The organism is Enterobacter cloacae complex sp. 2024EL-00214, from assembly GCF_043945575.1.
GTDB classification, from domain to species: domain Bacteria; phylum Pseudomonadota; class Gammaproteobacteria; order Enterobacterales; family Enterobacteriaceae; genus Enterobacter; species Enterobacter cloacae_P.
The window spans coordinates 173,014-348,731 of sequence record NZ_JBIMRC010000002.1 but is presented as its reverse complement, the minus strand read 5'-3'; the positions used below and the strand labels follow the sequence as shown (position 1 = coordinate 348,731).

The 175,718-nt window shown below is 52.0% G+C and carries 207 protein-coding genes, 7 tRNA genes, 1 other RNA gene and 1 pseudogene (1 of these 216 running past the window's edge); 149 read left to right on the top strand and 67 right to left on the bottom strand.

Annotation, left to right across the window (positions count from 1 at the left end; all coding sequences use genetic code 11):
- The first annotated feature begins 284 nt into the window (after positions 1-284).
- From ACHHZ6_RS04185 to pdxK, 6 genes are all read left to right on the top strand, one after another.
- Positions 285-1,298 (top strand): sulfate ABC transporter substrate-binding protein, encoded by a 1,014-nt coding sequence (locus tag ACHHZ6_RS04185; protein WP_182272211.1) that lies wholly within the window; start codon positions 285-287, stop codon positions 1,296-1,298.
- Positions 1,298-2,131: a sulfate/thiosulfate ABC transporter permease CysT gene (cysT, locus tag ACHHZ6_RS04180; RefSeq protein ID WP_182272210.1), complete on the top strand. Its 834-nt coding sequence runs from the start codon at positions 1,298-1,300 to the stop codon at positions 2,129-2,131. The genes ACHHZ6_RS04185 and cysT overlap by 1 nt, the downstream gene beginning before the upstream one ends.
- Positions 2,131-3,006 carry a sulfate/thiosulfate ABC transporter permease CysW gene (cysW, locus tag ACHHZ6_RS04175; protein ID WP_182272209.1) on the top strand — a complete coding sequence of 292 codons (876 nt, stop codon included), beginning with the start codon at positions 2,131-2,133 and terminating at the stop codon, positions 3,004-3,006. The genes cysT and cysW overlap by 1 nt, the downstream gene beginning before the upstream one ends.
- Positions 2,996-4,090: a sulfate/thiosulfate ABC transporter ATP-binding protein CysA gene (gene cysA / locus ACHHZ6_RS04170; protein ID WP_182272208.1), complete on the top strand. Its 1,095-nt coding sequence runs from the start codon at positions 2,996-2,998 to the stop codon at positions 4,088-4,090. The genes cysW and cysA overlap by 11 nt, the downstream gene beginning before the upstream one ends.
- A gap of 118 nt (positions 4,091-4,208) precedes the next feature.
- A complete protein-coding gene (gene cysM / locus ACHHZ6_RS04165; RefSeq protein WP_395121817.1) occupies positions 4,209-5,120 on the top strand; it encodes a cysteine synthase CysM in 912 nt (303 codons plus the stop codon).
- Positions 5,121-5,125: 5 nt separating this feature from the next.
- Entirely contained in the window at positions 5,126-5,962 is an 837-nt protein-coding gene (gene pdxK / locus ACHHZ6_RS04160) for a pyridoxine/pyridoxal/pyridoxamine kinase (RefSeq protein ID WP_182918737.1), read from the top strand.
- Between the two features lie 44 nt (positions 5,963-6,006).
- On the opposite strand, the gene crr is transcribed toward pdxK, so the two are convergent.
- From crr to cysZ, 5 genes are all read right to left on the bottom strand, one after another.
- Positions 6,007-6,516, bottom strand: a complete 510-nt coding sequence (crr, locus tag ACHHZ6_RS04155) for a PTS glucose transporter subunit IIA (protein WP_003861316.1) — start codon at positions 6,514-6,516, stop codon at positions 6,007-6,009.
- A gap of 40 nt (positions 6,517-6,556) precedes the next feature.
- Positions 6,557-8,284 (bottom strand): phosphoenolpyruvate-protein phosphotransferase PtsI, encoded by a 1,728-nt coding sequence (gene ptsI / locus ACHHZ6_RS04150; RefSeq protein WP_182272205.1) that lies wholly within the window; start codon positions 8,282-8,284, stop codon positions 6,557-6,559.
- 44 nt (positions 8,285-8,328) lie between these two features.
- Complete coding sequence (gene ptsH, locus ACHHZ6_RS04145; RefSeq protein ID WP_000487600.1) at positions 8,329-8,586, bottom strand: phosphocarrier protein Hpr; 258 nt, start codon at positions 8,584-8,586, stop codon at positions 8,329-8,331.
- Between the two features lie 317 nt (positions 8,587-8,903).
- Complete coding sequence (gene cysK / locus ACHHZ6_RS04140) at positions 8,904-9,875, bottom strand: cysteine synthase A (protein ID WP_182272204.1); 972 nt, start codon at positions 9,873-9,875, stop codon at positions 8,904-8,906.
- Between the two features lie 163 nt (positions 9,876-10,038).
- Complete coding sequence (gene cysZ / locus ACHHZ6_RS04135; RefSeq protein ID WP_182272203.1) at positions 10,039-10,800, bottom strand: sulfate transporter CysZ; 762 nt, start codon at positions 10,798-10,800, stop codon at positions 10,039-10,041.
- A 230-nt stretch (positions 10,801-11,030) separates the two neighbouring features.
- Here cysZ and zipA point away from each other — a divergent pair, with 230 nt between their 5' ends.
- The 3 genes from zipA to ACHHZ6_RS04120 all read left to right on the top strand — a co-directional run bounded on the left by zipA (position 11,031) and on the right by ACHHZ6_RS04120 (position 14,298).
- Entirely contained in the window at positions 11,031-11,996 is a 966-nt protein-coding gene (gene zipA, locus ACHHZ6_RS04130) for a cell division protein ZipA (protein ID WP_395121816.1), read from the top strand.
- Positions 11,997-12,065: 69 nt separating this feature from the next.
- Positions 12,066-14,081, top strand: coding sequence for an NAD-dependent DNA ligase LigA (gene ligA / locus ACHHZ6_RS04125; RefSeq protein ID WP_395121815.1), 2,016 nt, complete (start codon positions 12,066-12,068; stop codon positions 14,079-14,081).
- A 1-nt stretch (position 14,082) separates the two neighbouring features.
- Positions 14,083-14,298, top strand: coding sequence for a DUF3820 family protein (locus ACHHZ6_RS04120; protein ID WP_003861328.1), 216 nt, complete (start codon positions 14,083-14,085; stop codon positions 14,296-14,298).
- On the opposite strand, the gene ACHHZ6_RS04115 is transcribed toward ACHHZ6_RS04120, so the two are convergent.
- Positions 14,295-15,290, bottom strand: coding sequence for a bile acid:sodium symporter family protein (locus ACHHZ6_RS04115; RefSeq protein ID WP_182272200.1), 996 nt, complete (start codon positions 15,288-15,290; stop codon positions 14,295-14,297). The two genes, ACHHZ6_RS04120 and ACHHZ6_RS04115, sit on opposite strands and share 4 nt — an antisense overlap.
- Positions 15,291-15,379: 89 nt before the next feature.
- Between ACHHZ6_RS04115 and ACHHZ6_RS04110 the strand changes: the two genes are divergently transcribed.
- The gene (locus ACHHZ6_RS04110; protein WP_182272199.1) at positions 15,380-16,312 is read left to right on the top strand and encodes a LysR family transcriptional regulator; all 933 of its coding nucleotides are present in this window, start codon (positions 15,380-15,382) and stop codon (positions 16,310-16,312) included.
- Here the strand turns inward: ACHHZ6_RS04110 and ACHHZ6_RS04105 are convergent.
- Positions 16,303-16,644 carry a FlxA-like family protein gene (locus ACHHZ6_RS04105; protein ID WP_182272198.1) on the bottom strand — a complete coding sequence of 114 codons (342 nt, stop codon included), beginning with the start codon at positions 16,642-16,644 and terminating at the stop codon, positions 16,303-16,305. The two genes, ACHHZ6_RS04110 and ACHHZ6_RS04105, sit on opposite strands and share 10 nt — an antisense overlap.
- Before the next feature lie 193 nt (positions 16,645-16,837).
- Between ACHHZ6_RS04105 and xapA the strand changes: the two genes are divergently transcribed.
- The 3 genes from xapA (at position 16,838) to ACHHZ6_RS04090 (ending at position 19,927) form a co-directional block, all read left to right on the top strand.
- Positions 16,838-17,662 carry a xanthosine phosphorylase gene (xapA, locus tag ACHHZ6_RS04100; RefSeq protein ID WP_182272197.1) on the top strand — a complete coding sequence of 275 codons (825 nt, stop codon included), beginning with the start codon at positions 16,838-16,840 and terminating at the stop codon, positions 17,660-17,662.
- Between the two features lie 51 nt (positions 17,663-17,713).
- The gene (locus ACHHZ6_RS04095) at positions 17,714-18,970 is read left to right on the top strand and encodes a nucleoside permease (protein WP_395121814.1); all 1,257 of its coding nucleotides are present in this window, start codon (positions 17,714-17,716) and stop codon (positions 18,968-18,970) included.
- 69 nt (positions 18,971-19,039) lie between these two features.
- On the top strand, positions 19,040-19,927 hold the full coding sequence (locus ACHHZ6_RS04090; RefSeq protein ID WP_182272196.1) for a LysR family transcriptional regulator: 888 nt from the start codon (positions 19,040-19,042) through the stop codon (positions 19,925-19,927).
- Positions 19,928-19,978: 51 nt separating this feature from the next.
- Here the strand turns inward: ACHHZ6_RS04090 and ACHHZ6_RS04085 are convergent.
- From ACHHZ6_RS04085 to ACHHZ6_RS04065, 5 genes are all read right to left on the bottom strand, one after another.
- Positions 19,979-20,106, bottom strand: a non-coding RNA gene (locus tag ACHHZ6_RS04085) — RtT sRNA.
- Between the two features lie 27 nt (positions 20,107-20,133).
- Positions 20,134-20,209 (bottom strand) — tRNA-Lys (locus tag ACHHZ6_RS04080).
- 4 nt (positions 20,210-20,213) lie between these two features.
- A tRNA-Val gene (locus ACHHZ6_RS04075) sits at positions 20,214-20,289 on the bottom strand.
- A gap of 29 nt (positions 20,290-20,318) precedes the next feature.
- A tRNA-Val gene (locus ACHHZ6_RS04070) sits at positions 20,319-20,394 on the bottom strand.
- Between the two features lie 42 nt (positions 20,395-20,436).
- Positions 20,437-20,512: transfer RNA gene (locus ACHHZ6_RS04065), tRNA-Val, on the bottom strand.
- A gap of 258 nt (positions 20,513-20,770) precedes the next feature.
- Between ACHHZ6_RS04065 and gltX the strand changes: the two genes are divergently transcribed.
- Positions 20,771-22,186: a glutamate--tRNA ligase gene (gene gltX / locus ACHHZ6_RS04060; protein WP_182272195.1), complete on the top strand. Its 1,416-nt coding sequence runs from the start codon at positions 20,771-20,773 to the stop codon at positions 22,184-22,186.
- 50 nt (positions 22,187-22,236) lie between these two features.
- Here the strand turns inward: gltX and ACHHZ6_RS04055 are convergent, their stop codons facing one another.
- Both ACHHZ6_RS04055 and ACHHZ6_RS04050 read right to left on the bottom strand, forming a co-directional pair.
- Positions 22,237-22,632 (bottom strand): YfeC-like transcriptional regulator, encoded by a 396-nt coding sequence (locus tag ACHHZ6_RS04055; protein ID WP_182272194.1) that lies wholly within the window; start codon positions 22,630-22,632, stop codon positions 22,237-22,239.
- A 1-nt stretch (position 22,633) separates the two neighbouring features.
- A complete protein-coding gene (locus ACHHZ6_RS04050; RefSeq protein ID WP_182272193.1) occupies positions 22,634-22,996 on the bottom strand; it encodes a YfeC-like transcriptional regulator in 363 nt (120 codons plus the stop codon).
- Positions 22,997-23,213: 217 nt separating this feature from the next.
- Between ACHHZ6_RS04050 and ACHHZ6_RS04045 the strand changes: the two genes are divergently transcribed.
- From ACHHZ6_RS04045 to ACHHZ6_RS04035, 3 genes are all read left to right on the top strand, one after another.
- Positions 23,214-23,289 (top strand) — tRNA-Ala (locus ACHHZ6_RS04045).
- A 41-nt stretch (positions 23,290-23,330) separates the two neighbouring features.
- Positions 23,331-23,406: transfer RNA gene (locus ACHHZ6_RS04040), tRNA-Ala, on the top strand.
- Between the two features lie 214 nt (positions 23,407-23,620).
- On the top strand, positions 23,621-25,810 hold the full coding sequence (locus ACHHZ6_RS04035) for an EAL domain-containing protein (RefSeq protein WP_395121813.1): 2,190 nt from the start codon (positions 23,621-23,623) through the stop codon (positions 25,808-25,810).
- Between the two features lie 44 nt (positions 25,811-25,854).
- Here ACHHZ6_RS04035 and ACHHZ6_RS04030 read toward each other — a convergent pair whose 3' ends face one another.
- Positions 25,855-27,042, bottom strand: a complete 1,188-nt coding sequence (locus ACHHZ6_RS04030) for a NupC/NupG family nucleoside CNT transporter (protein ID WP_395121812.1) — start codon at positions 27,040-27,042, stop codon at positions 25,855-25,857.
- Positions 27,043-27,393: 351 nt separating this feature from the next.
- Here ACHHZ6_RS04030 and ACHHZ6_RS04025 point away from each other — a divergent pair, with 351 nt between their 5' ends.
- Positions 27,394-28,632 (top strand): Nramp family divalent metal transporter, encoded by a 1,239-nt coding sequence (locus ACHHZ6_RS04025; RefSeq protein WP_182272190.1) that lies wholly within the window; start codon positions 27,394-27,396, stop codon positions 28,630-28,632.
- A gap of 34 nt (positions 28,633-28,666) precedes the next feature.
- Here ACHHZ6_RS04025 and ACHHZ6_RS04020 read toward each other — a convergent pair whose 3' ends face one another.
- On the bottom strand, positions 28,667-29,008 hold the full coding sequence (locus ACHHZ6_RS04020) for a DUF2502 domain-containing protein (protein WP_182272189.1): 342 nt from the start codon (positions 29,006-29,008) through the stop codon (positions 28,667-28,669).
- A gap of 126 nt (positions 29,009-29,134) precedes the next feature.
- Positions 29,135-30,133, bottom strand: a complete 999-nt coding sequence (gene mgrA, locus ACHHZ6_RS04015; protein WP_182918730.1) for an L-glyceraldehyde 3-phosphate reductase — start codon at positions 30,131-30,133, stop codon at positions 29,135-29,137.
- A 184-nt stretch (positions 30,134-30,317) separates the two neighbouring features.
- Here mgrA and ipdC point away from each other — a divergent pair, with 184 nt between their 5' ends.
- Complete coding sequence (ipdC, locus tag ACHHZ6_RS04010; protein WP_182272187.1) at positions 30,318-31,976, top strand: indolepyruvate decarboxylase; 1,659 nt, start codon at positions 30,318-30,320, stop codon at positions 31,974-31,976.
- Here ipdC and ACHHZ6_RS04005 read toward each other — a convergent pair whose 3' ends face one another.
- The gene (locus tag ACHHZ6_RS04005; protein ID WP_182272186.1) at positions 31,977-33,212 is read right to left on the bottom strand and encodes an ion channel protein; all 1,236 of its coding nucleotides are present in this window, start codon (positions 33,210-33,212) and stop codon (positions 31,977-31,979) included.
- Positions 33,213-33,417: 205 nt separating this feature from the next.
- Between ACHHZ6_RS04005 and glk the strand changes: the two genes are divergently transcribed.
- The gene (glk, locus tag ACHHZ6_RS04000) at positions 33,418-34,383 is read left to right on the top strand and encodes a glucokinase (protein WP_182918729.1); all 966 of its coding nucleotides are present in this window, start codon (positions 33,418-33,420) and stop codon (positions 34,381-34,383) included.
- A 37-nt stretch (positions 34,384-34,420) separates the two neighbouring features.
- Here the strand turns inward: glk and ACHHZ6_RS03995 are convergent, their stop codons facing one another.
- Entirely contained in the window at positions 34,421-35,152 is a 732-nt protein-coding gene (locus tag ACHHZ6_RS03995; RefSeq protein WP_395121811.1) for a LytR/AlgR family response regulator transcription factor, read from the bottom strand.
- A gap of 13 nt (positions 35,153-35,165) precedes the next feature.
- Positions 35,166-36,863, bottom strand: a complete 1,698-nt coding sequence (locus tag ACHHZ6_RS03990) for a sensor histidine kinase (protein ID WP_182918728.1) — start codon at positions 36,861-36,863, stop codon at positions 35,166-35,168.
- 29 nt (positions 36,864-36,892) lie between these two features.
- On the opposite strand from ACHHZ6_RS03990, the gene ACHHZ6_RS03985 reads away from it, so the two are divergent.
- Positions 36,893-37,024 carry a hypothetical protein gene (locus ACHHZ6_RS03985; RefSeq protein WP_269062536.1) on the top strand — a complete coding sequence of 44 codons (132 nt, stop codon included), beginning with the start codon at positions 36,893-36,895 and terminating at the stop codon, positions 37,022-37,024.
- 225 nt (positions 37,025-37,249) lie between these two features.
- On the top strand, positions 37,250-38,485 hold the full coding sequence (gene alaC / locus ACHHZ6_RS03980) for an alanine transaminase (RefSeq protein WP_182272182.1): 1,236 nt from the start codon (positions 37,250-37,252) through the stop codon (positions 38,483-38,485).
- Positions 38,486-38,540: 55 nt separating this feature from the next.
- Here alaC and ypdK read toward each other — a convergent pair whose 3' ends face one another.
- The 26 genes and pseudogenes from ypdK to ACHHZ6_RS03850 all read right to left on the bottom strand — a co-directional run bounded on the left by ypdK (position 38,541) and on the right by ACHHZ6_RS03850 (position 50,612).
- On the bottom strand, positions 38,541-38,612 hold the full coding sequence (gene ypdK / locus ACHHZ6_RS03975) for a membrane protein YpdK (RefSeq protein ID WP_099458937.1): 72 nt from the start codon (positions 38,610-38,612) through the stop codon (positions 38,541-38,543).
- Between the two features lie 338 nt (positions 38,613-38,950).
- Positions 38,951-39,871 (bottom strand): kdo(2)-lipid IV(A) palmitoleoyltransferase, encoded by a 921-nt coding sequence (gene lpxP / locus ACHHZ6_RS03970; RefSeq protein ID WP_395121820.1) that lies wholly within the window; start codon positions 39,869-39,871, stop codon positions 38,951-38,953.
- Between the two features lie 286 nt (positions 39,872-40,157).
- Complete coding sequence (locus ACHHZ6_RS03965) at positions 40,158-40,634, bottom strand: WbuC family cupin fold metalloprotein (protein WP_182272181.1); 477 nt, start codon at positions 40,632-40,634, stop codon at positions 40,158-40,160.
- A 647-nt stretch (positions 40,635-41,281) separates the two neighbouring features.
- On the bottom strand, positions 41,282-41,812 hold the full coding sequence (locus ACHHZ6_RS03960) for a hypothetical protein (RefSeq protein ID WP_395121810.1): 531 nt from the start codon (positions 41,810-41,812) through the stop codon (positions 41,282-41,284).
- Between the two features lie 10 nt (positions 41,813-41,822).
- Positions 41,823-42,023, bottom strand: coding sequence for a hypothetical protein (locus tag ACHHZ6_RS03955; protein ID WP_395121809.1), 201 nt, complete (start codon positions 42,021-42,023; stop codon positions 41,823-41,825).
- 130 nt (positions 42,024-42,153) lie between these two features.
- Positions 42,154-42,951: a DUF551 domain-containing protein gene (locus tag ACHHZ6_RS03950; RefSeq protein WP_395121808.1), complete on the bottom strand. Its 798-nt coding sequence runs from the start codon at positions 42,949-42,951 to the stop codon at positions 42,154-42,156.
- On the bottom strand, positions 42,948-43,442 hold the full coding sequence (locus tag ACHHZ6_RS03945) for a hypothetical protein (RefSeq protein WP_395121807.1): 495 nt from the start codon (positions 43,440-43,442) through the stop codon (positions 42,948-42,950). Before ACHHZ6_RS03945 ends, ACHHZ6_RS03950 begins: the two co-directional genes overlap by 4 nt.
- Positions 43,443-43,555: 113 nt before the next feature.
- Positions 43,556-43,774, bottom strand: a pseudogene (locus tag ACHHZ6_RS03940) (ead/Ea22-like family protein); the annotation flags it as partial.
- A gap of 23 nt (positions 43,775-43,797) precedes the next feature.
- Positions 43,798-43,989, bottom strand: a complete 192-nt coding sequence (locus ACHHZ6_RS03935) for a hypothetical protein (protein WP_395121806.1) — start codon at positions 43,987-43,989, stop codon at positions 43,798-43,800.
- Positions 43,986-44,189 carry a hypothetical protein gene (locus ACHHZ6_RS03930; RefSeq protein ID WP_395121805.1) on the bottom strand — a complete coding sequence of 68 codons (204 nt, stop codon included), beginning with the start codon at positions 44,187-44,189 and terminating at the stop codon, positions 43,986-43,988. The genes ACHHZ6_RS03935 and ACHHZ6_RS03930 overlap by 4 nt, the downstream gene beginning before the upstream one ends.
- Positions 44,186-44,626, bottom strand: a complete 441-nt coding sequence (locus tag ACHHZ6_RS03925; RefSeq protein ID WP_395121804.1) for a hypothetical protein — start codon at positions 44,624-44,626, stop codon at positions 44,186-44,188. The genes ACHHZ6_RS03930 and ACHHZ6_RS03925 overlap by 4 nt, the downstream gene beginning before the upstream one ends.
- Positions 44,623-44,805: a DUF2737 family protein gene (locus ACHHZ6_RS03920; RefSeq protein WP_395121803.1), complete on the bottom strand. Its 183-nt coding sequence runs from the start codon at positions 44,803-44,805 to the stop codon at positions 44,623-44,625. Before ACHHZ6_RS03920 ends, ACHHZ6_RS03925 begins: the two co-directional genes overlap by 4 nt.
- A 10-nt stretch (positions 44,806-44,815) precedes the next feature.
- The gene (locus ACHHZ6_RS03915) at positions 44,816-45,154 is read right to left on the bottom strand and encodes a hypothetical protein (RefSeq protein WP_395121802.1); all 339 of its coding nucleotides are present in this window, start codon (positions 45,152-45,154) and stop codon (positions 44,816-44,818) included.
- 70 nt (positions 45,155-45,224) lie between these two features.
- Positions 45,225-45,659 carry a hypothetical protein gene (locus ACHHZ6_RS03910; RefSeq protein WP_395121801.1) on the bottom strand — a complete coding sequence of 145 codons (435 nt, stop codon included), beginning with the start codon at positions 45,657-45,659 and terminating at the stop codon, positions 45,225-45,227.
- 15 nt (positions 45,660-45,674) lie between these two features.
- Complete coding sequence (ssb, locus tag ACHHZ6_RS03905; RefSeq protein WP_395121800.1) at positions 45,675-46,124, bottom strand: single-stranded DNA-binding protein; 450 nt, start codon at positions 46,122-46,124, stop codon at positions 45,675-45,677.
- Positions 46,125-46,997 carry an ATP-binding protein gene (locus ACHHZ6_RS03900; protein WP_395121799.1) on the bottom strand — a complete coding sequence of 291 codons (873 nt, stop codon included), beginning with the start codon at positions 46,995-46,997 and terminating at the stop codon, positions 46,125-46,127. It abuts the gene before it with no gap.
- A gap of 12 nt (positions 46,998-47,009) precedes the next feature.
- The gene (locus ACHHZ6_RS03895; RefSeq protein ID WP_395121798.1) at positions 47,010-47,180 is read right to left on the bottom strand and encodes a hypothetical protein; all 171 of its coding nucleotides are present in this window, start codon (positions 47,178-47,180) and stop codon (positions 47,010-47,012) included.
- Positions 47,181-47,255: 75 nt separating this feature from the next.
- Positions 47,256-47,402, bottom strand: coding sequence for a host cell division inhibitory peptide Kil (locus ACHHZ6_RS03890; RefSeq protein WP_063448780.1), 147 nt, complete (start codon positions 47,400-47,402; stop codon positions 47,256-47,258).
- Complete coding sequence (locus ACHHZ6_RS03885; protein ID WP_062676590.1) at positions 47,387-47,518, bottom strand: hypothetical protein; 132 nt, start codon at positions 47,516-47,518, stop codon at positions 47,387-47,389. The genes ACHHZ6_RS03890 and ACHHZ6_RS03885 overlap by 16 nt, the downstream gene beginning before the upstream one ends.
- 19 nt (positions 47,519-47,537) lie before the next feature.
- Entirely contained in the window at positions 47,538-48,506 is a 969-nt protein-coding gene (locus tag ACHHZ6_RS03880) for a cell envelope biogenesis protein TolA (protein ID WP_395121797.1), read from the bottom strand.
- 196 nt (positions 48,507-48,702) lie between these two features.
- Positions 48,703-48,933, bottom strand: a complete 231-nt coding sequence (locus ACHHZ6_RS03875; protein WP_395121796.1) for a DUF551 domain-containing protein — start codon at positions 48,931-48,933, stop codon at positions 48,703-48,705.
- Complete coding sequence (locus ACHHZ6_RS03870; RefSeq protein WP_395121795.1) at positions 48,933-49,151, bottom strand: hypothetical protein; 219 nt, start codon at positions 49,149-49,151, stop codon at positions 48,933-48,935. The genes ACHHZ6_RS03875 and ACHHZ6_RS03870 overlap by 1 nt, the downstream gene beginning before the upstream one ends.
- 1 nt (position 49,152) lies before the next feature.
- Positions 49,153-49,431: a hypothetical protein gene (locus tag ACHHZ6_RS03865; RefSeq protein ID WP_395121794.1), complete on the bottom strand. Its 279-nt coding sequence runs from the start codon at positions 49,429-49,431 to the stop codon at positions 49,153-49,155.
- Positions 49,432-49,492: 61 nt separating this feature from the next.
- Positions 49,493-49,669 carry a hypothetical protein gene (locus ACHHZ6_RS03860; RefSeq protein WP_395121793.1) on the bottom strand — a complete coding sequence of 59 codons (177 nt, stop codon included), beginning with the start codon at positions 49,667-49,669 and terminating at the stop codon, positions 49,493-49,495.
- 2 nt (positions 49,670-49,671) lie between these two features.
- Complete coding sequence (locus ACHHZ6_RS03855) at positions 49,672-50,244, bottom strand: HNH endonuclease (RefSeq protein WP_395121792.1); 573 nt, start codon at positions 50,242-50,244, stop codon at positions 49,672-49,674.
- A gap of 2 nt (positions 50,245-50,246) precedes the next feature.
- Positions 50,247-50,612 (bottom strand): antitermination protein, encoded by a 366-nt coding sequence (locus ACHHZ6_RS03850; protein WP_395121791.1) that lies wholly within the window; start codon positions 50,610-50,612, stop codon positions 50,247-50,249.
- A gap of 331 nt (positions 50,613-50,943) precedes the next feature.
- Between ACHHZ6_RS03850 and ACHHZ6_RS03845 the strand changes: the two genes are divergently transcribed.
- Positions 50,944-51,144, top strand: a complete 201-nt coding sequence (locus tag ACHHZ6_RS03845) for a hypothetical protein (RefSeq protein ID WP_196094828.1) — start codon at positions 50,944-50,946, stop codon at positions 51,142-51,144.
- A gap of 134 nt (positions 51,145-51,278) precedes the next feature.
- Here ACHHZ6_RS03845 and ACHHZ6_RS03840 read toward each other — a convergent pair whose 3' ends face one another.
- Both ACHHZ6_RS03840 and ACHHZ6_RS03835 read right to left on the bottom strand, forming a co-directional pair.
- Positions 51,279-52,004, bottom strand: coding sequence for a Bro-N domain-containing protein (locus ACHHZ6_RS03840; RefSeq protein ID WP_395121790.1), 726 nt, complete (start codon positions 52,002-52,004; stop codon positions 51,279-51,281).
- A gap of 274 nt (positions 52,005-52,278) precedes the next feature.
- Positions 52,279-52,992 carry a LexA family protein gene (locus tag ACHHZ6_RS03835; protein ID WP_395121789.1) on the bottom strand — a complete coding sequence of 238 codons (714 nt, stop codon included), beginning with the start codon at positions 52,990-52,992 and terminating at the stop codon, positions 52,279-52,281.
- Positions 52,993-53,092: 100 nt separating this feature from the next.
- Here ACHHZ6_RS03835 and ACHHZ6_RS03830 point away from each other — a divergent pair, with 100 nt between their 5' ends.
- The 49 genes from ACHHZ6_RS03830 (at position 53,093) to ACHHZ6_RS03590 (ending at position 81,394) form a co-directional block, all read left to right on the top strand.
- Complete coding sequence (locus tag ACHHZ6_RS03830; protein ID WP_013098070.1) at positions 53,093-53,290, top strand: Cro/CI family transcriptional regulator; 198 nt, start codon at positions 53,093-53,095, stop codon at positions 53,288-53,290.
- Positions 53,291-53,400: 110 nt separating this feature from the next.
- Entirely contained in the window at positions 53,401-53,679 is a 279-nt protein-coding gene (locus ACHHZ6_RS03825; protein WP_288725756.1) for a lambda phage CII family protein, read from the top strand.
- Positions 53,680-53,720: 41 nt separating this feature from the next.
- Positions 53,721-53,879 carry a hypothetical protein gene (locus tag ACHHZ6_RS03820; protein WP_180249360.1) on the top strand — a complete coding sequence of 53 codons (159 nt, stop codon included), beginning with the start codon at positions 53,721-53,723 and terminating at the stop codon, positions 53,877-53,879.
- Complete coding sequence (locus ACHHZ6_RS03815) at positions 53,866-54,678, top strand: replication protein (RefSeq protein WP_395121788.1); 813 nt, start codon at positions 53,866-53,868, stop codon at positions 54,676-54,678. The genes ACHHZ6_RS03820 and ACHHZ6_RS03815 overlap by 14 nt, the downstream gene beginning before the upstream one ends.
- Complete coding sequence (locus ACHHZ6_RS03810) at positions 54,675-56,045, top strand: replicative DNA helicase (RefSeq protein WP_395121787.1); 1,371 nt, start codon at positions 54,675-54,677, stop codon at positions 56,043-56,045. Before ACHHZ6_RS03815 ends, ACHHZ6_RS03810 begins: the two co-directional genes overlap by 4 nt.
- On the top strand, positions 56,042-56,308 hold the full coding sequence (locus tag ACHHZ6_RS03805; protein ID WP_395121786.1) for a hypothetical protein: 267 nt from the start codon (positions 56,042-56,044) through the stop codon (positions 56,306-56,308). The genes ACHHZ6_RS03810 and ACHHZ6_RS03805 overlap by 4 nt, the downstream gene beginning before the upstream one ends.
- Positions 56,309-56,326: 18 nt before the next feature.
- Positions 56,327-56,776: a transcriptional regulator gene (locus tag ACHHZ6_RS03800; RefSeq protein WP_395121785.1), complete on the top strand. Its 450-nt coding sequence runs from the start codon at positions 56,327-56,329 to the stop codon at positions 56,774-56,776.
- Entirely contained in the window at positions 56,773-56,970 is a 198-nt protein-coding gene (locus ACHHZ6_RS03795; RefSeq protein WP_395121784.1) for a hypothetical protein, read from the top strand. The genes ACHHZ6_RS03800 and ACHHZ6_RS03795 overlap by 4 nt, the downstream gene beginning before the upstream one ends.
- A 25-nt stretch (positions 56,971-56,995) precedes the next feature.
- Entirely contained in the window at positions 56,996-57,217 is a 222-nt protein-coding gene (locus tag ACHHZ6_RS03790) for a hypothetical protein (protein ID WP_395121783.1), read from the top strand.
- A gap of 11 nt (positions 57,218-57,228) precedes the next feature.
- Positions 57,229-57,510 (top strand): hypothetical protein, encoded by a 282-nt coding sequence (locus ACHHZ6_RS03785; protein WP_395121782.1) that lies wholly within the window; start codon positions 57,229-57,231, stop codon positions 57,508-57,510.
- A 2-nt stretch (positions 57,511-57,512) separates the two neighbouring features.
- Complete coding sequence (locus tag ACHHZ6_RS03780) at positions 57,513-57,860, top strand: DUF4406 domain-containing protein (protein ID WP_395121781.1); 348 nt, start codon at positions 57,513-57,515, stop codon at positions 57,858-57,860.
- On the top strand, positions 57,808-58,257 hold the full coding sequence (locus ACHHZ6_RS03775) for a DUF1367 family protein (RefSeq protein ID WP_395121780.1): 450 nt from the start codon (positions 57,808-57,810) through the stop codon (positions 58,255-58,257). Before ACHHZ6_RS03780 ends, ACHHZ6_RS03775 begins: the two co-directional genes overlap by 53 nt.
- Before the next feature lie 13 nt (positions 58,258-58,270).
- Positions 58,271-58,435: a protein NinD gene (ninD, locus tag ACHHZ6_RS03770; RefSeq protein ID WP_395121779.1), complete on the top strand. Its 165-nt coding sequence runs from the start codon at positions 58,271-58,273 to the stop codon at positions 58,433-58,435.
- Complete coding sequence (locus ACHHZ6_RS03765; protein ID WP_395121778.1) at positions 58,411-58,587, top strand: NinE family protein; 177 nt, start codon at positions 58,411-58,413, stop codon at positions 58,585-58,587. Before ninD ends, ACHHZ6_RS03765 begins: the two co-directional genes overlap by 25 nt.
- A gap of 2 nt (positions 58,588-58,589) precedes the next feature.
- Positions 58,590-58,817: a hypothetical protein gene (locus tag ACHHZ6_RS03760; protein WP_395121777.1), complete on the top strand. Its 228-nt coding sequence runs from the start codon at positions 58,590-58,592 to the stop codon at positions 58,815-58,817.
- Position 58,818: 1 nt separating this feature from the next.
- A complete protein-coding gene (locus ACHHZ6_RS03755; RefSeq protein WP_395121776.1) occupies positions 58,819-59,199 on the top strand; it encodes a phage protein NinX family protein in 381 nt (126 codons plus the stop codon).
- The gene (locus tag ACHHZ6_RS03750; RefSeq protein ID WP_395121775.1) at positions 59,192-59,887 is read left to right on the top strand and encodes an HNH endonuclease; all 696 of its coding nucleotides are present in this window, start codon (positions 59,192-59,194) and stop codon (positions 59,885-59,887) included. Before ACHHZ6_RS03755 ends, ACHHZ6_RS03750 begins: the two co-directional genes overlap by 8 nt.
- Positions 59,877-60,185, top strand: a complete 309-nt coding sequence (locus ACHHZ6_RS03745; RefSeq protein ID WP_395121774.1) for a hypothetical protein — start codon at positions 59,877-59,879, stop codon at positions 60,183-60,185. The genes ACHHZ6_RS03750 and ACHHZ6_RS03745 overlap by 11 nt, the downstream gene beginning before the upstream one ends.
- A complete protein-coding gene (locus ACHHZ6_RS03740) occupies positions 60,178-60,783 on the top strand; it encodes a recombination protein NinG (protein ID WP_395121773.1) in 606 nt (201 codons plus the stop codon). Before ACHHZ6_RS03745 ends, ACHHZ6_RS03740 begins: the two co-directional genes overlap by 8 nt.
- Entirely contained in the window at positions 60,780-61,337 is a 558-nt protein-coding gene (locus ACHHZ6_RS03735) for a phage N-6-adenine-methyltransferase (protein ID WP_395121772.1), read from the top strand. Before ACHHZ6_RS03740 ends, ACHHZ6_RS03735 begins: the two co-directional genes overlap by 4 nt.
- Positions 61,325-61,510 carry a hypothetical protein gene (locus ACHHZ6_RS03730; protein ID WP_161656686.1) on the top strand — a complete coding sequence of 62 codons (186 nt, stop codon included), beginning with the start codon at positions 61,325-61,327 and terminating at the stop codon, positions 61,508-61,510. Before ACHHZ6_RS03735 ends, ACHHZ6_RS03730 begins: the two co-directional genes overlap by 13 nt.
- A gap of 158 nt (positions 61,511-61,668) precedes the next feature.
- On the top strand, positions 61,669-61,812 hold the full coding sequence (locus ACHHZ6_RS03725) for a hypothetical protein (protein WP_395121771.1): 144 nt from the start codon (positions 61,669-61,671) through the stop codon (positions 61,810-61,812).
- Positions 61,812-62,636, top strand: a complete 825-nt coding sequence (locus ACHHZ6_RS03720; protein ID WP_395121770.1) for an antitermination protein — start codon at positions 61,812-61,814, stop codon at positions 62,634-62,636. Before ACHHZ6_RS03725 ends, ACHHZ6_RS03720 begins: the two co-directional genes overlap by 1 nt.
- Before the next feature lie 1,380 nt (positions 62,637-64,016).
- Entirely contained in the window at positions 64,017-64,505 is a 489-nt protein-coding gene (locus ACHHZ6_RS03715; protein ID WP_395121769.1) for an HNH endonuclease signature motif containing protein, read from the top strand.
- A gap of 275 nt (positions 64,506-64,780) precedes the next feature.
- Positions 64,781-65,077, top strand: coding sequence for a hypothetical protein (locus ACHHZ6_RS03710; RefSeq protein WP_039266279.1), 297 nt, complete (start codon positions 64,781-64,783; stop codon positions 65,075-65,077).
- The gene (locus tag ACHHZ6_RS03705; protein WP_395121768.1) at positions 65,064-65,378 is read left to right on the top strand and encodes a hypothetical protein; all 315 of its coding nucleotides are present in this window, start codon (positions 65,064-65,066) and stop codon (positions 65,376-65,378) included. Before ACHHZ6_RS03710 ends, ACHHZ6_RS03705 begins: the two co-directional genes overlap by 14 nt.
- 8 nt (positions 65,379-65,386) lie before the next feature.
- Positions 65,387-66,016 carry a glycoside hydrolase family 19 protein gene (locus ACHHZ6_RS03700; protein WP_395121767.1) on the top strand — a complete coding sequence of 210 codons (630 nt, stop codon included), beginning with the start codon at positions 65,387-65,389 and terminating at the stop codon, positions 66,014-66,016.
- Positions 66,017-66,018: 2 nt separating this feature from the next.
- Entirely contained in the window at positions 66,019-66,234 is a 216-nt protein-coding gene (locus ACHHZ6_RS03695) for a hypothetical protein (RefSeq protein WP_063448345.1), read from the top strand.
- Positions 66,231-66,773, top strand: coding sequence for a lysis system i-spanin subunit Rz (locus tag ACHHZ6_RS03690; protein ID WP_395121766.1), 543 nt, complete (start codon positions 66,231-66,233; stop codon positions 66,771-66,773). The genes ACHHZ6_RS03695 and ACHHZ6_RS03690 overlap by 4 nt, the downstream gene beginning before the upstream one ends.
- A 304-nt stretch (positions 66,774-67,077) precedes the next feature.
- A complete protein-coding gene (locus tag ACHHZ6_RS03685; RefSeq protein WP_395121765.1) occupies positions 67,078-67,887 on the top strand; it encodes a KilA-N domain-containing protein in 810 nt (269 codons plus the stop codon).
- Positions 67,888-67,895: 8 nt separating this feature from the next.
- Positions 67,896-68,558 (top strand): DNA/RNA non-specific endonuclease, encoded by a 663-nt coding sequence (locus ACHHZ6_RS03680; protein WP_395121764.1) that lies wholly within the window; start codon positions 67,896-67,898, stop codon positions 68,556-68,558.
- A gap of 446 nt (positions 68,559-69,004) precedes the next feature.
- Entirely contained in the window at positions 69,005-69,853 is an 849-nt protein-coding gene (locus ACHHZ6_RS03675) for a hypothetical protein (protein ID WP_395121763.1), read from the top strand.
- 25 nt (positions 69,854-69,878) lie between these two features.
- Positions 69,879-70,256, top strand: coding sequence for a hypothetical protein (locus tag ACHHZ6_RS03670; protein ID WP_395121762.1), 378 nt, complete (start codon positions 69,879-69,881; stop codon positions 70,254-70,256).
- A gap of 9 nt (positions 70,257-70,265) precedes the next feature.
- Positions 70,266-70,784, top strand: a complete 519-nt coding sequence (locus tag ACHHZ6_RS03665) for a hypothetical protein (RefSeq protein ID WP_395121761.1) — start codon at positions 70,266-70,268, stop codon at positions 70,782-70,784.
- Positions 70,784-72,280 carry a terminase gene (locus tag ACHHZ6_RS03660; protein ID WP_395121760.1) on the top strand — a complete coding sequence of 499 codons (1,497 nt, stop codon included), beginning with the start codon at positions 70,784-70,786 and terminating at the stop codon, positions 72,278-72,280. The genes ACHHZ6_RS03665 and ACHHZ6_RS03660 overlap by 1 nt, the downstream gene beginning before the upstream one ends.
- Positions 72,281-72,282: 2 nt before the next feature.
- Positions 72,283-72,465, top strand: a complete 183-nt coding sequence (locus ACHHZ6_RS03655) for a hypothetical protein (RefSeq protein ID WP_395121759.1) — start codon at positions 72,283-72,285, stop codon at positions 72,463-72,465.
- Complete coding sequence (locus ACHHZ6_RS03650; RefSeq protein ID WP_395121758.1) at positions 72,465-73,916, top strand: phage portal protein; 1,452 nt, start codon at positions 72,465-72,467, stop codon at positions 73,914-73,916. Before ACHHZ6_RS03655 ends, ACHHZ6_RS03650 begins: the two co-directional genes overlap by 1 nt.
- 65 nt (positions 73,917-73,981) lie before the next feature.
- Positions 73,982-74,554: a hypothetical protein gene (locus tag ACHHZ6_RS03645; protein WP_395121757.1), complete on the top strand. Its 573-nt coding sequence runs from the start codon at positions 73,982-73,984 to the stop codon at positions 74,552-74,554.
- A gap of 81 nt (positions 74,555-74,635) precedes the next feature.
- Positions 74,636-75,997 (top strand): hypothetical protein, encoded by a 1,362-nt coding sequence (locus ACHHZ6_RS03640; RefSeq protein WP_395121756.1) that lies wholly within the window; start codon positions 74,636-74,638, stop codon positions 75,995-75,997.
- 39 nt (positions 75,998-76,036) lie between these two features.
- Positions 76,037-76,228, top strand: coding sequence for a hypothetical protein (locus ACHHZ6_RS03635; protein ID WP_395121755.1), 192 nt, complete (start codon positions 76,037-76,039; stop codon positions 76,226-76,228).
- Complete coding sequence (locus ACHHZ6_RS03630) at positions 76,229-76,630, top strand: hypothetical protein (protein ID WP_395121754.1); 402 nt, start codon at positions 76,229-76,231, stop codon at positions 76,628-76,630.
- Between the two features lies 1 nt (position 76,631).
- Positions 76,632-77,276, top strand: coding sequence for a hypothetical protein (locus ACHHZ6_RS03625; RefSeq protein ID WP_395121753.1), 645 nt, complete (start codon positions 76,632-76,634; stop codon positions 77,274-77,276).
- A 1-nt stretch (position 77,277) separates the two neighbouring features.
- Positions 77,278-78,099, top strand: coding sequence for a hypothetical protein (locus tag ACHHZ6_RS03620; protein ID WP_395121752.1), 822 nt, complete (start codon positions 77,278-77,280; stop codon positions 78,097-78,099).
- 4 nt (positions 78,100-78,103) lie between these two features.
- Complete coding sequence (locus tag ACHHZ6_RS03615) at positions 78,104-78,277, top strand: hypothetical protein (RefSeq protein WP_395121751.1); 174 nt, start codon at positions 78,104-78,106, stop codon at positions 78,275-78,277.
- Between the two features lie 59 nt (positions 78,278-78,336).
- Positions 78,337-79,896, top strand: a complete 1,560-nt coding sequence (locus tag ACHHZ6_RS03610) for a phage tail protein (protein ID WP_395121750.1) — start codon at positions 78,337-78,339, stop codon at positions 79,894-79,896.
- 51 nt (positions 79,897-79,947) lie between these two features.
- Complete coding sequence (locus ACHHZ6_RS03605) at positions 79,948-80,379, top strand: hypothetical protein (RefSeq protein ID WP_395121749.1); 432 nt, start codon at positions 79,948-79,950, stop codon at positions 80,377-80,379.
- A 3-nt stretch (positions 80,380-80,382) separates the two neighbouring features.
- Positions 80,383-80,769, top strand: coding sequence for a hypothetical protein (locus ACHHZ6_RS03600; protein WP_395121748.1), 387 nt, complete (start codon positions 80,383-80,385; stop codon positions 80,767-80,769).
- 35 nt (positions 80,770-80,804) lie between these two features.
- On the top strand, positions 80,805-80,954 hold the full coding sequence (locus tag ACHHZ6_RS03595; RefSeq protein ID WP_186437272.1) for a hypothetical protein: 150 nt from the start codon (positions 80,805-80,807) through the stop codon (positions 80,952-80,954).
- A complete protein-coding gene (locus ACHHZ6_RS03590) occupies positions 80,951-81,394 on the top strand; it encodes a phage virion morphogenesis protein (protein ID WP_395121747.1) in 444 nt (147 codons plus the stop codon). The genes ACHHZ6_RS03595 and ACHHZ6_RS03590 overlap by 4 nt, the downstream gene beginning before the upstream one ends.
- Before the next feature lie 33 nt (positions 81,395-81,427).
- Here the strand turns inward: ACHHZ6_RS03590 and ACHHZ6_RS03585 are convergent, their stop codons facing one another.
- On the bottom strand, positions 81,428-82,291 hold the full coding sequence (locus ACHHZ6_RS03585) for a LexA family protein (RefSeq protein ID WP_395121746.1): 864 nt from the start codon (positions 82,289-82,291) through the stop codon (positions 81,428-81,430).
- Between the two features lie 99 nt (positions 82,292-82,390).
- Here ACHHZ6_RS03585 and ACHHZ6_RS03580 point away from each other — a divergent pair, with 99 nt between their 5' ends.
- The 15 genes from ACHHZ6_RS03580 (at position 82,391) to ACHHZ6_RS03510 (ending at position 94,617) form a co-directional block, all read left to right on the top strand.
- On the top strand, positions 82,391-82,564 hold the full coding sequence (locus tag ACHHZ6_RS03580) for a hypothetical protein (RefSeq protein WP_222834623.1): 174 nt from the start codon (positions 82,391-82,393) through the stop codon (positions 82,562-82,564).
- A gap of 72 nt (positions 82,565-82,636) precedes the next feature.
- Positions 82,637-83,524 carry a phage antirepressor N-terminal domain-containing protein gene (locus ACHHZ6_RS03575; RefSeq protein ID WP_395121745.1) on the top strand — a complete coding sequence of 296 codons (888 nt, stop codon included), beginning with the start codon at positions 82,637-82,639 and terminating at the stop codon, positions 83,522-83,524.
- An 80-nt stretch (positions 83,525-83,604) separates the two neighbouring features.
- The gene (locus tag ACHHZ6_RS03570; protein ID WP_395121744.1) at positions 83,605-84,393 is read left to right on the top strand and encodes a phage antirepressor protein; all 789 of its coding nucleotides are present in this window, start codon (positions 83,605-83,607) and stop codon (positions 84,391-84,393) included.
- Between the two features lie 4 nt (positions 84,394-84,397).
- Positions 84,398-84,646, top strand: a complete 249-nt coding sequence (locus ACHHZ6_RS03565; RefSeq protein ID WP_395121743.1) for a hypothetical protein — start codon at positions 84,398-84,400, stop codon at positions 84,644-84,646.
- Between the two features lie 113 nt (positions 84,647-84,759).
- On the top strand, positions 84,760-85,257 hold the full coding sequence (locus tag ACHHZ6_RS03560) for a hypothetical protein (protein WP_252082420.1): 498 nt from the start codon (positions 84,760-84,762) through the stop codon (positions 85,255-85,257).
- 63 nt (positions 85,258-85,320) lie between these two features.
- Positions 85,321-87,582: a hypothetical protein gene (locus ACHHZ6_RS03555; protein ID WP_395121742.1), complete on the top strand. Its 2,262-nt coding sequence runs from the start codon at positions 85,321-85,323 to the stop codon at positions 87,580-87,582.
- A gap of 11 nt (positions 87,583-87,593) precedes the next feature.
- Positions 87,594-88,631 (top strand): hypothetical protein, encoded by a 1,038-nt coding sequence (locus ACHHZ6_RS03550; RefSeq protein WP_395121741.1) that lies wholly within the window; start codon positions 87,594-87,596, stop codon positions 88,629-88,631.
- 3 nt (positions 88,632-88,634) lie between these two features.
- Positions 88,635-89,753 carry a phage late control D family protein gene (locus tag ACHHZ6_RS03545; protein WP_395121740.1) on the top strand — a complete coding sequence of 373 codons (1,119 nt, stop codon included), beginning with the start codon at positions 88,635-88,637 and terminating at the stop codon, positions 89,751-89,753.
- Positions 89,750-90,403 carry a phage baseplate assembly protein V gene (locus tag ACHHZ6_RS03540; RefSeq protein WP_395121739.1) on the top strand — a complete coding sequence of 218 codons (654 nt, stop codon included), beginning with the start codon at positions 89,750-89,752 and terminating at the stop codon, positions 90,401-90,403. The genes ACHHZ6_RS03545 and ACHHZ6_RS03540 overlap by 4 nt, the downstream gene beginning before the upstream one ends.
- A 9-nt stretch (positions 90,404-90,412) precedes the next feature.
- Positions 90,413-90,778 (top strand): phage tail protein, encoded by a 366-nt coding sequence (locus ACHHZ6_RS03535; RefSeq protein WP_395121738.1) that lies wholly within the window; start codon positions 90,413-90,415, stop codon positions 90,776-90,778.
- Between the two features lie 3 nt (positions 90,779-90,781).
- Positions 90,782-91,906, top strand: a complete 1,125-nt coding sequence (locus ACHHZ6_RS03530; RefSeq protein ID WP_395121737.1) for a baseplate J/gp47 family protein — start codon at positions 90,782-90,784, stop codon at positions 91,904-91,906.
- A 9-nt stretch (positions 91,907-91,915) separates the two neighbouring features.
- Positions 91,916-92,575 (top strand): hypothetical protein, encoded by a 660-nt coding sequence (locus ACHHZ6_RS03525; RefSeq protein ID WP_395121736.1) that lies wholly within the window; start codon positions 91,916-91,918, stop codon positions 92,573-92,575.
- Between the two features lie 63 nt (positions 92,576-92,638).
- Positions 92,639-94,039, top strand: coding sequence for a phage tail protein (locus tag ACHHZ6_RS03520; protein ID WP_395121735.1), 1,401 nt, complete (start codon positions 92,639-92,641; stop codon positions 94,037-94,039).
- A complete protein-coding gene (locus ACHHZ6_RS03515) occupies positions 94,036-94,458 on the top strand; it encodes a tail assembly chaperone (protein WP_395121734.1) in 423 nt (140 codons plus the stop codon). The genes ACHHZ6_RS03520 and ACHHZ6_RS03515 overlap by 4 nt, the downstream gene beginning before the upstream one ends.
- A gap of 9 nt (positions 94,459-94,467) precedes the next feature.
- Positions 94,468-94,617, top strand: a complete 150-nt coding sequence (locus tag ACHHZ6_RS03510) for a hypothetical protein (protein WP_395121733.1) — start codon at positions 94,468-94,470, stop codon at positions 94,615-94,617.
- Between the two features lie 58 nt (positions 94,618-94,675).
- On the opposite strand, the gene ACHHZ6_RS03505 is transcribed toward ACHHZ6_RS03510, so the two are convergent.
- On the bottom strand, positions 94,676-95,740 hold the full coding sequence (locus ACHHZ6_RS03505) for an acyltransferase family protein (RefSeq protein WP_395121732.1): 1,065 nt from the start codon (positions 95,738-95,740) through the stop codon (positions 94,676-94,678).
- Between the two features lie 140 nt (positions 95,741-95,880).
- Between ACHHZ6_RS03505 and ACHHZ6_RS03500 the strand changes: the two genes are divergently transcribed.
- Positions 95,881-96,270 carry a S24 family peptidase gene (locus ACHHZ6_RS03500; RefSeq protein WP_395121731.1) on the top strand — a complete coding sequence of 130 codons (390 nt, stop codon included), beginning with the start codon at positions 95,881-95,883 and terminating at the stop codon, positions 96,268-96,270.
- A 6-nt stretch (positions 96,271-96,276) separates the two neighbouring features.
- On the opposite strand, the gene ACHHZ6_RS03495 is transcribed toward ACHHZ6_RS03500, so the two are convergent.
- Entirely contained in the window at positions 96,277-97,446 is a 1,170-nt protein-coding gene (locus ACHHZ6_RS03495) for a tyrosine-type recombinase/integrase (RefSeq protein WP_395121730.1), read from the bottom strand.
- A 163-nt stretch (positions 97,447-97,609) separates the two neighbouring features.
- Positions 97,610-97,684: transfer RNA gene (locus tag ACHHZ6_RS03490), tRNA-Arg, on the bottom strand.
- A 478-nt stretch (positions 97,685-98,162) separates the two neighbouring features.
- Between ACHHZ6_RS03490 and mlaA the strand changes: the two genes are divergently transcribed.
- Positions 98,163-98,915, top strand: a complete 753-nt coding sequence (gene mlaA / locus ACHHZ6_RS03485) for a phospholipid-binding lipoprotein MlaA (protein ID WP_182272180.1) — start codon at positions 98,163-98,165, stop codon at positions 98,913-98,915.
- A gap of 44 nt (positions 98,916-98,959) precedes the next feature.
- On the opposite strand, the gene fadL is transcribed toward mlaA, so the two are convergent.
- Entirely contained in the window at positions 98,960-100,300 is a 1,341-nt protein-coding gene (gene fadL, locus ACHHZ6_RS03480; RefSeq protein ID WP_182918719.1) for a long-chain fatty acid transporter FadL, read from the bottom strand.
- Between the two features lie 372 nt (positions 100,301-100,672).
- Here fadL and ACHHZ6_RS03475 point away from each other — a divergent pair, with 372 nt between their 5' ends.
- From ACHHZ6_RS03475 to sixA, 4 genes are all read left to right on the top strand, one after another.
- Positions 100,673-100,957, top strand: coding sequence for a YfcZ/YiiS family protein (locus ACHHZ6_RS03475; protein ID WP_182272179.1), 285 nt, complete (start codon positions 100,673-100,675; stop codon positions 100,955-100,957).
- 240 nt (positions 100,958-101,197) lie between these two features.
- Positions 101,198-102,508, top strand: a complete 1,311-nt coding sequence (gene fadI, locus ACHHZ6_RS03470; protein ID WP_182272178.1) for an acetyl-CoA C-acyltransferase FadI — start codon at positions 101,198-101,200, stop codon at positions 102,506-102,508.
- Complete coding sequence (fadJ, locus tag ACHHZ6_RS03465; protein ID WP_182918718.1) at positions 102,508-104,655, top strand: fatty acid oxidation complex subunit alpha FadJ; 2,148 nt, start codon at positions 102,508-102,510, stop codon at positions 104,653-104,655. The genes fadI and fadJ overlap by 1 nt, the downstream gene beginning before the upstream one ends.
- A 209-nt stretch (positions 104,656-104,864) precedes the next feature.
- The gene (gene sixA / locus ACHHZ6_RS03460; RefSeq protein WP_182272176.1) at positions 104,865-105,350 is read left to right on the top strand and encodes a phosphohistidine phosphatase SixA; all 486 of its coding nucleotides are present in this window, start codon (positions 104,865-104,867) and stop codon (positions 105,348-105,350) included.
- A 48-nt stretch (positions 105,351-105,398) separates the two neighbouring features.
- Here sixA and smrB read toward each other — a convergent pair whose 3' ends face one another.
- Entirely contained in the window at positions 105,399-105,950 is a 552-nt protein-coding gene (gene smrB, locus ACHHZ6_RS03455; protein WP_182272175.1) for an endonuclease SmrB, read from the bottom strand.
- Between the two features lie 145 nt (positions 105,951-106,095).
- Between smrB and prmB the strand changes: the two genes are divergently transcribed.
- From prmB to ACHHZ6_RS03425, 6 genes are read left to right on the top strand one after another with little or no spacing between them, the layout of a single operon-like run.
- Positions 106,096-107,028, top strand: coding sequence for a 50S ribosomal protein L3 N(5)-glutamine methyltransferase (gene prmB, locus ACHHZ6_RS03450; RefSeq protein WP_182272174.1), 933 nt, complete (start codon positions 106,096-106,098; stop codon positions 107,026-107,028).
- A gap of 60 nt (positions 107,029-107,088) precedes the next feature.
- Positions 107,089-108,174, top strand: a complete 1,086-nt coding sequence (gene aroC, locus ACHHZ6_RS03445) for a chorismate synthase (protein ID WP_196390265.1) — start codon at positions 107,089-107,091, stop codon at positions 108,172-108,174.
- 2 nt (positions 108,175-108,176) lie between these two features.
- A complete protein-coding gene (gene mepA, locus ACHHZ6_RS03440) occupies positions 108,177-109,001 on the top strand; it encodes a penicillin-insensitive murein endopeptidase (protein ID WP_395121729.1) in 825 nt (274 codons plus the stop codon).
- Entirely contained in the window at positions 109,001-109,810 is an 810-nt protein-coding gene (locus tag ACHHZ6_RS03435) for a sulfite exporter TauE/SafE family protein (protein WP_182272171.1), read from the top strand. Before mepA ends, ACHHZ6_RS03435 begins: the two co-directional genes overlap by 1 nt.
- The gene (locus ACHHZ6_RS03430) at positions 109,810-110,355 is read left to right on the top strand and encodes an elongation factor P hydroxylase (protein WP_182272170.1); all 546 of its coding nucleotides are present in this window, start codon (positions 109,810-109,812) and stop codon (positions 110,353-110,355) included. Before ACHHZ6_RS03435 ends, ACHHZ6_RS03430 begins: the two co-directional genes overlap by 1 nt.
- 13 nt (positions 110,356-110,368) lie before the next feature.
- On the top strand, positions 110,369-110,647 hold the full coding sequence (locus tag ACHHZ6_RS03425; RefSeq protein WP_395121728.1) for a YfcL family protein: 279 nt from the start codon (positions 110,369-110,371) through the stop codon (positions 110,645-110,647).
- Between the two features lie 46 nt (positions 110,648-110,693).
- Here ACHHZ6_RS03425 and mnmC read toward each other — a convergent pair whose 3' ends face one another.
- Positions 110,694-112,691, bottom strand: a complete 1,998-nt coding sequence (gene mnmC, locus ACHHZ6_RS03420) for a bifunctional tRNA (5-methylaminomethyl-2-thiouridine)(34)-methyltransferase MnmD/FAD-dependent 5-carboxymethylaminomethyl-2-thiouridine(34) oxidoreductase MnmC (RefSeq protein ID WP_395121727.1) — start codon at positions 112,689-112,691, stop codon at positions 110,694-110,696.
- Positions 112,692-112,849: 158 nt separating this feature from the next.
- Here mnmC and fabB point away from each other — a divergent pair, with 158 nt between their 5' ends.
- Positions 112,850-114,064, top strand: coding sequence for a beta-ketoacyl-ACP synthase I (gene fabB, locus ACHHZ6_RS03415; RefSeq protein WP_182272167.1), 1,215 nt, complete (start codon positions 112,850-112,852; stop codon positions 114,062-114,064).
- A gap of 209 nt (positions 114,065-114,273) precedes the next feature.
- On the top strand, positions 114,274-115,452 hold the full coding sequence (locus ACHHZ6_RS03410; protein WP_182272166.1) for an MFS transporter: 1,179 nt from the start codon (positions 114,274-114,276) through the stop codon (positions 115,450-115,452).
- A 59-nt stretch (positions 115,453-115,511) separates the two neighbouring features.
- On the opposite strand, the gene flk is transcribed toward ACHHZ6_RS03410, so the two are convergent.
- On the bottom strand, positions 115,512-116,516 hold the full coding sequence (gene flk / locus ACHHZ6_RS03405; protein WP_182272165.1) for a flagella biosynthesis regulator Flk: 1,005 nt from the start codon (positions 116,514-116,516) through the stop codon (positions 115,512-115,514).
- A 113-nt stretch (positions 116,517-116,629) separates the two neighbouring features.
- Between flk and pdxB the strand changes: the two genes are divergently transcribed.
- The 15 genes from pdxB (at position 116,630) to hisP (ending at position 130,670) form a co-directional block, all read left to right on the top strand.
- Complete coding sequence (gene pdxB / locus ACHHZ6_RS03400) at positions 116,630-117,766, top strand: 4-phosphoerythronate dehydrogenase PdxB (protein ID WP_395121726.1); 1,137 nt, start codon at positions 116,630-116,632, stop codon at positions 117,764-117,766.
- Positions 117,767-117,832: 66 nt separating this feature from the next.
- Positions 117,833-118,846 (top strand): aspartate-semialdehyde dehydrogenase, encoded by a 1,014-nt coding sequence (locus ACHHZ6_RS03395; protein WP_182272163.1) that lies wholly within the window; start codon positions 117,833-117,835, stop codon positions 118,844-118,846.
- Complete coding sequence (truA, locus tag ACHHZ6_RS03390) at positions 118,846-119,658, top strand: tRNA pseudouridine(38-40) synthase TruA (RefSeq protein WP_182918713.1); 813 nt, start codon at positions 118,846-118,848, stop codon at positions 119,656-119,658. Before ACHHZ6_RS03395 ends, truA begins: the two co-directional genes overlap by 1 nt.
- 27 nt (positions 119,659-119,685) lie before the next feature.
- Positions 119,686-120,345, top strand: coding sequence for a DedA family protein (locus ACHHZ6_RS03385; RefSeq protein WP_182272161.1), 660 nt, complete (start codon positions 119,686-119,688; stop codon positions 120,343-120,345).
- Positions 120,346-120,499: 154 nt separating this feature from the next.
- Positions 120,500-121,405: an acetyl-CoA carboxylase, carboxyltransferase subunit beta gene (accD, locus tag ACHHZ6_RS03380; RefSeq protein ID WP_114977626.1), complete on the top strand. Its 906-nt coding sequence runs from the start codon at positions 120,500-120,502 to the stop codon at positions 121,403-121,405.
- Between the two features lie 70 nt (positions 121,406-121,475).
- The gene (gene folC, locus ACHHZ6_RS03375; RefSeq protein WP_395121725.1) at positions 121,476-122,744 is read left to right on the top strand and encodes a bifunctional tetrahydrofolate synthase/dihydrofolate synthase; all 1,269 of its coding nucleotides are present in this window, start codon (positions 121,476-121,478) and stop codon (positions 122,742-122,744) included.
- Complete coding sequence (gene dedD / locus ACHHZ6_RS03370) at positions 122,734-123,435, top strand: cell division protein DedD (RefSeq protein ID WP_182272159.1); 702 nt, start codon at positions 122,734-122,736, stop codon at positions 123,433-123,435. Before folC ends, dedD begins: the two co-directional genes overlap by 11 nt.
- 165 nt (positions 123,436-123,600) lie before the next feature.
- Positions 123,601-124,089, top strand: a complete 489-nt coding sequence (cvpA, locus tag ACHHZ6_RS03365; protein WP_182918711.1) for a colicin V production protein — start codon at positions 123,601-123,603, stop codon at positions 124,087-124,089.
- Positions 124,090-124,125: 36 nt separating this feature from the next.
- A complete protein-coding gene (purF, locus tag ACHHZ6_RS03360) occupies positions 124,126-125,643 on the top strand; it encodes an amidophosphoribosyltransferase (RefSeq protein ID WP_182272157.1) in 1,518 nt (505 codons plus the stop codon).
- A gap of 89 nt (positions 125,644-125,732) precedes the next feature.
- Complete coding sequence (locus ACHHZ6_RS03355) at positions 125,733-126,302, top strand: UbiX family flavin prenyltransferase (RefSeq protein WP_182272156.1); 570 nt, start codon at positions 125,733-125,735, stop codon at positions 126,300-126,302.
- A 290-nt stretch (positions 126,303-126,592) separates the two neighbouring features.
- Positions 126,593-127,375: a lysine/arginine/ornithine ABC transporter substrate-binding protein ArgT gene (gene argT, locus ACHHZ6_RS03350; RefSeq protein WP_196390258.1), complete on the top strand. Its 783-nt coding sequence runs from the start codon at positions 126,593-126,595 to the stop codon at positions 127,373-127,375.
- Positions 127,376-127,617: 242 nt separating this feature from the next.
- On the top strand, positions 127,618-128,400 hold the full coding sequence (gene hisJ / locus ACHHZ6_RS03345; protein ID WP_182272154.1) for a histidine ABC transporter substrate-binding protein HisJ: 783 nt from the start codon (positions 127,618-127,620) through the stop codon (positions 128,398-128,400).
- An 88-nt stretch (positions 128,401-128,488) separates the two neighbouring features.
- A complete protein-coding gene (locus tag ACHHZ6_RS03340) occupies positions 128,489-129,175 on the top strand; it encodes a histidine ABC transporter permease HisQ (RefSeq protein ID WP_182272153.1) in 687 nt (228 codons plus the stop codon).
- Positions 129,172-129,888: an ABC transporter permease gene (locus ACHHZ6_RS03335; RefSeq protein ID WP_182272152.1), complete on the top strand. Its 717-nt coding sequence runs from the start codon at positions 129,172-129,174 to the stop codon at positions 129,886-129,888. The genes ACHHZ6_RS03340 and ACHHZ6_RS03335 overlap by 4 nt, the downstream gene beginning before the upstream one ends.
- Positions 129,889-129,896: 8 nt before the next feature.
- Entirely contained in the window at positions 129,897-130,670 is a 774-nt protein-coding gene (gene hisP, locus ACHHZ6_RS03330; protein WP_182274551.1) for a histidine ABC transporter ATP-binding protein HisP, read from the top strand.
- 91 nt (positions 130,671-130,761) lie between these two features.
- Here the strand turns inward: hisP and ACHHZ6_RS03325 are convergent, their stop codons facing one another.
- From ACHHZ6_RS03325 to yfcG, 4 genes are all read right to left on the bottom strand, one after another.
- A complete protein-coding gene (locus ACHHZ6_RS03325; protein WP_182274550.1) occupies positions 130,762-131,271 on the bottom strand; it encodes a GNAT family N-acetyltransferase in 510 nt (169 codons plus the stop codon).
- Between the two features lie 59 nt (positions 131,272-131,330).
- Positions 131,331-132,224, bottom strand: a complete 894-nt coding sequence (locus ACHHZ6_RS03320; RefSeq protein WP_182272151.1) for a TIGR01777 family oxidoreductase — start codon at positions 132,222-132,224, stop codon at positions 131,331-131,333.
- A gap of 13 nt (positions 132,225-132,237) precedes the next feature.
- The gene (gene folX / locus ACHHZ6_RS03315) at positions 132,238-132,606 is read right to left on the bottom strand and encodes a dihydroneopterin triphosphate 2'-epimerase (RefSeq protein ID WP_182272150.1); all 369 of its coding nucleotides are present in this window, start codon (positions 132,604-132,606) and stop codon (positions 132,238-132,240) included.
- Between the two features lie 75 nt (positions 132,607-132,681).
- On the bottom strand, positions 132,682-133,311 hold the full coding sequence (gene yfcG / locus ACHHZ6_RS03310; RefSeq protein WP_182272149.1) for a GSH-dependent disulfide bond oxidoreductase: 630 nt from the start codon (positions 133,309-133,311) through the stop codon (positions 132,682-132,684).
- Positions 133,312-133,450: 139 nt separating this feature from the next.
- Here yfcG and yfcF point away from each other — a divergent pair, with 139 nt between their 5' ends.
- Genes yfcF through yfcD form a run of 3 tightly spaced genes read left to right on the top strand, consistent with a single transcriptional unit; the run spans position 133,451 to position 135,313 of the window.
- Positions 133,451-134,095 carry a glutathione transferase gene (gene yfcF / locus ACHHZ6_RS03305; RefSeq protein ID WP_395121724.1) on the top strand — a complete coding sequence of 215 codons (645 nt, stop codon included), beginning with the start codon at positions 133,451-133,453 and terminating at the stop codon, positions 134,093-134,095.
- Between the two features lie 56 nt (positions 134,096-134,151).
- Positions 134,152-134,703 carry a phosphodiesterase gene (yfcE, locus tag ACHHZ6_RS03300; RefSeq protein WP_182272147.1) on the top strand — a complete coding sequence of 184 codons (552 nt, stop codon included), beginning with the start codon at positions 134,152-134,154 and terminating at the stop codon, positions 134,701-134,703.
- Between the two features lie 55 nt (positions 134,704-134,758).
- Positions 134,759-135,313: an NUDIX hydrolase YfcD gene (gene yfcD / locus ACHHZ6_RS03295; RefSeq protein ID WP_182272146.1), complete on the top strand. Its 555-nt coding sequence runs from the start codon at positions 134,759-134,761 to the stop codon at positions 135,311-135,313.
- 3 nt (positions 135,314-135,316) lie between these two features.
- Here yfcD and ACHHZ6_RS03290 read toward each other — a convergent pair whose 3' ends face one another.
- On the bottom strand, positions 135,317-136,336 hold the full coding sequence (locus tag ACHHZ6_RS03290; protein ID WP_395121723.1) for a LacI family DNA-binding transcriptional regulator: 1,020 nt from the start codon (positions 136,334-136,336) through the stop codon (positions 135,317-135,319).
- Between the two features lie 238 nt (positions 136,337-136,574).
- Between ACHHZ6_RS03290 and ACHHZ6_RS03285 the strand changes: the two genes are divergently transcribed.
- The 5 genes from ACHHZ6_RS03285 (at position 136,575) to ACHHZ6_RS03265 (ending at position 140,556) form a co-directional block, all read left to right on the top strand.
- Entirely contained in the window at positions 136,575-137,018 is a 444-nt protein-coding gene (locus ACHHZ6_RS03285) for a PTS sugar transporter subunit IIA (RefSeq protein WP_182272144.1), read from the top strand.
- Positions 137,019-137,097: 79 nt separating this feature from the next.
- Positions 137,098-137,370, top strand: a complete 273-nt coding sequence (locus tag ACHHZ6_RS03280) for a PTS sugar transporter subunit IIB (RefSeq protein ID WP_182272143.1) — start codon at positions 137,098-137,100, stop codon at positions 137,368-137,370.
- A gap of 21 nt (positions 137,371-137,391) precedes the next feature.
- Entirely contained in the window at positions 137,392-138,783 is a 1,392-nt protein-coding gene (locus tag ACHHZ6_RS03275; RefSeq protein WP_182272142.1) for a PTS ascorbate transporter subunit IIC, read from the top strand.
- Positions 138,780-139,610: a transketolase gene (locus ACHHZ6_RS03270; protein WP_182272141.1), complete on the top strand. Its 831-nt coding sequence runs from the start codon at positions 138,780-138,782 to the stop codon at positions 139,608-139,610. Before ACHHZ6_RS03275 ends, ACHHZ6_RS03270 begins: the two co-directional genes overlap by 4 nt.
- Positions 139,603-140,556, top strand: a complete 954-nt coding sequence (locus ACHHZ6_RS03265; protein ID WP_395121722.1) for a transketolase family protein — start codon at positions 139,603-139,605, stop codon at positions 140,554-140,556. The genes ACHHZ6_RS03270 and ACHHZ6_RS03265 overlap by 8 nt, the downstream gene beginning before the upstream one ends.
- A gap of 45 nt (positions 140,557-140,601) precedes the next feature.
- Here ACHHZ6_RS03265 and pta read toward each other — a convergent pair whose 3' ends face one another.
- On the bottom strand, positions 140,602-142,743 hold the full coding sequence (gene pta / locus ACHHZ6_RS03260; RefSeq protein WP_395121721.1) for a phosphate acetyltransferase: 2,142 nt from the start codon (positions 142,741-142,743) through the stop codon (positions 140,602-140,604).
- Between the two features lie 76 nt (positions 142,744-142,819).
- Positions 142,820-144,022 carry an acetate kinase gene (ackA, locus tag ACHHZ6_RS03255; protein ID WP_182272138.1) on the bottom strand — a complete coding sequence of 401 codons (1,203 nt, stop codon included), beginning with the start codon at positions 144,020-144,022 and terminating at the stop codon, positions 142,820-142,822.
- Between the two features lie 337 nt (positions 144,023-144,359).
- Here ackA and yfbV point away from each other — a divergent pair, with 337 nt between their 5' ends.
- The 4 genes from yfbV to ACHHZ6_RS03235 all read left to right on the top strand — a co-directional run bounded on the left by yfbV (position 144,360) and on the right by ACHHZ6_RS03235 (position 147,980).
- Positions 144,360-144,815 (top strand): terminus macrodomain insulation protein YfbV, encoded by a 456-nt coding sequence (gene yfbV / locus ACHHZ6_RS03250; RefSeq protein WP_182272137.1) that lies wholly within the window; start codon positions 144,360-144,362, stop codon positions 144,813-144,815.
- A 92-nt stretch (positions 144,816-144,907) separates the two neighbouring features.
- Positions 144,908-145,402 carry a YfbU family protein gene (locus ACHHZ6_RS03245; RefSeq protein ID WP_182272136.1) on the top strand — a complete coding sequence of 165 codons (495 nt, stop codon included), beginning with the start codon at positions 144,908-144,910 and terminating at the stop codon, positions 145,400-145,402.
- Between the two features lie 11 nt (positions 145,403-145,413).
- Positions 145,414-146,073 (top strand): sugar phosphatase, encoded by a 660-nt coding sequence (locus ACHHZ6_RS03240; protein WP_182272135.1) that lies wholly within the window; start codon positions 145,414-145,416, stop codon positions 146,071-146,073.
- Positions 146,074-146,147: 74 nt separating this feature from the next.
- On the top strand, positions 146,148-147,980 hold the full coding sequence (locus tag ACHHZ6_RS03235) for an SLC13 family permease (RefSeq protein WP_182272134.1): 1,833 nt from the start codon (positions 146,148-146,150) through the stop codon (positions 147,978-147,980).
- 65 nt (positions 147,981-148,045) lie between these two features.
- On the opposite strand, the gene yfbR is transcribed toward ACHHZ6_RS03235, so the two are convergent.
- Positions 148,046-148,645, bottom strand: coding sequence for a 5'-deoxynucleotidase (yfbR, locus tag ACHHZ6_RS03230; RefSeq protein WP_182272133.1), 600 nt, complete (start codon positions 148,643-148,645; stop codon positions 148,046-148,048).
- 94 nt (positions 148,646-148,739) lie between these two features.
- A complete protein-coding gene (gene alaA / locus ACHHZ6_RS03225; RefSeq protein WP_182272132.1) occupies positions 148,740-149,954 on the bottom strand; it encodes an alanine transaminase AlaA in 1,215 nt (404 codons plus the stop codon).
- Positions 149,955-151,087: 1,133 nt separating this feature from the next.
- Between alaA and lrhA the strand changes: the two genes are divergently transcribed.
- From lrhA to nuoN, 14 genes are all read left to right on the top strand, one after another.
- Positions 151,088-152,026, top strand: a complete 939-nt coding sequence (lrhA, locus tag ACHHZ6_RS03220; protein ID WP_182272131.1) for a transcriptional regulator LrhA — start codon at positions 151,088-151,090, stop codon at positions 152,024-152,026.
- A 632-nt stretch (positions 152,027-152,658) separates the two neighbouring features.
- Positions 152,659-153,099, top strand: coding sequence for an NADH-quinone oxidoreductase subunit NuoA (nuoA, locus tag ACHHZ6_RS03215; RefSeq protein ID WP_182272130.1), 441 nt, complete (start codon positions 152,659-152,661; stop codon positions 153,097-153,099).
- Positions 153,100-153,114: 15 nt separating this feature from the next.
- Positions 153,115-153,789, top strand: a complete 675-nt coding sequence (nuoB, locus tag ACHHZ6_RS03210) for an NADH-quinone oxidoreductase subunit NuoB (protein WP_003861482.1) — start codon at positions 153,115-153,117, stop codon at positions 153,787-153,789.
- Between the two features lie 89 nt (positions 153,790-153,878).
- Positions 153,879-155,681 carry an NADH-quinone oxidoreductase subunit C/D gene (gene nuoC / locus ACHHZ6_RS03205; RefSeq protein WP_182272129.1) on the top strand — a complete coding sequence of 601 codons (1,803 nt, stop codon included), beginning with the start codon at positions 153,879-153,881 and terminating at the stop codon, positions 155,679-155,681.
- 2 nt (positions 155,682-155,683) lie between these two features.
- Positions 155,684-156,184 carry an NADH-quinone oxidoreductase subunit NuoE gene (nuoE, locus tag ACHHZ6_RS03200; protein WP_006176513.1) on the top strand — a complete coding sequence of 167 codons (501 nt, stop codon included), beginning with the start codon at positions 155,684-155,686 and terminating at the stop codon, positions 156,182-156,184.
- A complete protein-coding gene (gene nuoF, locus ACHHZ6_RS03195; protein ID WP_182272128.1) occupies positions 156,181-157,518 on the top strand; it encodes an NADH-quinone oxidoreductase subunit NuoF in 1,338 nt (445 codons plus the stop codon). The genes nuoE and nuoF overlap by 4 nt, the downstream gene beginning before the upstream one ends.
- 56 nt (positions 157,519-157,574) lie before the next feature.
- Positions 157,575-160,301, top strand: a complete 2,727-nt coding sequence (nuoG, locus tag ACHHZ6_RS03190) for an NADH-quinone oxidoreductase subunit NuoG (protein WP_395121720.1) — start codon at positions 157,575-157,577, stop codon at positions 160,299-160,301.
- Positions 160,298-161,275, top strand: a complete 978-nt coding sequence (gene nuoH, locus ACHHZ6_RS03185) for an NADH-quinone oxidoreductase subunit NuoH (protein WP_182272126.1) — start codon at positions 160,298-160,300, stop codon at positions 161,273-161,275. Before nuoG ends, nuoH begins: the two co-directional genes overlap by 4 nt.
- A 14-nt stretch (positions 161,276-161,289) precedes the next feature.
- The gene (gene nuoI, locus ACHHZ6_RS03180) at positions 161,290-161,832 is read left to right on the top strand and encodes an NADH-quinone oxidoreductase subunit NuoI (RefSeq protein ID WP_010433353.1); all 543 of its coding nucleotides are present in this window, start codon (positions 161,290-161,292) and stop codon (positions 161,830-161,832) included.
- Positions 161,833-161,842: 10 nt separating this feature from the next.
- Positions 161,843-162,397, top strand: a complete 555-nt coding sequence (gene nuoJ / locus ACHHZ6_RS03175; protein ID WP_063450387.1) for an NADH-quinone oxidoreductase subunit J — start codon at positions 161,843-161,845, stop codon at positions 162,395-162,397.
- The gene (gene nuoK, locus ACHHZ6_RS03170; protein WP_003861496.1) at positions 162,394-162,696 is read left to right on the top strand and encodes an NADH-quinone oxidoreductase subunit NuoK; all 303 of its coding nucleotides are present in this window, start codon (positions 162,394-162,396) and stop codon (positions 162,694-162,696) included. The genes nuoJ and nuoK overlap by 4 nt, the downstream gene beginning before the upstream one ends.
- Positions 162,693-164,534, top strand: a complete 1,842-nt coding sequence (gene nuoL / locus ACHHZ6_RS03165) for an NADH-quinone oxidoreductase subunit L (protein WP_182272125.1) — start codon at positions 162,693-162,695, stop codon at positions 164,532-164,534. Before nuoK ends, nuoL begins: the two co-directional genes overlap by 4 nt.
- 76 nt (positions 164,535-164,610) lie before the next feature.
- Positions 164,611-166,140, top strand: coding sequence for an NADH-quinone oxidoreductase subunit M (gene nuoM, locus ACHHZ6_RS03160; RefSeq protein ID WP_182272124.1), 1,530 nt, complete (start codon positions 164,611-164,613; stop codon positions 166,138-166,140).
- A gap of 7 nt (positions 166,141-166,147) precedes the next feature.
- Entirely contained in the window at positions 166,148-167,605 is a 1,458-nt protein-coding gene (gene nuoN, locus ACHHZ6_RS03155; RefSeq protein WP_182272123.1) for an NADH-quinone oxidoreductase subunit NuoN, read from the top strand.
- A 96-nt stretch (positions 167,606-167,701) separates the two neighbouring features.
- Here the strand turns inward: nuoN and ACHHZ6_RS03150 are convergent, their stop codons facing one another.
- A complete protein-coding gene (locus tag ACHHZ6_RS03150; RefSeq protein WP_182272122.1) occupies positions 167,702-168,706 on the bottom strand; it encodes a chemotaxis protein in 1,005 nt (334 codons plus the stop codon).
- A gap of 64 nt (positions 168,707-168,770) precedes the next feature.
- Positions 168,771-169,688, bottom strand: coding sequence for a ribonuclease Z (rnz, locus tag ACHHZ6_RS03145; RefSeq protein WP_395121719.1), 918 nt, complete (start codon positions 169,686-169,688; stop codon positions 168,771-168,773).
- Positions 169,689-169,759: 71 nt separating this feature from the next.
- Here rnz and ACHHZ6_RS03140 point away from each other — a divergent pair, with 71 nt between their 5' ends.
- From ACHHZ6_RS03140 to menC, 7 genes are all read left to right on the top strand, one after another.
- The gene (locus tag ACHHZ6_RS03140; RefSeq protein WP_182272120.1) at positions 169,760-170,221 is read left to right on the top strand and encodes a GNAT family N-acetyltransferase; all 462 of its coding nucleotides are present in this window, start codon (positions 169,760-169,762) and stop codon (positions 170,219-170,221) included.
- Between the two features lie 53 nt (positions 170,222-170,274).
- The gene (elaB, locus tag ACHHZ6_RS03135; RefSeq protein ID WP_182272119.1) at positions 170,275-170,580 is read left to right on the top strand and encodes a stress response protein ElaB; all 306 of its coding nucleotides are present in this window, start codon (positions 170,275-170,277) and stop codon (positions 170,578-170,580) included.
- A 98-nt stretch (positions 170,581-170,678) separates the two neighbouring features.
- A complete protein-coding gene (gene menF / locus ACHHZ6_RS03130; RefSeq protein WP_395121718.1) occupies positions 170,679-171,974 on the top strand; it encodes an isochorismate synthase MenF in 1,296 nt (431 codons plus the stop codon).
- An 88-nt stretch (positions 171,975-172,062) separates the two neighbouring features.
- Complete coding sequence (gene menD / locus ACHHZ6_RS03125; RefSeq protein WP_395121717.1) at positions 172,063-173,733, top strand: 2-succinyl-5-enolpyruvyl-6-hydroxy-3-cyclohexene-1-carboxylic-acid synthase; 1,671 nt, start codon at positions 172,063-172,065, stop codon at positions 173,731-173,733.
- Entirely contained in the window at positions 173,730-174,506 is a 777-nt protein-coding gene (gene menH / locus ACHHZ6_RS03120) for a 2-succinyl-6-hydroxy-2,4-cyclohexadiene-1-carboxylate synthase (RefSeq protein WP_395121716.1), read from the top strand. Before menD ends, menH begins: the two co-directional genes overlap by 4 nt.
- The gene (gene menB / locus ACHHZ6_RS03115) at positions 174,503-175,360 is read left to right on the top strand and encodes a 1,4-dihydroxy-2-naphthoyl-CoA synthase (RefSeq protein ID WP_014071092.1); all 858 of its coding nucleotides are present in this window, start codon (positions 174,503-174,505) and stop codon (positions 175,358-175,360) included. Before menH ends, menB begins: the two co-directional genes overlap by 4 nt.
- Positions 175,360-175,718 carry the beginning of an o-succinylbenzoate synthase gene (gene menC, locus ACHHZ6_RS03110; RefSeq protein WP_395121715.1) on the top strand. The gene runs 607 nt beyond the window's last position, so only the first 359 of its 966 coding nucleotides appear in the window; the start codon lies at positions 175,360-175,362; its stop codon lies off the right edge, out of view. The genes menB and menC overlap by 1 nt, the downstream gene beginning before the upstream one ends.

Below are 175,718 nucleotides of genomic sequence, written 5' to 3'. Positions count from 1 at the left end.
GCGCCTCGCCCCGGCCTTACGGAAACGCTTCGGCGATTTTCAGCCGGACCATGGAGTCGCTATAAGTCTTATATTTCAATGAAATAGTTTAATTGCTTAAGAAGAACAAAATTACTGGGGAACCCTCTCCCGGTGGGAGAGGGTTGGGGTGCGGGCAACAGGCCGCACCCTTATTCTCTTTTCTGCTTCTAAATCACCAAACGGTATATAAAACCGTTACTCCTTTCGTCCTCGTTATAAATATTATGACTATAAGATAGTCATCACATTTATAAGGGTGCGCAATGGCCGTTACTGTACTGAAAAAAGGATCTCTGGCGCTGGCGGGTTTACTGCTGGTAGCACAGGCGCAGGCAACTGAGCTGCTGAACAGTTCCTATGATGTATCCCGCGAGCTGTTTGCCGCCCTCAACCCGCCGTTTGAACAGCAGTGGGCAAAAGAGAACAATGGCGACACGCTGACCATCAAACAGTCTCACGCCGGGTCGTCTAAGCAAGCGCTGGCAATCCTTCAGGGGCTGAAGGCGGATGTGGTGACCTATAACCAGGTAACCGATGTGCAGATCCTGCACGACAAAGGCAAGCTGCTCCCTGCTGACTGGCAGAGCCGTCTGCCGAACAACAGTTCGCCGTTCTACTCCACGATGGGCTTCCTGGTACGTAAGGGCAACCCGAAAAATATTCACGACTGGAACGACCTCGTGCGTTCTGACGTGAAGCTGATTTTCCCGAACCCGAAAACCTCCGGTAACGCGCGCTATACCTATTTAGCTGCGTGGGGCGCGGCAGACAAAGCTGACGGTAACGACAAAGCGAAAACTGAACAGTTTATGACTCAGTTCCTGAAAAACGTCGAAGTGTTTGATACCGGTGGTCGCGGTGCGACGACGACTTTCGCAGAACGGGGTCTGGGCGATGTGCTGATTAGCTTTGAATCGGAAGTGAATAACATCCGCAAACAGTATGAAGCGCAGGGCTTTGAGGTTGTGATCCCGAAAACCAACATTCTGGCCGAGTTCCCGGTGGCATGGGTAGATAAAAATGTCCAGGCCAACGGTACAGAGAAGGCGGCGAAAGCCTACCTCAACTATCTGTACAGCCCGCAGGCGCAGACCGTGATCACTGATTACTACTACCGCGTGAACAACCCGGACGTCATGAACAAACTGAAAGATAAATTCCCGCAGACCGGGCTGTTTCGCGTGGAAGACCATTTCGGCTCCTGGCCTGATGTGATGAAAACGCATTTTGCCAGCGGCGGCGAGTTAGACAAATTGCTGGCGGCGGGGCGTAAGTAATGTTTGCAGTATCCACACGACGCGTGCTGCCGGGCTTTACCTTAAGCCTCGGAACCAGCCTGCTGTTTGTCTGCCTGATTTTGCTGTTACCGCTCAGTGCGCTGGTGATGCAGCTCGCGCAGATGAGCTGGTCGCAGTACTGGGAAGTCGTTACCAACCCACAGGTGGTGGCGGCCTATAAAGTGACGCTACTGTCGGCGTTTGTGGCCTCGGTTTTCAACGGTGTGTTCGGCCTGCTGATGGCGTGGATCTTAACCCGCTATCGCTTCCCTGGCCGTACGCTGCTCGACGCGTTAATGGATCTGCCGTTTGCTCTGCCCACTGCCGTCGCCGGTTTAACGCTGGCCTCGCTCTTCTCCGTGAACGGGTTTTACGGCGAGTGGCTGGCGAAGTTTGATATCAAAGTGACTTATACCTGGCTCGGTATCGCGGTGGCGATGGCCTTTACCAGCATCCCGTTTGTGGTTCGTACCGTACAACCGGTGCTGGAAGAGTTAGGCCCGGAATATGAAGAAGCCGCGGAAACGCTGGGTGCCACGCGCTGGCAGAGCTTCCGCAAGGTCGTGCTGCCGGAACTGTCTCCGGCACTGCTGGCGGGCGTGGCGCTGTCGTTTACCCGTAGCCTCGGTGAGTTCGGCGCAATTATCTTTATCGCCGGGAATATCGCGTGGAAAACAGAAGTGACCTCGCTGATGATTTTTGTGCGTTTGCAGGAGTTTGATTATCCGGCGGCGAGTGCCATCGCTTCGGTGATCCTCGCTGCATCGCTGCTGCTGTTGTTCTCGATTAACACTCTGCAAAGTCGCTTTGGTCGACGCGTGGTAGGTCACTGATGGCGGAAGTTACTCAATTGAAGCGCTATGACGCTCCCCGCATTAACTGGGGAAAATGGGTTCTGATTGGTACGGGCGTGCTGGTATCCGCCTTCATCCTTGTCGTGCCAATGGTTTACATCTTTGTTCAGGCGTTCAGCAAAGGGCTGATGCCGGCGCTGGAAAATCTCGCCAACCCGGACATGCTGCACGCCATCTGGCTGACGGTACTGATTGCGCTGATTACCGTCCCGGTCAACCTGGTGTTCGGGACGCTGCTGGCCTGGCTGGTGACGCGCTTTAACTTCCCTGGCCGCCAGCTGTTGTTGACCCTGCTGGATATTCCGTTTGCCGTGTCACCGGTGGTTGCCGGTCTGGTTTACCTGCTGTTTTACGGATCCAACGGCCCGCTGGGTGGCTGGCTGGATGAGCACAACCTGCAGATTATGTTCGCCTGGCCGGGGATGGTGCTGGTGACGGTGTTTGTCACCTGTCCGTTTGTGGTGCGCGAACTGGTGCCGGTGATGTTAAGCCAGGGTAGCAACGAAGACGAAGCGGCGGTTCTGCTGGGGGCGTCAGGCTGGCAGATGTTCCGCCGCGTGACGCTGCCGAACATTCGCTGGGCACTGCTCTACGGCGTGGTCTTGACCAACGCCCGTGCGATTGGTGAATTCGGCGCGGTGTCGGTGGTCTCTGGCTCGATTCGCGGCGAGACGTTGTCGCTGCCGTTACAGATTGAATTACTGGAACAGGACTACAACACCGTCGGTTCCTTTACTGCCGCTGCGTTACTGACGCTGATGGCGATTTTGACCCTGTTTTTAAAGAGTGTGGTGCAGTGGCGTTTAGAGAATCAGGAAAAACGTCAGCACCAGGAGGGAAATCATGAGCATTGAGATTGCCAATATTAAGAAGTCTTTTGGTCGCACCCAGGTGCTGAATGATATCTCGCTGGATATCCCCTCCGGACAAATGGTGGCGCTGCTGGGGCCGTCTGGCTCCGGTAAAACCACGCTGTTGCGTATTATCGCCGGGCTTGAGCATCAGACCAGCGGGCACATCCGTTTTCACGGTACCGACGTCAGTCGTCTTCATGCCCGCGATCGTAAGGTGGGCTTTGTGTTCCAGCATTACGCACTGTTCCGCCATATGACCGTGTTCGATAACATCGCGTTTGGCCTGACCGTGCTGCCGCGCCGTGAGCGTCCGGATACTGCCACTATTAAAGCGAAGGTGACCAAACTGCTGGAGATGGTGCAGCTTGCTCACCTGGCTGACCGCTTCCCGGCGCAGCTTTCCGGCGGGCAGAAGCAGCGCGTTGCGCTGGCGCGTGCCCTGGCCGTTGAGCCGCAAATCCTGCTGCTGGATGAGCCGTTTGGCGCGCTGGATGCGCAGGTGCGTAAAGAGCTGCGCCGCTGGCTGCGTCAGCTCCATGAAGAACTGCAGTTCACCAGCGTTTTCGTAACCCACGATCAGGAAGAGGCAATGGAAGTCGCTGACCGCGTGGTGGTGATGAGCCAGGGAAATATTGAGCAGGTTGATGAGCCAGAACAGCTCTGGCGCGAACCGGCGACCCGCTTTGTACTGGAGTTTATGGGGGAAGTGAACCGTCTGCAGGGCACCATTCGCGGTGGACAATTCCACGTGGGCGCGCACCGCTGGCCGCTGGGCTACACCTCCGCGCACCAGGGGGCTGTCGATCTGTTCCTGCGTCCGTGGGAAGTGGACGTCAGCCGTCGCACCAGCCTGGATTCACCGTTGCCGGTTCAGGTGCTGGAAGCTAGCCCTAAAGGTCACTACACCCAATTGGTGGTACAACCGCTGGGCTGGTATACCGAGCCGCTGACCGTGGTTATGCGCGACGAAGAGGCTCCGTACCGCGGTGAGCGCCTGTTTGTTGGCCTGCAGCACGCCCGTATTTACCACGGCAATGAGCGTATCGAGACGCGTGAGGATATTGCTCTGGCAGAGTCAGCCTGATAGGTTATTGCGTAGTTTATCGCCCGGTGACGCTGCGCTTACCGGGCCTACAGTTATTACAGTGTCTTGTAGGCCGGGATCGCTGCGCGTCACCCGGCTTTTTTATTGAGTAAAAATCGTGAATACACTCGAACATACCATTGGTAATACCCCTCTGGTCAAACTGCAGCGCATGGGGCCGGACAACGGTAGCGAAATCTGGGTCAAGCTCGAAGGCAATAACCCTGCGGGGTCGGTGAAGGACAGGGCGGCGTTGTCCATGATTGTCCAGGCAGAAAAACGTGGTGAGATTAAGCCCGGCGATGTGCTGATTGAAGCCACCAGTGGCAATACCGGTATTGCGCTGGCAATGATTGCCGCCCTGAAAGGCTACCGTATGAAGTTACTGATGCCGGACAACATGAGCCAGGAGCGTCGGGCCGCGATGCGCGCTTACGGTGCGGAGCTGATTCTGGTGACCAAAGAGCAGGGGATGGAAGGGGCGCGCGACTTAGCGCTGGAGATGGCTGAGCGTGGCGAAGGTAAACTGCTCGATCAATTCAACAACCCGGATAACCCGTATGCGCACTATACCACCACCGGCCCGGAAATCTGGCAGCAGACTGGCGGGCGTATCACCCATTTTGTTTCCAGCATGGGAACCACGGGCACCATTACCGGCGTGTCACGTTTTCTGCGCGAGCAGGAAAAAGCGGTAAGCATTGTTGGCCTGCAGCCGGAAGAGGGGAGCAGTATCCCCGGTATCCGTCGCTGGCCTGCGGAATATATGCCCGGCATTTTTAATGCCCGGCTTGTGGACCAGGTGCTGGATATTCACCAGCGCGAGGCGGAGAATACCATGCGAGAACTGGCCGTGCGCGAAGGTATCTTCTGCGGCGTCAGTTCAGGTGGCGCGGTGGCGGGGGCTATCCGGGTAGCCCAGGCTCATCCGGGGGCGGTGGTGGTGGCGATTATCTGCGATCGCGGCGATCGTTATCTTTCTACTGGCGTCTTTGGTGAAGAGAGTTATTCGCAGGGGGCGGGGATTTAAGCGTCATGGAGATGATTTTATTCCGGGACAAAACCCGGGCGCAGCAAACCGATATTGTCGCGGTGCAGTCACAGGTGGTGTATGGCAGCGTGGGTAACAGCATTGCTGTGCCCAATATCAGAACGCACCAGCTGAACGTTACGGCGGTACCAACGGTCCTGTTCAGCAATACGCCTCATTACGATACCTTCTACGGTGGTGTGATCCCCGATGAGTGGTTTAGTGGTTATCTGAAGGCGCTGGAAGAGCGCGAGATTTTACGCGAGCTGAAGGCGGTGACCACCGGTTATATGGGCAGCGCCAGCCAGATCCAGCTTCTGGCCCACTGGCTGAAGGCCATCAGGGTGCAGCACCCCGATCTGCTGGTGCTGGTCGACCCGGTCATCGGTGATGTTGACAGCGGGATGTACGTGAAGCCCGGTATTCCGGAAGCTTACTGCGAGCATCTGCTGCCGCTGGCGCAGGGCATTACGCCAAACGTATTTGAACTGGAAGTGCTAAGCGGCAAGCCGTGTCGTTCGCCTGAAAGCGCTATTGCAGCGGCACAGGGGCTTTTGTCTGATACGCTGAAATGGGTGGCTATCACCAGCGCACCGGTTGCCGGTGACCCGGAAAACATTCATGTGGTGCTGGTGACTAAAGAGAGTGTGACCGTGAGTGCGCACCCACGTGTAGAGACGGATCTGAAAGGAACGGGCGATCTGTTCTGTTCGGAGCTGGTCAGTGGGATTGTGCAGGGTAAAACCGTTGCCGATGCTATCCGCAGGGCGGGCGACCGTGTAACTGACGTGATGGTCTTTACGCAGGAAAAAGGCTACGACGAGCTTATCCTCCCCGCATAAACAAAAATGGCACCCGAAGGTGCCATTTTGCTGTGCGGCAAGAATTACTTCTTGATGCGGATAACCGGGGTTTCACCCACGGTGACGCTGCCAGACAGTTTGATCAGTTCTTTGATTTCGTCCATGTTGGAGATAACAACCGGAGTCAGGGTAGACTTGGCTTTTTCTTCCAGCAGTGGCAGATCAAATTCAATCACCGGGTCGCCAACTTTCACACGCTGGCCTTCTTCCGCGATACGTTTGAAGCCTTCGCCTTTCAGTTCAACAGTGTCGATACCGAAGTGAACGAACAGTTCAATACCGCTATCAGATTCGATAGAGAACGCATGGTTGGTTTCAAAAATTTTACCGATGGTGCCGTCAACTGGAGCAACCATTTTGTTGCCAGTTGGTTTGATAGCAATGCCATCACCAACGATTTTCTCAGCAAACACTACATCCGGCACGTCTTCGATGTTGACGATCTCGCCGGAGAGCGGAGCAACAATCTCAATAGTTCCGGAGTCTTTCTTATCATCAGAAACCAGAGATTTCAGTTTATCGAACAAACCCATGATCTTCTCCTAAGCAGTAAATTGGGCCGCATCTCGTGGATTAGCAGATTGTTTTTTCTTCAATGAACTTGTTAACCAGCGTCATTAACTCGTCCGTTGTCGGTTGAGCAAGAGCCTGCTCTGCTAACACCTTCGCATCTTCGAAGTTCGTGTTACGGATAATCTTCTTAATGCGTGGGATGGAAATGGCGCTCATAGAGAATTCGTCCAGACCCATACCCAGCAACAGAAGTGTAGCACGTTCGTCGCCTGCAAGCTCACCACACATGCCAGTCCATTTACCTTCTGCATGAGAAGCATCAATAACTTGCTTAATAAGCGTCAGTACGGACGGTGACATTGGCTGGTAGAGATGTGAAATCATATCATTACCACGGTCAACTGCCAGGGTGTACTGCGTTAAATCATTGGTACCGATACTAAAGAAATCAACTTCTTTGGCTAAATGACGCGCAATGGTCGCCGCAGCTGGTGTTTCCACCATCACGCCTACCTCGATTGCTTCATCAAATGCTTTACCTTCGTCACGCAGTTCCTGCTTGTAGATTTCGATCTCTTTCTTCAGTGCACGCACTTCTTCAACAGAGATGATCATCGGGAACATGATGCGCAGTTTACCGAAAGCGGAAGCACGCAGGATAGCGCGAACCTGGTCACGCAGGATCTCTTTACGATCCATGGCGATACGCACTGCACGCCAGCCCAGGAACGGGTTTTCTTCTTTCGGGAAGTTCATGTACGGCAGCTCTTTGTCGCCACCGATGTCCATAGTACGGACGATAACCGCCTGAGAGCCACAGGCTTCAGCAACAGCCTTGTACGCAGCAAACTGTTCTTCTTCAGTTGGCAGCGCGTCACGGTCCATGAACAGGAATTCAGTACGATACAGACCAACACCTTCCGCACCGTTGCGCTCAGCGCCATCAACGTCACGTACGGTACCGATGTTCGCGCACACTTCTACCTGATGGCCGTCCAGCGTGATTGCCGGCAGGTCTTTCAGTTTAGCGAGTTCCGCTTTCTCGGTAGCAACTTGCTCCTGAACGGCGCGCAGCTGCTCGATCTCTTCGTTAGTGGGGTTGACGTAAACCACGTTGTTTACGGCATCCAGAATCAGATAGTCGTCGTTTTTCACCTGAGCGGTGACGCTACCGGTACCCACGATGGCAGGCAGTTCCAGAGAACGCGCCATGATTGAGGTGTGGGAAGTACGGCCACCTGCATCAGTGATGAAACCCAGCACCTTTTTCAGGTTCAGCTGTGCGGTTTCAGACGGGGTCAGGTCAGCGGCAACCAGGATAACTTCGTCCTGAATCGCGCTCAGGTCGATAATGGCCAGACCCAGGATGTTGCGCAGCAGGCGCTTACCGATGTCACGTACGTCAGCCGCACGTTCTTTCAGGTATTCGTCATCCAGTTCTTCCAGGGCAGTCGCCTGACCTTCGATAACTTCATGAGCCGCCGCATCGGCAGTCATGCCCTTATCTTTAATCAGGGCTATGATTTCCTGCTCCAGCTCCTCATCTTCAAGCAGCATGATGTGCCCTTCGAAGATGGCTTCTTTTTCTTCACCGAAAGTTTCGCCAGCTTTAGTTTTGATCGCTTCCAGTTGCGAAGATGCCTTGGCACGACCGCTCAGAAAACGTTCAACTTCCTGATCAACCTTGTCGGCAGAAATTTTTTTCCGGTCAATGACGATTTCGTCTTCTTTCAGCAGCAGTGCTTTGCCGAAAGCGATACCCGGGGATGCTAAAATGCCTGAAATCATAACCCTACCTTACTTGTGACTGATATTGAAAAGAACCCGGAAACTTACTCGAGCTCAGCCATCAGTTTTACCAGATGCTCAACAGCTTTCTGCTCATCTTCACCTTCAGCAGAGATGGTGACGACGGTGCCCTGAGTCAGACCCAGAGTCTGCAGTTTGAACAGGCTTTTTGCGCTAGCGCTTTTGCCGTTAGAAGTCACAGTGATTTCAGAAGTGAAGCCTTTCGCTTCTTTGACAAACTGAGCAGCAGGGCGGGTGTGCAGACCGTTCGGAGCGGTAATGGTAACTTCTTGCTGGAACATTGTATTTCCCCAACTTATAGGTTTAGTGTTGTGGAACTAAAGTCTAGCCTGGCGACTGAACTTTAGCCTGTATTGTTAGCGCTGACGTTTCGATCGTCATTAAACATTATGCAGTGAAAGCAAGACTTGAACCAAATCATAAAATCGATTCAGCAAGGTCATTTCATTCACCGATTAATTTCACGCATCAAAATAATTGCTGGTTTAAATACCAGACCCAACGGGGTGAATCAATGCCAGGAGGGGTAAAACTTTGAAGCAGGCCACAAAAAAGCACCCGGAAAGGTGCTTTTTTACGCGTTTTTAACATACTGGCATCACTGTTGCAGTTCTTTCTCAGTGAAGAGATCGGCAAACAGTGCAGTGCTTAAGTAACGCTCACCCGAGGATGGCAGGATAACCACAATATTCTTATTGGTAAAGGTTTCATCTTCCAGAAGTTTGATCGCGGCCGCAACGGCAGCGCCGGAAGAGATCCCCGCCAGAATACCTTCTTCGTCCATCAGACGACGCGCAGTGGAGATAGCCTCTTCGTTGGTGATGGTCACCACTTTGTCGATCAGCTTCAGATCCAGGTTGCCCGGGATGAAGCCTGCGCCGATCCCCTGGATTTTGTGCGGGCCAGGTTTTAGCTCTTCGCCTGCCAGGGCCTGAGTGATCACCGGAGAATCCGTGGGTTCTACGGCAACGGTAATCAGATCTTTTTTGCCTTTTGTGCCTTTTATATAGCGAGTCACGCCGGTCAGCGTTCCGCCGGTTCCTACGCCGGAGATAAACACGTCAACCTGACCGTCTGTATCTTCCCAGATTTCCGGGCCAGTGGTTTTTTCGTGGATTTCCGGGTTCGCCGGGTTGCTGAACTGCTGCAGCAGCAGGTATTTAGCCGGGTCGCTGGCCACAATTTCTTCGGCTTTCTGAATGGCACCTTTCATGCCTTTCGCGCCTTCGGTCAGTACCAGGTTTGCACCCAGCGCTTTCAGCAGTTTGCGACGCTCGATGCTCATGGTTTCAGGCATGGTCAGCGTCAGTTTGTAGCCGCGTGCGGCAGCAACATAAGCCAGCGCGATACCGGTGTTACCGCTGGTGGGTTCAACCAGTTCGACGCCAGGCTTCAGAACGCCACGTTTTTCAGCATCCCAAATCATGTTTGCACCGATACGGCATTTTACGCTGAAGCTTGGGTTACGTGACTCGACCTTCGCCAGAATGCGTCCATTACCGATACGGTTCAGTCGAACCAGCGGCGTATGACCGATAGTCAGCGAGTTGTCTTCATAAATCTTACTCATGGCCTGTCCTTAACTGTATGAAATTGGGATACCGACCCAGCATACCTGTTGAATAAGTATGGGGAAGTAAGGAATTCGCATATCTATATGCTGCAAGGAAATAATGGGGATCAGTATGGAATAAGGGATAGCATAAGCTACCCCTGATTTACACATTTTTGCATTACTTCCATAACGCGTGCTTAGCACGGTAGCAGTCCACCCACATTGCTGTCGCGCCGCAAACCGCCACCGGCATGATAAACAGGTTCAGGAAGGGGATCATGGTGAACAGGCTGGTAAGTGCGCCAAACTGCATATTGGCAACTTTCTGCGTACGCAGGGCAGTGCGCATCTCTTTAAACGGTACCTTGTGGTTATCGAACGGGTAGTCGCAATACTGGATCGCCAGCATCCAGGCGCTGAACAGGAACCACAGCACCGGGGCGACCGTCTGACCAACACCCGGAATGAAATAAAGTATAAGCAGCACAATCGCGCGTGGCAGATACCAGGCAAATTTCTGCCACTCGCGTTTCATGATCCGCGGGATATCTTTCATGATCCCCAGCACGCCGGTATCGGGCGGTGTGGCACCGGTCAGACGCGCTTCTAATTGTTCCGCCAGCAGGCCGTTAAACGGCGCGGCTATCCAGTTGGCAATGGTTGAGAAGAAATAGCCAAACACCAGCAGGACGGAGATCACCACAATTGGCCACAGCAGGTAGCTCAGCCACTGCAGCCAGTCTGGTACATGGCCCATGATGGCAGGCACCCAGCTTTCCAGCTTTGTGAATAACCACCAGAAGGCACCTCCCATCAGGATGATGTTGATAAGCAATGGCAGAATAACGAAACGGCGAATGCCTGGCAGGGAGACCAGTTTCCAGCCCTGAGAAAAATACCAGACGCCGCTGCGTGGGGTAGAAGATGATGTTGAAACCATAACCAGGCTGTACTCCTTTTTACACAACCAGTGGAATTGCCCGCCTATATTATCCAGTTATGGATTAATGACCAGTTCGGAAATGTTCGAAAAAACAGCAAAAAGCACAATTTAGTTCATCTTTATGCTGTGAATGCTCTGCACACACTTGCACTTGACGTAAACGGCAAATACTCTTAGTGAGTAAATGTTTGCCGTGGTGGCAAGGTGTTAGAACAACAGAGAATATAATGATGCAGGATTTGCGTCTGATATTAATCATTGTTGGCGCGATCGCCATAATCGCTTTACTGGTACATGGTTTCTGGACCAGCCGTAAAGAGCGTTCTTCTATGTTTCGCGATCGCCCACTGAAGCGCATGAAGTCCAGTCGTGATGACGATGACGGTGAAAACGACATCGATGAGAACGACGATGACGGCGTGGGCGAAGTTCGTGTTCATCGGGTCAATACTGCGCCCGGCGCAGCTCATGGGGAGCATGAAGCCCCTCGTCAGCCTCCGCAGCACCAGTATCAACCACCGTATGCCTCTGCTCAGCCGCGCCCACAGGCGTCGCAGCCTGCGGAAGAACCGGTGCGTCAGCCGCCGCAACAGCCGGTACATCATCAGCCTGCCGTGCAGCAGCCTGTGCAGCCACAACCTGTACAGCCGCAGCAGCCTGTTCACCAGCCTCAGCCTCAGCCTGTGCAAGTGCAGCCAGCACCACAGCCTGCGCCAGTCGTTGAGCCAGAGCCGGTTGTTGAACCTGAACCGGTGGTTGAAAAACCGCAGCGCAAAGAAGCGGTGATCATCATGAACGTGGCCGCGCATCATGGCAGCCATCTGAATGGTGACGTTCTGCTTAACAGTATTCAGCAGGCCGGCTTCAAGTTTGGCGATATGAATATCTTCCATCGCCATCTGAGCCCGGACGGTAGCGGCCCGGCGCTGTTCAGTCTCGCCAATATGGTGAACCCTGGCACGTTTGATCCGGAAATGACCGGCGATTTCGTGACGCCGGGCGTAACTATCTTTATGCAGGTGCCGTCCTACGGTGACGAACTGCAAAACTTCAAGCTGATGCTGCAGTCCGCTCAGCACATTGCCGACGAAGTGGGTGGTGTGGTGCTGGATGACCAGCGTCGTATGATGACGCCGCAGAAATTGCGTGAGTATCAGGACCGCATCCGCGAAGTTAAGGAAGCCAACGCGTAATCGTCGCGTTTTCTTCAACTCCTCCTCAACCCCCGCATGTCGGGGGTTTTTTCTCATTGATGGTGCGATATGGACTCAATCGAACAACAACTGACTCAACTGCGAACCACGCTTCGCCATCATGAATATCTCTATCATGTTATGGACGCGCCGGAAGTGCCGGATGCGGAGTATGACCGTCTGATGCGTGAACTGCGCGAGCTGGAAATGCTGCACCCGGAGTTCATTACCCCAGACTCCCCGACCCAGCGCGTAGGGGCTGAACCGCTTGGTGCGTTCAGCCAGATCAGCCACGAAGTACCAATGCTGTCGCTGGATAACGTCTTTGATGAAGAGAGTTTTCTGGCGTTTAACAAGCGCGTACAGGATCGCCTGAAAAGCAGCGATACCCTGAGCTGGTGCTGCGAGCTGAAGCTGGACGGTCTGGCGGTCAGTATTCTTTATGAAAACGGTGTGCTGGTCAGTGCGGCTACCCGTGGCGATGGCACCACCGGTGAAGATATCACCAGCAACGTGCGTACTATTCGGGCAATTCCACTGAAGCTGCGTGGTGAAAACATTCCTGCACGTCTGGAAGTGCGTGGTGAAGTGTTCATGCCGCAGGCGGGCTTCGAAAAAATCAACGAAGAAGCGCGTTGCACGGGGGGAAAAGTGTTTGCTAACCCGCGTAATGCGGCAGCGGGCTCACTGCGCCAGCTGGATCCGCGTATTACCGCGAAGCGACCGCTGACGTTCTTTTGCTATGGCGTCGGTATTCTGGAAGGTGGTGAACTGCCGGATACGCACCTGGGGCGCTTGCTGCAGTTCAAAGAGTGGGGCTTACCGGTAAGCAACCGCGTACAGATTTGTAATTCTCCGGAAGCCGTACTGGCGTTCTACCACAAGGTCGAAGAAGACCGTCCGACGCTCGGTTTTGATATCGACGGTGTGGTGATCAAGGTTAACTCACTTGAGTTACAGGAACAGTTAGGTTTTGTGGCTCGTGCACCGCGCTGGGCTGTGGCTTTCAAATTCCCGGCGCAGGAACAGATGACTTTCGTTCGCGACGTGGAGTTCCAGGTGGGGCGTACGGGCGCGATTACCCCGGTTGCGCGTCTGGAACCGGTACAGGTTGCCGGTGTGCTGGTCAGTAACGCCACGCTGCACAACGCCGATGAAATTGAACGTCTCGGCCTTCGTATTGGTGACAAAGTCGTGATTCGTCGTGCGGGCGATGTGATCCCGCAGGTCGTTAACGTCGTTGAGTCAGAACGCCCTGAAGATACCCGGGCCATTGAATTCCCGACGCACTGCCCGGTTTGTGGATCGGACGTTGAACGTGTTGAAGGCGAAGCGGTCGCCCGCTGTACGGGCGGGCTCATCTGCGGGGCACAGCGTAAAGAGTCACTGAAGCACTTTGTGTCCCGTCGGGCGATGGACGTGGACGGCATGGGCGACAAAATTATCGATCAACTGGTGGAGAAGGAGTACGTCCACACGCCTGCCGATCTGTTCAGCCTGACCGCCGGGAAACTGACCGGTCTTGATCGCATGGGGCCTAAATCGGCACAAAATGTGGTTAACGCTCTGGAAGCGGCTAAGCAGACTACCTTTGCCCGGTTCCTCTATGCGCTGGGCATTCGTGAAGTGGGCGAAGCCACGGCGGCGGGACTGGCGGCTCACTTTGGTACGCTGGAAGCCCTGGAGAGCGCGAGTATTGAAGAGCTGCAGAAAGTCCCGGATGTGGGCATTGTGGTCGCGACGCACACCTTTAACTTCTTTGCCGAAGAGAGCAACCGTGAGGTGATTGGTCAACTGCTGGAAGAGGGTATCCACTGGCCTGCACCGGTTGTCGTCAATGCGGAAGAGATCGACAGCCCGTTCGCCGGTAAAACGGTGGTGCTGACCGGTAGTCTGAGCCAGCTTTCACGTGATGACGCCAAAGCGCGTCTGGTCGCGCTGGGGGCAAAAGTGGCAGGCAGCGTGTCGAAGAAAACGGACCTGGTGATCGCCGGGGAAGCCGCCGGTTCGAAGCTTGCCAAAGCGCAGGAGCTGGGCATTGAGGTTATCGATGAAGCGGAAATGCTGCGTCTGTTAGGAGAATAACGTGGAGAAAGAACAGCTCGTTGAGATAGCCAATACGGAGATGCCATTTGGCAAATATAAAGGCCGCAGGCTGATCGATTTGCCGGAAGAGTATCTGCTGTGGTTCGCCCGTAAGGATGAGTTTCCTGCCGGGCGGCTGGGCGAGCTGATGGCCATCACGTTACTGATCAAAACGGAGGGGCTGACGCAACTGGTTCAGCCCCTGAAACGTCCTTAAGCCTTCGCGGCGTGGGTCTCTTCCTGCGCCCGTTTTTCCGTCTGGCGCTTGTAACGACGCGCCAGCACCGCGCAGACCATCAGCTGGATCTGATGGAAAATCATCAGCGGCAGTACCATCATCCCAATCATTGAGGTCGGGAACAGGATATTGGCCATCGGGATACCGTTGGCCAGGCTCTTTTTCGACCCGCAGAAGACAATCGTGATTTCATCCGCTTTATTGAAACCACACTTGCGCGCGACAAAAACGTTTACCGTAATCACCATCGCCAGCAGGATAATGCTGACCACCACGATAAACAGCAATGAGCCAGCACCGACCTTATGCCAGATGCCATTCACCACCGCTTCACTGAAGGCGGAATAGACCACTAACAGAATCGACGTCTGGTCGGTTTTTGAGATCCACTTCTTGTGCTTCGCAACAAAAGCCCCCGTCCACGGACGAGAAAGATGCCCAAGGACAAACGGCAGCAGCAGTTGCAGACAGATTTTACCGACCTGCTCCAGGTTGCCTTCCGCACCGTGCATATTCATCAGCAGGCCAACCAGCAGCGGCGAGATGAAAATCCCTAACAGGCTGGAGGCCGAAGCCGAACAGACTGCCGCAGCAACGTTACCGCCCGCCAGTGACGTAAAGGCAATCGCTGACTGAACGGTGGCGGGCAGAATGCACAGATAAAGGAAACCCGTATAGAGCGCCGGGTCGACATTAACCGGTGCCCACCAGGCGAACAGGACGCCGAGGATCGGGAATAAAATGAACGTGCTGCACATTACCCACAGGTGCAGCCGCCAGTGACCACCCCCTGCAATAATGGCTTCACGGGACAGTTTGGCCCCGTGCATAAAGAACAGTAGCGCGATAGCCGCCGTTGTCAGCCCTTCAACGAAAGGCACATAACTTCCACGGGCCGGGAAAAAGGAGGCCAGTAAAACGGTGATAACCAGAGTAAGCGTGAAAGGATCAAGAATTCGGAACAGTTTCATAGTGACTCCTGAAAGCAGATATCGCTATTGTGCTTTTTTCCATTTGAGAAATAAAATTGATTTATTGCATCCATTTATGAATTAAACAGATGAATTATTCACTACGACAGCTTCGCATTTTCGTGACCGTTGCACATGCCCGCAGTTTCAGCCGGGCAGGAGAGGTAATCGGCCTGAGCCAGTCGGCCGTCAGCCACAGCGTTAAAGAGCTGGAGAGCCAGACAGGTGTGCGGCTACTTGACCGTACCACGCGCGAAGTGGTGCTTACCGAAGCGGGGCAGCAGCTGGCTATGCGTCTGGAGCGGTTACTGGATGAGCTGAACAGCACGCTGCGGGATGTTGGACGCCTGGGGCAACAGCTTTCGGGAACTGTGCGGGTGGCGGCGAGCCAGACGATCTCAGCGCACCTTATCCCGCAGTGTATTGCCGAAAGCAACGATCTTTACCCGGATATCAACTTTGTGCTGCACGACAGGCCACAGCAGTGGGTGCTGGAGAGTATCCGTCAGGGGGATGTGGATTTTGGTATCGTTATCGATCCCGGCGCAGTCAGCGATCTGGAATGTGAAGTTGTGCTCTCAGAGCCATTTTTGTTGCTCTGTCGCGACGACGATCCGCTTGCATCACTCCCGCGCGTGACATGGCAGGCGTTACAGGGCGCGAACCTGGTGTTACAGGATTATGCCTCGGGAAGCCGTCCGTTGATTGATGCCGCTCTGGTCGCGCAAGGCGTCCAGGCGACCATCGTGCAGGAGATAGGCCACCCGGCCACCTTGTTTCCAATGGTAGAGGCAGGAATTGGGATCAGCGTATTACCGGCGCTGGCACTGCCGTTGCCGCAGGGAAGCCGCTTGCGGGTAAAACGCTTTACCCCCAGCATCGAACGCCAGTTAATGCTGGTGCGCCGTAAAAACCGTTCACTTTCGGGAGCGGCGCATGCCTGCTGGGAGGTAGTGCGTATGCAGGCCCAGCGTTTAATGGAGGCCCGCACGCACGATCCACTGTTTAACGATCAGATGTAGATATCAATCTTATGTTCAGAGGAAGGCTTGTTGACGCTTTGCTCTACGGCCTGAGCATTTCCCTGTTCCGGCATGGACTCTTCGGCCTGCTGACGCTGCAATTGCGCCAGCTGTGCCTGCAGCATGGTAATCTGGGATTCGAGTAACTCCTGCTGTTTTTTCTTTTCATCTAGAGGCGCATCACTCAATCCCAATTCCTTGAGTTGCTGAGTGGCTTTTGTTAACTGTTTGGTCAACTGGCTAATCCGGGAGGCAATGTCATTGCCACCAGAACTGTTCCCGCTGCTGCCAATTTCTAACGCTGACAGTGACGCTGCCTGGATAGTGGTCATATTGAGTTCCTTTTCACCATAAAAGAGTGATATCGGCAGGAAAATGGAGAGCTTGAGTGAGGGCAGGGTTATTGATAGTGAACCTGTATCGTTGAGGCGGGAAAAGTGTATTGGTGATAAGCCGCTGGCTCCAGATATAAGAATGAGGTCATGCGATCCGTGATATCGCAAACTGAGTCCTCAAGGAGCTTTTATGACCCTCTCAAATAATCCATGGTACTGCGCCGACATCATCCGTGCCGCGAAACCTGATTTTACGCCTCGCGTTGCCTTTATCCTCGGTTCTGGTCTCGGCGCACTCGCCGACCAGATTGATGACGCTGTGGCTATTTCCTATGAAAAACTGCCCGGATTTCCGGTGAGTACCGTTCACGGCCATGCGGGTGAGCTGGTATTAGGCCACCTCGCAGGGGTTCCGGTCGCCTGTATGAAAGGACGTGGTCATTTCTATGAAGGCCGCGGCATGGCCATCATGACCGATGCTATCCGTACCTTTAAGCTGCTGGGCTGCGAGCTGCTGTTTAGCACTAACGCGGCGGGCTCATTACGTCCTGAGGTGGGGCCGGGAAGCCTGGTTGCCCTGAGTGACCATATCAATACCATGCCGGGTACGCCGACAGTGGGGCTGAATGACGAGCGCTTTGGCGATCGCTTCTTCTCGCTCGCCAATGCCTACGATGCGGATCTCCGTGCCGTTCTGCAAACGGTGGCTGCCAAAGAGGGCTTCCCGCTGCATGAAGGGGTGTTTGTCTCTTATCCCGGCCCTAACTTTGAGACCGCCGCCGAGATCCGAATGATGCAAATCATCGGGGGTGACGTGGTAGGGATGTCCGTCGTACCTGAAGTGATCTCAGCGCGCCACTGTGGCTTAAAAGTGGTGGCTGTTTCAGCGATAACCAATCTCGCTGAAGGTCTGGGCGATGTGAAATTGTCTCATGAGCAGACGCTCGCTGCCGCCGAGCTTTCCCGCCAGAACTTCATCAATCTCATCTGCGGTTTTCTGCGCCATCTTGCCTGATAAAAAATAAAGTGGCCCGCGAGGGCCACACACTGCGATAAGGAAAGCGTTATGAACATCACGACTCGCTTAAAGATGATGTCCTTTATGCAATATTTTATTTGGGGGAGTTGGCTTGTCACCCTCGGTTCTTACATGATTAACACCCTGCATTTTACCGGTTCTGACGTGGGCATGGTCTACAGCTCCAAAGGGCTTGCGGCGATCGTAATGCCCTCGCTGGTGGGGATCATTGCGGATAAATGGCTGCGCGCAGACCGCGCGTACATGATCTGCCATCTTGTCTGTGCCGCTGCGCTTTGTTATGCCGCACAGGTCAATGAGCCCGGGTTAATGTTCTGGGTCATGCTGGTCAATGCGATGGCTTTTATGCCGACCATTGCGTTGTCGAACACGATTTCATACTCCTGTCTTGAACGCGCGGGGCTGGACACGGTGAGCCATTTTCCGCCTGTGCGGGTGTACGGCACCGTAGGCTTTATTGCGGCGATGTGGGCCATTAGCCTGATGGGGGCAGAGTTAAGCAATGTGCAGCTCTACATTGCGGCCGGAGCTTCGCTGGTACTGGCACTCTATTCTCTGACGTTGCCGAAGATCCCGGTCGTGCAGAATAAAACGTCTCAGACGCTGGCCAGTAAGCTCGGCCTGAATGCGTTTGTCTTATTTAAACAGCCCCGCATGGCCGTGTTCTTTTTGTTTGCGATGTTGCTTGGCGCGGTCCTGCAGATCACCAATACCTTCGGTAGCCCATTTCTCCACGATTTTGCACGTAACCCGGTGTATGCAGAGAGCTTTATCGTGAAATATCCGTCAATTTTACTCTCTGTCTCGCAGATGTCGGAGGTGTTCTTCATTCTGACGATCCCCTTTTTCCTCCGGCGTTTTGGTATTAAGACCGTCATGTTAATGAGCATGGTCGCCTGGATGCTGCGGTTTGGGCTGTTTGCGTTTGGCGATCCGTCAGCCACGGGCTTTGGGTTGTTGTTGCTGTCAATGGTTGTCTATGGCTGCGCGTTCGACTTCTTCAATATTTCCGGTTCGGTATTTGTCGAGCAGGAGGTGAACTCTGACATCCGCGCCAGCGCGCAAGGGTTATTTATGACCACCGTTAATGGCATCGGCGCGTATGTCGGGTCTGTGTTGAGCGGTATGGCAGTGGACTACTTCTCGGTGGATGGCGTGAAAGACTGGCAAACCATCTGGCTGGTATTCGCGGCCTATGCGCTGGCGCTTGCGGTGGTGTTTTACCTGAGCTTCAACTACCGGCATTCGGGAAAAAACAGCGAGATGCGCACAGTCGCGCATTAAAGGTTTTCCCTTTGATATTCAAAAGGCTTTAAGGTGAGGGTTTCCGTGTTATCGCCAGGATATGTTTTGATGGAACGCGTTTACCGAACCGATCTGAAGCTACTGCGCTATTTTCTGGCCGTGGCTGAGGAGCTTCATTTTGGCCGGGCTGCCGCCCGTCTCAATATGTCGCAGCCGCCGTTAAGCCTGCATATTAAAGAGCTGGAAAGCCAGTTGGGTACGTTGCTTTTTACTCGTCACTCGCGAAGCGTGGCGTTGACTCATGCGGGTAAAGTGCTGATGGAAGAGTCCCGCAGGTTGCTCGCCAGCGCAAACCAGGCGCTGGCGCGTGTCGAACAAATTGGCCGGGGTGAGGCAGGGCGTATTGAGCTGGGGATCGTCGGTACCGCCATGTGGAGTGAGGTGCGCACGGTAATGCGCACCTTTTTAAAAGCGCATCCGAATGTTGATGTTATCTTTCGGGAAAAGTCCCCGGTAATGCAGATGGCGCTGCTTGAGCGCCGGGAACTGGATGTTGGGATCTGGCGAATGGCGACTGAACCCACGGCAGGGTTTACCAGTATCCGGCTACGCGACGCCGCATTCCTGGTCGCGATGCCGGAAGATCACCGGTTAGTGGGAGAAACCACCATTACGCTAACCGACCTGCAGAACGAGTATTTTGTCACTATGCCGTCAGCACATTCAGACTGGTCATTTTTACAGCGCGTATGTCAGCAGGCCGGCTTCTCTCCCTTGATTGTGCGTGAAGCTGTTGAGCCGCAGACGGTACTGGCGATGATCAGTATGGGAATGGGTATTACGCTGGCGGCAGACAGCTACGCGCAGATGCAATGGCCGGGCGTGGTGTTCCGCCCGCTAAAAGAGCGTATACCGGCAGATTTATATGTGGTGTATGACGAGAAGCAGGCTACCCCAGCGGTAGATAAGTTGATAGCGACGCTGACGGCAGGGTAGGGTGTCAAAACGCAGATAGCAAAAAAGCGCCTTTAGGGCGCTTTTTTACATTGGTGGGTCGTGCAGGATAACTCGCTTCGCTCGCCCTTCGGGCCGTCGCCGTAAACGGCTCCGGTGTCTCACTGCGTTCGGCTCGAACCTGCAGCAGGTTCGAATCATCTATATCGCAGATAGCAAAAAAGCGCCTTTAGGGCGCTTTTTTACATTGGTGGGTCGTGCAGGATTCGAACCTGCGACCAATTGATTAAAAGTCAACTGCTCTACCAACTGAGCTAACGACCCGAAATGGTGGGCGATGACGGGCTCGAACCGCCGACCCCCTCCGTGTAAAGGAGATGCTCTACCAACTGAGCTAATCGCCCATTTCGGAACTGCTGCGATAAGGTGAGAATGGTGGGCGATGACGGGCTCGAACCGCCGACCCCCTCCGTGTAAAGGAGATGCTCTACCAACTGAGCTAATCGCCCAATCTCAATTCTTATCTACACTGCGAGTCTACGTGAAGTAGATGGTGGGTGATGACGGGCTCGAACCGCCGACCCCCTCCGTGTAAAGGAGATGCTCTACCAACTGAGCTAATCACCCCCGCTGTGTGGAGTCGCATTATAGGGAGAGTTGAAAATGAGTCAACGCCTTTTCTAAAGTTTTTATTCGTTCGTCGTAAAATTAGACAAAACGATCGCAAAACGGGCTATGGCGCATGATTTCTAAACAAAAATCGTAATCTCCATCACGATACAGGGATCAACATTGAGGAATCGCCCCACAGTGATAGAATATTGCCCATTGTTTTTTCCCCAGGATTTGCCGATTGCCGGCATCTTTATAACGTAAGGCCATTTCATGAAAATCAAAACTCGCTTCGCGCCCAGCCCGACAGGCTATCTGCACGTCGGTGGTGCACGTACTGCTCTCTATTCCTGGCTTTTTGCACGCCACAACAAAGGTGAGTTTGTGCTGCGTATTGAGGACACCGATCTCGAGCGCTCCACGCCGGAAGCAATTGAAGCCATTATGGATGGTATGAACTGGCTGAATCTGGAGTGGGATGAAGGCCCGTATTTCCAGACCAAACGTTTTGACCGCTATAACGCTGTAATCGATGAGATGCTGGTCGCGGGTACTGCTTATAAGTGCTACTGCTCTAAAGAGCGTCTGGACGCGCTGCGTGAAGAGCAGATGGCAAACGGCGAAAAGCCGCGTTATGACGGCCGCTGCCGCCACGATCACAGTGAGCATGCTGCTGATGAGCCTTGTGTAGTGCGTTTTGCTAACCCGCAGGACGGCTCCGTTATCTTTGACGACCAGATCCGTGGCCCGATCGAATTCAGCAACCAGGAGCTGGACGATCTGATCATCCGCCGCACCGACGGTTCCCCAACCTATAACTTCTGCGTTGTAGTCGATGACTGGGACATGGAAATCACCCACGTTGTTCGTGGCGAAGACCATATCAACAACACGCCGCGCCAGATCAACATTCTGAAAGCGCTGAATGCGCCAGTGCCGGTGTATGCGCACGTATCCATGATCAACGGTGATGACGGTAAAAAACTGTCTAAACGTCATGGCGCAGTGAGCGTTATGCAGTACCGCGACGACGGCTATCTGCCGGAAGCGCTGTTGAATTATCTGGTGCGTCTGGGCTGGGCCCATGGTGACCAGGAAATCTTCAGCCGCGAAGAGATGATCGAACTGTTCTCACTGAGCTCGGTTAGTAAGTCTGCCAGTGCGTTCAATACCGAAAAATTGCAGTGGCTGAACCATCACTACATCAATACCATGCCGCCAGAGTATGTTGCGACCTATCTGCAGTGGCACATTGAGCAGGCCAACATTGATACCCGTACCGGCCCTGAGCTGGCAGATCTGGTGAAACTGCTCGGTGAGCGTTGCAAGACTCTGAAAGAGATCGCTGAAAGCTGCCGCTACTTCTATGAAGAGTTCGACGAGTTTGACGCTGACGCGGCGAAGAAACACCTGCGCCCGGTTGCACGTCAGCCGCTGGAAGTGGTACGCGACAAACTGGCTGCCATTACTGAATGGACGGCTGAGAATGTACATCACGCCATTCAGGCAACAGCGGATGAACTGGAAGTGGGTATGGGTAAAGTCGGTATGCCACTGCGCGTCGCCGTTACCGGTGCAGGCCAGTCTCCGGCTCTGGACGTGACCGTTCATGCGATTGGAAAGTCACGCAGCGTGGCGCGTATCAACAAGGCGCTGGGCTTTATTGCTGAGCGCGAAAGCCAGCAATAACTCAGTCTGACAGATGAAAATGAAAAACGGCAGGGTGACCTGCCGTTTTTTTATGCGTGTAATTCAGCAATGCCGAGACGAGCAAGAAACCCTTGTATACCTTCGCGCTTTAGCAATACGTGAAGACGTTCCTGTTCGGTCTGGGTCATGTTTTCCAGCGAGTCAATTATTTGAGGGAGCAACGTTGATGGTGCTGATTCACCGTACAGAGACGGGGCTTCTGCCAGTTGGTAGATCGCCTGACGGCTACGAATGGCCGGGAGACTGATAATGTGCTCCTTCACTCGTGCATCAATATGAATCAGCCGTGCCCGCCCACCTTTCACGCCATTAATCCCTTCGGTTTTCCACCCTTTCTGGCGTATCCAGCGGTTAACCGTTTGTCTGGCTACACCCAGAGTGTCCGCCAGCTCTTCCGTGGTCATTTTATTGCGTAATTTTTTCATATCAGTTCTGGTCGCGAATCCCTAAACGTTGCAACAATCCGGTAATCCCTTCCCGCAGTAACAGCGATGTCATCTGCTTTTGCTCATCCGGCGTCATTTCATTTGCCAGTGTCAGAAGTAAAGTGTGGAGTGAACCTTCATGGTACGCGTTTTCCGGCATGTCAGGCATTTCGGATACCCGGCGTGCGCTGCGAATAAAATCACGCACTTTTTCATTCACATGCACCAGACGGGCTTTCCCACCCTGTACTCCTGGTTTTGGCGATGTAATCCAACCCTCTTTACGTACCCATTTATTGATGGTCTGGCGGCTATAGCCAGTGAGCAGGGCTAACTCTTCTGGCGTCATTCGTTCCTTGATCATGCAATTTCCTGAGTATTAGTGGGGTTAATTAGTGGTTCATTTTATAGCACCGTTTTACGTGAAAATGTGACAGGTTTAACTCCTGACTGCGAGCAGGCTCGCAAAGTGATTTATTTGCATGATTTTTCAGCGATTGAAAGGCTGTAATGGATTTTGACGTTGACACTCAGCAATGGAATTCATATTATGCCGCCCGTCAACATGACAGCTTTACGATGGGGCTATAGCTCAGCTGGGAGAGCGCTTGCATGGCATGCAAGAGGTCAGCGGTTCGATCCCGCTTAGCTCCACCAAACTCTGAACCCAACAGAGTGCGGTATGTAAAGTCACATGTGGGGCTATAGCTCAGCTGGGAGAGCGCTTGCATGGCATGCAAGAGGTCAGCGGTTCGATCCCGCTTAGCTCCACCAAAATTCAGACCCTCGTCGAAAGACGGGGGTTTTTTTATGCCTTTGTAAAATCCCCTTTCACTTTTGTTGCCTGAAAGGGGATGTTTCTATACCTCACCACAATCTACATCAATAAACGGGTCTATAAATGGACTTGAACTTGATTCGCTCAATTAATAATCATATTATCCGCTGGGTCAAATAGTGCTGATGGATAAATAGATTATCTAACTTAATGAATAGAAAAGCTTACAATAATATAAACATATTTATAATTGCCCTGGCGCTATGCCTGGTTGCGGTGCCATTTTCCCGTTATATCTCTCCGCATGCTATTGTTAATGGGCATGATGTATATTTAGCGTGGTTACCGTTAAGTGTCATGCTGGCTGTTATTTTATTGTTTGGTCGTCGGGCAATTATTCCCGTTCTGTTAAGTTTTATCGTTACCAATGTTTATAGTTTTCATTTAACGGTACTGCAGCACGCGGTGTTGTTGTTTTGTCAGACCTTTCCAGCGTTTGCCGTCTGCGGCGTGATTCGCCTGATCCTGGGGAAGCGCTGGCGTTATGGTTTGCCCAATAAGTTCATCGGTATTCGTATTTTCTGGCTTGGCTTTATGTTGCCTGCAGGAATCAAACTGTCGATGTATCTGGCAGGATATTTATTTGATTTTCCACTGACTATCTCGACCTTCTTCGGTGAAGGAACAGCAATTTACAATGTGGTTGATATTCAAAGCCTGATTTGTGCCGTATTGATATTTACCATGATGTTCTATTATCCATTAAGAATGGCACTTAACCCCGGTTATGCCAGAATATTCTGGCGGGGGAGTGTTAAACCCATATTCTTTACTAAACAGCCTGTTTATATCTTTACCTGGTTGATGGTTCTGATCGCTGTGATTGCAATTCTGTGCATGCCTCTGCAATCAGCCATTATTGCCGGTTATCTTATGCCGGTGATTTTTATCCTGTTTACCCTGGGGATCAGTCGTTTGAGCTATGCTCTTATCTCTCTGCTCTGGGCTGCATCTGCATTCCTGTTATTAACCTATAACTATAACTTTCTTAATGGTGTCGAATCAGGACACTCGCTCTCCTTTATCCTGTCGGTACTGATCTCTTTTGCTATCTGTTTGCTCTACATGTCGCGGATCTACCGCAGAAGCGAATGGCTGAAGCAGGGCTGGCAGGAGAGGGCGTTAACCGATCCATTGACGGGGTTACCCAATATTCGTGCGCTTGAAGACTACCTGTTCGTTCATCCTGACGCTAAAGTGTGCTGTCTGCGGATGGACAACCTGGAGTTTTTGAGCCGTCACTATGGCATTCTCATGCGGGTCCACTGCAAACGGATGATTACGACATCTCTGCAGCCATTATTGCAGAAAGATGAGAAGCTCTTTCAACTGCCAGGAAGCGAGCTGGTGCTGGTATTGCTGGGGCCAGAAACTGCTGAACGCCTGCAACATATGGTCGACCAACTGAACAGCCGCAAGATTTTCTGGAACAATACCGGGCTGGATATTGAGTTTGGTGCCTCCTGGGGCAAGGTGGAGAATGGTGAAACGTTGCATCATACGCTGGGGCAACTGAGCTGGCTGGCCGAGCAATCATGCGGTGCGCATAACGTTCTGGCACTGACAAATAGCCTTGAAGCTGCCTCGGGACAAACGACGGAACGGGTTCTGATGTTAGGGCGGGTTAAGCATGCTCTGGAGGCAGGCAAATTTCACTTATATGCACAACCGATCCAAAACGCCGATGGCAACGGGTACTATGAAATTCTGACGCGTATGGAAAGTGAGGGAGAGATTCTGTCACCCGATCGCTTTATCCCGTTGATTGCTCAGTTTAACCTCAGCCACCAGTTCGATCTGAGCGTCGTGGAGAAATTACTGGTGTGGCTTCACGAACACCCTGCGACGCATGCGGGTACCCGTTTTTCTGTCAACCTGATGCCGCTGACGCTGATGCAAAAAGAGGTGGCCAGCGAGATAATCGCGCTCTTTGAACGCTATGCTGTTGCCCCTCAGGCTGTCGTTATTGAGATCACCGAAGAGCAGGCATTTTCCAATTCAGGAAGCAGCATCAAAAATATCCAGCAACTTCGGGATTACGGTTTCCGTATTGCGATTGATGATTTCGGTACCGGGTATGCCAACTACGAGCGCCTCAAGCGTCTGCAGGCAGACATCATTAAGATTGACGGCTGCTTTGTGAACGATATTTGCACCGATAGCATGGATGCCATGATCGTGCAGTCAATTTGCAATCTGGCGAAAACGAAAGCGCTCTGTGTGGTTGCCGAATATGTGGAAACACCAGCGCAGCGGGAGATGTTGCTACGCTTTGGTGTGGACTATCTGCAGGGCTACCTGATAGGCAAGCCCACGCCGCTTAGCGAATTACGGGCATAAAAAAACCAGGAGCATTGGCTCCCGGTTTTTGTCAGTTGTTCTGATTACAGTACCAGTGCTGCGATAGAGGCAGACAGTACGCTCACCAGGGTAGAGCCGTAAACCAGCTTCAGGCCGAAGCGAGAAACAACGTTACCCTGTTCTTCGTTCAGACCTTTAATCGCACCGGCGATAATACCGATGGACGAGAAGTTCGCGAAGGAAACCAGGAATACGGAGATGATGCCTTCCGCGCGTGGAGAGAGCGTGCTGGCAATTTTCTGCAGATCCATCATGGCCACGAATTCGTTAGAAACCAGTTTGGTTGCCATGATACTGCCCACCTGCAGCGCTTCGTGAGCCGGAACACCCATTACCCATGCAACAGGGTAGAAGATATAGCCCAGAATGCCCTGGAAGGAGATACCCAGAACCGCCGCGAACAGGGCGTTCAGGGCAGAAATCAGGGCAATAAAGCCGATCAGCATTGCAGCAACGATAATCGCCACTTTGAAACCAGCCAGAATATACTCACCCAGCATTTCGAAGAAGCTCTGACCTTCGTGCAGATTTGCCATCTGCAGGTTCTCTTCGCCTTCTTCAACACGGTATGGGTTGATCAGAGACAACACAATAAAGGTGCTGAACATGTTCAGAACCAGCGCGGCAACCACGTATTTCGGTTCCAGCATCGTCATGTACGCACCCACGATAGACATGGAAACGGTGGACATTGCTGTTGCTGCCATCGTGTACATACGGTTACGGGACATTTTACCGAGAATGTCTTTATACGCGATGAAGTTCTCAGACTGACCCAGGATCAGTGAGCTTACGGCGTTGAACGATTCCAGTTTACCCATACCGTTGACTTTGGACAGCACGGTACCAATGGCGCGAATAACGACAGGCAGCACGCGGATGTGTTGCAGAATACCGATAAGCGCGGAGATGAAAACGATAGGGCACAGCACTTTCAGGAAGAAGAATGCCAGGCCATCGTCATTCATTTTACCGAAGACAAAGTTAGTCCCTTCGTTGGCGAATCCGAGCAGTTTTTCGAACATTTCGGAGAAGCCTTTCACGAAGCCGAGCCCCACGTTGGAGTTCAGGAAGAACCACGCGAGTAAAACTTCAATAACGAGAAGCTGAACAACATAGCGGATGCGGATTTTTTTCCGGTCATGACTGACCAGTAACGCAAGCGCAGTAACGACAACAAGTGCCAGTACAAAATGAAGGACGCGGTCCATATTTGCTCCAAATATGAGGCAGGTTTAATTTTCATGCACATTCTATGTAACAAGCGTAAAGAAAACGAGATCAAAGCCACACTATAGTCACATCCTGTGATGAGTCTCAAAAATAGTGATCAACAAGACATTTTTGTTATGTTAGGTAAATGAGTGAAAAGTTAAGTTTGTGTGCTAGTCTTCACCAAAGACTGTGCGATTTCATTTTCTGTACGATCGCTCCAGCGTACCTGCCCCATCTATCGTTCAATGCTATCAGAGAAATCACTATAAACTTTCCAAATGATCTTGATAATCATTCTCATTTTGATAGCATTAAACATAGCAAAGGCTATATTTCCAGAGGCAGAAATGACAAACAGTCGCGTAGAGGGTAGCAGTGGCAGAGCAACGCGCAAGTTGCGGTTCGCATTAATGGGACCCGCGTTCATTGCTGCTATTGGTTACATCGATCCGGGTAATTTTGCGACCAACATTCAGGCCGGGGCCAGCTTCGGCTATAAGCTGCTGTGGGTGGTTGTCTGGGCTAACCTGATGGCAATGCTGATTCAGATGCTCTCGGCAAAGCTGGGGATTGCCACGGGGAAAAACCTGGCGGAGCAAATCCGTGACCATTATCCTCGTCCGGCAGTATGGCTGTACTGGATCCAGGCCGAAATCATCGCAATGGCAACTGACCTCGCTGAATTTATCGGGGCGGCTATCGGTTTTAAGCTGATCCTCGGGGTGTCGCTGTTGCAAGGGGCCGTGCTGACCGGGATCGCCACCTTCCTTATTCTGATGCTACAGCGTCGGGGGCAAAAACCGCTGGAAAAAGTTATCGGCGGACTGCTGTTGTTTGTTGCTGCGGCGTATATCGTCGAGCTGATTTTCTCGCAGCCAGACCTGGCGCAGCTCAGTAAAGGGATGGTGATCCCGAGCCTGCCAACCTCTGAAGCCGTGTTCCTGGCCGCCGGGGTGCTGGGGGCGACCATCATGCCGCATGTTATTTACCTTCACTCTTCCCTCACGCAGCATCTGCACGGTGGGACGCGTCAACAACGTTACTCGGCAACTAAATGGGATGTGGCTATTGCCATGACCATTGCCGGTTTTGTAAACCTGGCGATGATGGCAACCGCTGCCGCCGCTTTCCACTTTAACGGACACACGGGTATTGCCGATCTCGATCAGGCCTACCTGACGCTGGAGCCGTTACTGAGCCATGCTGCCGCGACGATATTTGGCCTGAGCCTGGTGGCGGCTGGCCTCTCTTCCACGGTCGTGGGGACGCTGGCAGGGCAGGTTGTCATGCAGGGTTTCGTGCGTTTCCATATTCCACTGTGGATACGTCGCTCCGTCACCATGCTGCCCTCATTCATCGTGATTCTGATGGGACTTGATCCGACCCGGATACTGGTGATGAGCCAGGTGCTGCTGAGTTTTGGTATTGCACTGGCGCTGGTACCGCTGCTGATGTTTACCAGCGACAAATCTCTGATGGGCGATCTGGTTAACACGACACTGGTGAAAAGAGCCGGGTGGGCTATCGTGGTGGTGGTGGTGGCGCTGAACATGTGGTTGTTGGTTGGTACAGCGTTAGGACTCTAAAAAGAAAAAGGAGCCGAAAGGCTCCTTTTTGCTGTTAGTGGTGATGACCGTGTCCGTGACCTCTGCCGCCACCCCAGTCGCCACGACGGTCACTACGATCGTCCCAGCCTTCACGGTAACCACGCTCATACGCGTTGTTTTTATACCAGCCGCGATGGCGACCGTTATCATGTTTCCACCAGCGGTCATCACGCCATTCATAATGACGGTGCCAGTAGTCACGGTCGCGCCAGTAGCCACCGTCCCAGTATCTGCCGTAGTCGTCACGATCGCCAATTTGTAATTTAATTGATGGCAACAGGGTGATTTCGCCGGCATTGGCGACCAGCGGGGCTGAAGCCAGTAACACCGCTGCAAGAATCAGTGACCTGAACATACTTTTCTCCTTCACGATCGGGGCCGCTGTGCGGCCTGTTAACGTAATTTTACGAGTTGGTAAAGCCTCGTTTCATCACCTCAATTCCTAATTCATGAATGAGAGCACTTTTTGCTAAAAGTGGTTTTATTTTGAGCTGTTCAGAATTACTTCAATGGCGGCGAGTTCATCTGCTGAAAAGTGGCGATTTTCCAGCATGCCAACGGCGTCATCAATCTGCGCCGTTTTACTGGCACCAATTAGCACGGAGGTCACGGCGTCATGGCGTAATACCCAGGCCAGCGCCATCTGCGATAGCTTTTGACCGCGGCTTTCAGCCAGCGTGTTCAGCTTACGAACCTTTTCCAGCTTCTCTTCGGTGATCTGTTCAGGATTCAGGAACTTGCTACCGCTGGCTGCACGTGAGTCTGCCGGAATGCCATTCAGATAGCGATTGGTCAACTGACCACCTGCCAGTGGTGAGAAGGGAATACAGCCGACACCTTTTTCCTGTAATACGCTCAGTAAACCGTCTTCTGGCGCACGTTCAAACATGGAATATTTCGGCTGGTGGATAAGACATGGGGTACCGAGATCCTCCAGAATCTCAATGGCCTGCCGGGCCAGATCCGCAGGATAGTTGGACAAACCGACATACAGGGCTTTGCCCTGACGCACCAGATGATCGAGCGCTTTCATTGTCTCCTGCAGCGGCGTTTCCGGGTCGGGACGGTGATGATAGAAGATATCGACATACTCCAGCCCCATGCGCTTCAGGCTCTGATCCAGGCTGGAGATCAAATACTTGCGCGAGCCCCAGTCACCGTAAGGACCATCCCACATGGTATAACCCGCTTTTGTCGACACAATCAGCTCGTCGCGCCAGGGCAGGAAATCTTCCTGTAAAATACGGCCAAAATTACGTTCGGCTGAACCCGGAGGCGGGCCATAGTTGTTGGCGAGATCAAAATGGGTGATGCCAAGATCGAAGGCGCGCTGTAAAAGTTGACGGCTGTTTTCGATGAGCGTGGTGTCGCCGAAATTATGCCAAAGTCCAAGCGAGATGGCGGGTAACGTGAGTCCGCTACGCCCGCAGCGGCGATACTGCATTGTCTGATAACGATTTTTGTCCGGCTGATAACCCATTCTCGTGACCTCTGGCAATGAAAAGAAAAAAGAGTGTATGCGTTTACACTAACGTGAAGAAAAAGAGAATAGCGCAGCCTTTTTTGTAAAGCATTCTTTCCATCCCCTTCTTATTGCCATTTCTGGACAGTCATCACGCTTCTTTAATACTCAAAGTGAGGTCAACATAAGAAGGATACCTGTCATGCGTACCCCATACTGCGTCGCCGATTACCTGCTGGACCGTCTTACAGATTGTGGTGCCGATCATCTGTTTGGCGTGCCGGGCGACTATAACCTGCAGTTTCTCGACCACGTGATAGCCAGCCCGGATATCTGTTGGGTGGGCTGTGCAAATGAGCTGAACGCAGCATACGCTGCCGACGGCTATGCCCGATGTAAAGGCTTTTCCGCGCTGCTGACGACGTTCGGTGTCGGAGAATTAAGTGCCATGAATGGCATCGCAGGCAGCTTTGCCGAATATGTTCCGGTGTTACACATTGTCGGTGCGCCGGGTATGGCGTCACAGCAAAGAGGGGAGTTATTGCACCATACGTTAGGTGATGGTGAGTTCCGCCACTTTTATCATATGAGCGAGCCTATCACTGTCGCGCAGGCGGTTCTTACCGAACAAAATGCCTGTTATGAAATCGACCGGGTGCTCACGACCATGCTGCGGGAACGTCGTCCTGGCTACCTGATGTTACCTGCCGACGTGGCAAAAAAAGCCGCCACACCGCCTGTAAGCGCTCTCACAGTGAAGCCTGTTCATGCCGATAATGCCTGTCTGAAAGCATTTCGCGATGCTGCCGGAAACAAACTGGCTATGAGCAAACGTACTGCGCTGTTAGCCGACTTCCTTGTGCTGCGTTATGGTCTGAAGCATGCGCTGCAGAAATGGGTGAAGGAGGTGCCTATGGCGCATGCGACCATGCTGATGGGGAAAGGGATATTCGACGAGCGGCAGACCGGTTTTTACGGGACATACAGTGGCTCAGCGAGTACGGGGACGGTAAAAGAGGCAATTGAAGGCGCTGACACCGTGCTATGTATCGGTACCCGCTTTACCGATACACTGACGGCCGGTTTTACCCATCAGCTTGCCACGGCGCAAACGATAGAAGTGCAGCCTCATGCTTCGCGCGTCGGTGATGTCTGGTTTACCGGCATCCCCATGCTGCAGGCGATTGAGACGCTGGTGGAGCTCTGCAAACAGCACGTACACAATCACCCTGTACCATCTTCTCACAGCGGTTTTTCCTTCCCGCAGCCGGATGGTTCGCTCACACAGGAAAACTTCTGGAACACGCTGCAAACCTTTATTCGTCCCGGTGACATTATCCTTGCCGACCAGGGAACCTCTGCCTTCGGGGCGTTTGTATTGCGCTTGCCTGCCGATGTGAATTTTATCGTCCAGCCTCTCTGGGGGTCGATTGGTTACACGCTGGCGGCGGCCTTTGGTGCGCAGACGGCGTGTCCGAACCGGCGCGTCATTGTGCTCACCGGAGATGGTGCGGCGCAGCTGACTATTCAGGAGCTTGGCTCAATGCTGCGTGATAAACAGCATCCCATTATTCTGGTGCTTAATAATGAAGGGTACACGGTTGAAAGGGCGATCCACGGGCCAGAGCAACGGTATAACGACATTGCGTTGTGGAACTGGACACAAATTCCACAGGCACTCAGTCTGGATCCTCAGGCCGAGTGCTGGCGGGTCAGTGAAGCGGAACAACTGGCGAACGTCCTCGAAAAAGTGGCGCACCACGAGCGACTCTCGCTGATTGAGGTCATGCTGCCAAAAGCGGATATTCCACCGCTGCTGGGAGCCATTACCAAAGCGCTGGAGGCGCGCAACCGCGCCTGATTATTTGTCGTTTCTCCAGGCCATCATCATCGGTTTGCCCGCCAGCAGGAGCCAGGCGGGCAACATCACGATACAGAGCAGGGGGAACAGCGTGGAATCAGGTACCACTACGGCGGCCATAAACAGGCTCAGCCACGCATCGCGAGTGACCACCAGAACCAACCCCAGAATGGAGCATGAAACGGTAATCGCCGCCGGAACAGCCTCCACATGTTCATGCAACATCAAACCCAGCGCCACGCCGACAAAGACCGCCGGGAAAATACGCCCGCCGCGAAAACCACATGCCGCTGCCACCACCAGTGCTGCCAGTTTTATCAGCGCAAACAGCAGATAATCTGACACGTTAAATACCTGGCTGAATGCCAGCTGTTGCATTTCATCGAGGCCCTTAAATAGCGTCACTGTTCCGCCGATAGCCCCTAAAATCCCCAACATCAGACCTCCGGCACCCAGAATCAGTACCGGATGTTTGAGTCTGTGAATCAGCCGGTGCAGGCGTGGAAGGCACCATACCGCGACCATGCCCAGTGCAATGGCGATAGCCACCACAATCGCACCGCTGAAAATATCGGCTATCTGCATCTGGCCGTAATGGGGTAAAGAGAGTGAAAAATGGGGATGGAAAAACAGGCTGGTGGTGAGAGCCCCGGCAGCGGCTGCCATCAGTGGAGCAAAGAGTCTGTCCCAGAGCGGTACGTCGCTATTGCCGCTGAGCGTCTGAGAGAAAATCAGCGCGGCAGCGACGGGCGTTCCGAACAGCGCACCAATGGTGCCGGCTGAGGCCAGGATCGTCCAGTCCAGTGCGCCGACGCGGGGGAAAATGCGTGAACCAAGAAAAACCGCCAGGCCAATATTGACCGCCATGATCGGATGTTCTGGCCCCAGACTGACGCCGCCCGCCAGACCTAAAATCAGGGCGATAATCAACCCCGGCAGGGCCGAAGGGGTGACCGGAGCACCGATCAGGGGTTCCTGCGCTGGATCTGGCCCGGCGTGTCCCGGGCTAAAACGAATGACCAGACCCACGGCAATACCGGTTAACGTCAGCATCAAAATGATCCAGGCCGGAGAATCAAAGCTGATACCGAGTTTTGCGGGGAGTGAAGTCCATAACATCGTTTGCAGCACCGACGCGACTTTCATCACGACGATGAGCACCATACTTGAGGCAACGCCAATAATTAACGCCGGGATTGCCAATAACAGCATGGTTCTGGCTCGCGGGTGGAGCATGATGATTTCCTTGTACAAAACGGTATAACGTTACTTTGCACAATCAGCCCTGGCGCAATAATGCAAAAGGTGCTGAAACGGTAAAGTGATTCTGTGATGAAGATCGATAATCCTGGGGCATTCACCTTCCGGTCGTTGTTGTTATCACGCCTTGAATTTACAGTGTCCCAAAGATTTATTCTGACTTTAGCGGAGCAGTAGAAGAATGACAAAGTATGCTTTGGTAGGTGATGTAGGCGGCACGAACGCACGCCTTGCATTATGCGATGTACATAGCGGTGAAATTTCCCAGGCGAAAACCTATTCAGGGCTGGACTACCCAAGCCTGGAAGCTGTTGTTCGCGTTTATCTCGATGAGCATAAGACTAGTGTTGAAGATGGCTGCATCGCCATTGCCTGCCCGATTACCGGTGACTGGGTGGCGATGACTAACCATACCTGGGCATTCTCCATTACCGAAATGCAGAAGAACCTCGGCTTTGCGCATCTTGAAATCATCAATGACTTTACCGCAGTTTCAATGGCAATTCCGATGCTGAAGCCAGAGCACCTGATCCAGTTTGGCGGCACTGCACCGGTAGAAGGTAAGCCGATTGCCGTTTACGGAGCGGGTACCGGTCTGGGCGTGTCGCACCTGGTTCACGTTAATCAGCGCTGGGTGAGCCTGCCGGGTGAAGGGGGGCACGTGGATTTTGCACCAAACAGTGAAGAAGAGGGCATCATCCTCGAAGAACTGCGTGCCGAGATCGGCCACGTTTCTGCTGAACGCGTGCTTTCTGGCCCGGGGCTGGTGAACCTGTATCGTGCAATTGTGAAATCTGACGGTCGTCTGCCGGAAAATCTGCAGCCGAAAGACGTGACCTCGCGTGCGCTGGCGGACAGCTGCATCGACTGCCGTCGCGCATTGTCGCTGTTCTGCGTCATTATGGGGCGTTTTGGCGGCAACCTGGCGCTGAATCTCGGCACCTTTGGTGGCGTCTATATCGCAGGTGGGATCGTGCCGCGTTTCCTCGATTTCTTTAAAGCCTCAGGTTTCCGCGGCGGTTTCGAAGACAAAGGGCGCTTCAGAAGTTACGTGCAGGACATTCCTGTGTACCTGATTGTGCATGATAACCCTGGCCTGCTTGGCTCGGGCGCACATCTTCGTCAGGTTCTGGGTCAGATCCTCTGACTTCTGTTACCCTCTCCTGCGGGAGAGGGCGTTTCCCTTACAGGTGCATCAGCTGGCGGAATTCTTTCACCTTGCTGCGGCTCACCGGCACCTGAAAATCGAGATCTTTCAGACGCAAAATGTAGGTGTTGTTAAACCAGGGCTCGATCTCGCGGATCTTATTTAAATTCACGCAAAACGAACGGTGACAGCGGAAGAAGTGCGCCGTCGGCAGTTTGCTGCAAAACTCGGTGATGTTCATCGCCATCACATACGATTCACGCCGTGTATAGACAAACGTCATCTTTTCATGCGCTTCGGCATAGTAGATATCGTCGATGGGCGTCACGATGATACGTTCATCCTTGACCAGATTAATGGTGTCATTCTCACGTACCGTCGGGCTGGTGTTTGCAGGTGCGGCCTGCTGCTGCCATGCTGCTTCCAGTTTTTGCAGCATGCTGATAATGCGTGATTCCTGGTAAGGTTTGAGGATGTAGTCAAACGCTTCCAGTTCAAAAGCCTCTACAGCGTGCTCTTTCCAGGCGGTAACAAAGACAATAAACGGTTTATTGGCAAACTGGTTGATGTTTTGCGCCAGCAACACGCCGTCCAGCGACGGAATGTTGATATCGAGAAAAATGGCGTCGACCCGGTTGTGCTGCAAAAACTTCAGCACGTCCAGACCATCTTCAAAGGTGCCGACAATCTCCATCTGGCTATGCGTTTTGATAAGCCAGCTCAGCTCCTGTTGAGCCAGAATCTCATCTTCCACAATGATGACTTTCATGTGTTACTCCGGCCTATGGCAACAGTGATGTCGGTGCATGAACGGGGGAGCGTTCATTCGGAACGTAAAAAGCGATTTCGGTGCCTGGCTCAAGACGGCGAATATGCAGCCCGTCGCCATACAGCAATTTGACCCGGTGATGCACATTCAGTAACCCAATTTTATTACCCGGCATCTCGTTTGATTCAACGCGTTCAATCACTTTCGGGTCGATACCGTGTCCGGTATCGCGCACCGCAATGCGCACGCGGTTGCCGCTCTCAGTCACGCTGATGGTGACCACGCCTTTCCCTTTACACGGCTGAATACCGTGGACAATCGCGTTTTCGACCAGCGGCTGAATCAGCAGGCTTGGGATCACGCAGTTGACCTCTTCATCAATATCATAAATGACCGTGAGCTTGTCGCCGAAGCGAGCCTGCTCAATCGCAATGTAGTCTTTGATTTGATAAAACTCTTTTTTGATGTCGATCTGCTCGTCATCTTTCAGCTCAATGTTGTAGCGCAGATAGCGCGACAGGTTAAAAATCAGCTGGCGCGCGGTGTCCGGATTGAGGCGAATGGAGGAGGAAATCGCATTCAGCGCGTTGAACAGAAAATGGGGATTTATTTTACTTTGCAGCGCGCGTAACTCTGCCTTATTTGCCATCTCGCGCAGCTGCTCCGCGCGAGACACTTCCAGCTGGGTGGAGATAATCTGTGACAACCCGATGGCCATCTCCTGCAGTGAGGAGGTGATCTGGTGTGCATGGCAGTAGTAAATCTTCAGCGTGCCCGTCACGACCCCTTTCTCCCACAGAGGGATCACCAGCATGGAGTGGATTTCTGGTGTTCTGTAGGCTTCATCATTGTTTTTAATGATGATTTTACCGTAATTGATCGCCTGCTTTGTGGTTGGGCTGATGGTGTCATCGTTATCGTGGTAGTTATGTTCGCCTACACCTACGTAGGCCAGCACGCGGTCGATATTGGTAATGGCGACGGCATCGGCGTGAATATCGCGGCGAATGATATCGCAGACCTGGCGCAAGGATTCAGCGTTAACGTGGCGGAACAGCGGCAGCGTTTTGTTGGCGATATCGAGCGCCAGCTTGGCCTGACGCGCGGCGCTGGCCTCTTTTTCCCCTTCGACGCTTTGCACCAGTAACACAATAAAACCGATGCAGACGCTGCCGAGGATCATCGGAATGCCGATTTTCGAGACAATATCCAGACCCAGAGCCGTGGTGGGTGCCAGGACCACCACCAGGATCATGGTCAGCGTTTCACATGCCATACCTGCGATGATCCCGGCGCGCCAGCGCTGTTTTTTCGGCACTTTGCGGCTAATCCAGCCAGAGAGCACCCCGGCAATAATGCTGGTAATAAAGCACGGAATCGCCGTCACACCGCCGATATCAATCAGGTAACGGTGGGTACCGGCAATAATCCCCGTAATCACCCCCACCCACGGGCCGAATAAAATACCGCCAGACATCACTGCGATAATACGTACGTTGACCAGAGAGCCTTCTACCGGAACCCCAGACCAGGTACTGAACAGGGCAAACAGCGAAAAGATGGCAGTTACGGCCAGCAGCTCTTTTGGCGAGTGTGCAGACTTGTGCAATAGCTCGCGGAACAGGCGAATGCGAATGAGGAAGAACAGGCAAATCAGCATTAATGCCGCACGGTCAAAAACCGCGAGGAGCATATCGAATATTTCGTGCACGAGAGAACCAGCAAAAACGGGAAAGGACCATGATAAAAAACCTGGCGCGTATTGACCAGCTATTCACCTGGTTTATCAAATGGGGAAAAACCATGACTTTCAAAGGGGATAGTTTATGGGAGCCTGAAGACGCCGGATTTTTTATTGGTGGCGAAGGCTGAGGTAACGGGTTTGATATCATCATGTTAAATAACTGGTATTAAAAATACACATTAAGAGGAACAGCTTCCGCATTTAGGCGCAGCAGGGTTCCTGTTTTAACGCGATCTCTTTTTTTTAATTTCCCTCTCGACAGCACGTTTTTTTTCAGGTTATTTTCTAAGCATGCCACATCGGTGGCAGCGTCGCTCGGACGGTCCGGGCGCTAACGTTAATCTGAGGAATCTATGGCTGAATTCAGTCCTGAACGCCGTTTCACGCGTATCGATCGTCTCCCCCCTTATGTTTTCAATATCACTGCTGAACTGAAAATGGCTGCGCGTCGGCGCGGCGAAGACATTATTGATTTCAGCATGGGTAACCCCGACGGCCCTACGCCACCACATATTGTTGAGAAATTATGTACGGTTGCCCAGCGTCCCGATACGCATGGCTACTCAACGTCTCGCGGCATTCCCCGATTACGTCGTGCTATCTCCCGCTGGTACCAGGATCGCTATCAGGTGGATATTGATCCTGAAAGCGAAGCCATTGTTACCATCGGTTCGAAAGAGGGGCTGGCACACCTGATGCTGGCGACGCTGGATCATGGCGATACCGTTCTGGTGCCGAACCCAAGCTATCCAATCCACATCTACGGTGCGGTGATTGCCGGGGCGCAGGTTCGTTCTGTGCCGCTGGTCGAAGGGGTCGATTTCTTTAACGAGCTGGAACGTGCTATCCGTGAAAGTTATCCGAAACCAAAGATGATGATCCTCGGTTTTCCGTCGAACCCAACGGCACAGTGCGTCGAGCTGGATTTCTTCGAGAAGGTCGTCGCGCTGGCTAAACGTTATGACGTGCTGGTGGTTCATGATTTAGCCTATGCCGATATTGTATATGACGGCTGGAAAGCGCCTTCGATTATGCAGGTTCCGGGTGCGCGCGATGTGGCGGTGGAGTTCTTCACCCTGTCGAAAAGTTACAATATGGCGGGCTGGCGCATTGGCTTTATGGTGGGTAACAAGACGCTGGTCAATGCACTGGCACGGATTAAGAGTTACCACGACTATGGCACCTTTACACCGCTTCAGGTGGCTGCCATTGCCGCCCTGGAGGGCGATCAGCAGTGTGTCCATGAGATTGCTGCCCAGTATAAACGCCGTCGCGATGTGCTGGTAAAAGGCCTGCATGAAGCGGGCTGGATGGTGGAAATGCCGAAAGCGTCCATGTACGTCTGGGCAAAAATCCCTGAGCCGTATGCAGCAATGGGGTCGCTGGAGTTTGCCAAGAAGCTGCTACAGGATGCGAAGGTGTGCGTCTCTCCGGGTATTGGCTTTGGTGATTATGGCGACACCCATGTGCGATTTGCACTGATTGAAAACAGCGACCGTATTCGTCAGGCGGTGAGGGGCATCAAGAGTATGTTCCGGGCCGACGGGCTTCTCTCATCAAAGAGCGTCGCTGAACATCCCGAGTTGTAACGACATAAAAAAACAGGAGCCAACGGCTCCTGTTTTTTTAACTGTGTTTGCTTTGCTAGATCATCAGGGCAAAGGTTCCGGCCCACACTAAAACAATCACCGAAATGCCCATAAAGAAATATTTCACGTTTCATCGCTCCGCGTATCTTATGGTACGCATTGAAAAACAGAGTCCACCTGATGATAGAGAGCTGAAATTGGGCGCTTACAATGCCGCTAACTCCAGCTCAGAATTCTGCGCTTCCCGCTGCCAGACGGCGCTAATGTACGCTTAAATATGAGGGGTGACAAGCGGGATTTTTTTAAATAATTTCCGTTACTTACGACTGTCGTGGAACGGCGACAGTTTGATTTCAGTACGCAATAAATAGGTGTTGAGCGACGTAAAGAAAAAACAGTTACTCAGGGCAATTACAGGTGATTGAAAAGGTTAGTTTCCTGGCGAAACTAACCTTCTGAACGGGCTTAAATATAGAGTGAGGATTCGCCAAGCGGACGCGTTTTAAAGCGGCGGTGCATCCACAGGTACTGCTCAGGCGCGCGCATAATCTCTTTTTCAATCACTTTGTTGATAAACGCTGCGGCCTCACATTCCTTTTCCGGGTAGTTAGCCATTTCAGGCGAAATGTGCAGACGATAGCCTGACTTATCCGCTTTTCTCACCATCGTCACGGTCAACATGGCGGAACCCGACAGACGCGAAATCACAAAGGTACCGTTGGTCGTGGCGACATCTTTAACCGCAAAGAAGGGGGCAAAGCTGCTGCCTTTACGTCCGTAATCCTGGTACGGGGCAAACCAGACGGCTTCGCCTTTCTTCAGGGCTCCGACCATACCGCGCAGGTTATTGCGGCTGATCATTGCCTTGTTGGAACGCATGCGACCGCGCGTTTGCACCCACTCCATCAGCGGGTTGTTGTGCGGGCGATAGGTTGCCATCATCGGCTGACACAGCCCCATCACGCGGCCACCCAGCTCCAGTGACATAAAGTGAACGCCAACAACCATCACGCCACGGTTTTGCATCTGCGCGCGTTTCAGGTTATCCAGGCCTTCCACATCAAACCATTTGCGGACACGCTCATCGGGCCAGAACCAGGCCATCCCGGTTTCAAGCAGCGCCATCCCGATTGATTTGAAGTTTTCAGAAATGAGTTTTTCACGCTCTTCGGCATTGTACTGCGGGAAGCAAAGTTCAATGTTTTTGCGCGCAATAGATTCACGACGTTTGAGGAAATAGCGAGATGCGCTGCCCAGTTTTGAACCCAACAGACGCAGCACAGGGTAGGGCAGTTGCACCAACAACCAAAGAACGCCAAGACCAAACCATGTAAACCAGTAACGCGGGTGTAAAAACGCACGTTCAAATTTGGATTGAGACAAGATAGTGGAACCTATGTAAAGCCTGTAAAGGTAGCGCAGAGTTCGCGATACGACGTGCCGATAAGACCGTTGTTCAAGGTGATGGTTGCAGGCTTTACCGAACTTTACGGCGTTGCCTGGCCACTGCTGACGTTGGGTGGGCGGCGTAATGTAGCACCGTTATACGATATGTGCTATTACTCGTTTTTGATTAAAAAAGCGGCAAGATGAAAGGTGGTTGATTTGTCTGTTTTTTAATCATGGACAGATACCCGATGGTACCTATCCATGTATTCATGAGGGTGATGAATTACGCGTTAAAGGCCGCGTCTCCGGGTTGTACCTGCTTGTACCACGCCATCAGTTCGGCTGTTCCGGCTTCACCTTCGGCGGGAGCCCAGGCCGCGAAATCCTGTTCAGCAACGGGTTGATAACCACCGTGTTTGACTTCAAAGATAACGCCACCGTGATCCAGTGACAGCACGGCGTGCCAGGTTCCTGCATCCATCTCCAGCGCCATACACTCTTCACCCAGTACGGTGCGGCGGGTGACGATACCGTTGTCGTCAAAATTCAGTACCACAAAGCGCCCGCTGAGGGGAAGCAACAGTTCAAAGGTATGCGGGTGACGATGGGGGCGGATATAGGTACCTGGCTCCATCGCAATGGCCAGACGCTGAACGGCGTCGCTCAGTTCCGGGTGAAAATTACGATGAGCACGTAAGCGCGGAGAGTTTACCGCTGCTTCACTTTGTTGCTTCAAATCGCTAAAGGTGATTTGTTTCATTTAAGCCGCCTGAAATGGATACAGAGTCAGTATGTTCGGGTTGAACGAAAGAGTGTACGGGAAGGGGGAAGAATAGTCATGGTGTCCCCTGCAGACAGCAAACATAATAGCTAACTGCAGGGGATTTATAAAGAAAATAAAATGTGAAGAAAATTGTGCCCGCAGTTATGCCCACAAAGGCAATTCATGAGGCATTTTGAAGAGGTTGGAAGTAACTACGTTTCCAGTTTTGGTAATCGGAATAAACCCATCGTGATGAGCTACCAAGTTTGTGAGGTGAAGGCAATCGTCCTTTCTTAATTTCTGCATACAGGAACGTTTTACCCATACCAGAATCTTCCATCATGAACTTTAAGTCAACAAGTGAGTCGTCGCGAAGTTCGCGCATAGGTTTTATCTCCAGATTGGGAATCGAACAGGGAAGGGACAGGATGCACAGGCCTCATCTAGTGTGAGGTTGTGTGATTGCATGGTTATTTTCCTGTCATGGCTGCTATAAAACCAATCTCCATACCTATTTCAATCAGACCCATAAAGAAACCAGCCATGCAGAGCGCTTCGTCTATATCGCCTTTTCTGCACAGGTAAGTAGAGCAAATGCTAATTATCATTATCTATCTCCAATAAAAAACCGCCATTGCGGCGGTCTAGTCGATTACGATTTTTCCTGACTTTATAGCGTCGTAGATAAGCTCTGCTGAGTGTCCGTTGCTAGCTGAACCTCGGCACAATTCAGCAATGGCAAAAATAATCTCCTGTTTCTTCTTATCCGCTTCTGAGCGGATGGGGCGGAATTCGATTTTATCCAATGGCTGAATAAACTCATTCTTGCTTGACCAGTGCTCCATGAAGACATTATGCATACCGTAGGCCAGCACTTTTCCGCGAGAAAAATCAGTGCGATATTTTACTTTGGTAAACTTGTATTCGATATCCACGCCCACCGGAGGCAATCCCTCGCCATCCCATTCTGGCTTGCTGGCTGCAAGTGCGGCTTCGTATTGCTCTCGTGGAATTTCAGCCATCATCCAGTCATCCGCCAATTCTGAATGAAACATGTGATTACCTCCTCCAGCCTGATAAACATAACCACTGCTATCCTGAACAGCAGCCGTGATATTAAAAGGCCATCCACCACGCTTCGGTAACTCCTGAACCAAAATATCAATAAGTTTCACATCCATCTCCTTACGCTAATTTCTTATACACGCGAGGCTCATCAACAGTAGCCGCGCGGAGTAAACTTTCCGCATGAGTTGAGTACGTGCCGTCATCCCATTGAATGTATGCAAGTGGGTCTTTGCTATCAGCATCAATATGATTAACGACAACTCCACGAATAAATCCGAATTTAAGCTGCACTAACGCGCCCACAGCAAATTTAGCCATAACAAGCCCTCTGATTGATGTGCGAGTGAAGATATAGCGCTCAGAGCCATAATTCCGACTATGAGCCAGATAATAGGATTGGCGTGCATGGTGACTCCGGATAAAGAAAAACCCGCTTAGTGCGGGTTTGTTATTTAAGGGGAGGTTTCGGTATCGGCTGCCAGTGGGTGACATCACCAGGAACAGAATAGTAATCGTGTTGTGTTTGCCAGGTATCTCCATCCCACCAACCCTGACCTACGTCATGACCATTTGAGATATGCACATCAGTCATTCCTTCAGGCATCCGCTCACTGCAAGCCACCCAACCATCCGGAATCTCCGGAGAGTTGCCAGCCTCATAAGCAACGCGTAGCCAGTTGAAAAATACCTCCGTCATCACGCATCCACATTCGACGTCAATGGTGCCTGTCTGCTGCGAAAGCCACTGCTCGAATGGCAGCTTGTAAGCCGTCGTTACAGGTTCAGCACCCTGAAGCATGGCGGCGCGGCAGGCGTCAATGCGAACTTCGATCCCCGCCTCCTCCAACGCAAGCAATAAGCCTCGCTCGCTGTCCCCGCAGTCGTCCAACGTGTCATTGAGCACCGAAAGCGCTTTTTCAAAATCCTCATCGTGAATAGCGAGCGGCACAGATACCGGCGCTGGCGGGACTATGAATAAGCGCTCAATCACGCAGTTCTCAAGTTCGAAAGTGTCTGGCTGGCGATGATCTGTATAATCCCAACGCTCACTACCTACAGCAGCAGGTGATTTTAGCTTCGACCTGAACGCCACAGCCTCCACTTCTAGCGATGCCAGCGCGATTTTGAAGATAGCCGCATCAAGTTCAGCCTCTTCAACGTCTGGGTATGTTGCAGCTACTGCAAGCCGATGCTGAAGCTTTGCTATTAACTGCTCTTTGGTGAATTCTCTGGTAATAGTGCTCATGGGTTAGTCCTCACGGAATTTCTGATGCCCTCGGCAATATCGAATAGCGCTTCTGAGTAGTCGCGCTGAGCGTCATTGCTAAACTCAAACGTACCTGTGTCGTTATCGGTTCGCCCATGTTCGCTGTCGTAAGACTCGCGCTGCTTATCCACCCAGTTCGCGGCAGCAATTACACCGTCACTGAAAGCTGATTCGGTAGGCATGAAAGACAGGTCAGCGAAGAACTCGCCAAATCCAAAGCACACTGAGTAAGCAAGGCGACCGTGATGCTTATAGCCAGGGTTGGTGATATCTGTAGTCGCATAGGTTGCAGTTATCTCTGCAACGACTTCCTCTGGTTTTGATGGGGTCTCTACCCATGGGATGCAAATCAGATCAAAGTCACGCGCCATTGTCCCGTGAATAGCCATCGCGTAACCGTGCTTACGCGCTATTTCTGCCAGCGCGGGATATAGAGCGCAATAAACTGGTGCCAAGTTAGCTGGTCTCATGCTGACTCTCCTTTTCCGGCTGCGGCGACGTTGATGCCAGCGTTATCACAGGCGATGCGGAATGCCGCTTGAAGTTCTCGCGCAACGTGTGGCACATAGCCGTCGAAGTTAGGCATTTCGACAGTCTTTTTCTCTGCGGCTTCCAGCGCCTTTACCAGCTCATCAACGGTTCCAGCTGCTTGGCGCGCGTAATCGGTAATTGCCAGCTCGCATTCAATTTCAGTGCCGTTTTCGTTGGTGTGGCAAATAGCAAAGTAGTCGGAGTCGATTTCGTTATCAGCCAAATGCCTCAGCGTGTCAGCAACAAGTTCGCCGTTTTCAATCAGCAGCTCTGTCGCGCGTTTGTCGATGTTGCTCATTGGGCGACCTCCACTTCTGCTGCAGCTTTTTCCACTGCGCCTCTTACCACTGCGTTGATGGTGTAGTGATCTTCAGCCGTAAGCAGATCGCCAACTTCATGCTGGACTGAATCGAGAATCTCAAAAAGGTAATTTTCAAGGCTACTCAGCATGGCATTTGCCACTAATTCGCGGTTTAATTTGCTCATGACTGCAATCCTTTTTTCTGCTTGTTGTATACAGCCCAGCTCAGAGCATCGAGCTTGTCACGACCTGCTTTGTCGTACATGTGGATGCCGTCTTTGCAGGCATGCTCCTGCTTAACCTGCTCCTCAAGAGCGCTTATCTCTTCGTAAGACAAGGTTGACAGTTTGAGGCGATTCCAGCCGAAATTGCTGATGCGTGTCATGACTGCACTCCTTTGCGAAGCTGGGCTGCGAATCTCTCAGCATCAACTGCGCTTCCGCAATATGCAGCGCGAGTCATGGAATCCAATTCTTTGCGGTTATTTCTGACGTATTCCTTCTGGATTTCAGCAAACATCTCCACCCCCTGAGCCCGCACTTCAGCCAGGAAAGCGTCGGTCGCCGGGGTTTCTTTATCGCACCACACCGTGATAATTTCTGGGTCGTTGAAATCTTCCGCCATCATAGTCGCCAGTTTGCGCACATCGATTTTCAGCGCCGCACTCTCCGCAGCCATCTTCTCCAGCTGCATCTGCAGATTCTCGATAGTCGCATCAGCAGCACGGAACTCGCGCTTAGACTCTGCAAGCTTCTCTTTCAGAATATCCTCTCGCTGAAGTGAATCACTAAGATTCAGTTCAAGCTCTTTAGCATTCATCATTTCTTCGCCCTCTGGTTTAACCACGCTGTCAGGTATCTATTGTTGTTGAGGCGCTCTGCATTCCCGAATGAGTCACGCTTCAGCATTTCTTCTCGTGGGATGTCGTTAATTGGTTTGAAGCGGTGTCCGGCGATGAGTTCTTGGGGTTGAATGAATGGGTCGTAAGTTAATCCGATCATGATGAATTCCTCAGTCCATGCGTACATGACCAAATCGGCCGTAGTAAACACGGTCACGGTCATTGCATCTTGATGGTTGTTTAGGTCCGACTGTTTCCCAGCCAGGGGAGAAGGAGGCCATGAAGTTGTCATGCCAGAGCTTTGATTCGTATTTTCTGGTGAGCTTCTCTATCCAGTAATCGTCCTGCGCATCCTGAATCTGCTCCGGCGTGCGTTCATCCTTTGGCAGAGTTCCGTTTTCTTTCTGCTGGTAATAAAGCTCAAGGCCAGCACATATCCTGGCAATAACTTCGTCCTTCGATTCCAGTTTTTTAGGTGCACGGAAGTAACCATTTTCATCATGTGACATGGCTTAATCCTTAAACTGGAGGCGAAGCTATGCCGCCTCCGTGAGGTGAAATAGAATGTTCAGGTGGTGGTTATGCTGCTTCTAGGTCTTCTGGATAGGCAGGTTTGAAGTGCTTGTGCCATTCAACATGGCAGGCTTTACATAGCCACATAACATCGGTTGGCTTGCTGTAGTCGCAGTGGTGAGCATCTGGCGTACAACTGCTTCCACAGGTCTCACACGTTCCAGGCCTAACTAGTTTTCCCTTCTTGATGGCGCGTTTGACGGCCCATTTAGCCTTTTGTTTTAGGGGTTGGCTTTCGTTGTAATTATCTCTGGCAAGCTGTAAAGCGATCCTTCCCTTTTCGGTCTTGTTGTAATTACGGCAAGCTTTATTGTGAATATGCTTGCCTGTTCCTTTTTGGTAATCAGAAACTCGCTTTTTGGTGCATTCTTTGCACACTTTGTTTCGTGGATAGAAGCCATCGAGCGGCTTCTCCTCTCCGCATTTTCTGCAAGTAATCATGATTGCTCCCGTCTTCTAAAAAGGGATTTCATCGTCGAAGTTCATTGGAGGTTCGCCAGCCTGCTTAGGCTGTTGCGTCTGGCTGTTTTGCTGCTTTGGCTGGCTATCCGCTTCGCGCTTACCGCCAAGCATTTGCAGCGTTCCGCCAATACCAACCAGAACCTCTGTAGTGTATTTCTCTGCGCCTGACTGATCTGTCCATTTTCGGGTGCGCAGCTTTCCCTCCAGATACACCTCAGAGCCTTTCCGCAGGTATTCACCGGCAACTTTCGCTATATTTCCACTCAGCACTACACGGTGCCATTCTGTTTGCTCTTTCTGCTCGCCGGTCTGCTTGTCTCGCCACTGTTCCGATGTGGCTACGGTCATGTTGGCAAATGCAGCGCCAGAAGGCGCATAGCGCACTTCCGGATCCTGACCTAATCGACCTAGAATGATTACCTTGTTGACGCCTCTGCTAGCCATTTATGCCGCCTTATCTGCTGGTTCTAAATCTGATTTACGAGCGTCGTAAACCTCTTTTGCTTTTGACTGGTATTCAGTGCCGCGAAGCGTTCTCCATGCCTCTTCAAACAATGGCTTAAGCTCATCCATGCTTTGCGCATTGCCAGCCATATCAACGAATGATTTAAGCGTTTCTTCGTGAGGGTTAACGCCTGACTCCAGCCAGTTAAGAAGCTGCTTGCCGGTTTCCTCGCTGAGGATTACAGGGTCTGAGTTAGAGAAGAGTTTTGTACGGTCCTTACTGGCGATCGCATGATGCGTTTCATGTGTGATATCCAGTACAGTAGTGAACTCGTATTCAACGCCGTCACGCTGCTCTGACTTCATGCCAAGTTTGGCGACCTTCTTGCGGCCATTCTCCTCCACCTGAGCCGTCTCAGTCTTGCTTCGCATTGTGGCGATAATGTGCATAGGCGAACGAAGAATTGCGTCAAGGAACAGGCGGTGACGCGGGTTAATCTCGCTCCATGCTGACCAACTGTTACCGCGATATTTTGCTTTGGCAATAGTGTCTACCAACTCAAGGCAGCCACCGACGCCACCCCATTCGTGCGTGATGCTGTCGATAACCAGAGAGTCATATCCAGCATCCTCTGCTGACTTAATCGCCTCAATGAAGCGCTCTGGTGAGAATGGCGGATCCAGTTCCAGCACATCGAACTCAGCCACATCAGAATAAAGCGATGCGCTTCCTTTCTCGGTGTCGATAAAAGCAATCTTGCCGCCAATCCCTTTGGCAACCAGTAATGCACTGTATGTTTTACCTGATCCACTTGGCCCGGTAAGTGCCAGCCGTAGTTTGGCTTTCTTTCTCATGGCTTTTTCGAATTTCATGGTACTCACCTTTTAGAACGGGCATCCGCCCAGGAAATAACGTTGATTAAGCACTTCTAAGCGCGACAGGTTGAGATACACACGCATGCGCTCTCTGTCACCCTTGTGACGCCACCACAGAGCCTGTGTCGTTGTCAGGCGGCGTTGTATCTGACTCTCTTTCACTGTTGTTGTCGGCTGCATGGAAACCTCCTTCGCTACCAATTAAATCTTGCATGAGACGCACAAAGGCATCTTCTGACCAGGTATCTGCAATGCTCATGATTTGCGATACCACGGCATGCCAACTGCTGACTTCATCTGCTCATTGGCCTGCAGCCACATCTGCGCATTGCCGAGATAGCGAGCGATAACCGCTTTGCTCTGCGCTGCTTTGAGCAGGCTGTGATTTATAACTGGTGACATAAACCCTCCAGGTGCTTACGGGCAGCACGAATAAGACGGCGAACACGTTTGGATAATTCGGATTCGGTTGGGTAATAGGCGGACACGACGGCACCGCCCGCGATAGCAAATGTCATCGTGGGATTCCTTAATTGATTAGTAAGTAATACGAGTGGCGAAGACTTCGCCTTTTACGATTGCGGTGATGATGTTCTTGGCTACTTCTTCGCTTGCCCCGGCCTTGATAAGGTCAGCGAGAATTTTGTTATTCACTTCTTTGCGATGCGCTTTATCTTGTGCGCGGCGCTCTTCTTCATCCTTGATTCGTTTTTCCTCTTCCAGTCGTGCTGCTTCCTTTGCTTCCGTCTCACGCCGAATACGCTCGGCCTCTTCCTGAGCTTTCTTTCTCTCTGCTTCGATAGCTTCCTGCTTCTCACGTTCAGCTCGCTCAAGCGCTTCTTTGGCTTCGCGTTCAGCTTTTTCTTTTTCCTGCTTAGCCAGAAGCTCTGCCTGAGCTTTTGCAGCGATGGCGACAATCACGCGTTTCTTGGCTGCCGCTATTTCTGCTGCTGCTTTTTCCTCTGCCTCACGCTTAGCTCGTTCTTCTGCCTGCCGTTTAATTTCCTCTTCATGTGCAATACGCTGGCGTTCCTGTTCAGCTATCTTTTCCGCTAACTCACGGATGAAAGCGTCATTCATCAGCAATGCCATTTCATGATCGGATTCAATCTTTTTAGCTAGCTCTTCTGCCGCCCGCTTAGCTTCTTCTGCCTGTTTAATTCGCTCCTGTTTGACTTCATAATCAGTCAATGGCTGACGGGCTTTCTCTTTCAGTTCATCCAGGCGATCGCGGACTGTTTTGCGGTTTGCATCGATAAGCTTTGGAATCTCTTTCAGTTCGGCGACAAGGTCTTTGCCAAGACCATCAAGATAGGTTTTTGTCTGTGCAACTTTGTAAGCCAGAGAAGCGATCTCCTTTCTGCCCTTTGCCGTAGTAACATCAGGCACAAAGGACATAACTTCACGCTCAACTTTCTGGAGAATATCTTCAATCTGGTCGGCAGATTTGAAAACCGTCATTGCATTCGCTTTCTCAATAACAACTAAATCCGTTGTTTCACTCATGGGCTGGTTCCTTATGTTGTGTGTGATTGCATAGCGCTGCGTTCGTTGAGCGCACTGATATGCAGTTAAAAAAATGCCCTCACAGTGGAGGGCAAATATGAAACGAGGGGATCTAATCAGACACTATCGAATCGTCTCCGATAGTACGGTGCGGTATTACACCCAATAGCTAACTCATAGAATTAGCTATAAGCTGCTATTCGCTTGGTGGTTCAGGTAATGGCATCCAGTGGGTGATACTCAAATTCAAGCTAATACAAGCGCCTCCGTCATAATTTGATGCGCTAAGCCCATCTTCCATTAGGTTAAACCTTCCATGAAGAAACCAAGATGGAACAAAGGCATATAGTGTTCCACTTTCAATTTCTGCGGCAACGACATAAGTGTCTTCTTCCGGCATCCGCTCACTACATTTGACCCAATCCATCACTCCTCCCGAGCCTTGAGCATTGCATCAGCTAGAGCGTAAGACGCTTCCGCCACCGCATCACATTTTCCACTAACCGATGGGTGGGCGTCCGATTCCGAGAAGCTTGCCAACCATCCAGACATTGCCTTTGCTGCGAAGTAATCACGCAAGGTCATTCCTGAATCCATGCCATGATATTCCGTAGCTGGAACTGGAAACGCTGATTCGTTTTTCATATCACTCCTCCCCCAGAGCCTTGCTGATGGCTGCGCGAGCCAAGGCAACATCCTCACTGTGCAATTCACAATTGCCGTCATCGTGATAGCTGATGATCAACTGAAGTGCTGCGAGCAAATCAGGAGCTGCTGCTATCAGTAGCGCATCCTCCCTTTCATTTCTTGTTGCTGCTTCAATGTATGTGTCACCAATCGTCACACCATGGAACGTAGTCATCATCTCGTTGACGTTTCTAACCGTGTACTTCCATTTACCAGGCGTACCCTTAAACTCTTTCATATCCACCTCTGTTGTTTATGCCAAAAGAAGGCCGACTATGCGGCCTATTTTGTTTTCACTATTATTTTGAAAAACCAGCATCAACCAGATGTTCAGACAATGCATCGGCAATAGCGGCGCTTCTGGTGCGTCCTCCATTTCCGTCTTCTTCATCAAATTCAGCAGGGTCAAAACTGCGGAGAAATTCACAAATGATAATTGATAATTCATTTGCCTTATCTTGTTCAATGCTACTCATATCTACCTCGCTGTAACCTGTTTACTTGTACGATGACCAGCTGCTAATGCGTCAGAGAAGTTAGCAAACTCACCGTGATACTTGTTTCTTGCTTCTGACAGGGCGTTGTATGCCTCATCACAGGTTGTGAAATAACCAATGTGAATCTCCTTGCCATTTGCATGAATTCTTGCTCGCCATCTCCCATTGCTTGCCATGTCAATACCCTTTATCCCGCTTGTGTTATTTGATTGCATGCCTCTATTCATATTGTTTTGGCTTATTGTTGCCTCCCTAAGATTGCAGATTCGGTTATCTGTCTTTATCCCGTTGATGTGATCAACAGTTATTGGAAGGTATCCATGAGTAATAAAAAAAGCAGCACGATGAAGTCTTATATTCTTTCCATTTATCAATAAACAAAAGTAACCTGTCACACGATTAAGGAATCCAGCATTTTTAAGCGAATACTTTGTATTCCAAGATTTAGAAGACCTTTCATCTGTAAAGTGATGAACAGGTCTAACCTTCCATGTAAAAATTCCTGTATCAGCGTTGTAATCAAGGCATTCACGAAGAAAATCTTGGGAAAACATACTTACCTCGCCGTAATTTGTTTGGTGTTTCTGAATCCAGCATTGAACATCGCCACTTCTGGCAGACACACAGCGGCGCTCACATCCTGTTTACGCCCGAATTCATTCGCATACACAATCGCTGCACGCTCAAGGTTGCGTTTATATTCTTCCAGCTGCCAGAACGCGTCCTGCACCATGAACTTGATCGGCTTAGCGTCTTCAATACGCTTAGGTGTTTCGTGAGTGCCTTTAGCCTGAATCTGCGCACGGCTGAGAGTAGGACGATGCATTACTTCTGAGCTTGCCGTAATCTCATTCTGGAGCGCGGCACGACGCTCACGACGACGACCTGATGCTGAGCCATTGAAAGCTGTTCTGCGTGTCATAGTGACCTCCTGATGAACTTTGGTGATGCGAAGGCCGGTGCTTATCTTCGGCTTGCCTCAATGGGCTGCATTTCATCGCATCCCAAAGTTCACTTTGGTTGTTAGGCTTTTCAGCCTCGTAGATTCATCTCTGAATCGTTGTATGTTCACCGTCCTGGTGAGTAGTGCGTCCTGCTGATGTGCTTAGTATCACCGCAAGTGGTATTGCAGTCAACACCGCGAGAGATATTTTATTACCGCAAATGGTTATGTGTATGTATTTCATGGTTATTTATTTTCATAAAAGCTTCATGCGATACTGCTTCGAGTGAAAAATGAGCGAGGGATTGGTATGAAAAGTGAGGATGAGTTCTTTGCAGAGCTTCACCCGCAGGTGGTGGAGGTGCTGGGCACGGCTGTTATGCAGATACTGGTAGAGCAGCGCGAGCCGTCAAGAGAGGCGCTGATAGAGATGATTCAGGTGCTGTGGCAGGAGGATGATGTGGACTTGGCTGTAGAACTGGCTATTGACGTGCTGAGCTTGCCGAAATAGTAGTGAAAAATGGATCTCGGTAGAACCTGCATCGTTGCTGGATTTGTTGGGGCTTTTATGGGCAAAAAAGGCCTAAAATAGATCCAGCGAATTGGCAAAGAAAACCCGGCTCGGTGGCCGGGTTGGGCTATAAATCAGAATTTTGAAATGTCGATGTTGTAGATCGCCATCCATGCCTCTGCGGGATAGGAGTTAAGCGGTACTGATTGGTAATGCGGGGTAAGAATTTCAACAGATAAGCTGTGATAACTGCAGTAGTTTGCCAGCATCTGCCAGCTATATTTTCCAGGAATAACGCTCTTTACATGCGCAATCGTGGCATGCCTAAACCCTTCACCTTTACTATGAACGTATTTGTTATGCTGCATGACGTGGTGACCGAAAGAGCCGCGTACAGACTTAAACTGGCCGTCTTTCTTTTCCAGCATCATCTGAGCGCGTTCTGCCGCTTCCGCCTGATCTGCCAGTTGGCGAAGAGCATCAGCGTATGTTTGTGGCACCATCTTATACCCGCCTGTTTTACGGATGGATGGAAGCACCTCGGAGGTAACCCACTTTTTAAAATGTTTTGCCTCTACTTTCTGCGATCCCATGACTGCATTATATAGCCCAGATTCATTAATAAGTGTCTGATTTGTATAGTTTCGTCCATTTTGCAGGGTTTGCTTTCTCTTTTCATCATCATCCAGTCTTTCTGTCATGTTACTGGTTTCAGCATACCCAAGAATATCTGCAACGTCCTTAGCAACAAACCACACTTCTGAATCATCGTCAGTCATAGTCCTGACGGCATTGCCGTTAAAATCAAATTCATTTAGAGCTACTGGATGACTCATCATTTCACCTAATAAAATTGGCATCCAATGCTTTACATGGGAAAACGCTTGAGGTAATCTCCCCAATCGAGATCTCAAGAAAACATTCTAGCCGATGTTTTTGTGGGCCCAGAAGGTTGCTGCCTTCTGGGCTTTTCCTTTGTTGGCGAGCAGAAAACGATCACACAACAGCGGGATCCTACCCAGGCTAAACAGAAACTTCAACAAAATGATCAGCTTATAGCTGATTTTTTTCACACCTGTAATTCCATCCAATAAAAAAGGCCGCATCTCTGCGACCTCTCTCTTATCAGAACTATCACCCAAACGTCTCGTCAGGCCACTGGCTGGCGACAACCTTCCCTACAACTCGGCAGTTCTCATTGCATGGAATCATAGGGAACTGTGGGTTTAACGGCTGAAGGAATGCCTGTCCGCTATCCTTGATCAGTCTCTTGAAGGTGAACTCATCACCATCCAGCCGCGCAATGCAGAAATCACCTGGGTCAACCGGTTCCTCTGGATCAACAAGGATAAGCATTCCTTCAGGGAAGCTTGGGCGTGAACCGGCAGGGGCAGTCATTGAGTGCCCATCTACCTCTAACCAGAACGCAGCATCACTGGCTTTCTTCGTTGTACTCACCCATCCCTCAGCATCTCGCTGAGTGAACGTTCGAAATTCAGGAGAAAACATACCAGCTTGCACATGCGAGAAGACTGGATACTCATACTCGTTTCTCTTCTGTACATCTGCGCCTATGGCTCTGTACAAGTCAGAAATCTCTTTGGCTATTGACGGACTAAATTCCTCTATTCCTACCTGAAGAATATTTGCCAGCATAGCTGCATTGTTCGCATTAAGGGCATTTACGCCGTTTAAAATCGCCCCAACAGCTGATTGCCCGATCCCCATGGAAAAAGCAATGCCTTCTTGAGATAGGCCAAGCTCTGATTTCTTTTTCTCGTATATAGCCTTCAAACGCATAGCGTCTTCAAGCTGCTCTTTGGTTAGTGGTTTCTTTTTAGCGCTCATACGTCAAATTTATCACCGCAGGGGATAAACATCTAACACCGTGCGTGTTGACTATTTTACCTCTAGCGGTGATAATGAATCCATGTACTAAGGAGGTTGTATGGAACAGCGCATAACCCTGAAAGATTATGCCCTGCGTTTTGGTCAAACCAAGACCGCACAAGATCTTGGCGTTTACCAAAGTGCAATTAACAAGGCTATTCGCTCTGGTAGAAAGATTTTTTTAACAGTTAAACCTGACGGCAGCATTGATGCGGAAGAAGTGAAGCCATTCCCAAGCAATAAGAAAGCCGCATAAGCACCACTCCCACAACGGACATTCGTCCTACGTCGCTGAAAAGCGAATCTAAAACTTCAAATCGCATCAACCGATGCGTAAACACTTATTAACTAAAGGAAGTATTACAAATGGAACACGCAAACAAACGCAACGAGGCAATGCGCATTGAGAGTGCCTTGCTTAACAAGATCGCCCTGATTGGCACAGAGAAAACAGCAGCAGCTGTAGGTGTCGATAAAGCACAGATTAGCCGGTGGAAGCGAGACTGGATTCCTAAGTTCTCGATGCTTCTGGCAGTGCTTGAATGGGGAGTTGTTGATGATGAGATGGCGAGACTTGCTCAGCAGGTGGCATCGATTCTCACAAAAGAAAAACGCCCAGCTGTTGGTAGCAGTCTGAGCGCTTAGAACACTGTGTTACGTCAACACATCTAACAGGAGAAATCTTAATGCAAAAACGCAAAAAGCACCAGGAAAAAGAAGAGATTCGACACCCTGATTCACCTGAAGGATTAGTGAATACAGCTGCCAATAACCGGGCGTTCGCAGAGCGTCTTATTGGCGTTTACAGACTAGCCAAAGCAGGAGTGAAGAATGGGCGTCGTTAAACAAATGTCCGATTACAGGCCACCGCTGGAGGCCGTGGAGCCAAAAGTGGCGCAGCTTGAAGAAGGCTTTACTCGGTTAGCCAATGAACTGCTTGAAGCAACAATGAGCTCAGGTCTGCCAGAGACTGAGCTTTGCATCGTGATGGCTGTATGGAGAAAGACATATGGCTTCAGCAAGAAGATGGACTGGATTAGCAACGAGCAATTAGGAGAGATGATTCTCAAGCATTACACACATTGCTCAACAGCTAAAAACAACCTCATCAGGAAGAAGGTGCTTGTTCAGGAAGGACGGAAAATCGGCATCAACACAACCATTTCTGAGTGGCAAACAAAGAATAACGGAAAGTGCTTAACATTAGCGGAACCTGCTAAGAAAACATTAGCAGAACCTGCTAACGCACCTTTGCAGAATCTGCTAACCACAAAAGAAACTACTCAAAAGAAAGAAATAAAACAAAACACACAGTCATCTTGCGATGACCGCTCGCCGGTTAAACCTGCAAGACGAAAGACTGTTCGCATCAACTACGAAGAGTACCTGGATGCCTACAACGAAATCGTGGGTGACAGATTACCTCACGCTGTAGAAGCCAACGCCGAGAGAAAGCGCAAGCTGAAAACGCTTATCGGCTCTCTGGCGACAAAAAACCTTGATGGCTTCAAGGCATACGTGAATGCGTTTATGCGCATGGCAAGACCTTTCCACTTTGGCGATAACGATCGCGGCTGGTCAGCTGATTTTGATTATCTTCTCCGGCCTAAAGTTTTAACAAAAATCCGTGAGGGAACACTATGAGACAGGATATCGAGGCCAGTGTAATCGGCGGACTTCTCCTTGGAGGGTTAACGCCATCTGCAAACGATGTGCTGGAAATGCTTGAGCCAGAATCTTTTGCCATTCCGCTTTACCAGAAGGTCTTCTCTGTCATCCGCAAACATGCTCGCACAAGAAACATGATCGACGGCCTCATGGTCGCAGAGGAGTGCGGTGATGAACATTTTGCCGATGTGATGGAGGCTGCCAAAAACTGCCCTAGCACAGCAAACCTGAAGGGTTATGCAGGAATGGTAGCTGATATGCATGAGCGCCGTATGGTACTCAAGCTTATTGACGATGTGCGAGGTGTTATCAGCAACGGAACGCGTGACACATCGGCGGCAGCCATAGACGAGTTAACGACAAAGTTATCACTTATTCGAAAACCTAGAGGGGAGGTTAAACCTGTCCATCTGAAGGAAGTTCTCACTGAGTACACGGATATTCTGGACAAGAGACTACGCAATGGAGAGGAATCCGACACGCTTAAAACTGGAATTGCTGAGCTCGATGCAATTACTGGCGGAATGAACCCAGAAGACCTCGTGATCATCGCAGCTCGTCCCGGGTGCGGAAAGACGGAAATCTCTCTCAAGATAGCCGAAGGTGTTGCATCGAAAGATATACCCGGAACAAATCGCAAGCGTGGTGTGCTGATTTTCTCAATGGAGATGAGTAAGACGCAGATCGCGGAGAGGAGCATTGCCGGTAGTGGGAATATGTCAGTAAACGTTCTTCGAAATCCAGCCAAGCTGGACGATGAAGGATGGGCGCGTATCGCGAATGGAATATGTGCGCTCAAGGAGTTGGACGTTTGGCTGGTAGATGCTTCTAAGCTCACGGTAGAACAAATTCGCAGTGTTGCAGAGCGTCACAAACAGGAGCACCCAGACCTATCTCTCATCATGGTCGATTATCTCGGACTGATTGATAAGCCAAAGTCAGAGCGAAATGACCTTGCTATTGCTCATATCTCCGGAAGCCTGAAGGCAATGGCAAAAGAGCTTCGCACAACGGTTATTTCTCTTAGCCAGTTATCGAGAAAGGTAGAGGACCGTCCTAACAAGCGTCCAAATAACTCAGATCTCCGTGACTCAGGAAGCATCGAACAGGATGCGGACTCCATCATCATGCTTTATCGCGAAGCGGTGTATGATGAGAACTCCCCCGCAGCGCCATTTGCAGAAATAATCGTTACCAAAAACAGATTTGGATCGCTTGGGACAGTGTACCAACGATTCATTAACGGCCATTTTCATGATTGCGACCAGGAAGAGGCGCGCAAGGCATCAACAGATAGTAAGCCAGCGCAAGGCAGAAGGTACGCAAAAGGAGCACCGGTATGACGTTAAAAAAGTTTGATGCACAGGAATACATTCGCCGAGAAGAGGAGCTTTCACGCATCGTTACCGTTGATGAGACTCACATCGTTTTTCACATCCCTGGTGATCACATCGATGGAAACTATGAAATCGCCTTAAGCACATGCAAAACAGGTGAGCAGATTGTCAGTTGGATTTTCCACCTTACCGAAAAGCAGTGGGTTGACAGAGACATCTTGCGTCGCTTCATCAAAGAGGCCAGCCATCACGCAGGAATAACACTTTAAAACATTGCGGGGGAAGCAGTGAACACACGAGACAAAATACTCAACCACCTTGAAACAAACATTCCCACCTCAGCAGCACAATTCGCAAAAATCCTCGGATGCCAGAAATCACACATCAACCTGCTACTGCGTGACCTTATCGCAGAAGGACTGGTTGAGGTTGATCGCATCAGCAACAGCGTTAAGCACTACCGGCTTGCTTTACTCCATCATGAGCGCACAGAAGCTGTTCTGCGATATCTGGATGAGCACGAAACAGGAATGGCAGTTGAGATATCTACAGCAACAGGAATAGACAAGCGACTCGTTACGAAGATGCTCAAGCACCTTCATGAAAACGGTGATTTGCATCGTGACTGGTGCCACAAGAACGCATGGGTATACAGCAAGAAGCAGGTATTTAACTTTGGTGCAGCTAACCCACTAACTGCATTTATCAACAAGGCATTAAGAGAGGTGCGAATGTGAAGATGGAAGTAGGGACAAGAGTTTCTTCTGAATCAAATGGAACAGGAACAATTGTAGGGCATGATTATTATTTCAACGATGAATATAGATATGTGGTTGATCTAGATGATAAGTCACGGTGGATATTTTCACATATCGACCCAACGAAAATGCCGCGTTTCTTTCCGCGAGAATTAACGAAAATTACTAACTAACACCCCAGCACGCTGATGGAGAGGAATGATGAAGAGGTACAAATTCATTATTGGCGACAACCTGATGTACAACGCCACTCATCTTCGAAGGGTGCGCTGGTACAACTTCCCGTTTGTGCGCTCAGGCCTCATTAACATCCTCGAATGGGAAAGCATCGAAGTAAACGAAAAGGTCGCGGAAGGCTTTGCTCGACTGTACTTCGAACGTCGCGGGATGGTTCCGCATGTGATGGGAAATGAATTGTGATGGAGAGGAATATGGACGAATCAAGAAAGCAGTTTGAAAGGTGGATAAGCAGTTTGCCAATGTGTTCAGCAGAAAGGCATCGCATAGACAATGACCGCTATCGATTTAATACCACCGAAGTGGCGTGGAAAGCATGGCAGGCATCTCGCGCAGCTATAGAGATTGAGTTGCCAGAAGGAGAGCTTGTGTACTCCACTGCAACAGATACATATGGCGAGGATGGTTGCTTGATGCTGCCGGTGGAAACGATAGCGAGGGTGCTCGATGACGCTGGAATCAAAGTGAAGGAGTGAGTATGAGGGTTTATATTGCTGGACCAATGTCAGGTTATCAAAAATTTAATCGACCTGCATTTAACTCAATGGAGTCTATTCAGCAACAATGTGGGAATGTTGTGCTGAACCCCGCCTTGCTACCTGACGGCTTAACGCAAGCGCAGTATATGGATATTTGCTGTGCAATGATCAGGTGTGCAGATGCAGTGGTTATGCTGAAAGGTTGGGAAAAATCAAGCGGCGCGTTTGCAGAGCATGCACTAGCAAAAAAGCTTGGTCTTGAAATTATCTATCAATTCCCGGTGAAATCAATAAATGCAAATCGAGATGATCAAGACAGCAGGGGGAGTATTTGCTCCGGCGTTTGAGCATGACCTTCCCCGCCTTACCAAGTTTCAAAACGGCGAGATGTACACTGCCGAATTCAAGTTAACCCGCAATCCAGCATTCCATCGAAAAATGTTCGCGTTCTTCAACTTCTGCTTTCAGCACTGGGCTGCTGATAAGGCTGGGCATGAGAATGCCGACGAAACCACTCAGTTCAACCGGTTCAGAAAAGACCTGACGATTCTGGCTGGCTTCTACGACATGGTGACGAACATTCGCGGAGAGGTTAGGGCAGAGGCTAAAAGCCTGTCATACGGCAGCATGGAGGCAGATGAATTCGAACGTTGCTACAGCTCTATGATTAACGCAGCTATCAAGCATGTGTTTGGCAAGACGAAAGACCAGAACGTGCTGAATCAGCTCTATTCATTTTTCTGAGGTGCATATCGACATGATCCAATGTGACAGATGCGGAGAGTGGAAAGACGATAAGCGATTCCGTCCAGATCAACCTTGCTGGAATCGATGGTGCATGCGGTGCGAAAGGTCACCGGTAGGCGACTTCCCACTGCCCGAGACAAAGGAGGATGTGTGGCAAGACAGCGACGAAGCATAACCCAAATCGCAATGGACAACCTGATATTCATCCCCACCAAACGCTCCAGAAACAAACCCAAGCCAGTACCTACCGAATCAGACGTAACATCCTATGACCCTGTATGGCCTCTCTTGTCAAAGAGATGGCTACGCCAACGTGCGAGGAAATAGCTATGAGCCTTATCGAAGATTACCAGGGGCGACTCGATGACCTCCTTAATGATGCATCAGGAGACGACATCGACCCCATCGACCTACTGGTCAACTCAATCGCCGATTATCTGGAAGGCGAACTTGAGGATGAAGAAGACAAAACGATTTGCGTCGATTTCGGCGGAAAGAGCCTGATTATCAGCATCGTCAGCAATGACGAGCAGCCAGTTAGCGAGAGGGTGCATTGATATGGACTATTCACAGTTATCAGACCAAGTAATTAACGCAATGGTTGGGAAGATAGTCAGCAAAGATGGTCTCTCAATTATCGCATCAGATGGAAATGCTGTTATCCATGAATATGCAGATTGTGGTGAATTCAAGGGAATATGCCTTGGCTGGAAGGTATTTGACCCATGCAACAACGCGGCAGACGCATGGCCGATTATCGTTGGAAACGATATTTCTCTGAACAGTTACGGCAGTGCATGGGAGGCATCTTTCGAACATGACGCGCCAATAGGAGCATACGGCACTGACGAAACAGTGACGTCAGGATATGAACACAGGAACCCATTAAGAGCAGCAATGATAGCTTTCCTGATGAAGCAGGAGTATGCCAGTGCTTAGCCAATCAGAAGCCCAATCCTACGAGCAGCAGAGCATACGTCGAACGTTTGGATGTTTATTTATTGCAATGTTAAAAATGGAAAGAGAGAAAATCAATTCAAAACATACCCATGCCTTACTTCTTAGTCATCTTGAGTATGATCCAGATACTGGAAACTTCGTGCGTCTAATTTGCCTTCCTGGATGTGGCAGTAAGCCTGGTGATGTTGCTGGCTACAAGAGGAAGAATGGGTATGTCGTAATTAGATTTAATGGAAAGCAATACAGAGCTCATCGCCTGGCTTGGTTTTATGTTCACGGCGAATGGCCTGATGGTGAGATTGACCATATCAATGGTGTGAAAAGTGACAACAGATTACGCAACCTAAGAATTGCAAACAGAAGTGAAAATACAAAGAACATAGGAAGGAGGAGGAGGAACACAACCGGATTCAAAGGTGTAAGCAAGGTTACAGGAATGAAAAGCAGATGGTGCGCAAGAATCACATCTAATAGGGAAACTATACATATTGGATCATTCTCTACGCCTGAAGAAGCATATGATGCGTACTGCAAAAAAGCAGCCGAACTTCATGGAGTATTTTCCAATACCGACAACAACCCTGCTTATCTAAGTGAAGAATGCGCCTCACTTGCAATAGCGTATCGCGACCCTAACGGATTTATGACGGAGGAAGATGATGAGTGAGTTACGAGTAGGTGGCATGGCCTTGGTTATAAAGACATACCGAATCCACGAAAACTTAGGTAAATCCGTGATAGTGGAAAAAATAATTAATCCAGGAAAACGCTTCAAAAGCATAAAGACAGGAAGCATTAACGAAAATGCCACAGATGAGATTCTTTTTTATTCATCTGGCGATTTGAAAAGCCCATTTCCAGGTGAAGATGGTGCCGTTTGCTTTGGGAGAGAGCAGCTCATGCCTATCGACGGAGAAGACTTCTCTCACGAAGATGAGCGACAGAGGGAACTGACCAATGACTAAAGCACCCCGGAGAAAATGCAAGGTCTGCAATGAATGGTTCCACCCGGCCTTCTCAAATCAGTGGTGGTGTAGCCCGGAACACGGAACTGAATTAGCAATAGAGCGACGAAGCAAGGAGAGAGAAAAAGCAGAGAAAGCAGCAGACAAGAAACGACGACGAGAATATCAGCAGCAGAAAGACAAGTTAAAGATTCGAAAGCTCGCCTTAAAGCCCCGCAGTTACTGGATTAAACAAGCCCAACAAGCAGTAAACGCCTTCATCAGAGAAAGAGACCGCGACTTACCATGTATCTCGTGCGGAACGTTCGTATCCGCTCAGTTCGACGCTGGCCATTACAGGACAACGGCAGCAGCGCCACAACTGCGGTTTGATGAACGCAATATATCAAAGCAATGCATCGTGTGTAATCAGCATAAGAGCGGGAATCTTGTTCCATACCGTGCTGAGCTAATCCGGCGCATAGGCATCGAGCAAGTCGAGGCAATTGAATCTGACCATAAGCGCCATCGTTGGACTACAGAAGAGTGCAAAGCGATTAAGGCGGAGTATCAGCAAAAGCTTAAAGACCTGCGTGACAGCAGAAGTGAGGCAGCATGACGGATAAATCAAATACCCCAGCAGAAATTAAAGACCTGTGGAGAACGCCGCCAGAGATATTTCACGCACTAAATGCTGAGTTCAATTTCGTGCTGGATGCGGCCGCAAGCGCTACGAATGCTCTTTGTCGCCACTACATCACCGAGCAGCAAAACACGCTATTCACCTCATGGGCAGAAGTCATGCCTGATATCCCTGGCTACGCGTGGATGAATCCACCATACAGCCGACCAATGCCATTCGTACAGGTCGCTGCTCAGGAGAATGCTGATAGCGGTATCGGGTGCGTGATGCTACTACCGGCTGATACGTCCGTGCTGTGGTTCAGGGAGGCTATCAAGACCGCGCATGAAGTTCGGTTTATCACAGGTGGGCGTCTCTCATTCCTAAATGCAGAAACCGGTAAGCCAGTAAATGGCAACAACAAAGGCTCGATGCTCATTATCTGGCATCCATATCCACGCTCTGGCGAATGTCGCATGACTACGGTTGATCGCGATGTGCTGATGCAATACGGAAAACGATTCATGAAGGGGGTCTTATGTGCAGCGTAACTAACATCCAGCAAGTCAAATGGCAGCGTCAGCGCGATATGCATACCGAGCAGGTGCTGATTGGCAAAGAGCATGAGCTTGAGCGCAGTCTTGATTATGTGCGCGAGCAGCTTCGGGAAGTGCGTAACCGGCTCGGAACGAATAAGCCAGACCATGACCCGGAGGCAGCGTAGATGATAAAGCCAATCCATAACCGAGATGCAATAAACATCCTCTCAGCAACATTCTTCTTCCCACCAATCAGATTTAAACGCCGCTCACTTCTGGCAAGAGAGTGCAACGCACTTATTCAGGCTGACAGGTATTTATCTCAGGCAGATAGGGGAAGGGTATGAACAGAGCATTCGAATTCTATATGCGACTGAAGCATGGCGATCGGTACGACCTGACCAGAGATACCGACGGGCTTTATTGTAGGGAAGTGGTTAAGCGCATGTTTGAAATATGGTGTCACTGCAAGGGAGAGAATTACTAATGAGACTTGAATCAATAGGACGGTACTTTGCGCCAAAATCACCAATGTTCAGCGACTCGCCGCGTGCAACCGCAACAGACTCTCTGGACATCAGTGGGGTGATGGCCGCATTAGGTTTGGCAGAATCAAAATGTGGCATCGGTATTGAGCTTTACCTGGCAAAGATTGGCATCAGCTCACCAGATAAAGCCGTCATTGGCGTATACGAAATGGCAAAACGTCTGGCAGGACGTACTAAGGCATTCGATGGACTACAGGAAGATACTAAACAACGTGTATTGCAATTGCTCGCAACTTTCGCTTTTCAGGATTATTCACGTAGCGCTGCTAGCGTACGTAAATGCGATTGCTGCAATGGCGAAGGATTTATAGACGCCGAGGTATTCAGCACCAAAACCCATACGCCATCCAGGGAAAGGCGATTCGTCAAAGCAGCATTGCAGATGGGCGACAAGACGATTCGTCCTTCATCCTATCAGGTATACCGCGAGCAACGTGATATCGAAAGGGTTCAGTGTCCATCTTGCAAAGGGAAGAAGGTGCTCAGCAACGCCTGTAGATGCCACGGGAAAGGGAAGGTTGTTGACCAGGAAAAGACAAAAGAAATGGGCGGTGTACCGGTATGGAAAACCTGCGATAAATGCTCAGGACGCAGATACCGCAGACTCAAGTTCTCAACCGTCTTTGAGGGTGTACGGACAGCATGGGATGTGAAGAAAACCTTTGCTTATGACCACATCCAGCCATTCTTTGAGTCACTGGTAACTGAGTGCCACAAAGAAGAAGCATTTGCTGATAGTGTTATTGCAAAAGTGACCATGTGAAGCAAATATTTCTACCGATACGGATGTTGGTAGAAATAACACTTTACTCTCGCGGAAAAATGGACTAATCTGAGTTCTAACACTAGAAATCCGTCTGATGTTACGGTGGATTAAATGGTGGGCGAGTCGGGAATCATGAGGCGGCACCCGACAAGCTGATCCCGCCTAGTTGGTAAAACCACGTGTTTGCGTGACTACTCCAACCATCGAAGGCTGAGAGGTCTGCAAAAGCGTACGACTCCACCGCTCGGCAAGTAGGAGTCCAGGGTGACCAACTTAAACGCCTGATGAGCTTCTGTGATGAAGCGAAACGCAATGCGTCGCGTAGCCTTCCGTGGTCACTTGGGTGGGAAGGGTGAGCCGAGCAACTATTTGAAGCCCTGAGTTAATAGCTCGGGGCTTTTTCATTGGCGAAATCTGGTAAGGGCATTAGGCAGACGGCAACCAGCATCCTCGGAATAGCAACCGGTGAAACGCTGATGCGGGATTGTGACGACGCTCGTCAGTGCTCTTTCCAGTTTTCGTCACGTTAGCGACTTTGCGGACTTTTAAGAAACGGACCACAAAGATAAATGCAAACGATGATCAATTCCTGGCAGTAGCCTAACGGCTAAACACCAGTGAGGTCTTCCGACTCCTCATCAAAGAATTCGGCGCACTGGCCCGGTGTGATTAATAATGGGCTCCCATTCCTGAGTTTGTTTACGAGCTGATTCAGGCACGGGCGCGAGCGTTAATGCTGAAAATAAGTTCCCGACAGGTGCGGTCTGATCACCCGCCGTCAGCTCCACGAAACGGAGCCCATAACAGGTAAGGGCGCTTGGGCTCCCTGATATTCACAGTCGGTTGAAATATATTCCGCTCTGGCGAGTGTCCTTTCCGTTGTGGTGAATGCGCAGGCTGATGCGCGGAAAACATCTGGGTGTGCGGTCATAGCAGCCGTTTGTTTGGGTGAGAGTCCCAAAGGCTTTTCGGTTCGAAAGCAACATCGACCAGAGTAAAGCCGAATGCCGGAGATCAGCACCGGTCACCACACTCTAACCTGCTACCTCAGGCAATCGGTCGAAAGACGCCGGATAAACGTAACCGGCATGCTCTAATGCGGATGTACCATGCGTACATGCTGCGTACGATTGCGTCGAAAGGCGCATTCAGCACGACCTTTCTGAAAGCGCATCCCACCAAATACCAGACAGACAATACCCTCACCTTATCCGCTGTGGCTACGGTGGCGTATGCGCTTTCATCCCTTCTGCGCATCTCACGCGCATATCAACGAGAGCCTTTCAGTAAGCGAGCCTGAGAATAGCCGTTATAGGTGGCGACCTCTCTCGGGCGGCTTTTCTGTGAGACAGGCTCACTTTCTAAAAGGTAATCGCCGTGAAGTTCGAAGAAATATTCGAATACAACCCTGATACCGGTGAATTGAAGTGGAAGGTAAGTTTTTCAAACCGCATCAAGGTTGGAGATAAAGCAGGGTCAGTAAAAAAAGACAGTGGCTACATTCGATTAAAACTTAACGGAAGGTCTTACCAGGCTCATAGAATAGCTTGGCAAATATGCCATGGAGAAATTCCGGCAGGTATGGAAATTGACCACATCAATAGCGTTAGAAGCGATAATCGAATATCTAACCTTCGCCTTGTTACGCATCTTGAGAATGTTAAAAATCAAAAGAAACACTGCACAAACGTTTCTGGCGTGATGGGCGTTAGTTGGAACAAGAAGCGACAGAAATGGTACGCGTATATCCATGCAGATGGAAAGAGAAAGTATCTTGGGTACTACGACTGCATGGAAAGCGCTGTAGCTAAGAGAAGGCAAGCTGAAAGGCATCTCGGGTATCACAAGTTGCATGGAAACAAATGAAAAACCCAGCATTGAGCTGGGCTTCGTGAAAATGGGCGACCGTAAGTTGGTGGAACAACCTACGGCCATCTTGCCCATGGTATGAATCACGAACAAAGACCGAGGCACATATCGTCTGATCAGGCGGGCAAAACATTAGATCGGATTTGTTCGCAACACAATGCTTTACCTCTCAATAAGAACATATCCCCCAATCATTTGGGGTCGCTAATATGCGGCCTGGTAGTCTCATGCCAGACGCTTTAACAGGCCACCATCATGGTGGAGACTACGCAATGGCAAACGGAACAGACCTTATTCCGGCTTTGCTTCTCGCGCTCATCATGACGGTGCTTGGTTCGTGGGCAAAGTACGAAACCAGACCGGCAGCTGAAAAAGTCAGCCTTGGTAGTCATATGATCGTGTCAATCTTTGCCGGAACAATGATGGCTCTATATGGGCTGGACAAACAGTGGTCACTTTACATCCTTGGTATGGGATGCGGTGCTGCGGGATGGCAAGGAGCAGCAATCCTCAAAAAGTTGCCATGGTTCAGCCAAAGTGACAATGGTGATAATTATGGCAAGAACTGAGATCAGGGTAGGGCGATACATTGTCGACCTGGTACCTGTCGTATTCCTTATCTTAACCGCCATCCTCTGCAATCAATTCAACGACTCGGTAAACAGTAGTCGTGATGCCGTAAAGCTTGCCAGTGATATGAACCGGCAAAGAACGGCAGCTGAGATGCGAGCGCATAACGCAGAGCAAAAGCTGGCGAATAACACACAGAATGCACCTGGCGTAGTGATTATCTCGCCGGATGGTAAGACCGTTCAGGCTATCGAGCCCAAAACGAGTTACAGCAGCATTCAGCGTGAAGTTTCCTTCTGAGGTAGACCATGACAAAAGACCAGTTTATGCGAGCTGCAGGAATTGCTCCCGCGCTTGCTGATAAATGGTATCCGCATGTCGTAAAAGTCATGGACGAGTTCGGCATTAACACTCCTTTGCGCGAAGCTCACTTCATCGCTCAGATTGGTACCGAATCAAACGGCTGGCGTTCTGTTGTTGAGTCACTGAATTACTCGGTAGCAGGTCTGGCAATTTTCGGCGATCGGCTTACTGCAGCACAGCGCGAAAAGCTTGGGCGTAAACCCGGGGAGCTATCTCTGTCGCCATCGCGCCAGGCTGATATTGCGAATATCGTTTATGCCGGTAGGTACGGAAACTCAGCGCCAGGTGATGGCTGGAAATACCGTGGGCGCGGTCTGAAGCAAGTCACATTCAAAGCTAACTACGCCGATTGTGGTAAAGCTCTTTCCCTCGACCTGGTGAATGACCCTGATTTATTGCTTCTGGACCAAAACGCGGCGCGTTCTGCTGGTTGGTTCTGGAGGGCTAATAACTGCAACTCCTTTGCAGACAAAAATGACATTGTCGGACTGACAAAACGTATCAACGGCGGGACTAACGGTCTGGACGATCGGAAGGCTCGTTATAGCGTCGCTAAAAGCGTCCTGGTGGGATAAGCATGAAATTCATCGATAACCTTCCTCAGCTCTGGAAAATGTGGTCAGTGCGCATTCTTGCGGTGCTGGCTGTGATTGCTGGTATCTGGGACCAGGTACCTGATGACGTAAAAGCAATGATTCCGTCGCAATACCTCGGTTACATCGTGGCCTTTGTTTCTGTCTGCGGCATCATCGCTCGTGCAATTAAGCAGTTCGACAATGACCAGCCAAAATGAACATCTCAACGGTGTTTCAGCCTGGCTGGAAATGGTGCGGAATTGCGTTGCTGTGTGGTGCCTTGCTTGGCGCGCTTGCCGGTTGGTGGGTGACTGATAATAAGTTCACCGCTGATATTGCCACGCTTAAACAGCAGCACGCCGAAGACCTGAAAGCCATCAGCGACGAAGCCAGTGCTCAGCGTGACAAAAACGCAGCGCTGGAACACGCATTCTCAAGCACTGTGGCTAAAAGCGACCAGAAGCACACGCAGGAGTTAAACAATGCGCTCGCAGAAAATAAAGCTCTTCGTGATGCTGTTACCTCTGGCTCTCGCCAATTGCAATTCGCCAAAGCCGGACTTGCAACCTGTAACCTGTCAAAAAGTGCAGCTGCAAGCGCCTCCGACATGGGCGATGGAGCCCAAATCGAATTCAGTCCAGATTTTGGACGAAACATTTACGATATCCGATCCGGTTCAATCAGCGACCAGGCAAAATTAGACCAGTTGCAGGATTACATCCGAGCAGGTCAGGAAGCTGGCGTAATCGCTAAGTAAAGAACAACCCCGACAAGGTGAAGAATGTGTAACCCCGTAAGGAAGTGATCACATCTTGGCAGCCGGAACAGACGGAAGTGGCAAAGCACCGCTGAAAAGCAGAGCGAAAGCTGCGACAAGAATTAACAAAGCTCAGTCAGAAATGGCTGGGCTTTTTTATTGCTCCAAACCAGCGCACTCGCGTGCGTAACTCAACAAGAGCTTTCCGTAGTGTGAGTCTGAGACAGGGCGGTGGATTTCATCGTTTCGCTCTTGGCTGCCCATGTCTACGCGAGCAGGCTCATACCACAGAAAGGTAAATACGATGACCAACATTATTCCTTTGAATTATGACGGGCTGAAGATTCGCTTTAATGATGAAGGCTGGATCAATGCAACTGATGTTGCCGCAAAATTCGGCAAAGATACAACATCATGGCTTCGACAGATAGATGTGCTTGAATATATGTCCGCTCTGTCTAAAAAGCTTTTCTGTAATTCCGGGTTTCTGACAGAAATTAATGAAATCAGAAGGTTAGATACATCATCAGCTGCATCAAGATCAAAGGTGCTGAGGTTTGTTAAGGCAACTCGTCTTGTTGCAACAAAGACTGGCCCGCAAGGTGGTACATGGATTCATCCAAAGCTTGCAATCAGGTTTGCCCGCTGGCTTTCAGTTGACTTCGAAATCTGGTGTGACGAGCAGATTGATGCGATTGTCCGTGGTGGTGCCTTCTCAACTACCGATTCACGCATTACTGCGATGTTCCTGCTGGATGAATCAGTGCCGTGGGAAAAGCGATTTAGCGATCCATTTTATGCGGCATTATTCAAAATGTCCGGGCTTCCACGTCACAGGCCAAACCGCAGACCTGCATTGTTCGGAATGATTAGCGCCAAATGGGTTTACGGACCTGTGCTGCCAGAGGATGTTTACCAGGAAGTAAAATCACGCTTGGCAAAAGGTGAAAAGATTCATCAACACCTAAAGCCTGACGCGCTGAAGCTGGTAGAGCATCAAATTATCGCTGTGACCAGTATCGCGAATGGCTGCGCTGACTACCGCGATTTCGAATCCCGCTGCATGGCGGCGTTTCACGTAAAAGGGCAGATGAAAATGCTCTATGCCGCATAGGGTGCCCCATGACTAAATACCTGATAGCCGCTCTCGTAGCGGCTTTTTCGTTTTCAGCGATCGCTGGTTCAAACTGCCCGGGTAAATTCCTGAATGACAATCCTCCTCCGGTTAAGTACGACCAGGAGATTTGCTTCACTCAGTTCTCAGTGCTTTACAGCGATTCCCTGAAAGATCCGGTGGTAAGCGCTCAGCACCTAACGGCCGAAGACGTGAAAGGTTCTCTCCAGCTTAAGCGCAAGGACGCCTTTCACAGCGAGCCAAAAGTCCCTAAGCAGTTTGAGTCCACACAGAAGGATTACGCTAAGTCCGGATACGATATGGGACACATGACTGCTGCAGGCGACGCAGGAACAGCCCAGGAGCAGTTAGAAACCTTCAGCCTTGCAAACATGACACCTCAGTTACCAGACCTCAACAGAAAGGCCTGGCGACTGATGGAAGAAGCCGTGCGCAAACAGGTGCTGGCTGAGGGTGATGCCTGGGTGGTTACCGGAATGATACCAGGCGATAAGACGATCGGAAATGGCGTCAACGTGCCATCGGTTATCTGGAAGGCAGTGAAAGCCAAATCAGGTGAGGCTGTCTATGTCGGTGACAACACAGCCGGCACAGTAACCAAAATGACCTCAGCGCAGTTCGCGCTGAAATACGGCATCAAGCCTTTCTGATAAAAAGTTGGTCGAGATGAGTAGCTTCGATTGGGCAATTTTATTGCCAATAGTTGCCTTGGGTGTCTACGGCTTTGCCCTCGAAGGAAAGCTTAATTTCAAAGATGTATTCATTGAACCATTGAGAACGCTTTTGTCAATGCTCAGGCCATAAAAAAAGCTCACAAGACATTTAAATCAATGTCCATTACAAGGCTCATTTACGAGTGAGCCTGATAACGGATACTTGCTCGACCCTAGCCGGTGAGTGGGGATGTAACCCCGGCAGCCATAGTGTGTGATACCTCCTGCGCCTCCTTATGCGCAAAAACATCACATAGTTATGGCGGACACCTGGAGAGACAGGGTGCATTACAGAGCTTTCTATCGTGAAGGCTCGATAATGCAGTGAAGAGGATGCATATGCCCACGGGCAGAATACAAACTGAGCAGAGGAATATGCTGAAATGTCACAACAGAATGTCATAAAGATGGATATCACTGATGGTACTGTTGATATCAGCAAATATCTAAGCCCTGATAACGCAGGAATGCTAATCGATGTGGCGGCGGTTGATTCATCTGGTAATCAGGTCTCTCTTTCTCCCGGGATGGTCAGAATTTATGTATCACCGTTTCTCGATGTGAATGCCTGGTTCCCGTTTGATTCTGGAGCGTATGCTGGTCTCGCCTTAAGAGCGAAGATTGTTAAATCCGGTATTGTGGCATCAGCCAGCCAGCTTATAGTTAGCGTATTTCGTGACGTATACCCTCATCATTCAAGCCCGAACGGGTTGTTCACGGGTGCTCGCAGTATTACCCAGCAAAGCCTGGTTGAGGCAGCAATAAAAAACGGTACATTGTTCACCGCATCGCGTCGCGTTACTGGTGTTGCTGCCGGGGCGTTCCTCGATTCGACATTCACTACTGGTTCGAAGCCATGCATTCTTGTAAGGCGGGATGTTGGCTATACCGGCATTGGTGTTGCCGCGTATGTATACCGCAATGCCACAGCAACTGGAACGCCAGTACCTGCTGATATTAACAACCCGAACGACACCAATCCGGCGACAACCACAGTTACGCTGAATAGTGGGATGACATTTACATCTGGCACACTGACTGTTTCCGTGGCGTACAGCGAAGGTAATGGCAGTAATCAGGGGCAGGGGAATTCTCAGGCTAAGCTTGGCGAGCCAATCATCATGCTTCCCAATACAACGTATGTGTTGCGCATTCAGTCGTTAGATACCGCAACGCAAAATATTAACGCCTATGTATCGTGGATTGAAGGATACCCTGATTTTCCAATCTGACCGATTACAGCCTTAAGGTATCCTCATGGCAAAAACAAAATGGCCTTCACCTCCGCGCTACTCAGTGCCGCTTTTTAATTGTGCTGACATAGTGCTTTTGAGGGATAGGGAAGAAGCAACTGAATATCTTGCTCGCCTGGATTTATCCTGGGACTTATCAGGATTTAATGGTTTCGCATACAGTCACCAGCGCGCCAGTAAGACGCCACTACTTATCATGGGTGTTTTCATCCATGAGCCTCAGGTTCTTGCGCATGAGGTTTGCCACATTGCTTTTGAGATCTGCCACCACGTAGGCGTGCCAACAAATAACAACGAAATGAACGAGACGTTTTGCTACCTGGTGCAGCGCATCATGTATGCATTCCTGCCGCATATCCAGAAAGACCAAAACAAAGAATAAGGTAACAACATGGCAAAACCTGACTGGGAGGCCATTGAGTCGGCTTACCGGGCTGGCTCATTGTCCATCCGCGCAATAGCTGATAAGCATGGTGTAAGTGATACCGCTATCCGTAAGAGAGCAACACAGAACGGATGGCAGCGAGACCTAACAGAGCAGGTACAGAAAGCCACACGGCAGAAGCTTGTTCGCAAAGAGGTTCGCAATGACGGTTCGCGCGAACAGGTGCGAACTGATGAAGAGATCGTTAACGAAGCGGCTGATGAAGCGGCAGCGGTAGTCCTTGAGCATCGTGTCGATTTGGCGCGCTGGCGTCGTATCGCAAGTAAGCTTGGCGACTTCCTGGATGATGTGGACTTCACTGAGGAAAATCACGCTTCTCTGGCTCGTTCACTTGTTGCAGGTGTAGATGCGCAGATTAAAGTCATCAAAGCTGAGCGTGAAGCCTACAACATCGATAACGGCGACAAGAACAACGATACCGACAGTATCTCTGACCTGATGGATTCATTGTCTCAGGGGGCTTAATGAAACCTGAGCATATCAAGCTGCTTAGCGACAAGCTCTGGCGGCTGAATAATCTTTACTGGATCACCGACAAAGAAGGCAAGACTGTCCGGTTTAAAATGACGCCGGAGCAGCTTGAATACTTTGAAGGCATGCACACGCGCAACATCATCCTCAAAGCGAGACAGCTTGGCTTCACGACGGAAGTTTGCATTATTCAGCTTGATGCAGCCTTGTTCGAATCAGCCAAATGCGCACTTATAGCCCACACACTGAATGATGCAAAACGCCTCTTCCGTGAAAAGGTAAAATTCGCATATGACAGGCTCCCTACTGAGATCAAGGCTGCCAACCCCGCAAGCAACGATGCTGCTGGAGAGCTGGTATTCAAAAAGGGCGGCTCAATTTATGTGAGTACGTCATTTCGCGGTGGCACGCTTAGATATTTGCATATTTCTGAGTTCGGAAAAATCTGCGCCAAGTATCCTGATAAAGCGCGCGAAATCGTCACAGGTGCTCTTGAGGCGGTATCGACTGGATGTTTTGCCACCATAGAAAGCACAGGGGAAGGGCGTGCAGGTTACTTCTTTGAATATTGTCAGGCTGCAGAAAAGGCGGCGCTGCAAGGTAAATCGCTCTCCCCGCTCGACTGGAGGTTTTTCTTCTTCGCCTGGTGGAAGAATCCGCAATATGCAATTGACCCTGTTGAGCCTATACCCCAACGCCTGACTGATTATTTCAACGGCATCGAGCAAAAGCTTGGCATCGTCATCAACGAGCGCCAGCGAGCATGGTATTACGCCAAAGAGAAGACTCTTGGCGATGACATGAAGCGCGAATACCCTTCGACGCCGGAAGAAGCATTCCAGCAGTCTGTTGAAGGCGCTTATTACGCCAAGCAGTTCAACTGGCTTTATTCGCAAAAGCGCATCGGCGCTATTCCTGATAACTCACACCTCCCGGTTCACACGTTCTGGGATATCGGGGTGAGTGACTCGACGGCGATCTGGTTTGTGCGCGAGTTGAGCGAAACCGAGTTCCACATTATCGACTACTACGAAAATTCCGGTGAAGGCCTACGGCATTACATGAAGGTGCTGAAAGACCGTGGTTACACCTACGGTGAGCACTGGGGGCCACACGACATTGATAACCGTGAGTTCGGCAGCGACGCGAAATCACGCCGCGAACTGGCGAAAGAAGGTTACGAGATTGATGGGCAAACCTACTCGCTTAAATTCAACGTTGTGCCGAAAGAGTCGGTGGAAACAGGTATCGAGATGGTGCGTGAAATCCTGACCAGTTGCGTTTTCGATGAAAGCAAGTGCGAGGAAGGGATTAACGCACTGGAAGGTTACCGCAAGGAATGGGACGACAAACGCGGATGCTGGAAAGACAAACCACTCCACGACTGGACATCTCACGGTTCTGACGGATTCCGCTATTTCGCAGTCGTTAAAAACAAACGCAAGCGTCAGCCCATTACCCAAACAAATATTCCTCTCATGGGGCGTTAATTATGACTATTAAGATCAAACCTTCACATGAAGGTGATTTGCATCGTGCGCTCGGTGTCCCTCAGGGCGAAAACATCCCAGTTAAAAAACTGGAGCAGGCGAAACAGTCATCTGACCCACATTTGCGCCAGATGGCTAATTTTGCAATCAACGCGCGCGGGTTCGTTCATAAAGGCAGAAAATAATGGATTTTAAGACGATTCAGGCAACGTGGCAGAAAGATGAAGATATGCCGGAGCGTTCCTGGCGTCTCATGATGCTGCGTAAGGTGTTAAACGGTCAGCTATACGACCAAATTAAGCACTCATTCAGCGAAGAACAGACGGGTGCGGGAGAATATATCCCACTACGCAAGCGACGCCCTTCTGTGCGAACCAACCTGTGCCGGACTGTAGTAGATGACAGTGTTTCGTTGTTGTTTGGTGAAGACCATTTCCCCACGGTCGACATAAAATGTGAGCAGAAAGCCGTTCTCAGCCGTTTGTTGAAGGAAATTAAGCTGAATGAGGTGATGATCGACGCGGCCACAAAAGGTGCAGTTGGTTCAGTAGCCATCATGTTCTCTGTTATCAGTGACCGAATTTTCCTTAAGGCTCTAGAAACCGAATATCTTACGCCAGTGTGGGATCCCAAAGCGCCAGATACTCTCTTGTCAGTAGTTGAGTGCTACAAGGTGAAAGGCAATGACCTGAAAATGGCTGGCTACAACATTTCCCAGGATGATATAGGCAGTGACTTCTGGTTTCGCCGGGAATGGGATACTGAAACTGAGATTTGGTATCTGCCAGTCAAAAAATCAGATACCAAAGCAGAGTTTGTAAAGGACGATAAGCGCTCAGTCGATCACAAGCTTGGGTTTGTGCCAGTTGTATGGGTAAAAAACCTTCCCGGCGGCGATGACTGTGACGGCGCATCGACACTTTGCGGGGAGTCTATTGATTGCCAGATAGAGATTGACTATCAGCTTTCTCAGGTTGGGCGCGGCCTGAAATTTATGTCAGACCCGACATTGGTACTCAAACAGGACGAAAACGGAGGCGCTCAGCCTTTAGTAAAAGGTGCAAATAATGCCCTTGTTGTGCCCGCTGGCGGCGATGCAAAACTACTTGAAATCAGCGGCGGTGCTTCCGAGGCTGTGATCAATTACGTCAAACATCTGCGCGAGGTCGCACTGGAAAACATGCACGGAAATAAGGCCAGCAACGAGAAAATTGCCGCCGCCCAATCTGGCCGTGCAATGGAAATCATGAATCAAGCGCTTATCTGGCTCGCTGACCGTCTTTCAATCAGTTATGGAGAGGGCGCACTGATTGACCTGATCAACATGATTTTTGCCGCATCACGGAAATTTAAGCTTATTTTCAAATCTGGCGAGGAGGTAGGGGAGTTTCCCGAAGATCTCGTACCTGTGCTCATCTGGCCTGCATGGTACACCGCCACCACTCAGGACATCATGAATACGGCCAACACTATGGTCAGATTAACCGATTCCGGCCTGTTAACGCGGCTCACTGCGATAAAAGCCCTGGCGGCTCAGTTCGACATTGAGGATGCTGAGGCCGAGTCAAAGTTGGCACTCGCTGAACTACAGGCCCGTAATGCAGGCGCAAAAGTGAGCGCAACAATTTCTGAATGACGGGAAATGATTCCCAAACCAATAACCCGCCTGGAGCGGGTTTTTTATTATCTGGAGAAACCTAGATGGTTGACGAAACTAACGAAACTCAGCAGCAACAAACTCAACAGCAGCAGCAGGAGCAGCAACAGCATCGACAGCAGCAAAAAATGGAAGAGAAAACCACTTTCTCTCTTGAGTATGTGCAGGAATTACGTGCTGAGAACGCCAAATACCGCACCAGCGCCAAAGAGGCACGGGAGCAGCTTGATGCAGCCCAAAACGATGCCAAAAAGAAAAGCGAAGAAGCCGATCAGAAAGTCCAGTCTGCCGAAAAAGCAGCAAACGCCAGAATCATCCGCGCTGAACTGAAAGCAGTTGCTGTCAAGGCTGGCATGGTTGATCTGGATGGACTGAAACTGGCTGATTTGTCATCTGTCACGTTGGGCGAAGACGGCGAGGTTACAGGTGCAGAAGATTTAATGGCGAAACTCAAAGAAGCAAAGCCATATCTCTTTGCTGAGCCTTCGAAGTCAACCACCAATACTGATGTAAGGGTGCCTCCTAAGAAAGAACCTGAGAAATTCAATGCCTCCAAGGCAACACCAGAAGAACTCAGGGCTAAGGCCAAAGAACTTGGCCTTAATATCAAAGTTTAAAAACCCTCATGGCTCCGGAGTCCAGACGACTGAGTGGGCAGAAAAAACAAACATTCTTTTTAATTGAACAGGAATACATAAATGGCTGTTAATAACCTGCCCTCATCAATTCAATCTGTTATTCAGACTGGATTTCTGGAACATCAGTTCGGTCTTCCGCTAAAGGCACAGCTCGGTTTCCGCGCTATTGCTGACCGTGAAGACTTCATGGCAAACATCGGTGAAACCATCACCAAAACCCGTACTGGTCTGCTGCCTGCAATCACTACCGCAATGTCACCTGCGGCAAACAGCGATATTACCAGCGGCCTGACTGCGCAAAACTATGCGGTAGAACAGTACGCTCTGGCGATCGCCCAGTATGCAGGTATGATGCAACTGAACGTGGCAACCAGCCGCGTAGCGATTGCCGACCTGTTCCTGCGCAATGCCTATGCGCTTGGCGAGCAGTCTTTCCGCTCCATCGATGCGCTGGCGCAAACCTCCCTGTTTAACACCTACATGGGTGGTAATACCCGAGTCCGTACCACTCTCGGTTCTGCTGGTGTGACAATCGCAGTTGATGATATTCGCGGCTTCCAGACCACGCTTAACAGCAATGGTCAACCAGTCGCAGTGTCCAGCTCAAACCCTGTCAACGTTACTGTAGGTGCAAGTGTCTATTCACTGACTGGTTTTGCAGCTGACGGCACCAACGTATCAACCACCCCTGGCGGTGTTTCCGGTACGCTAACATTCTCTTCCAGCGTGTCTGTTTCTGATGGTACTGCCGGTAATGCCGTAATTTCTGCGGTTGCACCTTACATCATTCGTCCGAGCACTTCTGCAGCAAACGTAATGGCGGGTACTACTGCTGCAATCAGTTCATCTGCCGATATCAACAACGGTAAGCTGACCATGCAGATGATCCTGAATGCCAAAGCAACAATGGCGGCAAACGGTGTCCCTCCGGTTGATGCAACGGGCATGTATGTCCTGTATTGCGACCCACTCCAGGCTACCGGTCTTTATCAAGATCCGGCATTCCAATACTTCTTCCGTGGTCAAATTCAGTCTGAAGAATACCGTCGCGGTATCGTGGCAGAACTGTTGGGGGTGCGCATCCAGGAAACCAACATGAATCCGGTTCAGACGCTGGCAAGCGTTGGCGTAGTTCGCCGCGCTGTTCTGTGTGGTCAGGGCGCGCTGGTTGAAGGCGTGTTTACCGACGATGCATATGCCGCTGCTTCTGAAGCAGACGATAATGACGGTTCAATCATCGTGGTTGACGGTATCGCTCACGTGACCCGTGAGCCGCTGGATGCGCTGAAACAGGTTGTCACTCAGTCCTGGTCCTACATCGGTGGCTTTGTGGCTCCGTCTGACACCACCGCTAACCCGAATACCATTCCGACCGCGACTAACTCTGCGTTTAAACGCGCGATCATCCTGGAATCTCTGTAATCAAGATGGAGGGGTTCGCCCCTCCCTTCAGGAGACAAAATGGCTCGTAAAAAATTAGCAGAAGAAAACGAATCTGCCGCAAAGGTTTGGGTGCTTACCCATAACCACGGCATCGTATCGTATGGCAGAAGTGGCACATTTCTGGAGGCCGGAAAAGAGCTTACAGAAGGTGAAGATGATGATCTTATTGCTCAGCTTGTCAGGTCTGGTGCAGTTTTAGAGGAAAAATAGATGTCCTTTACGCCGTATGCATTCACTGACGCTCAACTGGTCGATATCCGGCGCTACTGTGGTTATCCGGCATATGGTGATGGGGCGGTTGTATTTCCTTTCCCGTGGATTTACCGCCAGTATCTTGCTCTGGAATATCGCCTTCAACATATGAGCGCAACCGAGGCAAATGTTGTTATCAACACCTACCTTGCGAACCTTGTGACTCTGGAAACAGACATCGTTTCGGCCACTGAAAACCTCGATACCGATAAAGCTGCGGTGTGGACACACAACAAAAATGAAGTGCGTGACCGCGAAGCGCTGTTTGATAAATGGCGAATGAGACTAGTGAACTTCATGGGTGTGCAACCTGGCCCTAACTTTGGTGGTCAGCAAAATAGTGTAACCCTGGTGGTGTGATATGGATGGCTACAAAATCCAGCAAAAGCTCTACAAGGGTTATGCGAAAGCAGCAAAACGAACAGGGACTAACTATCAGCATTACCGCCCATCTTCTGCAAATAATCCACTCGATGCATCTAACCGGCTGCCAGACCTATACGCCTCACTGAACGCAGATGACCCGACATTCTCGCGGCCCAACGTTTTCGGCAAGGCGACATGGTACGGGATTATGGATGGCGCACAGTGTCAGGTTTTTGACTATGTCAAAGGTATAGAAGGTACGCTGTATATCGCAGCAATGCAGCAATTGCTTCCGATATATATGGTTGATTGCAACAGAGTGGTGTCAGTTCTGCGACCTGTGATGGATACCGGACCTGGTGAGCTTGGCTATGGTGGCGACACTGCGGCGAATGAAGCACTTCTGATGACTGGCTGGCCTTGTTCAATGCTTCAGGGCAGCAAAGGCGAAAAGAACGAAGTAGGCCTTCCGGCTGATGCTAAAAACCCCTGGTTTAACGTCCTGCTCCCATTCGTTGACGGCGTCTACCTGCGCACTGCTGACATCATCACCGACGAAATAGGTGGTCGATACAAGCTGACATCGGCAGAGCTTACAGACCTGGGCTGGCGACTGACAGCACAACAAGTGAGGCCGTGATATGGCTGATGTATACGGCATTCAAAACACTCTGGTGTCGATTATTGCCGGGATTATGTACCCGAATGGAACATCAAACCCATCGGTGACGGGATTTGCAGCGTACATCTATGCTGGATGGCCTCAACCAGAACGCCTTGAGCGCGACCTGAAGGCTGGAAGTTGCCACATAAGCGTTTATCCGCTGACGACTGAAAAAAAGCTCACAGAGTCTCTCGGAAGGCCGTGGCGACGGTTATCTAAAGGCGTTTCAGGTATTACAGCTACGGTGAACGGGCAGCAAATCACGCTGGCGGGTACGGTAACAATCCCGACAAACATCAACCTGTTCTGCGATAAGCAGCATCACACCTACGCAGTGCAGTCAGGTGATACGCTTGCAACCATAGCAACGGCTCTTGTGGTGCAGATATCAGGCGCTTCAAGTTCAGGCGCGATTATCACGCTACCGGCAACAGCCTCATTTGAGATTCGAATCGGATCAGAAGACGTAGTAGGCCGCATTCTTCGCCGTCAGGAAAAGGACTTTCAGGTTACGGTATGGGCAGGGTCTCCTGCTATTCGTGCTGCCACAGCTCTTGCTGTAGACAATGGCCTCTCGGCGTTAACTTCACTCAATATGCCAGACGGGTCGCCGACAGTGATCAGGTATAAACGCTCAATGCCAAGCGATTCGGCTCAGTCATACCTTGTTTACCGTCACGACATGATTTTCTGTGCCGATTTCAGTTCTCTCCAGACAGAAACAGCAACCCAGATTGTCGCACCGACGATGAACGTCAGCGATATGTCGGGAAACCTAATCAAAACCATCCCGGAGTAACAAAATGGCCGACAATGCCAAAGCTAACGTATCAGCCGATCTCGGTTACGACCTGGTTGTGCGTCATGCATTCATGGATTACCAGATTGGTGATCGCATCTCAGACGCAGCCAAAATCCAGGAGATTTTAGCTGGAGAACTGGCCTGCTATGTCTATAAGGCAGCAAAAGCAGAGTAAACCATTCATTCAACTAATAACCCGGCCAATGAGCCGGGTTTTTTATTTGGGGAACCAATATGCCCGTTTATCAAGTAGGTAGCTTAAACACTACTGCTCTGTCTGCTGCTGACCTATATGTTGGCATCCAGGCACCAAAAACACGCTATATCAACGGCGTGCCTAGCGATGGCCTGGGAATTGTTGGTATTGCTTCATGGGGGCCAGTTAATTCACCAACCCTCATTGGTTCAGATACAGACCAGGCTATCTACTTTGGCTCTCAGCAGGTGCGGAAATATGACCTGTGTACGGCGATCGCCATTTCTCTGCAAATTGGGGCAACCAATCTTCAGTGTGTTCGCGTAACTGATGGAACAGATCTTGCCGCATCAATTGCAGTTAAAGACACAGCCGGAACCCCCGTGACAGGTATGACACTGACCGCCAAATATACCGGCACGAAAGGCAACACGATTTCAGCGCAAGTTACCACTGGTACTGCAGTAAATAGTTACAAGCTGACCGTGTTTTTCAACGGCCAGACTCCGGAAGTATTCGATAACATCACCGGTACTGGTGCTGCGGTATGGACTAATCTGGTAAGCGCGGTAAACAACGGAATCACAGCTGTTCGTGGTGCAAGCCAGTATGTCGTCGCCACTGTCGGCACATCTTCCGCCGTACCTGATACCACCACAGTCTGGGCGCTGACAGGCGGGACTGATGGTGCTACTACCATCACCGATTCAGTGCTGATTGGCACTGACGGAACCAGCACCACCCGTAAAGGGATGTATTCATTACGCGGTGCTGGCGCTCAGGTTCTTAACCTGGTGGATGTAACCGATTCGACACAGTGGCCTACCGTGAACACCTTCTGTCTGTCAGAGGGGATGTTCTGCATTTCACAGGGTGCGGCAGGCGTAACTTACTCTTCTCTGTCCACAACCCTGAATACGTCAGGCGTTGATTCCTGGCAGATGAAGGTGCTTGTTGGTGACTGGATTTACTGGAATGACACGGTTAACGGCCTGTCTTCCCGTATGTGCGCACCGGCAACGTTTGTTGCGGCGAAATATGCAGCACAGTCACCGCATATCTCTGCGCTGAACAAGGCGATCACCAACGTCGTAGCGACTCAACGCCAGCTCGCTAACCAGCCATACAGCATTAGCGAAATTGGCGCATTGAGCAACGCACGCCTGGACGTTATCACCAACCCATGTCCTGGCGGAAATTACTTCGGTTTGCGCTCGGGTCGCAATGCTGCTTCTGCTTCAACACAGAACGATGATACCTACACCCGCATGACCAACTACCTGTCAGCAACACTGGCCGCATCGTTTGGTTACGTTGTAGGTGAGCCGCAAACTACCGACCTTCGCCGCTCCACAAAGTCCACGATTGAGTCATTCCTGCAATCACTGGTGGATGCCGGGATGATTGGCGACCCTAACGGCGGCCCGGCGTTCAGCGTCAAACTCGATGCCAGCAATAACCCAAGCAACCGCGTCGCTCTCGGCTACATGGTTGCAGACGTACAGGTTAAATACCTGGCAACTACGCGCTTCTTCCTGATTAACCTGGAAGGTGGCGCAAGTGTAACAGTGTCCGTTTCAAGCAACGCCACCCTGTAAACAAGTCAAATATAAGCCCTCTGCGTGAGGGCTTTTTATGGAGCAAAAGCTATGCCTTTATCTAATTACACAGTGGGTCGCGACGTCCAGATTGACATCAACACTGCTTACGGAGTTGTTACGATTCCTGTTGTTATCTCTTTCGACGCAAAGCCGAAAGTAAACCAAATCGACGTCACAAAAATCACCGGCGAAACCGATACGCTCATGATCCCCAAAAACTGGGAGGGCACTATTGAGGCCGAACGACAGGACTCCACGCTTGACTCATGGTGGGCTCAGTGGGAATCAGACTATTTTGCTGGCATCAACCGCGCTGCAGGCACCATCACAGAAACCATTACCGAATCCAATGGCGGAACATCTGTTTATCGCTATACCGGCGTCCAGTTTAACTTTACTGACCCGGGCAAAAAGCAGGGCGATCAGACTGTTCGTCAAACCTTCACATTCACTTCTAAACGCCGTTTACAGGTAGCATAACCCATGCCGAAAATTACCGTAAAAGAACAATCAGCACCTCAGCCTGCGGCTTCTCAGGAGGAGAAAACTGTTCTAACCGATTCAAAAGGTCGCCACATCACCCTTCGCGAGCTGGACCCGCTGGAAGAATCACGCATCTTCATCGCGGTTGGTGCTGCTAATGCTGCTAACCACACCTACATGAGCGGATATGCCTTCCCTGCCGCCATGGTTGAATCAATTGACGATATTGATTACCAAATCCCGGTAAATCAGGCGCAAATTGATGGCAGGCTTAAGCATCTTGGCCGTGAAGGTATGCTTGCAATCCGAGAGTACATGATTGACGCCATGAAAAATGCAGGGCTGGATGCTAGCGAAGATGATGTGGAGCAGGCCGCAAAAAACTGACAGGGAACGCTGATTTCAGAAACAGATGTTATCTGATGAAGAACGGCGTTCCCTTCTCTGTTTTGTTTAATGGTCTGACTCACCTGATGCCACATGAGAAACTCGCCATGCAGATAACCATTGGTGAGATAGACAGCGGGCAGAAATTCAACTGGGTAACTGGTGAATACGAGGAGAGGAAATGAAGGATGTTTCTCTTGCAGACCTCTCCTCAATACTGGAAATGGCTGCCGCAAATATTAAGGTTGAGGCTGACCTTGCAGTGCTTGCAATAGCTACAGAGATTAGGGAATCCGCGAAAGAGAAAATAGGACACTATCAGGGCGCATCCCATGGTTTTGCCGCATGGGCTCCACTGACACAAGCCACCATGGATCAGCGAGTGAGGCTTGGCTACTCCGCCAATAACCCACTCGAGAGGAGCGGTGAACTACGCGATTCAATAAGTATGCGTGTAGATGGGAATGGCGCGATCATAGGCACGTCAATGGATATTGGTTTGTATATGGAGAATGGGACGGAAAAATCACCACCAAGACCGTATCTTGGTCCGGCAGCAGCAGAGGTTTCTGATAGGCTTGGCGAGATATTTTCACCGCATGTCAGAAAGGCATTTAAGCGGTGATAGCCCACTTATGTGGGCCATGCCATTGGTCAATTATTTCTTCCCTCTCGAGTCCTTATAGCGACCCTGAGAGAGACTGTAGTTTGCATACTTCTCAAGGCGCTCAGCAATCTCGTCTAGTCGTTTAAGTCGCTCATCAAAAGGGGTGTTCTGGTCAAACTTAGCATTAGCCCAGAAATCCTGGCTAACGCTGTGAGCTTCTTTAACTAATTTCTCGACTTCACTATGAGGCATGGGGCGGATAAGCTTGTCTCTATTGATGCGAAATTGAGAATGAATAGCAACGCCAACTATCTCGATAAAATCAGGTTGAAACATCGGATATAAGGGATTTAGCGGTTTCAGATAGATTTGGCGCTGATCCAGTATGAGTTGCTTAAATGCAGCATCAGAATCATCGTTCAAAACGCACATCACAAAGTCGCCTGAGACAGCTTCGAGCGATGAGTCAAAAGTCACTATTGTACCAGGAGGGAAGCTTATCCCTTCGCCAGAAGACATAGAGTCGCCCTGAATCTCTACGGCGAAACAGTATTCATTTGCCCCTTGAGGCGCGGGTATGAAATCTTTTATGGATGCCGTCTTTAGCAGATCATCCAGCGATTCGAACCTTGCCTGCACGTGTGTTAGCACTGGAATTTCACGCACAGTAACAGTTCGCTTGACGCTGCTTACATCTGGGCCAGTTCCTTTACCCTGTGTAAGCCACTCAGTTGTTGTTCCCAATGCCGCCGCTAGGTTTTGCAGGGCATTGATTCTCGGCCGAGCCTCACCACCTTCGTAAGCCGCGATCTGACGCCTGACCACTCCAACTTTTTGGGCTAGCTCGTCCTGAGTCATCCCGATAGCAGTTCTGGCTATCGCTACCCTGCCAGGAAATGAATCATCAAATTTCATATGTGCATACCTAAAATGCATTGACACACAAATCATCAAGGATAATAATCATCCTACAGATTGCGAGTCTGTGAGTTTTAAAAACGACTGAGGTGAATAATGGAACAGAAGAAAAAAGATATCAAGCCGATCTCTTACCGCCCGACCGCAGAAGTGCGTGAGTTTCTAGAAAGTAACGCTGTGAAAAGTTACCGCTCAACCCAGGGGATGATCGACTTCTTCATGGCAAAGGTGATGGATATGGAGAAGAAAGGTGAGATTGTCATCCAATAAAAACAGTGAAGCCCAACGGTGGTCAGACCGTCAGGCTTCGGCATCGAAATTAACTGCGTAGGAAATATCGACATGACAAGTTTAACACTGCCCCAACAAAACTGCACCATCAACGTACCTTTTCACGGCACTGAGCTGTATGTCGTCAACCACAATGGCGAGCCGTACACGCCTATGAAGCCGATTGTTGAAGGCATGGGTATGGTTTGGGCTTCTCAATTTGTGAAGTTAAAACAGCGATTTGCAAAAGGTGTTTTGGAAATCGAAATACCTTCAGTTGGCGGCATTCAGAAGATGATTTGCCTCGCTCTCCGCAAGCTTGCCGCCTGGTTGAACACCATCAGCCCAAACAAGGTTAAGCCGGAGATCCGCGATAACGTAATCCGCTACCAAGAAGAGTGTGACGACGTTCTCTACGAGTACTGGACGAAGGGGCAGGTGACTAATCCGCGTAAAACTAGCACTGATGAACGCACGCCGTTACGTGATGCGATCAACCTTCTGGTTGGTAAGCGCGGCATCATGTACCCGGAGGCTTATAGCTACGTGCATCAGCGCTTCGGTGTGTCTCATATTGAGGAGTTGCCGTCCGAACAATTAGCGATGGCAGTTGAATACATTCATCGCCTGGCGCTGGAAGGTGAGCTTATGCCAAAGGAAGAGGTTAAAAGCACTCCAGCCAAGCAATTCTCCGATGAGGAACTGGTGAGCCTTTGTTATCTGCAACTGTGGATGGAGAAGTGCCAACGCTTGAGCAAACATCTTTACCCCTCGATGCGTCAACTTGGTTCTGATGTGGCTGGAACTTTACGTGATATTGCTTATGAAACGCGCTATATGACCAACGAATCCAAGAAGGCACTCCTCCGTGAAGCGGATAATCTGGATAAAAACGAATTTATTGTGAAGCGTGCACAGCCAATGCTGGCAATGCTTCGTGGTGAAGAGTGGATTCACTGATAGGCGCACAGGATGGCGCAAAAAGAAAAACCGCCAGTGTGCAGCTGGCGGCCATCATAAACTAAGCAGAAGGTCAAATCATGCTTACAGGTAATTTAGCAGTACAGAACGAAATTGTCACTATGTCCAGCCTGGATATTGCGTCGCTGGTTGGTAGTCGTCCATCTGATGTAAAGCGCAGCATTGAAAGGCTTGCGAAATCTGGTGTCATTCAACTTCCGCCAATGGCTAAAGTTGAAAATAAACAATCGGTTAGCCCAAACAAATTCGTCAGCGCCTATATCTTTGAAGGCGAACAAGGCAAGCGCGACAGCATTGTTGTGGTCGCTCAGCTCTCTCCTGAGTTTACTGCTCGACTCGTTGACCGCTGGCAGGAGCTTGAAAAGCAGATTGCCAAGCCCATTTTCGATCCTGCGCGTGCGCTCAATGACCCCGTATTTCTGCGTAATGCGCTGCTGGAGTATTCGGAGAAGGTTGAGCACCTTCAAATTGCTAATAAAAGCCTGGTTAACAAAGTTGAAACGATGGAGAACCTCTTCAAAGAAGGCATGACGCCGACCCAGTTCTGTAAGATGCTGAATGGCGTTAATGTCATGCTGATCTGCCGTTACCTTGAAGGGCGCAAGTGGCTGTACAACGAAAGCAAATCCCGCACTCGCTGGCGTACCGGTAATTATGCCCGTGATAAATATCTCACTGAGCATCAGACTACCATCAGTGTGCACGGTGGTGAAGACTTCATTAAATACACGCCAGTGCTTTTGAAGAAAGGTGCTGTTCGCATTTACCAGCTTTACCTGAAGGGCGAACTGCCAATGAAGAACACCTGGAACGGTGAATACTCTCACGATAAAGAACTGAAGGGGTAATAACATGGCGCTATGTGTATTGGCAGAGAACCTTCTTGCGAAAAGCCGACATCGCATTGATGGTGACAGTGTTACAGCGAAATTGTCGGTCCTGATATGCGAGAACGATGAAGGTGATGAGGAATTCTTGTACTGGATTCAACTATTTGACAGCGAAGGTGAAATTATGATGAAAGAAGCTCTCATTGATTTCATTTCTGCCAGCGAGACCTTCGAACGCCTGAAAGGCACCCTTGGATCGGCAATCGAGTAGAACCATGTGACAACTAACATCACAAACCTCGCTCCGGCGGGGTTTTTTGTTGCGATTGATTGCAGTATCCGCAGTGCTATGATGTGGTTAACTATCACACATGGATGCTCGGTATGAAGAAGATAATAATCATGGCACTCGCCGTATTCATTCTATGTTCTTGCGATGAACCATTTCAGCCACTCCAGGATTCAGATATCGCGAAATGTGATTCTGATGTCATGTTAAAAAACAGAGGTGCAGTTAGCGGTGCTTCATCTATTGATATGCTTGGAGAATGCGAAGCTCTTGCCAAATATCTTGGAGCTTATCCAACATTTGGCCTTTTAAAAGAGACGGCAACGGCAGTTGTTGCATTTAAGATAAAAGGTTATGACGTCGATCCAATGAGTTTAACTGAAACACTTTTGCAGATTTCTCAGTTGCGCGATCAGTTAGGAAAAGGTGATTCCGCAATAACAAATAATTATGACGTAGCTTTCAAAATGTATTCGGCATGGGGTGGAGATATCACTCCAGTAGATATAGTCTCTTTTTTAAAGAATAGCGGGCCTCTAGCCAAAACCATATCAGATCATGGATTAGTTGCAGCCATGGCGAGCCAGCGTTAATAACCGAAACATCAGAAAAACCCGGCCACTGCGCCGGGTTTTTTATTGCCCAAAGGAAATCACATGGATACTCAGGCTTATCGCGTCGCCGTCCTTCTGACACTTAACGATCAGTTGAGCAAAAACCTAGCAAAGGTAGGCAGGGATGCAAAAGAGCTCGGCGGTAAGTTTGATGCAATAAACAAAAGCATCCTGGCGATCACAAAAAGCTCAGAGGCAGCATCAAAGGCTTTAGAGAAGCTTAATCGCAGTTTAAATAGCCCTGCCTCATCCCAAGCCTTAGGTGCTAAAGCATACGCCGATTCAATGGAGCGCGCAGCCAAGGCTGCAAAACAGATAGCAAGCAACGCACCGGCTTCAAATGCCATGATTGGTGGACTTGTCGGGATTGCCGCAACATCAAGTATTGCAGCAAGAACTAGCGCAGCAAACATGCTTCCTTCCAGTGGTGGCGGTAGGATGCTGCCCCCGGCAGGTGGTGCGTTGTTACTTACTGGGCCTGGTGGCGGCGGCAGCTGGAAAGGGTGGAAAAATGGTGTTCCACCTGGCGGGTGGGGGCCTGGCGGTGGTGGCAATGGTGGCGGCAGCGCGCCTGGCAATGGTCGCACTGGGGGCGGTGGAAGTCGTCAATATGGTATGGAGAATCTCGCCATTGCATATGGCGGCTTTGAAGCCTTAAAAGCCATATCAGATAAAGGAATTGAGTACGAAAGAGAGCTTGCACGTTTGCGACAGATGGGTTTGGATAAATCGCAAATAAACTCATCGGTCGAATTCGTAAAAAATACAAAACTTCCGTACACATCCCAACTTGACATGATGCGCATCTACACAGATGCACAGGGATCATTTAGACAATCAGGGATGTCAGGAAATGAAGCACTAAAATCTGCCATGACAATGGCCCCACTGCTTGCGACATATGAAGCCGCAATGGGGGCGCTTGGTGGAGAAACGAAAGCTGCAACATCCCAAAACATGCGCAATCTTAATAAGATTGTTGAAATAATGGGTGGGTTACAAGATACAGGGAAAGCATCAAATATTGTAGATGCTGTATTTAAAGCCTCTCAAGCTTCTGGACGATTAGTTGATGAGAATCAATTAAAGCAATTTGTTGCTTATGGCAGTTCCGCAACTAACCATCAGAGCATAAAAACTATTTTTGCTGGATTAGAGCCAATAATAGCCGAGATGGGTGGTAGCACAACCGCAGTTGGCATGCGGACGGCATATACAAGAATGAACGGCATGATGTCTATGCCGCCGAAGTTATTGCAACATGAGATGCAACGTCTTGGCATTGCAGATAGTACTGGAAGGAAGCAGAAGGAAGAGTTTTATAACCTTCAGGCAACCGATGCCATTGCCTACGCAAAAAAAATGATGGAGGTGTATAAGCTTCACGGCATCACAAAACAAACTGATATTGAACGTGAAAACTCCATATTACTTGGCACTAATGGCGCAAAAATATACAACCGTATTATGGCCCAAATGAGCACCCTTCTGGAGTCTGAAGAGGCCTATGATCGATCCAAAGGTTCTGGTGACGTAGTAAATAACCCGCTAAATAAACAACTTATGGCGCAACAAAAATTAGCTGCAAAATGGGCTGATTTGGAGCTTGTTCTAGCAAAAGATGGCGGTGCGCTGGATTTGTTTACTTCTGGACTAAGTAAACTTGCCGATATTATGGAGGGATTAAGCAAATTTGGTGCGGCCAATCAAAAAATAAGCAGTGCGGTTGTTAACGTGCTTGCACTGGTTACATCTATCGCAGCTCTTAAAGGGGGCGTATGGCTACTGAAGCATGCCGTATCAGTCTTATTTAGCCCTCTTGAACTAATCACCGGGACCAAAGGCCTTCCTTTGCTTACGTCATCACTTGGCGGGCTATATGGCATCGTGGCAAGGCTTGTTCCGCTTCTTGGCTTGTTCATTCCAACCAATAACACGCCAACTACCACGGAAGAACTGAAGACAATTCAGAGCAAGGGTGCTGAAAACTGGAGCAAATCAAATCCAGGTAAGCCTTTTGCTGGCACGTGGCAAACTCAGGTAATGGAATGGATGGATAAACATCCTGGTGAGCCATTGTCTAACTACAAAGGCTCTCAGGGTGGCAATGTTTACCCTGAAGTACGTACAGGAGGTAACAACCCGAAAGTAGAGGTTCACAACTACATCGATAACAAGGAAATCACTAACGGTGTAGTTAAAACAATCACAAAACAGGCATCGCGAGCACCTACAGGCCCATCAGGCGTAGACCCATCAATGAACCTAATTCACCCCGGAATGGGCAGCCTTGTTCCGCGCTAACAGGAGACTAAATGGCTATTTTTGGACAACTGTCTTCGCTTGCTGGCGTAGCGCAGGGGTTTGACCTTTCCGCAACAAGGTTGATTCTTTCCGGCACGTCAGGAACCTTTGAGTTTCTGGACTTTGAAATACCGGAAAGGATAGTGATACCAGGCCGTCAAAAGGTTGCAATTCACCAGATGATTGGTGGGAAGCGGCTTATTGACGTGCTTGGCGTTGAGTACGATCCGATTACCTGGTCTGGTATTTTCACCGGCTCAACTACCAAGTCGCGCGTCTCGTTTTTGATGGCCATGCGTGACGCCGGGCAGAAGCTAACGCTGACGCTTGATAATTACTCGTTTGACGTAGTCATCACTGACTTTAACCCGACATACGAGTTTGCTTATCGGCAGCCGTACTCGATTTCTCTGGCGGTGATTAAGCGTAATGATGAACCATTGTCGGTTGACGCACTCACCGGTGCGTTGAATGCACTTATAAATAGCGACATAGGGAAGGCTGTAGGGCTGTCAAATATCATCGACATCCAGACAGTTACAGATGCAGTGAGCACGGTTCAGAGCGCAGTACAGACTGTTTCAGACTTTGCTACGGCTACCGTGGATACAGTGCAAACTGTAGTAAGGCCAATAATCGCCGCCCAGCAGATTATCCAGACCAGTATTTCATCACTGGAAAGCTCGCTTAACACGATTACCACGCTTGGCGGGATTGTTCCTGGGTTCCCGATTTCAAAAACCGTGAACAACCTTCTAACTCAAGCCGACGGCATGACGCGCATTCCAGCGCTTTACAACCTCTCTAATGTGCTTGGGCGTGTTGATAAAAACGTCAGAACAGGCCAAACGGCTAACGGGGTTAAAACCATTACGCTTTCCGGAGGAAATCTCTACCAGATTGCTTCCGACCAGTATGGCGATGCTACCTTGTGGGAAAGTCTGGCGAAGGTTAACGGAATTGACGATCCGCAACTCACAGGGATTAACTCGATTCAGGTTCCAACAACGCCATCAACTCAGGCATCAAAAGCTTCCTATCCGGGGTAATTTATGGATGTGAACAACCCTATTATCGCGCCAGACGTGAGGCATGTGTCTGGCCGCTGTTATCTGAATGGGGTATCAGTTCCATTCAAATCGTACGATGTGACAAGCAACGGATTCCGTGGTGCCAGTACCTACAGCGTCGAGCTTGTCATATCTGCGCTGCCAACTGATATGCAGTTAGATTGGTGGGCGAAAACTACAACGGTGACGATAGAACTGTGGGCAGACATTACCTCTACGGTAGGGGTTAACTCAAAGAGTCTGATTAAGGGTAATGTTGATACGTGGGACTATGACCCGGCCAGATTCAGTATCACATGTGAGGGTCGCGATTTCGCGGCCCTTTTCATTGATGCCAAAACAGCAGGTGAAACGTTCAAGAACTACACCTCAAGCCAGATAGCGGAAATCCTGGCTAAGCGGCAGGGTCTGAAGGTTAGCGCCACTGCTACCACTCAGCGATTTGGTGAATTCTATCAGATTGACTCTGCGCACCTTACTGGTGAGCAAACTGAGTGGGATTTGCTGACAACGCTTGCAGCTCTTGAGAATTACTCTGTCTGGGTTGATGGAGATACGCTTAATTTCCACCCTGAGGCGAGCCAGATGTCTGGTGACAGTTATGTCATCAGGTATCAGCCACCTGGGACGATAAACCTCTATCCGCAGGCTAACGTCTCTGAAGACCTGAGATTCTCCCGTGCACTGACCATCTCAAAAGGCGTTACAGTTGAGGTTATGTCGTGGAATTCAAAAACTAAAAACAAACAGTTTACTGCCTACTACCCAAAGACGGCGAAAAACCTATCGCCTGGTGCATCAACACCAAAAACACAGGTCTATCGCATTATTCGTAACGGGTTAAACCCTGAACAGGCGCAGGCGATGGCAGAGAAGATTTACCGCGACGTGGTTCTTCATGAGCTTAAGTTTTCCTGCTCAACAGCTGGTGACAATCTGCTAACGCCACGCACGCTGGTCAGGATAGAAGGCACACAGTCGCTTTACGATCAGAATTACTGGTGTGATTCCGTTCGTCGGAGCATGGACTGGGATAGCGGCTATACGATGTATATCACCGGTAAGAATCATTCTCCGGCTCTAGAGATAACAACAGAATGAATCAGCTAAATAACCTCATTGCGATGAGGGCTCAGCAGGCTTTTGCTGGATTTTCTGGCACGAGGCAGGGGGTCATTACAGCCTATGACCCGAAAGAATATGCCATAAAGGCATCGCTGCAGCCGACAGGTGAGGAAACAGGATGGATTCCTCTTGGCACTCCATGGGCAGGGAATGGATGGGGATTTGCGGCAGGACCGATGATTGGTGCAGAGGTTCAGATTGATTTTGACTCAGGCACGATCGGGGTTGGAATGGCCGGAGGTCAGTTTTATAACAACGAAGACCGTAGCCCAGGGCCGCCATCTGGTGAGCTATGGATAGTCCATCAGTCAGGCTCGATGCTTAAGTTCCTCAACTCCGGGAAGGTTGTCATTCAGGATAGCGCCGGGACTAGCATCAACCTGAATGGCGATGGCTCAAGAACAGATAGTGCCTCAGGAGCAGTAACACAGACGGCATCTGGAGGCATGACCATAGTCGCCAACATCCAGAACAATGGAAACTTCCAGTCGTCTGGTTCAGTAACAGACCAGAATGGTTCTCACGGTTCACTTGGTGATTTGCGTATCAAATACAACGGTCACAAACACAACGGCGTTCAGACCGGCAGCGGTACAACAAATACCACGGATAGCCCAACCAGCTAAGGCCAAATCATGTTCGACATTTTCCATTATGTGGGCACGGATTTATCCGTTTCGCCCAGCGGCGACCTTTTGTCTGTGACTGGGTCTGAGCGAAGGAAACAGAAAATATTACGACGGCTGATCACCAACCCTGGCGAGCTTGTTTTTCACCCTGAGTATGGGGCAGGGCTTGGGAAGAAAATCGGCGAGCACGTTAACGTCTCGGAATGGAAAGCGCTGATTCTAGGTCAGATGAAGCTAGAGGACTGCGTGGCAAGGATACCGGAGCCAGTAGTGACGTTAAAAACGATAGATAACGGCGTAAACGTAGATGTCAGATACAACGACTCAGTCTCGGGAACTGCTGAATTCCTTAATTTCGATATTACGAGGTAAGCCGTGGCACTAAATATTAAGTCGTTCTCCGACATTGTAACGCAGCAGGTTACAGCCATTCAGGCCAAAAGCACTCAACTGCTGGATTTTGCTATCGGCAGCATCTTGCGATCTATTGTTGAGTCGAATAGCGGGGTCATCCTTTGGCTGCAGCAGTTAATTGTTAATCTGTTGGTCATTACCCGAGCTTCCACATGCTCTGGAGCAGATCTGGATTCGTGGTTTGCTGACTTCGGTTTCTATCGTGAGCCAGCAGTTTCCGCCACGGGTAATGTGACATTCTCTCGTTTCACAGCGACAAATGCCGCACTTATACCCACCGGTTCGCAAGTTCAGACCACTGACGGCACGCAGTCATTTCTGGTTGTTGCTGATACATCCAACCCGGCATATGATGCAACGCAATCTGGTTATGTAGTCCCGGTGCTTACAGCATCAGTAACCGTACCAGTATCGGCAGTAACAGCGGGAACCGCAGGAAATGCCTCCGCAAATACCGTAACGGTAATTGTGGGGTCCATCCCAGGCATAGACACGGTAACAAACGCTAGCTCTTTCTCAAACGGCGCAGATGCCGAATCTGACGATGCAGCAAGAACGAGATTTCAGCTGTGGGTGGCATCTTTATCAAAAGCAACTAAGTCAGCCATTGAATATGCGATCTCAAGTGTTCAGCAAGGCGTCTCATATCAGGTTGTTGAGAATCAGAGCTATGCCGGAGCAACGCAATACGGATATTTCTATGCCGTGGTTGACGATGGCTCTGGAAGTCCAACAAGCACCTTTCTTGATACTGTTTACACAGCGATAGATGCAGTTAGAGGGTTCACAATCACCTTTGGCGTGTTTGCGCCAGTTGTTGTCACAGCAAACGTGTCAATGACAATAACAACCTCCCCGTCAGCCGTGCATGGTGACATCACAGCCCTGGTAAATGCCGCGATATCAAATTACATCGCCACACTGACACTTGGACAATCACTGCCAGTGACGAAACTTGCATCACTTGCTTACGGGGCAAGCCCATACGTTACCAACGTAACCAATATAACAATCAACGGACTTACTGCTGATTTAACCGCTACCGTGAAGCAGGTTATTTGCGCCGGTACCATCGTTATTAGTTAAGAGGATAATATGGCAACTGGTGACCAGGATGATTTCGTCAAAAGGCTGAAATCAGTTCTTCCGGTACAGTGGTTTAATGATTCTAACCAAATACTGGACGCTGTATTAAATGGCCTTGCTTCTGCACTTTCATGGGTTTATCAACTCTATACTTATGCGGTGTTGCAGACGAGAATACTTACCGCAACAGACAGCTGGCTTGATATCATTGCCAATGATTTCTTTGGAGAAAGGATAAAGCGCCAGGCTGGGCAAACTAATGATGAATTTCTTAATGTAATAAGAATTAATCTATTCAGGGAGAGAGGCACAAGGCAGGCGATAATTAAGGTACTGGAGGATTTAACAGGCAATACTCCAAAAATAATTGAGCCAGCAAGGCCGCAAGATTGCGGCGGCTACAACATGCCAAACATTGGTTATGGCGTGGCTGGAGCGTATGGATCTCTTTTAATGCCATATCAGGCATTCGTTATAGCTTACAGGCCAACAGGTGAAGGCGTTCCTTATGTCGGTGGCTATACCTCTACTGTGTCAGGATATAGCACGCCTTCGCGTGGTAAATATGCCTCATATTCAGAATTAACAGGTGTAACAGATACACAAATTTACGCTGCAGTAGCCTCTGTCAAGATGGAAGGTACTACGGTGTGGGTTCGTATCGAATAACCAACCGTAAACTTAAATAATAAACAGGCTGCATGATGGTGGCCTTTTTGTCATGGGAAAATTATGAATCGTCAGATTGTATATACTGGTGCTATTCCTTTAGAAACAGACCTGCTCAATACCAATAAATATGCGATGCTTGGGCTTGCAAAGCTGGCATCATCATTAATGGGCGGGAATACTTACGTTCATGGACTTGCATGCACCCCATCAAGCCCACCATCAATGATTGTAAACGTGGCTGCAGGGCAGGTTTATAGTCTTCAGAATATTGATGGCACGGCATATTCATCACTACCAGCTGATACAACTCATAGTATCCTTAAGCAAGGCTATATACTTGATGCCCAGCAGTTTACTTTAACAGCCCCACCAACTGCTGGATATAGCATCAACTATCTGATCCAAGTTACCTATTCTGATGTTGATGGTGGCTCGACAGTCCTACCTTACTATAATGCCAGCAACCCTTCTTCAGCATGGACCGGTCCAAATAATAGCGGAACTGCGCAATACACCGTGCGACAGGGTGTATGCACGGTCTCACTTAAGGCTGGGGTAGCGGCAACCACAGGAACTCAAGTCACCCCATCTCCTGATAGTGGTTGCACAGGCCTGTACGTCATTACAGTTGCCCAGGGAGCAACAACCGTCACTGCAGGAAATATATCTACGTATGCAAATGCGCCATTCCTGCCACAAGGTGGGATTGTTGATGGAATTCAGAGGAATGCGATGCGTTATGCCGCTGATACTGGGGTGGCAAATGCTTATATTGTAAATATCAATCCAGGCGTCCTGTCCCTTTCTGACGGGATGGAGATAAGCTTTAAAGCAGCCAATGCGAACACGGCATCAAGTACTCTGAATGTCTGTGCTTTAGGCGCTTATCCAGTTCTTAATAAGTTTGGGCAGACGCTAATTAGCGGAGAGATTGCATCAGGAAGTCACGTTACCGTTAAATGGTCATCCACTGCTTCTTCATGGTTTATTCTTGACAGTACAAATGGGGTTCCTACTGTTCCTACGGCCCCTCCAGGAACTAATTCTACCCAAGAAGCATCTACAGCGTTTGTGAGGGCGGCAATAACTGCTCTTTCACTAGGTACTGCATCAACTAGAGATGTAGGAACCGGCGCTAACCAAATCCCTGATATGTCAGCATATACTTCTGGATCTGGATGGATTCGATTTCCTGATGGAACAACCATCCAATCAGGTAATGCCAGCTTTGCTTCTGGTATCAATAACATATATGTGAATTTCCCTAGAGCCTTCAGTAACGCTGGCTACCGAGTTTCTTGTGTCTGGAATGATGTGGGTGTGGCGCAAAGCGGATCTGGAGCGCAAACTCCGTCCAACATCGGTATCAGTGCAACATCGAAATCTGCAACAAGGTTTGGTCTATGGCAGGGCGGACCGGGTGGTTTTAACGTTGACTGGATTGCAATAGGAGTTTCATGATCATGGGTACTGCATATGTGTGGAGTCCTTCTAGTTCTGGATTTTATCCTGAGAGTGAGAAGGAGCGTCTAAAAGAGATTGGGGCGTGGCCATCTGATGGCGTGGAAGTAACAGAGGAAGAGTACGAAGCTCTTTTCCAGGTTCCCCCTGGTAAATACATTGATACAGTTGACGGAAGGCCAGGGTGGGTTAGTGCTCCCACTCCACCAAACTCTGAACTTCTGGCAAAAGCCATTTCTGATCTATCAGCGGTATATAAGAGCGACATTAATGAACTTAACACTGCATACCTAGCAGCAATTGTAAATGACGGGCCTACCGAGGCTACCAAGCAATTGGCAGTTAGAAATCAAATTACAGCAAGAAAAGCAAAATACGCTACCGATATTCAGGAAGCAAAATCACGATATCCAGTATAAGGAGTTGCTATGAGTGAAGAAGAGTCAAAAGATACGGCGCAACCTCAAGTTAAGTTTTGCCCGATCTGTGGAGGTTTAATGAGCCAGATTGACTATCTCGGCTCGAAGTGGTGGCTCTGTGATGATGAAGAATGCGGATATATGGAAAAGGTAAGCTGATTTGCAAAGGCTCGCAACAGCGAGCCTATTTTATTAGGTTTTAAATTTTCATGGTATCTCATGAAATGTATTTTGATAAAGATTTACCGATCATAATAAATCTCACTTCAATAAACCTGAATATTAAGGATGAAAATAAAACAGAAAGAGCAACAGAGAATGCGAAATAAGCCACACTGCCATGAGTGTTGATTCCCATTGGAGCAATAATATAATAATTTATTGCGAATATGGTGATTATATGTGACAAATACAATGAGTATGAAACATCCCCAAGTTTATCTAGCCATGAACACCTAGGAAGCAACCCTGAGCGTTCGAATGAAATCCCTGAAATAACAATTAACATGCCAGCGAGACCATAATTTAATGGCCCATGATAGTTTGAGGTGCCAAATATAAACATTAACATAAATAAAGTGAATGTTATAGCCGATATCAAAATGTAGATGATTCTGCTTTGTTTTAACTTTGTAAAAACGAATGAAACTGCGATGCCGTAAATAAATTCCACTAACATTGGCGAAGCAAGTAGTTTGAATATTCCTTGTGAATACATCGTTGGAGATGAAAAATCTAAAGCGACATGCTTATTTGATATGAGTTGCAGGATGACAACAAAAAATAAAATTGCTGCGGAGGCTAAAATCCCCCTTTTGGCATGCGAAAAGCATATTGCAATAACAAAGATGGAGTAAAATAATAGTTCGTACGTTAGTGTCCATGCCGGGTAAAGGAAGTTATACCCGAAGAATGGGGCTGGAGCGTCAAAGTTAAGAGGAATAAACATCAACCCCTTAACTAGATCAACCGGCTGTGGTGTACCTGGCGCAATAGAGATGAAAGCAAGAACGCAAAACAGAAACACAGGATAGATCCTGAACGCTCGTCTTATAACGAATGTAAGAGGTTTGCTGTGTTCTCTCTTCAGTGTGGACTGATGAATAATAAAGCCACTTATGATAAAAAAAAGGTCAACACCAAAAATTCCGTGTGAAAAAAATTTGTATCCAATATCGGAAATTCCGAATGCACCGTTCAGATTCTCCTTTAGATGCGTGAAGACAACCATCAGCGCTGCAATCCCTCTCAAATACTGGATGCTGTGAAAACGTTCCTGCATTTCATGAGTTCCCGAAAAAAATATTATCAATGATAACAGCACGGTGAATACGATCAACGAGACCGTGCCATGTTTTGAAGTTGATCTGCCTGTCGCTCTGATTATACTGTATGTGCATACAGTGTTTTCGGAGGTGTACCATGGGATTCCCTAGTCCAGCACAAGACTATGTAGAGCAACGCATATCACTCGACCAGCGCATCATAACCAGGCCAGCGGCTACGTACTTCATGCGAGCTGGTGCGACACATTACCGTGAAGGCATTCTGAGTGGGGCTTTGCTTGTTGTGGACGCATCACTGAGTCCGTGTGATGGTTCATTGCTGATTTGTGCATGTGAAGGCGAGTTCCGCATTAAAAGGTATCGCACTCATCCAGAGCCTCACCTGGAGAATCTGGAGAATGGAAAGATGGAACTATTGAGGCAAAAGAATGAGATGGCCGACTCTGACCGGCCAGTGTTCGGGGTGATCACCTACATCATCAACGATGCGCGTTCTGGCGAGTTTGATGATTGTCCGGTGATGTAGGTGGCGCTACGCCACCGTCTCATCTAGCCAGTCAGCCCACCACTGCATCATTTCACGACGCGTATCGAGGTACTCAGCGTGGTTGTACACTGAGCGCGTACCGCCGCTAACGTGTGCAAGTTGCATCTCTATCGCGTCTTTGTTCCAGTGCTTCTCGTTGAGTACGGTGCTGAACTGGTGTCGCATTCCATGTCCGCTTGTCTGGCCTTCGTAGCCAATGCTTCGTATCACGCCGAGCACAGCGTTCTCGCTGATAGGCTTCTTCCTGTCGGTTCTACCCGGGAAGCACAGCTCATACTGTCCAGTGACTTGTTGCAGGAACCTGAATAGTTCGATAACCTGATCTGACATCGGAACCACGTGTAGCTTCCTGCCTTTCATGACCTCAGGGTCAACCGTGATTAGCCTGGTTTCGTAATCAATTCCCGCCCATACCAGCGAACGCAATTCCACAGTACGCATAGCCGTATAGTGAAGAATCTGCGCTGCTATCTTCGAGACAATCCAGCCGCCATACGCGTTTAAAGCCCTCTGGAATTCGTGTATGCGGTGCATAGGAAGGAAAGGGTAGTTCTGCTTCCTGTACCCCTTCATCGCGCCAGCAAGGTCTCTGGATGGGTTGTACTTAGCCCTTCCAGTTATGATCGCATAACTGAACACCTCGCCACACCTTCTCCTCGCCTTATCAGCGCGTTCCATTGCGCCCCTGTCCTCAAATATCCTGATGATTTTCAGCAGCGTCATTGGTTCTACATCATCCATGCGTAAGTGACCGATGACCGGAAGAATGTCGTCAGTGAACATGCCCATCATCTCGTCAGCATATCCCTTAGACCACACCTTTGATTTGTGTGCATGCCATTCTCTGAAGATATCACAGAACGAGTCAGCGGCTTCTTCTTTCACTTTCTTCTTTAATGCCTGCTTCTGTTCGGCCGGATCAACCCCAGTCAGCAACTTCATTTTTGCTTCAGATTGTTTAGCACGAGCCTCTGTGAGAGAAATTTCAGGATAGGGTCCAATTACTAGGGTTTTCTCTTTTCCGTCGAACCGGTAACGCATACGCCATACCTTTTTACCTGATGGCGGAACGAACAGGAAAAGGCCTCCGGAATCTGCGAGGCGATATGATTTTTCCGCAGGCTTGGCTGCGTCGATTTGCTTTACCGTAAGCATGTGGGCATAAATCCGTGGTCATTTTGCAGTGTGCCCACAATATGCCCGCAAAATTATCTGGTCGTCAATGATCGGATGAGAACGCGAGTGAACGCAAATATGCTTAAACAGAAGGTTATGGAAGGGAATTCAGGACTGGAGAGAACGCTTGAGTTCAGAGAAGTGGTGTCCCCTGCAGGAATCGAACCTGCAACTAGCCCTTAGGAGGGGCTCGTTATATCCATTTAACTAAGGGGACGAAGCGGCACGAGTATAGCGTTATTTGCACTTTGCGTTAAGCGCACAACCACCTGACTGCTTAAAGAGTCACCATTCAGGCCGATTTTTTTGCTGATTTATCATTATTTTCCTCATTTCTGGTTTCTCTCTTCACTTTTTTTGCGCGTGGATTTCCGTCATCGCAGCCCAGGATTAGGGAGACGCTGGTGGTGAAGCGCAGTCAGCTTTGCCTGGCAGCCGTGGGGATGCTCTTAAATTACCGGCGATGGCAACAAAGGCGATACATCTCTTTCAAAGTTATTATAAAATTCCCGGCGAAACGAAACCTTAAAGCCAGGCTATGCTGAGATCAGAGTGACGGTGATTACTGCCCGTAATTGTGTTCGTGGACATCGGTAAACGTGCTGTTACAATCACTTGCACGTGTACAGACGGAGCGCCAGATGCTCCGTTACGGATGGCAATCAACGATAGCCATACTGAACAGGGAGATATTTATGAAACTTCGGCTGTCGGCGCTTGCGCTGAGCGCAACGGTGCTTGTGGGTTGTGCCAGCACTGGAGAACAAACGGGACGCTCCGATCCTCTCGAAGGATTTAACCGTACCATGTACAGCTTCAACTATAACGTGCTGGATCCATATGTTATCCGTCCGGTAGCAGTTGCATGGCGTGACTACGTTCCCCAGCCTGCACGTAACGGGTTGAGCAATTTCACCAGTAACCTGGAAGAGCCTGCGGTGATGGTGAACTACTTCCTGCAAGGCGACCCGTACCAGGGGATGGTGCATTTTACCCGCTTCTTCCTGAACAGCCTGTTAGGGATGGGTGGCTTTATTGATGTTGCCGGTATGGCTAACCAGAAGCTACAGCGCGAGCAGCCTCACCGCTTCGGCAGTACTCTGGGCAATTATGGCGTTGGTTACGGCCCGTACATGCAGTTACCGTTCTACGGTAGCTTTACGCTCCGTGATGATGGCGGCGATATGGTGGATACGCTGTATCCGGTGCTGTCGTGGCTGACCTGGCCGCTGTCGATTGGTAAATGGACGGTGGAAGGGATTGAAACACGTGCGCAGTTGCTCGACTCTGATGGTCTGCTGCGTCAGTCTTCTGATCCATACATCATGGTGCGTGAAGCCTACTTCCAGAACCATGACTTTATTGCCAATGGCGGCAAGCTGAAGCCGGAAGAGAATCCAAACGCGAAGGCTATCGAAAACGAACTAAAAGATATTGATTCGCAGTAAATAAAAAAGGTGAGCAATGCTCACCTTTTTTGATCCCTGCGCGATTAGAACGCGTAGTTGAAGTTAGTACCGAACAGCCAGGCTTTACCTTCAGAACGGAACTCGTACGGGCCTTCTTTGATGTTCACGCTCTGACCGTGCATGTAGGAGGCACCGACGTCAACAGAAGCATCTTTATTGAACGCATAAGTGGCACCCGCGCTCAGCCAGAAACGGTCCTGATCCGGGATAGAGATGGAACGGGTCTGAGCCGGAACCGGGCTATCATCAAAGGCGATACCGGTACGGAAGGTCCAGTTAGTATCGTAGTAGTAGGTTGTACCCAGCGCGATACGGTAAGAGTCTTTAAAGCTCTCATCTTTATAGAACAGTGTCTGACCATTTGAGCCAGTTGCTTTCAGCTCCTGGAACTGACTCCAGCTGGTATAAGCCATGCTGTAGTGAATTGCCCATTGCGGTGCAACGCGGTTGTAACCGGAAACTTCCCACATCTCTGGCAGGTTGAGCGTCAGAGAGCCCGGAACGGTCCTGCCACCGGTTGGGTACGGGAAGCCCGGGATAGCGGTGTTCATATTACTGTTGTAATCGCCGTCGAAGTCGATTTTAACTTCAGAACGGTAGGTTAAACCCCAACGATTGTTTTTATCCAGCTCATACAGAATACCGGCGTTCCAGCCATAGCCCCACTCGCTGCCTTTCAGGCGTGCAATCTGGGTATCGGCCGGGATGGCGGCCAGCTGTTTCGCTTTTGCGATAGCGGCTGGACGTGCTGCTGCAGGCAGGTTTGGTACCTGAGCCAGAATCTGACCGGCAGCCAGCATACCGGCATCACCCGCATTGCGCTCGATTTTTGCATCGGCGTAGACGGCATCAAAACCAAGACCAAAACTCCAGTTTTCGGTCAGACGATAAGCGCCACTCAGGTTCAGGTTGACGGTTTTCAGGTCAGTTTTACCGCCCATCGTGCCCGCAGCATAGTTATCGCCATACTCGGTCGCCAGACCAAAGTTAGAAGTAACAGATGCTCCCCAACCAAACTGATCGTTAATAGGTGCAACAAAATGTACGTTAGGAACCCAGGCGTTTGGGGCGATATTGTCCGCATTCAGGCTCTTACCGGACGGTGATTTGCCGGAGATATTGACATCCGGGTCAATATAGACCGCACCGGCAGAGAACGTCGGGCGGTCAAACATCATAATCAGTGCTGGGTTACGACTTGCGTTACCTGCATCATCAGCGATAGCGCCTTCCCCGGAATACGCACGGCCCAGGCCAGAGGAAGAAAATTCGTTTAACTGAAATCCCGCTGACCAGGCGGAAGTAGAGACGATTGCCACTGCGACTGCCAGCGCAGTCTTGTTGAACAGGGTTTTCTGGCTCATGACCATAACCTCATCGAGTTATTTTTATTCAATAATTGTTACATACCGTAACAGGAGCGCGAAGTGTAGGGTCTGAGGTATAACAGACAAATCAGACCAGTGGCGTGAGTATAGGTCTGACCAGCTAGAATGTTGCAAGTTTGTTTATTAATATTTTCAAACATGTTTCCTGAAACGAGATCTGGTTGGCAAAAATGTGACCATCGCGACTCACTCAAAAGGGTGATTTTTGTTTTAGATCATTTTTTAGTGTGATATTGGTCACTTATCCACTTTTACGCCATTAACGGCTGGAGAGCGTCAGCATCGGGGCGTAAAATATCAGTATCGTGTTTATCTCGCGCCTGGCGCGAATACAGAGGAAATTGAGCTATGAGTAAATGCAGTGCTGATGAAACCCCGGTTTGCTGCTGTATGGATGTTGGTACCATCATGGACAACTCCGATTGCACCGCCTCCTACAGCCGCGTGTTCGCTAACCGTGCTGAAGCGGAAGAAACCCTGACCGCACTGAGCAAGCGCGCGCGCGATGTGGAATCCGAGCCGTGCGAAATCAAGTCCACTTTCACGGAAGTGGAAGGTGGCGTGAAGCTGGATATCGATTTTGTATTTGCCTGCGAAGCCGAAACGCTGATTTTCCAGTTGGGTCTGCGTTAACCTCTGCGGCCTGATACTCTCACTCCCGACCATTTCCCAGGGGTGAGCGTGCAACCACTAAAAAACGGTAACCTTCGGGTTGCCGTTTTGCTTTTACCTCCGTGACGTTTTCTTTTTCTTCTCTGTGTTTTAGCTCGCACTTTTTCGTTTCCCTGATTGGCTGAATGTAAAAAAATGGTTAAGACTATTATCAGGTCAGACCACTTTGTGTTTGCGCAAAAAATTTTACAGGGGAGTGTTATGAGTCAGGCATTACCGCTTATTACCCGTCAGGGCGATCGCATTGCCATTGTCAGTGGATTGCGTACACCGTTCGTGCGTCAGGCTACGGCGTTTCATGGCATACCCGCTGTCGATTTGGGGAAAATGGTGGTGGGGGAGATGCTGGCTCGCAGCGAAATACCGCCTGAGGTGATCGAACAACTGGTTTTTGGCCAGGTGGTTCAAATGCCGGAAGCACCAAATATTGCGCGTGAAATTGTCCTGGGCACGGGGATGAATGTACATACCGATGCCTACAGCGTCAGCCGCGCCTGTGCGACCAGCTTCCAGGCCGTCGCTAACGTGGCGGAAAGCCTGATGGCAGGGACTATCCGTGCCGGGATTGCCGGCGGGGCAGACTCCTCCTCGGTGCTGCCGATCGGCGTGAGTAAAAAACTGGCGCGCGTTCTGGTTGACGTTAACAAAGCCCGCACTGTCGGGCAGAAGCTCAAACTCTTCTCGCGTTTACGCTTACGCGATCTGATGCCTGTCCCGCCCGCTGTGGCTGAATACTCCACCGGCCTGCGCATGGGCGACACCGCCGAACAGATGGCGAAAACCTACGGTATTACGCGTGAACAGCAGGACGCGCTGGCGTATCGTTCGCATCAGCTTGCGACAAAAGCCTGGGCGAAAGGCAAACTGGCCGATGAAGTGATGACCGCCTATATTCCGCCTTACCGCGAACCCCTCGTGGAAGATAACAATATTCGCGGTTCGTCGACGCTGGCCGATTACGCAAAACTGCGTCCGGCATTTGATCGTAAACATGGCACCGTCACAGCGGCTAACAGTACACCGCTGACGGATGGCGCAGCTGCAGTGATCCTGATGACGGAGTCCCGCGCCAGAGAGCTGGGTATCAAACCGCTGGGTTATCTGCGCAGCTACGCGTTCACGGCCATTGATGTCTGGCAGGACATGCTGTTAGGGCCAGCCTGGTCCACGCCGCTGGCGCTGGATCGTGCGGGGCTGACACTTGCTGATTTAACCCTGATTGATATGCACGAAGCCTTTGCCGCGCAAACTCTGGCAAACGTACATCTTCTGGCGAGCGAGCGTTTTGCCCGTGATGTTCTTGGTCGCACCCATGCCACGGGTGAAGTGGATGAAAGTAAATTCAATGTGCTGGGGGGCTCCATTGCCTACGGTCATCCGTTTGCGGCGACAGGGGCAAGGATGATCACTCAGACATTGCATGAGTTACGCCGTCGTGGTGGCGGTTTTGGTCTTGTCACCGCCTGCGCGGCAGGTGGCCTGGGCGCAGCAATGGTTCTGGAGGCGGAATAATGGACATGGTATCTGCATTTAATCTGACCGTTCGCCCCGATAACGTGGCTGTTATCACCATTGATGTACCTGATGAAAAAATGAATACCCTGAAGGCCGAGTTTGGCGTTCAGGTCCGTGAGATGTTAAAGCAGATCCGCGAAAACAAGATGATTCGCGGTCTGGTATTTATTTCGGCAAAGCCGGACAACTTTATTGCCGGGGCCGATATCAACATGATCGCCCGCGCACAAAGCGCTCAGGAAGCCGAAGCGCTGGCACGCCAGGGGCAGCAGGTCATGGCGGAAATCCATGCTCTGCCGATCCCGGTGATCGCTGCGATCCACGGTGCGTGCCTGGGCGGTGGTCTGGAGCTGGCGCTGGCCTGCCATAGCCGTATTTGTACTGACGATGCGAAAACCGTATTGGGGCTGCCAGAAGTGCAGTTAGGGCTGTTGCCAGGCTCTGGTGGAACGCAGCGCCTGCCGCGCCTGATTGGCGTCAGTACGGCGCTGGAGATGATTTTAACCGGTAAGCAGTTACGCGCCCGCCAGGCGCTGAAAGCTGGCCTGGTTGACGAAGTGGTACCGCATTCTATTTTGCTGGATGCCGCCGTTGAGCTGGCACTGAGGGGACGTCAGGCAAAACGCCATCTCCCGGTACGTGAACGCGTCCTTGCCGGGCCGCTGGGGCGTGCGCTGTTGTTTAGCATGGTGGGCAAGAAAACCGAACAAAAAACCAAAGGTAATTATCCGGCGACGAAGCGGATCCTGGAGGTTATTGAAACCGGGTTGTCGCAGGGCTGCAGCAGCGGCTATGCCGCAGAAGCAAAAGCCTTCGGCGAGCTGGCGATGACGCCACAGTCGCAGGCGCTGCGCAGCATCTTCTTTGCCAGTACCGACGTCAAAAAAGACCCGGGCAGTGAGGCCGAACCTGCTCCGCTGCGCTCGGTTGGCGTACTGGGCGGTGGGCTGATGGGCGGTGGTATTGCGTTTGTCACCGCAAGTAAAGGCAAATTGCCCGTCCGTATTAAGGACATTAACGCGAAGGGGATCAACCACGCGCTACAGTACAGCTGGCAGAACCTTGATCAGAAGGTCAAGCGCCGCCATATCAAGGCTAATGAGCGTGATAAAACCCTGGCGTACATCACTGGTACGACGGATTACAGCGGTTTTGCGCATCGAGACCTGGTCATTGAAGCGGTATTTGAAGACCTGGCACTTAAGCAACAGATGGTGGCTGACGTCGAGCAACACTGTGCGCCGCACACCATTTTTGCCTCAAATACGTCGTCATTACCGATTGGCGATATTGCGTCGAAAGCCGCACGGCCGGAGCAGGTCATTGGTCTGCATTTCTTTAGTCCGGTTGAAAAAATGCCGCTGGTAGAGGTTATTCCCCACGCCACGACCAGCCCGCAAACCGTTGCCACTGTGGTGAAGCTTGCGAAAAAACAGGGCAAAACCCCCATCGTGGTAGCAGACAAAGCGGGCTTCTACGTTAACCGTATTCTGGCTCCCTATATCAATGAAGCCATGCGGTTACTGACGGAAGGGGAGAAGATCGAACATGTGGATGAGGCGCTGGTAAAGTGTGGTTTCCCTGTCGGCCCAATCCAACTTTTGGATGAGGTAGGAATAGATACCGGCACTAAAATTATACCTGTACTGGAAGCAGCTTATGGCGATCGTTTTAGCCCACCTGCAAACATTGTTTCTGCAATTTTGAAGGATGATCGCAAAGGCAGAAAAAATGAACGCGGTTTCTATCTTTACGGTGCAAAAGGGCGTACAAGCAAGAAACAGGTCGACCCTTCAGTTTATGGGCTTATTCCGACGACCGGGCAGGGAAAATTATCGTCAGCCCAGTGTGCTGAACGCTGTGTGATGATGATGCTTAACGAAGCCGCTCGCTGTTTTGGCGAGCAGGTTATCAAAAACGCGCGCGATGGCGACATCGGTGCTGTGTTTGGTATTGGTTTCCCGCCGTTCCTCGGCGGCCCGTTCCGGTATATGGATACCCTCGGTGCGGGTGACGTGGTTGCGACCCTGCAACGTCTTGCCTCTCAGTATGGCTCGCGGTTTACACCGTGTGATGAATTATTGCAGATGGCGGAACGGGGCCAGACATTTTGGTCTTCAAGGGAAACTGCTCTCGTAAGTTGAGGTCAAAGAAGGGTAAATCCTGAAGTGAGTAAACCTGTTCTGGCGAATTTGTAAACAGATATTGACTATACTTACGCCATTGAGGTAAAAAACAGCGTTTCATTCACCGAATGGATCAGGCACAATGCCCGACCACCAGGTTTTCTACCTCTCCGACGTTATCGCAGGTAGTCAACGCTGGTGATTCTGGTTAACAAAAGCGGTGCAATATGCAAGTTTTTATCATGCGTCACGGCGACGCGGCACTCGATGCCGCCAGTGACTCAGTACGTCCTTTGACCGTCTGTGGCTGCGACGAATCCCGTCTGATGGCTAACTGGCTTCAGGGGCAAAAAGTGGACATCGAACGTGTGCTGGTGAGTCCATTCCTGCGCGCAGAACAGACGCTGGATGTGGTAGGGGAGTGTATGAACCTGCCGGCCGGTGTCGATGTTCTTCCTGAACTTACCCCGTGTGGCGATGTTGGCCTTGTGAGTGCCTATCTTCAGGCGCTGTGCAATGAAGGTGTCGCGTCTGCGCTGGTCATTTCCCATCTGCCACTGGTTGGCTATCTGGTATCTGAGCTGTGCCCGGGTGAGACGCCACCGATGTTCTCGACGTCCGCTATTGCCAATGTTTCCCTTGATGAAACGGGCAAAGGGGTCTTCAACTGGCAAATGAGTCCGTGCAATCTGAAGATGGCTAAAGCTATCTGACGTGACGTGCGACAGGGCGGGGTGCAGGCTGTGCCTCCCGCCATCCTGTCAGGGCAGCTCGGGCGGCTGCCACTCTTCAACCTCAATCAACACCAGCAATGCGGCATCACCGCCGTACTCTTTTGGTGCCTGATGAAAAGCCATTACGTGTGGATGCTGAGCCAGCCATAGCGGCGTCTGTTGCTTCAGGATATGTTTACCGTGCCCGTGCATCACGCAGGTGCAAAAAACATGCTCACGGCGGCAGGCGGCAATCAGCGCCCCCAGCTCCTGTTTCGCCTGCATCTGTGTTAACCCGTGCAGATCGAGAAACAGCTCCGGCGAATAATCCCCCCGACGTAATTTTTTCAGCTCAAAGTGGCTGACGTCTTCACGGACGTACTTCACGGCTCCCTGCGTATTAAGCAGCGGCTGAAATTCATCTGAAAAATAGTGGCTGTTATCGGCCTGTTCCTGCAGAAGACGCTTGACCGGTACTTCGGTGATTTTTTTGCGCTGCGGGCGGTGGACAATGGTGTCCTGCCTGATTTGACGCGTCCCGGTCATAAGCTGTCGGAAGAGCGTCTGATCCTCCTCGCTGAGCGATGTTTTCTTTTTCATTTGTCTGTCTCATCTCTGAATTCCCGTAGTGTACCTGACTAAACGCATTTTTTAACCTCAAGCGGTACGCGTCATTGCTGATTTATCGCCGTCTTCATGGCAAACTAGCCGCCGAAAATTATGCGAGCATGCCCTGGAGGAAAGAGTGGATAAAATTTTTGTCGATGAAGCAGTAAACGAGCTGCATACCATACAGGACATGTTGCGCTGGTCGGTTAGCCGCTTCAGCGCCGCCAATATCTGGTACGGACACGGTACCGATAACCCGTGGGATGAGGCCGTTCAGCTGGTGCTGCCGTCCCTCTATCTACCGCTGGATATTCCGGAAGACATGCGCTCCGCGCGCCTGACGTCCAGCGAAAAACACCGCATTGTTGAGCGTGTGATCCGCCGCGTTAACGAGCGCATTCCGGTTGCCTATCTGACCAACAAAGCCTGGTTCTGCGGTCACGAGTTTTACGTGGATGAGCGTGTTCTGGTGCCGCGTTCACCGATTGGTGAGCTTATCAACAACCACTTTGATGGTCTGATTAACCATCAGCCGCAGCACATTCTGGATATGTGTACCGGTAGCGGTTGTATCGCCATTGCCTGTGCGTATGCCTTCCCGGAAGCGGAAGTGGACGCAGTGGATATCTCCACCGATGCGCTGGCCGTAACCGAGCACAACATCGAAGAACATGGCCTGATCCATCACGTCACGCCAATCCGTTCTGACCTGTTCCGTGACCTGCCAACGCTGCAGTACGATCTGATTGTCACCAACCCACCGTACGTTGATGCGGAAGACATGTCGGATCTGCCAAATGAATATCGCCATGAGCCGGAACTGGGTCTGGCATCAGGCTCTGATGGCCTGAAACTGACGCGCCGTATCCTGGCCTGCGCGCCGGATTATCTGACTGATGACGGCGTTCTGATTTGTGAAGTGGGCAACAGCATGGTACATCTGATAGAGCAGTATCCGGATGTGCCGTTCACCTGGCTTGAGTTCGACAACGGCGGTGATGGCGTCTTTATGCTGACCAAGGCGCAGCTTCTCGATGCGCGCGAACACTTCAGCATTTACAAAGATTAATCCAGCGGGCTTCGGCCCGTTTCACAACGCTCACACACAAATAACGACATCGGAGCCGTGATGGCAGGAAACAGTATTGGACAGTTATTCCGCGTGACCACCTTTGGTGAGTCGCACGGGTTGGCACTGGGCTGTATCGTTGATGGCGTACCGCCAGGCATCGAACTGACCGAAGCAGATTTACAGTACGACCTCGACCGTCGTCGTCCGGGCACCTCTCGCTACACCACGCAGCGTCGCGAGCCGGACCAGGTCAAAATTCTTTCAGGCGTTTTTGAAGGCCGCACCACCGGCACCAGCATTGGTCTGTTGATTGAAAACACCGATCAGCGTTCCCAGGACTACGGTGCCATCAAAGACGTATTCCGCCCGGGCCATGCTGACTACACGTATGAGCAAAAATACGGTTTTCGCGACTATCGCGGCGGTGGTCGTTCTTCCGCACGCGAAACCGCCATGCGCGTGGCCGCAGGAGCGATTGCCAAAAAATACCTGGCGCAGAAATTTGGTATTGTGATCCGTGGTTGTCTGACCCAGATGGGCGATATTCCACTGGCCATTAAAGACTGGGATCAGGTTGAGCAAAACCCGTTCTTCTGTGCCGATGCCGACAAACTGGACGCACTGGACGAACTGATGCGTGGCCTGAAAAAAGAGGGCGACTCCATCGGTGCGAAAGTGACCGTGGTCGCTGACGGCGTGCCGCCAGGCTGGGGTGAGCCGGTATTTGACCGCCTCGATGCCGACATCGCGCACGCGCTGATGAGCATCAATGCGGTGAAAGGGGTAGAGATTGGCGACGGTTTTGACGTGGTTCAGCTTCGTGGCAGCCAGAACCGCGACGAAATCACCAAAGCGGGTTTCCAGAGTAATCATGCGGGCGGTATTCTCGGTGGTATTAGCAGTGGACAGCAGATTGTTGCCAATATTGCGCTGAAGCCGACATCCAGCATTACCGTGCCGGGTCACACGATTAATCGCTCTGGCGAAGAAGTTGAGATGATCACCAAAGGACGTCACGATCCGTGTGTGGGGATCCGCGCGGTGCCGATCGCAGAAGCGATGCTGGCGATCGTGCTGATGGATCACTTCCTGCGCCAGCGTGCGCAGAATGCGGATGTGACGACCACCATTCCACGCTGGTAAACATGAAAAAAACCGCAATTGCTCTGCTGGCGCTGTTTGCCAGCGGAGTCAGTCTGGCCGCGACGCCGTGGCAAAAAATCACCCACCCGGTGTCGGGGAGTTCGCAGTCTATTGGTGCATTTTCGAACGGCTGTATCGTTGGTGCGCAGGAACTTCCTCTGCAGTCCAGTTCTTACCAGGTAATGCGTACCGATCAGCGTCGTTACTTCGGCCACCCGGATCTGGTGCTGTTTATTCAGCGGCTGGGGAGTCAGGTGCATAACCGGGGTCTGGGAACGATGCTGATTGGCGATATGGGAATGCCTGCCGGTGGTCGCTTCAACGGTGGGCATGCCAGTCACCAGACCGGACTGGATGTCGATATCTTCCTGCAACTGCCGAAAGGTCGCTGGAGTTCAGCACAGCTGCTGAAACCACAGGCGCTGGATCTGGTGGCGAGTGACGGCAAAAGCGTTGTGCCGTCGCTCTGGACACAAGATATTTCCAGCATGATCAAGCTGGCGGCAAAAGATAATGACGTCACGCGGATTTTTGTTAACCCGGCTATCAAGCAGCAGCTTTGTCTGGATGCAGGAACCGACCGTGACTGGCTGCGCAAAGTGCGCCCGTGGTTCCAGCATCGTGCGCATATGCACGTTCGTCTGCGCTGCCCGGCGAACAGTCTGGAATGTGAAGACCAGCCGTTACCACCGTCAGGCGATGGCTGTGGCGCGGAACTGCAAAGCTGGTTTGAACCGGCAAAACCTGGAACCTCTAAGCCTGAGAAGAAGACACCGCCTCCGTTGCCGCCTTCCTGCCAGGCGCTACTGGATGAGCATGTACTTTAATGGATAATTTCGTCGATCTGTTTATGGTGTCACCACTGCTGCTGGTGGTGCTCTTTTTTGTGGCAATGCTGGCCGGGTTCATTGATGCCCTGGCGGGCGGCGGTGGTTTACTGACCGTTCCGGCGCTGCTGGCGGCGGGCATGAACCCGGCTCAGGCGCTTGCCACCAACAAGCTTCAGGCCTGCGGTGGGTCGCTCTCTGCGTCACTCTATTTTATCCGCCGTAAGGTCGTAAACCTGGCCGACCAGAAGCTCAATATCCTGATGACTTTCATCGGTTCAACCACCGGTGCGCTGCTGGTTCAGCACGTGCAGTCTGACATTTTGCGCCAGATCCTGCCGGTTCTGGTTATCTGTATCGGCCTGTACTTTTTGCTGATGCCAAAGCTCGGTGAAGAGGACCGGCATCGTCGTCTGCATGGCCTGCCGTTTGCGCTGATTGCCGGGGGCTGCGTCGGCTTTTACGACGGCTTCTTTGGCCCCGGCGCGGGGTCGTTTTACGCGTTAGCGTTCGTGACGCTGGCCGGATTTAACCTCGCTAAATCGACCGCTCATGCCAAAGTGCTTAATGCGACCTCGAACGTGGGCGGCCTGCTGTTGTTCATTATTGGTGGCAAAGTCATCTGGGCGACCGGTTTTGTGATGATGGTGGGGCAATTCCTGGGGGCGCGTGCAGGTTCACGTCTGGTGTTAAGCAAAGGACAAAAGCTGATCCGCCCAATGATCGTTGTGGTGTCGGCGGTGATGAGTGCCAAACTTCTTTATGACAGCCACGGACAGGAGATCCTCCACTGGTTGGGGATGAACTAATGAACAGTACGCATAAATACGAACAGCTGATTGAGGTCTTCGACGGCTGTTTTGCCGGTGATTTTAATACCCGTCTGATTAAAGGCGACGACGAACCGATTTATCTTCCAGCTGATGACGAGGTTCCGTATAACCGTATCGTCTTTGCACATGGCTTCTATGCCAGCGGCTTGCATGAGATTTCTCACTGGTGCATTGCGGGGAAAGCGCGTCGTGAACTGGTGGATTTCGGTTACTGGTATTGCCCGGACGGCCGCGATGCCGCGACGCAAGGGCAGTTTGAAGACGTGGAAGTGAAACCGCAGGCTCTGGAATGGTTGTTGTGCGTAGCGGCAGGTTTCCCGTTCAATGTCAGCTGCGACAACCTCGACGGTGACTTCGAGCCAGACCGTATTGTGTTCCAGCGCCGCGTTCATGCGCAGGTGATGGAATATCTTGATAAAGGTATCCCGGCGCGTCCTGCGACGCTTATCAGGGCCTTACAGAATTATTACCATACGCCGGAGATCACGGCGGAATGCTTCCCGTGGCCGGAAGATCTTTAACAGAGGAAAGAAGATGATCGCAGAATTTGAATCACGCATTCTGGCGTTAATTGATGACATGGTGGAACACGCCAGTGATGATGAGCTGTTCGCCAGCGGTTATCTGCGTGGTCACCTGACGCTGGCGGTAGCCGAGCTTGAAACAGGGGACGATCACTCTGCCGACGCTGTGCATGTTGAAGTCACCCGCAGCCTGGAGAAAGCCATCCAGGCCGGTGAGCTCTCTCCGCGCGACCAGTCCTTAGTGCTGAGCATGTGGGAAAACCTGTTCCAACAGGCCAACGTTAAGTAATGGTTTTTCTGCCTTCTCCCTGTGGGAGAGGGCATCATACCGCACTCTACTTAACCATTTTTCCTTTCAGCAATTTCCGTACCCACAACCGGTTTGGGTTGAGTCCCGCGAGCGTGGTACTGTCCAGTGGGATCGGCTCATCGCTCATCTGTGCGGCCAATACTTCAGCCAGCAGCGGTGCCGAGCACAATCCGCGCGACCCCAGACCACCCAGCATAAACAGCTCCGGATATACCGGTGCGCTCACCGCGGCATCCTTGTTTTCAGCGAGGTCCTGATAGGCTGCGAGCGTGGCTTCATAGTCAGGCACGCTACCTGCCATCGGCAGATGATCGCGTGTCGCGCAGCGTACGCCGCAGCGTGCTTCACCTGTGCTGACATCAACGTCTTTCGCCCAGCCAGCCTGTGGGAAGCAATCGATCAGGCGCTGGCGGTTTTGCTGCTGATCCGCGTCGCTGTAGTGCATGTCAGTCTGGCCGCGATGGTAGCTGGCACCAATACAGTGGTGGCCGTTGGATGGGTTTTGTGGTGTCAGATACCCGTCGTAACACAGCACCTGCCGCAATTTCCCCAGCTCCGGCGTCGTCGGTATATGGCTCACCTGGCCGCCAACAGGGTAAAGCGGTAACTTTTCCGTCTGGATAAACTGGTTGATGTGATGACCATTCGCCAGCACTACGCTTGCATGCTGTGCCTGTTTGCCATTGGCAAAAAGCAGATTCCAGTGCTCTGTCCGGCTAAGTGATTCAACCTTGTGGGAATAATGCACTGCCAGTCCGCGTGACTGCGCGAGGGCTATTGCCGCTGTTGTCAGTTCAGCCGGGCACAACCAGCCGCCGAGCGGGTACTGAATACCATCGCACCCGGTATCAATGCCCGCGGTTTCAGTGACCTGCTGTGTTGTCACCGCATGTGCTATCTCTTCTGGCAACCCCAGTGACAACATTTGTGCGATTTTTTGCTGACTCTTCTCGTCCCAGCTGAGCTGCGTAACGCCGCACCACGCGTGGTCAAACGCGACCGGTAGCCTGTCATACAGGCGACGGGCGAAGGTAAATGCCGCCGGGAAGAACTGACTCAGTGCCGGATCGTGGGCACTGAGCAGGGGATAGAGTGCCCCCTGGCGGTTACCTGAGGCACCTTGTGCCGGGGCATCGTCAGCACAGTAGAGCGTGACCTGCCAGCCCCGGTGTAAAAGTGCAAGTGAGAGCAGGGCGCTGGCAATGCCTCCGCCAATGATCGCGACTTCACGGGCGGTGCTGTGGCTGCGGGCAAACCAGGGAGCCTGTGCGGGGATCGTCAGCTCTTGTTCCATTACCCCGACCAGCATCTCGCGCTTACGGCCAAAGCCTTTGGTTTTTTGCATGGTAAAGCCCACTTCCTGCAACCCACGGCGAACAAAACCTGCCGAGGTAAAAGTGGCGAGCGTTGCACCAGGACGCGCCAGCCGCGCCATCGCAGCAAAGAGATGTGGGCTCCACATGTCCGGGTTTTTGGCAGGGGCAAAGCCGTCCAGGAACCAGGCGTCCACGCTTTGATTCATTGAATCATCAAGCTTATCGGTCAGGTCGTTGATATCACCCAGCCATAAGTCCAGGGTGACGCGCCCGCCGTCCAGCAGCAGACGATGGCAGCCGCCGACGGCGGGAGGCCACTGTGCCTGAAGTTGTTCTGCCCACGGCGCAAGTTCCGGCCAGTGCTGATGAGCCAGCGTCAAATCGTGCGCAGTGAGCGGGAATTTTTCAAAACTGATGAAATGTAACCTTTGGAGCGTAGTCTCAGGGTGAGCCGCGTGAAACTGGTCAAACGCTTGCCAGAGGGTCAGGAAATTCAGTCCGGTACCGAACCCGCTTTCTGCCACCACAAACAGGCTGCGTGGGTGTAAGGGGAAGCGGGCGCTGAGCCGGTTTCCCTCAAGGAAAACATAACGGGTTTCTTCCAGTCCGTTATCATTAGAGAAATAGACGTCATCAAAATCTCGGGAAACAGGTGTACCCTCAGCGTTGAATTCGAGGTTGGCGGGTTGTATAGCGTTTTGTTTCACGTAAGTTACTCGTCTGACAGGCAGTGGCGCGATCTTAACGATGTGAGCTCATCGGTGCAAATTTCCGCAGAAATTGGCTGATCGGACTTGTTCGGCGTACAAGTGTACGCTATTGTGCGACTCGAAACTTACTTTAGTGTGACTTACAGAGGTATTGAATGAAACGTGCAGTGATTACTGGCCTGGGCATCGTTTCCAGCATCGGTAATAACCAGCAGGAAGTCCTGGCATCTCTGCGTGAAGGACGCTCCGGGATCACTTTCTCTGAAGAGTTTAAAGATTCAGGTATGCGTAGCCACGTATGGGGTAATGTCAAACTGGACACCACCGGTTTGATTGACCGTAAAGTGGTTCGTTTCATGAACGATGCCTCTATTTATGCTTATCTCTCCATGCGTGAAGCCATCGCGGATTCAGGTCTGAAAGAAGAAGATTATCAGAACAACCCGCGTGTAGGTCTGATTGCTGGTTCCGGCGGCTCTTCAAAAGCGCAGGTATTTGGTGCTGACGCTATGCGTAGCCCGCGTGGTCTGAAAGCGGTTGGCCCTTACGTGGTGACCAAAGCAATGGGCTCAGCGGTTTCTGCGTGCCTTGCAACACCATTCAAAATCCACGGTGTGAACTACTCCATCAGCTCAGCCTGTGCGACTTCTGCACACTGCATCGGTAATGCGGTAGAGCAGATCCAACTGGGTAAACAGGACATCGTATTTGCTGGCGGCGGCGAAGAGCTGGGCTGGGAAATGGCCTGTGAGTTCGATGCGATGGGCGCACTGTCCACCAAGTACAACGAAACCCCGGAAAAAGCATCCCGTACTTATGATGCACACCGTGATGGTTTCATCATCGCAGGCGGCGGCGGTATGGTTGTGGTTGAAGAGCTGGAACACGCTCTGGCACGTGGTGCTCACATCTATGCTGAGATCGTTGGCTACGGCGCAACTTCCGATGGTGCTGACATGGTTGCGCCATCAGGCGAAGGCGCGGTGCGCTGCATGAAGATGGCGATGCAGGGTGTTGATACACCAATCGACTATCTGAACTCTCACGGTACCTCTACACCAGTGGGCGACGTGAAAGAACTGGGTGCGATCCGTGAAGTGTTTGGCGACAACAGCCCGGCAATCTCTGCAACGAAGGCAATGACCGGTCACTCTCTGGGTGCTGCGGGCGTGCAGGAAGCTATCTACTCTCTGCTGATGCTGGAAAACGGCTTTATCGCCCCAAGTATCAACATTGAAGAGATGGACGAGCAGGCTGCTGGCCTGAACATCGTGACCAAACCAACAGAAGCGACGCTGACAACCGTTATGTCCAACAGCTTCGGTTTCGGCGGTACGAATGCCACGCTGGTGATGCGTAAGCTGAAATAAGTTTTATGTTTGATTCGGAAGGGGAGCCAACAGGCTCCCTTTTTTTTATGCATTGACAACCTGCTGATCTCACAGGCAAACTCCAGAGTTCAACATTATCATCACGATAATGCGTAAGCGTTTAACGTCAACCAACGCACCTTAATCCTGATAATCAGGCAGAGGGGGCGTGGCATTTCCCCGCCTTACTCTTCATTTCGGAGTAAAGCATGACTGTAGTCACTCAAACAGAAACACCCTCTTCAGCGAATATCTCGCTGTTTCGTATCGCCTTTGCGGTATTCCTGACCTACATGACTGTGGGCTTGCCGCTGCCGGTGATCCCGCTGTTCGTTCACCAGGAACTGGGCTATGGCAACACTCTGGTCGGCGTTGCTGTCGGTATTCAGTTTTTAGCCACGGTTTTAACCCGGGGATACGCCGGACGTCTGGCGGATCAGCATGGTGCAAAACGCTCAGCCCTGCAGGGCATGTTCGCCTGCGGTCTGGCGGGTGGGGCATGGCTGCTGGCCGCACTTTTGCCGGTAGATACTGCTTATAAATTTGCGCTGCTGGTGGTGGGGCGTTTAATCCTCGGCTTCGGCGAAAGCCAGCTGCTGACCGGCACCCTGACCTGGGGAATGGGGCTGGTTGGCCCCACGCGTTCAGGTAAGGTGATGTCCTGGAACGGAATGGCCATCTATGGCGCACTGGCGGCAGGTGCGCCGCTGGGTTTGTTGATCCACAGCCAGTTTGGTTTTGCGGCGCTGGCAGGTACCACGATGGTACTGCCGCTGCTGGCCTGGGCGTTTAATGGTTCGGTACGTAAAGTGCCCGCGCATAAAGGTGAGCGACCTTCTCTGTGGCGCGTGGTTGGTCAAATCTGGCAGCCGGGTCTGGGTCTGGCGCTCCAGGGCGTAGGCTTTGCGGTGATTGGTACCTTCGTCTCTTTGTATTTTATGAGCCGTGGCTGGGCAATGGCAGGTTTTACGCTCACCGCGTTTGGTGGTGCGTTTGTGCTGATGCGTGTGCTGTTCGGCTGGATGCCGGATCGTTTTGGCGGTGTGAAGGTGGCAGTGGCTTCGCTGGTGATTGAGACGATCGGCCTGGTACTGCTGTGGCAGGCCCCCGTCGCGTCGGTTGCGCTGCTCGGTGCGGCATTGACCGGCTGTGGTTGTTCGTTAATCTTCCCGGCGCTTGGTGTTGAAGTAGTGAAGCGCGTGGCCCCGCAGGTACGTGGTACCGCGCTTGGCGGCTATGCAGCGTTTCAGGATATCTCATACGGGGTAACCGGACCGCTGGCAGGACTGTTAGCCACGTCGTTTGGCTACCCGTCAGTCTTCCTCGCGGGGGCGGTCTCTGCGGTTGTCGGGATTGTGGTAACGCTGGTCGCGTTTCGTAGCGTTTAGTTTTTCTGCCCGGTGGCGCTGTGCTCACCGGGCCTACAAAAGCATGAACCGTAGGTGCTTTACGCAACCAGCCAGAAAATAACCAGCGCAATCATCAACGCAATAAACATCAGCCCCGGACGAGCAGACAGTGTCCTGAAGGTTTCCACAACCGGCGCAAACAGTGGGCTGTAGATTGGCTGAATGTTCCGCACTTCCGGCACACCGCCTTCGCGCTCGGTGCGGCGGACAAAGATCTGATTCAGTAAATCCTGCACCTGCGCGGTGGTCAGCACCGTTTGCGGTGTGGCCTGCCAGGTTTGCTGAGCGTAATCCCGTATCGTTTCAAACTCGTGTGGCTCCAGCGGCTGTTTCAGCGCGGCCTGTACCGTATGCAGGGTAGGGGTATTCTGGGTGCTGAGCGTCTGGCGTGCCTGGAGCCAGGTGACCAGATGCGCAAACTGTTTTGCCGGGATCATCTCGCCCTCTTTCACACCCGAAAGCTCCAGCATGGATTGCCAGATGAGCTTCGTCGGCTCGCCGGTGGCGGCGGCCAGTTTGGTCACCATCTGCTTGAGCGTGTTGTGCTCGGCAGGCAGCAGCGGACGTTCAGTTGCCGGGCGTTGCTGCGGCTGCGGAATAGAAAGTTGATTGCTTTGTAGCAGCGTCAGCACGGTTTTCAACTGTTCCGGCGTAAGCTGGCTCAGCGCAGTATGGCCGTACTGTTGACGAATAAAATCACTCACTGCCTGGCGGTTATTGCCCTGGCCTAACAGCTCGGTCAGCTGCGAGACAATCTGGCGGGTGGTGTGATTTTGCTGCGCGGTGTTAATACGCTGGTTCAGGTTTTGCTCGGCAGCGGGGAAATGACGCGACTGTAGCGGTGCATCGTTCCTCACGCCCAGATCGTGCTTCACGCCGGCCCACACTTCCGCATTTTGCTGCGAAGTCAGCGCAATCAGACGCGTGATCAACCGCTCCAGCACGGTGCGCTGTTGCGTGGAAAGTGGCTGTTCGCCTGCGATGTTGGGCGTTACGGGGCCATCGCCTGGGGGGCGCGGCGGCGTACCTGAAATGGGCTGCATCGTCAAAAATCCTTAAAGTCAAAACTCTGCGTAAACCCGGCATAGTTATATGCCTGGCGGCGAGATTATGGCACACTTGATGGGTTTTCTTCCTCTCAAACAGGTACTCAGACGTGAAAATCCTCGTTGATGAAAATATGCCTTACGCGCGCGAGTTGTTTAGCCGCCTCGGTAACGTTAAGGCTGTCCCTGGTCGCCCGATCCCGGTAAGCGAACTGGATGACGCAGATGCACTGATGGTGCGCTCGGTGACTAAAGTAAATGAGGCGTTGCTCTCCGGCAAAGCGATTAAGTTCGTCGGGACGGCAACGGCAGGGACGGATCATGTGGATGACACATGGCTTAAGCAGGCGGGGATTGGTTTTTCAGCTGCACCTGGCTGTAACGCCATTGCCGTTGTGGAATATGTTTTCTCCTCCCTGTTGATGCTGGCCGAGCGTGATGGTTTTGCGCTGAAAGACCGCACTGTCGGTATTGTCGGTGTGGGTAACGTGGGCGGACGCCTGCAAAAGCGCCTTGATGCATTAGGTATTCGCACGTTGCTGTGCGACCCGCCGCGTAAAGATAACGGCGATGACGTGGACTTCCGTTCGCTGGACGAGCTGGTTGAGCAGTGCGATGTGATCACTTTCCACACGCCGCTGTTCAAAGAGGGGCCGTACAAGTCTCTGCACCTCGCCGACGAAACCCTGATCCGTTGTCTGAAGCCTGGCACTATTCTGATAAATGCCTGCCGTGGCCCGGTGGTTGATAACGCCGCGCTGCTGAAATGTCTGGAAGAAGGGCAGGATCTCAGCGTGGTACTGGACGTCTGGGAGCCGGAGCCGGATCTCAACGTTGCGCTGCTTAACAAGGTGGACGTCGGTACCGCGCATATTGCGGGTTATACCCTCGAAGGTAAAGCGCGTGGCACCACCCAGGTCTTTGAGGCCTACAGCGCCTTTATCGGCCATCCGCAACAGGTGGCGCTGGATACACTATTACCCGCGCCTGAATTTGGCCGTATTACCCTTCATGGTCCCCTCGACGAGGCAACGCTGAAAAGGCTGGTGCATTTGGTGTATGATGTGCGCCGCGATGATGCGCTGCTGCGTAAATCAGCGGGTATTCCGGGCGAATTTGACAAGCTGCGCAAGAATTATCTTGAACGTCGCGAATGGTCTTCCCTGTATGTTATTTGCGATGATGCCCAGGCTGCGTCATTGCTGCATAAACTGGGTTTTAACGCCGTTCATCACCCGGTACGTTAATGTCTTCTTAATGCTCCCTGTCGGATACTCCGGCAGGGACGCTTTTTTATTTCTGGAGTAACCACCATGTCTGAAGGCTGGAACATTGCCATATTGGGGGCCACGGGTGCCGTGGGTGAAGCCCTGCTCGAAACCCTTGCTGAGCGTCAGTTCCCGGTGGGTGAAATTTTTGCACTGGCGCGCACTGACAGCGCCGGTGAACATCTGCGTTTTGGCGGTAAATCCGTCATGGTTCAGGATGCGGCTGAATTTGACTGGACGCAGGTGCAGCTGGCGTTCTTTGCTGCGGGCGTTGAGGCCACGGCTTCTTACTGCGAAGAAGCGACCAACGCGGGCTGTCTGGTGATTGATTTAAGCGGCCTGTTCTCAATGGAGCCGGATGTTCCTCTGGTTGTGCCGGATGTGAATCCATTCGTTCTGACTGACTACCGTAACCGCAACATCATTGCGGTACCGGACAGCCTGACCAGCCAACTGCTTACCGCGCTGAAACCGTTGATCGATGACGGTGGCCTGTCGCGTATTACCGTGACCAGCCTGCTGTCAGCTTCCGCGCACGGTAAAAAAGCTGTCGATGCGCTGGCAGGGCAGAGCGCAAAGCTGCTGAACGGTATCCCGATTGATGAAGACGATTTCTTTGGTCGTCAGCTGGCATTCAACATGCTGCCGTTGCTGCCGGACAACCAGGGTTCTGTACGTGAAGAGCGCCGTATCGTCGATGAAGCCCGCAAAATTCTGCAGGATGATGGTCTGATGATCTCCGCGAGCGTTGTGCAGTCACCCGTCTTTTACGGTCATGCGCAGATGGTGAGCTTTGAAGCGCTGCGTCCTCTGGCGGCAGAAGAGGCGCGTGATGCGTTTGCCCGTGGCGAAGACATCGTGCTGTCTGAAGAGAGCGAGTTCCCAACCCAGGTTGGCGATGCGACCGGTAGTGCGCATCTTTCCGTCGGCTGTGTACGCAACGATTACGGTATGCCGGAGCAGGTTCAGTTCTGGTCGGTTGCCGACAACGTTCGCTTTGGTGGTGCGCTGATGGCGGTCAAAATTGCGGAAAAACTGGTGCAGGAGTACCTGTACTGATGTCCGACGTGGAACAAAAGCTTGTCCATAAAATTGCCCTCGGTATTGAGTACGATGGCAGTAAATATTATGGCTGGCAGCGTCAGAATGAGGTGCGCAGTGTTCAGGAAAAACTGGAAAAAGCGCTCTCTCAGGTGGCGAATGAGCCGATAAGCGTTCTCTGCGCCGGGCGCACGGACGCCGGCGTGCACGGTACCGGCCAGGTGGTTCACTTTGAAACCACCGCAATGCGCAAAGACGCTGCGTGGACGCTGGGTGTTAATGCGAATTTACCTGGAGACATCGCGGTACGTTGGGTTAAAGATGTCCCCGATGATTTTCATGCGCGTTTCAGCGCCACCGCGCGCCGTTACCGCTACGTTATCTACAATCAGCGCCTGCGTCCGGCGGTGTTAAGCCAGGGCGTGACGCATTTTTATGAACCGCTTGATGCAGAACGTATGCATCGTGCGGCGCAGTGTCTGATTGGTGAAAATGACTTTACGTCGTTTCGTGCGGTGCAGTGTCAGTCCCGCACGCCGTGGCGTAACGTCATGCACATAAACGTCAGCCGTTTTGGCGCGTATGTGGTGGTGGATATCAAAGCCAATGCCTTTGTACATCATATGGTTCGGAATATTGTGGGCAGCCTGATGGAAGTGGGTGCCGGACACCAGCCGGAGAGCTGGATTGCAGAACTGCTGGCGGCGAAGGACAGAACGCTTGCAGCAGCTACGGCGAAAGCGGAAGGGTTGTATCTGGTCTCGGTGGATTATCCGGAACGGTTCGAACTTCCAAAACCGCCAATGGGTCCGCTTTTCCTGGCGGACTAAACACGGTGCAATTAAGGTTTAAACAATATGGATTTAATACGTTTTCTTATTGATTTTATTCTGCATATTGATGTTCACCTGGCCGAACTGGTCGCACAGTATGGCGTCTGGGTTTATGCCATCCTGTTCCTCATTCTGTTCTGTGAGACCGGGCTGGTTGTTACCCCGTTCCTGCCAGGAGATTCGCTGCTGTTCGTGGCCGGTGCGTTGTCTGCACTGCCAACTAATGATCTGAATGTGCATATGATGGTGGTGCTGATGGTCATTGCTGCGATTGTCGGTGATGCGGTCAACTACACGATTGGACGCGTGTTTGGCGATCGGCTATTCAGTAATCCGAACTCGAAAATTTTCCGTCGTAGCTACTTAGATAAAACCCACGCATTTTATGAGCGCCACGGCGGCAAGACCATTATCCTTGCGCGATTTGTGCCTATTGTGCGTACATTTGCTCCGTTTGTGGCGGGAATGGGACATATGTCCTATCGTCACTTTGCGGCATTCAACGTTGTCGGCGCATTGCTGTGGGTGCTGCTGTTTACCTATGCAGGCTACCTGTTTGGCGATCTCCCTGTGGTTCAGGAAAACCTTAAGTTACTGATTGTAGCTATTATTGTGCTTTCCATTTTGCCCGGCGTCATCGAGATTATTCGTCACAAACGTGCGGCAGCCAAACAAGCGAAATAAGTGCGTACTGGCGGTTCGACCACTTTTTTATCCAAAGTTTCGGGCTGTTATGTTTTAATGTGCAACATTCATGGTCTGTTGGAGGCAAAAATGGCATTATTCGCCTCTTATAGCAAAACTGGCATACGACCAGGTTCAGGCAGAAAGGTTATCAATGAGCTGGATTGAACGAATTAAAAGCAACATAACCCCGACGCGTAAAGCGAGTATTCCTGAAGGGGTGTGGACGAAGTGTGATAGCTGCGGCCAGGTTCTGTACCGCGCGGAACTGGAACGCAATCTTGAGGTGTGTCCGAAATGTGACCACCACATGCGCATGTCGGCGCGTAATCGCCTGCATAGCCTGCTGGACGAAGGTTCTCTGGTAGAACTGGGCAGCGAACTTGAGCCGAAAGACGTGCTGAAGTTCCGTGATTCCAAGAAATACAAAGATCGTCTGGCCTCTGCGCAGAAAGAGACCAGCGAGAAAGACGCCCTGATTGTGATGAAAGGCACCCTGCACGAGATGCCGGTGGTGGCCGCCGCGTTTGAGTTCTCCTTTATGGGTGGCTCAATGGGCTCTGTCGTTGGTGCTCGCTTTGTGCGTGCCGTTGAGCAAGCACTGGAAGACAACTGTCCGCTGATCTGCTTCTCCGCCTCTGGTGGTGCACGTATGCAGGAAGCGCTGATGTCTCTGATGCAGATGGCGAAAACCTCTGCAGCGCTGGCGAAAATGCAGGAGCGTGGTCTGCCGTACATCTCCGTACTGACCGACCCGACAATGGGTGGCGTCTCTGCAAGCTTCGCGATGCTGGGCGATCTGAACATCGCTGAACCAAAAGCGCTGATCGGCTTTGCTGGTCCTCGCGTAATCGAACAAACCGTACGTGAAAAACTGCCGCCGGGCTTCCAGCGCAGCGAGTTCCTCATTGAGAAAGGCGCTATCGATATGATCGTTCGCCGCCCGGAAATGCGCCTGAAACTGGCAAGTATCCTGGCGAAGCTGATGAATCTGCCCGCGCCGAACCCGGATGAGCCGCGCGAAGGCGTAGTCGTACCGGATCAGGAACCCGAGGCCTGATAACTGAAAAGGGCAGGGCCGGATGGCGCTGCCCTTTTGCTTTCTAAACTGTTAATGACAACCGGGCATCATGGAAAATAAACGCATTCCCCAAGCCACGTCGCCCCTGGCCGCGTGGCTTTCTTATCTGGAAAACCTGCACAGTAAAACCATTGATATGGGGCTTGAGCGCGTAAGCCAGGTCGCCGCGCGTCTTGATGTGCTGAAACCCGCGCCTTTCGTGTTTACCGTTGCGGGTACTAACGGTAAAGGCACGACCTGCCGCACGCTGGAAGCTATCCTGATGGCCGCAGGGTATAAGGTCGGTGTGTACAGCTCTCCGCATCTGGTGCGTTATACCGAGCGTGTTCGCGTGCAAAATACTGAGCTGCCGGAGTCTGCACATACGGCGTCATTCGCAGAAATTGAAGCGGCGCGCGGTGAGATTTCATTAACCTATTTTGAATACGGTACGCTTTCAGCGCTGTGGCTGTTTAAACAGGCGCAGCTGGATGTGGTGATTCTGGAAGTGGGTCTCGGCGGGCGTCTTGATGCGACCAACATGGTGGATGCGGATGTCTCCGTTGTATCCAGTATCGCGCTGGATCATACCGACTGGCTGGGGCCAGACCGTGAAAGCATTGGCCGTGAGAAAGCCGGTATTTTCCGCACCGGTAAACCCGCCGTGGTCGGTGAGCCGGATATGCCACACACAATTGCTGAGGTGGCAAAAGAGAAGGGCGCGTTGCTGCTGCGCCGCAATGTTGACTGGCAATATGATGTTAACGCCAACGGCTGGCGCTTTACCGATGCCCAGGGTGTGCTGGACAACCTGCCGTTGCCGCAGGTGCCACTGCCTAACGCGGCGACCGCTCTGGCGGCGCTACGTGCAAGTTCGCTTGCGGTGAGCGAACAGGCAATCCGCGACGGCATTCAGAGCGCGGTTCTGCCGGGACGCTTCCAGATTGTCAGCGAATCACCACGTCTTATCCTGGATGTGGCGCATAACCCGCATGCGGCGGCATATCTCGCAGGGCGTCTCAAATCGTTACCAAAAACCGGGCGTGTACTGGCGGTTATCGGTATGCTTCATGATAAAGATATCGGCGGCACGCTGGCCTGCATGGAGAGTGTGGTCGATAGCTGGTATTGTGCTCCTCTGGAGGGGCCACGCGGCGCGACGGCTGAAGAGCTGATGGAACATCTCAGCAAAGGCGAAATCTACAATAGCGTGGCTCAGGCCTGGCATGCTGCAATGGCAGATGCTAAACCAGAAGATACCGTGCTGGTGTGTGGGTCGTTCCACACGGTGGCACATGTCATGGAAGCGATGGACGCGGGGAGAACCGGTGGCAAGTAAGTTTCAGAACCGTCTGACAGGAACGATTGTGCTGGTTGCGCTGGGGGTGATTATTCTCCCGGGTCTGCTCGACGGGCAGAAAAAGCATTACCAGGATGAATTTGCGGCAATCCCGCTGGTACCAAAACCGGGCGATCGCGACGAGCCAGATATGCTCCCGGCGGCGACACAGGCGCTTCCTGCTCAGCCGCCGGAAGGCGCAGCGGAAGAAGTGCGTGCGGGCGATGCCGCTGCACCGTCGCTCGATCCGTCTCGTCTGGCGGCAGGTAATAACAACGATATCGATCCTGTGCCCGCTCCGGTTGAACAGCCTAAACCTGTTGAAAAACCGAAACCGGTCGACAAACCGCAGCCGAAAGCGCAGCGTGATAAAACCACCGAGCAGCTGGCTGCCGCAGCAGAGACGCCACCTCCGGCAAAACCGGCCCAGCAGGAGGCTGCACCCGCAGGTAAAGCCTACGTTGTGCAGCTTGGTGCGCTGAAAAATGCTGATAAAGTCAACGAGGTCGTGGGTAAGCTGCGTGGCGCGGGGTATCGTGTTTACACTTCACCTTCCACACCGGTGCAGGGTAAAATTACCCGTATCCTCGTGGGGCCGGAAGCCTCTAAAGATAAGCTGAAAGGTTCGCTTGGCGAGCTGAAGCAGATCTCCGGTCTGAGCGGTGTGGTGATGAACTACAGCGTGAACTGAGGTTAAGGCAGGCGTCCACAGAGACGCAAAAAGCCAGTGGCGTTGAGTATTTTTTCAGCGCCTTTTTTATTTACGCGCGGGAAGGAAATCCCTACGCAAACGTTTTCTTTTTCTGTTAGAATTCGCCCCGAACTGGATGACAGGGCGTTAAATCGTGGGACACATATGGTCTGGATTGATTACGCCATCATTGCGGTGATTGGTTTTTCCTGTCTGGTTAGCCTGATCCGTGGCTTTGTTCGTGAAGCGTTATCGCTGGTGACATGGGGTTGTGCTTTCTTTGTTGCCAGTCATTACTACACTTACCTGTCTGTCTGGTTCACGGGCTTTGAAGATGAACTGGTCCGAAATGGAATCGCCATCGCGGTGCTGTTTATCGCGACGCTGATTGTTGGCGCTATCGTGAATTACGTGATAAGTCAGCTGGTCGAGAAAACCGGTCTGTCAGGAACGGACAGGGTGCTCGGGATCTGTTTCGGGGCGTTGCGAGGCGTGCTGATTGTGGCCGCGATACTGTTCTTCCTGGATACCTTCACCGGTTTTGCAAAAAGTGAAGACTGGCAGAAATCGCAGCTCATTCCAGAGTTCAGCTTCATCATCAGATGGTTCTTTGACTATCTGCAAAGCTCGTCGAGTTTCTTGCCCAGAGCCTAGTGTGCTCTGAGATGTGGCTTAACGAGGAAAAGACGAATGTGCGGTATTGTCGGTATCGCCGGTTTCATGCCGGTAAACCAGTCTATTTATGACGCGTTAACGGTGCTTCAGCACCGTGGGCAGGATGCTGCGGGTATCATCACCATTGATGCAAACAACTGCTTCCGTTTACGTAAGGCGAATGGCCTGGTAAACGATGTGTTTGAAGCCCGCCATATGCAGCGTCTGCAAGGTAATATGGGGATTGGTCACGTTCGTTACCCTACTGCTGGCAGTTCCAGCGCCTCTGAGGCTCAGCCTTTCTACGTTAACTCTCCGTATGGCATCACGCTTGCCCACAATGGCAACCTGACTAACGCCCACGAGCTGCGCAGAAAGCTGTTTGAAGAGAAACGTCGCCACATTAACACCACGTCTGATTCTGAAATCCTGCTCAATATCTTTGCCAGTGAGCTGGATAACTTCCGTCACTATCCGCTGGAAGCAGACAACATTTTTGCTGCCGTTGCTGCGACTAACCGTCAGATCCGTGGTGCCTACGCCTGCGTGGCGATGATTATCGGTCACGGCATGGTAGCTTTCCGCGATCCAAACGGTATTCGTCCTCTGGTGCTCGGTAAGCGCGACCTCGGTGACGGCCGTACTGAATATATGGTTGCCTCTGAAAGCGTGGCACTGGATACCCTGGGCTTTGAATTCCTGCGTGACGTCGCGCCAGGCGAAGCGGTCTACATCACTGAGAAGGGCCAGCTGTTTACCCGCCAGTGTGCCGATAACCCGGTCAGCAACCCATGCCTGTTCGAATACGTCTACTTCGCTCGTCCGGACTCGTTTATCGACAAGATCTCCGTCTATAGCGCGCGTGTAAACATGGGCACCAAACTGGGCGAGAAGATTGCCCGCGAATGGGACGATCTGGATATCGACGTGGTTATTCCTATCCCGGAAACTTCCTGCGATATCGCGCTGGAAATCGCCCGTATTCTGGATAAGCCATACCGTCAGGGCTTCGTGAAAAACCGCTACGTTGGCCGTACCTTTATCATGCCGGGCCAGCAGCTACGCCGTAAGTCCGTGCGTCGTAAACTGAACGCCAACCGTGCAGAATTCCGCGACAAGAACGTGCTGCTGGTGGACGACTCCATCGTGCGCGGCACGACTTCTGAGCAGATCATCGAGATGGCACGTGAAGCCGGTGCGAAGAAAGTGTACCTGGCCTCCGCAGCGCCGGAAATTCGTTTCCCGAACGTGTATGGCATTGATATGCCAACGGCTAACGAGCTGATTGCGCATGGCCGTGAAGTGGATGAAATTCGCCAAATCATCGGTGCAGATGGCCTGATTTTCCAGGATCTGAACGATCTGATCGACGCGGTGCGTGCCGAGAACCCGGATATTCAGCAGTTCGAATGCTCCGTGTTTAACGGTATTTACGTGACCAAAGACGTTGACCAGCAGTATCTCGACTATCTGGATTCGCTGCGTAACGACGATGCAAAAGCCGTTCAGCTGCAAAACGATCTTGAAAGCTTAGAGATGCACAACGAAGGCTAATGCCTTTGCAAGTGAGGGCTAATGCCCTCACTTGCAACTCCCCGGAAAATCCTGCACAGTCAGCCCTGAAATCAGCAAGGGCAAAAATCATGAAACGACTCATTGTAGGGATCAGCGGTGCCAGCGGCGCGATTTACGGCGTACGTCTGTTGCAGGTACTGCGTGACGTAGCAGAAGTGGAAACGCATCTGGTGATGAGCCAGGCGGCGCGTCAGACGCTCTCCCTCGAAACCGATTTTTCCCTGCGCGATGTTCAGTCTCTGGCCGATGTGGTACACGATGCCCGTGATATCGCCGCCAGCATCTCCTCTGGCTCGTTTAAAACGGCCGGCATGGTGATCCTGCCCTGTTCCATCAAAACGCTCTCCGGCATTGTCAACAGCTATACCGACACGCTGGTAACACGCGCGGCAGATGTGGTGCTGAAAGAGCGTCGCCCGCTGGTGTTGTGCGTGCGGGAAACGCCGCTGCACCTGGGACACCTGCGCTTAATGACTCAGGCCGCCGAGCTGGGCGCGGTGATCATGCCGCCGGTACCGGCGTTCTATCACCGTCCGCAAACGCTGGATGAGGTGATTAACCAGACCGTTAACCGCGTGCTGGATCAGTTTGATATCGACCTGCCGGAAGACCTCTTTACCCGCTGGCAGGGAGCCTGATTTTGTGCACAATGTGAGTGCATGAAAAAACAAGTTGCCCTGTTTCAGGGCAAAACTGCAACCGCGATCATATCCTCGACATTTAATTCGCTTTTTCCCTTTTTCTCTTTCCGGTTCGTTCGGTAGACCTGCTATCTTTCACCATTAAGGCAATATCGCAACGTTTTATTAACATATTTAACGTCGATTTTTTGACCAGACGGCAATGTGGCATAAGACCTGCAAGAGAAGCCTGCAACACAACACACAACACAATACATAATAAAATCACGGTACTTGAGGGTAAATGTATGAAGAAGACGGTTCTGGCTCTGTCTTTGCTCGTGGGGTTAAGTGCAGCAGCAGGTAGCTATGCAGCACTTCCACAGACAGTTCGTATCGGTACAGACGCAACTTATGCGCCATTCTCTTCCAAAGATGCAAAAGGCGATTTCGTTGGGTTTGATATCGATCTGGGAAATGAGATGTGCAAACGCATTGCGGTAAAATGCACATGGGTGGGCAGTGACTTTGACGCATTAATCCCGTCGCTGAAAGCCAAAAAAATCGACGCCATTATCTCTTCTCTCTCCATCACCGAAAAACGTCAGCAGGAGATTGCCTTCTCTGACAAACTCTACGCGGCAGATTCTCGTCTGATTGCTGTAAAAGGCTCTCCGATTAAGCCAACCATCGACTCGCTGAAAGGCAAGCATGTGGGCGTTCTCCAGGGGTCTACCCAGGAAGGTTATGCCAACGCAAACTGGCGTGAGAAGGGTGTAGATGTGGTGGCTTACCAGAACCAGGATCTGATTTACTCTGACCTGGCCGCAGGCCGTCTGGATGCCGCGTTCCAGGATGAAGTTGCCGCGAGCGAAGGCTTCCTGAAACAGCCAGCAGGCAAAGACTATGCCTTTGCTGGCCCGTCCGTGAAAGACAAAAAATACTTTGGTGACGGCACCGGTATTGGCCTGCGTAAAGACGATACCGAGCTGAAAGCCGCCTTTGACAAAGCCTTTGCTGAGCTGCGCAAAGACGGTACCTACAACAAACTGGCGAAGAAATACTTCGACTTCAACGTATACGGTGACTAATCGTTACTGACGGGAATGCACCATGATGGCTGTCTGTCATGGTGCATTGCGGGTGCAGGTGAGCCATTATGGTGCGTGGTTGGCTATTAATTGTTCTTTAAGTGCATAGTTAAGCATTTATAGTGCAAAAACTCCCAATGATTGGGCATTATCTTTTGCCTTAATAAGGGGATTAATGGCACATTAACGGCACCCCGTCGTAGTAAAAAATCCCGTAAGAATCCAGTCTGTTGAGGATGTATATGAAAAAACTGATGTTGTCTCTTTCGCTGGTGTTGGCTGTTTCCAGCATGACGGCGGCGTTTGCCGCTATTCCGCAGAAAATTCGTATTGGTACTGATCCTACCTATGCCCCGTTCGAATCGAAAAATGCGAAGGGTGAACTGGTTGGTTTTGACATTGATCTGGCCAATGAACTGTGCAAACGCATCAAAGCACAATGTACCTACGTTGAGAACCCACTGGATGCGCTGATCCCGTCGCTGAAAGCCAAAAAAATCGACGTGATTATGTCCTCTCTTTCCATCACCGAAAAACGCCAGCAAGAGATTGCCTTTACCGACAAACTCTACGCAGCGGATTCTCGTCTGGTCGTGGCTAACGCATCCAACATTCAGCCAACAATTGAATCGCTGAAAGGTAAGCGCGTGGGCGTGCTGCAGGGTACGACGCAGGAAACATACGGCAACGAACACTGGGCACCGAAGGGCATTGAAATCGTCTCTTATCAGGGCCAGGAAAACATCTACTCTGACCTGACGGCAGGCCGTATCGATGCCGCATTCCAGGATGAAGTTGCAGCAAGCGAAGGTTTCCTGAAACAGCCTGTGGGTAAAGATTACAAGTTCGGTGGGCCGTCCATTAAGGACGTGAAACTGTTTGGTGTAGGCACCGGTATGGGTCTGCGCAAAGAGGACAACGAACTGCGTGAAGCGCTGAACAAGGCGTTTGCAGAAATGCGCGCTGACGGCACTTACGACAAGCTGGCAAAAAAATATTTCGATTTTAATGTTTACGGCGGCTAATCACCCCGTCAAATAACGTGCGGCCCCTCCCGTTTTGGGAGGGGAAAAGACACGGTTCCACCACTCACGATACGACAGGGCACGCGGTATGCTGTACGGATTTTCTGGCGTTATTTTACAGGGCGCGCTTGTCACCCTTGAGCTGGCTATCAGCTCCGTGGTACTGGCGGTGCTGATAGGCCTGGCGGGCGCGGGGGCGAAGTTGTCGGCAAATAAACCGCTGGCGCTCATTTTTGAAGGCTATACCACGCTGATTCGCGGTGTTCCTGACCTGGTGCTGATGCTGCTAATCTTTTACGGTTTGCAGATTGCGCTTAATGGTATCACTGACGCTATTGGCATGGAGCAAATTGATATCGACCCAATGGTGGCCGGTATTATTACCCTCGGTTTTATCTACGGTGCGTACTTCACGGAAACTTTCCGCGGTGCTTACATGGCCGTGCCGAAAGGGCACATTGAAGCAGCGACTGCGTTTGGTTTCACCTCCTCACAGACGTTTCGCCGGATTATGTTCCCGGCCATGATGCGCTATGCGTTGCCGGGTATCGGCAATAACTGGCAGGTTATCCTCAAGGCGACGGCGCTGGTTTCTCTGCTCGGCCTGGAAGATGTCGTAAAAGCGACCCAGCTTGCAGGCAAGAGTACCTGGGAACCGTTCTACTTTGCGGTGGTATGTGGCGCTATCTATCTGGTCTTTACGACCGTCTCCAATGGTGTGCTGCTTCTGCTCGAACGTCGCTACTCCGTGGGTGTGAAGAGGGCTGACCTGTGATTGAGATTATTCAGGAATACTGGAAATCCCTGCTGTGGACAGATGGCTATCGCTTTACCGGCGTGGCCATTACGCTGTGGCTGCTGATTTCTTCCGTGGCGATGGGCGGCATTCTGGCAGTGTTTCTTGCCATTGGCCGGGTGTCGAACAATAAATTTATCCGCTTCCCGATCTGGCTGTTCACCTATGTGTTTCGCGGTACACCGCTGTACGTGCAACTGCTGGTGTTCTATTCGGGGATGTACACGCTGGAGATTGTGAAAGGCACTGAGATGCTGAACGCGTTCTTCCGCAGTGGCCTGAACTGTACGGTACTGGCGTTAACGCTCAATACCTGCGCCTACACCACCGAGATTTTCGCCGGGGCCATTCGTTCTGTACCTTATGGTGAAATTGAAGCGGCGCGCGCGTATGGCTTCTCGTCGGTGAAACTTTACCGTTGCATCATTCTGCCGTCGGCGCTGCGCATTGCGCTGCCTGCCTACAGTAACGAAGTGATTCTGATGCTGCACTCCACTGCGCTGGCCTTTACCGCGACGGTGCCGGATCTGCTCAAAATCGCCCGTGACATTAACTCCGCAACCTATCAGCCATTTACCGCGTTTGGCATTGCGGCAGTGCTTTATTTGATTATTTCATATGTCCTCATTAGCCTGTTCCGTAAGGCTGAAAAACGCTGGTTGCAGCATATAAAACCTTCTTCGACGCACTGAGAAAGATGATGGCTGAGAACAAATTAAACGTTATTGATTTGCACAAACGCTACGGCGAACATGAAGTGCTGAAAGGGGTGTCGCTGCAGGCTAATGCGGGCGATGTAATCAGTATTATCGGCTCATCGGGTTCCGGTAAAAGTACGTTCCTGCGCTGCATTAACTTCCTCGAGAAACCGAGTGAAGGCTCCATTGTGGTGAGCGGGCAGAACATCAACCTGGTACGTGATAAAGACGGCCAGTTGAAGGTGGCAGATAAGAATCAGCTGCGCCTGCTGCGCACTCGCCTGACGATGGTGTTCCAGCACTTCAACCTCTGGAGCCACATGACGGTGCTGGAGAACGTGATGGAAGCACCGGTTCAGGTGCTGGGCTTAAGCAAGCAGGAAGCCCGCGAACGTGCGGTGAAATACCTGGCGAAGGTGGGCATTGACGAACGCCAGCAGATAAAATACCCGGTGCATCTCTCCGGCGGTCAGCAGCAGCGTGTTTCTATCGCTCGTGCGCTGGCGATGGAGCCAGAAGTGTTGCTGTTTGATGAGCCGACTTCCGCGCTTGACCCTGAGCTCGTTGGCGAAGTGCTGCGTATCATGCAAAAACTGGCCGAAGAGGGAAAAACGATGGTGGTGGTGACACACGAAATGGGCTTTGCCCGTAACGTCTCAAACCACGTCATCTTCCTGCATCAGGGCAAAATCGAAGAGCAGGGGCATCCGGATGAGGTGTTAGCCAACCCGCAAAGCCCTCGCTTGCAGCAGTTCCTGAAAGGGTCGTTGAAGTAGGTTTTGCCCTTCTTCCCTCTCCCTGTGGGAGAGGGGTGGTCGCCCGGTGGTTTTCTCCCTCTCCCTGTGGGAGAGGGCTGGAGTGAGGGCATCAAACCGCACCACACTCCAGCCGATATACCCAGTCGTCATACCGCACGCCATCAATCTCATATGCTTTTTCCAGTACCTGCGTGCGCACAAAACCCGCTTTCTCCAGCACCCGTACCGACCCGCGGTTATCTGCCAGCACATACGCGTTAACCGCTTTAACACCCGCCTGGTTAAAGGCGTAGTCACACACCGCGCGCAGTGCCTCGCTGGCGATCCCTTTTCCCTGTGCGGCAGGTACAACGGTGTAACCAATATCCGCTTCCTCACGGTTCTCTGTGCTGATTTGCAGGCCAATATCGCCAAGCGGGGTTCCAGCATTGCGAAAACGGATCACAAAAATATGCGGGGCAGCCAGACGCGCAGCGAACAGGCGTCGGGTCTCTTTTTCCGGGGCGATGGCAGCCATATAGCGCATGATGGCACGGTCTTCGCGCAGCGAACGGAAGAACGCCCAGTCAGAAGGTTCGAACGGGGTGAGATGAAGCCGGGATGTGGTGATGGTTGCCATCATTACGCTGCCTTGCGAGAGAGTGTGGCGTATCACTGTAGCATACCCAAAGGTGGGCTTTAACCCACCGCATCCTCCAGCGCTTCTTCTAAGTCATACCAGCGAAACGCAAACCCGGCCGCTTCCAGCCGTTTTGGCAGCGCGCGCTGTCCACCCAGCACCAGCACCGAGGCTTCGCCCATCATCAGGCGGATCACCGTGGCAGGTACGCGCAAAATCGCCGGGCGATGCAGGGCATGCCCCAGTGAGTGAGCAAACTGTTCATTACGCACCGGGTACGGCGACACCATATTAAAAGGCCCGCTCAGATCGTTATCCAGTAGCCAGAGAATGCCGTTTACCATATCGTCGATATGGATCCAGGCGAGATACTGGCGACCATTGCCGATTGGCCCGCCGAGGCCGAGTTTAAAGAGGGGAAGCATCTTTGTCAGAATGCCACCTTTCGGGGAAAGGACGACGCCAGTACGTAGCAGGCAGACGCGGGTTTTGTCGCTTTGTGCAGCGCAGGCGATGCGTTCCCACTGGGCGCAGAGTTTATGGGTAAATTCGTTGTGGGGTGGCTCATCTTCGGTTACCACCACTTCACCGAGATCGCCGTAGTATCCCGCAGCCGAGCCAGAAATGAGCACCGACGGCGGAGTGTGGCTGTTACGGATAAGCTCAACCAGCCTTTCCGTGATATTCCAGCGGCTGCTGCACAACAGCTGTTTTTGCTCTTCCGTCCAGCGTTTGTCGGCGATGGGCTCGCCTGCGAGGTTGATGACGGCGTCAAAGCCGTCCAGATTCTGCAGTTCTGCCAGACTTTTCCAGATGTCGATACCCACACCCAGCAACTGACGTGCTTTTTCCGGGCTGCGCGTGACCACGGTGATGTCGTGGTGCAATGCTTGCAGGCGTGGAATGAGATGGCAACCAATCAGGCCGGTACCGCCAGTCAGCAGAATCTTCATACAACCTCCAGGTTTACGCCTGGCGTTGCCAGCTTAACGTCATGGAGACGGAGTCAGCGTAACGCAGGGCGTGAAGTTTATCGATCTCTACTTCAGCATAAGTGACCCAGTGATGTTCACGTGCGATATCGAGCACATCCTGAGTTAATTTTTCCAGCAAAGAGAAGCGGTTGTTTTCAACATACTGAATGATGCTTTTGGTAATGGTGCGGTAATTCAGCGCGTCATTGATGTCCTCACTGGCGCGCGCTTTGTCTGCCGGGTAATGGATCACCACATTCAGCACGATATCCTGACGGTTGGCGATCTCTTCGTCTTTGATACCAATGAACGTACGTAAGCGTAAGTTTTTTATACGAATAATAGCGTCATGTTGCGACATTGCAGGTCTTCTCCGTGTCAGTATTTCCGCCTCATAATACATGAGGTCATCGTATGTGCCCAACCGGGTTAAGGACTAAATCTGCTGGATTTTTTGCATGGCACGTTCGGTCGCAGGACGTGTCCGGATACGTTCAAACCAGTTATTCACGGCAGGATAAGCAGCGAGATCGATACGGTGGCGTTCATGAGTGTTAATCCACGGCCAGCAGGCGATATCGGCAATGCTGTAATGATCGCCCCCGAGCCACGGCGTTTTCTCCAGACGACGGTTCAACACGCCGTACAGCCGCTGGGTTTCAACCTGATAGCGCTCGATAGCATAAGGGATTGGCTGCGGGGCGAAGGCGGTAAAGTGGTGGTTTTGCCCCAGCATCGGCCCCAGGCCGCTTGACTGCCAGAAGAGCCACTGCAGCGTGTGGTGACGTTCGCGCAGTTCCCCACTCAGCAATTTACCGGTTTTCTCCGCCAGATAGAGCAAAATCTCCCCGGACTCAAACAGGCTTAACGGTCTGCCGCCATCGGCAGGCAGGTTATCAATAATGGCCGGGATTTTATTATTGGGTGATATCGCCAGAAAAACGGGTCTGAACTGATCGCCTTTGCTGATATCGACGCTGATGATCCGGTATTCCAGTTCTGCTTCTTCAAGAAAAAGGGTGATTTTATGGCCGTTTGGGGTTGGCGCGTAATAGAGGTCGATCATTCTCAACTCCTGTCAGAACAAAAAGTGATGCCATAAAAATGAGTATAGGTGTCTGGTGTAAATCGTGAGTTTTCATCAAGTGACAGCGACGCAAAGAGAATATATGTTGAGTAAAAACCGATCAGCCGATGAGGATGTTATGAACCAGCCTGTTATCACGTTGTGGTCCGATGCGAATTTCTTTTCACCCTATGTTATGAGTGTTTATGTGGCACTGGCCGAAAAGGGGCTGACATTTACCCTGAAAACCGTCGATCTGGACGGTGGAGAACACCTGAAACCGCAGTGGCAGGGTTATGCTCTGACCCGGCGCGTACCGGTGCTGGAAATTGACGGTTTTGAGCTGAGTGAATCTTCAGCGATTGATGAGTATCTTGAAGATCGTTTTGCGCCGCCGGAGTGGGAGCGGATTTACCCCCACGATCTGCAAAAGCGTGCCCGGGCGCGTCAGATCCAGGCGTGGCTGCGTAGCGATCTGATGCCGATCCGCGTCGAACGTTCCACTGACGTTGTGTTTGCCGGGGTGAAAAAGCCCGCCCTTAGCGCAGACGGTGTTGTCAGTGCGCAAAAGTTGATTGATACTGCGGCCTCTTTGCTGGCGCACGGCAATCCGAATTTATTCGGGGAATGGTGCATTGCCGATACCGATCTGGCACTGATGCTCAACCGCCTGATCCTCAACGGTGACGAGGTTCCGCAACTGCTGGTGGATTATGCGACATTCCAGTGGCAGCGTGCGTCAGTACAACGCTATGTGGCACTCTCCGCTAAGCGTGCGGGCTGATAAGCCCTGGCGCTTCAGGTATGATATGGGCAGTCTGTTTTCCTGAGGAGTGACTGATGAAACTGATGTTTGCGTCGGATATTCATGGATCGCTGCCCGCTACCGAGCGTGTTCTTTCTCTGTTTACCCAAAGTGGGGCGCAGTGGCTGGTGATCCTGGGCGATGTGTTAAATCATGGCCCCCGTAATGCGCTGCCGGAAGGGTATGCCCCTGCGCAGGTGGCGGAAAAACTCAATCACTATGCCTCGCGTATCATCGCCGTTCGCGGCAACTGTGACAGCGAAGTGGATCAGATGCTGCTGCATTTTCCGATAACCGCCCCCTGGCAACAGGTGCTGTTAGAAAATTGCCGCCTGTTCTTAACGCATGGTCATCTTTTTAGCCCCGATAATCTCCCTGCGCTCATGGCTGGCGATGCTCTGGTTTACGGTCATACTCATATTCCGGTGGCTGAAAAGCGCGGTGATATTTATCATTTTAATCCCGGTTCGGTCAGTATCCCAAAAGGCGGATACCCGGCGAGCTACGGCATGCTTGATGAGAAGACGTTAAGCGTTATCGCACTTAATGATCAGCAAGTTATTGCGCAAATAGCGATTAATCCGTAAGTTACACCTCAACTGCAAACGCGCCGAAAGAGCGCTTAGACGAGAAGGTTTCCCGATGGTGGAGCAGAGTCATTTGGCAAGTACAGAGTGGGTTGACATTGTCAGCGAAGAAAATGAAGTGATCGCGCAGGCCAGCCGCGCACAAATGCGTGCGGAGCGTCTGCGTCACCGTGCAACGTACATCGTTGTGCATGACGGCATGGGCAAAATTCTGGTCCAGCGCCGCACGGACACCAAAGATTTTCTCCCCGGTATGCTGGATGCCACTGCGGGCGGGGTCGTTCAGGCGGATGAAGTGCTGCTGGATTCCGCGCGTCGCGAAGCGGAAGAAGAGTTAGGCATTGCCGGTGTGCCATTTGCCGAGCACGGCCAGTTCTATTTCGAGGACGAAAACTGCCGCGTCTGGGGCGGGTTGTTTAGCTGCGTTTCCCACGGCCCGTTCGCCCTGCAGGAAGAGGAAGTCAGTGAAGTGAGCTGGATGACGCCGGAAGAAATTACCGCGCGTTGCGACGAGTTCACGCCGGATTCGTTAAAAGCGCTGGCGCTGTGGATGAGCCGCAACGCGAATAACGAATCGACCAAATCAGAGAAAGAAGAAGAGGCTGAGTAAGCCTTAGCAGCTTTCCCGCAGACACAGGCTGGACGCGATGGGTTTCTGATCGCGCCAGTCTCCGTCATTGAGACGTTCCAGTAACGCACGTCCCGCTTCAATCCCAATCTTACGGTGCGGTACTACCATCGTCGTCAGCGGTGGCTGACAGACGCGGCTGACGTCGCTGTCACCAAAGCCCACTACCGCCAGATCGTCTGGTACCTTGATACGCCGACGCTGGCACTCATATAGCGCACCGCAGGCCAGTTCATCCGATACGCACACCAGTGCATCCAGCTCAGGCCATGCCAGCAGGAATTCAGGTAGCTGTGCCGCACCCGTTGAGAAGTTCGGCGGCATGGCGGCATTTATGACCCGATTCGGTGACATATGGTGGCGAAGCATCGCTTTGTACCAGCCCTGCAAGTGCTGCTGGAAAATCCACTGCTCCTGGTTGGCACACAGCAGGCCAATATTCTGATAGCCGCGCTGGATCACCATCTCAGTGAGTTCATACATCGCCGCGACGTTATCAATCCCGATATTCATGTCGATAGGATCGGCGCGCATGGCACCCATTTCCATCACCGGGATGGAGGCATTTTTCAGCCAGTGGCGGACGGTGTCGGTGTGTTCGACGCTGAGCAAAATCGCGGCTGCAATATTGGACGCCAGTAGCGTTTCCAGTAATTTCTCTTCCTGTTCGAGACGATGCTGAGATTCTGCCAGCATGATCTGGTATCCGGCAGGCTGTAATATCTGCTGTAGCCCGGCGAACATCTCCGAGCAACCAGCTTCGGAAAGATTAGGAACAACCATAGCAATCGTCCATGAAGAGGCCGACGCCAGCGCGCTGGCGGCAAGGTTGGGCATATATCCCAATTCCTGCACCGCAGCTTCAATTTTTTCTCGTAGTTTATCAGAAACCTGTTCCGGCGTGCGGAGTGCCCGGGACACGGTCATTGTGCCCACTCCGGCAAGCTGTGCGACATCGGCGAGTGTCACTTTACCGGTACTGCGCCGTTTTCGGGTTAGAGACATACACCTTCCTGCTGACCAGATGCGTTCTTATTATCATCCTTCGCTTCACGTGACAGGCAGTATACGCCTTAAATCCCTTTTTTTGCTGTGATTTCACACCATGATTACAATTTGATAGCGCTATCACACTTCTGAATGTTATAGCTTGGTAGCGCTATCTTTGTGATCCTGATCGCAGTCAATTATTAATGTGTTGAATAAAGTTTGCACATCTTTTGGGTTATGGCGGGAGTGAAAAGTGCTCAAAAAGTGGATATACGATACGACCATTACGCTTCAGGATAGCGTCGAGAGCTGGCCGCAGGCGCTGGAGCTGTGCGCGAAACCGTTGCTGGATCTGCAGGTGATTGCCCCGGAGTATGTGACGGCAATCATTGAGCAGCACCATACATTAGGGCCGTATTATGTGCTGGCACCAGGGCTGGCGATGCCGCATGCGCGGCCGGAAGAGGGGGCTAAAGGGCTGGGGCTCTCATTATTAAAACTGAAACAGGGTGTCTCTTTTGGTGCCGGGGAATTTGACCCCGTTGATGTGATTGTGATGCTGGCGGCACCGGACAAACATAGTCATATCGAAATGATCTCAGCCCTCGCTGAATTATTTTCCAGCGACAATGATATGGCCGAATTGCATCAGGCGAATACGCTGGAGGAAATAAAAACGATTATCGACCGCTTCTGATTTAATACTTTCATCCGGTTTGTCACAACATTACGCGTCAGCGTGATGGAGACGTCTTTACGCTAAAAAGGGGATAACAATGAAAATTATGGCTATTTGCGGTTCTGGCCTGGGCAGCAGTTTTATGGTCGAAATGAATATTAAAAAGATACTCAAAAAGCTTGAGATTGAGGCCGATGTTGAACACTCCGATCTCTCATCTGCAACCCCGGGCGCAGCCGATCTTTTCGTGATGGCGAAAGACATTGCAGCCAGCGCCAGCGTGCCGGAAAACCAGCTGGTGGTGATCAACAACATCATCGATATCAACGAACTTGAAGCGCAGTTGCGTGCCTGGTTCGAAAAACAATAATCCTGATAAGGCGAGGTGGATATGTTTATCCTTGAAACGCTGAATTTCGTTGTTGATATATTAAAAGTTCCCTCTGTACTGGTTGGTTTAATTGCATTAATTGGTCTGGTCGCGCAGAAAAAATCTTTTTCTGACGTGGTGAAGGGAACCATTAAAACCATCCTCGGTTTTATTGTGCTGGGCGGTGGTGCTACGGTATTGGTGGGGTCATTAAATCCATTAGGTGGCATGTTTGAACATGCGTTTAATATCCAGGGCATTATTCCAAACAATGAAGCGATTGTGTCTATTGCGCTGGAAAAATATGGAGCCTCGACCGCACTGATTATGGCGTTCGGCATGGTGGCAAACATCATCGTCGCACGCTTTACCCGCCTGAAATACATCTTCCTGACCGGTCATCACACCTTTTACATGGCATGCATGATTGGCGTGATCCTGACGGTCGCGGGCTTTGAGGGCGTGGGCCTGGTCTTTACGGGGTCGCTGATCCTCGGCCTGGTGATGGCTTTCTTCCCGGCGATAGCGCAGCGCTATATGAAGCGTATCACCGGCACTGACGATATTGCGTTTGGCCATTTTGGCACACTGGGCTACGTGCTTTCTGGCTGGATTGGCAGCAAGTTTGGCAAAGGCTCGCGTTCAACCGAAGAGATGAACCTGCCTAAGAATCTGAGCTTCCTGCGTGACAGCTCTATTTCAATCTCCCTGACCATGATGATTATCTATCTGATCATGGCGGTGAGCGCCGGGCGTGAGTATGTAGAGGCGACCTTCAGCGGCGGTCAGAACTACCTGGTGTACGCCATTATCATGGCAATTACCTTTGCGGCAGGTGTGTTCATCATCCTGCAGGGTGTGCGCCTGATTCTGGCCGAAATCGTCCCGGCTTTTACCGGTTTCTCGGAGAAACTGGTGCCGAATGCACGTCCTGCGCTGGATTGTCCGGTGGTCTATCCGTATGCGCCAAACGCGGTGCTGATTGGCTTTCTGTTCAGCTTCCTCGGCGGTCTGGTCGGGCTGTTCATCTGCGGTCAGTTCAGCTGGGTGCTGATCCTGCCGGGCGTAGTGCCGCATTTCTTCACCGGTGCGACTGCAGGCGTGTTCGGTAATGCTACTGGCGGACGTCGTGGGGCGATGATTGGCGCATTTGCTAACGGCCTGCTGATCACCTTCCTGCCGGTGCTGCTCCTGCCCGTGCTGGGTGCAATTGGTTTTGCTAATACGACCTTCTCGGATGCCGATTTCGGCGCTGTCGGGATTGTTCTGGGCAACCTGGCACGCTTCCTGTCACCGCTTGCCATCACCGGGCTGGTGGTTGCGTTGTTCGCGCTGCTGGTGGCGTACAACGTGTTTGCTAAAAACAAATCTGCGGGCGGTAACGCGCAGGAAAACACCGGAGCTAAATCATGAATGTGAATGAGATAACCCAACTGGCGCGTCAGATCCGCCTTGAGACCCTGAAATCACTGACGCAGCTGGGCTTTGGTCACTACGGTGGCAGTATGTCGGTGGTTGAAACGCTGGCCGTGCTGTACGGCGCGGTGATGAAAATCGACCCGGCCGACCCGGACTGGCCAGAGCGCGACTATTTTGTCCTGTCGAAAGGCCACGCGGGCCCGGCGCTGTACAGTATCCTGGCGATAAAAGGCTATTTCCCGATGGAAGAGCTGAGCACGCTCAACCAGAACGGCACGCGTCTGCCAAGCCACCCGGATCGTCTGAAAACGCGCGGTGTGGATGCCACCACCGGCTCGCTCGGACAGGGCATTTCTATCGCCGGGGGAATGGCGTTGTCGCACAGGCTGGCAGGGCGTCCAAACCGGGTATTTTGCATTGTGGGTGATGGCGAGCTTAACGAAGGTCAATGCTGGGAGGCATTCCAGTTTATTGCTCACCATCGCCTGAACAATCTCACGGTGTTTGTGGACTGGAATAAGCAGCAGCTCGACGGTCAACTGGATGAAATTATCTGCGCGTTCGATCTGGAGGGGAAATTCCGTGCCTTTGGCTTTGATGTGGTGACCGTGAAAGGGGATGACATCCCGGCGTTGCTGGACGTCACATCGCGGGTTCCAGCGGCGGATGCGCGTCCGCGGGTAGTGATTCTGGACAGCATTAAAGGGCAGGGGGTGCCGTATCTGGAGCAGCTTAGTAACTCTCATCATCTGCGCCTGACCGGGGAGAGCAAGGCGGCCCTCAACGAGACGATTCGCCAACTGGAGGCTACACATGATTAAGGTTGCACCAGCAGGACAAAAAGATGCCGTTGAGATGCGTAAAGTCTACGCCGGTTTTGTGGCAAAACAGATTGAGGCCGGAAGCGAGATCATCGCGCTGGAAGCGGATCTGATGAGCTCGATGGCAATGGACGGTGTGGCGCGTGATTACCCGCAGCACGTCATTAACTGCGGCATTATGGAAGCCAACGTGATTGGTACGGCAGCCGGGTTGTCGCTGACCGGGCGTAAACCGTTCGTCCACACCTTTACCGCCTTTGCCAGCCGTCGCTGCTTCGACCAGCTGTTTATGTCCCTGGACTACCAGCGTAACAACGTGAAGGTCATTGCCTCGGATGCGGGCGTCACGGCTTGCCACAACGGTGGCACGCATATGTCGTTTGAAGATATGGGGATTGTGCGCGGTCTGGCCCATTCGGTGGTGCTGGAGGTGACCGACGCGGTGATGTTTGAGGATGTGCTACGCCAGCTGATTGATCTTGAAGGTTTCTACTGGGTGCGCACCATTCGTAAACAGGCCCCGAGCGTCTATGCACCGGGATCAACCTTTACCATCGGCAAGGGTAACGTACTGCGCGAAGGGAGCGATATCACCCTGATTGCCAACGGTATCATGGTGGCGGAAGCACTGGAAGCAGCCCGCCAGCTGGGGCAGGAAGGCGTGAACGCGGCGGTGATCGATATGTTTACCCTGAAACCGATCGACCGAATGCTGGTGAAAAACTACGCCGAGAAAACCGGGCGCATCGTCACCTGCGAAAACCACAGCATCCATAACGGGCTGGGGTCGGCGGTGGCGGAAGTGCTGGTGGAAACGTGTCCTGTACCGATGCGTCGGGTTGGCGTGAAGGAGCGTTACGGCCAGGTAGGGACGCAGGATTTCCTGCAGAAGGAGTATGGCCTGACGGCACATGACATTGTGTCGGCGGCGAGAGAGTTACTGTAAATAAAAAAGGCGACCTTCTGGTCGCCTTTTTAGTGCAGTAAAAAATTACTGCTGCTGTGAGGACTGGATCGCGGTCAGCGCGATGGTGTAGACGATATCGTCTACCAGCGCACCACGGGACAGGTCGTTCACAGGTTTGCGCATACCCTGCAGCATTGGCCCGATGGAGATCAGGTCTGCAGAACGCTGTACCGCTTTGTAGGTGGTGTTACCGGTGTTCAGATCCGGGAAGATGAACACGGTAGCGCGACCGGCAACCGGTGAGTTAGGCGCTTTGGATTTCGCCACGTCAGCCATTACCGCAGCGTCGTACTGCAGCGGGCCGTCGATCATCAGGTCAGGACGTTTTTCCTGCGCCAGACGGGTCGCTTCGCGAACTTTCTCTACATCGCTGCCTGCACCAGAAGTGCCGGTAGAGTAGGAGAGCATCGCCACGCGTGGTTCGATACCGAAGGCAATCGCGGAGTCTGCAGACTGGATAGCGATTTCAGCCAGCTGTTCTGCCGTTGGATCCGGGTTGATCGCACAGTCGCCGTAAACGTAAACCTGTTCAGGCAGCAGCATGAAGAACACGGAAGACACCAGTGAGCTGCCCGGTGCAGTTTTGATCAGCTGCAGTGGCGGACGGATGGTGTTCGCGGTGGTGTGAACAGCACCAGAAACCAGACCGTCAACTTCGTCCTGTTCCAGCATCAGCGTACCCAGCACCACGTTGTCTTCCAGCTGTTCACGCGCAACGGCTTCGGTCATGCCCTTGCTCTTACGCAGTTCAACCAGACGGGCTACGTAGCTTTCGCGAACCACTTCCGGGTCAACGATTTCGATACCCGCACCCAGCTCAACGCCCTGAGAGGCCGCCACACGGGTGATTTCATCCGGGTTACCCAGCAGCACACAGGTCGCGATACCGCGTTCTGCGCAGATAGCTGCCGCTTTAACGGTACGTGGTTCATCACCTTCTGGCAGAACAACGCGTTTGCCCGCTTTACGCGCCAGCTCAGTCAGCTGGTAACGGAAGGCCGGTGGAGACAGACGACGGCTGCGCTCAGAAGTCGCAGTCAGGGATTCGATCCAGTCTGCATTGATGTAACCCGCAACGTATTCCTGCACTTTCTCGATACGTTCGTGGTCATCAACCGGCACTTCCAGGTTGAAGCTCTGCAGGCTCAGGGAGGTCTGCCAGGTGTTGGTGTTCACCATAAAGACCGGCAGGCCAGTGGCAAATGCGCGCTCGCAGAGCTTGCTGACGCGTGGGTCCATCTCGTAAGCACCGGTCAGCAGAATGGCACCGATTTCCACGCCGTTCATTGCCGCCAGGCAGGCTGCAACCAGCACGTCAGGACGGTCAGCGGAAGTCACCAGCAGGGAGCCTGCACGGAAGTGTTCCAGCATGTGCGGGATGCTGCGCGCACAGAAGGTCACGGACTTCACGCGACGGGTGTTGATGTCGCCTTCGTTGATCACGGTGGCGTTCAGGTGATGCGCCATATCGATTGCACGGGTGGCAATCAGATCGAAGCTCCACGGTACCGCGCCCAGTACTGGCAGCGGGCTGGAGCTTTGCAGTTTAGCCGGGTCAACTTTGATGACTTTCGCTCTGGAAGAGTCGTCGAAGATCTCGGACAGGTCAGGGCGAGTACGACCCTGCTCATCAACCGGGGCGTTCAGTTTGTTAACGATAACGCCGGTGATGTTGGTATTTTTTGCGCCGCCGAAGCTGCTGCGAGTCAGTTCGATACGCTCGTTCAGCTGCTCTGGGGTGTCAGTACCCTGAGACATGACGAAGACGATCTCAGCGTTCAGCGTTTTCGCGATTTCGAAGTTCAGAGACTGGGCAAACTGGTGTTTGCGCGTAGGAACCAGGCCTTCAACCAGAACCACTTCCGCGTCCTGAGTGTTCGCGTGGTAGTTGGCGATGATCTCTTCCATCAGCACGTCTTTCTGATTGCTGGAGAGCAGAGATTCAACGTGGCTCATCTTCAGCGGTTCAGCCGCTGGCAGATTGGAGTTCTTACGCACGATGGTGGTGGTCTGGTCTGGCGCATCGCCACCGGCACGAGGCTGGGCGATTGGCTTAAAGACGCTCAGACGAACGCCTTTGCGTTCCATAGCACGGATAACGCCAAGGCTGACGCTGGTCAGGCCGACGCTGGTTCCGGTAGGGATCAGCATAATAATACGGGACACGGTTTATCCTCTTTCGTTACCGCCGACATTGGGCGGGTTACAAAACAGCACCGCCAGCATTGCTGGCGGTGTGGAATCAGGCAGTCAGGCGGTTCGCGTCTTGCGCGATGACCAGCTCTTCGTTCGTTGGGATAACGATAGCTGGACGGGTACCTTCTTTGTTGATGAAACCAGACTTACCGAAACGGGCAGCCAGGTTACGTTCGTGATCAACGTCGAAGCCCAGAACGCCCAGTTTACCCAGGGTCAGTTCACGGACCATTGCCGCATTCTCACCGATACCACCGGTGAAGATTACCGCGTCCAGACGACCTTCCATCAGCGCAGTGTAAGAACCGATGTATTTTGCCAGGCGGTGGCAGTAAACGTCCATTGCACGTTTAGCGTCCGCTTTTTCTGCGTAGTTGTCTTCAACATAACGGCAGTCGCTGGTGACTTCGGTCAGACCCAGCAGGCCAGACTCTTTGGTCAGCATTTTGTTGATCTGGTCAACGCTCATGCCCAGGGTGTCGTGCAGGTGGAAGATGATCGCCGGGTCGATATCACCGGAACGGGTACCCATCACCAGACCTTCCAGTGGGGTCAGACCCATAGAAGTATCAACACATTTACCGTTACGGATAGCAGAAACAGAACCACCGTTGCCCAGGTGGCAGGTGATGATGTTCAGTTCTTCAACCGGTTTGTTCAGTACTTTTGCCGCTTCCTGAGTAACATAGAAGTGGCTGGTGCCATGTGCGCCGTAGCGACGAACACCGTGCTCTCTGTACAGGCTGTATGGCAGGGCGTAGAGGTAAGATTCTTCCGGCATAGTCTGATGGAACGCGGTGTCAAACACGGCCACGTTTTTGTCTTTCAGCTGCGGGAAGGATTTCAGCGCTTCAGCGATACCGATCAGGTGAGCCGGGTTGTGCAGCGGCGCGAAGGATGCAGAGTCTTTGATGCCCTGGATCACAGATTCGTCGATCACGACGGAGCTGGTGTATTTTTCGCCGCCGTGGACGATACGGTGACCAATCGCAGTCAGCTGAGCAGACAGTTCTGGTTTTTGTGCCAGAATAGTGTTAACGATAAAGTTCAGCGCTTCACTGTGAGCGGCGCCTGCACCTAAAGCCGCTTCTTGTTTGCTACCGTCCATCTTCCATTTGATACGTGCTTCAGGCAGATGGAAACATTCGGCCAAACCAGAGAGGTACTCGTCACCGTTGAGCGCATCGATGATGGCGAATTTCAGTGAGGAGCTACCGCAGTTCAGAACCAGTACTAACTTACTCGACATGGAAGTACCTATTATTGATACGTGGCTAAAAAAACGTCAGTGAGTCTAACAGCGTAACGCATGCTGACCCAGACATTTATGATTAACATCATGCCAAACGAACATTCTGGCATGATGGAAGAAATACCTATGATTTTATGCCATTTTGAACATTTTTCAGGCGATGGCATAATATGCGATAATTTGACGAGTTAACGATTCTCGTCTAAGGCCCTATCAGGCTGGCACAGGATACCCGATACGGGGTAGTGATGACAAAATATTTTGAACGTTGTCATAGCCTGTTGTGGTTTTGCATGAAAATTTTAATTTTTATACGTGAAGTTGAGGTACAGCCATGTCGACACCTGAGATCCCGTCCGTGAACTTTTTTAGTCTGTTTCGTCGGGGACAGCATTACGCAAAGACCTGGCCGATGGAAAAGCGCCTTGCGCCTATGTTTGTTGAGAATCGCGTCATCCGCGCCACCCGCCATGCGATTCGCTTTATGCCGCCTGTCGCGATATTTACGCTGTGCTGGCAAATTGCCCTCGGGGGGCAGCTTGGCCCGGCCGTCGCCACGGCGCTCTTTGCGCTAAGTCTGCCGATGCAGGGACTGTGGTGGTTAGGTAAGCGTTCAATTACGCCATTACCTCCCGGAATTTTACACTGGTTTTATGAAGTTCGCGGGAAACTCGAGGAAGCAGGGCAGGCGCTTGCTCCGGTCGAAGGTAAACCGGATTACCAGGCGCTGGCCGATACCCTCAAGCGGGCTTTTAAACAACTTGATAAAACATTCCTCGATGGTTTGTGATTGATCATCGAAACGATGAATAAAAGAAGGCACAGTAACAAACAGTTACCGTGTCTTTTTTTTCAAGTGCAATGCGCTACAGGAGTCGAAAGATGGAAATGACCAATGCTCAACGTCTGATTTTGTCTAATCAGTACAAGATGATGACTATGCTTGATCCCGACAACGCAGAGCGCTACCGCCGCTTACAGACTATCGTTGAACGTGGCTTCGGTTTGCAGATGCGCGAACTGGATCGCGAGTTTGGCGAGCTGAAAGAAGAAACCTGCCGCCTGATCATCGACATTATGGAGATGTATCACGCGCTGCACGTTTCCTGGACCAATCTGAAAGATCAACCGTCCATCGACGAGCGTCGCGTGACGTTCCTGGGCTTTGATGCTGCAACGGAAGCGCGCTATCTGAGCTATGTACGCTTTATGGTGAATACCGAAGGGCGCTATACCCATTTTGATGCGGGTACTCACGGTTTTAACGCGCAAACCCCAATGTGGGAAAAATATCAGCGCATGCTGAGCGTATGGCATTCGTGCCCACGCCAGTACCATTTAAGCAGCAACGAAATTCAACAAATCATTAATGCCTGACGGAGGTGCGTGTGCAGTGTAAAGGTTTTCTGTTTGATCTGGACGGTACGCTGGTGGATTCGCTGCCGGTTGTGGAGCGTTCATGGTGCCATTGGGCTGACAGACATGGCATCGACCATCAGGACGTGCTGAATTTTATCCACGGCAAACAGGCCATTACCTCGTTACGGCATTTTCTGGTGGGGCGCACTGAGGAAGAGATTCAGGCAGAGTTCAGCTATCTTGAGCATATTGAATCCACCGACACGGACGGCATCGCCGCGCTGCCCGGGGCGCGTGAACTGCTTGAACATCTTAATGAAGCGCAGATCCCGTGGGCGATAGTGACCTCCGGCTCGATTCCGGTTGCGCATGCCCGTCATAAGGCGGCAGGCTTGCCGAAGCCAGAAGTGTTCATCACCGCTGAACGCGTCAAGCGCGGCAAACCTGAACCTGATGCGTTTTTACTCGGCGCTGAACTGCTGGGTCTTGCTCCCGCAGACTGCGTGGTGGTGGAAGATGCGGCAGCCGGAGTGCTGGCCGGGTTGAATGCCGGAAGCCATGTTATCGCTGTCAACGTACCGGCGGACTCGCCCCGGCTGGACGAAGCCGATTTTGTGCTTAACTCGCTGACGACACTTGCTGTCTCTAAAGCACCTGACGGCGTTGTTACCGTCTCGCTGAAAATGTAATCCCATGATTTAGCCCCACATTGCTGGGGCTTTTTTATGGCAAAATTTTGTACCCCCTCAGACAAGGACATGTTGTGAACGGTGAACTGATTTGGGTCCTCAGCCTGCTTTTAATCGCTATCATTCTCTTTGCTACAGGCAAGGTGCGCATGGATGCCGTCGCCTTGTTTGTGATTGTTGCGTTTGTGTTGAGCGGTACGCTCACGCTTCCGGAGGCCTTCTCCGGGTTTAGCGACCCTAACGTGATCCTGATTGCTGCTCTGTTCATTATTGGTGACGGCCTGGTGCGCACTGGCGTCGCGACCATTGTGGGATCGTGGCTGGTGAAGGTGGCAGGTAACAGTGAAACCAAAATGCTGATCTACCTGATGCTGACGGTTGCCGGGCTGGGGGCGTTTATGAGTTCAACTGGCGTTGTCGCGATCTTTATCCCCGTGGTACTCAGCGTCTCCATGCGGATGCAGACCTCACCGTCGCGTCTGATGATGCCCCTGAGCTTTGCCGGGCTTGTTAGCGGCATGATGACGCTGGTGGCTACACCACCGAACCTGGTCGTCAACAGTGAGCTGATCCGTGAAGGGTTACAGGGTTTCAGTTTTTTCAGCGTTACCCCGCTTGGGCTGGTGATTCTGGTCATGGGCGTTATCTATATGCTGCTGACCCGCTTTGCCCTGCAGGGCGAGACGCAGGATAAAAGCAAAGACGGCTGGAAACGGCGTACCTTTCGCGATCTGATCAAAGAGTACCGTCTGACCGGGCGCGCCCGCCGTCTGGCCATTCGCCCAGGTTCACCGATGGTCGGCCAGCGTCTGGACGACCTGAAGCTGCGGGAACGCTATGGCGCGAACGTGATCGGCGTGGAGCGCTGGCGTCGTTTCCGCCGGGTGATCGTGAACGTGAACGGGGTGTCGGAATTCCGGGCGCGTGACGTTTTGCTGATTGATATGTCCACGGCGGATGTTGATCTGCGCGAGTTTTGCAGTGAACAACTGCTGGAGCCGATGGTGCTGCGCGGCGAGTATTTTTCAGACCAGGCGCTGGACGTCGGCATGGCTGAAGTGTCGCTGATCCCTGAGTCTGAATTATTGGGTAAAACTGTGCGCGAAATGGGCTTCCGTACCCGTTATGGCCTGAATGTGGTGGGCTTAAAGCGCGATGGCGTGGCGATGAAAGGTGCGGTTGTGGATGAACCCATCCTGCTGGGGGATATTTTCCTCGTGGTTGGCAACTGGAAGCTGATCAGCCAGCTTGGACAGAAAGGCCGCGATTTTGTGGTACTCAATATGCCCGTTGAAGAGAGCGATGCGTCTCCGGCGCATAGCCAGGCACCCCATGCGATTTTTTGTCTGGTGCTGATGGTGGCGTTAATGCTTACCGATGAGATCCCCAATCCGATCGCGGCGATTATTGCCTGCCTGCTGATGGGGAAATTCCGCTGTATTGATGCTGAAAGTGCCTACAAAGCCGTTCACTGGCCGAGCATCATTCTGATTGTCGGGATGATGCCCTTTGCCCTGGCACTGCAAAAGACCGGTGGCGTGGATTTGGTGGTTAAAGGGCTAATGGATGTCGGCGGGGGATATGGCCCGTATATGATGATGGTGTGTCTGTTTATCATGTGTGCCGCCATCGGGTTGTTTATTTCCAATACGGCGACGGCCGTACTGATGGCTCCCATCGCACTGGCAATGGCGAAATCGATGGGGGTTTCACCGTATCCATTTGCCATGATGGTGGCAATGGCGGCCTCTGCGGCGTTTATGACCCCGGTCTCTTCGCCGGTTAACACGCTGGTGCTGGGGCCAGGTAACTACAAATTTAGCGATTTCGTGAAGATTGGCGTGCCGTTCACCGTGCTGGTGATGTTGGTGTGCGTGGTGTTGATTCCGGTATTGTTCCCGTTTTAAGTAAATTGTCGGGTGGCGTCTGCGATGGGATCAGTCCGGCAGCGCCGCCGGGCAATCATGGTCTGTTATAGCGGTGAATCCTGGCTAATTTCATCCAGCGACAAATGGAAGCTCGGTACGAACACCTGCATAAAATAATCCATCTCTTCACTGCGGCGGGATTCGAGCGTTTTTTCCAGACGCGTTTTGGCCAGTAAAAACTCATTATTTCCGGCTGACAACTCTTCCAGACATTTCAGATAGGCGCACAGCGCATCCGCCTGTTTCACCAGCGATTGTTCATCTTCCGTATAACGATGTTCGTCGATCAGCGGTTCGAAGATATCGCGCAACTCTTCCGGCACCATATCGATCAACTTCTGCTGGGCAATCTTCTCGATCGCCTTATATTCCTGCGCAATCTGCGAGTTGAAATATTTCACCGGTGTGGGTAAATCCCCGGTCAGCACTTCAGAGGCATCGTGATACATCGCCAGCAGAGCAATACGCTCAGCATTGACCTGCCCGTTGAATTTACGGTTTTTAATGGCCGCCAGTGCGTGAGCGACCATCGCAACCTGCAGGCTGTGTTCCGACACATTTTCAGTGCGCACATTGCGCATCAAAGGCCAGCGGTTGATCAGTTTAAGGCGGGAGAGATGGGCAAAGAAATGACTCTGACTCATAGGTTACCTTTTGTCTTCACAGCGACAGACTTCATTGTGCGGGTAGGGGAGACAAGATGCAAATCAGGCTACCGAAGTAGCCTGATTTTTAAGATTACTGGTGGTAACCGGAGAGGAAGCGGCCAAAGCGACTGATGGCCATTTCGAGGTCGTCCTCACGCGGCAGGGTGACGATGCGCACGTGATCCGGCCACGGCCAGTTGAACGCGGTACCCTGAACCAGCAGCACTTTTTCCTGTAACAGGAAATCGAGCACCATTTTCTGGTCGTCATGAATATTGAAGCGCTTCGCGTCAATTTTCGGGAACATGTAGAGCGCGCCGTTAGGTTTGACACAGGAGACGCCCGGGATATCGTTGATCAGCTCCCACGCGCGGTTACGCTGTTCGTACAGACGGCCACCCGGGGTGATAAATTCGCTGATGCTCTGGTAACCACCGAGTGCGGTCTGGATCGCGTGCTGTGCCGGAACGTTGGCGCATAAACGCATGGACGCCAGCATCTCAAGCCCTTCGATATACCCTTTGGCGTGTTTTTTCGGCCCGTTCAGTACCATCCAGCCCTGACGGAAACCCGCCACACGATAGGTCTTGGACAGGCCGTTGAAGGTAATGGTCAGCAGATCCGGTGCCAGTGCGGCGATAGAGTGGTGTTGCGCCGCATCGTACAGAATTTTGTCGTAAATTTCGTCGGCAAAGATAATCAGGTTGTGCTGGCGGGCGATCTCCACGATCTCCATCAGTAACTCTCTGGAATAGACCGCACCCGTTGGGTTGTTCGGGTTGATAATGACGATACCGCGCGTGCGAGGGGTTATCTTAGCGCGAATATCATCGAGATCCGGGAACCAGTCAGAGGACTCGTCGCACAGGTAGTGCACCGCTTTACCGCTGGACAGTGAAACTGCTGCTGTCCACAGCGGGTAGTCAGGCGCGGGTACCAGCATTTCGTCACCGCTGTTCAGCAGTGCCTGCATGGCCTGCACGATAAGCTCAGAGACGCCGTTGCCAATATAGATATCTTCAACGGTAACGTCACGCATGCCGCGCGCCTGATAGTGCTGCATGATGGCTTTACGCGCGGAGTAGAGTCCTTTTGAATCGCAATAGCCTTGTGCAGTGGGCAGGTTGCGGATCACATCTACCAGGATCTCATCCGGCGCTTCAAAACCAAATGGCGCAGGATTACCAATGTTGAGTTTCAGAACCTTATTGCCTTCTTCTTCGAGGCGCTTTGCCTCTTTCAGAACCGGGCCACGGATGTCGTAACAGACGTTATCTAGCTTGCTGGATTTTTCGATAGGGGACATGAACCTTTAACCTTTTCGCTATTATTGCCACTCCCTGCCGTGGAAGTCAGCACGGAACAATGTACTCCCCCCTCGCTTCATTTTGAAGGGCGTACAGAAGAAGATTTCGTACAATGGACTAATTCTTGTTGAATCTATTTTGCTGGCTGCGAGCCATTTCGCTGACCTAAAGTAATGCACATAGTGTGGTTTTAGGTTTATTGTGCTGTTGATTGATATGATAGTTGCATATTGTGCTGTTAAAAATAAAATAGGGTCAGCCGGATGCAAGACGTTACCCTGAGTGACTTTTCGTAAAACCTGAATGTTGAGATACGGGTTACTGTAATAGACACCCTGGGCTAAAGGTTACTCATGTAAATTTAATGTTAAGTGTTATTAATGAATGACCTTAATCTAAATTAAAATTTATTTATTATTAACGACGAAAATGCAACTTTCGTTAATTTTAATAAAATTAGTTTAGCCACTTATCAACACCCTTAAATCCTTAATATTGCAATAAGACTTATAAATAAGGTGGATTTGGGTTAAGATGTCTTTCAGGAAAGCAGATGAAAGATGCGCTCGTCTTGTATATCTGGAACTGATTTTCTGAATTAGTCGATTGTTATTGTTAGAGTTCTCTCTGGCTGGAGTGTGCGAAGCACATCCTGCTGCGTTGACAGCGCTGCGATAAAGATGGCAGAAAATGTGTCTTACCTTTAATGTAATTTACATAAACCTGCGAACATCTAAATATCCTGAACGTTTAAGAGAATAAAAATAACGTCATGAAACGTGCTTTCTGACTGTTGATATATACACAAAATCATTCAAGCTGCATCACAAAAACGCTTTCAGCGTTTTTGAACTGTGCTTGCGCTGGCCCCGAAGGGGGGAGGCCGCAGGCCGGGTAACGCGGCACGTCTGAAAATCCCCGGAAGCTTACTCAGGTCAGTGGCTGGGGTGAGCAGACGCGGCCAATACGGAAGCAGCCTGAAGGGTGAAGTGAAAAAAGCAGCACAATAACTATCTGTCAGGCAGTCTGCCGGGTCAGGATGCGAGGGATAATCGTCAGAGGGAATTGCTTAACTGTTACACACAGCTTCAACCCGGGCAGCTCCGCACGAGCAACCTGAAAGTGAATAGATATGATAAATGCAAATCGTCCGATAATGAATCTCGACCTCGATCTGCTGAGAACGTTTGTTGCGGTCGCCGATCTCAACACTTTTGCAGCTGCTGCTGCCGCAGTTTGCCGAACCCAGTCCGCTGTTAGCCAGCAAATGCAACGGCTGGAACAACTGGTCGGTAAAGAGCTTTTTGCGCGCCATGGGCGTAATAAGCTATTGACTGAACACGGTATTCAGCTACTGGGTTATGCCAGAAAAATACTTCGCTTTAATGACGAAGCATGTATGTCATTAATGTTTAGCAACCTTCAGGGGGTGTTAACATTAGGTGCATCTGATGAGTCAGCGGATACTATATTGCCTTTCCTTCTCAATCGTATTAGTTCGGTTTATCCGAAGCTTGCGCTGGATGTTAGCGTAAAACGTAACGCCTTTATGGTTGATATGTTGAAAGAGAATGAAGTCGACCTGGTGGTCACGACGCATCGTCCTGGGCAATTTGAGTGTCTGACGCTGCGTACTTCTCCGACGCACTGGTACTGCGCGGCTGAATATGTGCTGCAAAAAGGCGAGGCAATACCGTTGGTTTTGCTGGACGAGCCAAGCCCGTTCCGCGATATGGTGATCACTGCGCTAAATGAGGCCAACATTCCGTGGCGTCTGGCGTATGTGGCATCCACACTGCCAGCGGTACGTGCCGCCGTAAAAGCGGGTCTTGGCGTAACCGCACGTCCGGTAGAGATGATGAGTCCGGATCTGCGCGTACTGGGTAAAGCGGAAGGTCTTCCTGCATTGCCGGATACGGAGTACCTGCTTTGTCGCAACGCATCCAGCAATAATGAACTGGCGAAGGTGGTGTTCGAGGCCATTGAAACCTACCACAACCCCTGGCAGTACGAGCATGTTACTCCTGAAGAGGGGGGTGACTCCCTGGTTGTCGAAAGGGACTTTGAGTGATCAGAGACTCAAAATTCTGGTAACAAAATGTAAGTGTAAAAAAAAGGCCACTCGCGCGATTTTTGCGTAGAGTGGTTTTTTTTTGGTCGACAATAACCTCCTCAACAGCATGGATTAGGTAAATAGGTTTTATTTATTAATCAGATAAATGAATTTGCTTAAAACGTGTTCGTTTTCCGTTCTGACGTCTTCCTCATCCCTTTGATGTTAAAAAAACAGGAAATATGTTGCCGTTTTTTCGATTGAATTAACAAAAGCGTGTCTCAGATCAAGAAAATACTCCCATTTGGGGGGAGGAATCGTTGGCAAATCCTGTCAAAATAGGAGGGTTGTTTTTTTTACTTCCAAAACGGACACGATTCAACAACATGCGTTTGACGTAAAGTCTGGAACCCACCAGGGTTAAAGGGCATGAAATGTTAATGGTAATCGTGCGATGTAATTTAATGTGAAGAAACCTTTGTTAAAGTTGACAAAAGGTTATAGAAAGGAGTAAAAAACCACATCATTTTGCTGTCTACGCCCCATTTCCGACAGTTAGTGTAAGGTTATTTGTTCCTCCCCATGAATCGATGTGATGCCCATCTGCCAGCAAGAGCAGTGTCGTCGGTATCACTTTTGATGAGTAAGCAATGAGTATGTCAACATCCACAGAAGTCATCGCTCATCACTGGGCATTCGCAATCTTTCTTATTGTAGCCATTGGCCTGTGCTGCCTGATGTTAGTCGGCGGCTGGTTCCTGGGCGGTCGCGCCCGCGCAAGGCACAAAAACACACCTTTCGAATCAGGTATTGATTCAGTAGGTTCCGCTCGCTTACGCCTGTCTGCCAAGTTCTATCTGGTAGCTATGTTCTTCGTCATCTTTGACGTGGAAGCGCTTTACCTTTTCGCATGGTCTACCTCCATCCGCGAAAGTGGTTGGATAGGCTTTGTCGAGGCCGCAATTTTCATTTTAGTGCTACTGGCCGGTCTGGTTTATCTGGTGCGTATTGGCGCGCTTGACTGGACGCCTGCGCGTTCACGTCGTGAACACATCAACCCGGAAAACAGTATCTCTAATCGTCAGCAGTAACAGCGAGGCAATAAGATGGATTATACGCTCACCCGCATAGATCCTAACGGTGAGAATGACCGTTACCCCCTGCAAAAACAGGAGATCGTAACCGACCCCCTGGAGCAAGAAGTCAATAAAAGCGTGTACATGGGTAAGCTTGAGCATGCCATGCACGATATGGTCAACTGGGGGCGTAAGAACTCCATCTGGCCTTACAACTTTGGCCTTTCTTGCTGCTACGTTGAAATGGTGACGTCATTCACTGCGGTGCATGACGTTGCGCGTTTTGGGGCCGAGGTGCTCCGCGCGTCCCCACGTCAGGCTGACCTGATGGTGGTCGCCGGTACGTGCTTTACCAAGATGGCACCGGTTATTCAGCGTCTTTATGACCAGATGCTCGAGCCTAAATGGGTTATCTCTATGGGCGCTTGCGCGAACTCTGGCGGGATGTACGACATTTATTCCGTCGTGCAGGGCGTTGATAAGTTCATTCCAGTCGACGTTTACATCCCAGGTTGCCCGCCGCGTCCGGAGGCTTACATGCAGGCGCTGATGCTGCTGCAGGAGTCTATCGGTAAAGAGCGCCGCCCACTTTCATGGGTTGTAGGCGATCAGGGTGTGTATCGCGCGAACATGCAGTCTGAGCGCGAGCGTAAACGCGGTGAACGTATTGCAGTCACCAACCTGCGTACGCCTGACGAAATTTAATTTGCGCCTGTTGGCCTGGAGAATACCTTCGCATATCACTACTCAAATAGCGCGAAGCCAGGCTTGACAGTCACCACGGACCATTTGCAATGGTGAACAATATGACCGACTTAACCGCGCAAGAAGCCGCCTGGCAGACCCGGGATCATCTGGATGACCCTGTCATTGGCGAACTGCGCAACCGTTTTGGGCCGGATGCCTTTACTGTTCAGGCCACCCGCACCGGGGTACCCGTTGTCTGGGTGAAGCGTGAACAATTACTGGAAGTTGTCGATTTCCTCAAGAAATTGCCAAAACCTTACGTCATGCTGTTTGACTTACACGGCATGGATGAACGTCTGCGTACGCACCGCCAGGGTCTTCCTGCTGCGGATTTTTCCGTTTTCTACCACCTGATCTCAATAGACCGCAATACGGATATCATGCTCAAGGTGGCATTGTCTGAAAACGACATGCATCTGCCGACGATCACCAAACTTTTCCCGAACGCCAACTGGTATGAGCGTGAAACCTGGGAAATGTTCGGCATGACCTTTGACGGCCACCCACACCTGACGCGCATCATGATGCCGCAGACCTGGACCGGCCACCCGCTGCGTAAAGACTACCCGGCACGTGCAACTGAATTCGACCCGTTTGAGCTGACCAAAGCCAAGCAGGATCTGGAGATGGAAGCACTGACCTTCAAGCCGGAAGACTGGGGCATGAAGCGCGGTACCGACAACGAGGACTTCATGTTCCTCAACCTCGGCCCGAACCACCCATCTGCGCACGGTGCATTCCGTATTATTCTTCAGCTTGATGGCGAAGAGATTGTCGACTGCGTACCGGATATCGGTTACCACCACCGTGGTGCTGAGAAGATGGGCGAGCGCCAGTCCTGGCACAGCTACATTCCGTATACCGACCGTATCGAATACCTCGGCGGTTGCGTAAACGAAATGCCATACGTGCTGGCCGTTGAGAAACTGGCAGGCATCACCACGCCGGATCGCGTTAACGTGATCCGCGTCATGCTGTCTGAACTGTTCCGTATTAACAGCCACCTGCTGTACATCTCCACGTTCATTCAGGACGTTGGCGCGATGACCCCGGTCTTCTTCGCCTTTACCGACCGTCAGAAAATCTACGATCTGGTTGAAGCGATTACCGGCTTCCGTATGCACCCGGCCTGGTTCCGTATCGGTGGTGTCGCACACGATCTGCCGCGCGGTTGGGATCGTCTGCTGCGTGAATTCCTCGACTGGATGCCAAAACGTCTGGCCTCTTACGAGAAAGCCGCACTGCGTAACACCATCCTGAAAGGCCGTTCCCAGGGCGTTGCTGCCTACGGCGCGAAAGAAGCGCTGGAGTGGGGGACAACAGGGGCGGGTCTGCGTGCAACCGGTATTGATTTCGACGTGCGTAAAGCCCGTCCTTACTCTGGCTACGAGAACTTCGACTTTGAAGTCCCGGTTGGCGGCGGTGTATCCGACTGCTACACCCGCGTGATGCTGAAAGTAGAAGAGCTGCGCCAGAGTCTGCGCATCCTTGAGCAGTGCCTCAACAACATGCCGGAAGGCCCGTTCAAAGCGGATCACCCGCTGACCACGCCGCCACCGAAAGAGCGCACGCTGCAACATATCGAAACCCTGATCACCCACTTCCTGCAGGTTTCCTGGGGTCCGGTCATGCCGGCCAATGAATCCTTCCAGATGATTGAAGCGACCAAGGGTATCAACAGCTACTACCTGACCAGTGACGGCAGCACCATGAGCTACCGTACCCGTGTGCGTACGCCAAGCTTCGCGCACCTGCAGCAGATCCCGGCCGCCATTCGCGGCAGTCTGGTCTCCGACCTGATTGTGTATCTGGGTAGTATCGATTTTGTTATGTCAGATGTGGACCGCTAATTATGCACGAGAATCAACAACCACAAACCGAGGCTTTTGAGCTGAGTGAAGCAGAGCGTGCCGCCATTGAGCACGAGATGCACCACTACGAAGACCCGCGTGCGGCGTCCATTGAAGCGCTGAAAATCGTTCAGAAACAGCGTGGTTGGGTGCCGGATGGGGCGATCTATGAGATCGCAAAAGTGCTGGGTATTCCGGCAAGTGATGTAGAAGGTGTAGCCACGTTCTACAGCCAGATCTTCCGTCAGCCGGTAGGCCGCCATGTGATCCGCTATTGTGACAGCGTTGTTTGTCACATTACCGGTTATCAGGGCATTCAGGCGGCAATTGAGAAAAAACTCAATATCAAGCCGGGCCAGACCACGTTCGACGGTCGCTTTACTCTGCTGCCAACCTGCTGCCTGGGTAACTGCGACAAGGGGCCGACCATGATGATTGATGAGGACACTCACAGCCATCTGACGCCGGAAGCCATTCCTGACCTGCTGGAGCAGTACAAATGAAAACTGTAATTCGTACTGCTGAGACTCATCCGCTGACCTGGCGTCTGCGCGATGACAAACAGCCGGTATGGCTCGACGAATACCAAAGCAAAAACGGCTATGCCGGTGCGCGTAAAGCCCTCGGCGGCATGGCACCGGATGAAATCGTTAACGCGGTGAAAGATTCTGGCCTGAAAGGGCGCGGCGGTGCGGGCTTCTCCACCGGTCTGAAGTGGAGCCTGATGCCAAAAGACGAATCCATGAACATCCGTTACCTGCTGTGTAACGCCGATGAAATGGAGCCGGGCACCTATAAAGACCGCCTGCTGATGGAACAGCTGCCACACCTGCTGGTGGAAGGCATGCTGATCTCCGCGTTCGCGCTGAAAGCGTACCGTGGTTACATCTTCCTGCGCGGTGAATACATCGAAGCGGCAGAAAACCTGCGCCGCGCGATCGCCGAAGCCACCGAAGCGGGCCTGCTGGGTAAAAATATCCTGGGCACCGGTTTTGACTTCGAACTGTTCGTGCACACCGGGGCAGGGCGTTATATCTGTGGTGAAGAAACCGCGCTGATTAACTCCCTGGAAGGCCGCCGTGCGAACCCGCGTTCCAAGCCACCGTTCCCGGCAAGCTCCGGCGTGTGGGGCAAACCGACCTGCGTCAACAACGTCGAAACCCTGTGTAACGTTCCGGCAATCCTCGCTAACGGCGTGGAGTGGTATCAGGGCATCTCTGCAAGCAAAGATGCTGGTACCAAGCTGATGGGCTTCTCCGGTCGCGTGAAAAACCCTGGCGTCTGGGAACTGCCGTTCGGTACTACCGCGCGTGAAATTCTTGAAGACTATGCTGGCGGCATGCGTGACGGTCTGAAATTCAAAGCCTGGCAGCCGGGTGGGGCAGGGACAGACTTCCTGACCGAAGCCCACCTTGACCTGCCAATGGAATTCGAAAGCATTGGTAAAGCAGGTAGCCGTCTGGGTACGGCGCTGGCGATGGCCGTCGACCATGAGATCGGCATGGTATCGCTGGTGCGTAACCTGGAAGAGTTCTTCGCCCGCGAGTCCTGCGGCTGGTGTACACCATGCCGTGATGGTCTGCCGTGGAGCGTGAAGATCCTCCGTGCTATTGAACGTGGCGAAGGTCAGCCTGGCGATATCGAGACACTTGAGCAACTGTGTCGATTCCTGGGCCCAGGTAAAACCTTCTGTGCCCACGCACCCGGTGCCGTCGAGCCACTGCAGAGCGCGATTAAATATTTCCGCGATGAATTCGAAGCAGGCATCAAGCAGCCGTTCAGCAATACCCATGCAATCAATGGTATTCAGCCGAACCTGCTGAAAACGCGCTGGTAACGACAAGAATTTTGATTAACGCTCAGACATAGTCTGAGCCAACTGGAAGCATGCTAATGGCTACGATTCATGTAGACGGCAAAGAATATGAGGTCAACGGGGCGGACAACCTGCTGGAAGCTTGTCTGTCGCTCGGCCTTGATATTCCGTACTTTTGCTGGCATCCGGCGCTGGGCAGCGTCGGTGCTTGCCGCCAGTGTGCGGTGAAGCAATATCAGAACGCGGAAGACACGCGTGGTCGCCTGGTGATGTCCTGTATGACGCCAGCCACCGAAGGCACTTTTATTTCGATTGATGACGAAGAAGCCAAACAGTTCCGCGAAAGCGTGGTGGAATGGTTGATGACCAACCACCCACACGACTGTCCGGTCTGTGAAGAGGGCGGTAACTGCCACCTTCAGGATATGACCGTAATGACCGGTCACAGCTTCCGTCGCTATCGCTTTACCAAACGTACCCACCGTAACCAGGATCTGGGGCCGTTCATCTCTCACGAAATGAACCGCTGCATCGCCTGCTACCGCTGCGTGCGTTACTACAAAGACTACGCAGACGGTCAGGATCTGGGCGTGTATGGCGCGCATGACAACGTCTACTTCGGTCGTCCGGAAGACGGTACGCTTGAAAGCGAATTCTCCGGTAACCTGGTAGAAATCTGCCCGACTGGCGTATTCACCGATAAAACCCACTCCGAGCGTTACAACCGTAAGTGGGACATGCAGTTTGCGCCAAGCATCTGCCAGCAGTGCTCGCTGGGCTGTAACACCAGCCCGGGTGAACGCTACGGCGAACTGCGTCGTATCGAAAACCGTTACAACGGTACCGTTAACCACTACTTCCTGTGCGACCGCGGTCGTTTCGGCTATGGCTATGTGAACCTGAAAGACCGTCCGCGTCAGCCGGTTCAGCGCCGCGGCGATGACCTGATCACCCTGAACGCTGAACAGGCGATGCAGGGCGCGGCAGATATTCTGCGCCAGTCGAAGAAGGTGATCGGTATCGGCTCCCCGCGCGCCAGCATCGAAAGCAACTTCGCGTTGCGCGAGCTGGTAGGGGCGGAAAACTTCTATACCGGTATCGCCCAGGGCGAGCAGGAACGTCTGCAACTGGTACTGAAAGTGCTGCGCGAAGGTGGTATTCATACCCCTGCGCTGCGCGAAATCGAATCTTATGATGCGGTTCTGGTGCTGGGTGAAGACCTGACTCAGACCGGCGCTCGCGCTGCCCTGGCGGTTCGTCAGGCGGTGAAAGGTAAAGCGCGTGAAATGGCGGCAGCCCAGAAAGTGGCTGACTGGCAGATTGCAGCAATCCTGAATATCGGTCAGCGCGCCAAACACCCACTGTTTGTGACTAACGTCGACAACACCCGTCTGGATGATATCGCCGCGTGGACTTACTGCGCACCGGTTGAAGATCAGGCGCGTCTTGGTTTTGCGATTGCGCACGCACTGGACAACAACTCTCCGGCCGTTGAAGGCCTGGATCGCGACCTGAAAAATAAGGTTGACGTGATTGTTCAGGCGCTGGCAGGGGCGAAGAAACCGCTGATTATTTCCGGGACTAACGCCGGTAGCGCGGAGATCGTTCAGGCGGCAGCAAACGTTGCTAAAGCTCTGAAAGGCCGTGGTGCGGACGTTGGCGTAACCATGATTGCCCGTGCGGTGAACAGCATCGGTCTGGGTATGATTGGCGGCGGTTCTCTGGAAGCGGCGTTAAGCGAACTGGAATCCGGTGCTGCTGACGCCGTTGTGGTGCTGGAAAACGACCTGCATCGCCATGCCTCTGCGGCACGCGTTGACGCAGCGCTCGCAAAAGCGCCGCTGGTGATGGTTATTGACCATCAGCGCACAGCCATTATGGACAAAGCGCACCTGGTGCTCTCTGCGGCAAGCTTCGCAGAAAGCGACGGTACGGTTATCAACAACGAAGGCCGCGCGCAGCGTTTCTTCCAGGTTTATGACCCTGCGTACTACGACAGCAACACGGTGATGCTGGAAAGCTGGCGCTGGCTGCACTCTTTGCACAGCACCGTGCAGAGCCGTGAAGTGGACTGGACGCAGCTTGACCACGTTATCGATGCGGTAGCTGAAAAACTGCCTCAGCTGGCGGCGATTAAAGATGCGGCACCTGACGCAAGCTTCCGTATTCGCGGTCAGAAACTGGCGCGTGAACCGCACCGTTACAGCGGTCGTACCGCCATGCGTGCCAATATCAGTGTGCATGAACCTCGTCAGCCGCAGGATAAAGACACGATGTTTGCCTTCTCAATGGAAGGGAACAACCAGCCGTCTGCACCGCGCTCTCAGGTTCCGTTCGCATGGGCTCCGGGCTGGAACTCCCCACAGGCATGGAACAAATTCCAGGCTGAAGTGGGCGGCTCCCTGCGTCACGGTGATCCGGGCGTGCGTCTGATTGAAGCCTCCGAAACCGGTCTGGACTTCTTCGCCACCGTTCCGGCGAGCTTCCAGGCACAGGTTGGTAGCTGGCGTATTGCGCCGTACTACCATCTGTTTGGTAGCGACGAGTTGTCCCAGCGTTCTCCGGTCTTCCAGCAGCGTATGCCGCAGCCGTACATCAAGCTCAACCCGGCAGATGCCGCTAAGCTTGGCGTCAACGCGGGCGCGAACATTGCCTTTAGCTACGATGGCCAGACAATCAGCCTGCCGCTGATTATCTCCGAAGGTCTGACTGCAGGGCAGGTTGGTTTACCGATGGGTATGCCTGGCATCGCGCCGGTACTGGCGGGTGCGCGTCTTGATAACCTGCAGGAGGCAAAAGCATGAGTTGGTTAACGCCGGATCTTATCGACATCCTGCTGAGCATTCTGAAAGCAATTGTCATTCTGCTGGTGGTGGTCACCTGCGGCGCGTTCATGAGCTTTGGTGAACGTCGTCTGCTCGGTCTGTTCCAGAACCGTTACGGACCGAACCGCGTGGGCTGGGGTGGTTCACTCCAGCTGGTCGCGGACATGATCAAGATGTTCTTTAAAGAGGACTGGATCCCGCGCTTCTCGGATCGCGTGATCTTTACTCTGGCACCGATGATCGCCTTTACCTCGCTGCTGCTGGCGTTTGCTATCGTTCCTGTCAGCCCGACCTGGGTTGTGGCTGACCTGAACATCGGCATTCTGTTCTTCCTGATGATGGCAGGCCTCGCGGTATACGCGGTGCTGTTTGCAGGCTGGTCCAGTAACAACAAATACTCGCTGTTGGGTGCAATGCGTGCTTCCGCGCAGACGCTCAGCTACGAAGTGTTCCTGGGTCTTTCCCTGATGGGCGTGGTGGCGCAGGCCGGTTCATTCAACATGACCGACATCGTCAACAACCAGGCCGACATCTGGAACGTCATCCCGCAGTTCTTTGGTTTCATTACCTTTGCTATCGCGGGCGTGGCGGTGTGTCACCGTCACCCGTTTGACCAGCCAGAAGCCGAACAGGAACTGGCCGACGGTTACCACATTGAATATTCCGGTATGAAGTTCGGTCTGTTCTTCGTGGGCGAGTACATTGGTATCGTCACCATTTCCGCGTTGATGGTAACGCTGTTCTTTGGTGGCTGGCATGGCCCGTTCTTACCGCCGTTCATCTGGTTCGCGCTGAAAACCGCGTTCTTCATGATGATGTTCATTTTGATTCGTGCGTCGTTACCGCGTCCTCGTTATGACCAGGTAATGTCCTTCGGCTGGAAAGTTTGCCTGCCGCTGACGCTCGTCAACTTGCTGGTAACGGCGGCTGTCATTCTCTGGCAGCAGCCATAAGGGGCTTTGAGATCATGACCTTAAAAGAATTATTGGTAGGCTTCGGCACCCAGGTACGCAGTATCTGGATGATCGGCCTGCACGCGTTTGCCAAACGCGAAACCCAGATGTACCCGGAAGAGCCGGTATATCTGCCGCCGCGCTACCGTGGCCGTATCGTGCTGACGCGCGACCCGGACGGTTCGGAGCGTTGCGTTGCCTGTAACCTGTGTGCGGTAGCGTGTCCGGTGGGCTGTATCTCTCTGCAGAAAGCAGAGACGGTAGATGGCCGCTGGTACCCTGAGTTCTTCCGCATCAACTTCTCACGCTGCATCTTCTGCGGTCTGTGTGAAGAAGCGTGCCCAACCACGGCGATTCAGCTGACTCCAGACTTCGAGCTGGGTGAGTACAAGCGTCAGGATCTGGTGTACGAGAAAGAGGATCTGCTGATTTCCGGTCCGGGCAAATACCCGGAATATAACTTCTACCGGATGGCGGGTATGGCAATCGACGGCAAAGATAAGGGCGAAGCAGAGAACGAAGCTAAGCCTATCGACGTCAAGAGCCTGTTACCGTAAGGAGAGGGCAATGGAATTCGCTTTTTATATCTGTGGCCTCATCGCCATCCTGGCCACGTTGCGAGTGATTACGCACACCAATCCGGTGCATGCGCTGCTGTATTTAATCATTTCGCTGCTGGCTATTTCCGGGGTGTTCTTTGCGCTGGGCGCGCACTTTGCCGGTGCGCTGGAAATCATCGTCTACGCTGGTGCCATCATGGTGCTGTTCGTCTTCGTGGTAATGATGCTGAATCTGGGCGGCTCTGAAATTGAGCAGGAACGTCAGTGGTTAAAACCGCAGGTGTGGATTGGCCCGGCAATTTTGTCGGCCATCATGCTGGTGGTGATTGTTTACGCCATTCTGGGCGTTAACGATCAGGGCATCGACGGTACGCCAATCAGCGCTAAAGCAGTCGGTATTACGCTGTTTGGCCCATACGTTCTGGCGGTTGAACTGGCCTCCATGCTGCTGCTGGCAGGTCTGGTTGTGGCCTTCCACGTTGGCCGCGAAGAGCGTGCTGGCGAGGTGCTGAGCAACCGCACTGACGACCGCGCGAAAAGAAAAACGGAGGAACGCGCATGATCCCCTTAACACATGGACTGATCCTCGCTGCGATTTTATTCGTTCTCGGCTTAACCGGTCTGGTCATCCGCCGCAATCTGCTGTTTATGCTGATCGGTCTGGAAATCATGATCAACGCTTCCGCGCTGGCCTTCGTGGTCGCCGGTAGCTACTGGGGCCAGACCGATGGTCAGGTGATGTACATTCTTGCTATCAGCCTCGCGGCTGCCGAAGCGAGTATTGGCCTGGCGCTGTTACTGCAGCTCCATCGTCGCCGCCAGAACCTGAACATCGATTCAGTAAGTGAGTTGCGTGGATGAACATGCTTGCCTTAACCATTATTTTTCCGCTGATTGGCTTCGTGCTGCTGGCGTTTTCTCGTGGCCGCTGGTCTGAGAATCTGTCTGCAACCGTTGGCATTGGCTCTATCGGTCTGGCTGCGCTGGTGACAGCGTATGCAGGTATCGACTTCTTCAACAACGGCAAGCAGCCTTTCAGCGTGCCGCTGTGGACCTGGATGTCGGTCGGTGATTTCAACATCGGTTTTAACCTGGTGCTGGATGGTCTGTCTCTGACCATGCTCTCCGTGGTAACCGGCGTGGGCTTCCTGATCCACATGTTTGCCTCCTGGTATATGCGCGGTGAAGAGGGTTACTCCCGCTTCTTCGCCTACACCAACCTGTTTATCGCGAGCATGGTCGTTCTGGTGCTGGCCGATAACCTGCTGCTGATGTATCTGGGCTGGGAAGGCGTGGGTCTGTGTTCTTACCTGCTGATCGGTTTCTACTACACCGATCCGAAGAATGGCGCAGCGGCCATGAAGGCGTTCATCGTGACCCGTGTGGGTGACGTGTTCCTCGCCTTCGCACTGTTCATTCTCTACAATGAACTGGGCACGCTGAACTTCCGCGAAATGGTGGAACTGGCACCGGCTCACTTCGCGGCAGGCAACAATATGCTGATGTGGGCAACGCTGATGCTGCTGGGTGGTGCTGTGGGTAAATCCGCACAGCTGCCGTTGCAGACATGGCTGGCAGACGCGATGGCGGGTCCAACCCCGGTCTCCGCGCTGATCCACGCAGCAACCATGGTGACCGCGGGTGTTTACCTGATTGCGCGTACTCATGGCCTGTTCCTGATGACTCCGGAAATTCTGCATCTGGTGGGTATCGTCGGTGCGGTTACGCTGGTGCTGGCAGGCTTTGCCGCGCTGGTTCAGACCGACATCAAACGCGTTCTCGCATACTCCACCATGAGCCAGATTGGTTACATGTTCCTGGCCCTGGGTGTTCAGGCGTGGGACGCGGCGATTTTCCACCTGATGACGCATGCGTTCTTTAAAGCGCTGCTGTTCCTCTCATCCGGTTCCGTGATCCTGGCCTGCCATCACGAGCAGAACATCTTCAAAATGGGCGGACTGCGTAAGTCCATCCCGCTGGTGTATGTCTGCTTCCTGGTGGGCGGCGCGGCGCTGGCGGCATTGCCGCTGATTACCGCGGGCTTCTTCAGTAAGGACGAAATCCTTGCGGGTGCCATGGCGAATGGTCATATCAATCTGATGGTTGCGGGTCTGGTCGGTGCGTTCATGACCTCCCTGTATACCTTCCGTATGATTTTCATCGTATTCCACGGTAAAGAACAAATTCACGCTCACGCAGGGAAGGGGATTACCCACCACCTGCCGCTGATTGTGCTGCTGGTACTGTCCACCTTCGTTGGCGCGATGATTGTGCCACCGCTGCAGGGCGTACTGCCAGACACCACCGAGCTTGAGCACGGTCGCGTTCTGACGCTTGAAATCACCTCTGGTGTGGTCGCTCTTGCGGGCATCCTGATTGCAGCATGGCTGTGGCTGGGTAAACGTACGCTGGTGACATCTGTTGCCAACAGTGCGCCAGGCCGTCTGCTGGGCACCTGGTGGTACAACGCATGGGGCTTCGACTGGCTGTACGATATGATTTTCGTCAAGCCGTTCCTGGGTATTGCGTGGCTGCTGAAGCGCGACCCACTGAACGCCATGATGAATATTCCGGCGATCCTGTCCCGCTTTGCAGGTAAAGGCCTGCTGTTCAGCGAGAACGGTTATCTGCGCTGGTATGTGGCGTCTATGAGCATCGGTGCGGTTGTCGTGCTGGCGCTGCTGATGGTGTTGCGTTGATCGTTAAGTGAATTTTATTCGAATTCGTTGAAAATCAGGCCCCTGCTGGGGGCCTTAAAAAGGAATGTAAATCGCCATGTTACTACCCTGGCTAATATTAATTCCCTTCATCGGCGGCTTCCTGTGCTGGCAGACTGAACGCTTTGGCGTGAAGATGCCGCGCTGGATCGCGCTGATCACTATGGGATTGACGCTCGCGCTTGGTCTGCAACTGTGGTTGCAGGGTGGCTACTCTCTGACTCAGTCTGCGGGTATTCCGCAGTGGCAGTCTGAATTCGTTCTGCCGTGGATCCCACGTTTCGGCATTACGATTCACCTGGCCATTGACGGTCTGTCACTGCTGATGGTGGTGCTGACCGGTCTGCTCGGCGTTCTGGCGGTACTGTGCTCCTGGCGAGAAATCGAAAAATACCAGGGCTTCTTCCACCTGAACCTGATGTGGATCCTGGGCGGCGTTATCGGCGTGTTCCTTGCCATCGACATGTTCCTGTTCTTCTTCTTCTGGGAGATGATGCTGGTGCCGATGTACTTCCTGATCGCGCTGTGGGGCCACAAGGCATCCGACGGTAAAACGCGTATCACGGCGGCAACCAAGTTCTTCATCTATACCCAGGCGAGCGGTCTGGTGATGCTGATTGCGATCCTGGCGCTGGTATTTGTTCATCACAACGCCACCGGCGTCTGGACCTTCAACTATGAAGATCTGCTGAAGACTCCGATGTCTCACGGTGTTGAATACCTGCTGATGCTGGGCTTCTTCATCGCTTTCGCGGTGAAAATGCCGGTGGTTCCACTGCACGGCTGGCTGCCAGATGCGCACTCCCAGGCACCAACGGCGGGTTCCGTTGACCTGGCGGGCATTTTGCTGAAAACCGCGGCCTACGGTCTGCTGCGTTTCGCTCTGCCGCTGTTCCCGAACGCTTCCGCTGAGTTCGCTCCGATTGCCATGTGGCTGGGTGTGATTGGTATCTTCTACGGTGCCTGGATGGCGTTTACGCAGTACGACATCAAACGCCTTATCGCGTACACCTCCGTTTCCCACATGGGCTTCGTGCTGATTGCTATCTACACCGGCAGCCAGCTGGCGTACCAGGGCGCGGTTATTCAGATGATTGCGCACGGTCTGTCTGCAGCCGGTCTCTTCATCCTGAGCGGTCAGCTGTACGAACGTCTGCACACCCGTGACATGCGTATGATGGGTGGCCTGTGGGGCAAAATGAAATGGCTGCCAGCGATGTCTATGTTCTTCGCGGTTGCCACTCTGGGTATGCCTGGCACCGGTAACTTCGTTGGCGAATTCATGATTCTGTTCGGCAGCTTCAAGGTTGTTCCGGCAATTACCGTGATCTCCACGTTTGGTCTGGTGTTCGCTTCCGTTTACTCGCTGGCGATGCTGCACCGTGCTTACTTCGGTAAAGCGAAGAGCGAAATTGCTGCACAAGAACTGCCGGGGATGTCGCTGCGTGAGCTGTTCATCATCCTGCTGCTGGTCGTACTGCTGGTGCTGTTGGGCTTCTTCCCGCAGCCGATTCTGGATACCTCGCATTCCGCGATGAGCAATATCCAGCAGTGGTTTGTTAATTCTGTTTCTACTACAAGGCAGTAATTCGCTCATGACTTTAACTCCACAACAACTGATCGCGCTGCTACCGCTGCTGATCGTCGGATTGACGGTGGTGGTTGTGATGCTCTCCATTGCGTGGCGACGCAATCACTTCCTGAATGCGACCCTGTCCGTTCTGGGCCTGAACGCTGCGTTGGTTTCTCTCTGGTTTGTTGGCCAGGCAGGGGCGATGGATGTCACCCCGCTGATGCGTGTTGACGGTTATGCCATGCTGTACACCGGTCTGGTGCTGCTGGCGAGCCTGGCAACCTGTACCTTCGCGTACCCGTGGCTCGAAGGCTACAACGACAACAAAGAAGAGTTTTACCTGCTGGTACTGATTGCCGCACTGGGCGGCATTCTGCTGGCGAATGCGAACCACCTGGCTGCGCTGTTCCTCGGTATTGAGCTTATCTCTCTGCCGCTGTTCGGCCTGATTGGTTACGCCTTCCGTCAGAAGCGTTCTCTGGAAGCGAGTATCAAGTACACGATCCTGTCTGCGGCTGCATCGTCCTTCCTGCTGTTCGGTATTGCGCTGCTGTATGCACAGTCCGGTAACCTCTCCTTCGTGGCGCTCGGTAAGAGCCTCGGCGACGGCATGCTGCACGAACCGCTGCTGCTGGCGGGTCTGGGCATGATGATTGTCGGTCTCGGCTTTAAACTGTCTCTGGTTCCGTTCCACCTGTGGACGCCAGACGTATACCAGGGTGCTCCGGCTCCGGTTTCCACCTTCCTGGCGACGGCGAGCAAAATCGCTATCTTCGGCGTGGTGATGCGTCTGTTCCTGTACGCTCCGGTGGGTGATAGCGAAGCGGTTCGCGTAGTGCTGGGCATTATCGCATTTGCTTCCATCATCTTCGGTAACCTGATGGCGCTGAGCCAGACCAACATCAAACGTCTGCTGGGCTACTCCTCTATCTCTCACCTGGGCTACCTGCTGGTGGCGTTGATTGCGCTGCAGAGCGGTGAGATGTCGATGGAAACCGTTGGTGTGTATCTGGCCGGTTATCTGTTCAGCAGCCTCGGCGCGTTCGGCGTAGTGAGCCTGATGTCCAGCCCGTACCGTGGTCCGGATGCGGATTCACTGTTCTCCTACCGTGGTCTGTTCTGGCACCGTCCGATTCTGTCCGCGGTAATGACCGTGATGATGCTCTCTCTGGCGGGTATCCCGATGACGCTGGGCTTTATCGGTAAGTTCTACGTGCTGGCTGTTGGTGTGCAGGCGCACCTGTGGTGGCTGACCGCTGCGGTGGTTATTGGCTCCGCGATTGGTCTGTACTACTACCTGCGCGTTGCCGTGAGCCTGTACCTGAGCGCGCCTCAGCAGCTCAACCGCGATGCACCAACCAACTGGCAGTACAGCGCCGGGGGGATTGTGGTGCTGATCTCCGCGCTGCTGGTGCTGATCTTCGGTATCTACCCGCAGCCGCTGATCACCATCGTGCAACACGCGATGCCGCTGATGTAAGGCGAAAGCAAAAAACCCGCCTCGGCGGGTTTTTTTATGCTTTTCGCCCTCTCCCTGTGGGAGAGGGCCGGGGGGAGGGCACCAGCCCGCACGAACTTAAGCCAGCTGCTTCCTGCTAATCAGCGGCCCGTCAATCTTCTTCATCGAACGGTCCAGCACTTCCTCAATCACCGATGACAGCTCGTTCAGCTCAAACTTCGCTACGTAACCGTCGGCCTTCACCTTACGAATATGGTCTTCGTTGGCGTTGCCAGACAGAGAAGAGTGGATCACCACCGGAATATCTTTCAGTACCGGGTCAGTTTTGATTTTGCGCGTCAGCGTAAAACCGTCCATCTCCGGCATTTCGAGGTCGGTCAGTACCAGGGCGATTTTATCGGTGATTGGCACACCTTCTGCCTGAGCCTGTGCCGCCAGGACACCGATTTTTTCCCACGCGTCTTTACCGGTGATATGCAGTTGCGCCGGGATTTCCATCGCTTCCAGACCTTTTTCCAGCATCGAGCGCGCCACTTTGGAATCTTCCGCGACAATCGCGACGGCACCTGGCTTAATGTTGAATTTGGTGGTCTTCAGATTGGTGGCGTGCAAATCGTGATTGGCCGGCGTGATGTCATACAGGATCTGCTCAACGTCCAGCACCATTGCCAGATCGTTGGTATCAGTCTTTTCGTCCAGGCAGGCAATACTGGTGATGTAACGTCCGCTGACGGCGGTTTCTGCGGCGTGAACCTGCTTCCAGTCCAGACGCATAATATTTTCGACAGACTCCACGGCAAACGCCTGTACGCTGCGGGCATATTCCGTGATCAGCAGAATGTTCAGTCCGGTTGTTGGCTTGCAACCGGCGACAGCGGCCAGGTCAATTACCGGGATCACTTGATCGCGAATATTGACCATCCCCATCAGTGGTGACTTCATGCCAGCGGGTTTTGTGAACTCCGGCATTGGCACAATTTCTCGCAGCTTAAAGACGTTAATGCCAAACAGTTCGGATTTGTTTTCGTTCAGAGAGGTGCCGAGGCGAAACAGCAACAGTTCAAAACGGTTCGACAGGGTGAGATTCGCCCTGTCATCAATATCTTTCTGGAAATTATCCATTCTACCCTCAAGTGAAATGCTGGCCTTTTAATCGTTATCGGCATCCTGAGGAAAAAATGAAGGACTAAACGCTGACCTGAGTGAAATCTTCGGCCAGCTCACATTCTGAGAACAGCTCCCGGCATTCCGCCAGCAGGCTTTCACAGCCCCGGGCGTCATAGCGCGAGCTGACATGGGTGATGATCAATTTCCCGACGTCCGCTTCACGGGCAAGCTGTGCGGCCTGACGCGTTGAGCTATGACCGCGACCGTTAGCTTTCTCTTCCATCGCCGTTTCCAGCGTGGCTTCATGCACCATCACATCCACTCCCCGGGCCAGATGGAGGGCGGATGGGCAAGGTGCTGTGTCGCCGAAAATCGCCAGTTTCTTACCCGGCTGTGGCGCGGAAAGGTAATCCCGCCCGTTTACCCTTCGTCCGTCTTCCAGCGTGACGGTATCGCCCAGCTTCAGACGCTGGAACAGCGGTCCGGGCTTAACGCCATCGGCCATGAGCGCGGCAGCGTTAAGCGTACCTGGTTTGTCATATTCCTCTATGCGGTAGCCGTAGCACTCCACCGGGTGGTTAAGCGGCTGGACAGCGATTTTATAAAACCCATCGTCATAGACCCAGCCTTCGGCAATCTCAACCACTTCCAGCGGATAATCTGTCCACGAACCGCTCAGGCGCAGCGTGGTGTCAACAAATTCACGAATACCCGCAGGCCCGTAAATGGTCAGGGGGTTGGGGTTCCCGGCCATCGAGCGGCTGCACAGCAGGCCAGGCAGGCCGAACAGGTGATCGCCATGCAGATGGGTGATAAAGATTTTATCCAGCTTACCCGGGTGGTAAGTGGTGCGTAACAGCTGATGCTGTGTTCCTTCGCCGCAGTCAAATAGCCACAACCCGCCACGGGTTGGGTGCTGCAAATCCAGCAGGATCGCGGTCACATTCCGTGAGCGGGTTGGCACGCCAGCAGACGTACCCAGAAAAATCAGTTCCATAACGCAATCAGCCCTTTGCCGAATGGGGAGGGGTCTAGTATAACGTGAGGAAACCCAGGAAGGAGACAGACATGATCCAGTGGCAAGATTTACACCATAGTGAACTGACTATTCATTCCCTTTATGCGCTGCTCAAACTGCGTTGCGAAGTGTTTGTTGTCGAGCAAACCTGTCCGTACCAGGACATCGATGGTGATGACCTGCTCGGGGAAAACCGCCATATCCTCGGCTGGCGGGATAACGAACTGGTCGCGTATGCGAGGATCCTGAAAAGTGAGGACGATTTTGAGCCTGTCGTCATTGGCCGCGTCATCATCAGCGGCCGCGCACGGGGTGAAAAACTGGGTTATCAGCTGATGGAGAAAACCCTGGATGCCTGCCAAAAACAGTGGCCGGACAAGGCGTTATATCTGGGGGCGCAGGCGCACCTACAGCCCTTCTATGGTCACTTCGGGTTTACTCCTGTGACGGACGTGTATGACGAAGATGGCATTCCACACATCGGAATGGCGCGGGAGATGAAGCAGGCGTAATGATGTGTGGTTGGCTATAGTTAGCGGACTGGTGTACTAACATGGAGAAAAATATGTCATTTCAATCCTGGGATACCCGTATCGATGACGACCTCGCCTTGCTGAGCGAAACCCTGGAAGAGGTGTTGCGTTCGTCGGGCGATCCGGCCGACCAGAAGTATATCGAGCTAAAAGAGCGCGCCGAAAAGGCACTGCATGAGGTGAAATCACGCGTCAGCCAGGCGTCCGATACCTATTACTACCGTGCAAAACGTGCGGTTTACCGTACCGATGACTACGTACATGAAAACCCCTGGCATAGTATTGGCGTTGGTGCAGCCGTTGGGCTGGTGCTTGGGTTGCTTTTAGCTCGCCGCTAATGTGTTGATGCAAACCGTTAACCGCTCCCTATACATGGGTACTGCTATTTATGGTCAGTACCCCGTATAATATGAGGTTTTAACAGGGAGAGGTTCGCGTGCATTCGATTTCCATCGCGCTGGAACGTCTGCGCAGTCAGCTTGCGCATGCGTTACCTGCTACAGCGGGTTTATGCCATTTCGACGTCTCTTTCCCGTTAAACGACGCGTTTGACCCTCTGGCCTGGTTAGGCGTTCAGTCCTGTTACCCTCAGTTTTACTGGCAGCAGCGTAACGGTGATGAGGAACTGGCCGCACTCGGTGCCGTCACCCATTTTTCATTCCTGGCCTCTGCTTCGCGGTTTTTACACACGCACAATGCGGCACATGACACCCGAATCTGCGGCCTTAACGCCTTTAACCCGGAGCAGGGCAGTCTGTTTTTACCGCGTCTGCTCTGGCGGCGTTTTGCCGGGGTTGCCACCTTACGCCTTCAGCTGTGGAGCGACAGCTCGCTCCAGGACGATGCCCGCGCCGCGCTGGACTTTTTACAACAGCTCCGTGATGCCAGACCGATTCGCCCGCTGTCGGTTCAGGTTATGCAGGAAACGCATCAGCCGCAAAAATCAGAATGGTTACGTCTTATCCGCCAGGCAACAGAGACCATCGCCCGCGGCGATTTTGAAAAGGTGGTGCTCGCCAGGGCAACCGATTTGCAGTTCAATCAGCCGGTTAACGCTGTCGCATTGATGGCGGCGAGTCGCGCCCTGAATTTAAACTGCTACCATTTCTGCATGGTATTCGATGCCGGTAACGCTTTTCTCGGCTCCACGCCCGAACGACTGTGGCGGCGTCGCGGTACGTTATTGCGTACCGAGGCTCTGGCGGGAACAGTGAGCAGCCATAGCGATGATAAACAGGCGCAGCGTCTGGGCGAATGGCTGATGAAAGACGACAAAAATCAGCGTGAAAATATGCTGGTCGTGGAGGATATCTGCGAGCGATTACAACACCATACCCATACGCTGGAGGTGTTGCCAGCTCAGGTTGTGCGGCTGCGTAAGGTGCAGCATTTGCGTCGCTGCATCTGGACTGAGCTAAAACATGCGGATGATGAACAATGTCTGCATGTTCTGCAGCCAACGGCTGCCGTCGCCGGGCTGCCGCGCCAGGCGGCGCGTGAGTTTATTCATCGCGTTGAACCCTTCGACCGCGAGTGGTACGCCGGATCTGCCGGGTATTTATCGCCCGACCAAAGTGAGTTCTGCGTGGCATTACGCTCTGCGCGCGTCCACGACGCTGCGCTGCGGCTCTACGCCGGGGCGGGAATTGTCAGCGGGTCTGACCCGGAACAAGAGTGGCAGGAGATAGAAAACAAAGCCGCTGGGCTGCGTTCTCTGCTCCTTAGGGATTAATACTGATTCGTGCATTCCCGATTCATATCAAAATTCCAAATTTTTCTATTATTTATACTGTGTCGCATTCTTGATACCGGACAATCTCATGTCAGTAAGTTCTTTTAACCGACGCTGGGCGACGGTGATCCTTGAAGCCCTGACTCGCCGTGGCGTCAGGCACGTGTGTATTGCACCGGGCTCTCGCTCCACACCGCTGACGCTGGCGGCGGCTGAAAACCGGGCATTTATTCACCACACCCATTTTGATGAACGCGGCCTGGGCCATCTGGCGTTAGGCCTGGCGAAAGTCAGTAAAGAACCGGTGGCGGTGATTGTCACCTCCGGCACGGCGGTTGCGAACCTCTATCCGGCAATTATTGAAGCCGGGTTAACCGGTGAAAAACTGATCGTACTGACGGCTGACCGCCCACCAGAGCTTATCGACTGTGGTGCCAATCAGGCCATTCGTCAGCCGGGCATCTTTGCCTCGCACCCCTCACAGACGGTGTCGTTACCTCGCCCGACTCAGGACATTCCGGCACGCTGGCTGGTGTCGACGCTCGATCACGCAATGGAGACATTGCGCAGCGGTGCACTGCATATCAACTGTCCGTTTGCCGAGCCACTGTACGGCGAAATGGACGACACAGGTCTTGACTGGCAGCACGCCCTCGGTGACTGGTGGCACGACGAAAAACCGTGGCTGCGCGAACAGACGCATCTGGAAAGTGCAAAACAACGCGACTGGTTCTTCTGGCGACAAAAGCGCGGCGTGATTATTGCCGGGCGTATGAGTGCTGCAGAAGGCAAGCTGGTTGCGGAATGGGCGCAAACCCTCGGCTGGCCACTGATTGGCGACGTCCTTTCCCAGACGGGTCAACCTCTGCCCTGCGCCGACCTCTGGTTGGGTAACATAAAAGCGGTGACAGAGCTTTCACAGGCACAGATTGTGGTTCAACTGGGGGCGAGTCTGACCGGTAAGCGGTTACTCCAGTGGCAGGCGGCCTGCGAGCCGGAGGAGTACTGGCTGGTCGATCCGCTGGAAGGGCGGCTCGATCCGGCGCACCACCGCGGTCGCCGTCTGGTCAGCGAGATTGACGCCTGGCTTGCCCTGCATCCGGCTGAAAAACGCAAACCCTGGGCGGTTGAAGTCCCGGAACTTTCACGTCAGGCGTGGGAGCTCACCAAAGCGCAGTGCGAAGGTTTTGGTGAAGCAGAGCTGGCGCACCGAATTCGTCAGTATCTGCCAGAGCAAGGGCAGCTGTTTGTCGGCAATAGTCTGGTGGTGCGTCTGATTGATGCGTTCTCGAAGCTGCCTGCGGGTTATCCGGTTTACAGCAACCGTGGTGCCAGCGGCATTGACGGGCTGATCTCTACGGCGGCAGGTGTTCAGCGCGCCAGTGCGAAATCGACGCTGGCTGTCGTGGGCGATCTCTCCGCGCTGTATGACCTTAATTCGCTGGCGTTGCTGCGTCAGGTCTCGGCACCGTTTGTGCTGATAGTGGTCAACAACAATGGTGGGCAGATTTTCTCCCTGTTGCCAACGCCGCAGAGCGAACGTGAGCGCTTCTACCTGATGCCGCAGAACGTGCAGTTCGAACATGCTGCAGCGATGTTCAGCCTGAAATACCATCGCCCGGAAAACTGGGAAGCGCTGGATGCTGCACTGAGCACTGCCTGGCGACAGCCGGGGGCAACACTCATTGAGCTGGTGGTGAACGATTCAGACGGCGCACAACGGTTGCAAACCCTGCTGGCACAGGTAAGCCATCTGTGATCCTCTCTGGAGTGCAACAGCCCGGAAAGCCAGGCTACCCCTGGCTGGTCTTTTTGCACGGTTTTTCCGGGGATTGTCGTGAATGGCAGACAGTCGGGGAGACGCTCAGCGATTATCCCCGGTTATACCTCGATCTGCCTGGACACGGTGGCTCTGCCGGTATTGCTGTGACGGGGTTCGACGCGATGAGCAATGTACTCACCCGAACCCTGCTTAGTTACAACATACTTAACTACTGGCTGGTGGGGTACTCCCTCGGTGGCCGCATTGCGATGTTCCATGCCTGTCAGCAGCCAGCTGGGCTGTGCGGTGTGGTGGTGGAAGGCGGACATCCAGGCCTGCAGGATGCCGATGCGCGACGTATTCGGCTCGGCTCCGATCGGCACTGGGCAACGCGTTTTCGCACTGAAGCGCTGGGTAACGTCTTCACCGACTGGTATCAACAGCCCGTGTTTGCTTCCCTGACGGACATGCAGCGCAGGGCGCTTGTTACCCTGCGCAGCCAGAACAGCGGCACGATGCTGGCGATGATGCTTGAGGCTACCTCACTGGCCGTGCAGCCAGATTTACGTGCGGCGCTGAGCACGCGCGATTTCCCTTTTTACTATTTATATGGTGAACGTGATGAAAAGTTCGCGGCCATTGCTGCGGAACTGAACGCCATGCGCCATGTGATCCCTCATGCCGGACACAACGCCCACCGGGAAAATCCGGGGGCAGTTGCCGCGAGTCTGGCTCAGATACTGCGTCTTCGAATAAAGGACACTCTATGATCTATCCTGATGAACAAATGCTGTATGCACCGGTTGAATGGCAAGACTGCTCTGAAGGCTACACCGACATTCGTTACCATAAATCCGCGGACGGCATTGCCAAAATCACCATCAACCGTCCGCAGGTGCGTAACGCGTTTCGCCCGTTGACCGTAAAAGAGATGATTCAGGCGCTGGCAGATGCGCGCTACGACGACAACATTGGCGTGATCGTTCTGACCGGTGAAGGTGACAAAGCGTTCTGCTCCGGTGGCGATCAGAAAGTACGCGGCGACTACGGCGGATATCAGGATGACGCGGGTACGCATCACCTGAACGTGCTCGATTTCCAGCGCCAGATCCGCACCTGTCCAAAACCAGTTGTGGCGATGGTGGCTGGTTACTCCATTGGTGGCGGCCACGTGCTGCATATGATGTGTGACCTGACCATTGCCGCAGAAAACGCTATCTTCGGCCAGACCGGCCCGAAAGTGGGTTCCTTCGACGGCGGTTGGGGTGCCTCTTATATGGCGCGCATTGTCGGGCAGAAAAAAGCCCGTGAAATCTGGTTCCTGTGCCGTCAGTACAACGCCCAGGAAGCGCTGGACATGGGCCTGGTTAACACCGTGGTACCGATTGCCGACCTCGAAAAAGAGACCGTGCGCTGGTGTCGTGAGATGCTGCAAAACAGCCCTATGGCATTGCGTTGCCTGAAGGCCGCCCTGAACGCCGACTGCGATGGTCAGGCGGGTCTGCAGGAGCTGGCGGGTAATGCCACCATGCTGTTCTACATGACCGAAGAGGGTCAGGAAGGACGCAACGCGTTTAACGAAAAACGCCAGCCGGACTTCAGCAAATACAAACGGAACCCGTAATGCGTCGCGCGCAGGTTTACCGCTGGCAGATACCGATGGACGCGGGCGTGGTGCTGCGTGAACGGCGGTTAAAAACCCGTGACGGTGTGTTTATCCACCTGCAGCAGGATGGGCAGGAAGGGTGGGGGGAGATCTCGCCCCTGCCGGGCTTTAGCCTGGAGACACTGGAGGAGGCTCAGGCCGAACTGATGGCGTGGGCGAGCGAATGGCGCGAAGGGGCTAACCCAGCGCTGCCAGATGTGCCTTCTGTAGCTTTTGGCATCAGCTGCGCACTGGCGGAGCTTGACGGTAGTTTGCCTGAAAAGGCGAATTACCGTGCCGCACCGCTCTGTACCGGCGATCCGGATGAGCTGTTCGC

Excerpts from the sequence above, each read along its gene's own strand:
- ninD (WP_395121779.1), top strand. The coding sequence starts at position 58,271 with ATGATCCAATGTGACAGATGCGGAGAGTGGAAAGACGATAAGCGATTC.
- cysA (WP_182272208.1), top strand. The coding sequence starts at position 2,996 with ATGAGCATTGAGATTGCCAATATTAAGAAGTCTTTTGGTCGCACCCAG.
- ACHHZ6_RS03675 (WP_395121763.1), top strand. The coding sequence starts at position 69,005 with ATGTCACAACAGAATGTCATAAAGATGGATATCACTGATGGTACTGTT.
- nuoB (WP_003861482.1), top strand. The coding sequence starts at position 153,115 with ATGGATTATACGCTCACCCGCATAGATCCTAACGGTGAGAATGACCGT.
- fadJ (WP_182918718.1), top strand. The coding sequence starts at position 102,508 with ATGGACATGGTATCTGCATTTAATCTGACCGTTCGCCCCGATAACGTG.
- ACHHZ6_RS03700 (WP_395121767.1), top strand. The coding sequence starts at position 65,387 with ATGACAAAAGACCAGTTTATGCGAGCTGCAGGAATTGCTCCCGCGCTT.
- xapA (WP_182272197.1), top strand. The coding sequence starts at position 16,838 with ATGACCCTCTCAAATAATCCATGGTACTGCGCCGACATCATCCGTGCC.
- ACHHZ6_RS03270 (WP_182272141.1), top strand. The coding sequence starts at position 138,780 with ATGAATGTGAATGAGATAACCCAACTGGCGCGTCAGATCCGCCTTGAG.
- mepA (WP_395121729.1), top strand. The coding sequence starts at position 108,177 with ATGAAAAAAACCGCAATTGCTCTGCTGGCGCTGTTTGCCAGCGGAGTC.
- ACHHZ6_RS03590 (WP_395121747.1), top strand. The coding sequence starts at position 80,951 with ATGAAGGATGTTTCTCTTGCAGACCTCTCCTCAATACTGGAAATGGCT.
- menD (WP_395121717.1), top strand. The coding sequence starts at position 172,063 with ATGTCAGTAAGTTCTTTTAACCGACGCTGGGCGACGGTGATCCTTGAA.
- ACHHZ6_RS04095 (WP_395121814.1), top strand. The coding sequence starts at position 17,714 with ATGAACATCACGACTCGCTTAAAGATGATGTCCTTTATGCAATATTTT.
- ACHHZ6_RS03535 (WP_395121738.1), top strand. The coding sequence starts at position 90,413 with ATGTTCGACATTTTCCATTATGTGGGCACGGATTTATCCGTTTCGCCC.
- ACHHZ6_RS04050 (WP_182272193.1), bottom strand. The coding sequence starts at position 22,996 with ATGATCAAGGAACGAATGACGCCAGAAGAGTTAGCCCTGCTCACTGGC.
- ACHHZ6_RS03570 (WP_395121744.1), top strand. The coding sequence starts at position 83,605 with ATGCTTACAGGTAATTTAGCAGTACAGAACGAAATTGTCACTATGTCC.
- nuoH (WP_182272126.1), top strand. The coding sequence starts at position 160,298 with ATGAGTTGGTTAACGCCGGATCTTATCGACATCCTGCTGAGCATTCTG.
- flk (WP_182272165.1), bottom strand. The coding sequence starts at position 116,516 with ATGCAGCCCATTTCAGGTACGCCGCCGCGCCCCCCAGGCGATGGCCCC.
- ACHHZ6_RS03410 (WP_182272166.1), top strand. The coding sequence starts at position 114,274 with ATGACTGTAGTCACTCAAACAGAAACACCCTCTTCAGCGAATATCTCG.
- smrB (WP_182272175.1), bottom strand. The coding sequence starts at position 105,950 with ATGAAAAAGAAAACATCGCTCAGCGAGGAGGATCAGACGCTCTTCCGA.
- ACHHZ6_RS03950 (WP_395121808.1), bottom strand. The coding sequence starts at position 42,951 with ATGAGCACTATTACCAGAGAATTCACCAAAGAGCAGTTAATAGCAAAG.
- ACHHZ6_RS03670 (WP_395121762.1), top strand. The coding sequence starts at position 69,879 with ATGGCAAAAACAAAATGGCCTTCACCTCCGCGCTACTCAGTGCCGCTT.
- ACHHZ6_RS03290 (WP_395121723.1), bottom strand. The coding sequence starts at position 136,336 with ATGTCTCTAACCCGAAAACGGCGCAGTACCGGTAAAGTGACACTCGCC.
- ACHHZ6_RS03695 (WP_063448345.1), top strand. The coding sequence starts at position 66,019 with ATGAAATTCATCGATAACCTTCCTCAGCTCTGGAAAATGTGGTCAGTG.
- ACHHZ6_RS03655 (WP_395121759.1), top strand. The coding sequence starts at position 72,283 with ATGACTATTAAGATCAAACCTTCACATGAAGGTGATTTGCATCGTGCG.
- ACHHZ6_RS04005 (WP_182272186.1), bottom strand. The coding sequence starts at position 33,212 with ATGCTCCACCCGCGAGCCAGAACCATGCTGTTATTGGCAATCCCGGCG.
- ACHHZ6_RS03520 (WP_395121735.1), top strand. The coding sequence starts at position 92,639 with ATGAATCGTCAGATTGTATATACTGGTGCTATTCCTTTAGAAACAGAC.
- ACHHZ6_RS03945 (WP_395121807.1), bottom strand. The coding sequence starts at position 43,442 with ATGAGACCAGCTAACTTGGCACCAGTTTATTGCGCTCTATATCCCGCG.
- ACHHZ6_RS03775 (WP_395121780.1), top strand. The coding sequence starts at position 57,808 with ATGCAAATCGAGATGATCAAGACAGCAGGGGGAGTATTTGCTCCGGCG.
- ACHHZ6_RS03475 (WP_182272179.1), top strand. The coding sequence starts at position 100,673 with ATGAGTAAATGCAGTGCTGATGAAACCCCGGTTTGCTGCTGTATGGAT.
- ACHHZ6_RS03810 (WP_395121787.1), top strand. The coding sequence starts at position 54,675 with ATGAGACAGGATATCGAGGCCAGTGTAATCGGCGGACTTCTCCTTGGA.
- ACHHZ6_RS03245 (WP_182272136.1), top strand. The coding sequence starts at position 144,908 with ATGGAAATGACCAATGCTCAACGTCTGATTTTGTCTAATCAGTACAAG.
- hisP (WP_182274551.1), top strand. The coding sequence starts at position 129,897 with ATGGCTGAGAACAAATTAAACGTTATTGATTTGCACAAACGCTACGGC.
- ACHHZ6_RS03685 (WP_395121765.1), top strand. The coding sequence starts at position 67,078 with ATGACCAACATTATTCCTTTGAATTATGACGGGCTGAAGATTCGCTTT.
- ACHHZ6_RS03965 (WP_182272181.1), bottom strand. The coding sequence starts at position 40,634 with ATGAAACAAATCACCTTTAGCGATTTGAAGCAACAAAGTGAAGCAGCG.
- fabB (WP_182272167.1), top strand. The coding sequence starts at position 112,850 with ATGAAACGTGCAGTGATTACTGGCCTGGGCATCGTTTCCAGCATCGGT.
- ACHHZ6_RS03865 (WP_395121794.1), bottom strand. The coding sequence starts at position 49,431 with ATGAAAGAGTTTAAGGGTACGCCTGGTAAATGGAAGTACACGGTTAGA.
- alaC (WP_182272182.1), top strand. The coding sequence starts at position 37,250 with ATGGCTGAATTCAGTCCTGAACGCCGTTTCACGCGTATCGATCGTCTC.
- ACHHZ6_RS04055 (WP_182272194.1), bottom strand. The coding sequence starts at position 22,632 with ATGAAAAAATTACGCAATAAAATGACCACGGAAGAGCTGGCGGACACT.
- ACHHZ6_RS03855 (WP_395121792.1), bottom strand. The coding sequence starts at position 50,244 with ATGTTTTCCCAAGATTTTCTTCGTGAATGCCTTGATTACAACGCTGAT.
- ACHHZ6_RS03785 (WP_395121782.1), top strand. The coding sequence starts at position 57,229 with ATGGACGAATCAAGAAAGCAGTTTGAAAGGTGGATAAGCAGTTTGCCA.
- ACHHZ6_RS03320 (WP_182272151.1), bottom strand. The coding sequence starts at position 132,224 with ATGAAGATTCTGCTGACTGGCGGTACCGGCCTGATTGGTTGCCATCTC.
- ACHHZ6_RS03835 (WP_395121789.1), bottom strand. The coding sequence starts at position 52,992 with ATGAGCGCTAAAAAGAAACCACTAACCAAAGAGCAGCTTGAAGACGCT.
- ACHHZ6_RS03825 (WP_288725756.1), top strand. The coding sequence starts at position 53,401 with ATGGAACACGCAAACAAACGCAACGAGGCAATGCGCATTGAGAGTGCC.
- yfbV (WP_182272137.1), top strand. The coding sequence starts at position 144,360 with ATGTCGACACCTGAGATCCCGTCCGTGAACTTTTTTAGTCTGTTTCGT.
- ACHHZ6_RS04090 (WP_182272196.1), top strand. The coding sequence starts at position 19,040 with ATGGAACGCGTTTACCGAACCGATCTGAAGCTACTGCGCTATTTTCTG.
- nuoK (WP_003861496.1), top strand. The coding sequence starts at position 162,394 with ATGATCCCCTTAACACATGGACTGATCCTCGCTGCGATTTTATTCGTT.
- ipdC (WP_182272187.1), top strand. The coding sequence starts at position 30,318 with ATGCGTACCCCATACTGCGTCGCCGATTACCTGCTGGACCGTCTTACA.
- ACHHZ6_RS03600 (WP_395121748.1), top strand. The coding sequence starts at position 80,383 with ATGCCGAAAATTACCGTAAAAGAACAATCAGCACCTCAGCCTGCGGCT.
- ACHHZ6_RS03690 (WP_395121766.1), top strand. The coding sequence starts at position 66,231 with ATGAACATCTCAACGGTGTTTCAGCCTGGCTGGAAATGGTGCGGAATT.
- nuoJ (WP_063450387.1), top strand. The coding sequence starts at position 161,843 with ATGGAATTCGCTTTTTATATCTGTGGCCTCATCGCCATCCTGGCCACG.
- ACHHZ6_RS03625 (WP_395121753.1), top strand. The coding sequence starts at position 76,632 with ATGGATGGCTACAAAATCCAGCAAAAGCTCTACAAGGGTTATGCGAAA.
- cysK (WP_182272204.1), bottom strand. The coding sequence starts at position 9,875 with ATGAGTAAGATTTATGAAGACAACTCGCTGACTATCGGTCATACGCCG.
- ACHHZ6_RS03885 (WP_062676590.1), bottom strand. The coding sequence starts at position 47,518 with ATGACATTTGCTATCGCGGGCGGTGCCGTCGTGTCCGCCTATTACCCA.
- ACHHZ6_RS03660 (WP_395121760.1), top strand. The coding sequence starts at position 70,784 with ATGAAACCTGAGCATATCAAGCTGCTTAGCGACAAGCTCTGGCGGCTG.
- yfcG (WP_182272149.1), bottom strand. The coding sequence starts at position 133,311 with ATGATCGACCTCTATTACGCGCCAACCCCAAACGGCCATAAAATCACC.
- ACHHZ6_RS03585 (WP_395121746.1), bottom strand. The coding sequence starts at position 82,291 with ATGAAATTTGATGATTCATTTCCTGGCAGGGTAGCGATAGCCAGAACT.
- nuoA (WP_182272130.1), top strand. The coding sequence starts at position 152,659 with ATGAGTATGTCAACATCCACAGAAGTCATCGCTCATCACTGGGCATTC.
- truA (WP_182918713.1), top strand. The coding sequence starts at position 118,846 with ATGTCCGACGTGGAACAAAAGCTTGTCCATAAAATTGCCCTCGGTATT.
- ACHHZ6_RS03845 (WP_196094828.1), top strand. The coding sequence starts at position 50,944 with ATGAAAAGTGAGGATGAGTTCTTTGCAGAGCTTCACCCGCAGGTGGTG.
- ACHHZ6_RS03935 (WP_395121806.1), bottom strand. The coding sequence starts at position 43,989 with ATGAGCAAATTAAACCGCGAATTAGTGGCAAATGCCATGCTGAGTAGC.
- ACHHZ6_RS03880 (WP_395121797.1), bottom strand. The coding sequence starts at position 48,506 with ATGAGTGAAACAACGGATTTAGTTGTTATTGAGAAAGCGAATGCAATG.
- ACHHZ6_RS03140 (WP_182272120.1), top strand. The coding sequence starts at position 169,760 with ATGATCCAGTGGCAAGATTTACACCATAGTGAACTGACTATTCATTCC.
- cvpA (WP_182918711.1), top strand. The coding sequence starts at position 123,601 with ATGGTCTGGATTGATTACGCCATCATTGCGGTGATTGGTTTTTCCTGT.
- ACHHZ6_RS03635 (WP_395121755.1), top strand. The coding sequence starts at position 76,037 with ATGGCTCGTAAAAAATTAGCAGAAGAAAACGAATCTGCCGCAAAGGTT.
- ACHHZ6_RS03385 (WP_182272161.1), top strand. The coding sequence starts at position 119,686 with ATGGATTTAATACGTTTTCTTATTGATTTTATTCTGCATATTGATGTT.
- ACHHZ6_RS03740 (WP_395121773.1), top strand. The coding sequence starts at position 60,178 with ATGACTAAAGCACCCCGGAGAAAATGCAAGGTCTGCAATGAATGGTTC.
- ACHHZ6_RS04020 (WP_182272189.1), bottom strand. The coding sequence starts at position 29,008 with ATGTTCAGGTCACTGATTCTTGCAGCGGTGTTACTGGCTTCAGCCCCG.
- ACHHZ6_RS04185 (WP_182272211.1), top strand. The coding sequence starts at position 285 with ATGGCCGTTACTGTACTGAAAAAAGGATCTCTGGCGCTGGCGGGTTTA.
- nuoL (WP_182272125.1), top strand. The coding sequence starts at position 162,693 with ATGAACATGCTTGCCTTAACCATTATTTTTCCGCTGATTGGCTTCGTG.
- ACHHZ6_RS03850 (WP_395121791.1), bottom strand. The coding sequence starts at position 50,612 with ATGACACGCAGAACAGCTTTCAATGGCTCAGCATCAGGTCGTCGTCGT.
- nuoG (WP_395121720.1), top strand. The coding sequence starts at position 157,575 with ATGGCTACGATTCATGTAGACGGCAAAGAATATGAGGTCAACGGGGCG.
- ACHHZ6_RS03925 (WP_395121804.1), bottom strand. The coding sequence starts at position 44,626 with ATGATGAATGCTAAAGAGCTTGAACTGAATCTTAGTGATTCACTTCAG.
- ACHHZ6_RS03900 (WP_395121799.1), bottom strand. The coding sequence starts at position 46,997 with ATGAAATTCGAAAAAGCCATGAGAAAGAAAGCCAAACTACGGCTGGCA.
- ACHHZ6_RS03920 (WP_395121803.1), bottom strand. The coding sequence starts at position 44,805 with ATGATCGGATTAACTTACGACCCATTCATTCAACCCCAAGAACTCATC.
- elaB (WP_182272119.1), top strand. The coding sequence starts at position 170,275 with ATGTCATTTCAATCCTGGGATACCCGTATCGATGACGACCTCGCCTTG.
- ACHHZ6_RS03505 (WP_395121732.1), bottom strand. The coding sequence starts at position 95,740 with ATGCAGGAACGTTTTCACAGCATCCAGTATTTGAGAGGGATTGCAGCG.
- ACHHZ6_RS03495 (WP_395121730.1), bottom strand. The coding sequence starts at position 97,446 with ATGCTTACGGTAAAGCAAATCGACGCAGCCAAGCCTGCGGAAAAATCA.
- ACHHZ6_RS03725 (WP_395121771.1), top strand. The coding sequence starts at position 61,669 with ATGAACAGAGCATTCGAATTCTATATGCGACTGAAGCATGGCGATCGG.
- zipA (WP_395121816.1), top strand. The coding sequence starts at position 11,031 with ATGATGCAGGATTTGCGTCTGATATTAATCATTGTTGGCGCGATCGCC.
- ACHHZ6_RS03150 (WP_182272122.1), bottom strand. The coding sequence starts at position 168,706 with ATGGATAATTTCCAGAAAGATATTGATGACAGGGCGAATCTCACCCTG.
- ACHHZ6_RS03525 (WP_395121736.1), top strand. The coding sequence starts at position 91,916 with ATGGCAACTGGTGACCAGGATGATTTCGTCAAAAGGCTGAAATCAGTT.
- ptsI (WP_182272205.1), bottom strand. The coding sequence starts at position 8,284 with ATGATTTCAGGCATTTTAGCATCCCCGGGTATCGCTTTCGGCAAAGCA.
- menB (WP_014071092.1), top strand. The coding sequence starts at position 174,503 with ATGATCTATCCTGATGAACAAATGCTGTATGCACCGGTTGAATGGCAA.
- ACHHZ6_RS03340 (WP_182272153.1), top strand. The coding sequence starts at position 128,489 with ATGCTGTACGGATTTTCTGGCGTTATTTTACAGGGCGCGCTTGTCACC.
- ACHHZ6_RS04110 (WP_182272199.1), top strand. The coding sequence starts at position 15,380 with ATGAATTATTCACTACGACAGCTTCGCATTTTCGTGACCGTTGCACAT.
- yfbR (WP_182272133.1), bottom strand. The coding sequence starts at position 148,645 with ATGAGTCAGAGTCATTTCTTTGCCCATCTCTCCCGCCTTAAACTGATC.
- glk (WP_182918729.1), top strand. The coding sequence starts at position 33,418 with ATGACAAAGTATGCTTTGGTAGGTGATGTAGGCGGCACGAACGCACGC.
- hisJ (WP_182272154.1), top strand. The coding sequence starts at position 127,618 with ATGAAAAAACTGATGTTGTCTCTTTCGCTGGTGTTGGCTGTTTCCAGC.
- ACHHZ6_RS04030 (WP_395121812.1), bottom strand. The coding sequence starts at position 27,042 with ATGGACCGCGTCCTTCATTTTGTACTGGCACTTGTTGTCGTTACTGCG.
- ACHHZ6_RS03265 (WP_395121722.1), top strand. The coding sequence starts at position 139,603 with ATGATTAAGGTTGCACCAGCAGGACAAAAAGATGCCGTTGAGATGCGT.
- ACHHZ6_RS03780 (WP_395121781.1), top strand. The coding sequence starts at position 57,513 with ATGAGGGTTTATATTGCTGGACCAATGTCAGGTTATCAAAAATTTAAT.
- ACHHZ6_RS03840 (WP_395121790.1), bottom strand. The coding sequence starts at position 52,004 with ATGCCAATTTTATTAGGTGAAATGATGAGTCATCCAGTAGCTCTAAAT.
- crr (WP_003861316.1), bottom strand. The coding sequence starts at position 6,516 with ATGGGTTTGTTCGATAAACTGAAATCTCTGGTTTCTGATGATAAGAAA.
- alaA (WP_182272132.1), bottom strand. The coding sequence starts at position 149,954 with ATGTCCCCTATCGAAAAATCCAGCAAGCTAGATAACGTCTGTTACGAC.
- ACHHZ6_RS03755 (WP_395121776.1), top strand. The coding sequence starts at position 58,819 with ATGGACTATTCACAGTTATCAGACCAAGTAATTAACGCAATGGTTGGG.
- rnz (WP_395121719.1), bottom strand. The coding sequence starts at position 169,688 with ATGGAACTGATTTTTCTGGGTACGTCTGCTGGCGTGCCAACCCGCTCA.
- ACHHZ6_RS03815 (WP_395121788.1), top strand. The coding sequence starts at position 53,866 with ATGGGCGTCGTTAAACAAATGTCCGATTACAGGCCACCGCTGGAGGCC.
- ACHHZ6_RS03995 (WP_395121811.1), bottom strand. The coding sequence starts at position 35,152 with ATGAAAGTCATCATTGTGGAAGATGAGATTCTGGCTCAACAGGAGCTG.
- ACHHZ6_RS03710 (WP_039266279.1), top strand. The coding sequence starts at position 64,781 with ATGGCAAACGGAACAGACCTTATTCCGGCTTTGCTTCTCGCGCTCATC.
- folX (WP_182272150.1), bottom strand. The coding sequence starts at position 132,606 with ATGTCGCAACATGACGCTATTATTCGTATAAAAAACTTACGCTTACGT.
- ACHHZ6_RS03895 (WP_395121798.1), bottom strand. The coding sequence starts at position 47,180 with ATGCAGCCGACAACAACAGTGAAAGAGAGTCAGATACAACGCCGCCTG.
- ACHHZ6_RS03605 (WP_395121749.1), top strand. The coding sequence starts at position 79,948 with ATGCCTTTATCTAATTACACAGTGGGTCGCGACGTCCAGATTGACATC.
- folC (WP_395121725.1), top strand. The coding sequence starts at position 121,476 with ATGGAAAATAAACGCATTCCCCAAGCCACGTCGCCCCTGGCCGCGTGG.
- ACHHZ6_RS03565 (WP_395121743.1), top strand. The coding sequence starts at position 84,398 with ATGGCGCTATGTGTATTGGCAGAGAACCTTCTTGCGAAAAGCCGACAT.
- ACHHZ6_RS04025 (WP_182272190.1), top strand. The coding sequence starts at position 27,394 with ATGACAAACAGTCGCGTAGAGGGTAGCAGTGGCAGAGCAACGCGCAAG.
- ACHHZ6_RS03735 (WP_395121772.1), top strand. The coding sequence starts at position 60,780 with ATGACGGATAAATCAAATACCCCAGCAGAAATTAAAGACCTGTGGAGA.
- argT (WP_196390258.1), top strand. The coding sequence starts at position 126,593 with ATGAAGAAGACGGTTCTGGCTCTGTCTTTGCTCGTGGGGTTAAGTGCA.
- ackA (WP_182272138.1), bottom strand. The coding sequence starts at position 144,022 with ATGTCGAGTAAGTTAGTACTGGTTCTGAACTGCGGTAGCTCCTCACTG.
- ACHHZ6_RS03630 (WP_395121754.1), top strand. The coding sequence starts at position 76,229 with ATGTCCTTTACGCCGTATGCATTCACTGACGCTCAACTGGTCGATATC.
- nuoC (WP_182272129.1), top strand. The coding sequence starts at position 153,879 with ATGGTGAACAATATGACCGACTTAACCGCGCAAGAAGCCGCCTGGCAG.
- lrhA (WP_182272131.1), top strand. The coding sequence starts at position 151,088 with ATGATAAATGCAAATCGTCCGATAATGAATCTCGACCTCGATCTGCTG.
- ACHHZ6_RS03430 (WP_182272170.1), top strand. The coding sequence starts at position 109,810 with ATGAACAGTACGCATAAATACGAACAGCTGATTGAGGTCTTCGACGGC.
- ACHHZ6_RS03665 (WP_395121761.1), top strand. The coding sequence starts at position 70,266 with ATGGCAAAACCTGACTGGGAGGCCATTGAGTCGGCTTACCGGGCTGGC.
- purF (WP_182272157.1), top strand. The coding sequence starts at position 124,126 with ATGTGCGGTATTGTCGGTATCGCCGGTTTCATGCCGGTAAACCAGTCT.
- ACHHZ6_RS04035 (WP_395121813.1), top strand. The coding sequence starts at position 23,621 with ATGAATAGAAAAGCTTACAATAATATAAACATATTTATAATTGCCCTG.
- ACHHZ6_RS03580 (WP_222834623.1), top strand. The coding sequence starts at position 82,391 with ATGGAACAGAAGAAAAAAGATATCAAGCCGATCTCTTACCGCCCGACC.
- ACHHZ6_RS03820 (WP_180249360.1), top strand. The coding sequence starts at position 53,721 with ATGCAAAAACGCAAAAAGCACCAGGAAAAAGAAGAGATTCGACACCCT.
- cysW (WP_182272209.1), top strand. The coding sequence starts at position 2,131 with ATGGCGGAAGTTACTCAATTGAAGCGCTATGACGCTCCCCGCATTAAC.
- ACHHZ6_RS03985 (WP_269062536.1), top strand. The coding sequence starts at position 36,893 with ATGATAAAAAACCTGGCGCGTATTGACCAGCTATTCACCTGGTTTATC.
- ACHHZ6_RS03870 (WP_395121795.1), bottom strand. The coding sequence starts at position 49,151 with ATGAAAAACGAATCAGCGTTTCCAGTTCCAGCTACGGAATATCATGGC.
- ACHHZ6_RS03930 (WP_395121805.1), bottom strand. The coding sequence starts at position 44,189 with ATGACACGCATCAGCAATTTCGGCTGGAATCGCCTCAAACTGTCAACC.
- ACHHZ6_RS03540 (WP_395121739.1), top strand. The coding sequence starts at position 89,750 with ATGAATCAGCTAAATAACCTCATTGCGATGAGGGCTCAGCAGGCTTTT.
- ACHHZ6_RS03610 (WP_395121750.1), top strand. The coding sequence starts at position 78,337 with ATGCCCGTTTATCAAGTAGGTAGCTTAAACACTACTGCTCTGTCTGCT.
- ACHHZ6_RS03275 (WP_182272142.1), top strand. The coding sequence starts at position 137,392 with ATGTTTATCCTTGAAACGCTGAATTTCGTTGTTGATATATTAAAAGTT.
- ACHHZ6_RS03745 (WP_395121774.1), top strand. The coding sequence starts at position 59,877 with ATGATGAGTGAGTTACGAGTAGGTGGCATGGCCTTGGTTATAAAGACA.
- ACHHZ6_RS03575 (WP_395121745.1), top strand. The coding sequence starts at position 82,637 with ATGACAAGTTTAACACTGCCCCAACAAAACTGCACCATCAACGTACCT.
- ACHHZ6_RS03355 (WP_182272156.1), top strand. The coding sequence starts at position 125,733 with ATGAAACGACTCATTGTAGGGATCAGCGGTGCCAGCGGCGCGATTTAC.
- mgrA (WP_182918730.1), bottom strand. The coding sequence starts at position 30,133 with ATGGGTTATCAGCCGGACAAAAATCGTTATCAGACAATGCAGTATCGC.
- ACHHZ6_RS03890 (WP_063448780.1), bottom strand. The coding sequence starts at position 47,402 with ATGTCACCAGTTATAAATCACAGCCTGCTCAAAGCAGCGCAGAGCAAA.
- ACHHZ6_RS03955 (WP_395121809.1), bottom strand. The coding sequence starts at position 42,023 with ATGGCTAAATTTGCTGTGGGCGCGTTAGTGCAGCTTAAATTCGGATTT.
- ACHHZ6_RS04115 (WP_182272200.1), bottom strand. The coding sequence starts at position 15,290 with ATGAAACTGTTCCGAATTCTTGATCCTTTCACGCTTACTCTGGTTATC.
- ACHHZ6_RS03645 (WP_395121757.1), top strand. The coding sequence starts at position 73,982 with ATGGTTGACGAAACTAACGAAACTCAGCAGCAACAAACTCAACAGCAG.
- ACHHZ6_RS03720 (WP_395121770.1), top strand. The coding sequence starts at position 61,812 with ATGAGACTTGAATCAATAGGACGGTACTTTGCGCCAAAATCACCAATG.
- ssb (WP_395121800.1), bottom strand. The coding sequence starts at position 46,124 with ATGGCTAGCAGAGGCGTCAACAAGGTAATCATTCTAGGTCGATTAGGT.
- ACHHZ6_RS03790 (WP_395121783.1), top strand. The coding sequence starts at position 56,996 with ATGATGAAGAGGTACAAATTCATTATTGGCGACAACCTGATGTACAAC.
- nuoI (WP_010433353.1), top strand. The coding sequence starts at position 161,290 with ATGACCTTAAAAGAATTATTGGTAGGCTTCGGCACCCAGGTACGCAGT.
- yfcF (WP_395121724.1), top strand. The coding sequence starts at position 133,451 with ATGAACCAGCCTGTTATCACGTTGTGGTCCGATGCGAATTTCTTTTCA.
- ACHHZ6_RS03730 (WP_161656686.1), top strand. The coding sequence starts at position 61,325 with ATGTGCAGCGTAACTAACATCCAGCAAGTCAAATGGCAGCGTCAGCGC.
- yfcE (WP_182272147.1), top strand. The coding sequence starts at position 134,152 with ATGAAACTGATGTTTGCGTCGGATATTCATGGATCGCTGCCCGCTACC.
- ACHHZ6_RS03555 (WP_395121742.1), top strand. The coding sequence starts at position 85,321 with ATGGATACTCAGGCTTATCGCGTCGCCGTCCTTCTGACACTTAACGAT.
- ACHHZ6_RS03875 (WP_395121796.1), bottom strand. The coding sequence starts at position 48,933 with ATGGATTGGGTCAAATGTAGTGAGCGGATGCCGGAAGAAGACACTTAT.
- ACHHZ6_RS03830 (WP_013098070.1), top strand. The coding sequence starts at position 53,093 with ATGGAACAGCGCATAACCCTGAAAGATTATGCCCTGCGTTTTGGTCAA.
- ACHHZ6_RS03515 (WP_395121734.1), top strand. The coding sequence starts at position 94,036 with ATGATCATGGGTACTGCATATGTGTGGAGTCCTTCTAGTTCTGGATTT.
- pdxK (WP_182918737.1), top strand. The coding sequence starts at position 5,126 with ATGGAGATGATTTTATTCCGGGACAAAACCCGGGCGCAGCAAACCGAT.
- ACHHZ6_RS03620 (WP_395121752.1), top strand. The coding sequence starts at position 77,278 with ATGGCTGATGTATACGGCATTCAAAACACTCTGGTGTCGATTATTGCC.
- nuoM (WP_182272124.1), top strand. The coding sequence starts at position 164,611 with ATGTTACTACCCTGGCTAATATTAATTCCCTTCATCGGCGGCTTCCTG.
- cysZ (WP_182272203.1), bottom strand. The coding sequence starts at position 10,800 with ATGGTTTCAACATCATCTTCTACCCCACGCAGCGGCGTCTGGTATTTT.
- ACHHZ6_RS03805 (WP_395121786.1), top strand. The coding sequence starts at position 56,042 with ATGACGTTAAAAAAGTTTGATGCACAGGAATACATTCGCCGAGAAGAG.
- nuoF (WP_182272128.1), top strand. The coding sequence starts at position 156,181 with ATGAAAACTGTAATTCGTACTGCTGAGACTCATCCGCTGACCTGGCGT.
- ACHHZ6_RS03510 (WP_395121733.1), top strand. The coding sequence starts at position 94,468 with ATGAGTGAAGAAGAGTCAAAAGATACGGCGCAACCTCAAGTTAAGTTT.
- fadL (WP_182918719.1), bottom strand. The coding sequence starts at position 100,300 with ATGAGCCAGAAAACCCTGTTCAACAAGACTGCGCTGGCAGTCGCAGTG.
- ACHHZ6_RS03915 (WP_395121802.1), bottom strand. The coding sequence starts at position 45,154 with ATGTCACATGATGAAAATGGTTACTTCCGTGCACCTAAAAAACTGGAA.
- fadI (WP_182272178.1), top strand. The coding sequence starts at position 101,198 with ATGAGTCAGGCATTACCGCTTATTACCCGTCAGGGCGATCGCATTGCC.
- yfcD (WP_182272146.1), top strand. The coding sequence starts at position 134,759 with ATGGTGGAGCAGAGTCATTTGGCAAGTACAGAGTGGGTTGACATTGTC.
- gltX (WP_182272195.1), top strand. The coding sequence starts at position 20,771 with ATGAAAATCAAAACTCGCTTCGCGCCCAGCCCGACAGGCTATCTGCAC.
- ACHHZ6_RS03640 (WP_395121756.1), top strand. The coding sequence starts at position 74,636 with ATGGCTGTTAATAACCTGCCCTCATCAATTCAATCTGTTATTCAGACT.
- ACHHZ6_RS03435 (WP_182272171.1), top strand. The coding sequence starts at position 109,001 with ATGGATAATTTCGTCGATCTGTTTATGGTGTCACCACTGCTGCTGGTG.
- sixA (WP_182272176.1), top strand. The coding sequence starts at position 104,865 with ATGCAAGTTTTTATCATGCGTCACGGCGACGCGGCACTCGATGCCGCC.
- mlaA (WP_182272180.1), top strand. The coding sequence starts at position 98,163 with ATGAAACTTCGGCTGTCGGCGCTTGCGCTGAGCGCAACGGTGCTTGTG.
- nuoN (WP_182272123.1), top strand. The coding sequence starts at position 166,148 with ATGACTTTAACTCCACAACAACTGATCGCGCTGCTACCGCTGCTGATC.
- ACHHZ6_RS03910 (WP_395121801.1), bottom strand. The coding sequence starts at position 45,659 with ATGATTACTTGCAGAAAATGCGGAGAGGAGAAGCCGCTCGATGGCTTC.
- ACHHZ6_RS03395 (WP_182272163.1), top strand. The coding sequence starts at position 117,833 with ATGTCTGAAGGCTGGAACATTGCCATATTGGGGGCCACGGGTGCCGTG.
- ACHHZ6_RS03560 (WP_252082420.1), top strand. The coding sequence starts at position 84,760 with ATGAAGAAGATAATAATCATGGCACTCGCCGTATTCATTCTATGTTCT.
- ptsH (WP_000487600.1), bottom strand. The coding sequence starts at position 8,586 with ATGTTCCAGCAAGAAGTTACCATTACCGCTCCGAACGGTCTGCACACC.
- ACHHZ6_RS03595 (WP_186437272.1), top strand. The coding sequence starts at position 80,805 with ATGAAGAACGGCGTTCCCTTCTCTGTTTTGTTTAATGGTCTGACTCAC.
- ACHHZ6_RS03500 (WP_395121731.1), top strand. The coding sequence starts at position 95,881 with ATGGGATTCCCTAGTCCAGCACAAGACTATGTAGAGCAACGCATATCA.
- ACHHZ6_RS03680 (WP_395121764.1), top strand. The coding sequence starts at position 67,896 with ATGACTAAATACCTGATAGCCGCTCTCGTAGCGGCTTTTTCGTTTTCA.
- aroC (WP_196390265.1), top strand. The coding sequence starts at position 107,089 with ATGGCAGGAAACAGTATTGGACAGTTATTCCGCGTGACCACCTTTGGT.
- ACHHZ6_RS03650 (WP_395121758.1), top strand. The coding sequence starts at position 72,465 with ATGGATTTTAAGACGATTCAGGCAACGTGGCAGAAAGATGAAGATATG.
- cysT (WP_182272210.1), top strand. The coding sequence starts at position 1,298 with ATGTTTGCAGTATCCACACGACGCGTGCTGCCGGGCTTTACCTTAAGC.
- ACHHZ6_RS03760 (WP_395121777.1), top strand. The coding sequence starts at position 58,590 with ATGAGCCTTATCGAAGATTACCAGGGGCGACTCGATGACCTCCTTAAT.
- accD (WP_114977626.1), top strand. The coding sequence starts at position 120,500 with ATGAGCTGGATTGAACGAATTAAAAGCAACATAACCCCGACGCGTAAA.
- ACHHZ6_RS03615 (WP_395121751.1), top strand. The coding sequence starts at position 78,104 with ATGGCCGACAATGCCAAAGCTAACGTATCAGCCGATCTCGGTTACGAC.
- ACHHZ6_RS03860 (WP_395121793.1), bottom strand. The coding sequence starts at position 49,669 with ATGAGTAGCATTGAACAAGATAAGGCAAATGAATTATCAATTATCATT.
- ACHHZ6_RS03425 (WP_395121728.1), top strand. The coding sequence starts at position 110,369 with ATGATCGCAGAATTTGAATCACGCATTCTGGCGTTAATTGATGACATG.
- nuoE (WP_006176513.1), top strand. The coding sequence starts at position 155,684 with ATGCACGAGAATCAACAACCACAAACCGAGGCTTTTGAGCTGAGTGAA.
- ACHHZ6_RS04105 (WP_182272198.1), bottom strand. The coding sequence starts at position 16,644 with ATGACCACTATCCAGGCAGCGTCACTGTCAGCGTTAGAAATTGGCAGC.
- ACHHZ6_RS03325 (WP_182274550.1), bottom strand. The coding sequence starts at position 131,271 with ATGGCAACCATCACCACATCCCGGCTTCATCTCACCCCGTTCGAACCT.
- ACHHZ6_RS03550 (WP_395121741.1), top strand. The coding sequence starts at position 87,594 with ATGGCTATTTTTGGACAACTGTCTTCGCTTGCTGGCGTAGCGCAGGGG.
- ligA (WP_395121815.1), top strand. The coding sequence starts at position 12,066 with ATGGACTCAATCGAACAACAACTGACTCAACTGCGAACCACGCTTCGC.
- ACHHZ6_RS03705 (WP_395121768.1), top strand. The coding sequence starts at position 65,064 with ATGGCAAGAACTGAGATCAGGGTAGGGCGATACATTGTCGACCTGGTA.
- ACHHZ6_RS03545 (WP_395121740.1), top strand. The coding sequence starts at position 88,635 with ATGGATGTGAACAACCCTATTATCGCGCCAGACGTGAGGCATGTGTCT.
- ACHHZ6_RS03280 (WP_182272143.1), top strand. The coding sequence starts at position 137,098 with ATGAAAATTATGGCTATTTGCGGTTCTGGCCTGGGCAGCAGTTTTATG.